Origin of the sequence: Pseudomonas sp. 10S4, from assembly GCF_034344865.1 — a bacterium.
Lineage (GTDB): Bacteria > Pseudomonadota > Gammaproteobacteria > Pseudomonadales > Pseudomonadaceae > Aquipseudomonas.
Window position 1 is genome coordinate 1,438,464 of record NZ_CP133774.1, and the last position, 230,686, is coordinate 1,669,149.

The following is a 230,686-nucleotide window of genomic DNA, read 5'->3' on the forward strand; positions in this document are numbered from 1 at the left end:
TTGCTCGCCCGATTCGCCCCCGGGCACGGCGCTCGCCGTACAGCACGACCATCACCACCAGCAGCAACAGGCTGGCCAGTTGCGCGGCGGTCGACAGGCTGAAAAAGCCGTACCAGGTCTTGTAGATGGCGGTGGTGAACGTGTCGAAGTTGAACACCGACACTGCGCCGAAATCCGCCAGGGTTTCCATCAGCGCCAACGCCACGCCAGCGCCGATGGCCGGGCGCGCCATCGGCAATGCCACCCGCCAGAACGCTTGCCATGGCGATTGCCCGAGAACCCGAGCGGCCTCCATCAGGCCTTTGCCCTGGGCCAGAAACGCGGTGCGCGCCAAGAGGTAAACGTAGGGGTAGAACACCAGCACCAGAACGAGGATGACACCGCCGGTGGAACGCACTCGCGGCAATCGTAGCCCCGCGCCAAACCACTCCCGTAGCAAGGTTTGCACGGGACCGGCGAAGTCCAACAGGCCGACAAAGACGAACGCCAACACATAGGCAGGTATCGCAAAGGGCAGCATCAATGCCCAGTCCAGCCAGCGCCGGCCGGGGAATTCGCAGAGGCTGGTGAGCCAGGCCAGGCTCACACCCAACAGCGTCACCCCGATACCGACGCCGAGCACCAGCGTCAGGGTATTGCCCAGCAGGCGTGGCATCTGGGTGTCCCAGAGGTGGGACCAGATCTGTTGATCGATGGTTTGCCAGGAGAAAAGCAGAACGCTCAGGGGCAGCAGGACCAACGCAGCGATGACGAAGACCAGGGGATACCAGCGGCGTTGGGCGGGGTGGGCCAAGGGGATTCTCTAGAAAATTTTGAGCTAACGCAGGTCTGCGACCAGCTCCATTTTGTGGCGAGGGAGCTTGCTCCCGCTCGGCTGCGCAGCAGTCGTAAAGCAGCGGATGCGATTTAACTGACGCACCGCGCCGCCTGGTTTTGGGGCCGCTTCGCAGGCCAGCGGGAGCAAGCTCCCTCGCCACAGGTAGGCCCCCTCACCACGAACAAACGCCAACACAAAGGAGTGGCGTCAGTTCCAACCGGCCCGATCCATCATGCGAATCGCTTCAGCCTGGCGCTTGCCGGCAATTTCCACCGGCAACGTATCAGCGACAAACTTGCCCCAACTCGCCACTTCAGCAGATGGCTGAACCGCAGGGTTGGCCGGGAATTCCTGGTTTACGTCAGCGAAAATCTTTTGCGCTTGCGGCGTGGTCATCCACTCCACCAAGGCCTTGGCTGCTTCCGGGTGCGGTGCATGCTTGGTCAGGCCAATGCCCGACAGGTTGACGTGCACGCCACGGTCGCCCTGATTCGGCCAGAACAGCTTCACCGCCAAATCAGGCTTCTGCTTGTGGAGGCGGCCGTAGTAGTAGGTGTTGACGATGCCAACGTCGCATTGGCCGGCGTTGATCGCGTCCAGTACCGCGATGTCATCGGAGAACACGTCGGTGGACAGGTTGCTCACCCAGCCCTTGAGGATCTGCTCGGTTTTCTCGGCGCCATGGACTTCAATCATGGTGGCGGTCAGCGACTGGTTGTAGACCTTCTTCGCCGTGCGCAGGCACAGGCGACCTTCCCACTGCTTGTCCGCCAGCGCTTCGTAAGTCGTCAGCTCGCCCGGCTTCACTCGGGCCGTGGAATAAGCAATCGTCCGCGCCCGCAGGCTCAGGCCGGTCCAGGCGTGGGAGGACGCGCGGTACTGCAGCGGGATATTGGCGTCGATGGTTTTGGAGGTGAACGGCTGGAGGATGCCCATCTGCTCGGCCTGCCAGAGGTTGCCGGCGTCGACGGTGAGCAGCAGGTCGGCGGTGGCGTTTTCGCCCTCGGCCTTGATGCGCTGCATCAACGGCGCTTCCTTGTCGGTGATGAACTTCACCTGCACACCGGTTTTCGCGGTGTAGGCATCGAAGACTGGCTTGATCAACTCGTCGATACGCGAGGAGTAAACCACCACCTCGTCGGCGGCCTGGGCGGCGGTGCTGCCGATCAGGGTCAGGGCCAGTGCGGTCAGTAGACGCTTCGGTGCCAACATGGGAGCGGTCTCTCGATTGAAAAAATGAGGCCAAATGATAAGGACTCACATTTACCTTCTCAATCGAACAGTTCGCGGGTGAGTTACCAGATGTTGCACAGGGCGCCGACACAACCCCTGTGGCGAGGGGCTTGCCCCCGTTGGACTGCGAAGCAGTCCCTGCATATCTTCAGACAAAACCTGCAATCCAACCTGCGACCGCTTCGCGCTCGAACGGGGGCAAGCCCCCTCGCCACAGGGCCATGCCCACTTCAAGCCTTGGCGAGTGCCGGCAAATCCCCGGTCAGCCCCAGCGCTTCACGCACAAACAACGCCTTGGCCTCGGGCATTTTCTCGACCAGCTTCAATCCGGCGTTACGCAACCAGCGCACTGGCAGCGGATCGGCCTGGAACAACCGTTCAAAGCCTTCCATCGCCGCCATCAACGCCAGGTTGTGGGGCATGCGCCGACGCTCGTAACGGCTGAGGACTTTCACATCCGCCAGGCGCTCGCCGCGTTCAGCCGCTTGCAGCAGCACTTCAGCCAGCACCGCCGCATCAAGGAAACCGAGGTTCACGCCCTGCCCGGCCAGCGGGTGAATGGTGTGCGCCGCGTCGCCGATCAGTGCCAAGCCTTCCGCGACATAGCGTTTGGCGTGGCGCTGACGCAGCGGCACGCACAGACGCGGATCGGCGCTGATTACCGTGCCCAAACGGCCCTCGAAGGCCCGTTCCAGTTCGCGGCAGAAGCCTTCGCCATCCAGCGCCATCAGGCGTTCGGCTTCGCTCGGCGTGGTCGACCAGACAATCGAGCACCAATCCTGCTGACCGTCACGTTCCAGCGGCAAGAAGGCCAGCGGACCGTTGTCGGTAAACCGCTGCCAAGCCGTCATTTTATGCGGTTTTGAGCTGCGCACGCTGGTGACGATGGCGTGGTGCAAGTAATCCCACTCGCGGGTGGCCACACCGGTCAGGCGTCGCACTGCTGAATTGGCGCCATCCGCCGCGATCACCAACGGCGCGCGCAAGGTGCGGCCATCAGCCAGGGTCAACAACCAGTCATCACCGGAGCGGCGCATCTGCTCAAGGCGCGCATTGGCCAGCATTCCGAGGTCGCAATCGTGCAAGCGGTCGAGCAAGGCGTCCTGAACCACCCGGTTCTCGACGATATGCCCCAGCACGTCGGCGTGCACACTGGCCGCCGAGAAGTGGATTTGTCCGGTGCCGCTGCCGTCCCAGACCTGCATGTCGGTGTACGGGCTGCTGCGTCGGCTGGCGATACCGTCCCAGACGCCGAGGCGTTCGAGGATGCGCTGACTGGCGGTCGACAAGGCGCTCACTCGCGGCTCGAACGGCGCGTCGCCGTCGAAAGGTTTGACGCTCATGGGGCTGCCGTCCAGCAGCAGGACTTCCAGCCCACTGTCTTGCAACGCCAGCGCCAGGGCGCTGCCGACCATTCCGGCCCCGACAATCAGCAGATCTGCGCGCATGTCCATGCTTTAAGCCTGTCTCGCTTGCGGCTTGAGCCGCACGTAAAGGGTTTTTTCGACCCGCGCCACCAAGGTGCCGGCGCCGTCGTGAATATCGACCTGCAACTGCGGCAGGTATTTCTCGCCATCGGCGGTCTGCCGGCGGATTTCGTCGAGCAAGGTTTCGTCGATGTTGAAGCGAGCGAACACCGGGCCTCTGCCCGGCGAAATGAAATCGATGTCGGCCGCCTTGTCCCAGACGATGTACCGATGCCCGAGGTTTTCCATCAGCATCAGCATGTAGAACGGGTCGACCATCGCATACAGGCTGCCACCGAACTGAGTGCCAACGTAGTTGCGGTTGTACCAGCCCAGCCCCATGGACACCTGAATGTCGCGGAAGTCATCGCTGATGTGCCGAACCCGCACCCCGGCCCCGAAGTACGGCGGGTAAAACGTCATGACCCAGCGCATCAACCGCGCCTTGCCGAATTTTGCGGTCAGCCACTTAAGCATCAGGACGCGTACCCAAACCCATGGCCTGGCGGGCGAACCAGCGCTTGGCCGGCGGCAACAGGTCAAGGCCGAGCAGGCCGATGTTGCGGCCCAGGGAGACCAGCGGCTGGGTGCTGCCGAACAACCGGGTGACCTGATCGGAGAAGCCGACGGTGAGGTTCTGATCCATACGCTGGCGTTCGCGATAGGCCTGCAGCGTCGCAAAGTCGCCAGGCGAAGTCTCGCTGGCCAGCAACGCGTCGGCCAGGGCCTGGGCATCGCGCAAGGACAGGTTGAAGCCTTGGCCGGCAATCGGGTGCAGGCTGTGGGCGGCGTTGCCGAGAATCGCCAGATGCGGACGCACCTGCTCTTCGGCCTCGATCAAGGTCAGCGGGTACAAATGCCGCGCGCCGACCTGCTTCAAGGTGCCGAGGCGATAACCGAACACGCCTTGCAACTCACTGAGGAAGCTCTTTTCATCAAGGGCCGCCAGCCGTTGCGCGTCCATGCCCAAACGGGTCCAGACCAAAGCGCAACGGTTGTCCGGCAGCGGCAATAACGCCATCGGGCCTTCGTCGGTGAAACGCTCGAACGCCATGCCGTTGTGGGATTCGCTCGGGGTGATGTTGGCGATCAGCGCGCTCTGGTTGTACGGACGCTTCTTGATGCCGATCCCCAGTTGCTCGCGCAGACCGGAACGGCCGCCATCAGCGAGCACCGCGAGGTCGCATTCCAGAGTGGTTTCGTCATTGAGGGTCAGGCGATAACCGTCGGTCAACGGTTCCATGCGGGTGACTTCCGCCGGGCAGCGCCAACTGACGACTTCTTTGTCCAGACCTTGCCACAAGCATTGGCCGAGCCAGGCGTTTTCCACCACATAACCCAGCGCCGGAACACCCTCTTCCATCGCCGACAGCCGTGCCGTGGAGAAACGTCCACGGTCAGACACATGAATCTGCTTGATCGGCTCGGCCCGGCGGGTGATTTCCTGCCACACGCCCAGCCGTTGATAAATCTGCCGAGCGCCATAGGACAGCGCCGAAGATCGGGCGTCGTAGCTCGGTTGGTAGGTGTCACCGGGGGCGAACGGTTCGATCAACACGATCTTCCAGCCACGGGCCTTGGCCCCGGCCTGCAACGCCAACGCCAGACTTGCGCCGACCAGGCCGCCGCCGATGATTGCCAGATTGACTCGACTCATGCCGCTTGTGTCCGTGCTTGTGCCATCAAGGCCTCGATGTCGGCGACCGTTTTCGGCACGCCTTTCGTCAGGATTTCACAACCGGTTTTGGTCACTACCACGTCGTCCTCGATGCGCACGCCAATGCCACGCCATTTCTTCGCCACGTTCTGGTTGTCCGGGGAGATGTAGATCCCCGGCTCAACGGTCAGCGCCATGCCGACTTCCAGCACACGCCATTCGCCGCCGACCTTGTACTCGCCGACGTCATGCACATCCATGCCCAGCCAGTGGCCGGCGCGGTGCATGTAAAACGCTTTATAGGCTTCGCTGGCGATCAGTTCGTCGACGTCCCCCTTCAACAGGCCCAACTTCACCAGACCGGCGGTAATCACCCGGACCGTGGCTTCGTGGGCCTGATTCCAGTGTTTGTTCGGGGCGATTTCGGCAAACGCGGCTTCCTGAGACGCCAACACCAATTCGTAGATCGCCTTCTGCTCCGCTGAATACTTGCCGCTGACCGGCCAGGTGCGGGTGATGTCGCTGGCGTAGCAGTCGATCTCGCATCCGGCATCGATCAACACCAGGTCGCCGTCCTTGAGGACCGCGTCATTCTGCTGGTAATGCAGGATGCAGCTGTTGCGCCCTGACGCGACGATCGAGCCATACGCCGGCATCTTCGCCCCGCCCTTGCGGAATTCGTAATCGAGCTCGGCTTCGAGGCTGAATTCATGCAGCCCGGCACGGCTGGCCTGCATGGCGCGGATATGCGCCTGGGCAGAAATCCGTGCGGCTTCGCGCATCACCTTCACTTCTGCCGCGGATTTATACAGGCGCATGTCGTGAAGCAGATGATCCAGGGCAACGAATTCGTTCGGCGGCTGGGCGCCGAGGTGCGCTTTAGAGCGGATCACGTTGATCCAGTCCATCAGGTGCCGATCAAATTCGGGGTTGCTGCCCATGGCCGAGTAGACCCGGTCGCGACCTTCGATCAGGCCCGGCAAGATGTCGTCGATGTCGGTGATCGGGAATGCATCGTCGGCGCCGAAGTCGCGGATCGCGCCTTCCTGGCCGGCGCGCAGGCCGTCCCACAATTCTCGTTCGGCGTTGCGCTCCCGGCAAAACAGCAGGTATTCGCCGTGCTCCCGGCCGGGCATCAGGACGATGACGGCTTGAGGCTCGGGGAAACCGCTGAGGTACTGGAAGTCGCTGTCCTGACGGTAGACGTGCTCGACGTCGCGGTTGCGAATGGCCACCGCGGCGGCGGGCAGAATCGCGATGCTGTTGGGTTCCATCTGCGCCATCAAGGCCTTGCGGCGACGGCTGTATTCCGATTTCGGGATATGGATCATGGGCAGATGGCTTTCCCTGGCAGGCGATTAGTGCAACGACGGTTTAGCAGCGGCTTCGTCGGTTTTCTTGGTTTCCGTGAACAGCAACAATGGAGCAACGCGCAGGTACTCCATCACTTCCATGTAATCGCTTTCGCCGTCGTCAGACTCTTCCAGAGCATCTTGCACCTGGGCGATGGCGGCCAGATCCTGCAGCACTTCGGTGGCTTCGGTGGTCAGGGCATATTCACGACGGGTCAGACCGAAGCCGGTCAGGAAACCCTGGCACCATTGGCCCAGCGCGGCGGCGCGGTCGGCCAGCGGTGCGTCGTCGGTTGGCAGCAGCAGAACGACGGTCATGTCGTCGCCGGTCAATTCGCCCTTGACCATCTCTTGCAGGCCGATCAGGGCGTTGCGAACGTTGTCTTGTGGCTCGCCTTCGAGCAGCTCGGCGGCATCGGCCAGCCAGCTGTCGGCTTCGAAGCCGGCACCGGCGCAACTGCGGCCGAGCAACAGGCCATGCAGTTCGGCAGGCGAGACGGAATGGCCGCTGGTGTTCAGCAGGGTGGCGAAGGCTTGGTACGGGGAATTCTGAATGGGCATGGGCAGCTAGGCGCCAGACGGCGCTATGTCTAGAATGAAGGCCTTGTATCCTACATCGACAGACTCGCCAAGACTATTAAAGGCTGTCCACCAGCCTGGGGCTGTAAGAAACTAAGCGCGCTCGACGCGTCGGCAGTTTCCTACAGAGCCTGCCACCCATCAGACACATATTCAGTGGACACAATGGAAGACACCGATCTGCAAGCGCTGATGGCCAGACTCGAGCTACTAATTAGCCGGGTCGAGCAACTAAAGAGTCAAAACGGACTCCTATTAGCTCAGGAAAAGACCTGGCGCGAGGAACGCGCGCACCTCATTGAAAAAAACGAAATCGCCCGGCGTAAGGTCGAATCGATGATTTCGCGCCTCAAGGCCCTGGAGCAAGACTCATGAGTTCAAGCAATAGCGTTACCGTGCAGATCCTCGACAAAGAATATTCGATCATCTGCCCCCAGGAAGAGCGCAGCAACCTGGTGAGTGCCGCCCGTTACCTGGACGGCAAGATGCGCGAAATCCGCAGCAGCGGCAAAGTCATCGGCGCCGACCGCATCGCCGTGATGGCCGCGCTGAACATCACCCACGACCTGCTGCACAAGGAAGAACGCCCGGACGTACAGGCCAGCGGTTCGACCCGAGAGCAGGTTCGCGACCTGCTCGACCGCGTCGATCTGGTGCTGGCAACTGATCCGGACGTCACCAAGGGCTGATTCGTGGGATCGCTTGGGGTATACTCGCGTCACTCCCTGGGGTGCTTGCCAGTTGACGATGTCCCTGAGCCGATTCGCACTACCCTGGAAGTTGCACGTTGGGCTGGTGTGCATGTCCGCTAGACGGAAAGCCTTAAAGCCTACTGCTTCTTCCACCTTGAACTTTCGGGTTCAAGGGCTAAGTCAGCAGCGGTTCATCCGGGGAGCCTGATTCCAGTCCGATGCCGGTTTAAATACCGGCATCGGCTTTTTACGAGTACGCTTTGTGTACTCGCACTGCCGAAGCCCGAATCCATGACCGAACCTGCGCTGCTTCCCCGCCCGCAACTTCGACGCATGCTGCGCAAGGCCCGCCGCGCACTGACACCCAGTCAGCAGCGCCAGGCCGCTCGCGGGCTATACAAGCAATTGGCCCAGCAGCCGCTGTTTCGCCGCGCCAGACACATCTCTCTCTATTTACCCACCGACGGTGAAATCGACCCGCGTCTACTGCTGCGTGCTGCACAACGCCGGGGCAAAGCCACCTACCTGCCGGTGCTCAGCGCGTGGCCGCGAACCAAAATGGTCTTCCAGCGCATTCGCCCGGGCGAAAAGCTCAAGCCCAACCGTTTCCGCATTCTCGAACCGCAAGCCAACCTCGGCCGGCAACGCAAGGTCTGGGCGTTGGACCTGGTGTTGCTGCCATTGGTCGGGTTTGACGATGTCGGCGGGCGTTTGGGAATGGGCGGTGGGTTCTATGACCGCAGCCTGGCGTACCTGGCGCGCCGCAAAACCTGGCGCAAACCGACGCTGCTGGGGCTGGCCCATGAATGTCAGAAGGTCGAACGATTGGCTCAAGCGAGCTGGGATGTGCCGTTGCAAGGAACGGTGACCGACAAGGCGTGGTATTTCGCAAGCTAGACGCCACCACGATCAGCGGCGTCCGGAAGACAGGTTCAGCGCTTGAAGGCCGACGGCTGCAGTTGGTGGTGTTGTTGCTGTTGCGCGATTTCGATCGGCGCGTCGGTCTTGTTGTTCCACAGGCTTTGGGCATAGCCGGTGGTCACGACGCCGAGGCCAAACAAAATAACCAAAATCCATAGTAAATCCGGTTTGCGTTTCATCGATTGCCCCCCAAAGGCACATCAACACGATGACAGCAGCGGTTTCCGTTGTAGGCCGTGCAGCAGCGTCAAGCTAAGAAGGCCGGCATTTTGCGGCAACGTGAACCGACACGCAAACGCTGGCGTCAACCGACTGTCGGTTTGTCATAAAATCGCCCGACAACTTGCCCAATCACTTCGCAAGGAGCAAAACCCATGGCCTATTGGCTGATGAAATCCGAGCCCGACGAACTCTCGATCAAAGATTTGGCAAAGCTCGGCAAAGCGCGCTGGGACGGGGTTCGCAACTATCAGGCACGCAATTTCTTGCGGGCCATGGCGGTCGGCGATGAGTTTTTCTTCTATCACTCCAGCTGCCCGGTGCCCGGAATTGCCGGGACTGGCAAGATTATCGAAGCGGCCTACCCCGACCCGACGGCGCTGGAGCCTGAGAGCCATTACTTCGACCCGAAGGCCACCCCGGAGAAAAACGCCTGGAGCGCCATCGATGTGGCCCACGTCGAAACGTTCGCCAACGTCCTGAAGCTCGATTACCTGAAACAGCAAACGGCGCTGGCCGAAATGCCGCTGGTGCAGAAAGGCTCGCGCCTGTCGGTGATGCCAGTCACCGCCGAACAATGGGCCACGGTGCTCGCTTTACGCTAAATAAAGCAGAACCACCCGGTCATCCTCTTTTGCCCGCCCAATCGGGTTAGGCTTGCTCCCCTGTAGGAGCTGCCGAAGGCTGCGATCTTTTGATCCTGATCTTCGGCAATGCTGGAATCGCCAAAGATCAAAAGATCGCAGCCATCGGCAGCTCCTACGAGCGATTCACGCGCATAGAACATTATGCAAGTTGACTGGCATCAAGCCGCCCCGGCGCTCGATCAGCCAGACTAGGACGCAACAGCCGCAGGATGCCCGCATGTCTACGCACAGTCGCTCTTCGATTTTGTTCGCCAGTTCTTTGATGGTTCTGCTTCTGGGTGCCGGCGGTTTCGGTTACTGGAAGTCGATGCATGACCGTCTGCCCGAAGGCTTGTATGTCGGCAACGGTCGCCTCGAAGCCACCGAAGTGCAGATTGCCAGCAAAACACCGGGGCGACTGGCTGAAGTGCTGGTCGATGAAGGCGACAAGGTCAGCAAGGGCCAACTGCTCGCCCGCATGGATACCCGCACCCTCGAAGCCCAGCGCAACCAGGCTGAAGCCGAAGTACTACGCGCCCGGGAAAACCTCTCCGCCGCCCAGGCCAACGTGCAATTGCGCCAGAGCGAACAACTACTGGCGCAGCAGGAACTCAAACGCTCCCAGGAACTGTTCAAGCACGGTTTCGTCAGTGGCCAGATCATCGATCAACAACAAGCGCGCCTGGACACCGGCAACGCGGCGGTCGCGGCGTCCCGTGCCCAGGTTTCGGCAGTTGGCGCGGCGATTGGTGCGGCGCAGGCCCAGGTCGCGATGCTGACCAGCGAAATCGATGACAGCAGCTTGCGAGCGCCGATCGACGGGGTGATCCAGTTGCGCATGGCCGAACCCGGCGAAGTACTCGGCGCGGGCGGACGGGTGCTGTTGCTGATCGATCCAAATGACCAATACATGAACCTCTACCTCCCGGCCTCCGTCACCGGGCGCGTGGCGGTGGGCGATGAAGCGCGAATTTTGCTCGACGCGTTACCCGACCATCCGCTGCCGGCAAAAATCACCTTCGTCGCCGGCAAATCGCAGTTCACGCCGAAAGAAGTCGAAACCCGCGATGAACGGCAAAAACTGGTGTTCCGCGTCAAACTGCGCCTGACCGACCCAAGCGCCCTGCCCCAGGCCAAACCGGGCATGCCCGGCGCTGGCTACGTGCGCACCGCGCCGATTAGCTGGCCGGCCAACCTGCAATGACCGGACTGGCGCTGCAAGCCACCGGCATCCATCACCGTTACGGCAAACAGCAGGCGCTGAGCGATATCACGTTCAGCCTGCCCGCCGGCACGCGCTGCGGGTTGATCGGCCCGGATGGCGCCGGAAAGTCGAGCCTGTTGGGGCTGATCGCCGGGGTGAAAACCCTGCAACAAGGTCAGCTGGAAGTGCTGGGCGGCTCGATCCAGGATCGCCGCCATCGCAACAGCCTCTACCCGCGCATCGCCTTCATGCCTCAGGGCTTGGGCGGCAACCTGTATCCCGAATTGTCGATCAGCGAGAACATTCACTTTTTCGCCACGCTGTTCGGCCTGTCGAAAGCCGAATGCAATCAGCGCATGCACAGCCTGCTGCTGGCCACCGACCTGCTGCGTTTTGCCGACCGCCCGGCAGGCAAGCTTTCGGGTGGCATGAAGCAGAAGCTTGGGCTCTGCTGCGCGCTGATCCATGAACCGGCATCCTGCTGATCCTCGACGAGCCGACCACCGGGCTCGACCCGTTGTCCCGACGGCGCTTCTGGGAATTGGTCGATGATGTGCGCCGCCAGCGCCCACAACTGACGCTGCTGGTCGCCACCGCGTACATGGAAGAGGCCGAGCAGTTCGAACATTGCCTGATGCTCGACGGCGGCAAGCTGATTGCCACGGGCCTGAGCAGCGAACTGGCCGCCGCCACCTCCAGCGGCAAACTCGACGAAGCGTTCACCCACTTCCAGGGCGACAACGGTCACGACAACCAACCACTGGTGATTCCACCGCGGACCGGCGCCAATACTGATGTCGCCATCGAAGCCCATGACCTGACCCTGCGTTTCGGTGACTTCACCGCTGTGGACAAGGTCAGTTTCGCCATCGGTCGCGGGGAGATTTTCGGTTTTCTCGGCTCCAACGGCTGCGGCAAAACCACCACCATGAAAGTCCTCACCGGGCTGATGCCGGCCAGCGAAGGCAGCGCCACGCTACTGGGCAACCCGGTGAACGCCAAGGACCTGGCCACCCGCAAACGGGTCGGCTTCATGTCCCAAAGCTTTTCGCTGTATGGCGAACTCAGCGTGCGGCAGAACCTCGACTTGCACGCGCGCCTGTTCGATTTACCCAAGGCCGAAAGTGCGCAGCGCATCGACGAACTGATACAGCGTTTCAACCTCGACGGCGTCGCCGATCAACAGTCCGGCGCGTTGCCTTTGGGTTTGCGTCAGCGACTATCGCTGGCCGTGGCGGTGCTGCATCGCCCGGAAGTGTTGATCCTCGACGAACCGACTTCCGGCGTCGACCCAGCGGCGCGGGATGACTTTTGGCGCTTGCTGATCGAGTTGTCCCGCGAGCAAGGCGTGACGATCTTCCTCTCCACTCACTTCATGAACGAAGCCCAGCGCTGCGACCGCATCTCGCTGATGCACGCCGGCAAGGTGCTGGCCTGCGACACGCCGGCGGCGCTGCAACAGCAATTCAAGGGCGAGACGCTGGAAGCCGCGTTTGTCACTTGCCTGGAACAGGCCCAAGGCCCGGCGGAATCACCAACAGAGGCGGCAACCGCCGACGAACCTGTCACACCCGCCAAGCCGATGAAGGAACGCGGCTTCAGCATCGGACGCCTGGTCGCTGTGGCCAGTCGCGAAGGCAAGGAACTGCTGCGCGACAAGGTGCGAATGGCCTTCGCCCTGCTCGGAGCGATTTTCATGATGGTGATCTTCGGCTACGGCATTTCCCTGGACGTGGAAAAACTCGCCTTCGCCGTGTTCGACCAGGACCAGACGCCGCAAAGCCGCTCCTACCTGGAAGCCTTCCGCAGCTCGCGCTATTTCGCCGAACAGTCACCGATCCGCGACAGCAAAGAGCTGCATCGACGCCTTCAGCGTTCGGAAATCAAACTGGCGCTGGAAATACCGCCGGGCTTTGGTCGCGACTTGTACGCCGGGCGCCAACCCACCGTGGCGGCGTGGCTGGATGGAGGGATGCCGTTTCGGGCCGAAACCAGTCGCAACTATGTGGAGGCGGTGCATCAGGCGAACATTGAGCAATTGGCCGAACAAAGCAGCCCTGCGCTGAACCATCAGGCAGCGGCCAAACTGGAAACCCGGTTCCGCTACAACCAGGACGTGGTCAGCGTTAACGCGATTGGCCCCGGGGTGATGGCACTGATCCTCGCCTTCATCCCGGCGATGCTCACCGCGCTGGGGATCGTTCGGGAAAAAGAGTTGGGCTCGATCACCAACTTCTACGCCACGCCGCTGACCCGACTGGAGTTCCTGCTGGGTAAACAGGCGCCGTATCTGGCGATCAGCCTGATCAACCTCGCGTTACTAGTAGCGATGAACCGCTGGCTGTTCGGCGTGCCGTTCAAGGGCAGCGGCCTGACCCTGGCCTTCGGCGGATTGCTCTATGTACTGGCCACCACCAGCATGGGCCTGCTGATTTCGGCGTTCACCCGCACCCAAATCGCCGCGATCCTCGGCACGCATGATCATCACCAGCCTGCCGACCATCCAGTTCTCCGGGCTGATCGTGCCGCGCTCGTCCCTCGAAGGCGCGGCGGCGGTGATGGGCATGCTGTTTCCGGCCGGGTACTTTCTCGACATCGCCGTCGGTACCTTCACCAAAGCCCTGGACCTGCGGCAGTTATGGCCGCAATGCCTGGCGCTGTTCGGGTTCTTTCTCGGGTTCACCGGGCTCAGCCTGGTCATGCTGAAAAAGCAGGAGGCCTGATGCACAAGCTTGCGCATATTTTGCGACTCGGCCTCAAGGAACTGACCAGCCTGCGCCACGACAGTGTGTTGCTGCTGTTTCTGTTCTACGCCTTTACCGTGGCGATCTACATGCCGGCCGCCGGGTCGGTGATCGGCGTGCACAACGCCAGCGTGGCCATCGTCGACGAAGATCACAGCCACCTCTCGCGGCAACTGGCCCAAGCCCTGCAACCGCCGGAGTTCCAGCGCCCGGTGTTGCTGCCGTACGGGCAACTCGATCAGGTCATGGACAGCGGCCAGTACACGTTCGTGATCAATGTGCCGGTAAATTTCCAGACGGATTTGCTGGCCGGTCGCCAACCGGCGGTGCAGGTCAATGTGGACGCCACGGCCATGAGCCAGGCGTTTATGGGCGCGGGTTACATCGGGCGGATTTTCCAACGCGAACTGCTGACCTACAGCGGCCAGACCGATCCCGCCAGCAAGGCGCCAGCGCTGCTGACCACTCGCTCGCTCTTCAATACCAATCTGGAGGGCGGCTGGTTCCTGGCGGTGATCCAGATCGTCAACAACATCACCATCCTCGCCATTATCCTCACCGGCACGGCGCTGCTGCGCGAGCGCGAACACGGCACCCTCGACCATTTGCTGGTGCTGCCGCTGACGGCGCTGGAAATCATGTTGGCGAAAATCTGGAGCAACATGCTGGTGGTGGTGGTGTGCACCTGGATCTCGCTGGAGGTGATCGTCAAAGGTGCGCTGGGCGTGCCGCTGGCCGGTTCCATGACGCTGTTTTTGCTGGTGACGGCGGTTTATCTGTTCGCCAGTACGGCGTTGGGGATATTTCTGGCGACCCTCGCCCGCTCGACACCACAGTTCGGCCTGCTGGCGATTCCGGTGATTATCCCGATGTTGCTGCTGTCCGGCGGCAGCACGCCGCTCGACAGCATGCCGCAATGGCTGCAATGGGTGATGCAGGGCTCGCCGTCGACGCACTTCGTCAGCCTCAGCGCCGCGATTCTGTTTCGCGACGCCGGGTTGAGCGTGGTCTGGCCGGACTTGCTGGCGCTGACCGCCATCGGGCTGGTGTTCTTTGCGATTGCGCTGATGCGGTTTCGCAAGAGTTTGGCGTCCTGAGGGACCGAGTCGCCCCCTTCGCGAGCAAGCCCGCTCCCACATTGGTTTTGTGAACGCCACAGATCCAATGTGGGAGCGGGCTTGCTCGCGAAGAGGCCCGCCCAGACAGCACAAGTCTTATTGAATGATCAGGTTATTGAACAACAAATCCTCAACCACCGGCTTACCGGTTTCGTCGTTCATCACTTGCTGGGTCTGTTTCAGGGCTTCCTGACGCAGCTTTTCCTTGCCATCGATGCTGTTCATCGCCTCGGTGGTCTGCTGGGTGAACAACGCCACCAACTGGTTGCGAATCAACGGCTCGTTGGCCTTGACCGCTTTGATCGACTCTTCGCCAGTGACCCGCAGCGCCACGTCGGCCTTGAAGACCTTCAACTTCGGCGTGCCATCCAACCCATAGTTACCCACGAACGGCGGGCTCAGGGTGACGTAGCTGACTTTCGGCGCCTCGCCTTCTTTGGCGGCTTCTTCGGCCATGGCTGCCATAGGCAGAGACAGGGCCAGCATCAACATGATCCACGCTTTCACAATTCGCTCCTTATCCGGTTTGCGGCCTAGCATAACGACCCGCCGCGCAAGCACAAGCTTATGGCGGACTATCAGGGCCGGGCATGCTCGTTGACCCAATGACTCACACACCTACACTTATCGGCCATCACTCCCAAAGGAATAGCCCTGATGAAAGCCGTGCTATGCAAAGCCTTCGGCCCCGCCGAATCGCTGGTGCTGGAAGACGTTGCCAGTCCTGTCGCGAAGAAGAACGAAATCCTGCTGGACGTGCACGCCGCCGGGGTCAACTTCCCGGACACGCTGATCATCGAGGGCAAATACCAGTTCAAACCGCCCTTCCCGTTCTCGCCGGGTGGCGAAGCGGCTGGCGTGGTCAGCGCAGTAGGCGAGAAGGTCAGCCACCTCAAGGTCGGCGACCGGGTCATGGCCCTGACCGGTTGGGGCAGCTTTGCCGAACAGGTCGCCGTGCCAGGCTACAACGTGCTGCCGATCCCGCCTTCGATGGACTTCAACACCGCCGCCGCGTTCAGCATGACCTACGGCACCTCGATGCACGCACTCAAGCAACGCGCCAACCTGCAACCGGGTGAAACCCTGCTGGTACTCGGCGCCTCAGGCGGTGTCGGCCTGGCCGCCGTGGAAATCGGCAAAGCCATGGGCGCCCGGGTGATCGCGGCAGCCAGCAGCGCCGAAAAACTCGCGGTGGCCAAGGCCGCGGGCGCCGATGAGCTGATCAACTACAGCGAAACCAACCTCAAGGACGAAATCAAACGCCTGACCGACGGCCAGGGTCGCCGACGTGATCTACGACCCGGTCGGTGGCGACCTGTTCGACCAGGCCGTACGCGCCATCGCCTGGAACGGCCGCCTCTTGGTGGTCGGTTTCGCCAGCGGACGCATTCCCGAGTTTCCGGTGAACTTGGCGTTGCTCAAAGGCGCAGCCGTCGTCGGCGTGTTCTGGGGCTCGTTTGCCCAGCGCCAGCCGCAGGACAACGCGGCGAACTTCCAGCAGTTGTTTGGTTGGTTTGCCGAAGGCAAGTTGAAACCGTTGGTGTCGCAGGTGTATCCGCTAAGTGAGGCAGCGCAGGCGATTAATGATCTTGGCCAGCGTAAGGCGGTTGGGAAAGTGGTGGTTCAGGTTCGCTGAATCCACGAAGCGGTCAGGTCCTTCCATCAGGAGGTCCTGATTGCCTTGGCAAACCCATCGCTACAACAACTTTTTGATCTCCTCCGGCAACAAACTCATAAACCTGATTAAAGGACTGTCCCCGCAACGCCTGACAATAATGGGTACGCGCTCATTGAGCCTGGCAATCAACGCCAGACGTTGCTCATTCGAGAGTTGCGCGGAGTTAAAGGTGTTCGACAGATAACTGCGGGTGTAACTAAACGCCGGCATATCAACCCAGGCAGATTCCGGGTAACGGCGCGCATCCTCATTGACCGCATGACATCTCAACTTCGTCAGCAATTTGTTGGTGTGCAGCGGCGCGCTCTGGTCGAGCCGAAAAACCATTGGCGCAACGACTTCCCTCTCAGCAGGTCTGTCTTGGTCAACCGTCCAAGGCTTGAAACGCCACTGCTCCAGCGCAACTCTGGTCGCTTCAGCGAAGTCGGGATGGTCACTCTCCAGGATGCCGACTTTGTCTACCGAACCATTCGCATGGACGGTAAACCTCACGCGTACATCACCGGTTATCCCAGCTCTGGACAAGGCTTTCGGATACACAGGTTTGGGATTGTTTTCAGGAATCAATAAGACCTCCCCCGCCCGAATGCCGAAGGACATCACCAGCAAAAACACCACCGCACACCAACGCATGACCCTGCCTCTTTGCACCTGACATGCCGGAAATGGCACCTGCAAAAAGGTTAAGGCTCCACGCCCAAGAACAGAACGCCGCGCTGTCCTGTTCCGTCGCAGGACATTTCCTAAAGTCCTGTCCTACTCCGGACACAAGAAAATCTCTCGCGGGTGCGGGTAACTTTTCTGAAAGAGCGGTCAGCCTCCGGTGGCAGTTGCGAGGTCGCCCGGCAGCAGGTGTTCCTGAATTTTCTGGCTGCGAGACTCGATGATTTGGCCCTGGTTATCGAAGCGCAGCACGATGAGCCAGTCGTAGACGTCTTCTGGCCATTTTTTCTGACCGGTGATTGCCGCGCCGTCGCCACCAAACGCTGCGATCAATTTGTCGATATGCCCGTGATGCCAGGCGATCAGTACCGTCTGTGCCTGATTGTCCTTGCTCAGGGATTTGACCAGTTTGTCGACTTGATTGTCGGCGTAGGGCTGTTCGATAGGCAGTTTCAGGCGTTGAGCCAGTGGCGTGAGGGTCAGACGTGGCCGGCTACTGTCCGTGCTGTCGCTGGTGGCGATCAGCCGTTGAGGCGTCAATGACAAACCGTTCAGGGTCAGCGGGTCGAAATAGTTGGCGTAGGCGACGGCGCGCTGTTCGCCTTTGGCGTTCAACAACGGGCCCTGATCGGGTTTCTCCGCGTGCCGCACGATCAACACCGTTACATCGCGCAGCCCACGTGCACCCTTGTCCTCGTCATGGGCCGACACCTGCGCCGCGAGAATGAGTGCCTGCACCATCAACAACCCCGAAAAAATCCTGCGTAAGCTGAGCACCATCGTCCCGTCCTTTTGAGTAAGTGTCCTGGTGAATCGAGTCTAGAACAGTGTGGCGAAAGGATAAGCCCCCACCTGATGACCTATGTTCACAATAGAACACTTGATCTCCCATATTTCCGCTGTTTTGCCAATGCGAGCCGGTGCTATTTTCGGTAACGAAACTGTAACATTCGCATCCGCAGTCAAAACAAGAAATTTGGAGCTCTTGAATGTTTGCTTTCTTTCGACCTGCCGCACATCAGGCGCCCCTGCCTGAAGAAAAAATAGACAGTACTTACCGACGCCTCCGCTGGCAGATCTTCGCCGGGATTTTCTTTGGCTACGCGGGTTATTACCTGCTGCGCAAGAACTTCTCCCTGGCCATGCCGTACCTGATTGACGAGGGTTACACCCGCGGTCAGTTGGGCTTGGCGATGTCGGCGATTGCGATTGCCTACGGTCTGTCGAAGTTCTTGATGGGCCTGGTATCCGACCGTTCCAACCCGCGTTATTTCCTGCCGTTCGGCTTGCTGGTCTCGGCCGGGGTGATGTTCATCTTCGGTTTCGCGCCGTGGGCGACGTCCAGCGTAACCATGATGTTCATCCTGTTGTTCATCAACGGTTGGGCACAGGGCATGGGCTGGCCGCCGAGTGGCCGGACCATGGTTCACTGGTGGTCGCAAAAGGAACGCGGTGGCGTGGTGTCCGTGTGGAACGTGGCGCACAACGTCGGCGGCGGTTTGATCGGCCCGTTGTTCCTGTTGGGCATGGGCCTGTTCAATGACTGGCACGCGGCGTTTTACGTGCCGGCGGCCGTGGCGTTGCTGGTGGCGGCGTTTGCCTTCATCGTGATGCGCGACACCCCGCAATCGGTCGGCTTGCCGCCGATCGAGCAGTACAAGAACGACTACCCGGAAGGCTATGACGCCAGCCACGAAGACGAATTCAGCGCCAAGGAAATCTTCGTCAAGTACGTGCTGCGCAACAAAATGCTTTGGTACATCGCCTTGGCCAACGTCTTCGTTTACCTGCTGCGCTACGGCGTACTGGACTGGGCGCCGACCTACCTCAAAGAAGCCAAGCACTTCACCGTCGACACGACGTCCTGGGCGTACTTCTTCTATGAGTGGGCCGGTATTCCGGGCACGCTGCTGTGCGGCTGGATGTCGGACAAGATCTTCCGTGGCAACCGTGGCCTGACCGGCATGGTGTTCATGGCGTTGGTGACCGTGGCAACGCTGGTCTACTGGCTGAACCCGGCCGGTAACCCGACCGTCGACATGATCGCGTTGTTCTCCATTGGCTTCCTGATCTATGGCCCGGTGATGCTGATCGGCCTGCAAGCGCTGGAACTGGCGCCGAAGAAAGCTGCTGGTACGGCAGCGGGCTTTACCGGTCTGTTCGGTTACCTGGGTGGTTCGGTCGCGGCCAGTGCAGCGATGGGCTACACCGTGGACCATTTCGGCTGGGATGGCGGTTTCGTACTACTGATCGGCGGGTGCATCCTGGCGATGGTTTGCCTGGCACCGACCCTGTGGCACAAGCAAGTCGCCAGTCAGGGCCGCGAAGCGATCGCCTGATCGGACTTTGATTTGCAGCGCTTGAGCCGCGCCTCCAGATTCCGGTCTGGCATGGCGTGGCTACGCAGGGCGTTGGCGGTTTGCTCGACATAATCGCGAGTGGTGCCGTAACGCCCGCAAGCGCTTTCGAACACCTGGCTCAGCACATGATCCGGCAAGTTGCCGGCATAGCTGGGCAGGTGCCGCTCCAACACAAATCCCAATGCTTGAACCTGGCTTCCGTCTTCGAGACGGCAGTTGAGCCAGTGTGGGCGATAGGACGGGAATGGCATTTCGCGTTGCCAGAGGGCGTAGAGCGAAGCTTCGAGTTGTTCTTCAGGCAGGCGATAGGCGAACCCGCTGCATGAGCCGCCGCGATCCAGGCCAAACACCAAGCCTGGCACTTCCGGCGTGCCGCGGTGTTCGTGGGACCACAGGTACAACCCGCGATGGTAGCCGTGAACCCGGCCGCGCACGCGCTCCACCGCCGCGCATTCAGGGCGCCAGATCAACGAACCGTAAGCAAACAGCCAGACCGGCCCACCCTTGTGGCGCGCCATGGTCGACTGCATCGAGCTGAGCAATTGTTCGTGCGTAAGCTGCGGCCCCAGATCGAGCCGCGGAGGGTAAGCCAGATTCAGAAAAGCAGATTCGATGGCTGTCATGGCGGAAGTGTTCGGCCCCACAAGTATTACAAGATGTAAGCAAGATTCGCTTCATAGAACATATAGCAGTAACTGTAAAACGAAAAGTGCTAAGGGATGTATGACAGTTGTGATACCAACAAATAGTGGTTATCACTGCCAGCGTTACGTTTTATATAGCCTAATACTATTTTGGAAATGCCTTAAATACCTGAATGACATATGCATAAGCATTCGATTCATTCAGCTTCCATTCATGAAGGCCAAGGAAATTTCCTACTAAACTCTCGGACTTTCCACCTTTTCCATTGTCAGAGGCCCACGTATAACGGCCTCTTTCAGGCGCAAGCCATCTGCTTAACAGGGCTCCATGATGAAAAAACCAGGGCTTTACGCCATGTTGTTAATGATCCAGGCCGGCCTCGCCGTGGCGCAGGATGACACGCAACAAGACAAGGGCTTCTGGTACGCACAGACCAGTGTCTATACCAAACATTACTCGCCGGATTCCGAACACAATAACAATCAGGACCTGATTGGCATTGAACGTAACGAAGCATCCGGCTGGGTATTTGGCGGGGCGACGTTTCGCAACTCTTTCAGTCAGCGTTCGTACTATGCCTATGCGGGCAAGCGCTATGAGAGCGCCGATTATCCGGTGTATGTGAAGCTGACCGGCGGATTGCTCCAAGGCTACAGCGGCGACTACAAAGACAAGATCCCGCTCAATCACTTCGGCGTGGCGCCGGTGATCATTCCATCCATTGGCGCTCACTACGGCCCGTTGGCCGCCGAACTGGTGTTTCTCGGCGCCAACGCGGCAATGGTGACTACGGGTGTGCGTTTCTAGAAAGAACGGCTTGCTGACCTAAGATCGCTGATCAAGATCGAGGATCAAAATCGCGGATCAAGATCGAGGCGCGTACGCAAACACGTCAGCGCGCATCTGATGAGCATCCATCCCCGCTTCAACCAGGGCGTCCAGCGTGCCGTAGACCATGGCCGGTGAGCCGCTGGCGTAGACATGCAGAGGCTTCAGATCGGCGAAGTCTTCGCACACGGCTTCATGCAGCATGCCGCAGCGCCCTTCCCAACCGCATTGATCGCTGACAACTTTATGCAGGAACAGATTGGGTAGCTTCAGCCATTCGTCCCAATGTTCGATTTCATAAAAATCTTCAGGACGGCGCACGCCCCAATACAGATGGACCGGATGCTTGAACCCGGCGGCGCGGCAATGTTCGATCAGGCTGTGAATCTGGCCCATGCCAGTGCCCGCAGCGATCAGCACCAGCGGCCCATCCGGCAGTTCGGCCAGGTGGGTATCGCCGAATGGCATCTCGATCCGCACCATGGCATTGCGTTGCAGCTGTTCGATCAGGCTCAGCGCACTGCTTTCGCGCGCCAGTACGTGGATCTCCAGGTCGCGCCCGCCGTGGGGTGCAGAGGCCAGGGAGAACGCAGACTTCTCACCGTTCTCGCGCTCGATCATCAAGTACTGACCGGCGTGATAGCGCGGCGGCTTGCCGGCCGGCGCCCGCAGGCGAACCCGCCAGGTATCGCCGCCGACGTCCCTGCACTCAATGACCTGACACGACAAGCTGCGCACCGGCAGTTCTCCCAGCGCGAGCACGCCATCCCACAGCACGATGCAGTCTTCCAGCGGCTCTGCTATGCAAGTGTAGAACTCGCCATGGTCGCGCACATTGCCGGCCTGTTCGACCCGTCCTTCTACCAGTAGCGCCGCGCAGACATGGCAATTGCCGTTGCGACAGCTCTGTGGGCATTCATAACCCAGGCGCCGCGCGCCATCGAGAATCCGCTCGCCGGGCAATATCTCAAGCACTGCTCCGGAGGGCTGCAAAGTTACACGCATCAATCTATTCCTAACTGATTCCAGATGGCATCGATCCGTTGGGTAACGGCGTCATCCTTGACGATTACCCGGCCCCACTCGCGAGTGGTTTCGCCGGGCCATTTATGCGTGGCATCGAGCCCCATTTTCGACCCCAGGCCGGAAACCGGCGAGGCGAAGTCCAGGTAGTCGATCGGCGTGTTATCGATCATCACCGTGTCGCGCTTGGGGTCCATGCGCGTGGTGATGGCCCAGATCACGTCGTTCCAGTCTCGCGCGTTGATATCGTCGTCAGTGACGATAACGAACTTGGTGTACATGAACTGTCGCAAAAACGACCAGACACCGAGCATTACCCGCTTGGCGTGGCCCGGATACGACTTCTTCATGGTCACGATGGCCATGCGGTACGAGCAGCCTTCGGGCGGCAGGTAGAAGTCGGTGATCTCCGGGAACTGCTTCTGCAGGATCGGCACGAACACTTCGTTCAGCGCCACACCGAGAATCGCCGGCTCATCCGGTGGACGGCCGGTGTAGGTGCTGTGGTAGATCGGTTTGATCCGATGGGTGATGCGCTCGACGGTGAACACCGGGAAGCTGTCGACTTCGTTGTAATAGCCGGTGTGGTCGCCGTATGGACCTTCGTCGGCCATTTCGCCCGGATGGATCACGCCTTCGAGGATGATCTCGGCGGTGGCCGGCACTTGCAGGTCATTGCCACGGCACTTCACCAGTTCGGTGCGGTTACCGCGCAGCAGGCCGGCGAAGGCGTATTCGGAGAGGCTATCCGGCACCGGCGTCACTGCACCGAGGATGGTTGCCGGGTCAGCGCCCAACGCCACGGACACCGGGAACGGCTGGCCGGGGTGCTTCTCGCACCACTCACGATAATCCAACGCGCCGCCACGGTGACTCAGCCAGCGCATGATGACCTTGTTGCGGCCAATGACTTGCTGACGGTAGATCCCGAGGTTCTGGCGGTCCTTGTTCGGGCCTTTGGTGACGGTCAGGCCCCAGGTGATCAGGCCGACGATCGCCGGGCCAGCAGGTCTGCACTGGCAGCATCGCCAGGTCGACGTCGTCACCTTCGATGACCACTTCCTGGCAGACCGCGTCTTTGACGACTTTCGGCGCCATGGCGATGATCTTGCGGAAGATCGGCAGCTTGGACCAGGCATCCTTCAAGCCCTTCGGCGGCTCGGGTTCCTTGAGGAACGCCAGCAGCTTACCTATCTCGCGCAGCTCGCTGACCGCCTCGGCGCCCATGCCCATGGCGACCCGCTCGGGGGTGCCGAACAGGTTACCGAGTACCGGGATGTCGTAGCCGGTAGGGTTCTCGAACAGCAGCGCCGGGCCTTTGGCTCGCAGCGTGCGATCACAGACCTCGGTCATCTCCAGCACTGGAGAGACAGGGATCTGGATGCGTTTCAACTCTCCGCGCTGCTCAAGCTGCTGCACGAAATCCCGAAGATCCTTGAATTTCATTGATGATGGCACCCGTAAAATAGGCGTACATCCTACCTGCTCTGCCGGCCGCTGGCAGCTTATCGCTGCTTACTTGGCCGCATTCACGTTGCCATTGCCAAGGGTTGCCCGGGCTTGCAAGTGCTTGAACAGAGGCTCAAGTACCGGCGCAACGAACCGCGCGCCGATCTCCGACAGGTGATTGTCGTCGGTATACAGCGAATGGCCGTTGAGCTCGACCCGGCACAGGCCCGATGAATCACACAACGCCGGGGCCGGATCAACTACGGTCACACCCGAATTGGCGGCCGCAATTTGCGCGAACAACTGGCTGATGAACGCCTGGCGCTTGAAGTGCTCCGTCACCGCCAGGCCCACGTCATCGGTCGGACGATGCAACATCGCCAATCGACTTAGGCGGTAAGGCGGGCTGAACTGCTGCAGCGGCGCTTCCTTGACCAGCCAGACACGATGCCCGCCGTCCCGCAGCTTTCGCACTGTTGCCCGTAATCCTTCGGCCAGTCGTTGTTCGACGCTGGCTCTTTCATAACGACCACTGGAATTCCTCAGCGCGTGCCCGAGATCGCCTTTCGCATCGCCATAGAGATAGAGGCTCCAGCGCGCAACCAGCACTACATCGCCCACCGATTGCGGCTTCAAGGCCTGTTCGACCCGGCGATTGAACCGGGCACACGTCTGATCGAACTCCAGACCCTCAACCGGAATGCAGCCCGGGGAGCTGGCAAGGATCACGCTGACGCCATGTTTTTGCGCCCCATCATCGAACACCGGGATCAGCGCCGTGGCATGACTGTCCCCCCAGACTAGTGCCTTTGAAGCGGTAGACGCTTGAGTCCCGTAGTGACAGAAGAGCTTGTCGTCAGGGGTTTTATCATTGGCCAGGCAGCGCATCAGTTCCGGCCGCCATTCCTTCCCTTTGGCGTACTGCAAGGCTTGATCAGGCAAGCGCCAGGGTAAGCCATTGGTCCAGCGCAGCGCTTGACCGGCCAGCCCCAGCACCAACACGCCGACACCTGCCGCCAGCAAAATCTGCCGACGCCCCGCCAACAACCGCCGCTCGCGAAACGGCGTTTCGACGAAGCGCCATGACAGATAACCCAGCACCAGGCTGAGCAGAATCAAGCCTGAGATATCAAACAGGCCAGGTTCATCGACGCTGGCATAGCTGGAGAAAACAAAGACCGGCCAGTGCCACAGGTACCAGGAATAGGAAATCAGCCCAAGCCCCACCAGCACACGGCTGCCCAGCAGGCCGCCGACCAGGGTTTGCCGATGTCCGTTGGACCAGATCAGCGCGACCACACCCAACGTCGGCAATAGCGCTGCTGCGCCGGGGAATGGGGTGCTTTTGTCGTAGCAGAACACCGCCAGCAGAATCAGCCCGAGGCCGCCCAGGCTGACAATTTGAGCGCCCATCGGTGTCAGGCGCCAGTTACCTCTGGGCGCAACCGCCAGCATCGCGCCGGCCAACAGTTCCCAGGCGCGCATCGGCAACAGGAAAAAGCTTTTTCCGGGTGATGCGCCACGGCCCAGACGCTGAGCCCGAATGACACCAGCAACACACCGAACAGCGCCAGCCGCCAATGCTTGAGGCGACTCGACAAAACCGTCAGCAGCAGCGGAAAGACAATGTAGAACTGCTCTTCAACCGCCAGCGACCAGGTGTGCAGCAACGGCTTGAGGTCGGAGGCCACATCGAAATAACCCTCCTGACGCATGAACAGGAGGTTGGACACGAACATCACCTGATAGCGCACCGAGCGCCCCAGTTCCTCGTAATCCTTGGGGGCCAGCAGGAACCAGCCCACCGCCAGCACCACGATGATCATCACAAACAGCGCCGGCAGGATTCGCCGGGCACGCCGGGCCCAGAAATCGACAAAGCTGAAGCACCCGGCCTGCCGCTGGTTCCAGATAATCGAGGTGATCAGGAAACCGGAAATCACGAAAAAGATGTCCACACCGACGAAGCCGCCGGAGAAGCCAGGAATACCAAAATGAAACAGCACGACAGCAATCACAGCGATTGCGCGCAAGCCGTCGATGTCCCTTCGATAAGCAAGAGAGCTCATAAACAGTTAGGCCAGTCAGTTGAAAGTTTTTGGGTCGCATGCCCATTTCGTTTCTGTACTGACCAACCGTAGTCGCAAACCTCCCCTTTTTTTGCAAAAAAATGGCGCCCCGAAGGACGCCATTTTTAGCGGTTAAAAAACCGTCTTACTTACGCTTCATCGACAAGAAGAACTCGTCGTTGGTCTTGGTCGTTTTCAGCTTGTCGACCAGGAACTCGATGGCAGCGATTTCGTCCATCGGGTGCAGCAGCTTGCGCAGGATCCACATACGCTGCAACTCGTCGTCGGCGGTCAGCAACTCTTCGCGGCGGGTACCGGAACGGTTGATGTTGATGGCCGGGAAGACGCGTTTTTCAGCGATACGACGATCCAGAGGCAGTTCCATGTTGCCGGTGCCTTTGAATTCTTCGTAGATCACTTCGTCCATCTTCGAGCCGGTTTCAACCAGCGCAGTGGCGATGATGGTCAGCGAACCGCCTTCTTCGATGTTCCGTGCAGCGCCGAAGAAACGTTTCGGTTTCTCCAGGGCGTGAGCATCGACACCACCTGTGAGCACTTTGCCGGAGCTCGGGATCACGGTGTTGTAGGCGCGAGCCAGACGGGTGATGGAGTCAAGCAGGATCACCACGTCTTTCTTGTGTTCGACCAGGCGCTTGGCCTTCTCGATCACCATTTCGGCAACCTGCACGTGGCGGGTTGGCGGCTCATCGAACGTCGAGGCAACCACTTCGCCGCGCACGGTGCGCTGCATTTCGGTTACTTCTTCCGGACGTTCATCGATCAGCAATACGATCAGGTGAACTTCAGGGTTGTTACGCGCAATGTTCGCCGCGATGTTCTGCAGCATGATCGTTTTACCGGCTTTCGGCGGTGCAACGATCAGACCGCGCTGGCCTTTGCCGATCGGGGCGCACAGGTCGATGACACGACCGGTCAAGTCTTCGGTGGAACCGTTGCCGGCTTCCATCTTCATGCGCACGGTCGGGAACAGCGGGGTCAGGTTCTCGAAGAGAATCTTGTTTTTCGCGTTCTCGGGACGATCGTAGTTGATCGTGTCGACCTTGAGCAGTGCGAAATAACGCTCGCCTTCCTTTGGAGGGCGGATCTTGCCAACGATGGTGTCACCGGTGCGCAAGTTGAAGCGACGGATCTGGCTCGGCGAGACGTAGATATCGTCTGGGCCGGCGAGATAGGAAGCGTCAGCGGAGCGCAGGAAGCCGAAGCCGTCCTGGAGAATCTCCAGCACGCCATCACCGGAGATTTCCTCGCCGCTTTTCGCGTGCTTTTTGAGCAGGGAGAAAATCACGTCCTGCTTGCGCGAACGGGCCATATTTTCTATGCCCATCTGTTCGGCCAATTCGAGCAGTTCGGTAATCGGCTTTTGCTTGAGTTCAGTCAGATTCATATAGGAATGACGTAATCATTTATGGAGGGGGAAATTAAGCTTTTGGCTTAATGAGGCCGCGCCGCAGAGAAGGCGACAGGATCGCGTACTTATTCGAAAAGGAGTGCGTCGGCGACGGCTAGCAGGGGGCAGTGGAGAAACCAGTGCGGGGCCGAATGTACCACCTGAGTTTCGGAGCGTCTAGCCCTGAATACGCAAAAAGCCCCGCAATTTGCGGGGCTTTTTTATACAACGTCGCCGACTTAGATGTTGGCGTCGAGAAATGCAGCCAATTGCGACTTGGACAGTGCGCCAACCTTGGTTGCTTCAACGTTGCCGTTCTTGAACAGCATCAGGGTCGGGATACCACGTACGCCGTGCTTGGCCGGGGTTTCCTGGTTTTCGTCGATGTTCAGTTTGGCAATGGTCAGCTTGCCAGCGTAGGTACCAGCAATTTCGTCCAGAACCGGGGCGATCATTTTGCAAGGACCACACCACTCAGCCCAGTAGTCAACGAGCACAGGGCCGGCAGCCTTAAGTACTTCTTCTTCGAAGTTAGCGTCGGTGACGTGCTTGATAAGATCGCTGCTCATGGATGTCTCCGGGTTGTAAGCAAAAAAACGTGGCCCATCATAGCTGCCCTTCCCTCGTTCAGGAAGGTGCAGATGATTGAGTCTCGCTATGGTGGCGCATGAGTTTGGGTATAGCTCAAGTCATGAGGTGGCGGGGGCGATGAAAGCGATTCCGGTGCGCAGCGCGGCATTGCGCACATGTTCCTGCATTGCCTTCTGTGCCGCACCGGACGCCCGGCGCGCCAGTGCGCGGAGGATTTTGCGGTGTTCCTGCCAGGTTTCCATGGCCCGCTCTGCCCGGATGAACGGTAACTTCTGACTCTCCAGAAAGATGTCGGCGCTGGCGGTCAGGATGCTCAACATCGCCTGATTGCCGCTGGCCAGCAGGATGCGCCGATGAAATTCGAAGTCCAGCCGCGCCGCAGCATCGAAGTCGCAGGCCTTTAATTCGTTGCGCATGGCGGCGACGTTATCTTCCAGTGCATCGAGCTCATCAGTGCTTAAGGTCACGGCAGCCAACCCTGCGGCGAACCCTTCCAGGGCATAGCGCAACTGGAAGATATCCAGCGGCGAAGCCTGGGACGCAAATGGCCAACTCAGCGCTCCGTCGCCGCGGGGCAAATCCACCGGGGCCTGCACGAAAACGCCCTTGCCCGGCTGGATACTGATCACGCCCAGCGCACTCAGGGACGACAACGCCTCGCGAAGCGACGCCCGGCTAACCCCCAATTGCACCGCCAAATCCCGTTGCGAGGGCAACGCATCCCCCGGTCCGAAATCCTGTTCGGTAATCAGTTTGCGGATGGCTTGCAGCGCCACTTCAGGTACGGCGCGAGAGATCGAGTTCATGGTTTTTCAGACGAACCAGGCCAATGAGCGGCTAGTTGTAAAGCTATTCGCGGCGCCCGGCAAGTCGTGCCCCACTGGGGTTCGGTGATCAAAGGCAATGCGCTATCGAGGTGCGAAACGCGACCTGACTGTTCAGACCAGTAAGACCGAACAACACCAGTAAAACCGCGGCCTGCCACCCGCAAAGCCCAATGTTGGCATGGCCCGTGCTCTGTCGAATCGCAGAAATCACTTCTCGCCGATTCGGAGATTTGCCATGACCCAGCGTTACAGCGCCCTCCTCGCTGCCCTGTTTGCCAGCCTGATGCTGAGCCAGGCACCCGCCCACGCCGACGGTCTGGAGGATGTGGTCAAGCGCGGCACCCTCAAAGTCGCCGTGCCGCAGGACTTCCCGCCGTTCGGCTCGGTCGGCCCGGACATGAAACCGCGAGGTCTGGATATCGACACCGCCAAGCTGCTGGCTGAGCAGCTCAAGGTCAAACTCGAACTGACCCCGGTCAACAGCACCAACCGCATCCCGTTCCTGACCACCGGCAAAGTCGACCTGGTGATTTCCAGCCTCGGCAAAAACCCCGAGCGCGAGAAAGTCATCGACTTCTCCAGCGCCTACGCGCCGTTCTACCTCGCCGTGTTTGGCCCGCCAGACGCCGCTATCAAGACTTTGGACGACCTCAAGGGCAAAACCATCAGCGTCACCCGTGGCGCCATCGAAGACATCGAGCTGACCAAAGTCGCCCCGGAAGGCGTAACCATCAAGCGCTTCGAAGACAACAACACGACCATCGCCGCCTACCTCGCCGGCCAGGTTGACCTGATCGCCAGCGGCAACGTGGTGATGGTGGCGATCAGCGAGAAAAACCCGAAACGCGTGCCGGCGCTGAAAGTGAAACTCAAGGATTCGCCGGTCTACGTCGGCGTGAACAAGAACGAGCCGGCGCTGCTGGACAAGGTCAACCAGATCCTCGCCACGGCCAAAACCGACGGTTCACTGGAGAAAAACTCCCAGACCTGGCTCAAAGAACCGCTGCCGGCCGATCTCTGATCGCCAGCCGGGAGACTCAATATGGCTTATCAGTTCGACTTTATTCCGGTGATACAAAACACTGACCTGTTGCTGCGCGGTGCGCTGTTCACCCTTGAACTGACGGCCATCGGCGCGGTGTTCGGCGTCGGTCTGGGCATTGTCGGGGCGCTGGTGCGGGCATGGAACATCCGTCCGTTTTCCGCGATCTTCGGGGTTTACGTCGAGTTGATCCGCAACACGCCGTTCCTGGTGCAATTGTTTTTCATCTTCTTCGGTCTGCCATCGCTGGGTGTGCAGATCTCCGAATGGCAAGCGGCGGTACTGGCGATGGTGATCAACCTCGGTGCCTATTCGACCGAGATCATCCGCGCCGGCATTCAAGCGATCCCACGGGGTCAACTGGAAGCCGCAGCGGCATTGGCGATGAGCCGTTTCGAAGCCTTTCGCCACGTGATCTTGCTGCCGGCACTGGGCAAGGTCTGGCCGGCGCTGAGCAGCCAGATCATCATCGTCATGCTCGGGTCGGCGGTTTGCTCGCAGATCGCCACCGAAGAACTGAGCTTCGCCGCCAACTTCATCCAATCGCGCAACTTCCGCGCCTTTGAAACCTACGCCCTGACCACGCTGATCTACCTGTGCATGGCGCTGCTGATCCGCCAACTGCTGAACTGGATCGGTCGCCGGTATATATCCAGAAGCAGCGCGGGGAGCAGCCAATGAGCGATTTCACCTTCTGGGAGATCGTGCGCAACCTGCTCACGGGCCTGCAATGGACGCTGGCACTGTCGCTGGTGGCATTTATCGGCGGTGGCTTGATCGGCTTGTTGATCATGGTCATGCGCATTTCGAAAAAAGCCCTGCCGCGCAACTTCGCCCGCACCTACATCGAACTGTTCCAGGGCACGCCGCTGTTGATGCAGTTGTTTCTGGTGTTCTTCGGCGTGGCGTTGGCCGGGGTGGAGATTTCCCCGTGGATGGCGGCGGCGGTGGCGCTGACGCTGTTCACCAGCGCTTACCTGGCGGAGATCTGGCGCGGTTGCGTCGACTCGATACCCAACGGTCAATGGGAAGCTTCGTCGAGCCTGGCGCTCAACCCGCTGGAGCAGTTGCGCTACGTGATCCTGCCGCAAGCCCTGCGCATCGCCGTGGCGCCGACCGTTGGCTTTTCGGTGCAAGTGGTCAAAGGCACCGCCGTCACCTCGATCATCGGTTTCACCGAACTGACCAAGACCGGCGGCATGCTCGCCAACGCGACTTTCGAACCGTTCATGGTCTACGGCCTCGTGGCCCTCGGTTACTTCTTGCTCTGCTACCCCTTGTCCCTCAGTGCGCGCTATCTGGAAAGGAGACTGCATGCCTCTGCTTAGAATTTCGGCCCTGCATAAATATTACGGCGACCACCATGTGCTCAAAGGCATCGACCTGAGCGTCGAGGAAGGCCAGGTGGTGGCGATCATCGGCCGCAGCGGCTCGGGCAAATCCACGTTGCTGCGCACCTTGAATGGCCTGGAGTCGATCAACGACGGCGTGATCGAAGTCGACGGTGAATACCTCGACGCCGCCCGCGCCGATTTGCGCAGCTTGCGGCAGAAAGTCGGCGTGGTGTTCCAGCAGTTCAACCTCTTCCCGCACCTGAGCGTGCTCGGCGAGAACGTGATGCTGGCGCCGCAAGTGGTGCAAAAGGTGCCCAAGGCAAAAGCAAAAGAACTGGCAAAAGAGATGCTGGAACGGGTCGGGCTGGGGGAGAAGTTTGATGCGTTCCCCGATCGTTTGTCCGGCGGTCAGCAGCAGCGCGTGGCGATTGCCCGGGCCTTGGCGATGTCGCCGAAGGTGTTGCTGTGCGACGAGATCACCTCGGCGCTGGACCCGGAGTTGGTCAATGAAGTGCTGAGCGTGGTCCGGCAACTGGCCAAAGAAGGCATGACGCTGATCATGGTCACCCACGAAATGCGCTTCGCCCGGGAGGTTGGGGATAAGTTGGTGTTCATGCATCAGGGCAAGGTGCATGAGGTTGGGGATCCGAAGATTTTGTTCGCGAATCCGCAGACGGCGGAGTTGGCGAATTTCATCGGCACCGTGGAAGCGGCGAGCTAAGTCGCGCATATCACCTATGGCGAGAGAGCTTGCTCCCGCTGGGCTGCGAAGCAGCCCCAAAGCCATACACCGCGCAACACCGGAAAATTCCGGTCGGCAGATTTTACGACTGCTGCGCCGCCGAGCGGGAGCAAGCTCCCTCGCCACAGAAGTTGTGCTGAATCAAGGCTTTCAGTTCTGCGCGTTGGCGCCAGCGTTTGATCGTGGCACGATGTCGAGGTTATCGACCGAGACCCCCTGACCATGCCGCAATCCCAAGCCAAGAATCTGTCCCTGATCGCCGCAATCGACCTGGGCTCCAACAGCTTTCACATGGTCGTGGCCAAGGCCCAGAACGGCGAAATCCGTATTCTTGAGCGCCTCGGCGAAAAGGTCCAACTGGCCGCCGGCATCGACGACGAGCGCCAGCTCAACGAAGAATCCATGCAGCGCGGGCTCGATTGCCTGAAGCGTTTTGCCCAACTGATCAACGGTATGCCCCCGGCGCCGTGCGGATCGTCGGCACCAACGCCCTGCGTGAAGCCCGTAACCGGGCCGAGTTCATCCACCGCGCCGAAGAAATCCTCGGCCACCCGGTGGAAGTCATCTCCGGTCGTGAAGAAGCGCGCCTGATCTACCTTGGCGTCTCCCACACCCTCGCCGACACCCCGGGCAAGCGCCTGGTGGCCGACATCGGCGGCGGCAGTACCGAATTCATCATCGGCCAGCGCTTCGAACCGCTGCTGCGCGAAAGCCTGCAAATGGGCTGCGTCAGCTATACCCAGCGCTATTTCAAGGATGGCAAGGTCACCCCGGCCCGTTACGCCCAGGCGTACACCGCGGCACGGCTGGAGATCATGAGCATCGAGCACGCCCTGCATCGCCTGACCTGGGATGAAGCCATCGGCTCCTCGGGCACCATCCGCGCCATCGGCCTGGCACTGAAGGCTGGCGGTCATGGCACCGGCGAAGTGAATGCCGAAGGCCTCGCCTGGCTCAAGCGCAAGCTGATCAAACTGGGTGATGCGGAGAAAATCGACTTCGAAGGCATCAAGCCCGACCGCCGTGCGATCTTCCCGGCGGGCCTGGCGATTCTCGAAGCCATCTTCGACGCCCTCGAACTGCAACGTATGGATCACTGTGAAGGCGCCCTGCGTGAAGGCGTGCTCTATGACCTGCTGGGCCGTCATCATCACGAAGACGTCCGCGAGCGCACCCTCAGCTCGCTGATGGAGCGTTACCACGTTGATCTGGAACAAGCCGCGCGAGTTGAACGCAAGGCCCTGCATGCTTTCGACCAAGTAGCCGCGGACTGGGACCTGGACGACGGCGTCTGGCGCGAATTGCTGGGCTGGGCCGCCAAGGTCCATGAAGTCGGCCTGGACATCGCCCACTATCACTACCACAAGCACGGCGCCTACCTGATCGAGCACTCGGACCTGGCGGGTTTCTCCCGCGAAGACCAGCAAATGCTCGCGCTGCTGGTGCGCGGTCACCGCCGCAATATTCCCCGGGACAAGTTTGCCGATTTCGGCGATGACGGCATCAAGCTGATTCGCCTGTGCGTGCTGCTGCGCTTTGCGATCCTGTTCCACCACATTCGCGGCACCCAGGAAATGCCCCAGGTCGTACTCAAAGCCAATGGCGACAGCCTGGATGTGCTGTTCCCGAAAAACTGGCTGGACGAAAACCAGCTGACCCAGGCTGATTTCGCGCTGGAAGCGGAATGGCTGACCCGGGTTGGGTTCACGCTGAACGTGCGCTAACGAACACAATTCCTGTGGCGAGGGAGCTTGCTCCCGCTGGGGTGCGAAGCGCCCCCATCTGCCTTAGTGGTTTATCAGAAATTATTAGGTGACCGGTTTTGGGGCTGCTGCGCAGCCCAGCGGGAGCAAGCTCCCTCGCCACAGGAATGTGACCAAAAAAATGGCGATCCGCAGGGATCGCCATTTTTTATGAGCCGATGTTTGCGTTAACGCACCGCAAGAATCGGGCTACCCAATCGCTCCAGCAACGTTGCCTGGGCACTGCGTGGGTTCTGGTTGCCGGTCGGTGTGTTACGGATGTAACGACCGTCCGACTGCAGGCTCCAGCTGTGGGTGTTATCGGTCAGATAAAGCTCCAGCTCTTTCTTGACCCGCATGATCAGCTTCTTGCCTTCCACCGGGAAGCAAGTCTCGACGCGTTTGTCGAGGTTGCGCTCCATCCAGTCGGCGCTGGAGAGGAACATCTGCTCTTCGCCGCCATTGAGGAAGTAGAAGACCCGGGTGTGTTCCAGGAAGCGGCCGATGATCGAGCGCACGTGGATGTTGTGGGAAACCCCGGAATGCCAGGGCGCAGGCAGCACATGCCGCGCACCACCAGATCGATGCGCACACCGGACTGGCTGGCCTTGTACAGCGCGCGGATGATCTTCGGATCGGTCAGCGAGTTGAACTTGGCAATGATGTGCGCCGGTTTGCCGTCTAGGGCGAACTGGGTTTCCCGGGCAATCATGTCGAGCATGCCCTTCTTCAACGTGAACGGCGCGTGCAGCAGCTTCTTCATGCGCAGGGTCTTGCCCATGCCGATCAACTGACTGAACAGTTTGCCGACGTCTTCGCACAAAGCGTCGTCGGAGGTCAGCAGGCTGTAGTCGGTGTACAGACGGGCGTTAGCCGCGTGGTAGTTGCCGGTGCCCAAGTGCGCGTAACGGACAATCTCGCCAGCCTCGCGACGCAGGATCAGCATCATCTTGGCGTGGGTCTTGAAGCCGACCACGCCGTAAATCACCACCGCGCCGGCCGCTTGCAGACGGCTGGCCAGTTGCAGGTTGGACTCTTCGTCGAACCGCGCACGCAATTCGATCACCGCGGTGACCTCCTTGCCGTTACGCGCAGCGTCGACCAGGGCATCAACGATTTCCGAGTTGGCACCGGAGCGGTACAGGGTCTGACGGACCGCCAATACATGCGGGTCCTTGGCCGCCTGGCGCAGCAGGTCGACCACCGGGGTGAACGACTCGAACGGGTGCAGCAACAGGATGTCCTGCTTGCTGATCACGCTGAAGATGTTCTCGCTGTTTTGCAGCAGTTTCGGAATCTGCGGCGTGAACGGCAGGTATTGCAGTGCGCGCTGACTGTCCAGGCCGGTGATGCTGAACAGGCGGGTCAGGTTGACCGGACCGTTGACCTGATACAGCTCGGTTTCGTGCAGATTGAACTGCTTGAGCAAGTAGTCGGACAGGTGTTTCGGGCAGGTGTCGGCGACTTCCAGACGCACCGCATCGCCGTAGCGACGGGAGAACAACTCGCCGCGCAGGGCGCGAGCCAGGTCCTCTACATCTTCGGTATCGACTGCCAGGTCAGCGTTTCGGGTCAGACGGAACTGGTAGCAGCCCTTGACCTTCATGCCCTGGAACAGGTCATCGGCGTGCGCGTGGATCATCGACGACAGGAACACATAGTTGTCGCCAGCGCCGCCGACTTCTTCCGGAACCTTGATCACACGAGGCAGCAGACGCGGTGCCGGGATGATCGCCAGGCCGGAATCGCGACCGAAGGCGTCGATACCTTCGAGCTCGACGATGAAGTTCAGGCTCTTGTTCACCAGCAACGGGAACGGGTGCGTCGGATCGAGGCCGATCGGGGTGATGATCGGTGCGATCTCGTCGCGGAAATAACGGCGAACCCAGGTCTTGAGCTTGGTGGTCCAGTAACGGCGACGGATGAAGCGGACCTGATGTTTCTCCAGTTCCGGCAACAGAATGTCGTTGAGGATCGCGTATTGGCGGTCGACGTGACCATGCACCAGTTCGCTGATCCGGGCCAGGGCCTGGTGCGGTTGCAGGCCATCGGCGCCCGCCTGTTCACGGGCAAAGGTGATCTGCTTCTTCAGGCCAGCCACGCGAATCTCGAAGAACTCGTCCAGGTTGCTGGAGAAGATCAGCAAAAACTTCAGCCGTTCCAGCAACGGGTAGGACTCATCCAGCGCCTGTTCCAGCACGCGGATGTTGAACTGCAGTTGCGAGAGCTCGCGATGGATGTACAGGCTGCTGTCATCCAGGCCGGGAATGGCAATCGCCGCCGGCGCCGCAGCCGCGGGCTCGGACACCACCGGGACGGGAGCTGGCTCCACATCCGGAGGGGTTTCGTCGATTTGCTCCACCACGGGTTGGGCTTCCTTTACTGCAACTTCAGAGAGTCCTTCGGTATTCATCGAATGTTCCTGGGAGGGCTATTTTTGCTCTCGTAACAATTGGGCGGCGCGCACGGCAAAGTAAGTCAGGATGCCATCTGCGCCTGCACGTTTAAAAGCGGTCAGGGATTCGAGAATAACCCCTTCGCTCAACCAGCCATTCTGGATCGCCGCCATGTGCATGGCGTATTCGCCGCTGACTTGGTACACAAACGTCGGCACTTTGAATTCTTCTTTGACCCGATAAAGGATGTCCAGATACGGCATGCCAGGCTTGACCATGACCATATCCGCGCCTTCTGACAAGTCCGCCGCCACTTCGTGCAGGGCTTCGTTGCTGTTGGCCGGGTCCATCTGATAGGAGGCCTTGTTCGCCTTGCCCAGGTTCAGCGCCGAACCGACCGCATCGCGGAACGGACCGTAATAGGCGCTGGCGTACTTGGCCGAGTAAGCCATGATCCGCACATTCACGTGATCGGCCAGTTCAAGGGCTTCGCGGATCGCCTGGATGCGACCGTCCATCATGTCCGAAGGGGCCACCACCTGAGCGCCGGCTGCGGCGTGGGACAGGGCCTGCTTGACCAGTGCGTCGACGGTGATGTCGTTCTGCACGTAGCCTTCTTCGTCGAGGATGCCGTCCTGACCGTGAGTAGTGAACGGGTCCAGGGCGACGTCAGTGATAACGCCCAGCTCCGGGAAGCGATCGCGCAGCGCACGGGTGGCGCGTTGGGCGATGCCTTCCGGGTTCCAGGCTTCGGCCGCATCCAGCGACTTGAGCTCTGGCGGCGTGACCGGGAACAGCGCCACTGCCGGAATCCCCAGTTCGACCCACTTGGCCGCCTCGATCAGCAACAGATCGATGGTCAGGCGTTCAACGCCCGGCATCGACGCCACCGCTTCGCGACGGTTTTCACCGTCCAGCACGAACACCGGCAGAATCAGGTCATCGACGGTCAAAACGTTTTCACGGACCAATCGACGCGAGAAATCATCACGACGGTTACGACGCAGGCGGGTTGCAGGAAACAATCGGTTGGCGGGGGTAAAGCTCACGGCAGACTCCTGAGCCCGCGCTGGCGGGCGAGCGTGACAGTTATAAGCTGCCATTATGACGGACACATGACAGTTGTGCTTAGCCCTGCGTCACGTAGCTGTATTCCATTGTCCGTGTAGGAATTGTTCACGTCGAGACACATTTGGACACTTTCCTGAATGTGTCTGAAGGGTTAGGCTGCGCGTTCATTTCGCTAGCACCCAGACAATGCTCCAACAATTTCTGCATGACTTCGGCTACTTTGCCCTTTTTCTCGGCACGTTCTTCGAAGGCGAAACCATCCTGGTGCTCGCGGGCTTCCTCGCGTTTCGCGGATACATGGACATCAATCTGGTTGTCGTCGTGGCGTTCTTCGGCAGTTATGCCGGTGATCAGCTGTGGTACTTCCTGGGGCGCAAGCACGGCCGCAAATTACTGGCGCGCAAACCGCGCTGGCAAATGATGGGTGACCGGGCGCTGGAACATATCCGCAAGCACCCGGACATCTGGGTCCTGAGCTTCCGCTTTGTCTATGGTTTGCGCACGGTGATGCCGGTGGCGATCGGCCTCTCGGGCTATCCGCCGGGACGTTATCTGCTGCTCAACGGGATTGGCGCCGCGATCTGGGCCAGCGCCCTGGCGGCGGCGGCCTACCATTTCGGTGCGGTGCTCGAAAGCATGCTCGGCAGCGTCAAGAAGTACGAGCTGTGGGTACTCGGCGCGCTGCTGGTGTTGGGCCTGGCCCTGTGGCTACGCCGGCGGTTCAAAAATGCTCGCCTGGCGAAGAAGATCTACGCCGACGAGCAGGCTGAACTGGCCAAGACCGCCGAGGCTAAGACGCCAGTCGAGTGAAACGGTTTCTACAGCAGTAGAGACCGATTCCACTGAGCAGGCTGTAACTGATCAGGCCGACCCAGCCTTGCGCGCTGGCCGGCCACAGCCCGACCAGCGGCGCCAGCCACACCAGCGGCACGTTCGACGCCAGCCGCAGCAGCTCCAACTTCCACGCCCACGGGCGATTCTCCAGGGCCACGCCCAACGTAAACAAACCCAGCACCACCGCACTCCAGCCGAGCACCATGGCTGCGGTCGGCAGACTCTGCTCCAGTTTCATCAAATAGCTGCCCAAGGCGATGTAGACGCAGAACTGCAACGCCACATACAGCTGCTGCCGGCCGTCCAGCGGCACGTCGAATTTGCGGAACTGGCTCAGGTCGGGTTTGTTCATCGGGTACTTGGCCGCTACGTCCGCCGGCCGCCAACCGGTGCGCATAAACCAGATTCGCAACTTGTCCCACTTGCTCTGCGCCCGCCGGGCGTCATCCCACAATTGCGCATAGAACTGCAGGTTGGCCCACAGCGGATTCCAGCTCGCCAGTGGTGTGGTCACGCCGAAAATCACCGGCTCGTTGTCGTCTTCTTCCTGAAACGAGCCGAACAGACGGTCCCAAATAATGAACACCCCGCCGTAGTTGCGATCCATGTAGAGAGCGTTCTGTGCATGGTGGGCCCGATGATTGGACGGCGTGACGAAGAACCACTCGAACCAGCCGAGCTTGGGAATGTGCTTGGTGTGAACCCAGAATTGATACAGCAGGTTCAGCGCCGCGACGCTGACGAACACCAGCAACGGCACGCCGAACACGGCCATGGGCAGATAGAAGATCCAGCCCAGCAGAAAACCGGTACTGGTCTGGCGCAGGGCCGTGGAGAGGTTGTAGTCCTCGCTCTGGTGATGCACCGAATGCGCCGCCCAGAGGATGTTCCGCTCGTGGCCCATGCGGTGCAGCCAGTAATAGCAGAAGTCGTAGAGGACGAAGGCAAACACCCAGACCCAGGCACTGTCGCCCGAGAGTCTGAACAGTGCCAGATGCTCGAGCGCAAATGCATACGTCAGCAGCCCCATCCCCTTGGTCAGCAGGCCGGTGGTGGTCGACAACACGCCAGTGCTCATGCTGTTGATCGCGTCAGCCACGCGGTAATTGCGAACGCCGCGCCAACGGTCGGCCAGCAGTTCGATGGCTATCAGCACAAAGAAAAACGGCACCGCATACAGAATGAAATTCATGACGCGACCTGATCGCAATGGTGATGACTGATCCTAGGCCTCGCCGCGATTTAACCCTATGGCAACGAGCGACAAATTAGTGGACATTTAACGCCATGAATCTGGAGAAAAGCCCATGAGCAAAAAAATTGCAGTGATCCTTTCCGGCTGTGGCGTGTACGACGGCGCCGAGATCCAAGAAAGCGTGATTACCTTGCTGCGCCTGGACCAGCGCGGTGCCCAGGTGCAGTGTTTTGCACCGAACATCGCCCAGTTGCATGTGATCAACCACCTGACCGGCGAAGAAATGCCCGAGTCGCGCAATGTGCTGGTGGAATCGGCGCGCATTGCCCGGGGCAACATCAAGGACATCCGCGAGGCCAGCGTCGAAGACTTCGATGCGCTAATCGTGCCGGGCGGCTTCGGGGCGGCGAAGAACCTCTCCAACTTCGCGGTCGAAGGCGCCGGATGCACGGTTCAGCCAGAAGTCCTGGCATTGGCCGAAGCTTTTGCCGAAGCAAGTAAACCGGTGGGGTTGATCTGCATCTCGCCAGCGCTGGCGGCGAAGATCTATGGCCCGGGCGTAACCTGCACCATCGGCAACAATGCCGAAACGGCAGCGGCGATGAACAAGATGGGCGCCACTCATGCGGACTGTGCGGTCGGAGACATTGTTGAGGACAAGGCGCGCAAGTTGGTGAGTACCCCGGCGTATATGCTGGCGCAGTCGATCAGTGAAGCGGCTTCGGGGATTAACAAGTTGGTCGACCGGGTTCTAGAACTCACCCACGAAAATGATGTGTAACGCGGACAAATGTGGGAGCGGGCTTGCTCGCGAAGGCTGACTAACATTTCAACATTGATGTCGGCTGATACACCGCTTTCGCGAGCAAGCCCGCTCCCACAGGGTTCTCGGTCTGGCTTAAGGCTTGCGAGTTAGCCGAGTGAGAATCCGGTCCAGCGCATTGGCAAACGCCTGTTTCTCCCGTTCGCCAAACGGCGCTGGCCCGCCGCTCATCTGGCCCTGTTCACGCAGGTCGGTGAACAGGTTACGCACCGCCAGCCTGTCCCCCATATTCTGCGCATCGAACTCTTTGCCGCGCGGGTCCAGCGCTGAAACGCCCTTCTTCACCAAGCGGTCAGCCAGCGGCACATCGCTGCAAATCACCAGCTCGCCGGGCACTGCGTGTTCCACCAGGTAATCGTCGGCCGCGTCCGGGCCGCTGGGCACCACGATCAGCTTCACCAGGGCCAGACCCGGTTTGATCTGCGGCTGACCGGCCACCATCACCACTTCGAACTGGCGCTTGAGGGCGAACTTCACCACCAGATCCTTGGCTGCCCGTGGGCAGGCGTCGGCATCGATCCAGACACGCATTGTGTTTTTCCTCTTAGAAAGCTTCGCGGGCAAGCCTCGCTCCTACAAGGTTAATGTAAACCCGTAGGAGCGAGGCTTGCCCGCGAATGTGAGCGCAGCGAATGCTGTTAAGAAACCGGCACCCGCCGCTTCTCTGCCATGCGACTGCGGCTATACAGCACGATGATCGCAATGATCGCCACCGCCTGCGCACTCAGCGAATACGCATCAGCGTGGATGCCCAGCCAGTCGAAGTCAAAGAACGGCACCGGCCGGGTGCCGAAGATCCCGGCTTCCTGCAACGCCTTCACACCATGGCCGGCAAACACCACCGACAACGCGCATAACAACCCGGCGTTGATGCCGAAGAATAGCGCCAGTGGCAGTTTTGCCGAGCCGCGCAGGATCACCCAAGCCAGACCGACCAACAGCACCAACGCCGTCGCGCCGCCCGCGAGCACCGCGTTATGCCCGGCAGGGCCGGCCTGCAACCACAGGGTTTCGTAGAACAGGATCACTTCAAACAGTTCGCGATACACCGAGAAGAACGCCAGGATCGCAAAACCGAAACGTCCGCCGCCGCCCACCAGGCTGCTCTTGATGTAATCCTGCCAGGCTGCCGCGTGGCGACGGTCGTGCATCCACACGCCGAGCCACAACACCATGACGCTGGCGAACAGCGCCGTGCAGCCTTCCAGCAGCTCACGCTGGGCGCCGCTGACATCAATCACGTACGCCGCCAGCGCCCAGGTCCCCAGGCCCGCCAACAGCGCCAGCCCCCAACCGACGTTGACGCTACGCACCGCCGATTGCTGGCCGGTGTTGCGCAGGAACGCGAGGATCGCCGCGAGCACCAGAATCGCTTCCAGGCCTTCGCGCAGCAAAATCAACAGGCCAGAGATGTAGCTCAGCGACCAGCTCAAGCCATCGCTGCCGAGCAGGCCGGCCGATTCCTTTAACTTGGCCTTGGCCGCATCCAGACGCTGTTCGACCTGAGCCACCGGCAAGCCGTCCTGCAACGACTGACGGTAAGCCATCAGCGATTTTTCAGTGTCTTTACGCACGTTGGCGTCGACGTTATCGAGAGAGCTTTCGACCAGTTCGAAGCCTTCCAGGTACGCCGCCACCGACAGGTCGTAGGCCTGATCGTGTTCGCCGGCACGGTAAGCGGCGATGCTCTTGTCCAGAGTTGCCGCGGTGTAGTCGAGCAACTGTGCCGGGCCACGCTTGACCTGCGGCGGTTGCGCCCGTTGTGCGCGGAAGGTTGCCAAGGCTTGCGGGTCTTCGGCGGCCAGCACTTCGGCCGGTGTCTGGCGGGCCAGGTCGGCGATGTTGTAGGTCTTTTCGGATTTGGCTGCGGTCGGGTCGGCACTGAAGCCGGCGATGTAGGTTGCCAGGTCCCAGCGCTGACGGTCGTCCAGTTGATCGGCGAACGACGGCATGTCGGTGCCTTCGACGCCCTGACCCAGGGTGCTGTATATCGCGTAGAGGCTGAGGCGATCGAGTCGCGCCGCATCGCGCAGATTGGCCGGTGGCGGCGTCATGCCAACGCCTGCCGGGCCGTCACCGACACCGTGTCGCCGTGGCACACCGAGCATTGCTGCGCATATAGCGGCGCGCCGCGAGTCGGGTCCGGAGTAATCACCGGGGCCTGGCTGACCTGATACGCCACCGCCAGTTTCGCGCCGAGTTGGCGAGCCTGACGTGCAACGTCGGTGCCGTCCATGCGTGCAGCGATCGCGGTGCGCAGGTTGTTGACGCCTTGCTCCAATTCAGCGCGCTCGGGCTTGGCCGGTAACTCGGAGATCAAACCTTGCAGCACACCCAGAAATTCCTGCTGCTCGAGGTATTCAGACTCATCGATAACCTTGCCCGCTTCGACCGCCATCGGGTAGTCAGCGCCAATGTAATCGAGCAAATGCAGGGCCTTTGGCGCGCCTTCGGCAGTTTCGGCCTGCGCATTGAGGCTGCAAAACGCAATAACCGGCAGCACTAGCCACGCCAGAAAACGGGAGGAGGCAGTCATGAATGAATCTCAAGGGGAAATACGAAGTAATACATTGTTCACTTCCAATGACTTTCACTCAAGCTTTGTTGGTATTTCCTGTACAGCTGCGTATACATTCCGCGGCGAATCACCACCTCTTCGCGGTATCCGTTCAGGGAAGAATCATTGTCCATGCGTTTGCGCCTCTTTTTCTCGCTACTGCTGAGCCTCACCGTCTTACTGAGTGGATGCGCCGCGTACCGCAATTACGATCAGGAGATGCAACAGACCAACGACCAATTGTTGGTAGGCAACCTCCAAGGCGCACTGGACCTGGTGGAATTGCACAATCCCTGGGAAGACAAGGATTTGCTTTATTACCTGGAGAAAGGCGCCATCCTGAGTCTTTCCAGTGAGCCGCAACGAGGCCTGAAGGCTTGGCGCAGCGCCGACCAGATGGTGTTCCAGCGCGAAGATGCCGTGCCCTCAGGCGCAATGAAACTGCTCACCCGCTTCGGCAACGAAATGGGCACCATGCTGGTCAATGACAAGCTTCAGCGCTACGAAGGCTACGACTACGAAAAAGTCATGTTGACCACGCAAATGGCCCTCAACCAATTGGTCGTGAATGACTTCGACGGTGCCCGCACCGACATCAAGAAAACCCACGAACGCGAAGCGCTGATTGCCCGTCAGCGCGAGCGGCAGTACGAAGAGGTCGAGGAGCAGGCCAAGGCCCAGGGCATTTCGGTGCACTACAAGGACCTGCAGGGCTACCCGGTAACCACCCTCGATGCGCCAGCCGTGATCGAACTGAAAAACGGCTACCAGAGCGCCTTCAGCCATTACCTGGCAGGCTTCACCTACGAAGCCCTCGGCGAACGCGATCTCGCCGCGCCGGGTTATCGCCAGGCCATTGAATTGCGCCCGAACCTGCCATTTCTCGAGCAAGCGTTGCGCAATCTCGACCAGCCGCCGGCAAAAGCCGATGAAAGTGACGTACTGATCGTCATCCAAAGCGGCCTGGCGCCAGCACGCAGCTCGGTGCGCGTGCCGATCCCGGTACGTCTAAACGAAAACCTGGTGATCGTTGCGCCGATTTCTTTCCCGGTGATGATCCCGGACTCCATCACGCCAGCGTTCGACCACATCGTCGTCGATGGTCGCAAACGGCCGCTGACCGCGCTCAACAGCGTCACCGACATGGCCTTGCGCACTTTACGTGATGATATGCCCGCGATCATTTCGCGGGCCATGTTCCGCGCCAACATGGCGGCTATCGGCCAGGCCCAGGAGAACGAGCGCTACCCGGCCAAGGCATCGCTGGTGGTCACCCGCGAAGACCCGTTCGAGGAGGCCGACACCCGCACCTGGCGCACCCTGCCGGACAAAACCCTGGTCGCACGTCTGCGGCTGAAAAAAGGTGAACACTTGCTCAACGCGCCGAACGCGCCCGGCACCGCATCGATCTCCCTGCGCATCGACCGCGACTTTGAAGTGATCAACCTGCGCACAATAAACACCGTGGCCTTCGTCGTCGCAAAGACTTATGTGCTGGCCTCACCAGCGCCGGTAACAGGTCAGAAATAAGTGATGGCACACTTTTAAAATATGTAATTAAAAAGCCATTACATAGCCAGCATCCACGCTTATAATGCCGCGCCCTCGCTATTGCGATGCGGCATATAAGCTCCTCTTGTTATGAGGAATTGGCAGGACGCCAGTCTCCCTGCCGATAGGTCCCAACAGCCCGACCAGCATGCGCGGCTGCATATACTCAGGGAAGAAGTACCCCTATGGCCTCTCGCGCCCTTACCTCGATCGCACTCAGCGCGGTCACCTTGCTCTCCGGCTGTACGGCATTTCGCAACTACGACTCCGAACTCGCGCAAACCAATCAGCAACTGGCCGCCGGCAACGTCGATGCCGCGCTGACCCTGCTGGAAAAGAACAACACCGGCCCGGACAAAGACCTGCTTTATTACTTCGAGAAGGGTGAACTGCTGCGCGCCAAGGGCGACTTGTCCGGCAGCCAGAATGCCTGGACCAGCGCCGATCAGGTGGTGGGCAAGTGGGAAGACTCGGTCAAGTTCGATACCGACAAGTACCTGGCACAGTTCGGCAGCTTCCTGGTCAACGATAAAGTCCGTCGCTACGAAGGCTACGACTACGAAAAAGTCATGCTGACCACTCAGATGGCGCTCAATTTGCTGGCGGTGAACGACTTTGACGGCGCGCGCATGTCGATCAAGAAGACCCACGAACGCGAAGCGGTGATCGCCGATCTGCGGGACAAGGAATACCTCAAGAGCGAAGACGAAGCCGAGAAACAAGGCATCAAGACCCAATACAAAGACTTGCAGGGTTATCCGGTCGCCAGCCTTGACGCGCCGGACGTGGTCAGCCTGAAAAACAGTTATCAGAGTGCGTTCAGCCATTACCTGGCCGGTTTCGTCTACGAAGCATTGGGTGAAAAAGACCTCGCTGCACCGGGTTATCGCAAGGCTGCCGAACTGCGCCCGAACACGCCTTTGCTGGAGCAGGCGCTGGTCAACCTTGACAAGCCTGCAAAGGATGACGACAGCGATATTGCTCATCGTGGTGCAAAGCGGTCTGGCGCCGTCCCGGGATTCGATCCGCATTCCGCTGCCATTGCCGATCAGCAACCAGTTGGTAATCACCCCGCTGTCGTTCCCTGTTATCAAGCCGGACACTTCGACTGCCATCCTCACCCAGATCGGCGTGGACGGTCAGCAGTTGAACCTGACTCAACTCAACAGCACTACCGCCATGTCCCGCCGTGCCCTGCGTGACGACATGCCAGGCATCATCCTGCGCACCACCGTACGTGCCGTGACCAAAGGCGTGGCACAGAAGAAGATCAACGAAACCAACCCGCTGGCGGGTCTGGCAGTCGGTATTTCTTCAGCGGTGCTTGAAGGTGCCGATACCCGTACGTGGCGTACCTTGCCGGACTACACCCAAGTGGTCCGTCTGCGCTTAAAGAAAGGCGAGCACCAAGTCACTCTGCCGAGCGCCGTGGGCGGTTCGGTGGTCAAGGTGACTGTCGATCAGCGCTATCAGGTCATCAGCTTGCGCGCCGTGGGTAACCACGTATTCGCCAGCGGCCTGGCCGCGCACGTGATCCAGAGCGCCAGCCCGACCGCAGTCGCCAGCCTCAAACAACCTTAAGAACGGAGTCTTTGCATGCGCTTCAAAATCATCGCTGTCGCCGCCCTGGCCTTACTGGCCGGCTGCGCCACCCCGCCACCGCCGGAGCCAGGCAGCGCTGCGAGTAAAGTCGTGGCCATGGGCCCGCTCAAGAACATCGTGGTCGGCGCCATGCGCGTCGCCCGGGAAAACGGCTTCATGACGGTCAATGTTCAGTTGAGCAACACCCTCAACAGCAACAAGACGTTCTACTACCGCTTCGCCTGGCTAGGCCCTGAAGGTTTCCCGGTTGCCGACGAAGACGTCTGGAAAAGCATGACGATGTATGGCGCGCAGACCAGCTTCATTCAGGCCATTGCGCCAACCGCCAAAGCCGTGGATTTCCGTCTCGAAATCAAGACGCCTTAAGCCCCCCACCCTATTCGTTCAGTTCTAGAGAGCATTCCCATGTTTGCACGCTTTTCGTTCATCGCCGTCCTCGCCCTGCTGGCCAGCGGCTGCGCCAACACCTCGCCAACGCTGGGTAGCAAGAACATCAGCTACGGTGACACCAAGGCTGTGGAAACCGTGACCAACGAGTTCGGTTCCACCGACCTGCAGATGATCGCCGAGTCCATGACCCGTTCCCTGGCCCAGTCCGGCATCATGCAGGGTCGCCCGGTGGTTCAGGTCTACGACGTGAAGAACAAGACCAGCGAGTACATTGATACCCGCGAAATCACCACCAGCATCAAGACTCAACTGATGAAGAGCGGTGTGGCACGTTTCGCCAGCGATAACACCGCAATGCAGAGCCAGGTTGACCAGCTCAAGCTGCAAAACCAGAGCGGCCTGTACAAGAAAGCGACCGTGGCCAAGACCGGCAACATGATCGCTGCCAAGTATCGTCTTGAAGGTTCGATCAGCTCGATCGTCAAGCGCAGCAGCGATTACAAGGACGTCTTCTACAAATTCAGCCTGCAATTGATTGACGTTGAAAGCGGTCTGGCCGAATGGATGGATGAAAAAGAGATCCGCAAAACCACGGAGCGTTAATCAATGCGCACATGGATTGGCATGATGGCCCTGGCTTGTGCGTTCAGCGTACAAGCGGCCCCGAAAGTTGCCGTCACGGATCTGGCGTATCAGGAACGTGTGGAGCAATACATCCACACCGTCTCGGCGCAGAGCAATTACCGCGAGGGTTATTACAGCGCCAGCGGTTCTTCGAGCTACAACGAGTACGAGGCCAGGACCAGCTACATCGAGCAGACCGAGCTGCGTAAATTCACTGGCGACATCAAGGGTGAAATCCTGCGCACCGGCATGTTCCAGCTGATTCAGGGCACGCCTTATACCGCTTCGTCCAAGGGTGACATCTACGATGTGATCAAGCGGATCAAGGCCGGTAACTTCAAGGGCGCGGATTACGTGCTGTTCGGCACGGTGTCGGACATCGACTTCACCCAAGACACGAACGAGCTGGCGAACACCGACAGCTATTCAGCGGTGCTGGCGTTGACCCTGGTGGCGGATTTCAGCCTGATCAACACCAAGACTTTCGAAATCACGTCGGCCTTCACGGCGATGGGCGAAGGCCAGGACACCAAACTGGTGAATGGCCGGGACATCAAGATTTCGCTGAACCGCCCGCGGGTGGTGCGTGACGTGTCCAAGGCATTGGGCGAAGACGTGGCAGGGCAACTGAGCCAACAGCTCGGCGGCGGGAGTTACGAGAAGCCGGGACAAGCCCCGCAGCGTAACAACCTGCCACAGGATACGGCGCCGGTGATTTTGCGCTGATCTCTGGAACGAAAAAGGCGACCTGAAGGGTCGCCTTTTTTATGCTTGTTCTTAAGCCCATCAACGCAATATTGCCGTACTGAAACCTAATGTGGCGAGGGAGCTTGCTCCCGCCCGAGTGCGCAGCGCTCGCAAAATCCGGGGCCGCTTCGCAGCCCAGCGCGAGCAAGCTCGCTCGCCACAAGAGGTCGCTCTTGTATCCAGGGTTTTACATCACCGCTTTGCGCAGGGTTGCCATAAACGCCGCCGCACCGATGAACAGCCCGGCAAACGTGCGGTTCATGCGTTTCTGCTGTTTGGGCGTGCGCAACAGTCGCAGCACTTTGGACGCCAGCCCGGTGTAGCCGGCCATGACGATCAGGTCGACACAGATCATCGTCGCACCAAGGATCAGGTACTGAGCCACCAACGGTGCATGCGGGTCGATGAATTGCGGCAGCACCGCCAGCATGAACACCAACGCCTTGGGGTTGCTGATGTTCACCAGGAAACCACGGAACACCAGCGCCAGCGGTTTGCCGATCTGCCGTACAGACGCGTCATCGCTCATGTCGCTGGGCAACGCACGCCATTGCTTGACCGCGAGGTAGACCAGATAGGCCACGCCAAACCATTTGATCGCATAGAAAGCCGTGGCCGAAGCCGCGAGGATCGCACCGACACCAGCCGCCACAATCGCAATTTGCAATGCCAGGCCCAGTTGCAGGCCCAGGGCGTTCCAGTAGCCGCGCCAGAAACCGTAGCGCAGGCCGCTGGACATCGACGCAATCGCGCCGGCACCAGGAGACAGACTGATCACCCAGCAGGCAGCAAAAAACGCCAGCCATGTTTGAAGCACCATCGCACACCTCGACTCAGACTCGTGACAGACGTCTAAGCTAATGCGGCTTTGGCGCAATGACTACCGATTTTTTGTCGGACAGGGTGACTGCCGACCAGCGTTTATGGCTTTAGGGCCACTTCGCGAGCAAGCCCGCTCCCACAGTAGATCAGTGTTGTTCACTCATGTGATGTCTACTGAAGATCCAATGTGGGAGCGGGCTTGCTCGCGATAGCGGTGTATCAGGCAACAGAAGGCTTACTTTTCGAAGCCGCTGGAAGGGAAAACATCCGACCCGCGCCAGCGGCGAACCGAGCGCTGGAAGAACAGGCTGTTAGGCACCTGCACCATCGCACTGCCAGTCCCGGCCTCTTCAGCCTCGATCAACGTGGTAAACAGCAAATTGATCGCCACCACCCGGCCTTTGACGCCGGGCTTGTCGAGGGTGTCCACCAACTCGACCACATCACCGATGCGGAACGGGCCGACAGTGAAGATCAGGATCGCGCACAGCAGATTGGAGAGCACGCTCCACATGGCGAAGAACGCCACCGCAGCCACCGCCACGAACCCGGACAACGCAGTCCAGAGTACCGTGGCCGAAACACCGAGGCGCTCCAGCACGAAAATCAACGCGCTGCCCATGATCAGCCAGCGCAGTCCACCACGCAGCGGCATCAGCAGTTGTGGCGGAAACGGATAACGTTCGCCCAGGCGAGTCAGGCATTTGGCGACGAAGCGCTGAGCAAAATACCCGGCCAGCAGGATCAGCAGGATTTGCACGCCGAGCAAAATCGGCTCGACCCACATCGCCGGCAACGGCAGTTTGAAGGCGTCCATCAGGACAGCGCCTCCAACTCCGCCTGCATGCTTTCCAGCAGTTCCAGGGCTTCCATCCAGGATTCTTCCAGTTGCGCTTCACGCACCTTCAGCTTGGCCTGTTCGGCCAGCAGATCACGCAACTCGTTCTTGCGCGCCGGTTCGTAGATATCGCTGTCGCCGAGGCTGGCATCGATCTTCGCCAGTTTCTCGTGCAGCTTGCCCAACTCGGCTTCGAGCTTGTCGGCTTCACGCTTATGTGGCGCCAGTTGCTGACGCAACGCAGCGGCAGCCTGACGCTGAGCCTTCTTGTCGGTTTTGTCCGGGTTCACCGGCGTGTTGCTGACCGGGGCATTGCGCTGGCGATACTCCACCAGCCAGCGGGTGTAGTCCTCCAGGTCGCCGTCGAACTCTTCAACCTTGCCGTCCGCCACCAGATAGAAATTGTCGGTGGTGCTTTTGAGCAAATGACGATCGTGGGAGACCACCAGTACCGCACCACTGAATTCCTGCAACGCCATGGTCAGCGCCAGGCGCATTTCCAGGTCGAGGTGGTTGGTCGGTTCGTCGAGCAGCAAGCAGGTTCGGCCGGCCCCAGGCGATCAACGCCAGCGCCAGACGGGCCTTCTCGCCGCCGGAAAAATTCAGCACCGGCTCATCGATACGCGCACCGCGGAAGTCGAAACCGCCGAGGAAGTCGCGCAAGGTCTGCTCACGCTCCGTCGGTGCCAGGCGCTGCATGTGTAGCAGTGGGCTGGCCTTGGAGTCGAGCGAGTCCAACTGATGCTGGGCGAAGTAGCCGACCACGGTGTTCTCGCCACGGGTCAGGCGCCCGGACAACGGCTCGAGTTCACCGGCGAGGTTTTTGATCAGGGTCGATTTACCGGCACCGTTGGGGCCGAGCAAACCGATGCGCGCGCCGGGGGTCAGTTGCAGCTTGACCTTCTCCAGCACGGCTCGCTCGCCATAACCCAGGCGAGCATCGGAGATATCAATCAACGGGCTGGAGATTTTGTGCGATTCGCGGAAAACGAAGTCGAACGGCGAATCGACGTGAGCAGCGGACAGCTCTTCCATCCGCTCCAGCGCCTTGATCCGGCTCTGGGCCTGACGGGCCTTGGTGGCCTGGGCCTTGAAGCGGGCGATGTAGCTTTCCATGTGCGCACGTTGCGCCTGCTGCTTCTCGTAGGCCTGCTGTTGCTGGGCCAGACGTTCGGCACGGGCACGTTCGAAGGCGCTGTAGCCGCCGCGATAGAGCGTGATCTTGCGCTGATCGACGTGGGCCACGTGATCGACCACGGCGTCGAGGAAGTCCCGGTCGTGGGAAATCAGCATCAACGTGCCAGGATAGCTTTTAAGCCACTCTTCGAGCCAGATGATGGCGTCGAGGTCCAAGTGGTTGGTCGGTTCATCGAGCAGCAACAGGTCCGAAGGGCACATCAACGCCTGCGCCAGGTTCAGACGCATCCGCCAGCCACCGGAGAAATCTGCGACCTGACGATCCATCTGATCGTTGGTGAAGCCCAAACCGGCCAGTAGCTTGCGCGCCCGGGCGTCGGCGGTGTAACCGTCGGCGCTGTCGAGTTCGGCGTGCAGGCGCGCCTGAGCGGCACCGTCATGGGCCGCTTCGGCGGCGGCGAGGTCGCGTTGCACCTCACGCAGGCGCAGGTCGCCATCGAGCACGTAGTCGACTGCGATGCGATCGAGGGTGTCGATCTCCTGGCGCATGTGGGCGATGCGCCAGTCGCCCGGCAGCAAGCAGTCACCCGAATCCGGGTGCAGGTCACCCAAAAGCAAGGCGAACAGGCTCGATTTGCCGGCGCCATTGGCACCGATGAGGCCGGCTTTGTGGCCGGCGTGCAGGGTCAGCTCGGCGTCTTCTAGCAGACGTTGCGGGCCACGCTGTAAAGTCAGGTTCTGAAGTCGAATCATAATGGCGGCGGAGTCTACCAGCTTCGCTCGCAACTGGCGCGAGTAGCACTATGTCCTCTGACCTGTGGAGCTTTTCCCTTGGCACTTACGCCCGCCCCGGCGTTGAAAGCCTGTGCCTGCAATTGCAATCGGCGGGAGCAAATGTCTGCCTGCTGCTCTGTGGCCTGTGGCTGGAACAAAGGGCTGTGGACTGCACCGAGCAACGCTTGCAGCAACTTTTTCAGGTGGCCGAGCCCTGGGAGGTGAATGTCGTGCAACCGATGCGCACGTTACGCCAGCAATGGAAAGCCGCCGCCGCTGACGACGCCGAACTGAATGCGTTACGCGAGCAAATCAAGGCACTGGAGCTGGAAGCCGAACGGCATCTGTTGTTGCAACTGGAGCGTACGGCCCGGAGTTGGCCGCAAAATGACGTGACCGAACGATCGGCCTGGCTGGAAGGTGTGGCGGCGGGCGCCGCCAACCTGGACCGCGACGCGCTGCATCAGCTGCGCGTCGCGGTAACCGGCGCTTAGGAAGCGCTGGTTGGGGTGGTCGCAGTGCTCGACGCGGCTGCCGGGGTTGGCGCAGCGGTGGTGGTCGAGGTGGTTGCAGCTGGAGCAGACGATGCTGCCGCAGCCGGGGTGGCTGGCTTGGCGACTGGCGCGGTAGCCGGTTTGGCGGCGACTGGTTTTTTCACTGCTGGTTTGGCGGCAGCTGGTTTTGCAGCCGGTTTCGCAGCCACTGGCTTCGCAGCGGGTTTGGCCGCGGCTGGTTTGGCAGCGCTGGCAGTAGCCGGTTTTGCAGCAGCAGTTTTAGCAACCGGCTTGGCGGCTGCAGTTTTGGCCGCTGGTTTTACTGCAGGCTTGGCCGGTGCTTTTGCAGCAACCGATTTGGCAGCAGTTTTAGCCGCGACCGGCTTGGCGGCCGGCTTGGCAGCAGGTTTCGCTGCTGCGGTTTTGGCCGCTGGTTTTGCTGCAGGTTTTGCTGCAGGTTTAGCGGCTGGTTTTGCAGCCGGTTTGGCAGCGGCAGTTTTTACAGCAGTCGGTTTGGCAGTCGTTGCTTTAGCAGCTGGTTTCGCAGCGCTGGCAGCAACCGGTTTTTTCGCTGCAGGTTTTGCTGCGGCTTTGGCCGGTGCTTTAGCAGCCGGTTTGGCAGCAGGCTTGGCGGCTGCTTTTGCAGCAACCGGTTTGGCAGCGGCTTTCTTGGCAGGTGCCGCAGCTGGCTTGGCCGAACGCAGGGACAACGCCTTGCTGACAGCCTCTTGTACGCGACCGACGCCCTGGGCCAGTTTCAGGCTTTCTTGAGCATCGCGCTTGAGTTGCAGAATGTAGGTGCGGGTCTCGGACTGACGATCCTTCAAAGCATCGAGCAGGTCTTCGAGTTGCTTCACTCCGTCCTTGGCCTTGGCTTGTGCCTTGGCTTTGCCGGCCGCCGCAGCGTCCTGCAATTTGGTACGGGATTTGTGCAGTTTTTCTTGCGCTTTTCCGCGCTGCTTTTCCAGTTTGGCGAGCAGTTTTTCAGCATCAGCCAAGGCTTGGGAACAAGCGGTTTCCAAATGCTCGAGCAGGCTGCCCGAAAGTTGTTGGAGTAAGTGCAACGGAGTATTTACAGGCTTCTTGGTGGCCGACATGGTTTACCTCCTGGCTGACGTGAATGCGGCTCATACTAGACCTCTGCTGACACCGCCGCTAGGTCATGTTGACAGTATCGAAAGCGCGGCGTTGCACCGGATTGAAAATGTTCTGCATCTGCGCAAAAGCAGTTCACCGTTTAACCCATTCTCGCTGGCATAATCCCCCGCATCTGAGGTCGGAGAGTGCCCATGTCGCGCTACCTTTTTTTATCCCTGCTCGTGTGTTTTTCCACCGTTCAAGCCGCCGAAAAAACCGCTGAGAATGATGCTCACGATCTCGCTTACAGCTTAGGCGCAAGTCTCGGCGAACGCTTGCGCCAGGAGGTTCCCGACCTGCAACTTCAAGCGCTGATCGAAGGGTTGCAGCAAGCCTATCAAGGCAAACCCCTGGCACTGAAGGACGCGCAGATCGAACAGATCCTTGCGGACCACGAAGCCCAGATCGCCTTGCAACCACCTGCACCACAAAGCGAAGAAGCCCTGGAAAAAGAGCAGCGCTTTCTCACCGAAGAAAAAGCCAGGCCCGGCGTTCATGAATTGGCCGATGGCGTGTTGATGACGGAGCTGACGCCAGGTACCGGCGCGAAGGCCGGGCCAAATGGCAAGGTTCAAGTGTTGTACATCGGTCGCCTGCCTGACGGCACGGTGTTCGATCAGAACAGCCAACCGCAGTGGTTCAGTCTCGACAGCGTGATCACTGGCTGGCGCAGTGCGCTGCAAAATATGCCGGTGGGGGCAAAATGGCGTCTGGTGATTCCATCGGCCCAGGCCTATGGCGCCGACGGTGCCGGTGACCTGATCGCACCGTTCACGCCGCTGGTATTCGAAGTCGAATTACGCGGCGCCACCAGCTGATAGCGGAAACGAAAAACGGCGCGCAAAGCGCACCGTTTTTAGCGTATTGCCGGAAAGGGTTCAGGCCTGAACCGAATCCTCTTCCTTGTGAGCGGTGTGCAGCACTTCGATCAGACAGTCTTCCAGTTCGAAGCGTTCGTGCAGCAGGCCACCCAGCTCCTTGAATTTCTCGGCTACGCACTGGCCTGCATCACACAGGTCGTTGAACGCCAGCAGCTTCTCGGTGATGACGTCGATGCGCGGATAGATGGTCTCGGCCAACTCCAGACCACGAGTGTCACCAAAGGCCTTGGCTTCACCGGTGAGCTGTTCGTAGATTTCGAAATGCCCCGCCGATACGTAATCGACCAGCACCCCGCAAAATTCCTGCAACGGCTTGCGGTTCTCGCCCAGAGCTTCAGGCTTCGCGCCGAGAGCATCATAGGCCCGAACCAGTTCGTGACGCTCCTGCAACCAGCGATCGATCAGCAGATGCACTCCACCCCAGCGTTCCTGAGCATTCTGACAACTTTCGAGCATGGTGATCTCTCTTCCCTATGTGGGTCATGCTGCTCTACACCTGCCGCACTCTTGAGGGTCAAGGATCGGCCAGGCAGAGCGTCATCGAGCAACATAATTCCAATGACACGTGCGGGCCAGATTATGCCCGCACGACAATGGCTTCAAGGTACGCAGGAGATAAAGTTCATACAAGTGTTTAATCACCCGTCCCGGCCCGGTGCGACGACTCGCCGCTGGGCGGTCCCTGACAGGCGATCCAGACGTGGCGCAGTAACTGGTAAATCCCCAGGATCAGCATCGCGACGAAGAACAGCAGACTCCATTCGGGGATGCTCAGATCAAACAAGGTCCACGAGATCTCGGCGCAGTCGTCAGTGCCCTTGAACAGCCTTTGTACGGCGCAGCCCCAAGGCATACTCCCGAACCAAGCTTCCAGATTGGGCGAACAGAGCGAGAGTTGTTGCTGCGGATCACTCTGCAACAACACCTGCCGCCACGCCGCGACAGTCCCGCCCAGGCTGGCGGACAAACCAAGCAGCCAATAGACGAAAGAACCGAATCGTCGCGGACCATGTACCGAAGCCACCAGGTAAACAACCAGGAGCAGCGCCAGGCAACCGCGCTGCAATAAACACAGCCCGCAGGGTTTGAGCCCGACCACATATTCGAGGTAATAGGAAACGCCCAAGGCCAGGGCACCTGCGGTGAAAGCCATGAAAAACAAGGAGCGTGAGCAGGCCAAAGACATGGCTAATCCGTAACAGTAGAGACAGGCGGTTACGGTAGAGGAAAGCGCGGCAGCCTTTCAAGGCAGGCCGGCACGGACACTTCACCAGAGGTGTAGGGAATTCCCGACAGAATAGAGAGGATAAGATGCAGCCCTCGGTAGGACGTTTCCGATACAGGGCTACAAAGGTAAACATCGTGCGACTGAACACAGCACTTTGTGGAGTGGGAGCTTGCCTGTGGCGAGGGAGCTTGCTCCCGTTGGACTGCACAGCAGTCCCTTTTGAAGGCGCTTCGCACCTCAGCGGGAGCAAGCTCCCCCGCCACAGGTTTATGCCAAATCCTGAATCCTGGATGTCAGGCCCGAACAGGTACCGGCAGCGGTGCCGCCAGCAGGCGCTCGTCCAGCAGGACAAGGCCTTCCTGGAACAGTTGGTTGCTGCGCTCGGTATCGCCCAACTGTGCCAGCAACCTGGCGAGCTCCGCACAGGCTTCCGGGTTGCGCTGCAGGCGCAGGCTACTTTCCAGATAGTCCCGGGCCTTGCCCCAAAGGCTGCTTTGCAGGCACAGGCGGCCCAAGGTCAACAGCAAGCTCGGGTCGGCCGGGTGATCCTTGAGCCAGCCCTCGGCGGTTTGCAACTGCCGCGCCGGATCGCTACCGCGTACTAGTCCGTAGAGACGTGCCAGATGACTGTCAAAGTTGCGCTTGAGCGCCGCACGCAGGATTTCTTCAGCCTCGACCTGAGCGCCCAACTGGCGCAGTTGTTCAGCATAGGCCAGCACCAATTGCGGTTCCTGGCGCTGAGCATTAGTAAGCTGTTGCCAGGCGCGGGTGAGTGACTGCAACCCGACCGTCCCGTCTTCTTCACCGCGCGCTGCAAGGCTGAGGTTTTGACCCCAGGCCCGACGCTCCAGCTCAGCTAGTTCGGCGACAGGCAAGACTTTGTCCTTGCGCAGCTCCGGCAGCAGCCGAATGACTGCCGACCAGTCGCCCCGCTGCTGATGCAGGCGCTGTAGCTGACGCAAAGTCTGCACGTTGTGTGGGTGACGCTCGTGCATGGCTTCCAGCGTCGCCAGGGCGCCTTCGGTATCACCACGGTCGGTCTGCAATTGCGCGTGACTCAAGGCAATCGCCAACTCGGCCTGGGGCTGGCGCTCGAGGGCGCGCTCCAGCAGGTTGTCGCATTCCTCGTAGTGACCTTGTTCGTTGGCGGCACGTGCCGCACCGAGGTAGTACAGCAGTGGTTGACGCTCGGCTTCTGCGGCCCGGTACAGATGACGCTGGGCACTGGCCCAACGACCTTCGGCGAGGTCCAGCTGGCCATGCTCGATGGCGACTTGCACCCGGCGGCTGCGATTGCGACGGGACCACGGATTGACCACGCCGCTGGAGGTCGTCACCAACTCGATCAACGCCTTGATGCCCCAAAACACCAACCAGAGCACGGCCAGCAAGGCCAGGGTCGCCCACAGACTCGACTCGTAACGGAAGCTCTTGTAGGCGATCAGCACGTAGCCCGAGTGCTCGGCAATCGCCAACCCCAGCACCCCGGCGGCGGCGATGACCAGAAACACGATCACATAGAGGCGTTTCATGGCGTGGCCTCCTGCGCGGTGTCCGCAGCAGGTTTGGCCAGCGGCTTGATCGAGTCCTCGGCACTGACATTGCGTCGTTCAAGATAGGCCTGGACCGCACTCAACGTGCCCGTCAGGTCTGGCGTGACGACCGTAACCGGCTGCGTGCTCAACTCGCCAACCTGCTCAAGCATCACCTTGCTCTGCGGGTTGTCCGCATTGAAGTTGCCCTTGAGCACGTCCCGCGCTTCGGTCAGCGCCTGGGTATACACCGGCGCCTGACCATTGAGCGCAGCCCACTGCGCCTGCTCCAGCGCCAGACTCAAGGCCAGACGGACCTGGCTCAAACCCTGCCCGGCCAGCAAAGGACGAACATTCTTTTCAGCGTTGAAGTCAATACGGATGTAACGCGAGATCTCATCCCACCATTGCGCCCAACGACTGGCGCCATCGCCATCGGCGGTCAGGCCCAACAGCGATTCGCCACGGTCCTTGTACTCCGGCGCCAGCTCGGTGAGGTTGATCACCTGGTCTCGCAAGGCACCCAGTTTCAGGAACAACCCGGTGCGGTCCGGCTGCTCGGTGCTGCGCAAGGCCACCAGGGTCTTGGCCACTTGTTCGCGGGCGGCAAAGGCGCCGGGGTCGTTCTGTTCGCGGAGAATTTCGTCGGCGCCCTGCACCAGGGCCTGGGCGCTGCTGATGTCCTGCAATGCCGAAAGACGCAGGCTGGCCAGACGCAGCAAGTGCTCGGCCTCGGCCAGACGCCAATCCTTGCGGCTGGCGCCGAGGACGCTTTCCAGCTTTTGATTCAAGCGTTGTTGATCGCCTTGCAACTGCGTCACCAGACGACGGCGGTCTTCCAGCTCGTCGGCGGCAGGCAGTTGCTCCAGGCGTGCGGTCAGGCGCTGATCACTGAGTTTCAGGCTTTGTGCCTGATCGCTCAAGGCCTGGACCTGGCTCAACTGCGCTTGAGTATTGGCTTGCAGGTGACGTACCTGCCAGACACCCCAACCGCCCACGGCGACCCCAGCGGCACCCAACAACAGTGCGACGATTGCCAGGCCATTGCCTCGGCGCTGCACAGCAGCAGGTGGTGGTGTTTCAACAGGTGCATCGAGCACCGGCTGGACGTCATCTTTAGGCAAGGCTGTTTCGCTCACGTATCCATCCTTTGCATTAGAGAACGGGTACGGGTTGCTCCCGTAACGCCGTCAGCAAAGCCGCGGCGTTCGCGCCACGACAATCCACAACTGTTTGAGCCCCGGCGGCACGTGCCAGCTCGGCGACTCTTGGGCTTGGAACAAACAACGGCAACCGCGCCAACCGTGGCCAGGCATCGCCGGCCAATTGGTGCAGGTGCTCGAAACCCTGTCCACTGCTGACCACCAGTCCGTTCAAGCGTTCCGCTTCGATCCGGTCCGGCAACGCAGCCGTCGCATAGTGCGGCAAGCCGCGACGATACAACTCCAGATAATCGACACTAGCACCAAGCTCGCGTAAACGCTCAGCCAGCAACTCGCGCCCGCCCTCCCCGCGCATGATCAACACTCGCGGATCGGGCCGGGCGATAGCCTCGCGCAACTCGGGAAGTTCAAGCAAGGCTTCGCTGTCATCGCCCTCGGCCGGGAAACTTACATCCAGGCCGGAAGCCTCTAGGATTTGAGCCGTCGCAACGCCCACGCTGAACCACTTCAACTTCGGTGGCTGCGGCCAACACTGGCCGAGCAGATCGATGCCGATTCTGGCGGCCGGCTTGCTGACCACAATCACCGCACAGTAGCGATCCAGACCCGCTATCACTGCGCGCATTGTGTCAGAGGGCGCAATCGGCTCTATCTCCAAAAGCGGCAGACAACTGCTGAAAACCCCCTGCTCGGCCAACACGCTGCTCAGCGCCGCCGACTCATCTGCGGGGCGCGTCAGCAGCAGACGCCAGCCGGTCACTCGTGACCTGCCTCGCCGTAGACCGCTTTCAGAATGTCGCCGGCGCCCTGGCTCAGCAGATCTTCGGCGACCTGCACACCCAGCGATTCAGCTTCACTGCGCGGCGCACGGGCCTCGGCGTTAAGCAGCAGGCCACCGCTTGGATCGCCCACCAGCCCACGCAACCAGATTTGATCGCCTTCAAGCACGGCGTAGCAGGCAATCGGTACCTGGCAGCCACCATTCAGATGTTTGTTCAGGGCACGTTCGGCCGTGACGCGGGTGGCGGTGTCCTGGTGATGCAGGGGCGCCAGCAAGGCGTGGATTTCGCTATCGACGCTACGGCATTCGATACCGACCGCGCCTTGGCCACCGGCAGGCAGGCTGTCGTCGACGCTGATGGCCGAGGTGATGCGATCTTCGAAACCCAGGCGAATCAAACCGGCGGCGGCGAGGATGATGGCGTCGTATTCGCCGGCGTCGAGCTTGGCCAGACGCGTGTTGACGTTACCGCGCAGGAAACGTATTTCCAGGTCCGGACGGCGGGTCAGCAACTGGGCCTGACGGCGTAAGCTGGAGGTGCCGACGATGCTGCCCTGAGGCAACTCATCCAGGCTGGCGTAGGTGTTGGAAACGAAGGCATCGCGCGGGTCTTCGCGCTCGCAGATGCAGAACAGACCGAGGCCTTCGGGGAAGTCCATCGGCACGTCTTTCATTGAGTGCACGGCGATGTCGGCTTCGTTTTCCAGCAGCGCGGTTTCCAGTTCCTTGACGAACAGGCCTTTGCCGCCGATTTTCGACAGTGGCGAGTCGAGCAGCTTGTCGCCGCGACTGACCATGGGCACCAGCGTTACCTGCAAGCCCGGATGGGCTTCTTCCAGGCGAGCTTTAACGTATTCGGCCTGCCATAGGGCCAGCGCACTTTTACGGGTGGCGATGCGGATTTCGCGAGAGGACATGGATCAATCCGTACTGAATAGATACGGCGGATAATAACAGCTCAGTCAAATCCACTTTGACTTGTATCAGGAACTGCACGGCCTCCCTGGCCTTCAACATCCGGCAATTGGGTGTGAAATCCGCCTGTGAATGGCGGATTAAAGCTGCTGCATCATTTTGCGCACGCCGGCCACGTGACGGCGGCTGACAATCAGCGCGTCGCCGTTCAGGCCTTTGAGAAACAGCTGGAAATGCCCCAACGGCGTGCGTTGCAGGCGCTCGATACGTTCGCGGGCAACCAGGGCGTTGCGGTGGATCCGCACGAAACGGTCGCCGAATTCGTCTTCAAGAGCCTTGAGCGGTTCATCCAGCAGCACTTCGCCGCCTTCGTGGCGCAAGGTCACGTACTTGTGGTCAGCAATGAAATAGACCACCTGCCCCAATGGGATCAGCTCGATGCCTTTGCGGGTGCGGGCACTGATGTGACTGCGCGGGCCGCTACCTGTTTCGGCAGCCGGGCGAGTCAGGGCGGCAAGCTGGACACGATTGGGGCGCTCGGCCTTCTTCAAGGCCTCGAGCAATTGCTCGGCGCGCACCGGCTTGACCAGATAACCGACACCGCTGGCCTGCAAGGCCTCCACGGCGAATTCATCGGGACCGGTGCAAAACACCACAGCTGGCGGTGTTTCGCGCTCGCACAATCGTGCAGCCACTTGCAGACCATCAAGGCCCGGCATGCGGACATCGAGCAGCACGATATCCGGCTTGTGGCTGTCGATCAGCGCCAACGCCTCTTCGCCGTTCGTGGCGCCGGGCTCCATGACACTGTATCCCTCGAGTTCGCCGACCATTCGGCTCAGGCGCTCGCGGGCTAGGGGTTCGTCATCAACGATCAGGACATTCATATTGCGCTGGATTCCTGCGTGAGTCTCGCACAAGGATAGCGTAGACAGGTGAAGTGACATCCGTCACCGCGATCCACGCTAAGACTGGCGCGAGGGCCAAAAAGTGCCGCGAGACCGGCGGCTAAATTTTCATCTGCCGGGCGATTGGCGGCCCGGGCCCGCGTTGGCGAGGCATCGCCGTAGGGTTTGCTGATACACAATACGAACACCCCCTCTTCTTATAGTCAGCCACAGCGTAGAGAAGTGCGCTGTTCCTACTGTCCAACTGTAGACGGTTGCCGGCGCGATATTGCTCAAATGAAAAATATCGTTGCGCAATTCCCTCCAGTGTTGCCCCGAGTATGGCCCTGCACATGAGAAAAAACGTATCGACCAGTGTCAGCGACAGGATTGGCAACCCTGTTATTATCCGCCACAGCGTTCAACGCCAACTTTCTTCAAGCCGATACGAGCGAATTCATGAGCACTGACAAGACCAATCAGTCCTGGGGCGGCCGCTTCAGTGAACCCGTCGACGCCTTCGTCGCCCGCTTCACCGCCTCCGTCACTTTCGACCAGCGCCTGTATCGCCACGACATCATGGGCTCGATCGCCCACGCCACCATGCTGGCCAAGGTCGGCGTGCTGACCGATGCCGAGCGCGACAGCATCACCGATGGCCTGAAGACCATCCAGGGTGAAATCGAGGCCGGCCAGTTCGACTGGCGCATCGACCTCGAAGACGTACACATGAACATCGAGGCGCGCCTGACCGACCGCATCGGCGTGACCGGTAAAAAGCTGCACACCGGCCGTAGCCGCAACGACCAGGTCGCCACCGACATCCGCCTGTGGCTGCGTGACGAGATCGACCTGATCCTGGCCGAAATCACTCGCCTGCAAAAAGGCTTGCTGGAGCAGGCCGAGCGCGAAGCCGGCAGCATCATGCCGGGCTTCACCCACCTGCAAACCGCGCAGCCGGTGACCTTCGGGCACCACATGCTGGCCTGGTTCGAAATGCTCAGCCGCGACTACGAGCGTCTGGTGGACTGCCGCAAGCGCACCAACCGCATGCCGTTGGGCAGCGCCGCGCTGGCCGGCACTACTTACCCGATCGACCGTGAGTTCACCGCGCAGTTGCTGGGCTTCGACGCTGTCGGCGGCAACTCCCTGGACAACGTCTCCGATCGCGACTTCGCCATCGAGTTCTGCTCCGCCGCGAGCATCGCGATGATGCACTTGTCGCGTTTCTCCGAAGAGCTGGTGCTGTGGACCAGCGCGCAATTCCAGTTCATCGATCTGCCGGACCGCTTCTGCACCGGCAGCTCGATCATGCCGCAAAAGAAAAACCCGGACGTGCCGGAGCTGGTTCGCGGCAAGACGGGTCGCGTATTCGGTGCACTGATGGGTCTGCTGACCCTGATGAAAGGCCAGCCATTGGCCTACAACAAGGACAACCAGGAAGATAAAGAGCCGCTGTTCGACGCCGCCGACACCCTGCGCGACTCGCTGCGAGCCTTTGCCGACATGATCCCGGCGATCAAACCCAAGCACGCAATCATGCGCGAAGCGGCGCTGCGCGGCTTCTCCACCGCCACTGACCTGGCGGATTACCTGGTGCGCCGCGGCCTGCCGTTCCGTGACTGCCACGAAATCGTTGGCCATGCGGTGAAGTACGGCGTGGAAAGCGGCAAGGACCTGGCGGAAATGAGCCTGGAAGAGCTGCGCAAGTTCAGCGACCAGATCGATCAGGACGTGTTTGCCGTGCTGACCCTGGAAGGCTCGGTGAATGCCCGTGACCATATCGGCGGCACTGCGCCGGCGCAGGTCAAGAAAGCAGTGGTTCGCGGCCAGGCGTTGTTAGCTAGCCGTTAAACCGCCAAAAGCTTCGCGAGCAAGCCCGCTCCCACATTAGTTCGGTGGTGAACACACATGCTGTGTACACCAGATCCAATGTGGGAGCGGGCTTGCCCGCGAATGCATTCTTGAAGACGCTACAAAAACCTACTTCTTGGACGCGACCATCGCCAAAAACCCTGGCATCGCCGCATCCTTGTCCGCTGCAATCCGCTGTACATGCGGGTTCTGCTCCAGACGCTCCAGCAGCGCCTTGGCCGCCGGTATCTCGGCCAACAGATCAATACCGAACAGCTTCTGCCCGACCGCACAGGCCAGCGGCACGCTGTAGAGGAAATACAAATCCGCAATGCTCAGGCTCTCACCTGCCACGTAAGGGGCGAACTTGGCGTGCCTGCCCAGCGAAGCGAAGCCCAGCAGCAACTCGGCCTTGGTCTTGTCCTTGATCGCCTCAGGCACGGTCATGCCGAAAAACGCTTCGGGATAACAGGCGCGGCCCGGCAATTCGATGTACAGCTCGATTTCCTTGGCCAGCGCCAGCACTCGCGACCGCTCAAAGGGATCGCTCGGCAGCAGCGGCGTGCCTTTCTGGCTTTGTTCGAGGTACTCGAGGATCACACTGGTTTCGTTGACGAAGCCCTGTTCGACGCCCAGCACCGGAATCTTCCCGCGCGGGCTTATAAGCAGCGCCTCAGGGCTCGGTCCCGGGTAAAACAGGACTTCTTCAAACGGCAGTCCCTTCTCCAGCAGCGCCAGCTTCACCATGTTGTAGTAGTTGCTGACGGAAAATCCATAAAGCTTGAGCATCACATAGCCTCCAGGCCGTGCGGGGTTGGCAGGTGCCTTTTATAGAACGCTCAAGCGTTTCTTGCCAGCAGCATCACAGCGTTGAATGCAGGTAAACTGCCCGCCTTAACTTGAGGAGCCTGCCATGAGCGAGCCAACTGATATCGAGATCGACGAAGAAGAGTTCGCCGAGAACACTTTGATCGAAGCGATTGAAAACCAGATCGAAAGCGACAACCCGCCAGCCGCCAAGGCAACCTTCAACAAGCTGACCCTGGTGGGTTACGAGCGTGAAGAAATCCTCAACCTGATGGCCCACGTGCTGGCAGTGGAAATCGACGCGATCCTCGAAGAAGACCGCGCGTTCAATACCGAATGGTACGAAACCGCCCTGCGCGCCCTGCCAGAGCTGCCGCCAGAGAAGAAGTAAGCCCTAACTTGTCGGCGGGGCTTTTGTGGCGAGGGGCTTGCCCCCGTTGGGTCGCGTAGCGGCCCAGCTCTTTGCGACTGCTGCGCAGCCGAACGGGGGCAAGCCCCCTCGCCACAGGCAAGCTCCTTTGCCACAAAAGCCCAGTCTTCACCACACACGCCTGCACATACACAAATTGTCACCCTTCATTCCTGCCTTCCCCCAGACCCTGACTACACTCGTAACCACCCCGCCGCCACACCACCCGCCGGGGAATGCTTCCCGAGGCGAAAAAACCCTGCTGCCAGCACTGGACATGCCGCACGAGTGGGCTCACCTTAGGGGCGCTGTCGTCTAATTCCTAGAAAGTCTGGAGTCCTTATGTCGCTTACCCCTGAGTTGGTTGCCGAACTGGAAATCCTCGCCCTCTTCAACCTGGATAGTTCCCAGGAAGGTTTGAAAATCCATCAGACCGCTGCCCCGAAAGCGATTGCCGCCGCCCAACGCCTGTATGAGAAAGACCTGATCGACCAGCCCGATGGCGGTTACCTGACCAGCCTGGGTCGTGACGCCGCGCAAAATATACAAACCGTCCTGACCATTCTGAGCGTCCAGGAAACAGCCTAAGCACCACCGCATCGCCCACGGAAACCCCTTCCACGGGATTTCCGCGGGCATTCTGTCGCCTCGCGATAGAGATCTGACGCCAGAAACACAAATTCAGCTTAAAAGTCCCGGGGCCGAGGCGCTAAACTGCCCGTCATCCGTAGTCCCCCACGTCCGAGCCTCGCGAGCCGGTTTGAGCTGACATGACCCGCACCCATGAAATTCGCCCCGATCTGGACGAGGGAATCGACCGCAAGGTTCTCAGCCAGCTGCGCGCACGTTTTCTGAAGCTTAATGAAGGCCGCATGGCCAGGGCCATGGAAGGGTTGTCGACGCGCCAGCAAGGGGTCTTGACCTTGCTGCCGCTGTTTTTCCACGTCAATCATCCGCTGTTGCCGGGCTACGTTTCCGGCAGCACGCCGGCCGGGCTGTCGAACTACGAACCCGACAACAATGTGCTCGCCGAAGCCCAACGGCTGACCCGTTCGTTTTCCTACAAGCCACGCCACGGCAGCAATCCACCACGGCCGATTCACGGGCTGTTTTTGATGGGCAGCCTCGGCACCCTCGCCCAGGCCGATCAAAGTGACATGGACGTGTGGGTTTGCCACGCCCCGGACTTGAGCGAAAACGAACTCGCCGAGCTGCGCAAGAAATGCCAGTTACTCGAAGTCTGGGCCGCCAGCCAGGGTGCCGAGGCGCATTTCTTCCTGATCGACCCGACCCGCTTCGTGCGCGGCGAACGGGATACTCAACTGAGTTCGGAAGACTGCGGCACCACCCAGCACTATTTGCTGCTGGACGAGTTCTATCGCACCGCAATCTGGCTGGCCGGGCGCACACCGATCTGGTGGCTGGTGCCGGTCTACGAAGAGGCCGGTTACGACCAGTACACCCACACGCTGATTTCCAAGCGCTTCATCCGCGCTGACGAAACCCTGGACCTCGGGCATCTGGCGCACATTCCGCCAGGGGAATTCATCGGCGCCGGGCTGTGGCAGTTGTTCAAGGGCATCGAGTCGCCCTACAAGTCGGTGCTCAAGCTGCTGTTGACCGAGGTTTACGCCAGCGAGCACCCAAAGGTCCATTGCCTGAGCCTGCGTTTCAAACAGGCCGTATTTGCCAATCGGCTGGACCTCGATGAGCTAGACCCGTACATCGTGGTCTACCGGCGCATCGAGGAATACCTGACTGCCCGTGGCGAGCCCGAACGCCTGGAACTGGTACGCCGCGCGCTATACCTGAAGGTCAATCGCAAGCTGACCGGCAGCAGCAGTCGCACCGCAAGTTGGCAGCGTTCACTATTGGAACGCCTGGCCAACGAATGGCATTGGGATCAACGGCAGCTGGCGCTGCTCGACAGTCGCAGTCAGTGGAAAGTCCGTCAGGTCAGTGCCGAGCGCCGAGCCCTGGTCAATGAACTGAATTACAGCTACCGCTTCCTGACCCAATTCGCCCGCGCCGAGCAAACCGTCAGCCTGATTAACAAGCGCGACCTCAATGTGCTCGGCCGAAGGCTGTACGCAGCGTTCGAGCGCAAGGCCGACAAGGTCGAATTCATTAACCCGGGCATCGCCCCGGACCTGGCCGAAGACACCCTGACGCTGGTGCAGGCGCCGAACAAAAAAGAACCCGGGCAAACCCAATGGGGTTTGTACAACGGCAGCCTGACCGCCCATGAGTGGGAACATTTCGCGCCGATCAAACGCAGCCGCCAATTGCTCGAACTGTTGACCTGGTGCCACCGCAACGGCGTGATCGACAGCAGCACCCGCCTGGCCTTGCACCCCGGCAGCAGCGATTTGAGCGAGTTCGAACTGTTCAACCTGCTCGGCAGCCTGCAACAGACCATCGCCCTGCCCCTGACCACCGTTGCCGAAGAACCGCTGTTGCGTCCCAGCGTGCCCAGCGAAGTGCTGATTCTGGTGAACGTCGGCGTCGATCCGCTCAAGCATCATCGCGATCTGAACATCCTGATGACCACCGAGCGCACCGACTCCCTGAGTTACGCGGGCGTGCGGGAGAACCTGGTGCTGACCCTCGATCAGGTCACCCTCAACAGTTGGAACGAAGTGCTGGTCAGTCGCTATGACGGCCCTCACGCCCTGCTCGACTGCCTGCGCGACTACCTCAACAACCTGCCCAAAGGGCCACAGCAGCCGCGCTTGCGGGTCCGCTGTTTCTGCCACAACCGCGCGCAGTTCATCGCCCAGCGCGTCGAAGCCATCATCGACACCGCGCAAAACCTGCTGTTGAGCAAACTCAATCATCGCTACCTGTTTCAGGTCCAGCAGCATTACCACGTGCTGGAACTGGTGCCCGGCCAGGTCAACCACGTCGCCCTCGCTACCCTGCCGGCGCTGTTCGACTACCTTGGCGAAGAGCTGGCGAGCTACAGCCCGCTGCACCTGGACCCGATGGCCCTCGAAGAACAAGACCTCGCGCTGCTGCTGCCGATGGGTCAGCCCGAGTGCATTCAGGTGTTCTACCGGATCAACGAGCAGCAGGCCGATCTGTACGTGCTGGATGAATTCAATGCGTTATGGCAGCAGCGCCTGCCCTATCACGACGAACAAAGCCTGTTGGTGCCGCTGCAACGCTTCCTGCAATCGATCCTGTATCGCCGCGACGCTTTGCTGCCGATGGACGCCGCCCAGCCGCTAAGCCTCGACACGCTGTATTACCAACTATTGCCGTCCGGCCCCGGCCGGGCACGGCGGGTTGAAACCCGGCCAGCGCCGCAAACCCCGGTCAACAAACCGTTCTATGACGTCCAGGCAATCATCGGCAAAGCCGCACCGGGGCAGGTGCAGGTCACGCTGTATTGCAATCAACGGGAGTTTTCGGAGTTGGAGTATGGCGATCAGTTGTTCAGCGTGGTCGCCCGGGAGATCATCAACCAGCGCCGCGAGACTGAACGCTACCGCTGCTACATCACCGACCTGGACCTGACAGGCCTGCTCGGTGATGGGCAGAGTTCAAGCAATCTGTATCTACGCTACAAGGCCGACCTGGAGCGCGCCTTGAACGAAGCGCTCGAGCAGGTCTAAGTCTTTTAGAATGAGCAGTCGCCGCCATTGGCTGGCTGCGATTCAACTTCCAGCAGCGTCAGTTTCAGGGTCTTGCCACCCGGTGCGGGCCAGTCAATGTGCTGACCGACTTTCAGGCCGAGCAAGGCACTGCCCACCGGCGCCAGAATGGAAATCTTGCCTTCGTCGGCATTGGCATCCTTGGGATAAACCAGCGTCAGGTGATAGTCCTTGCCACTGATTTCTTCGCGGCAATGCACGCGCGAATTCATGGTCACGACATCAGCGGGCACTTCATCGTGACCGACCAGTGTATCGGCGCGATCCAGCTCGGTTTGCAGCGCGATAACGCCCGGCAGCGAGTCATCCAGGCTGTCGATCAGGCGCTCCAGACGTTGCACGTCCAGACGGGTAAGGGTGATAGAAGGTACGGTCATGATCCAGGCAGACTCCTTTCTTCTGCACAAAAAAGCAAAACCCCGCCAGAAAAAGGCGGGGTTTTCACGGGCCTCGATGGGTTGAGGCGTTTCCGGACACTATCACAGCTCAATAAATATACAAGCCGGCACCGGACGGCCTGCGCAATCCCCCTTCGCATTACCTGCAGAGGGAATGGCGTACAGCCAAAAGGGATTGGTTGGCTGTCAGGTCGCCATCGCGAGCAGGCTCGCTCCCACAATTGGACCGAGTGCATCGGGGAGAGATTGGTTGGCTGTCAGGCCGCCATCGCAGGCAAGCCAGCTCCCACAATTGGACCGAGTACATCCGAGGGAGATTGGTTGGCTGTTAGGCCGCCATCGCAGGCAAGCCAGCTCCCACAATTGGACCGAGTACATCCGAGGGAGATTGGTTGGCTGTTAGGCCGCCATCGCAGGCAAGCCAGCTCCCACAATTGGACCGAGTACATCCGAGGGAGATTGGTTGGCTGTCAGGTCGCCATCGCGAGCAAGCTCAGCTCCTACAATTGGACCGAGTACATCCGAGGGAGATTGGTTGGCTGTCAGGCCGCCATCGCAGGCAAGCCAGCTCCCACAATTTGGATTGAGTGCATCAGGGAGAGGTTGGTCGGCTGACAGGCCGCCTTCGCGAGCAAGCTCAGGTCCTACAATTGGGTCGGGGGCATCACGGAGAGATTGGTCGGCTGGCAGGCCGCCTTCGCGGGCAAGCCTCGCTCCTGTAGGGTTGGGTGTACGCCACCCGCTTTTTACCACTCATTAGGCCGAGCGTTAGCTCGCCTGCTCTTGATCTTGCTCTGCCCGCCCCTTCGGGAGGCTGAGTGGAGGTGTTCATCTGGGGGGTGGGCGCGTAGCGCCGTGCGGCGAAGCCGCACACATCGAGAGGAGGTCGAAGCGAAGCCGACCGGAGGCGATGCCCCCAGATGAATACCGAAACGAAGGCACGCCGAGCCTAAGCGAGGGGCCGGACGCTCGGGGCGAGCCTTTTTTGCTTACTTTTTTTGGCGTTTGAAAAAAAGTGAGTCGCCGTAAGGGCGAAACCGCCAGCCCCCATCACCGCAGAAACGGATATGTACTCAATCACCCAAAGCATGGTCGGCCCGAAGGCCGCCAAGACCAGCCCGGACGCTAAAGACGCTGGCGGTCAGCAGCCTGGGCACAAATAACCCGCCGCCGATCATCATCAGCCGAGCGCCACTCACGGATGTCTTCAACATGGCGAAAACACCCCAGGCAAACCTTCTGCTCATCCAACCGACACACCCCGCTGCACGGCGAAGGCACCGCCGCGCTGACATTACTGTAAAGCGGCTTGGGCGGACGAACAGATGCAGGCTGAGTCACAGTTTCACAGACCTTCGAAATCGAATTCTGCGCCAGCTTGCTGCTTGACGATGCGCTCAAGCATCTCACCCAACTGCTCTTCGCTCTTGTCACACATCCAGCGCTCGCTCTCTTCGTCATAGTCGAAGTGGAACCCGCCGGACACCGCCGCCAGCCACAGCTGACGCAACGGCTCCTGACGGCTGAAGATCAACTGGCTGCCGTTTTCGAACTTGACGGTAAGAACACCGGCCGAGCTCTCCAGATCAATATCCAGGTCACTCTCGTCGAAAATATCCTCCAGCATCTGCTGGGTGGTATCGACCAGGTCGTGGAAACGGGCTTCGGTCAAACTCATTGCAGGAACCTCAAAAAGTGTCTGATCACGCTCAAGCGCCGCAAGATACGGGCGAGCCCCGGTGATTGCAAAGGATAACGACCAAGGGCGATCACGAAACCTGTGGGAGCGAGCTTGCTCGCGAAGAGGCCATCATATTCAACATCAATGGTGCCTGACACTACGCCATCGCGAGCAAGCTCGCTCCCACATGGGCTGCGCTTGGCCGACCTGCATCGGCACAAGCCCCGCCGGACGGGAGCCGCGTTACATAGGCAAGCTGCCGGGTGGCCGGTATACTCCGGCGCAATTAACGCATTTTCAAGGATTTCGCCATGAAGCGCCTGATCTCTTCCCTTGCCGCGCTCGTTGCGGTTGCCTGCTTAGTGTCGGCCTGTGGTCAAAAAGGCCCGTTGTATCTGCCCGATGACAACCAGGACCCAGCCGAGCAGGCCAAGTCGTCGCAACAGACCCCTGCATCCAAAGCACACAAGCACGACGTCTACCAATAAGGGAACGCCATGGACGCTTTTAACTACCGTGACGGTGAGCTGTTCGCGGAAGGCGTGGCCCTGTCCGCCATCGCCGAACGCTTTGGCACACCGACCTACGTCTACTCCCGCGCCCACATCGAAGCCCAGTATCTGGCGTATGCCGATGCGCTGGCCGGCGTGCCGCACCTGGTGTGCTTTGCAGTCAAGGCCAACTCCAACCTGGGTGTACTGAATGTCCTGGCCCGTCTCGGCGCCGGTTTTGACATCGTCTCCCGTGGCGAACTGGAACGCGTACTGGCCGCTGGCGGCAGCGCCGACAAGATCGTGTTCTCCGGTGTCGGCAAGACCCGTGAAGACATGCGTCGCGCCCTGGAAGTCGGCGTGCATTGCTTCAACGTCGAGTCCACCGATGAGCTGGAACGCCTGCAAGTGGTTGCCGCCGAGCTGGGCGTTCGTGCTCCGATCTCGCTGCGCGTGAACCCGGACGTCGATGCCGGCACCCACCCGTACATTTCCACCGGTCTTAAAGAGAACAAGTTCGGCATCGCCATTGCCGATGCCGAAGACGTGTACATCCGTGCCGCACAACTGCCTAACCTGGAAGTGCTCGGCGTCGATTGCCACATCGGCTCGCAACTGACCAGCCTGCCACCGTTCCTCGACGCGCTCGATCGCCTGCTGGGCTTGATCGATCGTCTGGGCGAATGCGGCATTTACCTGCGTCATATCGACCTCGGCGGCGGCGTCGGCGTGCGTTATCGCGATGAAGAGCCGCCGCTGGTGGCCGACTACATCAAAGCCGTGCGCGAGCGCTGCGAAGGTCGCGAGCTGGCCCTGGTGTTCGAGCCGGGCCGCTACATCGTTGCCAACGCCGGCGTGCTGCTGACCCAGGTCGAGTACCTCAAGCACACCGAACACAAAGACTTCGCCATCGTCGATGCGGCCATGAACGACCTGATCCGCCCGGCGCTGTACCAGGCCTGGATGGACGTCACCGCCGTGCGCCCGCGCGACACCGCGGCTCGTGCCTATGACATCGTCGGCCCAATCTGCGAAACCGGCGATTTCCTGGCCAAGGATCGTCAGTTGGCCCTGGAAGAAGGCGACCTGTTGGCCGTGCATTCGGCCGGTGCCTACGGGTTTGTCATGAGCTCCAACTACAACACCCGCGGGCGTACCGCCGAAGTGTTGGTGGACGGTGATCAGGCATTTGAAGTGCGTCGCCGTGAGACGGTAGCCGAGTTGTTTGCTGGCGAAAGCCTGCTGCCGGAGTAAAACCATGCTGCTGCGTTTTACCAAGATGCACGGCCTGGGCAATGACTTCATGGTCCTCGACCTGGTCAGCCAGCACGCGCACATCCTGCCAAAGCACGCCAAGCAATGGGGCGATCGGCACACCGGCATCGGTTTCGACCAGTTGCTGATCGTCGAAGCGCCGAGCAACCCGGACGTGGACTTCCGTTATCGGATCTTCAACTCCGACGGTTCCGAAGTGGAGCAGTGCGGCAACGGTGCTCGCTGCTTCGCCCGCTTCGTGCTCGACAAGCGCCTGACCGCCAAACGGCAGATTCGTGTCGAGACTAAAAGCGGCATCATCGAACTGGATATCCGCAGCGACGGCCAGATCAGCGTCGACATGGGCGCACCGCGCCTGGTACCGGCCGACATCCCGTTTGAAGCCGAGGGTCAGGCTTTGAGCTATCAGCTCGAAGTCGACGGCACCACGGTCGAACTGGCGGCGGTGTCCATGGGCAATCCCCATGCGGTGCTGCGGGTCAACGACATCAACAATGCACCGGTGCATGAACTGGGACCGAAAATCGAAAACCATCCGCGCTTTCCGTCGCGGGTCAATGTAGGTTTTCTCCAGGTCATCGACCGGAACCGTGCGCAGCTGCGTGTCTGGGAACGCGGGACCGGGGAAACCCAGGCTTGCGGCACCGGCGCCTGCGCTGCTGCAGTGGCCGCGATCAGCCAGGGGTGGATGGATTCGCCGCTATTGATCGACCTGCCCGGCGGGCGCCTGTCCATTGAATGGGCAGGCCCTGGCCAACCGGTCATGATGACCGGCCCGGCAGTACGCGTATATGAAGGACAAGTGCGTCTTTGAGAGAGCCAAATCCATGAAAGATAAGCCTCAGGTTCCCGCCCTACAGCCCGACGAATCCCCTTCCGAAAGCCTTGAGGCGGCGGCGATTGCCGCGTACCTGGAGGCTCATCCGGATTTCTTCATCGAGCACGAAGAACTGCTTCCGGCCCTGCGTATTCCCCACCAGCGCGGCGATACCATCTCGCTGGTGGAACGCCAGATGACCATCCTGCGCGACCGCAACATTGAGCTGCGCCACCGCCTCTCGCACCTGATGGACGTGGCCCGCGACAACGACCGCCTCTTCGAAAAAACCCGCCGCCTGATTCTCGCGCTGATGGATGCCACCAGCCTCGAAGACGTGGTGATCGGCGTCGAAGACAGCCTGCGCCAGGACTTCCAGGTGCCCTTCGTCAGCCTGATCCTGCTGGGCGACAACCCGATGCCGGTCGGTCGATGGGCCACCCACGCCGAAGCGCAAGTGGCCATCGGCGGCCTGCTCTCGGAAGACAAAAGCGTCAGCGGCAGCCTGCGCGAGCACGAACTGGACTTCCTATTTGGCGAAGAACAACGCAAGCAGATTGGCTCCACCGCCGTCGTCGCCATCAGCTATCAAGGTATTCACGGCGTCCTGGCCATCGCCAGCCGTGATCCGCAGCACTACAAGAGCTCGGTCGGCACGCTGTTCCTGAGCTACATCGCCGAAGTCATGGGCCGCGTGCTGCCACGGGTCAACAACTCCCTACGCTCGGTACGCTGATCGTGGAACGACAACTGGACGCTTACTGCGAACACCTGCGCAGTGAGCGTCAGGTGTCGCCTCACACGCTATATGCCTACCGCCGCGACCTCGACAAAGTGCTGGGCTGGTGCGTCAAACAGAATATCGGTAGCTGGGCCGCGCTGGATATTCAGCGATTGCGCAGCCTGATTGCTCGCCTGCATTCCCAGGGTCAATCCTCCCGCAGCCTGGCACGACTGCTGTCGGCGGTGCGCGGGCTCTATCACTACCTGAATCGCGAAGGCCTGTGCGATCACGACCCGGCCAATGGCCTGGCGCCGCCCAAGGGTGAACGTCGCTTGCCGAAAACTCTCGACACTGACCGTGCGCTGCAACTGCTGGAAGGCGCGGTCGAGGATGATTTTCTGGCACGTCGGGATCAAGCGATTCTGGAGCTGTTCTATTCCTCTGGCCTGCGGCTGTCGGAGCTGACCGGGCTTAACCTCGATCAGTTGGATCTGGCCGACGGCATGGTTCAGGTGCTCGGCAAGGGCAGCAAGACTCGGCTGCTGCCGGTCGGCAAAAAGGCTCGCGAAGCGCTGGAGCTTTGGCTGCCGTTGCGCGCCATGACCAATCCGGCCGACGACGCAGTATTTGTCAGCCAGCAAGGCCGGCGCCTCGGCCCACGGGCGATTCAGGTGCGGGTCAAGGCTGCAGGCGAGCGTGAGCTGGGACAAAACCTGCACCCCCACATGCTGCGTCACTCCTTCGCCAGCCACTTGCTTGAATCCTCTCAGGATCTGCGCGCCGTGCAAGAATTGCTCGGCCACTCGGACATCAAGACCACCCAGATTTACACCCACCTGGACTTCCAGCACCTGGCAACGGTCTACGACAGTGCCCATCCGCGGGCCAAACGCATTAAAGGCGATGAGTCATGAGAATCCAACTGATCACCTTCGACCTCGACGACACCCTGTGGGACACCGCCCCGGTGATCGTCAGTGCCGAAGCTACCTTGCGTGAATGGCTGACCGAACATGCGCCGAAGCTGGGCGCTGTGCCGGTGGAGCATTTGTGGGCCATTCGTGAACGGGTACTGATCAACGATCCGAGCCTCAAACATCGCATCAGCGCCCTGCGTCGGCATGTGTTGTTTCATGCGCTGGAAGAGGCCGGTTACGACCATGGCCAGGCTTCAGACCTGGCGGATCAGAGTTTCGAAGTGTTTCTGCATGCACGGCACCAGATCCAGGTGTTCCCCGAGGTCGAGCCGACCCTGGAAATCCTGGCCAACCATTACGCCCTCGGCGTGGTCACCAATGGCAACGCTGATGTAAGCCGGTTGGGGCTCGCGGATTACTTCAAGTTTGCGTTGTGCGCCGAAGACATCGGCATCGCCAAACCCGATGCGCGACTGTTTCACGAAGCCTTGCAGCGTGGTGGTGCGACGGCCGATACGGCGGTGCACATTGGCGATCATCCGGGCGATGACATTGCTGGCGCCCAACAGGCAGGGTTGCGTGCGATCTGGTTCAACCCGACAGGCAAAGCCTGGGAAGCGGATCGCCTGCCGGATGCGGAGATTCGCAGCCTGACCGATTTGCCGGCGGTCTTGGCACGGTGGAACGCAGCCTCGGCCTGACACAAACCCCGTGGGAGCAAAGCTTGCCCGCGAAGCTTTTCGACCCTTTGTCCTCACCCATGAAAAAGCCCGCAGCGACGGCGGGCTTTTTCGGCAAGCAAGTAGCAGGCGCTTAGATAGGCCGGCTGCCGTACTTGTTGTCAGGCTTCTTGGGCGGATCGGCGACCACATTGGCCTCCACTTCCTGCACCTTGCCACCTTTGGCAAGGAACTCTTCCATGGCCTTGGCCAGGGCATCGCGCTCCTTGTTTTTGGCTTCGACGCTCGGCAGCTCATCGACTGACACAGCAGCCTTGGCCTTGCCTTTAGCGGTCGGAGCCGGCGCATCACCGCCGTCGTCGTCAGCAACGTCTTCCGCCGCTGCTTCCAAACCTTCTTCGGCCTCGTCTTCGTCACCTACTTCGAGGTCGTCGTTTTCCAGATCATCGTCGCTCATGTTCTACCTCATGACTTGCGAAAAGCAGATTAGTTATAGCCCAGCTTCGCCATCTGTCGAAGGCGGCCGGGGAAAATTCTACAACCGCTGGCTACCAGCGGTTTATGCCCCTTCACCGTGCACGGTGGCGAGGACTTTACGGGCACCGCCAAAATCACGGTGCTCGCCCAGATAAACGCCTTGCCAGGTCCCCAACGCCAGTCGGCCTGCCGAAATCGGCAAACTGAGCTGACAGCCAAGCACGCTGGCCTTGAAGTGCGCCGGGAGGTCGTCCAGGCCTTCGTCGTTATGCTCATAGCCGTCTGTGCCTTGTGGGATCAGACGATTGAAAAATCGTTCGAAGTCGCGACGTACCGCCGGATCGGCGTTCTCGTTGATGGTCAACGACGCCGAGGTATGCTGCAGCCACAAATGCAACAGACCGACCCGGCACGCCTTGAGTTCAGGCAGGCCGGCGAGTAACTCGTCCGTTACCAGATGAAAGCCCCGGGGCCTTGCCCGCAGGGTAATCAGAGTCTGTTGCCACATACAGTTCTCCGCACGTTCGGGGCGCATTCTAGCGCGCTCTGGGAAAAAACAAAGGCCCTAATATTCCTGCAATGCTGTAAGTCTTTCGCCCCAGAAAAACGCCCGGCGTAAACACGACTTAAGCCGTAGGAAAAAACCTTTCAGCTACGTCTTTAATGACAAATCCTGGACAAAAAAATGCCCGGCAAGCCGGGCAAGTTTTTTGAGCGCGTCTTACAAGTTGTAGCCGCGTTCGTTGTGTTGTGCCAGGTCGAGGCCAACCGATTCTTCTTCATCGGTCACACGCAGACCCATGACGGCGTCCAGGACCTTGAGGATGATGAAGGTGACGATCGCGGTGTAGATCACCGTGAAGCCCACGCCTTTGGTTTGAATCCAGACTTGTGCGGCGATGTCGGTGACGGTGCCGAAGCCACCCAGGGACGGTGCAGCGAACACACCGGTCAGGATCGCGCCGAGGATACCGCCGATACCGTGCACGCCGAAGGCGTCCAGGGAGTCGTCATAGCCAAGTTTGCGTTTCAAGGTAGTGGCGCAGAAGAAGCACACCACGCCAGCCGCCAGGCCGATGATCAGCGAGCCCATTGGGCCCACGGTGCCGGCAGCCGGAGTAATGGCTACCAGACCGGCAACCACACCCGAGGCGATGCCCAGTGCACTTGGTTTGCCGTGGGTGATCCACTCGGCGAACATCCAGCCCAGTGCAGCGGCAGCAGTAGCGATTTGAGTGACCAGCATCGCCATACCGGCGGTGCCGTTGGCCGCAGCAGCGGAGCCGGCGTTGAAGCCGAACCAGCCGAACCACAACATCGCCGCGCCCATCAGGGTGTAACCGAGGTTATGCGGTGCCATCGGGGTGGTCGGGAAGCCTTTACGCTTGCCCAGTACCAGGCAGGCAATCAGGCCAGCCACACCGGCGTTGATGTGAACCACGGTGCCGCCCGCGAAGTCGAGCACGCCCCAGTCGCCCAACAGCGAACCCGGACCGCTCCAGACCATGTGCGCGATTGGCGCGTAAACCAGGGTGAACCAGACGCCCATGAAGATCAGCATCGCGGAGAACTTCATCCGCTCAGCGAACGCACCGACGATCAGCGCCGGGGTGATGATCGCAAAGGTCATCTGATAAGTAACAAATACTGCCTCTGGGAACAGCGCCGTCGGGCCAGTAATGCTGGCAGGCGTGATGCCCGCGAGGAAGGCCTTGGCAAAGCTGCCGACAAAGGAGTTGAGGTTGACGACGTTGACTTCCATCCCCGTGGTATCGAACGCCATGCTGTAGCCATAAATGAACCACAGGATGGTGATCAGACCGGTAATGGCGAAGCACTGCATCATCACGGAAAGAATGTTTTTGGACCGAACCATGCCGCCGTAGAACAGCGCGAGGCCAGGAATGGTCATGAACAGCACAAGGGCAGTCGAGGTCAACATCCAGGCGGTATCGCCGGAATTGAGGACTGGAGGCGCCACCGGATCTGCCGCCATAGCCAGGCCGGGCATTACGATGGACAACAGGGCTCCTAGCCCTGCGAATTTACGCAGAGTCATATTGTTTTCTCCTGGGGCGTTGGGGTTGTGGCGGCTTAGATTGCGTCGGTATCGGTTTCGCCGGTACGGATGCGAATCGCCTGTTCCAGATTGACCACGAAGATCTTGCCGTCACCAATCTTGCCGGTGTTGGCTGCCTTGGTTATCGCCTCGATAACCCGGTCAAGATCCTTGTCGTCAATGGCGACATCAATCTTCACCTTGGGCAGAAAATCGACCACGTACTCCGCGCCGCGATACAGCTCGGTGTGACCCTTCTGCCGACCGAAGCCTTTGACCTCAGTAACGGTAATGCCCTGCACGCCGATCTCGGACAACGACTCGCGTACATCGTCCAGTTTGAACGGCTTGATGATGGCAGTGACTAGCTTCATGAAAACTCTCTCCCGAATTGGTGGACTTGCCCCAGGAAAACAAACCCGACTCAAGTCTAAGCGCAGTGCCTGGCTTTGTAACGCATCGTCGGCCCAACCTGCCCGTCCGACGCCAGCTAACCACTCCGTGCGAAACTTCCCCGTTTCACGTGGCGCACTGCATTCGTCACAGCGACTGCATCAGTGCATGGGTCACTAGCGACTAAGCAGAAAGCTTGCCATCTCGCCAAAACCCACTGAATTCAGTCCCTTGGTCGCTGCTGCAAGCCGCTTCTCACAAACGCCGATGACATAACGCACAACAACAGTGCGCTGCCGTCCGTCCGCCTGCGCGAAAAGCGTGCATCCTTGGCTGCGGATTTGACTATAGACACTGCGTGATACACTGCCCGCCATTGTTTCCAGGACCTTTCCCATGCTCGCGCCCAAAGACTTCCTCGACGCCCTGAGCGGCACCGCCTCCCGCCTCTTCAGCGGCGAAACCCCGCTGCCGAAAAGCGAAATCGAAAGCCAGTTCAAGGCTTTGTTGCAAAGCGGCTTCAGCAAGCTGGATCTGGTGAGCCGGGAAGAGTTTGATAGCCAGATGGTTGTACTTGCACGCACTCGGGCACGGCTGGAAAGCCTTGAGGCGAAGGTCGCGGAGATGGAAGCGAAGCTCAATCCACCTGCCGAGTAACCCATCTGACAATGCGTTCCCCTGTAGGAGCGAGGCTTGCCCGCGAATAGCGACACCTCGGTCTCCCAGCCCTCCCACACGGGACGGACCACCCCCGTAGGAGCTGCCGAAGGCTGCGATCTTTTGATCTCCCGCCCCGCCACAATCTCGGCAACGTCCTACAAAGATCAGTACCGCCGTCCGATAGCGTCGCAAAGCCCCGACTCCTAAGCTCACCCGATGCTGAATGTTCAGCACTGGGTTTGGCGACCTGGAAGCTTAAGGCGTACGACGACCATCGACGGCGGGTTCACTTCCGCCACATCGAGTCATGGCGGCTGTGCGTGGGAGACCTTCGGGTCTGCCGGGTTCCTTTTGCTCCGGTTCGCCAACCCGCGTACAGCTGCCACCCAATCGTTTGGCGACGATTGACGGCAGCCCCTTTAGCAAAAGGAGTTGTATCAATGAATAGTGACGACACGTATCTGACACCACACACCTTCACCCGCCACAAACTTCACCTGCACGCCCTCCTCCTCGAAAACCAACCCTGGTTCAGCGCCCGCGACCTCGGCCGCCTCCTGCGCCTCTACCTCGACGAACGCGCCGTGCGCAAACTCGACCCCGACCAATACCAAACCCTGATAATGCTCAGCCACGGCACCGTCGAAAGCACCCTGCTGATCAGCGAATCCGGCGTCTACGCACTACTGATCTACCACTACTGCCCCGAATACCGAAGCCTGCGCGAATGGCTGACCCACGACGTAGTGCCCGTCCTCAGGGACGCGCAACAACCCACCTCAACCGAACGCCCGATTTTGAGCCTGCTGAACTGGCCAGAGATGTCATTGAGCTTGCTGCACTGGAATAACCAACCGTGGATTCGGCTGCAGGATGTTCCGCACATGCTACCAGAGGGTGAACGGCCGCAGCGCGCAGGGAATGCGCCGTGGTGGAAGCGTGCTTCGCGAATGCTCCAAGCATTCTGAACGACAAAGAAAAACCCCACGTTTATAACGTGGGGTTAGTTCAGAAGCAGAGGATCAGGCACAGTGCGGAAGGCGCTCAACCTGATCCCTGATCGCAGCCCCTCGCTCAATTTCGGCCGTACGCAAATCGTAAGTCGATGCAGGTTCAGCCAAAACTCAGGGGTCGTGTCCAGGCAGATAGATAGCCTGAGCGCCATGTCAGCACTGACGCCTCGACGTTGAAGCACGATGTCATTCACCGTCGGCGTCGAAACGCTCAATGCTCGGGCCAAGGCTGCCGCCGTAAGGTTCAGAGGCTCCAGGTATTCCTCTTTAAGGATCTCGCCAGGGTGAACCGGACGCATACCATTCTTAGTCATTACTCACCATTGCCACCAGCCATCGATTACGTATCTTCAGCGTTGAGCGACAGCACCTACCAGAAACATGAAGCGCCTAACTTTCATGCATTTCAAAAACCGCCCCAGCCGAAGCCGGGGCGGTTTCCGCCGGGTCAATCCTTACAACGGATCATTCCAGCGGTCCCGCAGAAACTCGTACAGGCGAAAAGCCCATAGCGCGTTCCTAACGAGGCTCCATATATGTTTAAGAAACTTAGACATACTTTGGCCCTCCTTGCGTGAGGCCAAACCTCCAGTGCGCTTTCCGGTGTACGCGCACCTTTGGGAATACAGGTGGGTGTTTCCATTGAGGAAGCGCGGGCCTTGGCCTCACCAAAGCCTGCAAATAAAAAACCGCCTCCTCAAGGCGGTTTTTTTCGCCTTCGATTCAGCTTTCACCGCCGTCCTTCATCTCTCTAGGCAACGTCCTACAACAACCTCATCCCACGACTGATTACGTCGGCAACTCGACTCCCTTACGCTTCCCCCACCAGAAAAACACTCGCAACATCCTGCGAAGGTTTGGCACCTACGCCGCCGCACGACCCGGCTACCCTTCAAAAAACCGCAGGAAGCGGTTCCCGTAGAAGCTCAAGGAACGACCATGTCCCTCTCCATCGTCCATAGCCGCGCCCAGATAGGCGTGGATGCGCCCGCCGTTACCGTAGAAGTGCACCTGGCCAATGGTTTGCCGTCACTGACGATGGTCGGTTTACCGGAAGCCGCGGTGAAGGAAAGCAAGGACCGGGTGCGCAGCGCGATCATCAATTCGGGGCTGCAATTTCCGGCGCGGCGGATCACGTTGAATCTCGCCCCGGCGGATTTGCCGAAGGACGGCGGACGGTTCGATCTGGCAATTGCCTTGGGGATTCTCTCGGCCAGTGTTCAGGTGCCGACGCTGACGCTGGATGATGTGGAATGTCTGGGGGAATTAGCGCTTTCAGGCGCAGTGCGGGCTGTTCGTGGCGTGTTGCCGGCAGCGTTGGCGGCGCGCAAAGCCGGGCGCACGCTGGTGGTGCCACGAGCGAACGCCGAAGAGGCGTGCCTCGCGTCGGGGTTGAAGGTGATCGCGGTGGATCATTTGCTTCAGGCAGTGGCGCACTTCAATGGGCACACGCCGATTGAGCCTTATGTATCCAATGGTTTGCTGTACGCCAGCATGCCCTACCCTGACTTGAATGAGGTGCAGGGCCAACTGTCCGCCAAGCGTGCGCTGCTGATTGCGGCGGCGGGCGCGCATAACTTGTTGTTCAGCGGGCCGCCAGGAACGGGGAAAACCCTACTGGCCAGTCGTTTGCCTGGGCTGCTACCGCCATTGGCCGAGAATGAAGCACTGGAAGTCGCGGCGATTCAGTCGGTCGCCAGTTGCGTGCAGCTAAGTCATTGGCCGCAGCGACCCTTTCGTCAGCCCCACCACTCGGCATCAGGCCCGGCACTGGTCGGTGGCGGCTCACGACCGCAACCCGGCGAAATCACCCTCGCCCACCACGGCGTGCTGTTTCTGGACGAACTCCCGGAGTTTGATCGCAAGGTGCTGGAGGTTTTGCGGGAGCCACTGGAGTCCGGCCACATCGTTATATCCCGCGCCAAGGACCGCGTACGCTTTCCGGCGCGCTTCCAATTGGTGGCCGCGATGAACCCCTGCCCCTGTGGATATCTTGGCGAGCCGAGCGGCAGATGCAGCTGTTCACCGGACATGGTCCAGCGCTACCGCAACAAACTGTCGGGGCCACTGCTGGATCGCATCGATTTGCACCTGACCGTCGCTCGGGAAGCGACTGCATTGAATCCTGCTCCCAAACCTGGCGACGACACGGCAACCGCGGCAGCACTGGTTGCCGACGCAAGAGAACGGCAACACAAACGCCAGGGCTGCGCCAATGCATTCCTTGATCTTCCGGGCCTGCGCATGCACTGCAAGTTATCCACAACCGATGAAAGCTGGCTGGAATCCGCTTGTGAACGACTGACATTGTCACTACGAGCAGCCCACCGATTGCTCAAAGTAGCCCGAACCCTGGCGGACCTTGAGCAAGTCGATGGCATTAGCCGCGAGCATCTGGCGGAAGCGCTGCAATACCGACCAACAGCGAGCTGACCGTGATTACTCCTTAGTCAGATCCACCAACGGCGCTTGCCGCACTTCAGTCTCGCGCCCACCCTGAATCTCACTAACACGATTCAACGCTTTATCCACAGCCCCCTTATCCGCCAACAAGCTGTAGCGAATCTGAAACTGCTTCTGCTCTTTCACCCCAATCGTCGGCACCAAACCAAGTGGCCGCTGATACCGACGGTTGTAGGAAAAGCTCGTCCCAGGCTCCAACCCAGTGACATAACCCTGCCCTTGGGTATCGGTGTTTTTCCACAACGAGAACACTGGCAACTGCTGAGTATTGAAGCCGACGGAAACCCCGAGGCTGCCAGCCTTGTTATGCAACACGGTCAGCGTGTCGCCCTTGGCATCGCCGTACGGCACGACGTTGTAAACCGTCTCGTCGTAATCCTTGGTCGGCGCACGGTAGGTCTGCCAGTCCGACAGTTCCGCTTTGGCCTTGTCGTTGAATGGCGAAACCTGCTTCACCGGCGCAGTAAAACGGGCGCCCTGTTCCAGGAATGGCGTGCTGAAGTTGCTGTGGTACAGCGCCTGGTATTCCTTCGGATAGTCGCCGTTGTTGGTCAACGTATCGTTGAGAGCAAACGCCACGCTGCCCGGTTCGGTGACCAGTTCGGTCTGCACCGAGAAGTCGACTTTCTTGAACGCCTGCTCCTTCAGCTCGCCGCGCAGGCTGATGGTGTACGGCGGTTTTTCGTCGATATGCAGGGTGACTTTGCTGGCCGGGATGTTGGCGGCGCGGCCGTGGAGGGTCAGCAGCTCGCCGTTGTCGAGGCCGGGATGGCCGACCCATTCGTAGCCGCAGCGGGCGACGAGTTCGTTGAAGCCTTCCAGCCAACCCAAGCCGCCGCGACCATTGAGTTCGATAAAGGACGGATTGACCACGTCCTTGACCGGCGAATCCCAGCCCATCCGCACATTGCCGACAGACGCTTGCAGGACGTTCATCCCACGGGTCGGCACCACCGAAAGTTTCAGCGTGCCGTTATCGATGTCGACGATGCTGACGCCCTCCTGCCGACCGCCGTGCAGGGTGCGCAGGGTCACGGAGAAGGGTTTGTCGGTTTTTACGCCCAGTTGTTGGCTGGTGATTTGCCAGTTCTGGGCGGCTTTGTCCGTGTCGAGCAGGACGTAATCCCAGGCCATGGCGTGGGAGGCAGTGGAGAGCGCGCTGAGGGCAACGAGGAGTTTGAGCGGGGTCATGGAAGGAGCCTTTCTTGGAGTTGTGCCATTTTTATAGTCTTGCTGAAACGATTCATCAAGCTTAAATATGGAGACATGAGAAGAATTGCTGCCTAGGGGCTGGGAGCGGGTTGATGCGAAAGGGGAGGTTAAAACGGAAATGTAGGTGATCCCTTCGCGAGCAAGCCCGCTCCCACATTAGTTCGGCGGTGTACACGGCCTCTGTGAACACCAAAGATCCAATGTGGGAGCGGGCTTGCTCGCGAAAGCTATTTCAGCGTCGCCTCAACGAAACCGGTCAACCTCATGTCGCAAGTCCGCCGCCAGAGACTCCAGCTCTTTGGCGGTAATCGCCAGGTTGGACACCACTTCGCGCTGCTCGCTGTTGGCCAGCGCAATGCTTTGCAGGTTGCTGCTGAGTAAGGTTGCGGTGCTGCTCTGTTCCTGGGTTGCAGTGGTGATCGCGGCAAACTGCTGCCCCGCCGAACGGCTCTGCTCATCAATCCGCGCCAGTGCCGATGCGACGTTGGCGTTGCGCGACAAACCTTCCTGCATCAGCACGTTGCCCTGCTCCATGGTGCTGATGGCATTACCGGTTTCCTGCTGAATGCTTTGGATCATGCCGGAGATTTCGTCCGTCGCTTCGCGGGTGCGCGACGCCAGGTTACGGACCTCATCCGCCACCACCGCAAACCCACGGCCCTGCTCGCCCGCACGGGCGGCTTCGATCGCGGCGTTCAGCGCCAGCAGGTTGGTCTGATCGGCAATTGCGGTAATCACGCCGACAATGCCGCCGATTTCCTGGGAGCGCTGGCCGAGGGTGTTGATCACCGTCGCGGTGCTGTTCAAGGCACCAGCGATTTGCTCCAGAGAAGCGGACGCTTCCTCCATGGATGTACGACCGATCTGGGTTTGCTGTGCGTTTTCCTGGGCCAGACGCTGGGTGCTGCCCATGTTGTCGGCAATGTCCAGGGACGTGGCGCTGAACTCTTCCACGGCGCCGGCCATGCTGGTGATCTCGCCGGACTGCTGCTCCATCCCTTCATACGCGCCGCCGGACAGACCGGACAAGGCCTGGGCACGACTGTTGACCTCTTCCGACGCCTTGCGGATGTGCTCGACCATGGTCGACAGCGCTTGGCTCATCTGGTTGAAAGCCCGGGCCAACTGACCAATTTCGTCATTGCTCGACACGTTCAGGCGCACGCTCAAATCACCGGCACCCAAGGCTTCAGCCTGACGCACCAGATCCCCCAACGGCGCCAGTTTGCTGCGCAGCAACCAGACTGCCGAACCCACCGCAATCAACATCGCCAGCAGGCTGCCAATCGCCAGTTTAATGCCGACGTTCCAGGTCACGGCGCTGATTTCGTCTTGCGGCATGCTTGCCACCACCGACCATGGTCCGCCTTCGAAGGGCACGGCGAGGCTGTAGAATTCTTTCGATTTGTCGCTCCAGAACTCGCCCTTGCCCGGCTTCTTCGCCAGCGCAACGATGGCCGGCACGGCTTGATCCAGCGCTTGTACGCCGGCGATTGGCACTAGCCATTTATTCTGTTCGTCGAGCAGTGCCAGGGAGCCGGTCTGGCCGATACGGAAGCGTTTAAGGTTCTCGAACTGCGCGTTCTGCGCGTCGGTGTAATCGAATCCTACGAACAGCACGGCAATCACCTTACCGCTGCTGTCGCGTACGGGGGTGTACTGAGTCATGTAGGAGCGGTCGAACAACAAGGCGCGACCGACATAACTCTGCCCCGCCATCAAGCGTGCATAGGCCGGGTGAGCGTGGTCCAGCAACGTGCCGATGGCCCGGCTACCGTCCTGTTTGCTCAGGGACGTGCTGACCCGAATGAAATCCTCGCCGCTGCGCACGAACAACGTCGCCACGCCGGCGGTCATTTGCTTGAACTCGTCGACTTCCTTGAAGTTGTTGTTCAACACTTCGCTGCCCAGGTGCAAGCCCGGGGTCTGCACGCCCGCGACGGTCACCGGCTCATCCGCGTGCACGGTGAGGCCCGCGCTGAAGCGCTTCTCGAACAGACCGCTCAGGCGCTGAGTGCTTTCACGCAACGTGCCGTGGAACGTACTCAGCTGATCCGCCAGCAACCGGGCCTCACTGGCCAGGTGTTCTTCGCGGGTGGCGAGGTTGGCGGTGTTCAGCGAGCGCAGTGCGAACACGGTGCTACCGCTGATGACAATCGCCAGAATCACGGCTAGCGCGAGACCAAGCTGTGAGGCGATCCGGGCACGGGGATGAGACATGACAGCTCCTGGCCGAGCGACCGGATCCTCCTTGATCCGGCTCTACGCTCAGCAAAATTTCTAATAATGGGAAAAACGCGAAACCGGCACGAAGGTTCCACAAGCAGATTTTCGGCGGCAACGCTGAATACTTGAGTAATTAACCCGGTTATGGCCACGGGCAGCTACATCGATTTAGCTCAAGCGTTCGACGTCCGGCAACTCCATGGCCCGGACTTCCCCTTGCAGAAAATCGCTGAGCCGGCGCAAACGTTCGCCACCGGGGCGGGTTTTCGGCCAGACCAGGTAATAATTCTCACCGCTGGCGACGGCGGTCGGCCACGGCAAACTCAGACGCCCCTGCGCCACGTCCTCGGCCACCATCAGCAAATCCCCCATCGACACGCCGTAACCTCGGGCGGCCGCGATCATGCCCAATTCCAGCGTGTCGAACACCTGCCCGCCCTTGAGCGAGACCTGATCCGACAGCCCCATGCGCTCCAGCCAACTGCGCCAGTCGCGACGGTCCGGCGTCGGGTGCAGCAGCTCGGCGCTGGCCAGCCGCGCGACGTCCCACGGCTGATCCTTCAGAAGATTCGGCGCGCCCACCGGAATCAGCTCTTCGGGAAACAGGAACGTCGCCTCCCAGTCCGGAGGAAAATTCCCATTGCTGAGGATGACCGCGCAGTCGAACGGTTCGTGGTTGAAGTCCACGGAGTCGATGTCCATCCAGGCGCTGGTCAACTGCACTTCATTACCCGGTTGCAAGTGGCGAAAGCGACTGAGCCGCGCCAGCAACCAACGCATGGTGAGGGTCGACGGAGCCTTCATACGCAGGATGTCGTCTTCGGCGCGCAAGGTGTTGCAGGCGCGCTCCAGGGCCGTGAAGCCTTCGCGGATGCCCGGCAGGATCAACCGCGCCGACTCGGTTAGTTGCAAGTTACACCCGCTGCGGTGAAACAGCCGACAGGCGAAATGCTCTTCCAGCGTACGAATATGCCGACTGACCGCGCTTTGGGTGATCGACAGTTCTTCGGCCGCGCGGGTAAACGAACTGTGCCGCGCCGCCGCTTCGAATGCGCGCAGGGCATACAAGGGAGGAAGACGACGTGACATGGAGAAAGCTCCTATAGCGGGATTCGGCAAACTTATCAGAAACGCCGCAGGATGAGTTTTAATCATGCCACCCATCCTTTTTATCCCTTTGTGCAAACCCCGCAGAGCGCCGAGAATCGTGCCTTTCCAGTTCATCTCATAAGGGAGCGTGATGACCATGCAGCATCCAGCACGTATCGAACTCTGGGCCATCCTGCGGCTGGCGGGGCCGTTGATTGCCTCGCAGTTGGCGCACATGCTGATGGTCCTCACCGACACCTTGATGATGGCGCGCCTGAGTCCCGAGGCGTTGGCCGGCGGTGGGCTGGGCGCGGCGACTTACTCGTTCGTGTCGATTTTCTGCATCGGCGTGATCGCCGCAGTCGGCACCCTGGTGGCAATCCGTCAGGGCGCCGGCGATATCGTTGGCGCGGCGCGACTGACGCAAGCCGGGCTTTGGCTGGCGTGGTTGATGGCGCTGGTGGCGGGGTTGCTGCTGTGGAACCTAAAACCGGTGTTGCTGCTTTTTGGCCAGACCGAAACCAACGTCCACTCCGCCGGGCTGTTCCTGACGTTCCTGCCGTTCGCCCTGCCCGGCTACCTGAGTTTCATGGCCCTGCGCGGCTTCACCAGCGCCATCGGCCGGGCGACACCGGTGATGGTCATCAGCCTCTGCGGCACCGTGGCCAACTTCCTGCTCAACTATGCGCTGATCACCGGGATGTTCGGCTTGCCGAAAATGGGTCTGGTGGGCATCGGCCTGGTGACCGCGATTGTTGCCAACCTGATGGCCGTGGCGCTGGCGCTGCATATTCGTCGGCACCCGGCGTATGACGCTTACCCATTGCGCCAGGGTCTGTCACGGCCGAACCGTCAGTACCTGAAAGAACTGTGGCGCCTGGGCCTGCCAATTGGTGGCACCTACGCGGTGGAAGTCGGGTTGTTTGCCTTCGCGGCGCTGTGCATGGGCACCATGGGCAGCACGCAATTGGCGGCGCACCAAATCGCGCTGCAGATTGTCTCGGTGGCGTTCATGGTGCCGGCGGGGCTTTCGTATGCGATCACCATGCGCATCGGCCAGCACTACGGCGCCGGGCAACTGCTCGATGCGCGGCTGGCCGGTCGGGTCGGGATCGCCTTTGGCGGCGCTTCGATGCTCGCCTTCGCCATGGTCTTCTGGCTGCTGCCGAATCAGTTGATTGGCTTGTTCCTCGACCACAACGACCCGGCCTTTCGCCCGGTCATCGACCTGGCTGTGAGCCTGTTGGCGGTGGCAGCGTGGTTTGAGCTGTTCGACGGCACGCAAACCATCGCCATGGGCTGCATTCGCGGGCTCAAGGATGCCAAGACCACGTTTTTGGTCGGGCTCGGTTGCTATTGGCTGATTGGCGCGCCGGCCGCGTGGATGATGGCCTTCAATCTGAACTGGGGCCCAACGGGCGTCTGGTGGGGGTTGGCGCTGGGACTGGCGTGCGCGGCGGTGAGTTTGACGCTGGCGTTTGAGTGGAAGATGAAGCGGATGATTCGGCGCGAGCCTGCGTCAGGGGCAAGCTTCCAAGTCGCCCAGCCTGACTGAGATCCCTGTAGGAGCGAGGCATGTGTGGCGAGGGAGCTTGCTCCCGCTCGACTGCGCAGCAGTCGCAAAGATTTTGTGGCCGCTACGCGCCCAAGCGGGAGCAAGCTCCCTCGCCACAAGAGCCCGTCCCACAGATTTCGCGTTTAACTCACGATTTCGAGGGCGGGCTGCTGGCTGCTGCCAAAGGTCAAATACTCAACCAACTCCGCCAACGGCAAAGGCTTGCTGATCAGGTAACCCTGCACCTGATCGCAGCCAAAGCCGCGCAACAAGTCCAACTGCTCCGGGGTTTCCACGCCTTCGGCGACCACTTCCAAATTGAGGTTGTGCGCCAGGTTGATCATCGCGTGCACCAGTTTGCGGTTCTCTTCGCGCTCCTCCATACCACCGACGAAGCTCTTGTCGACCTTGAGCAAGGTGATCGGCAGGCTGTTGAGGTGCACGAACGATGAGAAACCAGTGCCGAAGTCGTCGAGAGAGAAACGCACGCCGAGTCGGCCGAGGGCATCCATGGTCTGCTTGACCAGATCGCTACGGCGCATCACCGCGGTTTCAGTCAGTTCGAACTCCAGCCATTGCGCCTCAACGCCACGCTCGATGATCAAGCGACTGAGGGTCGACAACAATTGGCTGTCCTGAAACTGCCGGAACGACAGGTTGATCGCCATGTGCAGCGCCGGCAAACCACGTTCGCGCAACGCCTGCATGTCGCGCAGGGCCCGGGAAATCACCCAGTAACCCAACGGCACGATCAAACCACTCTGCTCGGCCAGCGGCACGAACTCGCTCGGCGGCAGCAAGCCCCGTTCGCCATGACGCCAGCGCACCAACGCTTCGAGGCCGACGATCTGGCCGTCTTCAAGGTTCAGGCGCGGCTGGTAATGCAGTTCCAGCTCATCGCGACGCAAGGCCCGGCGCAGCTCGCTTTCGAGATCGGCCATGCTGCGGGCATTGCGGTTGATGCGTTCGTTGAAGATGTGAAAGGTGCAGCCCTGAGTGCTCTTGGCCTGCTGCATGGCGATGTGCGCGTGCCACATCAGCGGGTCGGCGCCGGCCTGGGCCCGGGCATGGGCAATCCCGAGGCTGGAGCCGATCAACAGGCTCTCGCCGTCGACCCAATAAGGCTCGGACAACGCTTCGGTAATGCGTTCGGCCATCCATTCGGCGCGTTGCGGCGCGCGGCGGGTGTCGATCAGCAGGGCGAACTCATCGCTGCCCAGCCGGGCCAATTGATCGCCGGCCTCAAGCTGGCTTTTCAGCCGCGCGACCACTTGCAGGATCAATCGGTCGCCAGCCTGATGGCCGAGGGCGTCGTTGGCATGACGAAAGTTATCGAGATCGAGGTGGCCGAGGGCCAAACCGCGGCCGTCGTTTTCCGCCAGACGCGCCGCCAGCAGGGTCTGGAAACCCTGGCGGTTGGCGATGCCGGTCAGCGGGTCTTGCTCGGCCAGGCGTTGCAGGGTGTTTTCCAGCACGCCGCGCTCGCGCACATGGCGCAGGCACCGGCGCAACATGCCGGCGTCGAGCATATCGCGCACCAGCCAGTCACTCACACCGTCGGGCGGGGTCAGCGGCTCGTGTTCGAGCAACATCACCGTCGGCAGGCTGCAACGGCCAGGCAGAGGCTGAAGGGCCGGGATCGTCAACAACACCGCACTGCGGTTGTCTTCGAACAAACTGCTGACCGACTCCCAACTCGGCGCGCTGATCAGCACTGCCGAGCTCCCCATTGGAGCCAGACACTCGCGCAACAACGCTGCCCACGCTGGCTCTTCGGCCAGTAGCAGCAAACGCAAGGGTTCGACAGGCGTAGACAAGCTAGCTCCCTAGACTCTGCTAATGATGTAGGCGGCGGGCATTATGCCGCGCCGATAACCAATGACCAACTGACCTGGGTTATCAAACGCGGTTTTGTATCTGGAATACGAACATTAGACGCAAAACCCCCGCGCATCCTGCGTGAAAGTACCAAAACCGGCAAATAGAGATCGCGTGCTGCGTCACAAGTCGGAGAGAGCAGCACAATTCGCTGAGCCTGTTAAAATGCCGGCCCATTTCGCAAATGACTCCCTGATTCCGTATGTCCCGACTCAATCCCCGGCAGCAAGAAGCCGTGAACTACGTCGGCGGCCCTCTATTGGTGCTCGCCGGTGCAGGCTCCGGCAAGACCAGCGTGATCACGCGCAAGATCGCGCACCTGATCCAGAACTGCGGCATCCGTGCCCAGTACATCGTCGCCATGACCTTTACCAACAAGGCTGCGCGGGAGATGAAGGAACGGGTCGGCACCCTGCTCAAGGGCGGCGAAGGCCGTGGCCTGACGGTGTGCACCTTCCACAACCTGGGCCTGAACATCATCCGCAAGGAACACGTGCGGCTGGGCTACAAACCGGGCTTCTCGATCTTCGACGAGACCGACGTCAAATCCCTGATGACCGACATCATGCAGAAGGAATACGCGGGCGACGACGGCGTCGACGAGATCAAAAACATGATCGGCTCGTGGAAAAACGACCTGATCCTGCCCGCTGAAGCCCTGGAAAACGCACGCAACCCCAAGGAACAGACCGCCGCCATCGTCTACACCCACTACCAGCGCACGCTCAAGGCGTTCAACGCGGATGGACTTCGACGACCTGATCCTGCTGCCGGTGAAGCTGTTCCAGGAACACGCCGACATCCTCGAAAAATGGCAGAACAAGGTCCGCTACCTGCTGGTGGACGAATACCAGGACACTAACGCCAGCCAGTATTTGCTGGTTAAGTTGCTGATCGGCACCCGCAACCAGTTCACCGTGGTCGGCGACGATGACCAGTCGATCTACGCTTGGCGCGGCGCCCGGCCGGAAAACCTGATGCTGTTGAAGGACGACTATCCATCACTGAAAGTCGTCATGCTGGAACAAAACTATCGCTCCACCAGCCGCATCCTGCGTTGCGCCAACGTGCTGATCTCGAACAATCCCCACGAGTTTGAAAAACAACTGTGGAGCGAGATGGGCCACGGCGACGAGATCCGGGTGATCCGCTGCCGCAACGAAGATGCCGAAGCCGAGCGCGTGGCCGTTGAGCTGCTGACCCTGCACTTGCGCACCGACCGGCCGTACAGCGATTTCGCGATCCTGTATCGCGGTAACTATCAGGCCAAGCTGATCGAACTGAAGCTGCAACACCACCAGATTCCGTATCGACTGTCTGGCGGCAACAGCTTCTTCGGCCGTCAGGAAGTGAAAGACCTGATGGCTTACTTCCGTCTGATCGTGAACCCGGATGATGACAACGCCTTCCTGCGGGTGATCAACGTCCCACGCCGGGAAATCGGTTCGACGACGCTGGAGAAGCTCGGTAACTACGCCACCGAACGCAAAATCTCGATGTACGCCGCCACCGACGAAATCGGCCTGGGCGAGCATCTGGATACACGCTTCACCGATCGCCTGTCGCGCTTCAAGCGCTTCATGGACAGGGTCCGCGAGCAGTGCGCCGGCGAAGACCCGATCTCGGCCCTGCGCAGCATGGTCATGGACATCGACTACGAGAACTGGCTGCGCACCAACAGCTCCAGCGACAAGGCTGCCGACTACCGCATGGGTAACGTCTGGTTCCTGATCGAGGCGTTGAAAAACACCCTGGAGAAAGACGAAGAAGGCGAGATGACCGTCGAAGACGCCATCGGCAAACTGGTCTTGCGCGACATGCTCGAACGCCAGCAGGAAGAGGAAGACGGCGCCGAAGGTGTGCAGATGATGACCTTGCACGCCTCCAAGGGCCTGGAATTTCCCTACGTGTTCATCATGGGCATGGAAGAGGAAATCCTCCCACACCGTTCCAGCATTGAAGCCGACACCATCGAAGAAGAGCGCCGTCTGGCCTACGTCGGGATTACCCGGGCGCGTCAGACCCTGGCGTTCACTTTCGCCGCCAAGCGCAAGCAGTACGGCGAAATCATCGATTGCGCGCCGAGCCGCTTCCTCGATGAGCTGCCGCCGGACGACCTGGCCTGGGAAGGCAACGACGACACCCCCGTTGAAGTCAAAGCCGTTCGCGGCAATACCGCATTGGCGGATATACGCGCGATGTTAAAGCGCTAGAATCGACTACTTTTTAACCAGCCCTAGACGCACAGCCGTCCTTAGAGGAAAGCTTCATGGAAGCACTGCACCAGAAAATCCGCGAACAAGGCATCGTGCTTTCCGATCAGGTCTTGAAGGTCGACGCCTTTTTGAACCACCAGATCGACCCGGCCCTGATGAAGCTGATCGGCGACGAATTCGCCACGCTGTTCAAGGATTCGGGCATCACCAAGATCGTCACCATCGAAGCTTCGGGCATTGCGCCGGCGATCATGACTGGGCTGAACCTCGGTGTGCCGGTGATTTTCGCCCGCAAGCAGCAGTCCCTGACCCTGACTGAAAACCTGCTGTCGGCGACCGTTTACTCGTTCACCAAGAAGACCGAAAGCACTGTGGCGATCTCCCCGCGCCACCTGACCAGCAGCGACCGCGTGCTGATCATCGATGACTTTTTGGCCAACGGTAAGGCGTCGCAAGCGCTGATCTCGATCATCAAACAGGCCGGCGCGACCGTGGCTGGCTTGGGGATCGTGATCGAGAAGTCGTTCCAGGGTGGCCGTGCGGAATTGGATGCACAGGGTTATCGCGTTGAATCGTTGGCTCGCGTTCAGTCGCTGGCCGGCGGCGTCGTGACCTTCATCGAATAAAGCCACACCGCAAAACCCATGTGGGAGCGGGCTTGCTCGCGAAAGCGCAGTATCAGTCAATGTTGATGTCGACTGACACACTGCCTTCGCGAGCAAGCCCGCTCCCACATTTGATTTCTGTTTGCATTTATTGCGCGGTGGCTTTGAGGCCGGTGAGCAGCAAACGCTGAAACAAATCCTCTTTCAAGCCTTCCGGGTTGGTCAGCTGCATCCGCTCCAAATGCCCGGGAAATTCCGAAGGCTGCGGCGCATCCAGCGCAGCCTTACCCAGCTCCAGAATCTCGGTCAGCTTGAACTTGCTCTTCAACCAGTTCAGCGCCCGTAACAAATCCCGTTCCACATCAGTGAAATCACACCCCAGCGGATACTCCGGAAACAGGTTCGGGTGCCGCGCCTGAATGGCCTGCAAGCGCTGAGGGTTGTTGTCGGTGAACCTCGGATCAATCCGGAAATTCTTCGGCAACTTGCCAACGGCCTGAGCCTGTTCGATCAGCCCCGGCTGGAAGCGTGAATCGCTGATGTTCAACAGCGCCTCAATCACCGCCGCATCGTTCTTGCCCCGCAAGTCGGCGATGCCGTATTCGGTGACGACGATGTCCCGCAGGTGTCGCGGGATGGTGCAGTGGCCGTACTCCCAGACGATGTTCGAATTGACCTCACCGCCCGACTCGCGCCAACTGCGCAGGATCAGCACCGAGCGCGCGCCTTCCAGCGCATGGCCCTGAGCAACGAAGTTGTACTGCCCGCCGACACCGCTGAGCACCCGCCCGTCTTCCAGTTGATCCGCTACGCCGGCGCCCATCAGGGTCACGGTGAACGCGGAGTTGATGAACCGTGCATCGATGCGCTGCAAGCGTTTGAGTTCTTCCTGACCGTAGAGCTCGTTGATGTAGCTGATGCGGGTCATGTTGAATTCGAGGCGCTTGCTCTGGGGCAACTCGCGCAGGCGCTCATAGAAACTGCGCGGCCCGAGGAAGAACCCGCCATGCACCGAGATGCCGTCGGTTTGCGCGGCTTCATCGAGGGTGCCGTCGTTGGCCTGTTGCTGGGTTGCCACGTCCGGGTAGACCTTGCGCCGTACGATCCCGGCATCGGCCAATACCAGCAAACCGTTGACGAACATTTCGCTGCAACCGTACAAGCCCTTGGCGAACGGCTCGACGCCACCTTCGCGATCAATCAACTGCGCCCATTGGCTCAGATTCAAGTCCGCCAACAACGCCTGGTAACCGGCGTTATCGGCCTGGCGTGCCAGCAATGCCGCCGTCAATGCATCACCCATGGAACCGATGCCGATTTGCAGCGTGCCGCCGTCGCGTACCAGCGCACTGGCGTGCAAACCGATGAAGTGGTCCTGGAAACCCACCGGCATATTCGGCGTGGAGAACAGCGTGGTGTTGTCCTTCTCGTCGATCAGCAAGTCGAAGGTGTCGATGCCGATTTCGGCGTCCCCCGGCATGTAGGGCAAATCGTTGTGCACCTGGCCGACGATCAGCACCGTCTCCCCCGCCGCCCGGCGTTTGGCGATCATCGGAAACAGGTCGAGGGTGATGTCCGGGTTGCAACTCAGGCTCAAGCGGTCCGGGTGTTCGGCATGGCTGGCCACCAGTTGCGCCACCAGGTTCAGGCCGGCGGCGTTGATGTCCCGGGCGGCGTGGCTGTAGTTGCTGCTGACGTAATCCTGCTGGGCCTGGGCGCTGTGCAGCAGGCTGCCCGGTTGCATGAAGAATTGCTCGACGTGAATGTTGGCTGGCAGGTCATCTTTGTGAAGATCGGCGAGGAAATCCAGCTCTGGATAGTCGCCGAAGACCCGTTCGATAAACGGTTCGAGGAAGCGCTTTTGCAAGCCATCGCCCAAGGCAGGCCGACCAAGGCACAGCGCGGTGTAAATCGTCAGCCGCCGTTCGGGCAGTTGCACGATGCGTTGGAACAGCGCATTGACGAAGTGGTTGGGTTTACCCAAACCCAAGGGCAAGCCCATGTGAATATGCACCGGCAACCTTGCCAGTACGTCATCGACCGCCTGCTCGATAGAACATAACTGCACCATCTGATCCTCCCGCGCGTTCCGTGAATTGGGGTTGGACCGAGCTTGCCGGGTCTTTGCTGCAAAGAACAGTCTCAGAAGCCAAATCATGCGAACACTGATGACCCCTGTGGGAGCGGGCTTGCTCGCGAAAGCGGTGTGTCCGTCAGCATGATGGCAACTGCCAGGGCCCCTTCGCGATGCAAGCCCGCTACCACAAGGGATCTTCATTCACTTCAGGACAAAACAGCAGGCACAAAAAAGCCGCTCGTAAGCGGCTTTTTGCTGAAAATGGGGCTTATTTCAGGCCGGACATCTTCTGGATGGCGCCTTCAAGATCTTTCACTTCGCAGTCACTGCAGGTGCCTTTTGGTGGCATCGCATTGAGCCCTGCCAACGCAACCTTCGCCAAGCCAGCAGCGGTGCCGCCTTCTTTATCGGCGCGTTTTTTCCAGTCTGCGGCATCACCGATTTTCGGCGCGCCTAACAGGCCGGTGCCGTGGCAAGCATTGCAATGTTTGGCAATGATTTCATCAGGGGTTTTCGCTGCGCCGCCGCCTACCGAAGCAGCGACTTCCATCCCTTTGCATTCTTGACCTGTTACACAGACCTGGCCGACGGGCTCAAGACGCTTGGCGATGTCGTCGGTGGTAGAAGCTTGTGCGCTCACTGCCCATAGGGCCAATACAGTTGCTGGTGCAGCCAGCATTTTCATAATTAGGTTCACGCGTTCACCCTCAATGGTGGCTATTCACGCCCGCGGCCACGGTTCGCAGGCGGGCGCAAGTATAACGGCAAGCCCGCCACACTGAAACAACCCCAAAGTCGAAGGGGTCTTGTTGTGCGGTGTAAAACTGCTCGGGCGCCTCGGCAGTGCTGGCAGGACGCCTCTTTTCTTAGAAATTCGCCGGCGTGGCTGCGCTGATTAGTCGCGCCGGCGCGTCGAACGGATTCCGGAAACGGTGCGGCTTGGTACTTTCAAAGTAGTAGCTGTCGCCGGCTTCGAGCACAAAAGTTTCAGCCCCGACCACCAATTCCAGCCGACCTTCCACCAGAATCCCGGTTTCCTCGCCCTCGTGGGTGAGCATCTCGTCACCGGTATCGGCGCCTGGCGGGTAGATTTCATTGAGGAAGGCGATCGCCCGGCTCGGGTGAGCCCGGCCGACCAGTTTCATGGTCACGGCGCCATCGGAAATATCGATCAGCTCGTTGGCCTTGTAGACGATCTGAGTCGGTTTTTCCTGCAGGATCTCTTCGGAAAAGAACTCGACCATGGACATGGGAATCCCGCCCAACACTTTGCGCAGCGAACTGATCGAGGGGCTGACGCTGTTCTTCTCGATCATCGAAATCGTGCTGTTGGTAACACCCGCGCGTTTGGCGAGCTCACGCTGCGAAAGGCCTTTGAGCTTACGGATGGATTGCAGTCGTTCACCGACGTCCAATGCTTGCGCCTCCAGGGATTCAGGGTTGTTGAAATATTGAGCGTTATCATGGCGACAGCGTTCAGTATTTACAACACTTGGGCCTGAATCCTGTTCAGCGAGGCGACTTCCGGCGTGGCGTGCTTCGCCTCAAGACCCGGAATAGAGCAGTGGCACCCGGCGCAGGTTGCAGAAGATCTGATAAGGAATGGTGTCGGCAGCGGCGGCCACGTCGCTGGCGAGGATGTTTTTGCCCCACAACTCGACGGTGGAACCGAGGCCGGCCTGCGGCACATCGGTCAGGTCGATGCAAAGCATGTCCATCGAGACCCGGCCAATCAACTGGCTACGCTGCCCGGCGACCATCACCGGCGTGCCAGTCGGTGCCTGACGCGGGTAGCCATCGGCGTAACCCATGGCTACCACACCAACGCGCATCGGCTTGGGCGTGATGAATTTCGCGCCGTAACCGATCGGCTCGCCGGCCGGCAATTCGCGCACGCAGATCACTTTCGATTCGAGGGTCATCACCGGTTGCAGGCGCGAGGCCACAGCGTTGGCTTCTTCGAAAGGCGTGGCGCCGTAGAGCATGATGCCCGGACGCACCCAATCGCTTGGAATCTGCGGCCAACCGAGTACCGCCGGCGAGTTACGCAGGCTGACCTCGGCGGACAAACCCTGGCGTGCCGCTTCGAACACAGCGACCTGTTCGGCACTGGACTGCTCGTGCAATTCATCGGCCCGGGCGAAGTGGCTCATCAAAACGATCTTCGAGACTTTGCCGCTGGCCAGCAGCCGTTGGTAAGCCGCCTGATAATCCGCCGGATGCAAGCCAACCCGGTGCATGCCCGAATCGAGCTTGAGCCAGACCGTGATCGGCTTGCTCAGCGCGGCTTTCTCGATCGCTTCGAGCTGCCACAGCGAATGCACCACGCACCAGAAGTCATGCTCGACGATCAGCGACAGCTCATCGGCTTCGAAAAAACCTTCCAGCAACAACACCGGCGCACGAATGCCCGCGGCGCGCAGCTCCAACGCCTCTTCAATACACGCCACCGCAAACCCGTCCGCCTCGGCTTCCAGCGCCTGGGCGCAACGCACCGCACCATGGCCGTAGGCATCGGCCTTGATTACCGCGAGGGCCTTGGCCCCCGTGATTTCACGGGCGATTCGGTAGTTGTGACGCAGGGCTTGGAGGTCGATCAGGGCACGAGCAGGACGCATGGCGGCAGACTTCTAGGCGGTCATGGGAATAAAAACCGGCGCTGGCTGACGGCGTGAACCGCCAACAGCACCGGGAGAGGGATCGTTACTAACAGGTAGTTGCAGCGCGTTACGGCAGCGCGGCAACCACCGACAGCTCAACCAGGATTTGCGGTTCGCACAGCTTCGACTCAACGGTGGCACGAGCAGGGGCAACGCCTTTTGGCAGCCACTTGTCCCAAACCGAATTCATGCCTTCGAAGTGCGCATCGATGTCTTTCAGGTAAATCGTCACCGACAGTATGTGGCTCTTGTCAGTACCGGCCAGATCAAGCAAACGCTCGATGTTGGCGAGGGTTTCACGGGTCTGCTGTTCAATCCCGGCGCTCATGTCATCGCCGACCTGCCCTGCCAGATACACAGTACCGTTGTGGGCAACGATCTGACTCATGCGTTCATTGGTGAGCTGGCGCTGGATTGCCATGTTTTGCGGACTCCTGGATTTTGTGACCGTAACGGGAAATATCGAGGCCTTCGGCGCTGATCTGTGGGGTTTTCTTCGCCATCAGGTCAGCCAGCAAACGACCGGAACCACAGGCCATGGTCCAACCGAGCGTACCGTGGCCAGTGTTCAGGAACAGATTGCTGAACGGTGTAGCACCAACGATCGGCGTGCCGTCCGGTGTGGTCGGACGCAAACCGGTCCAGAAACTCGCCTGGGCCAGATCGCCGCCCTGAGGATAAAGGTCGTTGACGATCATCTCCAGGGTTTCGCGCCGACGCGGGTTCAGCGACAGGTCAAAACCGGCTATTTCAGCCATGCCGCCGACGCGGATACGGTTGTCGAAACGGGTGATCGCGACCTTGTAGGTTTCGTCGAGAATAGTCGAAGTCGGGGCCATCGCCGGGTTGGTGATCGGCACGGTCAGGGAGTAACCCTTGAGCGGATACACCGGTGCCTTGATGCCCAGCGGCTTGAGCAGTTGCGGCGAGTAGCTGCCGAGTGCCAGGACGTAGCGGTCAGCGGTTTCCAGCTTGCCGTCGATCCACACGCCGTTGATGCGATCACCGGCGTGATCGAGGCGCTGAATGTCCTGGCCGTAGCGGAATTCCACACCCAGCTTCACGGCCATTTCGGCCAGGCGGGTGGTGAAGATCTGGCAGTCGCCGGTCTGGTCGTTCGGCAGGCGCAAGGCACCGGCAAGAATGTCGGTAACGCTGGCCAAGGCCGGTTCGACGCGAGCAATACCGGCGCGGTCGAGCAGTTCGAACGGCACGCCGGACTCTTTGAGCACGGCGATGTCTTTCGCGGCGCCGTCGAGTTGAGCCTGGGTGCGGAACAGTTGAGTCGTACCGAGGCTGCGGCCTTCGTAGGCGATGCCGGTTTCGGCGCGCAATTCGTCGAGGCAGTCACGGCTGTACTCGGACAGACGGACCATGCGCTCCTTGTTCACCGCATAGCGATTGGCGGTGCAGTTGCGCAGCATCTGCGCCATCCACAGATATTGGTCGATGTCGGCAGTGGCCTTGATTGCCAGCGGCGCGTGACGCTGCAACAACCACTTGATCGCCTTGAGCGGCACGCCCGGCGCAGCCCACGGCGAGGCATAACCCGGGGAGACTTGCCCGGCGTTGGCGAAACTGGTCTCCATGGCGGCAGCCGGCTGACGGTCCACGACCACCACTTCAAACCCGGCACGTGCCAGATAGTAAGCACTGGCGGTACCGATGACGCCGCTACCCAAGACCATAACGCGCATTTTTGTGTCCCTCATCGCGGCGTACCGCTGACGTTTGATGTTCAGACCGAAGATGTGCGCAGTTTAAAAAAGATTAGCCAGTGCTTTTCACTATATAAGTGCCTATATTTGGCGACAATTCTCGGCAAAAACCCTTTTCACGGAGGCGCATCCCCTATGCGTACCAATACTCAGACCAAACGTGAGCTGGACAAGATCGACCGCAACATCCTGCGGATCCTGCAAGCGGACGGGCGCATCTCCTTCACCGAGCTGGGGGAAAAGGTCGGTCTGTCGACCACGCCCTGTACCGAGCGGGTTCGCCGACTGGAGCGCGAAGGGATCATCATGGGCTACAACGCCCGGCTTAACCCGCAGCACCTCAAGGGTAGTCTGCTGGTGTTTGTAGAGATCAGCCTCGACTACAAATCCGGCGATACTTTCGAAGAGTTCCGACGCGCGGTGCTGAAGCTGCCTCACGTGCTGGAGTGCCATTTGGTGTCAGGGGATTTCGACTACCTGGTGAAAGCGCGGATTTCGGAGATGGCTTCGTATCGCAAATTGCTGGGCGATATCTTGCTCAAACTGCCGCATGTGCGCGAATCCAAGAGCTATATCGTGATGGAAGAGGTGAAAGAGAGTTTGAGTTTGCCGATTCCGGATTGAGATCAAGTCGCCTGAACGGGCGCCATCGCGAGCTTGCTCGCGATGGCGTCGATGCGGTCTGGCTGAATGAACACAACCGTTAAACCAACACCTGCCGCGTCGAAGCCATGTACTCATGAATCTGCTTCTCCACCCGCGGATGAATCAGCTCCACCGGCCCGCGCCCATTGGGGCATGGCAAGGTCTTGGTGGTGCCGAACAATCGGCAGATCAGCGGCCGCTCGTCATACACGGTGCAGCCCTGTGGCCCCAGGTGCACGCAGTTCAACTCATCCATCGCCGCATCCTGCTCGGCGCGGGTCTTGCGCGGCAGACGGGACATTTCTTCCGGCGAAGTGGTCACCGGCCCACAGCAGTCATGGCAGCCAGGCACGCACTCGAACGAGGGGATCTGCTGGCGCAAGGTACGAATTTTCTGACTGTTGCAGCTCATCGAAGCGGTGACCAAAAGCGGAATAGACCGGGATTCTGACGCAAAAGCCCCGATCCAGACAGCAGCAACCGACCAGTGTTGCCCGTGCCGGAAGGTCCGGCTTATGCTCCGTCAACTTTTTCAAACACACGCCTCTGGATGACGCACATGAACGCCCGTGTTCAGCAACCGGCCCCGAATCACCGCCACGCCGCCTCTTATTACGCCGCCAGCAGCCTGCCGCAGCCCGATCATCCGGGGCTTCAGGGCGAGTTGATGGCGGATGTGTGCGTGGTCGGCGGCGGGTTCTCCGGGTTGAACACCGCGCTCGAACTGGCTGAACGCGGACTCAGCGTGGTGCTGCTGGAGGCGCACAAAATCGGCTGGGGGGCCAGTGGGCGTAACGGCGGGCAATTGATTCGTGGCGTCGGCCATGGACTTGATCAGTTCGCCAACATCATCGGTGCCGACGGCGTGCGTCATATGAAACTCATGGGCCTGGAAGCGGTGGAAATCGTCCGACAACGGGTCGAGCGTTTTCAGATCCCCTGCGATCTGACCTGGGGCTACTGCGACCTCGCCAACAAGCCCCGCGACCTCGAAGGCTTTGCCGAAGATGCCGAAGAGCTGCGCGGCCTCGGTTATCGCTACGAAACCCGACTGCTGCAAGCCAATGAAATGCATTCGGTGGTCGGCTCCGACCGTTACGTGGGTGGCTTGATCGACATGGGCTCCGGGCATTTGCATCCGCTTAACCTGGCGCTTGGCGAAGCGGCGGCCGCGCAGCAATTGGGGGCAAAACTGTTCGAACAGTCGGCGGTCACCCGCATCGATTACGGCACCGAAGTGAAGGTTCACACCGCCCAGGGCTCGGTCCGCGCCAAGACCCTGGTACTGGGTTGCAACGCTTACCTCAATGACCTCAACCCCGAACTCAGCGGCAAAGTGCTGCCGGCCGGCAGTTACATCATCGCCACCGAACCGTTGAGCGAAACACAGGCTCACGCGTTGTTGCCGCAGAACATGGCGGTTTGCGACCAGCGCGTGGCACTGGATTACTACCGACTCTCGGCGGATCGACGCTTGCTGTTCGGTGGGGCCTGCCATTACTCAGGACGAGACCCGAAAGACATCGCCGCGTATATGCGGCCGAAGATGCTGGAGGTGTTCCCGCAACTCGCCGGGGTGAAGATCGACTATCAATGGGGTGGCATGATCGGCATCGGCGCCAATCGCCTGCCGCAGATCGGCCGGCTCAAGGACCAGCCGAATGTGTATTACGCCCAGGCCTATTCCGGTCACGGGGTGAATGCCACGCATTTGGCGGGCCAGTTGCTGGCCGAAGCCATCAGCGGCCAGCACAGTGGTGGGTTTGATCTGTTTGCGCAGGTGCCGCATATCACCTTTCCTGGCGGCCGGCATTTGCGTTCGCCGTTGCTGGCGTTGGGGATGTTGTGGCATCGGCTTAAAGAGTTGGTTTGATAGTGCGACTACTGACGCCTTCGCGAGCAAGCCCGCTCCCACATCTATGGTTCCCCCCTTTTCTGCAATACTGTTTTTGATGATGTGTTTGGCTTGCTTTCATCTATCCGGCGTCTGAGTGGAGGTTGGTCCATTCGCGCCTTGATGAGAATCGATGCCCGGCGATCCTAATTACTTGGACGGCCTTTCAGCCGTGTGGGAGCTCAGGGTTTTCGTCAGGCCGGTTGGCCGTTCACGTCATCTGTTATCCAGCATCGCAAACCAGGTGGGTGGTGCTCGGGTGACAGCGGGGTCAGGCGTTCATCGCGCCTGGCCCCGCATCGAATTCGGTGTGGTGTGCTGCAATCGCCCAGGCGATTCTCGCCAGTTTGTTGGCCAGTGCGCAGACCACATGATTGGAGTGATGGTTGTCCCATAGCCGTCGGACCCAGTCCGCCAGCGCTCCTTTCTGTCGATCCAACTGCATCAGATAGACGCGGGCACACTGGATCAGCAGGCGTCTCTGGTTTCGGTCACCCCGCTTGCTGATGCCTAAAAGTACGGTTTTTCCGCCCGTGGAGTGTTGTTTGGGCACTAGCCCGATCGAGGCCGAATAGCCTCGGCCGCACTTGAACTGTTTGCCATCGCCCAACTCGGCAGCCAGGACGCTGGAGGTGATCGGGCCGACACACGGCATCGTCATCAAGCGAACAGCCAGATCATCTTCAGCGGCTTGGCACTCCACTTCCTTATCCAAAGCCTTGACCTGCTCGTGCAAGTAATTGAAGTGCTCACGCAGCCTGGTCAGTAGTTTTTTGATGGAATCGGGAAGTGGATGCGCTTCAAGCAGCGCTGGAAGATCTTTGATGGACTTGAAGCCTGGGGCCAAGCTGATTCCGACTTCCAGGAGGGCTGCGTGAATCCGATTGACGGTAGCAGTACGTTCTTTGATGAACGAATCACGTGTCGAGTTGAGCATGGCCAGCGCCTGCTGAGCCTGATTCTTAGGCGGCACAAAGCGCATTGTTGGACGAGTTGCAGCCTCGCAGATCGCTTCGGCATCAGCGAAGTCGTTCTTGTTGCTTTTCACATACGGACGCACGAGATGCGGAGCAATGAGTTTGGGTATATGCCCCAGTCTTGAGACTTCCTGCGCCATGAAGTGGGCTCCGCCGCAAGCTTCCATCGCAACGGTGCAGGGGTCGAGATTGGCCAGATGCTGGATGAGCGCCGCCCGATTAAACTTTTTGCGGTAAAGCTCATGACCACGATCATCTTGTGCATGCAGATGAAAGGTGTGTTTTCCCAGATCGATGGCGACAACAGCTACTTTGTTCATGGCAACGGTCTCCGATGAGCCCCCTGTGAAAGCTTAGTGGGTGATCACAGGGGGCGGCGGGGGAGCCATTTCATTATTTGATCTCTGGCGCGCACAAGATGCGTGCCTACCGCTGATCCCCTGTGGGAGCGGGCTTGCTCGCGAATGGGCCGAAAGAACACCGTCGCTATCAGATCCTCCAGAAGGGTTTAAGCCCCTCCTCCAACGCCTGCTCCCGACTCAACCCGACATCCCTGAGCTGCTCCGGGGACAGGCTCAGCAGCACCCGGCGCGTGTGCAGACGATGCCAGAACAGACCCCAGCGACCAAGGCAGGACGGCGCGTTGCGCAGGCACGCCTCACGGGTGCCGTTGATTTGCCCTGCCGTCAGTTCCTGACTGTGTAACGTCAGCCGCACATCGCTCAAGCCGTTCATTTTGATTGCTCCTGTTTACTTGGGTAGCCAGAGCTTTCATGATGCGTGGGCGACAAAAAGCATTACAGATTCAAAGCATCTGTATTAATTCAATACAGATTACTGTTCAGCCCTCTGAATCCTGTATTTTTGCCCCATCTGTATGGGTTAACCGAATCACCTGTATCGAGGCAGTGCCATGACCCTTTACGTCAATCTCGCCGAATTGCTCGGCACGCGTATCGAACAGGGCTTCTATCGTCCCGGCGACCGGCTACCCTCAGTGCGGGCGTTGAGTGTCGAACACGGGGTCAGCCTGAGCACGGTGCAGCAGGCCTATCGGGTGCTCGAAGACGGCGGGTTGGCGACACCGAAACCCAAATCCGGTTATTTCGTGCCGGTCAGCCGCGATCTGCCGGAACTGCCCGCCGTTGGCCGCCCGGCGCAACGCCCGGTGGATATTTCCCAATGGGATCAGGTGCTGGAATTGATCCGCGCCGTGCCACGCAAAGACGTGGTGCAACTGGGCCGCGGCATGCCAGACATCACCACGCCGACCATGAAACCGCTGCTGCGCGGGCTCGCGCAGATCTGTCGACGCCAGGATATGCCCGGCCTGTATTACGACAACATCCACGGCAACCTCGAACTGCGCGAACAGATCGCCCGACTGATGCTCGATTCCGGCTGCCAATTGAGCGCCGCCGACTTGGTGGTGACCACCGGTTGCCACGAAGCCCTGTCCACCAGCATTCGCTCCATCTGTTCGCCCGGCGACATCGTCGCGGTGGATTCGCCAAGCTTTCACGGCGCCATGCAAACCCTCAAGGGCCTGGGCATGAAAGCCCTGGAAATCCCCACCGACCCGATCACCGGCATCAGCCTCGAGGCGCTGGAACTGGCCCTGGAACAATGGCCGATCAAGGCCATACAGTTGACCCCCAACTGCAACAACCCCTTAGGCTACATCATGCCGGAGGCGCGTAAACGCGCGTTGTTGAACCTGGCACAGCGCTTCGATGTGGCGATCATCGAAGACGATGTGTATGGCGAACTGGCCTACACCTACCCGCGTCCACGCACGATCAAATCTTTCGACGAGGACGGCCGCGTCCTGCTTTGCAGCTCCTTTTCCAAGACACTGGCGCCGGGATTGCGCATCGGCTGGGTGGCACCCGGCCGTTATCTTGAGCGGTTGCTGCATATGAAATACATCAGCACCGGCTCCACGGCGCCGCAAGCCCAAATCGCCATCGCCGACTTCCTCAAGGGCGGGCATTTCGAGCCGCATCTACGGCGGATGCGCACCCAGTACCAACGCAATCGCGATGTGATGATCGATTGGGTCACGCGCTACTTCCCCGCCGGCACCCGGGCCAGTCGACCCCAGGGCAGTTTCATGCTGTGGGTCGAGCTGCCGGAAGGCTTCGACACGTTGAAACTGAATCGTGCGCTGCACGATCAAGGCGTACAGATTGCCGTCGGCAGCATCTTTTCGGCCTCGGGCAAGTACCGAAATTGCCTGCGGATGAACTACGCCGCCAAGCCAACACCGCAGGTCGAAGACGCGGTACGCAAGGTCGGCGCCGCGGCAATCAAACTCTTGGCGGAGACGCTCGCCGACTGATGAAGACTGAATGAGCGTCGTCTATCCCGCCCGGCACACCACCTCGGCGGTTTCGTAAGGCATGGATGCTTCAGGAAGCGCGGCGGTGTCGAGTTCCAGATGGCAGGGCTGGTCATCGGTCAGCAACACCTGCAACCGAACCTTGTCAGGTGCATCGGCCAGGTACACCAGGCCGGCGTCCACCACGCTGGTCAGGTACTCGCCCTGGTCACCAAAAACCGATGCGCCTTTGGGCACCCAGTCACCCTCGGCTGTACGCACGTGGAGCATCAACCGGCGTACCGAGCCCACGCTGAAGTCCAGTCGCGGAACTGCGCCATGCCCGGCCTCGACCTCTTGATAGCCGTTGAGCACGTCAAGGTGACGGGGCAGGCTGACGGTGTCGATTTCGATACGACTGGTCTGGTAGGCCGGCAGGCTCGCAGCCACTGCACGCCCACCGCCATCCGTCCAGACCGGGCCTTGCGGCGTGCTGACCTTTATCCCGGCAGCATCGCCAACCTTGAGCAGGCCAAAGGTGTCACGCAGCGGATAGGGTGACGGTGTCAGGCCCTCATCATGAATGGCCAGGCCACCGCGCAGCGCGAGGTCGTAGCTCGTAGCACCAGCGCCGCTACGGGAATAACCGAGGTCGACACTGGTGTAACGCGGCAACACACTGAGCCTCGCGTTCATGTCCATTTGACCGGTATTGGAACGTTCCGCACCAAGGCGGTAAGCCAGGGTATCGCTGACCTGCTCGTTATAGCTGGCGCCGGTGCGCAGCCCGCGCACGTTGTCGTGACGGCTGTAGGCGTTCACGTGGCGGTTTTTCCCCAGCGGCAAACCGAGGGTGACGTACGCGCCAGTCCCGCGTGCACCGGGCAGGTTGCCGCCGCTTTCGTGCTGCACGCTCAACGACAGATTGGCCCCTGAGAAGACCCGCGACCAAGATGCGCTGATCCGCGAACGGTCCTGGCCCTCATCCAAGGCATAACGCGCCAGTGTCCCGGTGAACGCGCCCCATTGTCGGCTGGAATGACTCAACGAAGCCCCCACTGACGCTCGGCGCGGCCATAAGGGTCCTGAGCCTGCGCCTCTAGCCCGGTGTCTGCGAGGGTTCGAAATGCCTCATTACGCTGGCTCATCGTCAAGCTAGCGGACCAACTCGGGCCTAACGTTGTGCTGAAGGTCGCTTGAAGTTCCTGACCACTCGCCGACGTTGGCGTGCGCGAACTCAAATGTTGAAAACTCGCCACAGTCCCGCGAGCCAACGCGTGCTGCACGCCCCAGCCCAGGGACTGATAGTCGCTGGCACCCATCAGCCCGGAGCTGAACCGAGTGTCTGTCGCCCATTGCCAGTCTTTGCTCGCGGCCAGAAAAGTCGGTGCAGGTCGATCATCAAAGGTGAATCGTCGAACCTTGCCCGCCGAAAAAACATAGCCGGGCTGGGCGCCTACCGTGGCGGGGCGTAGGTTGGCGGCCGGAACGCGGATTTGCCGCTGCTCCCCATTCTCTTCAAAAACAGTGACCTCGATGTCTAACTGATAGCTGAGCAACGGTAAGTCACGGAGCGTAAACGGCCCCGCGGGAACCACGATGGTGTAAATCACCACACCGCTCTGACGCACCTCGACACGCGAAGGCGAAAAGGCCAACCCTTCGACCGCCGTCCCGGTCCCCAGACCTTCGCTACTGCGTCGAGCCAGGGCCGTTTCCGGCAGGATCTGCACACCGGTAAATGGCTCCCCGGCGAACAGCGGTGAGTTCATGTTGAGCTGGCCAAGTTGCACCGTAGCCTGGTAGCGCTCCAGGGTGTGAGAGGCCTGGGTATACAGGTGTTCGAAGCGCTCCACGCCATCAAACGAGGTGTAGTTTTGCCGGCTGCGCACCACCCAGTCCCCTGCGTTGAACCCCAGTTCGGTACCCAGGTTCCGAAATTGGCTGGATTGCCCCTGAGTCGAGCTTGAGACCACCAGCGCGTCATAGTTCAGCAAACCCGCCGCGCCCCCGAGACCCAGGACCTTTGCCGGGGACCCCGCGTGAGCAGCAAATCGGTGGGCACTAGCAACGACACCTGTTGCAGGCCCGGATCAAGTCGCACTTGCGCTCCGAACAAGGCATCGACAGCCCGCAAACACTGCGCAACATCGGCACGTTCGGGCACATCCGGGGGGGCGACAATGGCAGCGTGATCGAGCAGGTTAGCGTCAAGGCACAGCTGCCCTTGCTCATCAAACGTCGCCAACACTTGCCCCGACGTCGTGCCATTGACCTGCAAGAGCACTCGGCTGCGACCAGCCTGAAAACGTGGTGCGGCGCGGAAATGTTCGGCGACACCCGGGTCAATACCCCGCGCCTCAAGCACCGAGCCATCGAACTCGGTGAACGTCTCGCCCCAGGCTTTTTCCAGGGTCACGATGACTAGGACAATGCCACTGACCAAACGAAGCGAAAGTCGACGGGCAACGCTGCAACGAAGCACTACGGCAAGCTCAGCGGCGCATCGTAACTGTCCACCGCAAAGCCGTAAGTCGTCGCGGGAAACAGTCGGACATGGGTGCCCAGCGTCGAGGACGCGGCCAGGGTCAAGACCTCGCCGGGCAGAACGTAGGTGCGCCCCAGATCGAGAGTGGCGCCGCCGGGGATCAGATTCGCGGATTTCGCCAACCTCACCACATACGGGCTCGGGTTACTCACCTTGATCTGGTTGCCGGCGACCAACCAGACCAATTGCTTCCATGGCATGCGATCCACGGGCAGATTGGCCGGACGCAAAATGACCGGAATGTTTTGCCGCACGCCCAGGCTGACGTGGGCGCCATTCGCGTCTTGCCGGGGCTTGATGCCCTCGAACACCACGCGTTTGAGCCGCTCGGTTTCCAGCGGCTTGGTACTGGTCATAATAAACCGCACTTGCTGGCTCTTGCCGGGCTCAACCCGCGCCACTGGCGGGTTCAGCACCAGCAGCGGTTCATCATCCTCGGCAATATGTTCGATGGAGCTGTAGAGCAACGCTGGCAGCTCATCAGAGTTTCTGACGTTGAGCATGGCCTCGCCCAACGCCTGATCGATCACTACGACCGGCGTTTCCGGGACCATGCCGGCGGCATGCAGGCTCACGTGCGTAAACGACAGGCACAACGCGGCAACGGCGCCGAGCACCTGCGAGGGTTTCAGGGAATGCATGAGGTTCTCCAGGAGGCATCGACCGACGCCGCAAACACAGCTTCGACCGATGCCCGTGACGCAGTAAAACCTGACCACGGCGGTTTTTTCAGTCGAACAAATGCCCTGGTTCGCGCCAGGCGAACCCCGTCAATTGGTCAGGGTCAGAGCTTAATAACGCAGCGAGTGCGACGGCTCAGAGGTAGAACACATCGAACGTAACCGAGCCGTCGAGTTTGAACTCGTCGGTGGTGGGCGGCAGGTCAGCGGTAGGTCGAATCGACGCTGCCACTTTCATCGGGAAGGTGTGCAAGCGTGCAGCCGCTGGACCGGTCGCTGCGCTCGGCCCCCAGGAGTAGGAGATCGGCGCGTTGGATACCAACCCACTGACCGGGACACGCCACACCGGGTTGGCCGGCGAGCGCACCAGGAACGTTTGCGAGACCCCATCGGTCAACGGTTGACCGACCAACAGACCGAAGCCACCAATCCCTACGCCTTGGGTGCTGCCCAGGCCATAGTAAAGGTCATCGTTGGTGCGACCGTTAAAGGTCAGACCCGGTACCTTGGTGGCGCCACGGTTATCGGTGACCGCAATTTCCACCGCAGCCGGTGCATCGCACGCGATTTTCAGAGTGATATCCCGAGGCGGCAAGTTGTTTTGTGCGCTCGGGCTCAGGTTGCCGGAGAGGATACGACCCAGGTCAACATTGTTGCCGCCGGCAAAGGCAGGAATACACGAGGTCGGGACAACCGTACCGGTGACCGTCAGGTCAACGCTGTTTGCCTGAGCGGCAAAGGGGGTCAACGCAACAGCCAGGACGCTGCTCAAATAGAACTTTTTCATCATCACTTACCTGTGAAATGGTTGGGACATTGATGCAGATGCCGCGCAAGGAAAGATCACTCTTTTCTTCCACTCCAAATGCCTGGCGATCATTCCGTTTTTTGTAGGACTTTTATGTAGGACGACGAGGCGTTACAGATCGGAATTTTCAGCAGATGCTGTAGCCTCTTCAGGTTCATCGGGAGGAATCTGACGATCTACCCCAACCATTTCTCTTGAACACGACGAATTCTCTGGCCGTGCCATACTTCGGCCGTTACCCAAACCCGAGACGATCCGATTTGAGAGTCAGTCCGACCCTACCCTTCGTTCTGTTACTCGCCTTGCTGCTCAATGGCTGTGCAAGCCTCGACGTCTCGCGTGAGCCCAGCCAGGCATTGCCGGTGGGCAACTCGGCCTTCGGTCGCTCAATCCAGGCCCTGGCCGCGCCCCATCAAGGGCAATCGGGCTTCCGCCTGCTTTCCAACAGCACCGAAGCCTTCATGGCTCGCGCCGAGTTGATCCGCAACGCACAGACCAGCCTCGATTTGCAGTACTACATCGTCCACGACGGCATCAGCACCCGCATGCTGGTGGAGGAATTGCTCCAGGCTGCAGATCGCGGCGTGCGGGTGCGGATCCTGCTCGATGACACCACCAGCGATGGTCTGGACCAAATCATTGCAACCCTGGCGGCACACCCGCAGATTCAGATCCGTCTGTTCAACCCGCTGCAACTGGGCCGCAGTACCGGCGTGACGCGAAACATGGGCCGGTTGTTCAACCTGTCGCTGCAACACCGGCGCATGCACAACAAGCTGTGGCTAGCGGACAACAGCGCGGCCATCGTCGGCGGACGCAATCTGGGCGATGAGTATTTCGATGCCGAGCCCAACCTGAATTTCACCGACATCGACATGCTCAGCGTCGGGCCGGTGGCTGAGCAGCTCGGCCACAGTTTCGACCAGTATTGGAACAGCGCCCTGAGCAAGCCGATCGACGAATTTCTCTCAAGCAAACCGACGGCCAAGGACCTGCAAAACACCCGTACGCGCCTGGAAGAATCCCTGGAGGAGACCCGCAAACAGAATCACGCGCTGTATCGGCAACTGATGACCTATACCAGGCATCCGCGCATGGACATCTGGCGCCAGGAGCTGATCTGGGCCTGGAACCAGGCACTGTGGGATGCACCGAGCAAGGTGCTGGCCAAGGGCGAACCCGACCCGCGGTTATTGCTGACCACGCAGTTGGCACCTGAGCTCAACGGCGTCAGCAAAGAGCTGATCATGATTTCCGCCTACTTTGTGCCTGGCCAACCGGGGCTGGTGTACCTGACCGGCCGCGCCGATGCCGGGGTCTCGGTGAGTTTGCTGACCAACTCGCTGGAAGCCACCGATGTACCGGCGGTGCACGGCGGTTATGCGCCGTATCGCAAGGCGTTGCTGGAGCACGGCGTGAAGCTGTTCGAACTGCGGCGCCAGCCCGGCGCCGGTGGTGGCAGTAGTCCGCATCTGTTCCGGCGCTCGGCCTATCAGGGCTCGGATTCGAGCCTGCACAGCAAGGCGATGATCTTCGACCAGCAAAAATCCTTCATCGGCTCATTTAACTTCGATCCGCGTTCGGTGCTCTGGAACACCGAAGTCGGCGTGCTGGTTGACAGCCCGGAGCTGGCCGCGCGCTTGCGTGAACTGGCCGTGCAAGGCATGGCGCCGCCGCTGAGTTATGAGGTAAAACTGGAAAACGGCCAGCTCGTCTGGGTCACCGAAGACAACGGCAAACTGCACACATTGACCAAGGAACCGGGGAATTGGTGGCGACGGTTCAATGCGTGGATGAGCACTACCGTGGGCCTGGAGCGGATGTTGTAACCAGTAGGCTTCAATCCATTGTGGCGAGGGGCTTGCCCCGTTGGGCTGCGAAGCGGCCCCCAAACTGGCGACATCATCCGCCAGAAAAATCGCGGTGAATGGTTTTACGACTGCTGCGCAGCCGAACGGGGCGATGCGGCGTTCCGACAAGCCCCCTCGCCACACAAGCCCGCTCCCACAGGTTTTCAGGCGGGTTCGGCCACCGCGCCAAACGCGCCTTGGCGCATCAGCAAAATCACCAACCCCAACGCCCCGACCGCCATCAGCAACGGCAACGCATGCCCGCTGATCCACTGACTGCCGGCCCCGGCCGCCAATGGCCCGATCAGGCAGCCAATCCCCCATAGCTGCGCAATGTGGGCATTGGCCCGCACCAGCGCATCATCGCGATAGCGCTCGCCGATCAGGATCAGCGACAAGGTAAACAAACCACCGGCACTCGCACCGAACAGCACCCACAGCGGCCAGATCAACAACGTATCGATCAGCAGCGGAATCGCCAGGCTCGACAGCAGCAGGACCACGGCGCACCCGGTGAACAACGTCCGCCGGGACAGTCGATCCGCCAGCGCACCGATGGGCAGTTGCAGCAAGGCATCGCCGACCACCACGGTGCTGACCATCGCCAAGGCGATCTCTGCGGTGAAGCCCTGTCGCAGGCAATACACTGGCAACAACGTCAGGATCATCGCTTCGAACGCGGCGAACAGCGACACCGCCCAGGCAATCGCCGGCAAGCCCCGGCAGAAATTCAGCAAATCGCCGAAGGTCACGCTGCTGGCTTCGCTGCTCGGTGCACCGCTACGGCCCAGCAACAGCAACGGTGCCGTCAGCAGTAAACCGACGCCGACCCAAAAACCGTAATCCTGCTCGGTGCCCAGCGCGCCCAACAGCAACGGCCCGCCCAGTTGGCTCAACGCATAGCTGCTGCCATACAGCGCCACCAGTCGCCCGCGCCATTTCTCGACCACCAGTTGGTTGATCCAGCTTTCGCCGAGGATGAAGACGAGGGTCAGGATCACCCCGATCATCAACCGCAACACCAGCCAGATCGGATAACTCGGTAGCAGCGCCAGCAAACCGATGGACACCGCCCCGGCCCACAGGCACAGACGCATCAGGTTGGCCGTACCGAAACGCACCGCCAGGTGGCTGGAGATCTTCGCCCCCAGCAGCACACCGATGGCTGGCATGGCCGCCATCACACCAATCGCGAACGAACCGTAGCCCCAGTTTTCCAGGCGAAACGACACCAGCGGCATGCTGACACCCAGGGCCAGCCCGACACTCAAGACAGACGCCAACACGGCGAAATAAGTCGCCCAACGCATGTTCCACACTCCTGTGGATATTATTATTCAGGCAACACAAAGCAAATGTGGGAGCGGGCTTGCTCGCGAAGAGGCCATCACATCCAACATCATCGTTGGCTGTTACGGCGCCTTCGCGAGCAAGCCCGCTCCCACAAGGGATCTGCGTCGATCAGGAGCCCGATTGACTACCGGGCTCCGTCACTGGCTTACAACTTGATCCAGGTCGCCTTCAGTTCGGTGTATTTGTCGAACGCGTGCAGCGACTTGTCGCGACCGTTGCCCGACTGCTTGAAACCACCGAACGGTGCAGTCATGTCGCCGCCGTCGTACTGGTTGACCCAAACGCTACCAGCGCGCAGTGCCTTGGCGGTCAGGTGAGCCTTGGAAATGTCTTTGGTCCACACCGCAGCGGCCAAGCCGTATGGCGTGTCGTTGGCGATCTGGATAGCTTCCTCGGCGGTGTCGAAAGCAATGACCGACAACACCGGGCCAAAGATTTCTTCCTGGGCGATTTTCATCGCGTTGCTCACGCCGTCGAAAATCGTCGGCTCAACGTAGGTGCCACCGGTTTCCTGAAGAATGCGCTTGCCGCCAGCCACCAGTTTGGCGCCGTCGGTGTGACCGGATTCAATGTAGGACAACACGGTGTTCATCTGCTGGGTGTCCACCAGAGCGCCAACGTTGGTCGCCGGGTCCAGCGGGTTGCCCGGCTTCCAGGTTTTCAACGCTGCGATCACCAGCGGCAGGAAGGTGTCCTTGATCGAACGCTCGACCAGCAGACGCGAACCGGCGGTGCAGACCTCGCCCTGGTTGAAGGCGATGGCGCCGGCAGCCGACTCAGCGGCGGCTTGCAGGTCTGGGGCATCGGCGAACACGATGTTCGGGCTCTTGCCGCCGGCTTCGAGCCAGACGCGTTTCATGTTCGATTCGCCGGAGTAGATCAGCAGTTGCTTGGCGATCTTGGTCGAACCGGTGAACACCAGGGTGTCCACGTCGTTGTGCAGGGCCAGGGCCTTGCCGACGGTGTGGCCATAACCTGGCAGGACGTTCAGCACGCCTTTCGGGATACCGGCTTCAACCGCCAGTGCGGCGATGCGGATGGCGGTCAGCGGCGATTTTTCAGACGGCTTGAGGACCACCGAGTTACCGGTGGACAGCGCCGGGCCGAGTTTCCAGCAGGCCATCATCAACGGGAAGTTCCACGGCACGATGGCTGCGACCACACCCACCGGCTCACGGGTCACCAGACCCAACTGATCGTGCGGGGTAGCGGCGACTTCGTCGTAGATCTTGTCGATGGCTTCACCGCTCCAGCTCAAGGCTTGCGCCGCGCCGGGAACGTCGATGTACAGGGAATCGCTGATCGGCTTGCCCATGTCCAGGGTTTCAAGCAGGGCCAGCTCTTCGGCGTGCTGTTTCAGCAGGCCGGCGAAACGGATCATGGTGGCTTTGCGTTTGGTCGGCGCCAGGCGCGACCACGCGCCGGAATTGAAGGTGGCGCGGGCGTTTTCCACAGCGCGCTGGGCATCGGCGGCGTCACAGCTGGCGATCTTGCCCAGCAGACGGCCATCGACCGGGCTGATGCACTCGAAGGTCTCACTGGAGACGGCATCGGTGTATTCGCCATTGATATAGGCGCGGCCTTCGATCTTCAGATCGCGAGCCCGTTGTTCCCAGTCGGCACGAGTCAGGGTGGTCATACGAGTGTCCTCCTCTTGTTGAATACGAGTGCCCCGCGTTCTTCGCGGGTGCTGTCAGGAATTCTGCCCGGCCAGCCTGCTATCGGCCCAAGGCACCTGCCACCCTAAACCAGTGGCCGGGGTTGTATCAATATATTTGACACAAGGTCGGCAAACGGCCTTGCAGTGTTCATTTTAATAAACATAGACTTTGGGTCTTTTCAGCCATCGCGCCGCAATCACGGGGAATTACAACAATGAATATCCAGGATGTCGTCGACTTCAGCCAAGCCACCACGCAGCCTGATCGCTATCGGCCAGACCCGGCAAAAGTCCTCAAGGGCGACCCAGAGCAAGCGGTGTACAACCACTACAACAGCCCGTGCGGCCAGATGAGCGCCGGCGTGTGGGAAGGCGAAATTGGCCAGTGGCTGGTGAATTACACCGAGCATGAATACTGCGAGATTGTTCAGGGCGTGTCGGTGCTGCGCGATAACGATGGCAACAGCAAAACGCTACGGGCGGGTGATCGCTTTGTCATTCCGGCGGGCTTCCGGGGTACGTGGGAAGTGCTGGAGGCGTGCCGCAAGATTTATGTGGTGTTTGAACAGAAGGCCTAAAGATTTTTGTTGTCTGGGCCGGCCTCTTCGCGGGCAAGTCGAATCGTCGCACCGCTCGCTCCTACAGGTCATACGCGATCCCCTGTAGGAGCGAGGCTTGCCCGCGAAGGCATCCTGACAGGCAACGCATAACCCACAGGCAACAAAAAAGGCCCGTATCTCGCGATACGGGCCTTTTTCATAAGTCGGAAAAATCAATTACTTGATTTTGCCTTCCTTGTAGATCACGTGCTTACGAACAACCGGATCAAATTTCTTGATCTCGATTTTGTCCGGAGTAGTACGCTTGTTTTTGTCGGTAGTGTAGAAGTGACCAGTACCGGCGCTCGAAATCAAACGAATCAATTCACGCATGATTAGCTCCCTTAGATCTTGCCGGCTTTGCGGATTTCGGCCAGCACGACAGTGATGCCACGCTTGTCGATAATACGCATGCCTTTGGCAGATACGCGCAGACGCACGAAACGTTTCTCTTCTTCAACCCAGAAGCGGTGATGCTGCAGGTTCGGCAGGAAACGACGACGGGTTTTGTTGTTTGCGTGGGAAATGTTATTCCCAGTCACCGGACCCTTACCGGTAACTTGACATACTCTCGACATGCCTCAGCCCTCTAAAACCACATGCCCAACCCGGCATGGGTTGGCCGCTTAATCTCTCAGTCATTTGGCGCCAGGCGCCGCGTTTCTTTAGAGGTCTTACCGGCTACACCTACAGTGAAGGAACCGGGCCCCTAGAAAAGAGCGCTGCTTTATACCAGAAAGACCTCAGAGCAACAACATTCAGTGTGCGATGAATTCACAAAAAGCCCATTTTCCTGGCCACGAGCGCCTTGGACAAAGGCTATCGTCGATGGTGACCGCTCGTCGCAGAGCATCGGCCAACACGCCAATTCGAAGGTTTCCTCATCCACCGCACAACCAAAACTGGCGCCTATAGTCCCCCCAAAATGAAAAAGGGGATAGTCATTTGCAAAAGAGCCCACTAGGGTAGGCCTTTTCCAGACTGCACTTGCAGATGGGCCTTCGATCTGTAAAGGAATCCGACCATGCGCCTCGCTGCACTCCCCCTCTTGCTTGCCCCCTGCTGCTGAGCCCGCTGGCCCACGCCGCCGCCCTCACCGTCTGCACCGAGGCCAGCCCCGAAGGGTTCGACGTGGTGCAATACAACTCGCTGACTACCACCAATGCCTCGGCCGATGTGCTGATGAACACTTTGGTGAACTTCGATACAGCCAGCGGCAAAGTGGTCGCCAGCCTAGCGGATAGCTGGGAAGTCACGCCCGACGGCCTGAGCTACGTCTTCAAATTGCATCCACAAGTAAAATTCCACAAAACCGAGTACTTCAGCCCGACTCGCGACTTGAGCGCCGAAGACGTGAAGTTCAGCTTCGACCGCCAGCTCGACCCGGCCAACCCGTGGCACAAAGTCGCCCAAAGTGGCTTCCCGCACGCGCAGTCGATGCAACTGCCGGCGCTGATCAAAAAGATCGACGCCCTCGATCCGCTGACCGTGCGCTTCACCCTCGATCATCCGGACTCGACCTTCCTTGCGACCCTGACCATGGGCTTCGCGTCGATCTATTCGGCCGAATACGCCGACCAGTTGATGAAGGCCGGCACCCCGGAGCAGCTCAACAGCCAGCCGATCGGCAGTGGCCCGTTCATCTTTACGCGCTTCCAGAAAGACGTGGCGATTCGCTACAAGGCCAACCGCGACTACTTCGGCGGCAAGCCGTCGGTGGACCCGTTGATCTTCGCGATTACCCCGGACGCCAACGTGCGCTTGCAGAAATTGCGCCGCAACGAGTGCCAGATCGCCCTGTCGCCCAAGCCTCTGGATGTGGTGGCCGCGCGGCAAGAACCAGCGCTGAAAGTGGAAAAGACTGACGCCTTCATGACCGCATTCGTCGGCATCAACAGTCAGCATCCACCGCTGGACAAGCCCGAAGTCCGCCAGGCGATCAACCTCGCCTTCGACAAGGCCAACTACATCAAGGCCGTGTTCGAAGACACCGCCGAAGCGGCGAACGGTCCTTACCCGCCTAACACCTGGAGCTACGCCAAAGGCTTGCCGGGTTATCCGCACGACGTGGCAAAGGCCAAGGCATTGATGGCCAAGGCCGGGCTCAAGGACGGTTTCCAGACCACCATCTGGACCCGCCCTTCCGGCAGTTTGCTGAACCCCAACCCGAGCCTCGGCCCGCAACTGCTGCAATCCGACTTGGCGGAAATCGGCATTCAAGCTGAAATCCGGGTGATCGAATGGGGCGAACTGATCCGTCGCGCCAAGGCCGGCGAGCATGACCTGCTGTTCATGGGCTGGGCCGGCGACAACGGCGACCCGGACAACTTCCTCACGCCGCAGTTTTCCTGCGCCGCGGTCAAATCCGGGACTAACTTCGCCCGTTACTGCAACCAGGACCTGGACAAGCTGATCAGCGCTGGCAAGACCACCAGCGAGCAAGGTGTGCGCACCAAGCTCTACGAACAGGCCCAGGCGCAGATTCAGCAGCAGGCGCTGTGGCTGCCTTTGGCGCACCCGACTGCTTTCGCGTTGACGCGCAAAGATGTGCAGGGTTACTCGGCAAGCCCGTTTGGCCGGCAGGACTATTCGAAGGTCAGCATCAAGTAGAAACCATGGGAGCGGCTTTTGTGGCGAGGGAGCTTGCTCCCGCTTGAGTGCGCAGCGCTCACAAGATCTTTGGGGCCGCTACGCAGCCCAGCGGGAGCAAGCTCCCTCGCCACAAAAGCTCGCTCCCAGCGCCTTACACCCCGCTACATCCAGCCGTACTCGGCCATGGACAGCGGATCACCATCCCCAATGATGAAATGGTCGAGCACTCGCACATCAATCAGCTCCAACGCCTCTTGCAGGCGCTTGGTCAGCATTCGGTCGGCCTGACTGGGGTCGGTGTTGCCCGATGGGTGGTTGTGGCACAGGATCAGCGCTGCGGCGTTGTGAGCCAGGGCGCGCTTGACCACCTGCCGCGGATAAACACTGGTGCTGTCGATGGAGCCACGAAACAGCGCTTCAAACGCCAGTACCCGGTGCTTGGAATCCAGAAACAGACAACCGAACACCTCGTGGGGCTCATGGCGCAGCATGGCCTTGAGGTAGTCGCGTACCGCCAAAGGACTCTCCAGCACCGAATCCCGGCGTAATCGCTCGGCCAGATGCCGCCGGGCCATCTCCAGCACCGCCTGCAACTGGGCGAACTTTGCCGGACCCAAGCCCAATTGGCTGCTGAAGGCCCGTAGATCGGCCTCCAGTAAAGTGCGCAGACTGCCGAATTGACTCAACAGGTGTCGCGCCAGGTCTACCGCGCTTTTGCCGGACACGCCGGTCCGTAGAAAGATTGCCAGCAGCTCAGCATCAGAAAGACTCGCCGAACCTTGTTCAAGAAGCTTCTCTCGCGGCCGCTCTGCTGCCGGCCAATCGCGAATGCTCATAGCACCTCCATGTCTGTGGGCGCCGCTGTTCCGTAGCGGTCGCTGTGATATCGTAGCCCATCTTTTTTGCGGGCGAATTCATCCCTGGGGAGGGGGTTTCGCCATGCAGTCATCAACGAAATGAAAGGCAGACCTATGCAGCGGCTGTATCGGAAACGCATCGTTCTGGGCGTCGGTGGCGGTATTGCTGCCTACAAGAGCGCCGACCTGGTTCGCCGCCTGATCGATCAGGGCGCCGAAGTGCGCGTGGTCATGACCCGTGGCGGCAGCGAGTTCATTACCCCGCTGACCATGCAGGCCTTGTCCGGGCACCCGGTCCACCTCGATCTGCTGGACCCGGCGGCCGAAGCCGCCATGGGCCACATCGAGCTGGCCAAATGGGCCGACCTGGTGCTGATCGCCCCTGCCACCGCAGACTTGATCGCCCGCTTGGCCCAAGGCATTGCCAATGACCTGCTGACCACCTTGGTGCTGGCCACCGACGCCGTGGTCGCCGTTGCACCGGCGATGAACCAGGCCATGTGGCGCGACCCGGCGACCCAAGCCAACCTGCAATTGCTCGAAAGCCGTGGCTTCAAGTCCTTTGGTCCAGCCTCCGGCAGCCAGGCCTGCGGCGACGTCGGCATGGGCCGCATGCTCGAAGCCACCGACCTCGCCCAGTGCGCGGCAGACTGCTTCCAGCGTCAGGCACTGACCGGCAAACACGTACTGATTACCGCCGGCCCGACCCAGGAAAACATCGACCCGGTGCGCTACATCACCAACCACAGCTCCGGCAAAATGGGCTTTGCCCTGGCCGAAGCCGCAGTGGAAGCCGGCGCCCGCGTAACGCTGATCACCGGCCCGGTGCACCTGCCGACCCCGGATCGCGTCACCCGCATCGATGTGGTCAGCGCCCGCGACATGCTCGCCGCCTGTGAAGCCGCGATCCCTTGCGACCTGTTCATTGCTTCGGCAGCGGTCGCGGACTACCGCCCGGAAGTCGTCGCCCCACAGAAACTCAAGAAAGACCCTACGAACGGCGACGGCTTGTTGCTACAGATGGTGCGTAACCCAGACATCCTGGCCACCATCGCCACGCGCCCCGACCGTCCGTTCAGTGTCGGTTTCGCCGCCGAAACCGAACACCTGCTCGATTACGCTGCGCGCAAGTTGAAAGACAAGAACCTCGATTTGATCGTCGCCAATGACGTCGCCAACCCGAGTATTGGCTTCAACAGCGAAGAAAACGCCTGCAGCGTGATCGATCGTGAATTGCACGCCACACTTTTCGCCCAGACCAGCAAGAGCAAGATTGCTCGCCAGCTGATCACTTTTATCGCCGACCGTCTGAACCAGGTTTAATTTACATGCACGCTTTGCAAGCCAAGATCCTCGACCCCCGCATCGGCACCGACTTCCCGCTGCCGCAGTACGCCACCCCAGGCTCCGCCGGCCTCGACCTGCGCGCCATGCTGGAAAAAGACACCGTGATCAAGCCGGGCGAAACCCTGCTGATCCCGACCGGCCTGTCCGTCTACATCGGCGATCCAGGCCTGGCGGCGCTGATTCTGCCGCGCTCAGGCCTGGGCCATAAGCACGGCATCGTGCTGGGCAACCTGGTCGGCCTGATCGACTCCGATTACCAGGGTCCACTGATGGTTTCGTGCTGGAACCGTGGCCAGACCGATTTCAACATGGTGGTCGGCGAGCGTCTGGCTCAACTGGTTTTGGTGCCGGTAGTTCAAGCGCACTTCGAAATGGTCGAAGAGTTCGTTGAGACCGAGCGTGGCGCTGGTGGTTTTGGTCACTCGGGCAGCCATTGATTCACAGGTGATCCTGTGGCGAGCGAGCTTGCTCGCGCTGGGCTGCGAAGCGGCCCCAAAAACTTTGTAAGTCATTACCGATTTTGTGAGTGCTGCGCACTCAAGCGGGAGCAAGCTCCCTCGCCACAGATGCTCTGTATGCTGGAAATTGCACAGACGTCATCTGAAAGGTTTATCACTGCAAATCAAGGTTTTGGCCGGCCAAATGCTTGCTGAAGACGGTGGCATGGCCTTTACACACCACGAACTCTCTGTGGAAAACGCCGTCATACCCTTCAGTTTGAGCCTGTCGACCCGTAGTTCACAGGCAGGTCCAGCCACTTTCGAAATGGAGCATTCCCACAGATGAGCAGCCCAGCCCAAGTCGCACCGAAGTTCCCCGACAGTATCTTCCGCGCCTACGACATTCGCGGCACCGTCCCGGAATTCTTGAACGCTGAAACCGCTTACTGGCTCGGCCGCGCTATCGGCGCCCAGAGCCTGGCCCAGGACGAACCAAACGTTTCCGTTGGCCGCGACGGCCGCCTCTCCGGCCCCGAGCTGGTCGAACGCCTGATTCAAGGCCTGGCCGACAGCGGTTGCCACGTCAGCGACGTCGGCCTGGTGCCAACGCCAGCCCTGTATTACGCCGCCAACGTACTGGCCGGCAAATCCGGCGTCATGCTCACCGGCAGCCACAACCCGTCGAACTACAACGGTTTCAAGATCGTTATCGCTGGCGATACTTTGGCCAACGAACAAATCCAGGCCCTGCACGAACGCCTCAAGACCAACAACCTGAGCAGCGGCAAGGGCAGCATCACCAAGGTCGAGATCCTCGATCGCTACAACACTGAGATCGTCCAGGACATCAAACTCGCCCGCCGCCTCAAAGTGGTGGTCGATTGCGGTAACGGCGCGGCCGGCGTGATCGCCCCGCAGTTGATCGAAGCGCTGAATTGCGAAGTGATCCCGCTGTTCTGCGAGGTCGACGGCAACTTCCCGAACCACCACCCGGATCCGGGCAAGCCTGAAAACCTGGTCGACCTGATCGCCAAGGTCAAGGAAACCAACGCTGACATCGGCCTGGCCTTCGACGGCGACGGCGACCGCGTCGGCGTGGTGACCAACACCGGCAGCATCGTCTTCCCCGACCGCCTGTTGATGTTGTTCGCCCGCGACGTACTGGCACGCAACCCGGACGCGGAAATCATCTTCGACGTCAAATGCACCCGCCGCCTGACCCCGCTGATCAAGGAATACGGCGGTCGTCCGCTAATGTGGAAGACCGGTCACTCGTTGATCAAAAAGAAAATGAAACAAACCGGCGCCCTGTTGGCCGGCGAAATGAGCGGGCATATCTTCTTCAAGGAGCGCTGGTTCGGTTTCGACGATGGCATTTACAGCGCCGCGCGGCTGCTGGAGATCCTCAGCAAGGAAAAATCCACCGCGGAGGAGCTGTTTGCGACCTTCCCGAACGATATTTCTACGCCTGAAATCAATATCCATGTGACCGAAGAGAGCAAATTCAGCATCATTGATGCATTGCACGACGCGAAGTGGGGCGAAGGCGCCAACCTGACCACCATTGACGGCGTGCGAGTCGACTACGCCAAAGGCTGGGGCCTGGTGCGCGCATCCAACACCACGCCGGTGCTGGTGCTGCGCTTCGAGGCCGATGACGAGGCTGAATTGCAGCGCATCAAGGACGTGTTCCACGCCCAACTGAAACGTGTTGCCCCTGATCTCCAACTACCGTTCTGATTTTTTGATGCACCGGAGCCCTGAATGACCCTCGAACGCGAAGCCGCCGCCAACACCGCCAAGGTCCTGTCCGAAGCGCTGCCTTACATTCGCCGCTATGTCGGCAAGACGCTGGTGATCAAATACGGCGGCAACGCGATGGAAAGCGAGGAGCTGAAAACCGGCTTCGCCCGCGACATCGTGCTGATGAAAGCCGTGGGCATCAACCCGGTAGTGGTTCACGGCGGCGGCCCGCAAATCGGCGATTTGCTCAAGCGTCTGTCGATCGAGAGCCACTTCATCGATGGCATGCGCGTGACTGACGCGCAGACCATGGACGTGGTGGAAATGGTCCTCGGCGGCCAGGTGAACAAGGACATCGTCAACCTGATCAACCGTCATGGCGGCAGCGCCATCGGCCTGACCGGTAAAGACGCCGAGCTGATTCGTGCGAAAAAGCTCACCGTGACCCGTCAGACGCCGGAGATGACCCAGCCGGAAATCATCGATATCGGCCAGGTGGGCGAAGTGGTCGGGATCAACACCGACCTGCTGAACCTGCTGGTCAAAGGCGATTTCATCCCGGTGATCGCGCCAATCGGCGTCGGCGCCAACGGCGAGTCGTACAACATCAACGCTGATCTGGTGGCCGGTAAAGTGGCCGAAGCGCTGAAAGCTGAAAAGCTGATGCTGCTGACCAACATCGCGGGCCTGATGGACAAGCAAGGCACGGTCCTGACCGGCCTGACCACCCAGCAAGTCGATGACTTGATCGCCGACGGCACGATCTACGGCGGCATGCTGCCGAAGATTCGTTGCGCGCTGGAAGCAGTACAGGGCGGCGTGGGCAGCTCGCTGATCATTGACGGCCGGGTGCCGAATGCGATTCTGCTGGAGATCTTCACCGATACGGGTGTGGGTACTTTGATCAGCAATCGCAAGCGTCCGTAAGCGATAGCGCATACAAAAGACCCCGCTCAGCCTGGCTGAGCGGGGTCTTTTTTGCCTGCGATCCCTTGTGGGAGCGAGGCTTGCCCGCGAAAGCGGTGTATCAGTCAACGAAGATGTCGAATGTGACGGCCTCTTCGCGGGCAAGCCTCGCTCCTACACAGGTCGGTGTTACACGCCAAACTGGGCTCGGTAGGCTTCAACCGCCGGCAAATGCTGCTTGAGCTGCGGATCATCCGCCAGGAACTGCAGGACCTGGTTCAGCGAAACAATGCTGATCACCGGAATGCCGAAGTCACGCTCCACTTCCTGGATAGCCGACAACTCGCCGTTGCCTCGCTCCTGACGGTTCAGCGCGATCAGCACGCCGGCGGCCTTGGCACCGTCCTGGGAAGCGATGATCTGCATCACTTCGCGGATCGCGGTGCCAGCGGTGATCACGTCGTCGATGATCAGCACGTCGCCGGCCAATGGGGCGCCGACCAGGCTGCCGCCTTCGCCGTGGGCCTTGGCTTCCTTGCGGTTGAAGCACCATGGCAGGTCACGGCCGTGATGTTCGGCCAATGCCACCGCGGTAGTCGCCGCCAACGGGATGCCTTTGTACGCCGGGCCAAACAGAACGTCGAAGGGAATGCCGCTCTCGACAATGGCTGCCGCGTAGAAACGACCCAGCTGCGCCAAGGCCGAACCGGTGTTGAACAGGCCGGCATTGAAGAAGTAAGGACTGGTACGTCCGGACTTCAGGGTGAACTCACCGAAGCGCAAAACGCCGCGATCGATGGCAAAACGAATGAAATCGCGCTGATACGCTTGCATGAAAAAAACCCCAAATACCACGGATTTAGCTAATTAGGTTGACGCCGTGTATCATACACGCACGCGATTTTTGGGGCCATTTATGCGGATCATCAGTGTGAACGTCAATGGTATTCAGGCTGCAGTGGAGCGAGGTTTGCTCAGTTGGCTGCAAGCACAGAATGCCGACGTCATCTGCCTGCAGGACACCCGCGCCTCCGCCTTTGAACTGGACGATCCAGCTTTCCAACTGGATGGCTACTTCCTTTATGCCTGCGATGCCGAAGTACCCGCCCAAGGTGGCGTGGCTTTGTATTCGCGGTTGCAACCGAAGGCTGTCATCAGCGGTCTCGGCTTCGAGACGGCCGACCGCTACGGGCGCTACCTGCAAGCCGATTTCGATAAGGTCAGCATCGCGACCTTGCTGCTCCCTTCGGGGCAGAATGGCGATGAAGACTTGAACCAGAAGTTCAAGCTAATGGACGATTTCGCCCGTTATCTGGATAAACAGCGACGCAAACGTCGCGAGTACATTTATTGTGGCTCGCTGTACGTGGCGCAACAGAAGCTGGATATCAAGAACTGGCGCGACAGCCAGCAATCTCCGGGCTTCCTGGCACCTGAACGTGCCTGGATGGACGAGATTGTCGGCAACATGGGTTATGTCGATGCCCTGCGCGAAGTCAGCCGTGAAGGCGACCAGTACAGCTGGTGGCCGGACAACGAACAGGCTGAGATGCTCAACCTGGGCTGGCGTTTCGACTACCAGTTGCTGACCCCGGGCCTGCGCCGCTTTGTACGCAGCGCACGCCTGCCACGTCAGCCACGGTTCTCGCAGCACGCACCGCTGATCGTGGATTACGACTGGACGCTGACCATCTAAGCGTCGTTTCGCAGCTAAAAAAATGCCCGTATCGCAAGATACGGGCATTTTTTATACGCCTGTGGATATGACCCAAACCTCAGGCAACGGCAAAAAACGGCAGTGCAAGGTACAGCTTGATCACGATGACATTAATGATGTCGATGAAGAACGCACCCACCATGGGCACCACGAGAAACGCTATCTGCGAAGGCCCGTAGCGCTGCGTCACCGCCTGCATGTTAGCGATGGCCGTGGGTGTGGCACCAAGCCCAAAACCGCAGTGCCCTGCCGCCAACACCGCCGCATCGTAGTTACTGCCCATGATTCTGAAGGTCACGAAAATCGCAAACAGCGCCATGACCAACGTTTGCGCAGCCAGAATGATGAAGATCGGCAAGGCCAGTGCCGCCAGATCCCAGAGTTTGAGCGACATCAAGGCAATCGCCAGAAACAGCGACAAGCTGACATTCCCCAGCACGGAAACTTCACGCTCGAATACCTGATACAAGCCCAACGCTGAAAGCCCGTTGCGCAAAACCACACCCACGAACAAGACGCACACGAACGTCGGCAACTCAAGTGCAGTGCCTTGCAGCAAGCCATTCAGAAGATTGCCGGCTAATAGGCTGACGGCAATCAGGGCGAGTGTCTCGATAAACGAAAATGGCGTAATCGAGCGCTCTTTGTTCGGCTGCTCAAAACCCTTTGGCAACCGTGGCGTTTCCTGAGGGTGGCAGCCGGGGACTTGAACACGCTTGATCAGCAGGCGAGCGACCGGACCACCTATCAAGCCTCCCAACACCAGGCCAAACGTCGCAGAGGCAATCGCAAGTTCTGAGGCAGAAGCCAGACCATACTTCTCACTGAACACCGTCCCCCACGCAGCGCCTGTACCGTGACCGCCCGCCAACGTAATCGAGCCGGTCAGCAGCCCCATCAAAGGATCGAGTCCAAGCATTTTTGCGAGGCCGATGCCCATGGCATTTTGGAGTATCAGAAGTCCAACCACTGCCAGCAGAAAAACGCCCACTACGCGACCGCCCTTCTTCAGGCTGGCGAAGTCCGCACTCAAACCGATAGTGGCAAAAAAAGCCAACATCAACGGCGTCTGTAATGAAGTATCAAAGCGGACTTCAATATCAAAAGTTCGCAATACCAAGAGAGTCAGGGCAACCAACAGGCCGCCGGCGACGGGTTCCGGAATATTGTAATTACGTAGAAAACCAACACGTGTAACAAGTCCGCGCCCCAGCAAAAGCACTAAGGAGGCGGCCACAAGCGTTCCATAAAAATCGAGCTGAATCATTGGGATTATTCTTGGCTATATATTCAGAGGCGAACGTCTTACCTACGTACGCCTTTGAACCGGCTGAGTGTCTCAACACTGATTGCTTGAAATTCAAGGACCTTCGATGGCTTGAATATGTCGAAATATTACTGAGTGAATATAACGTGGGGCAACTCTATCAACCGCAAAGTCTCATTGCCAAGGACTCAGCCGATGAGGAGGCATTGCAGTTGTGACTAAAGATGTAAGAGTGATAGTTGATAAAGAAGCGTGGCGCGCTTATCACACGTTCTATACGCCACAGATATTAATTAAACGGCAAAAATACAAATGCCCCGACAAGTCAGGGCATTTGATTTAAAGCGTCCAATGTGGGAGCAGGCTTGCCCGCGGCCACAGGGGTTCTGTATTGATCGTTACTTGATTACCCGCCAGGTGAACGGATACCGATAAGGCACGCCGTCATTGGCTTTTACACCCGCGATGATCGTCAGCACCAACCCGCCGATGGCGATCAGGCCAAGCAGGAAGAACCCGATGACCACCAACATCAAAAAGAACGAGATGGTCGCGGCAATGGCGACGGTGATCTGAAAATTCAACGCCTCCTTGCCCTGCGCATCAATGAACGGGTCACTCTCGCGCTTCATCTGCCAGAGAATCAGTGGACCAATCAGCGTGCCAAACGGAATCCAGATCCCCAGCAAGGCGGACAAGTGACAAAACATAGCCCATTGACGAACCTCTTGGCTCGGCTTGGGCAGCAGCAGTTGCTCGTCACTCATGGCGTCCTCCTTGCGTGGAACAGTCCGATCAGTCAGCCAGAGCAGCTTTCTGCAATTCGAAGATTTCGTTCATGCCTTTCTTGGCCAGTTCCAGCATCGCCGTCAGCTCTTCCGGCTGGAACGGCGCGCCTTCAGCAGTACCCTGGACTTCGATGAAGCCGCCAGTGCTGGTCATCACGACGTTCAGGTCGGTCTCGGCAGCCGAATCTTCCGGGTAGTCGAGGTCAAGCACAGGCTCACCCTGATACATGCCTACCGAAACGGCAGCGATCATTTGCTTGAGCGGGTCGCCGCCTTTCAGGCCGCCGCGCTTCTTGATCACTTTCAAGGCATCAACCAATGCAACCATTGCGCCGGTGATCGATGCAGTACGGGTGCCACCGTCAGCCTGGATCACGTCGCAATCGACGTACAGGGTGACATCGCCCAGCTTGGACATGTCCAGCGCCGCGCGCAGGGAACGACCGATCAGACGCTGGATTTCCAGGGTGCGGCCGCCTTGCTTGCCGCGGCTCGCTTCACGCTGGTTACGCTCGCCGGTGGCGCGCGGCAGCATGCCGTATTCAGCGGTCAACCAACCTTGGCCCTGCCCCTTGAGGAAACGCGGCACGCCGTTCTCGACGCTGACGGTGCAGATGACTTTGGTATCACCGAATTCGACCAGTACAGATCCCTCGGCGTGTTTGGTGTAGTTGCGGGTAATGCGGATCGAGCGGAGCTGATCGGCAGCGCGACCACTTGGACGTTTCATAGGGGATACCTGTACGGGGGACGGAAAACTGCCGAGCATTATAGAGCCGCTGGCCGCGCCTGGGCACGTCTAAAAAATCCAGCCGACAGCTGAAGGCCGTGAAAAGCACTTAACCGACGGCCTGTAGTCCATTTGTCACACCGTGTGTTTGGGCGCATCCGCCCCACTGCGCTACAATCCTGCGCCTTGCTGCCAGTCGGCTTTAATTCATTGATATCAGGCCCGCGAAGCCCAAGGGTTTCGCGCCGGCCTGCATTGCGAGGTACCTCCATGGTGCACAGCATGACCGCCTTCGCCCGCGTCGAAAAAGCCGGCGTCCAAGGCACCCTGAGCTGGGAGCTGCGCTCGGTCAACAGCCGCTACCTGGAACCGCACCTGCGTCTGCCGGAATCGTTTCGCGACCTCGAAGGCGCCGTCCGCGAAGCCCTGCGTCAAGGCTTGTCTCGAGGCAAACTGGAATGCACCCTGCGCTTCACTGAAGAAAGCACCGGCAAAACCCTGCAAGTCGACCGCGAGCGCGCCTCGCAACTGGTCGCCGCCGCCGAGACCATCGCCAGCCTGATCAAGAACCCGGCCGCGCTGAATCCGCTGGAAGTCCTGGCCTGGCCCGGCGTGCTGGTGGGCGATGCCACTGACCCGCAAGCCCTGAACGCCGAGGCACTGGCGCTGTTCACCCAAGGCCTGAAAGAGCTCAAGGCCGGCCGCGAGCGTGAAGGTTCCGAGCTGGCACGGTTGATCAATGAGCGTCTGACGTCCATTGAAGAAGACGTCGTGACCCTGCGTGAACTGGTCCCGCAGATGCTCGCCACCCAGCGCCAGAAAGTCCTCGACCGCTTCGCCGACATGAAAGCCGAGATGGACCCGCAGCGCCTGGAACAGGAAATGGTCATGCTCGCTCAAAAGAGCGACGTCGCCGAAGAACTGGATCGCCTGAGCACTCATATCATCGAAGTTCGCCGGGTACTCAAGTCCGGCGGCGCTGCCGGCCGGCGCCTGGACTTCCTGATGCAAGAGCTCAACCGCGAAGCCAACACACTGGGCTCCAAAGCCTTCGACCCGCGCAGCACGACGGCAGCGGTCAACCTCAAAGTGTTGATCGAGCAGATGCGCGAACAAGTGCAGAATATTGAGTAAGGCTACCCCGACATGACCCACAGCACTGGCACCCTGTACATCATTTCTGCCCCTTCGGGCGCGGGCAAGAGCAGCCTGGTCAAGGCCCTGACCGACGCTGATGAGGAGATCCGTGTCTCGGTCTCCCACACCACCCGCGCCATGCGCCCCGGTGAAGTGAACGGCGTGAACTATCACTTCGTCTCGCGCGAAGCGTTCGTGAAGATGGGCGAGCATGGCGACTTCCTCGAGCGCGCCGAAGTGTTCGGCAACCTCTACGGCACGTCGCAAAGCCACCTGCAGCAGACCCTGGACGCAGGCCACGACCTGATTCTGGAAATCGACTGGCAAGGCGCCGAGCAAGTACGCAAGTTGATGCCCCAGGCCCGCTCGATCTTCATTCTGCCGCCGTCCCTGCAGGCCTTGCACCAGCGCCTGACCAATCGCGGCCAGGACAGCGACGAAATCATTGATGGCCGGATGCGTGAAGCTGTCAGCGAGATGAGCCACTACGTCGACTACGACTACCTGATCATCAATGACGATTTCGCCCATGCACTTCACGATCTGAAGGCGATTTTCCGTGCCAATCAGCTGCATCAGAAGCGTCAGCAGCAGCGCCACGGAAAACTTTTGGCCGAATTGCTCGGCTAAACAGCTCTTCCCAAAACCGCTGCAAGGGCTTTACATTGGCACTTGCAGCGCGTTGAAGGGCTTGGTCAAAAAATCAGCGCTTCCCTAATCGCTGGTGATTTTTTAAACTGTTGAGTCCGCTCGCCCAACCGGGCAGCGCGCATATTGCATTCGCTCCGAGGAATACCATGGCCCGCGTAACCGTTGAAGACTGCCTGAACCACGTGGAAAACCGTTTTGAGCTGGTCATGCTGTCCACCAAACGTGCCCGTCAACTGGCCACCGGCGGCAAAGAGCCACTGGTTCAGTGGGAAAACGACAAGCCTACCGTTGTAGCGCTGCGTGAAATCGCTGAAGGCCTGATGAGCTACGAGTTCATCGCCAATGCTGAAATCGTCGAAGACGAACCGCTGTTCGCAGCGTTCGAGGACGAGTCCAACGAGGCCGTCTAAGCCTATGCCTGGTCGACGTAGCACGGCGCGGGGTCACAGCGAACGGCAGGAGTCATCATGCCGAGCATAGACGCCCTCGCCGATCGCTTATCGACCTACCTCGGCAATGACCAGGTCAACCTGGTCCGCCGAGCGTATTTCTACGCCGAACAAGCCCACGACGGCCAACGCCGCCGCAGCGGCGAGGCTTACGTCACGCATCCTCTTGCGGTGGCGAATATTCTTGCCGACATGCATATGGACCATCAGAGTTTGATGGCGGCCATGCTGCATGACGTGATCGAAGACACCGGCATTGCCAAGGAAGCGCTGCAAGCGCAGTTCGGCGAAACCGTGGCCGAACTGGTCGACGGGGTCAGCAAACTGACCCAGATGAACTTCGAGACCAAGGCCGAAGCCCAGGCTGAAAACTTCCAGAAAATGGCCATGGCCATGGCGCGCGACATTCGCGTGATCCTGGTCAAGCTGGCCGACCGCCTGCACAACATGCGCACGCTGGAAGTGCTGTCCGGCGAAAAACGCCGACGCATCGCCAAGGAAACCCTGGAAATCTATGCGCCCATCGCCAACCGGCTGGGCATGCACGCCATCCGCATAGAGTTCGAAGACCTCGGCTTCAAGGCCATGCACCCGATGCGTTCCGCGCGGATCTACCAGGCGGTCAAACGCGCCCGGGGCAACCGCAAGGAAATCGTCAACAAGATCGAAGAGTCCCTGAGCCACTGCCTGGCGATTGATGAAATCCAGGGCGAGGTCAGCGGACGCCAGAAACACCTCTACGGCATCTACAAAAAAATGCGCGGCAAGCGTCGGGCCTTCAACGAGATCATGGACGTCTATGCGTTCCGGATCATCGTCGACAAGGTCGATACCTGCTACCGCGTACTGGGTGCTGTGCACAATTTGTACAAACCGTTGCCGGGGCGCTTCAAGGATTACATCGCGATCCCCAAGGCCAACGGCTATCAGTCGCTGCACACCACGCTGTTCGGCATGCCGTCGGTGCACCGATCGAGATCCAGATCCGCACCCGTGAAATGGAAGAGATGGCCAACAACGGCATCGCCGCCCACTGGCTGTACAAATCCAGCGGTGACGAGCAGCCAAAAGGCACCCACGCCCGCGCCCGCCAGTGGGTCAAAGGCGTGCTGGAAATGCAGCAACGCGCCGGCAACTCGCTGGAATTCATCGAAAGCGTGAAGATCGACCTGTTCCCGGACGAGGTCTACGTGTTCACGCCAAAAGGCCGGATCATGGAGCTGCCCAAAGGCTCCACGGCGGTCGACTTCGCTTACGCGGTGCATACCGACGTCGGCAACAGTTGCATCGCCTGCCGGATCAACCGTCGTCTCGCGCCGCTGTCCGAACCGCTGCAAAGCGGCTCCACGGTCGAGATCGTCAGCGCTCCTGGCGCACGGCCGAACCCGGCGTGGCTCAACTTTGTCGTCACCGGCAAGGCGCGGACCCACATCCGCCATGCGCTGAAACTGCAGCGCCGCTCCGAATCCATCAGCCTCGGCGAACGCCTGCTGAACAAAGTGCTCAACGGTTTCGACAGCACGCTGGAAAAAGTTCCGGCCGAACGCGTCAAGGCGATGCTCATCGAGTACCGCCTGGAACTGATCGAAGACCTGCTCGAAGACATCGGCCTGGGCAATCGCATGGCCTATGTGGTCGCCCGCCGCCTGCTGGGCGAAGGCGAACAACTGCCGAGCGCGGAAGGTCCGCTGGCAATTCGCGGCACCGAAGGCCTGGTACTCAGCTACGCCAAGTGCTGCACGCCGATCCCGGGCGACCCGATTGTCGGGCACCTGTCCGCCGGCAAAGGCATGGTTGTGCACCTGGACAACTGCCGCAATATCAGCGAAATCCGCCACAACCCGGAAAAATGCATCCAGCTCTCGTGGGCCAAGGATGTCACCGGCGAATTCAACGTCGAGCTTCGCGTCGAACTGGAACATCAGCGCGGCCTGATCGCCCTGCTGGCCAGCAGCGTCAACGCGGCCGACGGCAATATCGAAAAAATCAGCATGGATGAGCGCGATGGTCGCATCAGCGTGGTCCAACTGGTGGTCAGCGTGCACGACCGTGTGCACCTGGCCCGCGTGATCAAGAAACTGCGCGCCTTGACCGGGGTGATTCGCATCACCCGCATGCGTGCCTAAGCCCACTATTACAAGGAGTCATTCATGACCAAAACAGTTATCACCAGCGACAAGGCCCCGGCCGCCATCGGTACTTATTCCCAGGCGATCAAGGCTGGCAATACCGTTTACATGTCGGGCCAGATTCCTCTGGACCCAAAAACCATGGAACTGGTCGAAGGCTTCGAAGCCCAGACCGTCCAGGTGTTCGAGAACCTGAAAGCCGTGGCTGAAGCTGCTGGCGGCTCGTTCAAAGACATCGTCAAACTGAACATCTTCCTCACCGACCTGAGCCACTTCGCCAAGGTCAACGAGATCATGGGCAAGTACTTTGACCAGCCGTACCCTGCCCGCGCCGCCATCGGCGTTGCAGCCCTGCCAAAGGGTTCGCAGGTAGAAATGGACGCCATTCTGGTCATCGAGTAATACATCCGGCGCAGCCCCAACAGGTTGCGCCGACTTCGTTTTGAAAGGATTCCACCATGCGCAAAGCGCTTGCCTTCTCCCTGCTCGCCGTTTTTCTCGGCGGCTGCGCCAGCAATCCTGCCGACCGCGACATCAGCGGCACCTGGATCAACCAGGTGGCCATCGATGCTGCCTCCAAGGGCGGCCCCCTGCGCGAAGCGTTGCAGGCTTACGGCCCGAATCTGGAATGGGACGTCAACACCAAGGCCGGTCAGGCCCGCTACACCAACGGTTTTGAAAACGTCGAAGGCAAGCTGCTGGGCGACAAGTCCGGCGCCTGGAAAGTCGACTTCTATGGCAGCTCTGCCAGCGAGCTGAAACGTGACGGCAAGCAACTGAGCCAGGCCGCCAACGACAACGAACCGGCGCAGGTCTTCGATCGCGCGCTGATCCCGGTACCGGAAGGCGCGCCGATTGGCGCCAGCTTCGAGCGTGCACTGTATTCTTCGTACATGGGCGGTAGCTGGAAAGTCATCAGCGGCCCGGGTGAAGGCAACGCCGTGCAATTCGAGGCCGACGGGCAAGTGGCCGGTTTGTCGGGCGCGGACCGTTATGCCCTGTGCCTGGCAGGTGATTGCGCTTCGATGAGCGGCGGCAACGACAACATGTGGCTGCAACTGAACGGCCAGGGCAACACCTGGATCTTTGCGCGCAAGGGTAAAGAGCTGGAAATTTTCCAGGCCGTGAACACGGCCGGAGCGGATGAAATGCCTTCGTTCACGCCGGGCCAGCGGCAGTGGTTGCTCGAGAAGCAGTAATAAGGATCTAACTACAAGAAGATCCCTGTGGGAGCGAGCTTGCTCGCGATGGCGGCATAACAATCAACGATGATGTTGGATGTTAGGGCCTCATCGCGAGCAAGCTCGCTCCCACATCTATGGTTCCCCCTTTTCTGCAATACTGTTTTTGATGATGTGTTTGGCTTGCTTTCATCTATCCGGCGTCTGAGTGGAGGTTGGTCCATTCGCGCCTTGATGAGAATCGATGCCCGGCGATCCTAATTACTTGGACGGCCTTTCAGCCGTGTGGGAGCTCAGGGTTTTCGTCAGGCCGGTTGGCCGTTCACGTCATCTGTTATCCAGCATCGCAAACCAGGTGGGTGGTGCTCGGGTGACAGCGGGGTCAGGCGTTCATCGCGCCTGGCCCCGCATCGAATTCGGTGTGGTGTGCTGCAATCGCCCAGGCGATTCTCGCCAGTTTGTTGGCCAGTGCGCAGACCACATGATTGGAGTGATGGTTGTCCCATAGCCGTCGGACCCAGTCCGCCAGCGCTCCTTTCTGTCGATCCAACTGCATCAGATAGACGCGGGCACACTGGATCAGCAGACGTCTCTGGTTTCGGTCACCCCGCTTGCTGATGCCTAAAAGTACGGTTTTTCCGCCCGTGGAGTGTTGTTTGGGCACTAGCCCGATCGAGGCCGAATAGCCTCGGCCGCACTTGAACTGTTTGCCATCGCCCAACTCGGCAGCCAGGACGCTGGAGGTGATCGGGCCGACACACGGCATCGTCATCAAGCGAACAGCCAGATCATCTTCAGCGGCTTGGCACTCCACTTCCTTATCCAAAGCCTTGACCTGCTCGTGCAAGTAATTGAAGTGCTCACGCAGCCTGGTCAGTAGTTTTTTGATGGAATCGGGAAGTGGATGTGCTTCAAGCAGCGCTGGAAGATCTTTGATGGACTTGAAGCCTGGGGCCAAGCTGATTCCGACTTCCAGGAGGGCTGCGTGAATCCGATTGACGGTAGCAGTACGTTCTTTGATGAACGAATCACGTGTCGAGTTGAGCATGGCCAGCGCCTGCTGAGCCTGATTCTTGGGCGGCACAAAGCGCATTGTTGGACGAGTTGCAGCCTCGCAGATCGCTTCGGCATCAGCGAAGTCGTTCTTGTTGCTTTTCACATACGGACGCACGAGATGCGGAGCAATGAGTTTGGGTATATGCCCCAGTCTTGAGACTTCCTGCGCCATGAAGTGGGCTCCGCCGCAAGCTTCCATCGCAACGGTGCAGGGTTCGAGATTGGCCAGATGCTGGATGAGCGCCGCCCGATTAAACTTTTTGCGGTAAAGCTCATGACCACGATCATCTTGTGCATGCAGATGAAAGGTGTGTTTTCCCAGATCGATGGCGACAATAGCTACTTTGTTCATGGCAACGGTCTCCGATGAGCCCCCTGTGAAAGCTTAGTGGGTGATCACAGGGGGCGGCGGGGGAGCCATTTCATTATTTGTTTTCGGGTGACCGGAAGTCAGCAACGGCCTTCGAGAATCGCTGCATACCCTTCGCGATAACTTGGGTACTTCGGCACCCAGCCCAACGCTTTCGCCCGGGCATTGCTGCAGCGCTTGCTGCCAGTGCGGCGCACGCTCGCGTCTTCGGCCCATTCGGTCACACCCAGGTACTCCCGCAACCAGCCCACCACGTCGGCCAACGGCGCCGGCGCATCATCGACGCCGATGTAGACGTCATCCAACGCCACATCACGATGATCCGCTTCAAGTAGAAACGCCATCAACCCGGCCGCGTCGTCGGCGTGAATGCGGTTGCCGTACAGCGGTGGATCAGTCACTACGCGATAACCGCCGCGCACTTGGATCAGCAACCTTTCGCGGCCAGGGCCGTAGATCCCGGTCAAACGCACGATGCTCGCCGGGATGCCACTGCCGAGCGCCACCTGCTCGGCCTCCAGCATCAGTCGCCCCGAAAAACCACCGGCCGCCGTCGGCGAGGTTTCATCGACCCACTCGCCACCCTCCTGACCGTAGACACTGCTACTGGAGACAAACAGCAAGCGTTTAGGTACCTGCCCGTAGTCGTTCAGCCACTCAAGTACATACTGCAAGCCCTGGACATAGGCGGCGCGGTACCCGGCTTCATCGTGATCGGTAGCCGCCGCGCAATACACCAGGTAATCCACCGCACCGATTGGCCAGGTCTCTGGACAGTCTTTATTGAACAAGTTGCCGGCAACACCAATCACCCCTTCGGGCAGACGTGAGATGTCACGCCGCAATCCGTGAACCTCCCACCCAAAACCCAGCAATTGTGTGGCCAGACGGCTGCCGACATCACCGCAGCCGGCGATCAAAACAGATGGCGCGGACATCAGAACACTCCCTCAGGAAAGGTACAGACTAGCGCCCGTAAAGGACGAGCGGCTAGCAATGGAGGAAAAAAGAGAAGCCATTACTTTTGTTAACAAGAATTAATTGCAATAATGCCAGCCACTTTTGTTCTCGGCCTTACGAGGCCTGGAAGAACATTTACCCTATTTTCCTCTCAGGTCCGGCCAGCATGACACGCAATCTATTTCCCGCTTCGCCAACCAAACGACCTCGCGCCTGGAGCGCTGTGGCCGCCCTGCTGCTCAGCCTGATGCTGGCGCCGATCGCCGCTTTCGCTGATGCACAAGCACCAGCCACTCCGGCAGCCGCTACTGCTCCGGCCCCTGCTGATCATGCTGCTGCACCGGCCGCAACCGACCCGGCTCAAGCCGTGAACGCCACTGCTGACGACGCACCTGAAGTCCTCGAGCCCGACAACTCTCTGGGCATGGCCCACGACCTGTCGCCATGGGGCATGTACCAGAACGCCGATATTATCGTGAAAATCGTGATGATCGGTCTGGCCATCGCCTCGATCATCACCTGGACCATCTGGATCGCCAAGGGCTTCGAGCTGATGGGCGCCAAGCGTCGTCTGCGGACCGAAATCGTCCACCTGAAGAAAGCCGCCACCCTTAAAGAAGCCAGCGCTTCGGCGACCAAGGAAGGCACCCTCGCCAACCTGCTGGTTCACGATGCCCTCGAAGAAATGCGCCTGTCGGTCAACAGCCGCGAGAAAGAAGGCATCAAGGAACGTGTCGCCTTCCGTCTTGAGCGTCTGGTTGCAGCCTGCGGTCGCAACATGAGCAGCGGCACCGGCGTACTCGCCACCATCGGCTCCACCGCGCCCTTCGTCGGCCTATTCGGTACCGTATGGGGCATCATGAACAGCTTCATCGGCATCGCCAAAACCCAGACCACCAACCTCGCCGTTGTAGCCCCCGGCATTGCCGAAGCCCTGCTGGCCACTGCGCTGGGTCTGGTTGCGGCGATTCCTGCCGTGGTGATCTACAACGTCTTCGCCCGCTCCATCGCCGGTTACAAGGCGCAGGTTTCCGATGCGTCGGCAGAAGTCCTGCTGCTGGTCAGCCGCGACCTGGATCACCTGCCGCCCGAGCGCAGCAGCTCGCAACCGCACATGGTGAAAGTGGGGTAATCGGCCATGGGCCTGCATTTGAAAGAAGGCGCAGACGACGATCTGGCCGAGAACCATGAAATCAACGTCACGCCGTTTATCGACGTGATGCTGGTGCTGTTGATCATCTTCATGGTGGCCGCTCCGTTGGCCACGGTGGACATCAAGGTCGACCTGCCCGCCTCCAGCGCCAAACCGGCGCCACGGCCAGAGAAACCGGTGTTCCTCAGCGTAAAAGCTGACCAACGCCTGTTCCTCGGCGAAGACGAAGTGAAAGCCGAAGCCCTCGGCGCCACGCTCGACGCCAGGACCAAGGGCAAGAAAGACACGACGATCTTCTTCCAGGCCGATAAAGGCGTGGACTACGGCGACCTGATGAGCGTGATGGACAACCTGCGCTCTGCCGGTTACCTGAAGGTGGGTCTGGTCGGTCTCGAGTCGGCAGTCAAGAAATGAACACAACGCGCCATAAGCTGACGCGTTACGGCGGGAGCCTGGCCGTGGTGCTGGGCGTCCATGCGCTGGCCATTGCGCTGGCGTTGAACTGGACGGCACGCCCACCGATCGAGCTGCCACCGCAGGCGATGATGGTGGAGTTGGCGCCGGTTCCGGCCCCGCCACCGCCCGCACCGCCAAAGGTCATCACGCCACCGCAGCCACCGGCGCCGGTAGAAGAGCTGCCGATACCGAAACTGGCTGAAGTGCCGAAGGCCGAGATTGCCGTGCCGAAACCGGTTAAACCCAAGCCAAAGCCTCAACCGCCCAAGCCTGTGGAGAAAAAACCGGAGCCGCCGAAGGAAAAACCGTCCGAGGCAAAACCGAGCGACGCGCAACCGACTCAGGCACCGACCGAGAAGTCCGCGCAGCCAGCTCCGGGGCCTTCGCCCGCCCAGCAGGCCGCCAAGGCCAGTTGGCAAGGCACGTTGCTGGCTCACTTGGCCAAGTACAAGAAGTACCCGGCAAGTGCGCAATCTCGGGGCAAGGAAGGGTTGAACCGCCTGCGCTTCGTGGTCGATGCCGAAGGTAATGTGTTGTCGTTTGAACTGGTGACCGGCTCTGGCAACGCCGATCTGGACCGGGCCACCCTGGAAATGATCAAACGCGCACAACCACTGCCCAAGCCACCGGCCGATATGCTGAACAACGGCTCTATCGAAATCGTTGCACCGTTTGTTTACTCGCTGGAAAAACGCCGGCGTTAAGTCACCGCAAATCCCCCTGTGGGAGCGGGCTTGCTCGCGAACGCGGTGTATCAGCCAACAAAGATGCTGGATGTGATGGCCTCTTCGCGAGCAAGCCCGCTCCCACAAGGGATCGCTGGCAGCAGGGATATTTGTGAAAGGCACCCGAAAGGTGCCTTTTACATATCCGCCAGCGGCAAACCTGCATTGCCTTGTGTCACTCAACACACTCAGTCTGATAACGTGCGTCTATCGATTGCAGCCGGTATGCTTGGCCCGCAACTTCATGGACGCTCGCTATGACTCTTACAGAATTACGCTACATCGTTACCCTCGCCCAAGAGCAGCACTTCGGCCATGCGGCCGAGCGTTGCCACGTCAGCCAGCCGACCCTGTCGGTGGGCGTGAAAAAGCTTGAAGACGAACTCGGTGTGCTGATTTTCGAGCGCAGTAAGAGCGCCGTGCGCCTGACTCCGGTCGGTGAAGGCATCGTGGCCCAGGCGCAAAAGGTCCTGGAGCAAGCCCAAGGCATCCGCGAACTGGCCCAGGCCGGCAAGAACCAATTGACCGCCCCGCTGAAAGTCGGCGCGATCTACACCGTCGGCCCGTACCTGTTCCCGCACCTGATTCCACAACTGCACCGGGTCGCCCCGCAGATGCCGTTGTACATCGAAGAAAACTTCACCCACGTGCTGCGCGACAAACTGCGCAACGGCGAGCTCGACGCGATCATCATCGCCCTGCCGTTCAACGAAGCCGACGTGCTGACCCTGCAACTCTATGACGAGCCGTTCTACGTCCTGATGCCGGCCCAGCACCCGTGGACCCAAAAAGAAACCATCGACGCCAGCCTGCTCAACGACAAGAGCCTGCTGCTGCTCGGCGAAGGCCACTGCTTCCGCGATCAAGTGCTGGAAGCCTGCCCGACGCTCGGCAAAGGCAACGACGGCGCCAAGCACACCACGGTGGAATCCAGCTCCCTGGAAACCATCCGCCACATGGTCGCCTCCGGCCTCGGCATCTCGATCCTGCCGCTGTCGGCAGTGGACAGCCACCATTACGCCCCCGGCGTGATCGCCGTGCGTCCACTGTCGCCACCGGTGCCGTTCCGCACCGTGGCCATCGCCTGGCGCGCGAGCTTCCCGCGGCCGAAGGCGATTGAAATCCTCGCTGACTCCATTCGCCTGTGCTCGGTGGCCAAGCCCGCTGCGCCGGTGGTTGCGGGTTAAGTCGCTGCCATGACCGAGTTGTCGCAAGTGTCGGTGACGGCACTCAAAGGTGTCGGCGAAGCCATGGCCGAGAAATTGGCCAAGGTTGGCCTGGAAAATCTCCAGGACGTGCTGTTTCACCTGCCATTGCGCTATCAGGACCGCACTCGTGTGGTCCCGATTGGCCACTTGCGACCGGGGCAAGACGCGGTGATCGAAGGCACCGTCAGCGGCGCCGACGTGGTCATGGGCCGCCGCCGCAGCCTGGTGGTACGGATACAGGACGGCACCGGCGGTCTGAGCCTGCGCTTCTACCATTTCAGCAACGCCCAGAAAGAAGGCCTCAAGCGCGGCACGCGAATTCGCTGTTACGGCGAAGCGCGGCCCGGTGCGTCCGGGCTGGAGATCTACCACCCGGAATACCGCGCCATCACCGGCGACGAGCCGCCGCCAGTGGATGAAACCCTGACGCCGGTTTACCCGCTCACCGAAGGCCTGACCCAACAGCGTTTGCGCCAACTGTGCATGCAAACCCTGACTTTGCTCGGCCCGAGCAGCCTGCCCGACTGGCTGCCGACCGAATTGGCCCGGGACTATCAACTGGCGCCGCTGGCCGATGCGATCCGCTACCTGCACCACCCGCCCGCCGATGCCGACGTCGACGAACTCGCGCTCGGTCATCACTGGGCCCAACATCGTTTGGCCTTCGAAGAACTGCTGACGCATCAACTGTCCCAGCAGCGCCTGCGCGAAAGCATGCGTTCCCTGCGCGCACCGGCGATGCCGAAAGCCACCAAACTGCCGCCCAAGTACCTGGCCAATCTCGGCTTCACGCCGACCGGCGCCCAGCAACGGGTCGGCAATGAAATCGCCTACGACCTCAGTCAGCACGAGCCGATGCTGCGGCTGATCCAGGGCGACGTAGGCGCCGGTAAAACCGTGGTCGCCGCCCTCGCCGCGCTGCAAGCACTGGAGGCCGGTTATCAAGTCGCGCTGATGGCGCCCACCGAGATCCTCGCCGAGCAGCACTTCATCACCTTCAAGCGCTGGCTCGAACCGCTGGGCATCGAAGTCGCGTGGCTGGCCGGCAAGCTCAAGGGCAAGAACCGCGTCGCCGCACTGGAACAAATCGCCAGCGGCACGCCAATGGTGGTCGGCACCCACGCGCTGTTCCAGGAAGAAGTGCAGTTCAAGAACCTCGCGCTGGCGATCATCGACGAACAACACCGCTTCGGCGTCCAGCAGCGTCTGGCATTGCGGCAGAAAGGCGTTGGCGGGCGGATGTGTCCACACCAACTGATCATGACCGCCACGCCGATTCCACGGACGCTGGCCATGAGCGCCTACGCCGACCTCGACACCTCGATCCTCGACGAATTGCCACCCGGCCGCACCCCGGTCAACACCGTGCTGGTCACCGATACCCGGCGCGTCGAAGTCATTGAGCGAGTGCGCGGCGCCTGTGCCGAAGGGCGTCAGGCCTACTGGGTTTGTACGCTGATCGAAGAGTCGGAAGAGCTGACCTGTCAGGCCGCCGAAACCACCTACGAAGACCTCACTGCCGCCCTCGGCGAGCTGAAGGTCGGGTTGATCCACGGCCGCATGAAGCCCGCCGAAAAAGCCGCGGTCATGGCCGAATTCAAGGCCGGTAACTTGCAACTACTGATCGCCACCACGGTGATCGAAGTCGGCGTCGACGTGCCCAACGCCAGCCTGATGATCATCGAAAACCCCGAGCGCCTCGGCCTGGCGCAACTGCACCAGTTGCGCGGTCGCGTCGGGCGGGGCAGCGCCGCCAGCCATTGCGTGCTGCTCTACCATCCGCCGCTGTCACAGATCGGTCGTCAGCGCCTGGGCATCATGCGCGAAACCAACGACGGTTTTGTCATCGCCGAAAAGGACCTCGAACTGCGCGGCCCCGGCGAAATGCTCGGCACGCGCCAGACCGGTCTGCTTCAATTCAAGGTCGCCGACCTGATGCGCGATGCCGACTTGCTGCCCGCCGTACGTGACGCGGCTCAGGCATTGCTGGAGCGCTGGCCGGATCATGTCAGCCCGTTGCTCGATCGCTGGCTACGTCATGGGCAGCAATACGGCCAAGTGTGAGCAGCGTCTCAGTTTCTGGACCATCGTTCCGAGCAAGCTGGTTATACTCCTGCAATTGTTTCAAAAGCGGATACACACCATGACCGAAGCTGCCCTCGCCCCAGAACCCCCGCACGCTCCGTCTGTAATTCGGCTGCTGCTCGGCAAGCTGGGCATCGCCTACGAAGAAGTTCTCGACCATCACGGCCTGAACGCCGCGCGCAAAGTGCAGGCCGTTTTGCTCGATGATGCGGTCGGCGCGCTCATGGTGCTGTTCCCGCAAAGCCAATTGCTGGACCTCAATCGCCTCGCCGAACTGACTGGCCGCCGATTGACCGCCGTCTCGACCGAACGCCTGGAAAAAATGCTCGGCAAACACAGCCTGAGCCTGCTGCCCGGCCTGCCGGCGCTGACCAGTTCGCCGTGCCTCTACGAAGAAAGCCTACTGCGCGAACCGACGTTACTGATCAACTCGGGCGAGCCTGGCGTACTGCTGGAAATTAGCAGCGAAGCCTTCAAGTCCATGCTGACCAAAGCCAGTGCCGCCAACTTCGGCGAAGCCCTGACCAGCATCCGCCCGAACCTTGACCGCCCTGACGATGACCGCGAGGAAATCACCCAGGCCGTTCAAGCGTTCACCGCGCGACGCATCCAGCAACGCCTGGAAGCGACCATCGAGATTCCGCCGCTGGCTGAAACGGCGCAAAAAATCATCAAGCTGCGGGTCGACCCGAACGCCACCATCGACGACATCACCGGCGTCGTCGAAACCGACCCGGCGCTGGCCGCGCAAGTGGTGAGCTGGGCGGCGTCGCCGTACTACGCCTCGCCGGGCAAGATTCGTTCAGTGGAAGACGCCATCGTCCGGGTGCTGGGTTTCGACCTGGTGATCAACCTGGCGCTGGGCCTGGCCCTGGGCAAAACCCTGAGCCTGCCCAAAGACCACCCGCAGCACACCACGCCGTACTGGCAGCAATCGATCTACACCGCCGCCGTCATCGAAGGCCTGACCCGCGCCATGCCCCGCGCCCAGCGCCCGGAAGCCGGCCTGACCTACCTCGCGGGCTTGCTACACAACTTCGGCTACTTGCTGCTGGCCCACGTCTTCCCGCCGCACTTCTCGCTGATCTGCCGTCACCTGGAGGTCAACCCGCACCTGTGCCACAGCTATGTTGAACAACATCTGCTGGGCATCAGCCGCGAACAGATTGGCTCGTGGCTGATGCGCTACTGGGATATGCCGGATGAGTTGGCCACGGCGCTGCGCTTCCAGCACGATCCGGGTTATGACGGCGCGTATGCTGAGTACCCGAACCTTGTGTGCTTGTCAGTGCGTTTGTTGCGTAGCCGCGGGATTGGGTCCGGGCCGGATGAAGACATTCCGGATGCGTTGCTGGAGCGGGTTGGTTTGACTCGCGACAAGGCGAATGATGTGGTCAGCAAAGTGCTTGAGGCTGAAGTGCTGCTGCGCGAACTGGCTTCGCAATTCTCCCAAGCCTAAAAGCTTCGCGGGCAAGCCTCGCTCCTACAGGATTTATACGATCCCTGTAGGAGCGAGGCTTGCCCACGAAGAATCCACCTCGGTCTACCTGACTCACCACCAACCCCTGTGGCGAGGGAGCTTGCTCCCGCTCGGCTGCGCAGCAGCCGCAATCCACCCAACGCGGTGTACCTGACCCCCTTCTGATCTCAAGCCTTAGGCTTAGCCTTCCTAGGCTTCAAATACTTGGTCAACCCCTGGAACCAGATCACCAGCGCCGGCTCGGCATTCTCGCGGCAGCCACTAGCTGAAAAGACGCTGAACCGTGTATTCGAAACCATACACGGATCCGACATTACGCCGACAAATCAGACAGCAAGCCGGTGTTAACCTTTGTTCAACTTCGGGGTTGCCCCGCAGTAGACCCATCTTTTAATGGTCGAATAATTCAACAATAAAAATGCTGATCTGCGCTCCTCGTTGCCTTGCCGCAACTCGTGCAGTCTCTTTAAGTATCCAGGGGGTCACAATGTCTATTGGTGCAATCTCAACTTCGATTCCAACCACCACCACCGCGCCCACTCAGGCCGCGACTGCGTCGAGCCAGACAGCCACGCAATCGCCGACTTCCAGTACAACCGCCAGCAATACCACGGCAACCCACAAGCACCATCATCACCGCGCAGCACAAAGCAGCACTGCCAGCAGCACAACCGCATCCTCAGCCGAGCCTTCACCGACGGTGAACGGCAGTGGGCAAACCGTCGGCACGACCATCAACGTCACGGCGTAAATGCTGTAGAAGTCACTCAGATTCATAAACCCCGCTTTGGCGGGGTTTTGTATTTAAGCCTGTCGCTCTGAAAGCAGCGCGCCAACAATGATCAGGCTGGGCACAGTCGCTCCAGCAGATTCAGGGCTTGGGTTTGCGCGGCTTCAAATACTTGGTCAACCCCTGAAACCAGATCACCAGCGCCGGGTTGCCCTTAATCTGAATCGACTTGTCCTGAATCCCCGTCATAAACGCCAACTGCTTGTTCTTCGCCTGCATCGTGGCAAAGCCATACGCCGCATCTTTAAAGGCAATCGCAAACGCCGGCTCGGCATACACGCCGGACTTACTGGTGATGCGCTGATCCTTCACCCGGAAATGCCGCGCGACTTTCCCGTCCAGGGTCTGTAATTGGAATACAAGCTCCTTGTCACCCAACTGCTGTTGAAATGCAGGATTAGTCCGACTGGCCTTACCCATCAACAAACCCAGCATCCACAGAAGAAAACGAAATTTCATGCGCAAAGCCTCAAAGGAAAATGAACGGCTGGCGGAGTGTAGCGGCTTAATTCGATAACAACATCATCGAGCTGCGTTAGAAGAAGATGTCACGCTTTTTGACACCAATGACTGCCAAGTCACGCTAATCGTCTGACAAAACACGCCCCTGTAGGAGCTGCCGAAGGCTGCGATCTTTTGATCTTGCATCCATCATTCCACCGCTCCATTACTGCGCTCTAACACCCGCCCGGGAATCTTCGACACCTTGCCCGCGTCGCTCATCAACGAGGCGTATTGCTTATAGGCCTGCGCCGCCAGCTCCCTGTTTTTCAAACCCCAGTAACTGTCCGCGAGGTTCAGATAGGCCACGGTTCGGGTCGGATTCCGGGCAATCACCGCGTTCAACAACTCGATGGACTCTTCGTAATAACCGGTTTCACCGAATAGAAAACCCAAGTCGTTAGACCAACCGGGCATCTGAGGGAAGTCATACTTTTGCGCAATGTAGCTGTGCGGATAACAGTGGCCTTCACCGCCATCCATCAGGAAATTCGCCATCAGCGTCGAAACGGCCTCGGTCTGCCCTTTTCGATACAGCGCCAGTGCCTTGTCGAGCTGTTCCGCGACGTCAGTCATCATCAGTTTTTTGTTGTCACCGGCAGATTTAATGCGCAAGTCAGACAACTGCTCAAACACCTTGCGTCCATCGAAAGACGCTAAAGACATTTCACCGACCAGGCTTTTGGGTACTTCTTGAACACTGACAATTGAGTGATCACAGGACTCGTTGTTGACCACCTGCAATACATTTTTCAGCTCGAACTGCCTGGAGTTTTTGTCGTAGCGAAACACCAAATTGAAGTTATAAACGGCGTTATCTTCTTCGCTGCTGACCAGCACAAGGGCGTTCCCGGCTTCGGCAGAAGACTGCTTGACCGACACGGTGTCACCCTGCATGTCGACGACCTTCAACACACCCGCCGGGTTGTTGATTATGTTGACGCTGAAGACATCGCTCATGGCCGACGAATATTGGCTCTTGATCAACGGCAATGCCGTTGATGTGTCCAGCAGAATGTTATCGCTGCCGCCTTGCTCCGGTGATATCAACAATCGGTGGTTGGTCTCATCAGCATCGCCGGTCAGCACAAACACCTTTTGACGCGATGCATCACCCAATAAACTGGCCGGCATCTCCTTCAGAACTTGAGGCGCGGCAACCGCACTTGAACAGCCGATCACTAGCAAGCAAATCGAGAACTTCAGCTTACAAACTACTGTAAACATCCTCACCACTGACACCCCGTCTCAGGAGAAGACTCGACCAACGGGTCATGCTCAAACCCATAGCGTTTCTTACTTTTAGCGTTTGTGTAGAACATGTCGTCAATCCGCCCACCCTGACTGACCATGACGTACTCGCCCGTGACGGCCCCGCCAATTACTTCCACCCACGTGGTGGTGTATTGATAGGGACGGCCATTGGACAGTTCTTCATGCTCAGTACTTTTGTGCGCCAGTGGGATCGATTCTTTGGACGTCGAATACTTGATCGCCGCCCCGCTCCACTTGGCTGCCGGGTCGTAGTAGGTTCTGAACTCAAACTTTATGTCCTTGCCTTCCCGAGCTTTGAAACAGTTGATCTCTGTTTTCACTTCGCTGTGAGCGATCAAGGGGAACGCTAGCAGCAACAACATCCATAACTTTTTCAAGAACAACTCCCTGGTTTTGACTAACGCACTCGCAATTGGCGCCGCACCATTACGGCCCCTCCAAGCATTAACCCGCATGGGGTCTGGCCAGGCAATGCGAATAGCCTTCGGCAAACCGGCTATCAAATGACAGCGCCACGGGCTCATCCAGTTCCGCTGAGGTATTGAGTAATGACTGGGTGGCCGGGGTGTATTTGATCCAGCCGATGACTCCGCTGCCGTCGGTGTCGTAAAACAGCTGCGCGCTAACACTTTCCCCGTCATCGTCATCGATCAGCAAGTTGACCTTGTCCTTGATGACATACAGAAACGGGAAGTTGCTGCTTCGGACCAGGTCGGTCAGATAGCCGTAGCAACCTCCTTCGTTTTCGGTTGTTTGATCGGCGTAAGCAGTAGGCAAGATCAGCAAGCCGCCCAACATCGATCCCAGGAAAAACCTGATAAAGCGCTGCATCGTTTACTCGTCCTTGATTTTCAACAGCCGAAATTCGTTGCTCACGAACTCGTAATAGCGAACCCGGTCGCGGTTCTTCAGGGGTTTGCCCTGCATGTCTTCTTCGGTATCGGAGGTGATGCCAGAGACGATGATCAAGTTGCTGTCGGGCTTGTACGTCAGGTCCAACAAGTTGCCGTCATAGGCATTCGGCAGGCCTGTTGCGACGTCTCCGGTCTGCGCATCGAGCAACTCGACACACATCGTGCTGCCGCCACAGCCCACCTTATGCAGCACGTAGTGCCCAGCGAAATTGACCTGACCGGCCAGCGCTTGTGACCGCGCTTCATCCATCCATTGATTGCTGTTTTCCTGCGGGACTAACGCGTGGTTTGGGCCGGTAAAAACATCGGTGATGGAGAAGTCTTTGAACGCAGGGTCAGCGGCGAAACACTGGGTGGCTGCAATCGTCAGGAGGCCGCCCATCAACATCGAAAGTCCTTTCACGCTGTAGCTCCTGAATGAATTCATTGTTCCCATTGGCATCCGTTTTCCGGAGATGAGTCGATAGCCGGATTAAAAAGAAATCCGTACTCCTTACCGTTCGACTTCTTCGTGTAGTTCATCGAAACAATCATCCCGCCCTGACTCACCATTTCATATTCGCCGGTCACCTTTCCGTCCAACACCTCGGACCACGTCTGAGTAGTCAGCCAAGGTCTGTCGGGGCTCACCTCTTCAGCCTGGTCATCGGTTAAAACCAAAGAAATCGGCACACCGGACGACGCGTACTTAACAAAACCTCCCTGCCACTTATTTGAAGCGTCGTAATAGGTTCGCAACTCGAACTTCACCGGACTGTCTTGATCCAGTTGAAAACATAAATTCTCCGACGTCACCTCGCAGTGCGCCGTCAATGGCATCAAACCGATCAATAACAAGAGTATTTTCTTCACTTCAAATCCTTTGAAATAACCACCACCCCAAAATCCCGCCCTACGTCACCAACACCAACTCCCCATCCCGATACAACACCTCACGCCCCACCCACCCCACATCCACCTGCGGCAACACCGCCGAAGGCTTGCGCAACTCCCGCAGCAAAGTAGAACCATGAGACAACCGCCCACCCATTCGCGCAATCACCGCCCGCGCGGCCTGATAGTGCGCATGCCGCCCAGGGTCCAGCGTGTCTTCGAGCAAAATGTCTCCACCCAAAATCCCCTGCACCTGCCCCGGATAAATCATGAACCCGGTTGCTTGTTCCGTACCTTCGCGGCCGTCCTGCCAGAAGCTGCCGTCGCGGGTTCGAATGTCCGGATGCGGTGCGAACCAGTGCGCCCGGTCGGCCATCGGCATGGCGTGATGGAGGCGGAAGAAGATCCGCATCAGGTTGTCGCGGTACCACTCGCGCACTTGCAGGTAGTAGCCGCGCAGGCCCGACAGGCTGGTTGAATGGGCGACGCGGATCAGCGCGGGCCATTGCGGGAAGGCTTGCAGCGGCAGGTCGGTCGAGGCCGGGCGCGGTGTGCCTGGATCGGTTTCCCACGGCAGTCGATGCGGACTGTTTTCGAGGTTGTCATACGCAGTTGGCGGGCGGCCAAACAGGTCGCCGCCGCTGCTGGCCAACGCCGTGGCGATGCACAGATTGCCCTGCACCACGAACACATAAAACCGGGTGAACCAGTCCGCCAGTTGCTGGCCGTCGGCACTTTGGGCGATGAGTTCGGAGAGTTCCTGATCGAAGCGCTGCAAACCCCTTTCCAGCGTCAGCAAATGCCCGCGAGCGATACGTTGCATGCGTAGAAACAGTGGCAGAGAACGTGCTAGACGCAACGGTCGCCAAGGCAGATGCGGTGTCGCGCCACCCACTTCTCCGGCGTAGCTGCTGGCAGAAATGCCCCAGTCCGCCAGCCGCGCCAGAAACAGATCATTGTTGATGTACGAAGCACCGCCAAACACCGCGGTGAACGGCTCATTGTCCTGCAACACCCGCGAATCCCAACGCGCCATGATCGCCGGAATACTCGCCGCCGCACGTCGTTGCGCATATTCCACGAACACGCTCGGTTGCGGCGGCAGGATCTCGGCGATGTTGGCGGCGGTCAGGTGTCGGCGCCAGCCGTAATCGCTGATCGGCCGGTATTGCAGCAGCCAGAGTTGCTGGCCATCCCAGGCCCATTCGACGTCGCCGGGCACGTAGTGAAAGACCCGCAACACGCCTTGCAGAAAGCGCCACAACAGGTCCGCCGTCAGACCGTGGGACGGCTTGAACGTGTCGCTGCTCCACGAATCGCCGAGGCGGGAAATGATCGCGCGTTCGGGGCTGACCTGACCGTCGGCCAGCGACTCCAAGTGCCCTTCGACCCATTCCAGTTCCACCGACAGATGCCGCACAAACCCAATCCCGGACAGCTGCGGCGTGATGAAGCGCTGCACCACGACTTCTTCCACACCCTCGGAGCTCAGTTCGGCAATCCGCGCCGGAACATTCACCGTCGGTTCGCGCAGGAATGTGGTGCTCAACCCGGCGTTCGCCGCGTCAGCCTGATCCTCGCCATAACTGGAAGAACGCACCGCCCACGTGGCGTCCGGTTGACTGGCGAGGAACGCAGGCAACCGCGAATCAAGAGCATCGTTGAGCGACAGCGCCGGCGGCACCGCTTGCCCGGCCAACTCGGCCAGACGCAAACGGCCACCCTTGGTGTGCGCCACAAACCCACGCTCGCCCGACTCCAGCCACGCGGCGAATTCCGCTGGCGAGTCGATCCACGGGTAATGCCCCCAGCCGGTTTTCAAACTGATCGTCAGATCCGCGCGGGCCAGAATCGCCGACCACGCGGCAGCCTGGGCGATGCCGAGCACGTTGTCCTGATCGCCCCACACCAACTCGACCGGGCCAATGATCCATTCCAGCAACGGCAACGCGGTATCGCCGCGCACCAAATCCCAGTGCGGCACAAACGCGCGGCAACGAGCATACCCGGCGCCCATGCGCTGGTACTGCGCGGGGGTCCAGGTCTGGTTGGAGAATTTGTGTTTGAACAGCCCCGGTTTATTCGCCAGCAGCCAATGAATGGTCTTGCGAATCGGCAGCGGCGACATCAGCGCCGGCAACCGTCGTTGCCACAAAAACGCCCCGACCGGCGCCAGCAATACGCTGCGGCAAAAGTGCCCCGGCGACCGTTGCAACGCATGCAACACCAGCAGCGCGTTGACCCCGACCGCCATGATCGCGCTGCCCTTCACCGTCATCCCCAGCAACGCCTGCGCGAACGCCGCAAGGTCCTCGCACGGCGCTTGAGGATTGTTGCCGAACCCCGGCAGTTCCAGCGGCACAACCTGATAGCGCTGAAAGTGCGGCAGCGCGTCATCCCACCAATCGGCGGCGCTGCCGTTGCCGGCCAGCAGGTACATCAACGGCTTGCTCATGGACAGTCCTCAGGCCAGATCGCGCAGGGCAGCGTCGAGGGTCGGGAACCGGAACGTGTAACCCGCCTCGGTCAGTCGGCTCGGCACCACCCGTTGACCGTCGAAAAACAGCTCCGCCATCTCCCCGGCCAGCGCCCGCACCGGCGACGCCGGAATGTGGAACCACACCGGGCGTTTCAGGACTTTGCCGGCGCGCTCGGCGAACACACCCTGACTCACCGCATCCGGCGCCACCAGGTTGTACGTGCCGCTCAAACTGTTGTCGTCGAACGCCCGGGCGATCACCTGAAGCACATCATCGCGGTGCACCCAACTCATGATCTGCCGACCATCGCCCATGCGCCCGCCGAAGCCCAGTCGAAACGGCATCAGCAACGGCAACAACGCGCCGCCGGGGCCGAACACCACGCCCAGTCGCAGCACCACCTGACGCACGCCCAACCCGGTGGCCGGTTGCGCGGCGGCTTCCCATTTGGCGCACAACTCGGCCATGAAACCGTCGCCCTTGCTCGCGCCTTCATCCAGGCTTTCGCTGGCATCGCGCACGCCGTAAAAACCAATGGCCGACGCCTGCACCCACAGTCCTGGTGTGTGCCTGGCGCTCTTCAGCCAAGTCATCAGCGCTTCGGTGGTGTTGACCCGACTGGCGAGCAGTTGCGCCTGCCGCGTGGCACTCCAACGCGGCCCGGCGACCGGTGCGCCTGCGAGGTTGATCACCACGTCAAAGGTTTCGTCGTGGCTGAGTTTGCTCAGTGACCGCACGCACCGAGCGCGGCCATCAAACAGGTTTGCGGCTTTCAACGGATCGCGAGCGAGAACGCTGACGGTGTGGCCGGCGTCGAGCAATTGGTTGACCAACGCCTCACCGATAAACCCGGTGCCGCCGGTGACCAGCACCCGCTTATAAGCGCCGCCCGCGAACGGGTTCGCCGGTGAGCCTTGATGCCGGGGGAAGTCTTTTGAAGTGTTTGCGCGACGGTCGTGGCGATAGAGCCAGAACAACGGCGGCAGCAACGTCAGCAGCGCGACGCCGTCGATCCACAGGTTCAACCAGAGCTTTGCGTCCAGAGAAAACCACAGGTCTTGCGGTGCCCAAAGCACGATGCCGGCGATCAACCCGCCCCACGCGATGGGGGTTTTGAATCGATTGCCGAGGTGCACGAGGGCGAGCATGTAGAGGGAATAACTTTGCAGCGTGGCGCCGAATACGGCGAGCCACCAGAGCTGTTGCTCGCGGGCGGCGACGGGCAAGGTGTCGGCGGCCCAGAAGGCGTGGTCGAGGGTATGCAGGTAGCCGTCGAGCATGCCCGAATGGCCGGCCCAGGTCAGGACGATGCTGACGAATAGATGCACCAGGGCCATGGCGTATAGCCAAGCGACCAGGGCTTTGCGACGGGTGTTTGCGGGGACTGGCATTCCGTGTCCTGAGGTCTTCCGTGAGGGGGGCAAGTCTAAAGGAAAACGGGAGATTTAGTGATTAATCCCCGAGCCCGTTTTGCCTCAGCCATACAGGCCGGGACCTGGACTAGCAACCGTCGGCATCAGCGCACTTAACCCAGCCTCGGATCGCTTTACCCTTGGGCGTTTTGAACATGATTTTCAGAAACCCGGCTTCAACCCCTTCCTGCAACACTGAATCGCCCTTGATCAGGTACATCTTCGTCGCCTCGGCCAGCACCGGCGAACTGTAAATCGGGGTCTTTTTGTTAATCGAGAGCTTCACCTCGTCCCCTGCGGCCCAGTGTTGATAGCCGGGGGAGTTGAGTTTGGCGACGATGGCTTCGGCGGTTTTATAGGGGAAGGTGTAGACCAACTCCTCCGACTCGGCATCGCGGGCGATATCGCCGCCATTCCCGAAGTAGTTCGACAGTCGCTCATCCCTGACGTAACCCGCGGGTGTGTTGGCGTAGGCGTGAACCGTGTAGTAATCGCCCAAATAATTAACGCCGGTATCGGCTCTGATTCCGACCGCGTGGACGATGATTAACTCGGGCTCGGCACCGGGTTTGGTCGTTGCGAAGAAAGCGGCTTTGACCGTCCCCGTGGCCGCCAAAAACGGCAGCCCCGCGATGTTCTTTTTGGAGCCGTCGGCACAATCCACAAAATCGACGTCGATGGCCATGTCGTCGGGGTCTTGGGATTCGCCTTCCGGCAATTTGACGTAGTTGAAAACGATAGCCCCCGAGTCTGTTTGCAGTGCCGGAAAGGCTTCACTTTTTGGGGGCACGCAGGTGATCGCCGAGAGGATTTTTTCAGGCTCGATTGATCCTCTTTAGAGAAGGTATTGCACTGGGATACGACGACAAAGCCCTGCGTTGTTTGCGCCTGAAGCGTATTGCAGATCAATCCGAAACCTTCAGTACCACCGGGGCCAGGGTAGATCGCGTTTTTCATCTCCAACAACGTCCAGCCCGGTTGTTTCATCGCCGCTTTTGCTGTCGGCGCGGCGTCTGAAAACTCCATGAGGGCGTCGCCGTGAGGCAATGCGATCAGCCTGTTATAGCGCTGCGCGTCGTTGATGCCGACGACCGCCAGAACGTCTGGCAGGTTTTTGCCCGAGACGATGAAGGTGGGGAGGTTTTCGATTTCGTTGGTGGACTCAGGTTCGTTGCGGGGCACGAGTTTCAGGATGTTTACGTCCCCTTGCTGCATGCAGCTTGCGACTTTCAGGGCGGTTGGAGGGATGTCGAAGGGGCACGGTTGATCGGCAGCGTCCGCCTGCGGCATGGCCAGGAACAGGCTGAATAGGAAAGCGGCCATCAGTGCTGCGCGGTTTTTGTTCACAAAACAATCCATGTCGATCACTCGAAAAGCCCTTGTTTAAGCGGTGTGGTGATTGTGTTTAAAAGTGTCGAATCATCCGCTGACATTGCCTGCACAACCATCGGAGATTTCCTTCGATACGTGGGGGTGTTCGTGAACTAGGCGGGGTTTGAGTTCATCGATAACCTCGTTCTCGTCATCGCAAAAAACGGTGACACGGACGTGCAAGTCCGGAATTGGTACACAATCGGTTATGGCTATTCATTGAGCGTTTTCTTATGCTCGCGAATTGTTATGGCGGCTGTGTGTGGGAGACCTTCGGGTCTGCCGGTCTACCGATTCCGGTCTTGCACACCTATACACAGCTGCCACCACCTTTTCGAAGTGCGAGCGAAATGGTGCTAGCTCATTAAATCGGTATTACTAAATGATCAAACCAACACCTAATCCACCCGACGACTTATCCACATCCCCCTACGAATCCCTCGATTCCAGAAAACTCCACGAGGCCGCCGAACGCGCCCTCGACTATCACCTCGGCCCCAACCCCGAGGCGAAAACCAAACCAAAGCCCCGAAAAGGCGCGCTGTTCAGCGTCTCCCCCGACATCGACACCGAAGCCCTCCTGGCCAACGCGTCCGAAGACCTGCTGTCCATCAGCACCATCGCCGCCAACCTGGCCGACGACATCGACGGCCCACGACGCTCCGTCGCATTGGCGCTGAGCCGATTGGCGGATGGCGTGCGGTTATTGGTAGAGCGAGCGCTGGACCATATTGACTCGCCGAATCCGGGGGAGCATCGGGCTAAGGTGTAGTAGGAATAGGAAGGGGATGTAATGTCCCCTTCTTCAATCAAGTGCATCGCTCAAGTGTGCACGTCGAGATTTACAGGCAGTGACTGGCCTTGATCGATTCCGAGCCTTGCGAAACCAAGCGCTTCACGCCGTCGAGACCCTGCGGGGTGTTTTTAGCCGCTGACAACTGATAACAGGCCAACGCCCGGGACAGATCTTTCGTTCCCAACTGGCCGTTCTCAAAAGAAGAGCCCAGATAGTCCATCGCATCCGTGGACCCCATGGAAACCGCGCGAATAACTTCCCTTTCTGCCTCCTCGGGGTGCAGGCAAGGACCGTTATAGTCGGTGGAATTACCGTTACAAAAAAACGTGGCATAACCCAGAGCGCCGCTCGCTGTCGTCGATGCCGCTTTGAACAAAGCCTCCACCTTACTGGTTTCCAATTGAGGCGCCATCTGCGAAAGACTCAAACGTGCCGCCGACAAACTCGCCTCCGGATCACCCGACTCGGCAGCACAGACGTAGTTTTCCAGGGATGCCTCAATCAACTCCGCAGTCAGACGGTATTGCTCAAGAAACCCCAACCCACCCAAACCCTCAGCGCGTTGATAACACAGGTTCTCAGCGCGGCTCATTCCGGCTCTAGCGGGTGCGATAAGCTCCCTCTCACTGAGCGACCAATCCTCAATCCCCACCAGCGCCCAACACGACTTTTTAGCAAAGTTAAAAATCTTGATATCGCTATTACCGGCCCGTTTATCCACAACGTTCATATGAGTATCGTCGACCGTTTCAATCTGAACCGTTTCACTCCTGCCCTGGATCGCAGCCATCAACGGAAACGTCAAACTGGCGCCTGGCTCAGCAGTAATTTCCGGCAAAAATCGGCCCGGGTCTGACGTCCGTTTCAACACCAATATCTTCACTGCGAGTGCGGTTAGGCGCTGCTGGGACTCGGCTTTGGCGGAAAACGCGGGCAGGAACTGAACAAAATCTTGGGACGGACACGAGGCATTCGTCCCGCTCACACCATCAGGAGCTATCTTATCCAGATAAGCCGAACGCTCCTGACTCATGCTAGCGATGCAATTGTTTACCACCCCCACGTATGCGGGCTTACCCGCCTCAATTTCAAATGCCTCTACGGCGCAATTTGTATCCCGTAACTTGATCCATGCACGCTGTGATTCCTTCACCGTCGCCGAATACTCCTCCCCCAATTTGGGATCGGCCAGGTATTGAGATTCAAGCCTCGCCATCAGTTGGTGATAGCTCGTATTCAACTGGTTATCGGCTGTTTTTTTCGCAGCCTCGGAACAAGGGACAACCTGCAAACTAGAGGTAATTTCGCTGCATTCGTCTTGGGCGAACGCTGCCGAAACCGGTAGTAGCGCAAACGCGCCCAGTATCCAACTCAATCCAAAACGCTTCACTGTCTTCAATCCTTGATTCATATAGGTTGTGCCGGTTTTATGTTTGAGAGAATTTTGTCACGCACCCTTTAGGCTTATTCATTTCCCAATAGGTACTAAGTAGCGCTTTCCGAGCCCGCTCTATTCGGAGATTGACAAATCCATCCCCACAATCAGGGCGCAACTCCTTAAAAGAACCCGATTCAGGCTGGTAAACAAAAATCCTACTAACGGTATAAGTCCCCATCCCATCATCGACCTGCCAAACAGCGAAATCCTTTTTGCCGTCAAAGTTAAAATCGTCTACTTGAATGTGCAACTCGTTGATTGCTTCGAAATCGATTGTCTTGGATTCAGCACGAGAGCCGTTTTTAACACCAACCACTAAAACAGATCCGTTCAGCGCAAGAGTGGCCTCAACTCCTTTCGATGGATGGAAAGTAGTAACAGGCGTAGAAGCCGGGGCATTGAGGTCTGATACACCTTTCTCAACTGAAGCCAGATACTTCTTAATACTCGCTGCATCCTTGTAAGGACACACTACTTCTTTTCCAGTAGTTAAATCACGACCATCATTACAGTTCTGCAACGCAGGGTACTCTTGATCGCCGGTGAAAAAAGCAACAGACAACTCATCGCCGTTTTTAATCAGCGGCAATTCCATTACCGAATAGCTAACACCTTCAAACCCAGCATTTGAGGCTTTGCTTCTCATCAACACATACATTGATTTCTGTGCTCTGTCCGGCAATGTCCTCTCATAGAAAAATACTGACGCAATCTGCTCGCCTTCAATCTTCCACACATAATTTAGCGAAGGCTTGGCAACATTGATGGGCGAATAAAATATTTCCGCGTAGGGCACATGAGTTTCTACTACCTTGCCTTTCAAGTTATTCTTCAAAAAAAACACAGTAATCTTTTGATCACCTAATGAAGCTATAACAGGAGGGTGTAGCTCTCCGATAGTACGCGCATCCTCTGCCAATGCGCTTTGACTGGATAGTCCAATCATTATTGCGAGAGCGCAGACACCGCTGAAAACCCTGTAAAAATCCATATACTTTCCATAGTAACAATAAATTACAGGAGGGATATCATCTCCTCTTCACAGCAAAGAGCGCAGCATACGAAAACTGCTATAAACTACGCCACGCTACCGGATCACTTTTTCTTAGGAACGTTATAGTTATCTGGAAAGGTATTATCTAAATAACTTGATCGCTCGAGACTCATTTTGGCGACGCAAATATTCACTGTCACCTCATAAGCCGGCATTGACTCATCATACTCAAAAGCTTCTATAGCACAATTAGTGTCTCGTAGCTTCAACCAAGCCAATTGCGAAGATTTTAACTTAGCCAAGAATTTTGCTCCTAGATCAGGAGCTCTTTGATATTGAGCTTTTACCCTTGCTATAAGCTGCTTGTAACTTAAATTCAGCTTTGAATCAGCAGATTCCTTTGCTTGTTTAATACATAGATTAAATTCCAAAGTTGACGCAACAACACCACAATCATTTCCACTTGCAAAAACAAAGAGCGGGCAAACCAAGCAAACAAATAGCACAAACGATTTCATAGTTACTCTGTCGATGACTTGCATAAATAATTGGCTCTTTGCTAGGTCGGCTCATGCTGCGGATTTCACAGAGCCAAATTTATTTAGCGAAAAATAGAAGCCTAGCCTATCCAATAAATAAATCCGTCCACTTTCAGCCATTCCCTATAATCATAAAATCAATATTACTAGATCTACTCCGCAGTACAATGCGGCCCGCTAAGCGCCCCATTTTCCACTGTAAATTTACAGACCTGAATTTCGTCCTTAGTTAACCTCAGGGGCATCAATCTCAAAGTAAGCACAAGCTCACTATCAGTGAACTCACCCTTTTCCAACCAGGTTTCCGCAAAGTCCGTATTAAAGCTTTTCCCAGATATGCTGCAAAAATCCAGCGAGCTAACCGCAAGCCCAGCACCGCCGGCTTTTAGTATTTGGACTTTTATACAAGGATCATCCAACGTTTGATAATAGCGAACTATATTTCCAGAAACTGTATTCGTGTCGGCTTTGTATATTTTGGAGATGGGCTGTTGGTTATTTTCTGCAACTGCATAGCTTGAGATAAAACAGATAACCAACAATATGAGATTCTTCATGAAAACCACCTAATCTATAAAGTTCGAAAAAATGGTACAGATTTATGATAGACAAATGACGATCAACCATTCCATGAGGGAATCTGCACTCTATTTTCTGGGCCTGGTTTTTGATTTTATTGAAGAGAGCCGACATGACTTCGGCTCTTCCATCGCTTTTTTCAGGAGCAAAAGGGGACGGATTTATTTAAATAAAAAATAAATCTACCCCCTTTCACTATGATTTGCTTAGATAATTGGCTCCTTGCCAGGCCGGCTCATGTTACGAATTCCACAGAGACAGATTATTTATCGAAAGCTAGAAGCTTGTCTTAGCCTATCAATAAATCTGTCCCTTTTCAGCCTTTTACTTGGCGATTTGATCCGCTCCAGAGATACGGAAGTATCTAGAAGCAGCATTAGGTGACAAATACTTCTGAGCCTGCAAAGTAAAAACTAATGCAGGGGGTAACGCAACCCTTTTTTAAAACCCACTCATTTGGCGAGTCCTTCTCTAATTCTTCAGAGATCTTTACCAGTGAGTCTCCATCCATTTCGACTGGGCACGCACTTACCATAAGTGCTAGAAAACATATTTGTTGCGCTATCATTGTCTTCCAAAAGCGATTGATAACTCAGTGACGCCAATGGAGACACAGGCTTCTATAGAAAACACCTGATAATGCAATTTTGTCCGCACTGGCGACAGTTTCTTCTCGCGAGAAAACAAATTTCTCATCCTTAAAACTACTTATTATATTTCTAAAATAGCAGACACTACTTGAGGGACTACAGAAACGATAACGAATCGTTATATTTCCGTCTACTACAGACAAACCTTGAAAAATATCCAACCCTCCACTATTTTTAAGAGTTCTCGGAACTAGATTTTCATTCCTCAACAACTCCTTACCACCAGATATAACACTTAATGTATAGAACTCTGAACCGTTATCTGCCAGCTTAACTTGGTCTAAATTTCCATCCCCAGTCACATCTCGGTTAAGCAATAGAAAATCAGCAGCATTTACATGACCAATGCAAGCACTAAGTAAACCTATTGTAAAAAACTCTTTTATCGAAAAAATTTTTCATTTGTCCAAATCCTAGTGAGCTGGGGGATTTCTTCAGGGACGGATTTATTTATCGAAAGACAGAAGCCTAGCCTATCCAATAAAAAATCTGCCACCTTTAACTTATAAATAAATCTGTCCCCTGTCACCCTCTGCACAAACAAATCTATCCCTCTTTTTTATTCTCGTTTATTCTAATCTTTTTACCGCACACTATTAAATGCACCTCAATTAGACAACGGTGACGCAGCCTCCCCCCCCATAAACTCAATAGTTTCAATCATTTTAATAACCCGCTTAAGAGAAGACCCTTTTAGATCTTTTCAAGTAGGCAACATCCCCTCCTCCGCATAACGCAGAGTTATTAACAGGAATGCAGAAGTTGAAACTCCTAGTCCGACCTTCCTCATCACCACTGGTTACATCCTGGGATATTCCAGCCCCTTCCCACCCCTTACCCTTCAATGGATAAAATGTGTTGTGCATCTCTGAATCGCTAGGAGCACTTGAATCTAATTCCATAACCCAACCTTTATCGGTCAATTTACCTCCATGAAAACCTGGAAAAATCTTCGGCTGACGCTGGACTTATGCACCTAAAAACAAGATTAACCTCGAGTGTTTTTTTGATTTTGGGTTTTGATTAACTTTGAATAATAGAACAAATGAGGAACGCTTCTTTTTCGGTGATTCTATGCTTACCGCCGTAAAAATCCGTCATGCGAAAGCTGCAAGTGTCCTAAATGCGCTTGAATAGACGCGGCAACGCGACTTTATTCTTTTCTTCAGCCCATGATGAAACAGAAAAAACCATAAGCAATGCAAAGCACTACTCTTGAGCTCATCATCATCTCGCTTGCCTTAAATTCTTCAAGGCTGTTCTTTTAAGTTGCTCCATTGGCATCTGGAAAATTCATTTGCTCAGTCAGCACCTTCAGGGAGTTAGTGTATGCTTGAAACCGCGCAACTATTCCGTTTACTTTTTTAATTTTATCTAGATCTGTAACTGGCTTGCCGAAGTTTACTGTTGCTGCCACTTGACCAAAAACATTGCAGCTATAATAAATATATTCCTTGGGCCCAACCTGTATCGTGGAACGCTGCATTTCCGGATGTTGATCAGCAATTTTCGCGGCTCCCGTCCACGCCCAATAAGCGCCCGCACTTTGGGCTGCATCTATTGATTCCATCATGACGTCGTCACGCCACTGAATCATTTTTACCGTAAGCCCCTTAGTTTTTAGATCACTATCTGCCAAGTGAATATTTTTCCCAGTTTGATCTGCCTTCTTAGCAGCGGCGGTCAGAGTTTTTGCTAAAGAACTTGGAACGGTACGGCCAAGGAAGGCCCAATACTTTACATAATTATCTGGCCATGTCAGTTGAAAAAGTCCTCGTCCATCCCAAGGATAATATTTTGCATCTGAATTATTTTCGTATAGCTTGCCAAACCATTGTGTTTCTTGAGTAGAGTTACCAAAAAAAGCGGCCATCCGTAAGGGATTGCCCGCCACGATGAATTTTTGCAACGTTCTATTTAGAGAAATATTGATATTTGAAATATTCAGCTGAGACGTAGCACTTAATTGGACAGGCTCAGAAACCCAGGCCCCTTTGCTGATACGCAAAGCGCTGGTAGGCAATAGCTGTGTCAACTCTGACTCACTAAGCCAACCACACTTCCTAAAAATCTCAATAAAATCTCTGGGTGGAAAGTGCCAATGTTTTGGACTGATACCATTTAACGCGGCGTCCTCCCAAAAGCCATGGCGTCCTGATGGGCTTTAAGTTTCTCGTAGTCAGCCTGTGGCATGGCCTCACCTAACTCTGACTCCTTTAGAAGCCAACCATAGCGAGTGTCGAAATCACTTTTACCCCATTCACTAGGAAACTTGAAGATGCATCGACTGACCAGCTTCTGGGAGCTTTCTTTCTGGATGATGGCTTGATTATGTTGCTTGATCCGATATTTTTTGGTGTAGATTCCTAACTCTTCAGGTTTAAGAGGTGCGTGTTTGTAATTCGGATTAGCAGATATCTCAGCAAGGCTCCTGTGGGGCGGGTAAAGCGGATCTTCATCAAGTTTCAACAGGCCTCGTAAATAAGGAGATTGACAGTGGCTGTCATCATCGGTGTCATCATCGATTAGGTTCCAGCCTTGCCAATGTGGAAAGTCAGCATCGCTGAAGCAGCCGACAGTGCTGGCATTTAGATTGAACCATGCAACTCCGCCAGGGAATGCAATTTGCCTCCAATGCGCCGCGTTGGCTGGGGTTAGAGCGTCGGGACCAAATATCCGACCAAAGCGCAATAACTCGTAACCTGCACTGGGGCAGACGGGGTAACGAGAGCTCGCAACTTCGAAAAGATCGTACTCAAAATTATTTGCCTCTTTATGTTCCCCGATGCATTCGCCGTTAACATCATGCGTGGTCAAAACGCACTGCCCCTTGTTAAAGCGCATACGGATGATTAATTCTACTGGCGGGCGAACGACAAAACTGCTCTTATTATTCGAGTCACTCCATACAGTAGGACGATCCGAAAATCCCATAACTTCTGGGGGTAGATAAAAATACATATCACCCCAGCAACTATCAGTACGACCAGATTTTGTTCGATAGGCCAGCTCACGATCATTACGCCCCGTCAGACGCGTCACTTGGTTATCGTCAGCAATAATCTCAAAGTGAATTTTGTGGTTCGCACCATAAATTTTACCCGCCTCACCGAGAGTGTCTTTACGAAAAATCCGCATGCCCTTTATCGGTTCGGCTAGGGTAATTTTAGAGAGATGCATATAGATCGAATAGAAGACAACTTTTGAGCTCGCACCTTCACCAATCTCGGTCTCGTGACGCAAGATGATGCAGCCATTGTCTGTCCAGCCACCATAATTTAATGGCGCATCAGGATTTGCCTCAACGGGGGATGGTTTACGAAAGTAGGCAAGGGTGCCATCCGCAATGGCTCGGACAGGGAGAAAATCACCTCGTTCTGTAGGAGCTTTAAGGTGAGTACCGCCATGCCAGTTCAGGTCAAAACTGATCGGAAAAAGCCATCTCCAGGCGCACCGCACAACATGGCTCTGTCCAGAAATGCTTCATCGCTTTCTCCAGCGACAGGAGTAGGAATAAATGGGGGACTAATCAACATAGTAATGATCCATTTTTAATCAATTTTCGAATCCCTCGATCGCTGAAATCAAAGTGACAACAGGTATTTCATTTTGGGTATGGTTTCTTGCTTTTCGTTCATCAACGCCTGATCCATCAAACTCCCCGCCTTATCCTGATCCGCAGCCCCCGGCAGCACCGGTGGTTTAATCCCAATCCCAGTCCCACTCCCCGCCGACCCACCCGCATTAATCTTGATCACCGGCCCAACAACCGTAATCCCACCCGCATCCAGCTTGATAAAGCTCCCCCGGCCTTAACCGTAAGCTCCATCCCCGCCTCAATAACAATCTTCGCCCCAGCCTTCAGATGTATCTCTTTCCCCACACTCGTCAGTTGCGCAGTCCCCAACTTCACATGCTGGTTCTGCCCAACCGTCAGGTGGTCATCCATCCGCGTCTCAGTCTTCCGATCCGCAATCGTGGTGCGATGCTCTTCAGCCTTCAACTCGGTGTAGGTGTTCTTCACCACCGTGTCGTGGCGCTCATTCCCCACGCGGATCTTCTGGTCATGCTCAATGTTTTCATCCCAATCCCGTTGGGCATGGATGAAGATTTGTTCCGCGCCTTTCTTGTCTTCAATCCGCAGTTCGTTGTACCCGCCACCCCCGGTGAGCTGAGGGTTTTGAACACGGTGCGGGTTTTGTTCGCCGGCAGGTCGTAGGGGACCTGGTTTTCCTTGTGGTACAGGCAACCGGTCACCAGCGGTTGGTCGGGGTCGCCTTCGAGGAAGGTGACGAGGACTTCCATGCCGATGCGCGGGATGGCGATGGCGCCGTAGCGGTCGCCGGCCCAGCTGGATGAGACGCGCATCCAGCAGCTGGTTTTGTCGTCGGCCAGGCCTTCGCGGTCCCAGTGGAATTGGACTTTGATGCGGCCGTATGGGTCGCAGTGGATTTCTTCGCCTTTGGGGCCGGTGACCAGGGCGGTTTGGCTGCCGAGGACGCGGGGTTTCGGGTGTTCGAGGGCGGGGCGGTAGAACACGTTCCATGGCGTGGCCAGGAAGCGGTTGCGGTAGCCCTGGTGGAAGTCGTCTTTGTTGTCGGTGGTGTCGCTGGTCACTGACTCTTCGAGGACTTGCGGTTGTTTGCCTTCGTGGAAGATTTCGGTGAGCAGCCAGAGGTCGTTCCACTCGGTGCGCGGGTGGTCGGAGATTTCCAGGAAGTGGCCGCTGTTGAGCGTGGTCTGGTCGCCCCAGCCTTCGGCTTGCTGGTAGTCGGCGCGGTGGCGTTCGAGCGCGCGTTGGCTGAGGAATTTGCCGCGCGCGCGGTCGATGAAGCGGCCGGGGTAGTCGTAGTCTTCCAGGTCCGGTTCGGTGCTTTCGCCATCGGGCTTATATGCCGCTTCGAGTTGCAGGCGTGGTTTTTCGAAGTCGTAGTCTCGGCGGGTCGTGCGGCCGGTGCGGGTTTCCAGGCGTAGTTTGAAGCCCTTGATCACCGGTTCATCCGCAACCAAGCCGCTGCCTTGCACATAAGCGGTCGGCTGGCCGAGTTTCGGGAACACGGTCTGGTCGTCGCCGAACACCAGCAAATGCCCTTTGGGCGTGTGCTGGAAGTGGTAGTGAATGCCTTCTTCTTCACACAGGCGCTGGACGAAATGCAGGTCGGTTTCGTCGTACTGCACGCAGTAATCGCGGTCCGGGCACGGCACGCTCAACTGGAATTTGTACGCGTTGCCCTTGATGCCGTGTTCGTCGAGGATCAGCGCGATGATTTTCGGCGCGGACATCTGCTGGTAGATGCGCTGGTTGGTGCGGTGATGCAGGTATTGCAGTTGCGGCACCAGGGAGATTTTGTAGCGGGTCAGGCGTTTGCCGGCATCGCCCTGGGCCACGCGGTAGATCTGGCCGTGGATGCCGCTGCCCTGCGGGTCGAGCGCGAGGAACGCCTGTTTGTGCAGGAGTTTTTCCAGGTCCAGGTCCGGGTTTTCGCTGACCAGTTCGATGTCGAAGCGATACGGCTGGCTGATGCCTTCGGTGCCGGTGAACGACAGCACTTGCAGGTCGCCTTCGTAGTCTTCGACTTTGAGGCTGAAGTGGGTTTCGTTAGCTGGGTTGAACATGGCTTGCTCCCTGTTCGGTAGTCATCCGTTACGCCCGACGTCGCAGGCGTTGCAGCAAAGACGAAGTGGCGCCCAAGGCGTCACGCAATTGGGCAGCAGTGATCGTTCGATCAGCCGCGTTGAAGGTCAGCGCTTTTCGCAGGGCTGGCCAACAGTGTTTCGGTAAATTCTTCGGTGCATGCAGCTCGCGCTCCAGGCGTTCGTCGCGGGCCTGGGTCGAGGGCAAGCGGCGGAACGGGTGTTTGCCGCCCGCCAATTCGTAGAGCACGCAGGCCACGCCGTAGACGTCGGCGCTGGCGGTCAGCGGTTGGCCTTCGAGCAGTTCGGGGGCGGCGTAGCCGGGGTCCAGGCGTTGAAGCGGCTGCGGCTCAAGTGCGGCAGGCCGGGCAAGATGCCCTCTTCTGCCTGGCCGAGGCCGAAGTCGAACAGGCGCACGCCTTCTTCGCTGAGCATGACGTTGCTCGGTTTCATGTCACCGTGCAGCACGCCGCGAGCGTGGGCGTAGGCCAGCGCGTCGAGCAGCGGCAGCGCGATGTCGCGCAGTTCTTTCCACGGCATGCCCTGGGGCCGCTCGCAGAGTAATTTGTCCAGGGTCAGCCCACGCATGAGTTCCATGGTGATGAAGGCGCGCTGGCAGTCGGTGTCGACTTCAAAGGTGTGAAAGCGCAGCACGTTATCGTGGCGCAGGCGTCGGGTCAGGGCGAACTCGCTGTAGAGCAAGGCACTGGCGTCCGGCGATTCGGCAAATTCTTCGCTGAGGATTTTCAGCGCAATGTAAGGGTCGGGATCGCCGAACTGTTCGTTCAGCAGGTCCCGGGCACGGTAAACCGCGCCCATGCCACCGGCACCGAGCAGGCGCTCGATGCGGTAACGGCCTGCGAGCACGTCGGGCAATTCGCCGACGCTGGCCCGGGTCGGCGCCAGCGCAGGTGAAGCCTGATTGGGCTTGGCGAACGCAAAGTAGGTCAGGTTGTTGTCCTGCTCTTCGCTCACCAGCAGGTCGTCGATCGGTCGCATGAGTTCAGTCATTGGCGGATCACCACGGCAGTCAGGTTGTCCCGTGCCGAGCCACGCAGAGCGCCGTCGAACAGACGCTCCAGCGCAACGTGCGGCGCGGTCAGGCTCAGGGCGTTGCCCAGGGCATCGCTGCTGAGCCCTTGGTACAAACCGTCGCTGCACAACAGGAACGTATCGCCGGGGTAAACCTCGAGTTCGAGCACGTCCAGCGTCAGCACATCGGCTGCCCCGACCGCACGGGTCAGGGCATGGGCCGAAGGATGGGCGCGGGCGTCTTCGACGCTCATGTTTTGCTCGTCGATCAGTTGCTGTTGCAGCGAATGGTCCTTGGACAGCTGATACAACCGCTGGCCACGCCACAGGTAGCAACGGCTGTCGCCGGCCCAGATGCAGGCCGCGCGACTGCCTTCTACCAGCAGCGCCACCACGGTGCTGCCCATGATGCTGTCGTGGCGCCCGGCAGTGACGGTCAACTCCTGGCCCAAGCGGCGATTGATCCAGTGCAAGCACTGGCGAATGCCTTTGAGTCGTTCGTCGAAGTCGTCCTGCACCGGCAATTCCGCCAGGCTGGCGACGATCAACTGGCTGGCGATATCGCCACCCTGATGACCGCCCATGCCGTCCGCGACCACCCACAGCCCCTGCTGTGGCGAGTCGAGAAAGGCATCTTCGTTGCGCGCCCGAACCTTGCCCGGATCGGTACGCGCAGCGCTGCGCCAGGGACTGGCAACCAGCATCAGAGTTGCACCGGCATACGGAAGGTGCGCAGCACGCCCATGTCGAACGGGTTCGGCGTGCGTTGGCTCGACAGCAAGTAGTTGGCGCGCAGGCCACCCACGTCAGCCTTGAGCACCAGCACGTCGCGACCGCTCAGGTACTCGGTCTGCATCAGGTCGAACAGACGGAACAGCGACCATGGGCCGGTGTTCTTTTCGATACCGATTGGGCGGCCAGCCATTTTGTCGAGGACCAGGCTGGTACGACCGTCTTCAGCATCGGTCGGCCATTTGAAGGACACCGGCACGATTGGGCCGTGACGGTATTCGATGGTCTTGTCGCCAAACTTGAACTCGGAACGGCTGACGGCCGGGTCGAGGGTGTACGGCTCGAGTTTGAACTGCACTTGCGGCTCGGCCGGGTTCTCGGCGAAGAAGCTCTGGCGAATGGTTTGTGCCGCGGCCATTTGGTCGAGGTAAACCTTGGAGATCGGCAGGCTGTGACCGTCGACGCTGCGCATGCGGTAGTTACCCGGATCGCCGCTGACGAATGGACGCATGTAGGTGTCGAAGAAGCGATCGACGATACCCTGGGCCTTGAAGAACTCGCGGAAGTCGCTGATTGCCACGTCGCTGGTGCTGTGGGCGCTGAACGGATAACGCTTGTTGATCGCCTTGCCATAGAAGCCGTACAGCTCGCTCTGGTAGCGCTGGTTCAAGTACGCGTAGGAATCGTTGAGCACCAGACGCCAGGTGTCTTCGGCCAACACGTTGAACCAGACACTGACCGGACGCGGCAAGCGGTTGGACGCATTGCGCAGGTTGCTCAGCGCATCACGCTGGCCGCCCATGCGGGTCTTGGCCATTTCGAACGCCGCTTGTTCCGGCGAACTGGCGCGGGCCAGGCTCGCGACTTGCAATTGCAGGTCGTTGAGCGCGGTCAGTGCCGGGGTCAGGTCAGCGGCCGGGCCGTTGTTGTCATCCAGCAAACGGTGCAGCGGTTCGAAGCGACGTTGCAGGGATTTCTTCGCGGTGTCCGGCAGGTTCTTGGCTGCGGCCATGTCCGACGCCTTGTCCGCAGCAGCCGCCGCCAGTTTGCCGAGTTTGCCCAACTTGCCTTTCTGGTCGGCCAGTGCGCCAGCAGCATCAGCCGCTTGATCAGCCGGTTCGGCGTCTGCCGGGAACCGGGTGTTCTCGCGCACTTCCACCAGCAGTTGCAGCACGGGGGAGTTGGCCGAAGTCAGGCCCGCCAGTTGCTCGGCGCCTTCGCTGAAGTCGCTGATCGCCGGCAATGCAACCTGGCCCACGGCTTCGCTCCAGAAGTTGGCGTAGTCGCGGAAGTACAGTTGCTCCAGTTCGACCATCAGGCGACGCAAGTCCATGCCGCTGATGCCCGAGCCTTCGCCCAGCACCCAGTTGTCACGCAGGATATCGCTGACCAGCGTAGCGCCCTGGACCGAGAAGTACTGCTGATAACCCTGTTGGGTGTAGAACCCCGGGATCACGTAATCGGTGCCGACAAACAGCGAACCCTGTGGGCCCAGGTGTTGGCTCAAACGATAGTCCGGCAGGTTGCGGGCCTGCTCACGGAGCATCCGGTAAACCACGTTGGCCAGTGACTCGCTACGCAAGACCTGACGTGCCTGGGCCACCAGTTGATCGTTCAGCGGGTAGACAAACGGCTGCTGGAGCAAACGCTCGAAGTGGGTGTTCAAGCCGTTCTGCACGGCGGTGTTGCCGGCGTAGCGCTGGGACCACTCGGTGGCAACCCAATCCTTGAGCCAACCCGCATCGCGGCGATCCTTCATGTTCAGCATCAGGTACGCACGCAGGCTGTTGAGCAAGCGTTCGCGGTCCTGCATGTTGGCGCGGATCTGCCCTTCCAGCAGGGTCGCGACCCGTGGCAACAGTTGCGCTTCGAGCTCACGCTCGTAGGCAGCCTTGACCACCGGGTTGGTGTCTTCGCCCTGGTACAAACCGCCGCGCTCGTGGTAACCCACGTCACCTTTTTTCGGGAAGACCTGGGTCGCCGCGTAGCTGGTGTCGAGGGTCTTGAGCACGCCCATGGAGTCATCACGGGCGGTCAATGCCGAGCGCGATTGGGTCCAGTTTTGAGCCAGGGAACGCAGGTTTTCCAGACGCTCATAGTTGGCAGAGAAACCGCCCGCCCACAGCAGACCGAACAGGCCCAGTGCCGCCAATGCGCCCACGTACAAGGCACGCTGGCCCCAGTGGATGCGGCTGCGTTCGCGCTTGTCCAGACCGGCCAGATCGGCCTCCGGGAAAATTACGCGGCTGAGCAAATGGTGGATGAAACGCGAACGGCCGCTGCGCAGGGTTGGCAGCATGCCGGCGTTCATGCCCAGATTGGCGCCGATGCCGGCGGTGGTCTGGTCCATCTCTTGAGTCAGGTGCGGTGCGCTGGTCAGGTAGAAACCGCGCAACTGGCTGACACGCTGGTAGCGGTTGCCGGTGAACGCCATGTCGACGAACAGGCACAGGCGCTCGCCGATCTGCCCCAGTTGATGCGGGAAGTCGAGGATGCGGCCACGGCGCTGGGTGTCGCGCTCCTGGTGCATGCGCATGATCACTTGGCTGTTCAGGCGACGCAGCAGCTCTTCGAACTCGGCGCGCAGGACGGCGACGTCGGTGCCGCTCTGCTCTTTGCGGAAGCTGGTGCCGAGTACCTGATCGCTTTCTTCGCGGGTCAGTTGATCGAAGAACTCGTCGAACCCGAGCAGGCGATCAGCCTTGCTCAATACCAGGTAAATCGGCACGTCGACGTGCAGCTTTTGATGCACGTCCTGCAAGCGGGCACGGACCTGACGCGCGAGGGTGTCGAGGTCTTGCTCGCTGCCACCGAGCAGGGTTTCCACTGGAATGGTTACCAGCACGCCGTTCAACGGACGGTTACGACGACGCTTGCGCAGCAGGTCGAGCAAGGTGCTCCAGGCGCTGCCATCGACTTCGGCATCCGGCTGGGTCAGGTAACGGCCAGCGGTGTCGATCAACACGCCGTGGTCGGCGAAGTACCAGTCGCAATGACGGGTGCCGAGGGTGTCACGGGTCAGTTTGCGGTCGATCTTGTTGATCGGAAACTCAAGGCCCGAGAAGTCCAGCAAACTGGTCTTGCCGCTGCCCTGTGGACCGATCAGCAAGTACCAAGGCAAATCACTGCGCCAGCGCTCGCTGCGACCGCGATACAGGCTCGAGGTCTTGAGGGTTTTCAGCGCGTCTTTGAAACGCACTTTCAACTCTTTCTGCTCTTCGTCGATCAGCTCTTCACGGCGGATACGATCCTGGCCGTCTTCGGTGTCTTCGACAGCCTTTTTACGCACACCGGCGCGCCAGCTGACGAAGACCATGGTCAGGCCCCAGATCAGGAACAGCACACTGATGGTCAGCAGGCGGGAGGTCGAACCTTCCCAGAACTTGTAGTCATCGACGGCCAGCAGCGGCCCGACGAACCACACCAGCAGCGCGACGAACAGCACCACCAGCAGGGTCCAGACCCAGGTCTTGCGCAAGAATGCGCCGACTTTCTTGAAAAACTTTTTCATCACACGTCCCTGTTTACGGCTTCGACAGCGGCTGGACCGCGGCCGGATCTAGCTGCTGATAAGGTTGCAGAACGGTTTCGCGTTGCTCGCCCAGTACCCAGGCAAAACCCGAATACATCACCACCAGGCAGACCACGGTGAACAGCACCACCATCCACGCCGGCACGATGCGCACCAGGCTGCGGCGTTGATCGTTCAAGCCTTCCCAATGGGGCGACAGCTCACGTGGCACGTCGCCGCGCAGTTGGCGAATCTGGCGATACAAAGCGTCGCGTATGCCTTCGAGCTCGAGCATGCCGCGAGCTTGCACGCGGTACTTGCCTTCGAAGCCCAGGGACAGGCACAGGTACATCAGTTCCAGCATCGGCAGGTGCTTGACCGGGTTTTTCGACAGGCGATCCAGCAGCTGGAAGAACTTCTCGCCGCCGAAGGTTTCGTTGTGGAAGCTGCTGAGCAGGCTCATCTGCGACCATTCACTTTCGTTGCCCCACGGTGTGGTCACGACGGCTTCGTCGACCACGGTGCAGAGCACGTAACGGGCGGCCATCACCTGGCTGCTTTCGGCGCCGTTGTGCAGCGCGCGCACTTCAAACAGCTTCAGCGCAGAGGTCAGTCGCTCGTTGAGCGCGTACATGTCTTCGCGGGTGTCGCTGTGCTTGAGGCGCACCACTTCCGACAGCAGATCGGACGCGGCGGCCACCAGCGAGTTGAGGCTGATGTTGAACGCTTCGGCCGGGCGCAGGCGCGCGGCGTAGATCATCCGTTCTTCCAACTGCTCGAAACGCGGCGGAGCAGCGAAGTCAGTCAGCGGACTCGAAGCAGGGCCGTGGCCCTGGCGGTCGAGCAGGACGGTTTTATCGTCCTGGTTATGTTCCATGTCCTTAATCATATCGATCAGTTCCTGATGGCCCAGAATTTCAGTTCAAGCTCGGCAAATTCGCCGGACACGTGGAACGCGAAGCCGCCGGAGCGCTCGAGTTGCGCCAGGTCTTCGGAACTGAGTTCGAGGATGAAATAGGTTTTGTTGGAGTGGAACGCGATCTGCCGCGGGGCCACCGGCAACGGTTTGACCTTGATGCCTGGCAGATGCAGGTTGACCAGTTGGCGAATACGCTCCACCGGGCCGACCTTGAGGTGCGCCGGCAAGCGATGGCGCAGTTCTTCGGAATCGCAGTTGGCACTGGCTGCCAGCACGAACGACGCCGAGCCCAGCAGTTTGTGGTCGTGCAACGGCGAAACGATGATCCCGTACTGACGCGCTTGCAGCACCAGTTCGATGGCGTGCTGTTCGAGCACCATCGACAGCACCTGACGAATCGCTTCCATCAGTTTGCGGAAGCTCGCGCCCTGGTCGCTGTGCTGGTAACGGCTGTCCAGGCGCGGGCGTTTGCTGTCGCTGGAGAAGGTCGCCAGATCACCGAGCATGGTCAGCAGCGTGCGGTACAACTCTTCCGGGTGAACTTGCTCCAGGCCCAAATAGTGGCGCAGCAGCAGTTCGGTGCGGTTGATCAGTTGCAGCATCATGAAGTCGCCGACTTCCGCGCCACCGACCTTGCCGTTGGAGCGGATCCGGTCGGCGATGGTGTCGCCCCGGTGGCCGAGCATGCTGATGACTTCTTTGAGGCACGACAGCAAGTAGCTGGAGGAATGCGCCTGAATGTAGGTCGGCACAAAGTCCGGGTCGAGGCTGATCACGCCGTCGGGCGTGGTGTCGAGCACTTCGCAGATCTTCAGCTTCACGTAGGCCTGGTCGCTCTGCTGCTCGCCAAGCAACAGCTTGAAATCCGGGCGGGCGCAACTGACTTGGCTGGCAGAGTCGTCGCCGGCGTTGGAGTCGGCCACTTCCGCGTCATACGCGGTGTAGCGCGCCAGCACATCGGATTGCTCCGGGCGACGGGACTCAATGTGGTTGCCGGTGACCAGCGGCAGCGCCAGGTAGATCGGCGTGTTGCCGGTGTTCGGCGGCACGTCCAGGGCCAACGGTTCGGTGTTGCCACCCAGTTCGAACAGGCTGCCGTCCGGCAGAATCCCCGAGGCCTGGCTGATCACCAGTTTGCCCATGTTGAGGAACTGCAAGTCGATGTCCAGGTTCAGGAAGCCCCAGGTGTAGCTGCCCAACAACTGGGTTCGGGTCTTCATCTGGTGGTCGTAGTAACGATCGTTGTGCTGGAAGTGCTGCGGCCGCAGCAGCATGCCTTCCTGCCAAATGACTTTATGGGAGTTCATGATCAGTCAACCGCCTTGGCGAGCGTTTCATTGGTGTTGCGGATGCCGGACTGGTCGAGGGTCAGATCAGCCTCGGTGAGGGCCACCGGGGTGATTTGCACCGTGTAGCGCCATTTGGTTTCCGGCAGGTCGCGGTAGGCGGCGAGCACGCCAACGTAGCGGCTGCCCTCTTCCACGCTGAGCTTGAGCTCGACGGTTTCGCCCGGACGCAGTTCCAGCTCTTCGGTGGCGACCATGTCCGGGGCCAGGGATTCCTTGGCGCGCTCGTACAGGCTGAAGAAGTCCGCGTTCTCGAAGGCCACCGGGTGCTTGAGTTCAAACAGGCGCACGACGATTGGCGACGGACGACCATTAAGGTCCGGGTTCAACTGATCGCTGGCGGTCAGCTTCAGGTTGAGTTTGGTCACGGTGGAATACGGCGACAGCGACGAGCAGCCGGCCAGCAGCACCAGGGCAGCCAGCGCTGTCAGCGTCTTGAAAAAAGCGGTCGAGCAGCGAGACATGCGCATCATCCTTGGTGGTCGGTGTGAAGGGTGGAAATCAGGCGGATCTGTTCTTCGTAGGCCTGGGCGAAGTCGCGGGCCAGCAGGCGCTCGCTCCAGTCATCGTCCTGACGCAGGGCCTGGTGATAACGCCCGTAAGCTCTCCAGCGGCTGCCGGAAGTGGCCAGGATCGGTTTGTTGTCGCGTTCAAAACGCAAGGTCAACTGCTCGGGCGAGAAGTGCTCCAGCGTGCCGCGAACCGCTGCTCGGCTGGCGGTCAGCAAGGCCACCTGGTGCGCTTGCAAATCGCGGAACGAACGGGAGATCGCTTGCTCGGCCGGCAACTGGCCCGGCTTGTTCGGCTGCAACAAAATGCCCAGCGCTTCACCGGCATCAACGGCGAATTTAAGCGGGTTTTTGTTGTTGCCCTGGACGATGGTCTGGGCCAGGCGCAGTTCGTTTTTCAACTCGCTGCGGGTACGCAGGCTCTGCTGCAAACCACCAACGCTTTGCTTGAGCAGGCGCGCGGCGTTCAGGGCCAGGGCTTCGCGGGCATCATGGTCGAGGCCTTTGAGGTCCACGCCCAGCGCTGCACCGAAGTGCTCCCAGAAACCTTCGCTCTGACGCGGGGCCGCTATCGGCGCCGGGGCTGGCGCGGGTTCGGCCGGGGCGTCGATCAGCTCCGGGACCATCAGGCTTTCCATGTCGATACGCGCGTAGTCGGCGCGTTGACGAGTATCTTCGGGCGCGTTGCGCGGGGAGATCAGTTCGTCGATTTCCGAGTACACGCGCTCTTGCTGATCGAGGGCGTTCAGCGGGTCGAGGTCGAGGAACGCATCATCAGGAATGATGCTGCCCGCCGCCTGCGGACGGCCGACTTCCACGTCGAAGGTCGCCGGGTCGCGGACCAGCCGCGCACGGATCTCGAAATCACCCAGCACGTAGACACTGCCGTGCTCGATGCGCATGGCTTCGCCCTTGCGCAAGCGCGCGCCGCTTTCGCTGTCCTGGATACCGTTGCTGCTGGTATCGGTCAGGTAAAACGTGCCTTCGCGGTAGCTGATCAACGCGTGATGGTTGGACAGGTGACGCTTGCGGTCCGGAATGATCCAGTCGCAATCCTCGCCCCGACCAATCACGCCGCCGGCCTGTTTGAAGGTCTTCTGGCACAAATCCGTGGGCACGAATTGCTTGGTGTTCAGCATTTCGAAAACCAGTTCCATGATGATGCTCCTTGCGGTCACTTGCCGCGATTGACCGCCTGCGGATCACCCAATGGGCGATAGGTGTTGTCGTTGAATTTGTAATTGCCGCTACAGCCGCCGAGGCCGCATAGAACGACGAGGGTCAGCAGGACGGCTTGCCAGTGACGAACAGACATCAGAGGGTCTCCAGGGGTAGACAAAGTACAAAGCGCCGACCCTTTCGGGCGGCGCTGTTGGAAGCGAATGAGGTGGATTGGGAGGCTCTAGCCAATGGCTTTAAGCCGAACACCTGTATTGAGGTGACCCTTTGTGGCGAGGGGGCTTGCCCCGTTGGGTCGCGAAGCGGCCCCAAAACTGACTACCCAGTTTATTCAGGCAAACTGCATTTACTGGATGGCGACTGCTGCGCAGCCGAACGGGGTAAACCCCTCGCCACAGGGAATCCGCTCACCACAAGGAGCGCGTTCAACGCAGGAATGGCCGTTGGGTTAACCATCGAAATCACCCAAATTGATATTCAGGCGCCCGAGGCGGTAGAGCAACGTGCGGCGTGGCAGCCCTAATTCGCGGGCGGCGAGGGTCTGGTTGCCGTCGTTTTTTCGCAGGCAATCGAGCAGCAGACTGCGTTCAACCTGCTCCAGACGTTCGCGCAGGTTCAAGCCGCTGTTGTCTTCCGGCATCGCTTCCATGCGCAGGGAAAAATGCTCGGCCAGCAACTCGCCGCCCTCGCACAGCAGCACGGCCCTTTCGACCAGACCTTTGAGTTCGCGCACGTTGCCCGGAAAGGCGTAGCCGGACAGGTGATCCAGCGCCGCCTCGGACCAACGCACCGCGTCCCGTTGCAAGAACGAGCAAGCCTTGTCGGCGAAGTGCCGGGCCAGGTCGAGAATGTCGCCTTCGCGATGACGCAAGGCCGGTAACTCGATAGGGAATTGCGCGAGGCGATAGTACAAGTCCTCGCGGAATTTGCCTTCGCTGACCAGCACCGCCAAATCCCGGTGAGTCGCAGCAATGATGCGCACGTCGATCTTGTGAGTGTCGTTGGAACCCAACGGGCGGATTTCGCCTTCCTGCAACACGCGCAACAACTTGGCTTGCAGGGACAACGGCATGTCGCCGATTTCATCGAGCAGCAAGGTGCCGCCATTGGCCGCATCGAACAGACCGGCGCGGTCACGATCAGCACCGGTGAACGCGCCTTTGCGGTAGCCGAACAGTTCACTTTCCAGCAGGCTCTCAGGGAACGCCGCGCAGTTCTGCACGATGAACGCCTGGGAACGGCGCGGCCCGCAATCGTGAATCGCCCGGGCAACGACTTCCTTGCCAGTGCCGGTTTCACCGCGCAGCAGCACGGTGTATGGGCTGTGCAGGACTTTGCTGATCAGCGAATAGGTCTGGCGCATGGCCGCACTTTTGCCGATCAAGCCGTAGCCGCTGATGCTCGGAACGCTGACCGGGCTCGGCAGCACTTCAGTAACTGGCCGGCGCAAACGTTGCAGCAGATGCAATTGGCCCAACACGAACGAACCGAGTTGCCCGAGAGAATCGGCAAAGCCGTGCAGGTCGATGTCCCGGTGACTGGCGCACAGCAGCAGACCTTCAACGGCCTTCTGCTGATTAACCAAAGGCACGCACAGCAACGACTGCCATGGCGTGGCCTGGTTCGGCAGGAACGAGGTTTCGTGCAGGCTGCCGCTCAATTCACTGAGGCAGACCACGCGGTTCTGGCACAGGGCGAATTGCAATAATTGCTCACCGTTGTAATCCGCCGACAAGCTCGCCGACTCCCGGGGTTGCAGACTGCCGTTGAGGCACTCGGCATTCATCCCCAGGCACGTGTGAGTCGCGTCCAGCAGGTACAACTGGGTCAACTCGCAACCGCTGAGCTCGGCCAAACCGCGCACGAAGTCACCCAGCAACGCAGCACCGTCCGCCGCCCGCGACAGGCTGGCGAACTGCGCCAGCAAGGCTTCGGCATAGACCAGTGGTTGCGGCACTCGAGTGAACATCACACCCACCTCAGGCGAACTCGCAGATCACGCTGGCGTTGCCGTCGAGCGTTGCGTGAACGCGCTTGAGGCTTTCGCCGGTGGCCATCGCGTCGAGCAAGCGGTCGGCCACCAGCGGCAGCACGTGCAGGTCCAGCAAGTGGTCGATCAGGCGCGCGCCGCTGTCGCTTTGGGTGCAGCGTTCGGCCAAGTGATCGACGAGGTTCTGGCAGTACGAGAAGTCGAGCTGACGACGGTTCAGGCGCTCGCCCAAACGGCCGAGTTTTATTTCGATCAGCTCGCGCAGCACCGGGCCACCCACCGGGTAGTAAGGCACCACACGCATCCGCGCCAGCAGCGCCGGTTTGAAGTGCTTGCTCAGCACCGGGCGAATGGTTTCTTCGAGCACTTCAGCCGATGGCCGTGCACCGTTTTCGCAGAGTTCGGCGATGCGGTCGCTGCCCAGGTTCGAAGTCATCAGGATCAACGTGTTGCGGAAGTCGATCTCGCGCCCTTCCCCGTCGTTGGCCACGCCTTTATCGAAGATTTGGTAGAACAGGTTGAGCACGTCCGGATCGGCTTTTTCGACTTCATCGAGCAAGACCACCGAGTACGGTTTCTGCCGCACGGCTTCGGTGAGCATGGCCGCCCTCGCCGTAAGCCAACGTAGCCTGGGCGGTGCACCGAACAGGCGCGACACGGTGTGCTTCTCCTGGAACTCGGACATGTTGATAGTGGTGATGAAACGATCACCGCCGTACAGCAGGTCTGCGAGGGCCAGCGCGGTTTCGGTCTTGCCGACGCCACTCGGGCCGACCAGCAGGAACACGCCAACCGGTGCATCAGGTTTGTTCAGGCCGGCGGCGGTGGCGCGCATCGAGCGATCCAGCGCGTGAACCGCTTGTTCCTGACCCCGGATGCGGGTGCGCAGGTCGGTGGCGAAGCTCGCAACCTTGGCGTTGTGCTCACGAGCCAGTTGCGCCAATGGCACACCGGTCCAGGCGCTGATCACTTCGGCTACCAGACGCGGGCACACTTCGAAGCTCACCAGCCGCTCTTTGACTTGCAACTCGGTCAGGGCTTTGTGCGTTTCGTTGAGTGCGGCTTCCAGGGTTTCAACGCTTTGCGCTTCATCCACCGGCACTTCGAGGGTTTCAATCACGGTGCCTTCGGCGTCTTCTTCTACCGTGACGGTTGGTTCGACAGCGGCAGCCTCACGAGCCTTGGCCAGTTGCTGACGCAGGTCCAGCAGGCGCTCGGCGAGTTCTTTCTGTTCGGTCCACAGCGCTTCCAGCGCGACCATTTCGTCTTCGGCTTCGGCCAAACGATCTTCCAAAGCGTCCAGCGCTTCGTGATCGATCAACAGACCAGCCTCGGCATCACGACGCAGGGCCTGACGCTGACGGCCACCTTCAGCCAGTTCGCCACGCAGGCGTTCCAGGCTTTCCGGGGCAGCGGCGAGGCTGATGCGCACGCGGGCGCAGGCGGTGTCGAGTACGTCGACAGCTTTGTCCGGCAGTTGACGGCCAGCGAGGTAGCGCGCCGACAATTCGGCCGCTGCGACCACTGCGTCATCGCGCAGGTAGATGCCGTGGCTCTTCTCGTAGACCTGAGCCAGGCCACGGAGGATGGTCACCGCTTCGCTGACGGTCGGTTCGTGCAGTTGCACTGGTTGGAAACGACGGGCCAGGGCCGGGTCTTTTTCGAAGTATTTCTTGTACTCCGCCCAAGTGGTCGCAGCGATGGTGCGCAACTCGCCACGGGCCAGGGCTGGCTTGAGCAGGTTGGCCGCGTCGGAACCGCCGGCATTGCCGCCCGCGCCGATCAAGGTGTGGGCTTCATCGATGAACAGGATGATCGGTTTTGGCGACGCTTTGACTTCGTCGATCACGCCTTTGAGGCGACGTTCGAATTCACCTTTGACGCTGGCGCCAGCCTGCAACAGGCCCATGTCCAGCGACAGCAATTCGACGCCTTTCAGTACTTGCGGCACTTCACCGGCAGCGATGCGCGAGGCCAGGCCTTCGACGATGGCGGTTTTACCGACGCCGGCTTCACCGACCACGATCGGGTTGTTTTTGCGGCGACGGGCGAGGATGTCGACCATCTGGCGAATCGCGCCATCGCGGCACAGCACCGGGTCGAGTTTGCCGTCACGAGCCTGCTGGGTCAGGTTGTGGGTGAAGCGCTGCAACAGCGATTCACCCGGCACAGCCGGTTTGCCGGTGGCCGGTTGTTCTTTCTGGGACAGGGCGAATTCTTTCAGGCGCTCGATGTTCAGCTTGGCCAGCAATGACTGGTAGCGACTGCCGGCGTAGCGCATCGGGTTGCGCAGCAGCGCGAGGATCAGCGCGGCTTGCTCGACCTGGCTCTGACCCAGTTCAAGGTTGGCCACCAACAAGGCGTCTTGCAGCCATTGCACCAGTTCCGGGGCGAACACCGGGTTGCGCGAAGCGCTGTGCTCAACCCGCGATTGCAGCGCGGCGCTCAGTTCACCGGCATCTACTTCGGCATCTTGCAGCGCGCGTGCGAGCAAGCCTTGCGGGCGCTCCAGCAAGCCCAGCAGCAGGTCTTCGACGAGGATTTTGCTACCGCCACGGGCGACGCAACGTTCGGCCGAACTTTCCAGGTCACGACGGGTTTCGGCGTCCAGCGCCTGAATCAGTTGTTGCAGGTCTACGTTGATCATGGGTCATCTGTCCTTAATGAATTTTGCTGCCGAGGGTCACCACGCCGTCCGCTTTTTCGCGGCCGAGCCAACTGGTCCACCCCAGGCGACAGGCGTTCTGCTCACCGATTCGCAGTTCGCGGATTTCTTCCTGGCGCAGGACCAGGCGAATGTCGTAATCGAGCGGGTCACGCAGGGTGAACCGCACCAGCGCGCACAGCGGCTGGTAGCCGAAACCGATCGGCAGGAATTCGTGAAAGCGCAACCAGTCAAGCTCGCGGATGTGAATCCGGAACTTGCCGCTGCGGTCGCGCACGTGTTCGCCCATCACCAGGTCTTCGCCGAGCATGCTGTTGGCGCGACCGAGGCGATTGCGCTGCTCCTCAAGAATTTCCACGCGACGCTCGATGCACTGCTCGATGGTCAGTTCGGCGTGTTTGAAGTAGTAACGCAGCACCGCTTCGATCAGCGCTGCCGAGTGCGCCCGCAAGCTGAGCAAGCCGAGGTACGGCAACAAGCGTTTCCAGTTCAGTTCCTGAGCACGGCGGATCTCTTCACCACCCAGGCCGATCAGCGCAAACAGCTGCGAGGAAAACGGGTCGAGGGCGCCGCTCTGGAAGCTCGCGCGGTAGCGGTACTTCTGCCAGATCGGCAGCATCAGCCGTTGCAGGCGATGGTGAAACAGGTCGAGGAAGTTGCGGGTCGGGTTGCCGTCTTCGCTGTCGCCCAGGGCTTGTTCGCCGTAGAACGCCGGCAGCGGCGAGCCCGAGCCGACCAGGCCAATCAGGTTGAAACGCAGGCGCGCGCGCAGGTGGCCGTGCTCGGTGAAAAACTCCACGCGATCAACGTCACTGCCAGGGAAACCCAGGCTCGGGTTGGCCTGGAATTCCAGCTGGTCGTACAAATCGTCTTGGCTCAGGTGCGGGTGGGCCTCGCGCAGCCGGTCAACCACCAGCAGCACGGCCTGAAACAGCGAGTACTCGCGTATTCCTCGGGTCAGCCCGCTTAAAGCAGCGGCTGAAGGCCCATACGTGGTGTCCATTGGTACACCTCTCCCTGTGTGCTTTTTACCCGCAGCTCGTGGTACGAATTGAGACTGGCGTAAAGCGCGAAAAACTCGTTAAGAACAGAAGCGAAAACGAACAGGTCGCCCTCGCCGATATACCCTTCCGGGTCGATGGTCAGCTCGGTGCGCAACCCGCGTACCGGCAGCCCTCGGTGCAGTCGATCGACGTGTTGGTGCTTGATCGACTTGAGCCCGCCCAGCAGGCGTTTGCTGACTTTTTCAGCGTGTTGGTCGTAGTAGCGCGGCAGGTCGTAGGTTTCGAGAATCACCTTCAACGCATTGACGTCGGCCAGGGACAGATAGTTAAGCGACATGTTGCTGATCAGCTTCCAGAGGAAGTCACGGTTCAGCGGCGGCGCATAGCTCGGGGTAGCCGGGGTGATATTGCGGAAACTCAGGAACTCCGGCGTCTCTTCGCAGGCCTGGCTGATGTCGCCGAGCTTGAGCTTGCGCGGCAGGTTCTGGTTGGTGCACATCAGCTCGATCGACAGGGTTTCGTGGGCTTCGGTGTGGCGGATGCCGAAGCTCAGATACGTGTCGAGGCCGTCGTGCAACGAGGATGAACGCTGGCGAATGCTGTAGTGCGGACGGCTGTTGGGCACGTCGAAACTCGGGTCGTGCTCGAAGGATTCGAACGGCACGTACTCCTGATAACCGAGGCCACCGGGCTTCCAGCCGGTAACGGTTTCCACGGAGAACACGCCACAGTTTTCCAGGTCGAATTCGGCCGGCAACAACAGGTATTCGTCTTGCTTGCCGTCGAGACGAATCGGCAACGCGTCGTGCTTGAACAGGTTGACGATCGGCGTGCAATACAGCTTCACGTTGTCCAGGGTCGGACGCAGGCGCTGGATGCCGCTTTTACGAATATCGAAGCGCAACTCCAGACCGCGCACTTGCTTGAGGGTGTCTTCCGGCAGCGCCTTGAGCAGGTCCAGACCGTTGATATCGACGAACAGAAATTTGTCCTGGAAGGCGAAATACTCTTGCAGGTAGCGATAGCCGCGGAAGGTGTTCAGCGGATACGGGATCAACGCTTCTTCTTCGGCAAAACCCACCGGCTGCACGCGGTCGCCCGGCATCTTGAATGCCATCGGCGTGCCGTTGGCGCCGTTGATGGGCTTGCCGGCACCGTCCAGCGGGATCAGTTCGATCCCTTCCAGGTTGCGCAGCAGGCTCAGGTAAAGCATCTGGCTGATGTAGCGCTCGCCGGCGAAGTGCAGGCGCAAGCGGCTCAGCTCCAGTTCGCCGAGGTGACCGTCAGCACTCATCTCCAGACGCAAGCTCAACAACGAACCGTCGCCCTTCACCGAGTACGTCAGCGCAGCCAGGTCCAGCGGCAAGACTTCGGTCGGGTAGCAGGTGCGGAAGCGGCAACGCACGTCATCGATCGGCACGCTTTCCACTGGCGTGTCACGCTCAACCATCAGCGCAGGACCCGAACGTTTCAGCGGGTCAAACTGCAAAATGCTGAACGCCGGCAGCGGCCGCATGTAGTTGGGCCACAGCAGGTGCATCAGCGAATGGCTGAGCTCCGGCAGCTCGTCATCAAGCTTCTGGCGCAGGCGCCCGGTCAGGAAAGCGAAGCCCTCAAGCAACCGCTCCACGTCCGGATCCCGCCCGGCCTGACCCAGGAAAGGCGCCAACGCCGGGCTACGCTCGGCGAATCGACGACCTAACTGGCGAAGTGCGGTGAGTTCGCTTTGGTAGTAGTGGTTAAAGGACACGGGTTACCTGCCTGGTATGAAATCTCATGAAAAAACTGTCCTGTAGAGCGCGACTGTCAGACCGGAAACCACGTAGCCGGCGATGAGCAGGTACGGTAAAAAAGCCAGCCAACCCACCATCATCGAGAACGCACCAAGGTTCCCCAGCAGCAAAAGCGCCAGTCCGCCGATCAACCATGGCGCGGCGTAAAACGGAATGAACGTCAGCGGCGCATACCAGATTTTCTTCAGGATCTGGCGCTCGGTTAATGTGCTCAGCGCTCGCGTAGCCCACGTGGCAAATGCGAGATAGGACGGGATGCCGAACCAGAGGACGTAGATCGTCAGGAATTGCTTCCAGTCGGATACAGACGAGTACCCATCTGCCCGATCGAGAATCATCAGAACCACGAGCACGGCAATCGGCACCCAGAGGGCGGCCATCAGAAAGATGCGGCGACCAAGAGTGATCATGCCGGGCGCACCGAGGAGTAACAGGTGCCGGCGACTTCTATCGCGACCAGTGAAATCAGGACCATTAACGTCAGCCCGCGATGTAGCCGCGACTGGCGCAGCCGTTGACTGATGGCAGAGATCACCAGCAGCAGGCTCACGATCGCGAGGCCGCCGAACAGGTCACTGTCAGCTACGTACATCAGGTAGCCGCGCATCTCTTCCGATACGTCAATCATGGGCAAAAGACTCCATCCTTGAGTGTCCAGCTGCGCCGAGAGCTATCGCGCTCATGTTTGACGCCAAGCAGGGCGTAGCGCATGTCGTCAGCACTGACGAGGCGCGTGCGTTCAGATCCTTTGACGGTCAGGGAGTAGTTGCAACTGACTTGTACATCGACGTCTTCGCCATAAGACAGGTAGCTGGCGACTGCGACCCGCTCGCCCGGAGCGACGGTGCGCGCTGCCATCGGCGGTAACCAATTGGTGGCGTTCTGTGGTTCGACCTGCAGCGGCACGCCGCAGGTATTCACCAAGTCGATTTCGTTGATGTACTTGAGTTGAGTCGTGCAACCGGCCAGTAACAGGCAATCCACTGCCAACACAGACGCTATGAATGGACGAAGGTTCATAGGTGTGCCCCTCCTTTGTCTGGAGTCATGGGCAGGTACGAATCGACAGAGAGAAATTCGCCATCGGCGCTGTTGACCCGCGCCATCGTCAACGGTTTTCCATCAGGGGTCTGAAACCGCACCCAGCCCTCGCTTTGGATATCTCCGCTCTCGTATCGAACCTGCACGAAGTAATCCGGCGGATTGGATTGGCTGATCTCGATGAAGTAGCCGCCATCCTCTGCGCCACGCCATACCCCATCGGGGTGACCGGGCAGCACCGGCGTTGAAGGGTTGGAGGGACGCAGCGAGATGAACAGCGTCACCAGCGCGATGATCGCCAACACACCGATGGCGCTCAGCACGTGATTGAGCCATTTCCAAACCCCCATCCAACGCGTCATGTCGCGCACCAGGTGCGAACATCGCGCTTGTCGAAGCCTGCACACTGATTGCGCTTGGCGATTGACCGATAAGGCTCGTCGGGGGTGTAGACGAAGTAGTAATAGCGGTGCGCGTCCTCGCCATAGAGCCAGTAGTTACTTGAGCCCTGGTTGATTTCGTAGGGTTCGAAGGTCCAGATCGACGATTCACGCGGGATGAAATTCACCCGGTCCGTCAGCAACATCAGGGCGTTGGAGAATGCCGGCGTCACCCAGGCCAGAGCCACCGCGAAAACCGAAACAGCCACAGCGAGTCCTTTGATCAGAGGATGTCTGAACGGTGCGCGAAGGGACGAAGTAAGTCGGCGGTGGTGGTAAAAGGACATTTCTAGCTGCCTGGTATTGGATTCGTGTGTGTGTTCGCTTGTTTCGTGTCTACCGATCGCTGGTGCTGAGCCTGACTTCAGTTCTCAGCGGAAAAATCTTTTTATAACTTGATAAATAACCAGGGTGACAATCGAACAGAAATACCCCGCAACCAACAAATAAGGTATGTATGCCAACCATTCAACCATTAGCCTAAGACCAGCCAAGTGGCCACTGACTAAATAAATCACGCCGTACAAAAACCACGGTGCGGCATAAAAGGGTATAAAGATAACCGGAGCCCAACACGCGAGCCGGACAACTTCACGCTCGGTTTTCCGATCAATGACTCGCGATGCCCAAAATGCAAATATGAAATAGGCGCCCACGCCAAACGCCAATATAAACATATGAAGAAACTGCTTCCACCCTCCGATGGGTGTTGCAGGAGGTAATAGAGTATCCACAACAAATAACAGCGGCAATAATATTGCAGGCATCCATACTGCCCACTTGAAATAGCTTGAATAATTCATTTTACAGCAGGCTCGTTTTGGGCATCTGGCAATGACTCTAAGTAGATGTATTTCCATCGTTCGTCGTTCGGATTCAACTTCAAGAAAAAGTCGTTCCACTCCGTTATTGGCCGCATGTCCAAACGGTTTTTGTTCAACTTTTTCTACGCAGTTCATTACCTAAGTTACCGCTGAAATTACCGCTATCGTCAATCTCCAAGCGAATCGCCGATTCAATCATTGGGTACGCACCCTCACCGGGCAAGGACCAAGCAGCACCGCCTTTTCGAACATGAACACCGAGAAACACTGCCTTGCCAGAGACGTCAGAAATGAACGCCTCGCAGTTTGGAAAACCATCACCTTTAATGTGAGTAGCGATATCAATGTACTTAGAAACGCGGTCGATCGTCAGCGTGATCTTATAGCTGACATCAAGACTCGGAACAAAAGTCTTGCCAGTCAGAGCTTTTGCCAGTTTTGAACCATAAAAAGCATGATTCTCCCCTGCATACTTTCCTTCAATTACTATTGTAGTGACTGCACCTTTCTCTGTTTTAACGGAGGGCGGACCGCCCCCTCTCGGCTTGAGTTCTCCGTCATAACGTACATGCTCACCATCCGCCATACCGGAATCGTTAGACTCAGTTTGAACAAAAAGAACTTCGTTAATAGCCGAGTTAAGAAAAAACTTATGCCAGATTCGCGAAGTTACTTCAGTACCTGCCACCCCTGACAGCCCACTTGGCTTTAAAGAATAACTCCTCGCATCACCTTCAAAGAAAAAGCCAAACAACCCGAAGTTCTTACCCGGATGAAAAGACCGAATATTGATTTCGTAAGTGGCCAGTTTCGCCAATTTTACCGTTACAACTTGCCCCTCATTACTATGAGAAGGTGTTGATGGAGCTTGGGCCAATAAGGCTTGATTAGGCATGAGCCACGCCCCCCGGTGTAATTAGCGAAATTTTGAGCATCTGGGATGACCGCCCTGTGGTAACGCACTTGGTGTGTCCTGTTGCGTCAGTCACACCTTCGTGAATCTCGCCGTTTGCTGTCTCTATTCGATAGCCATAATTTGCAATTGGATTACCTTCATCGTCCCGCAAGACAAAAAAATCGTTGAAGATTCCAGGCATCGGCAACAGCGCCACAAACGGCACCGCCGAATGCGAATTCCCAATAATCACGGTCCCGGCCCCCGCCGTGACCTTGTTGCCATGAGTCCCGACGGAATCAACGGTGGCCGCCGGTTTACCGTTAATCAAAACGGTCGTGGCCAACCCGTCCGACATCGCACCACCACACGCCGAGGCATCGCCTTGGCGGGCGGCCGCGAGGCCGTCGAAGAAGACGTCGCCGGATCCGGCGGCGATCGGGTTGGTGCCGTGGCCGGAGACTGGGCAAGCGGTAGGGTCGGTGACGCGTGCTGCGGGTTTGCCGGACATACGAGTCTCCTTAGTTGACCTTGACTTGACCGCTGCCATCCAGGCGCGCGGCGAAACTGACCTGACGCTTGACCCCCTCAACTTCCAGCAGGCCTTCGATGCTGAAGGACAGGCGAAGCTGATCGTGATCACGCGGCAGGGAAATGACACGCACGTTGCTCAGGCGCGGCTCGTAGGCTTCGATAAAATTTTCGATGGCCAGACGGGCCTGACTCAGGGAGTCGTGCAGGCTCAGACGCATGTCATTGAGATCGGGTAGCCCGTAATCGGACAGCGTTTGCACGCTGCCCGCACGGGTGCTGAGCATCTTGGCCAGATGGGCAGCCACGGACGCCATGGCGGAGACCTCGCGGCTCCAGCCGACGCGTTTGTCCGCGTCGCCACCCAGGCGTTCGAAAAGGCTGCCGTATCCAGTCATGAGTTAGCTCCGCTTACTCTTTGTCCAGCTTGCCAACCAGCGACAGGGTGAAATCGGCACCCATGTACTTGAAGTGCGGACGCACGTTCAGGCTCACGCGGTACCAGCCAGGCTCGCCTTCAACATCGCTGACGATGATTTGGGCAGCGCGCAGTGGACGACGGCCACGGACTTCGGCGCTTGGGTTTTCCTGGTCGGCCACGTACTGGCGGATCCACTTGTTGAGTTCCAGCTCGAGGTCGGTACGTTCTTTCCACGAACCGAGTTGCTCACGCTGCAGCACTTTCAAGTAGTGAGCCAGGCGGTTGACGATCATCATGTACGGCAGTTGGGTGCCGAGCTTGTAGTTCAGCTCTGCTGCCTTGCCTTCTGCGCTGATGCCGAAGAACTTCGGCTTCTGCACCGAGCTTGCGGAGAAGAACGCCGCGTTGTCGGAGCCTTTACGCATGGTCAGGGAGATGAAGCCTTCCTCGGCCAATTCGTATTCACGACGGTCGGAAACCAGAACCTCAGTAGGAATCTTGGTTTCGATTTCGCCCATGCTTTCGAAGTGGTGCAACGGCAGGTCTTCAACCGCGCCACCGCTTTGCGGGCCGATGATGTTCGGGCACCAGCGGAATTTGGCGAAGCTGTCGGTCAGCTTGGTGCCGAACGCGTAGGCGGTGTTGCCCCACAGGTAGTGCTCGTGGCTGTTGGCGACGGTTTCTTTGTACACGAACGATTTGACCGGGTTTTCTTCCGGGTCGTACGGGTTACGCAGCAAGAAACGCGGCACGGTCAGGCCAACGTAACGGGAGTCTTCCGACTCACGGAAGCTCTGCCATTTAGCGAATTGCGGGCCTTCGAAGTGATCTTTCAGATCCTTCAGGTCCGGCAGGCCGGTGAAGCTTTCCAGGCCGAAAAATTTCGGGCCGGCAGCTGCAATGAACGGTGCGTGGGACATGCAGGCTACGCTGGACACGTACTGCATCAGCTTCACGTCCGGCGAGCTTGGGGACATGTAGTAGTTAGCGATGATCGCGCCAACCGGCTGACCACCGAACTGACCGTATTCAGCGGTGTAGATGTGCTTGTACAGGCCAGCCTGCATCACTTCCGGCGAATCTTCGAAATCGTCCAGCAGGTCTTCTTTCGAGACGTTGAGGATTTCGATCTTGATGTTTTCACGGAAGTTGGTGCGATCGACCAGCAACTGCAGGCCACGCCACGACGATTCCAGCGACTGGAAGTCCGGGTGGTGCAGGATTTCGTCCATCTGACGGCTGAGCTTGGCATCGATCTCGGCGATCATGCGGTCGACCATGGCCTTCTTGACCGGCTCACCGTTGTTCTGCGGCTTGAGCAGCTCTTCGATGAACGCCGACACACCGCGTTTGGCGATGTCGTAGGCTTCGTCGTCCGGCGTCAGGCGGGTTTCGGCGATGATGCTGTCGAGAATGCTGTATTCGCCGCTCTCTTTGCTCTTTTGCTGTGCTGCGCTAGTGCTCATTGTGTTGGCTTCCTTGGCTGATAGAGGACTCAGGCGTCCTGGGCTGCGGCGTTCAAGCCCAGCTCACCCAGTACGCGACCGCGGGATTCGTCGTCGGCGAGAACGCCTTCGATGGCTTTGCGGAACGCAGGCGCGTTACCCAGCGGGCCTTTGAGGGCCACCAGCGCGTCGCGCAGTTCCATCAGTTTTTTCAGCTCAGGCACTTGCTCAACCAGGCTGGCCGGGTTGAAGTCCTTCATCGAGTTGACGCGCAATTGCACGCCCAGCTCTTCAGTGCTGCCTTCTTCCTGAAGACGGTTCGGCACGCTCAGCGTCAGGCTCAGCTCTTGCTTGGCCAGCACTTCGTCAAACGTCATTTTGTCGATGCTGATCGGCTTGCGATCTTCGACTTTGCGTTCGTCCTTGCGGTGGGTGTAGTCACCGATTGCCAGTAGTTTCAACGGCAGTTCGATCTCTTCCTGTGCACCACCGGTGGCAGGTTTGAAGGTGACGTTGATGCGTTCCTTGGGGGCTACCGAGCCTTCTTTGGCCATGGCTTTTCTCCTTGCGGTTGTGGCCCTGGGGCCTATTCGAGTACCACTTCGAGATCGAGGTGGCACAGCCTGCGATAAATCTCTTCCTTGCGTTCACGCACTGCATGGTTCTGCGGTAACAACTCGCAGCAGCTATGCAGCAAATGCAGCACTTCCAGCGCAAGATCGGGCTCCCAGGCGTTCAGGCCTGAGTCCTGTAATGTTTGGTCGAGGGTTTCGAGTTGGGTCCTGGCCAGTTCGTACTTCTTGGCCATGAAGCACAGCCGCGCCAGGGCGAACTGCCAGAAAAATCGCGCCCGCCCGCCTTGGGCGGCTTGCAGGCCCTGCTTGAGGATCTGCACGGCGGCCTTGAGGCCGTCCTTGCGCAAAATCGGCAGGACTTCTTCCAGGGCCACTTCCCAGGCCGGCTGGTTGTCGGCGACTTCAACCTTGCGCGGCGCACTGGCGCTTTGCAGGTGCGGCATGACGTTGGCGCTGACCCAGGCGCGGGTGGCCGGGTCGGCAAACGGCGCGCCGTCATGGAAACGCAATTCGATGATGCCAGGCAGGCGCTGAATCAAAAGCGCGAAGTGGATTTCCACTTCGCGCATTGCCATCTCGGCATTCAGGCCCTGGAGACATTCCCAGACCATTCGCTGGCCATCGAACCAGAACGGCGCCTTCGCCAGGCTCGCCTCCAGTTCCACCAGCAAGTCCGCGTACTTGGCCTGGTCGTAACGGTCCTGATAGGCCTTGAGCTTGTCCGCCGGCAACCCGCGTAAAACGGTGATCTGCTCGGCGTTGCGCTCGGGCACCGCGTCGATGGGCAACCACAGCAGCGTGCGGTTGAGGCGCAGGGCGCGCAGGTCGGTGGCTTTCTGCTTGAGCCACCAGGCGCACAACGGGCGGGCACTTTCCTGCTGGGCGCGCAGGGCCTTGTGGGCTTCTTTCTCGTTGTCGATCGGCGCGCCGGGGGTGAACAACTGCGTCGCCGCCTGCTTGACCTGGGCGACTGCGGCACCGACCACGCCGGGTTCCGGCTGGTTATCGGCGGCGCGCTGCACCATGTTTTTCAAGCGGCGGGAGATTGGCAGCAGCAACGGCGCGTCGTCGCCCAGGTGTTCGGTGCAAGCGGCATCGAGACCTTCAAGGTGCTCCACCAACTGCCGGAACAGCGGTAACTGCTCTTTGATCGCGACGTTTTCGGTCAGCACCTGCTCAAGACGCGGCACCAACCAACTGATGGCAGCGGAGCGGGTGCGAGCCTTGTTCGGGTGAACTTCGGCCCAGTGATTTTCCGACAAGTGGTGCAGCAAACCGAGGCCCGCCAGCAGCCCCTGGAAGGACTCGCGCTGGTACAACGCCCATGTCAGCCAGGCGCCAACCCGCAGAATCCTTGGACTGGGTACGCAGCAGATTTTCACTGTTTTCACGGATTTTCAGCCAGTCGATCTGACCGGCTTCATGCATCGATTGGGCTTTGGCGAGCTCGCTTTCCAGGGCCTCATATTCGCTCGAAAAGCGAACATCCTCGCCCGCGAAATTCTCTTTGGAAACAGAGGCTTTTGCGAGTTCAAGGTAATGGGCGGAAAGTTTGCTTGAGTAGGACATCCATGACCTTTAATTAGGATTACAGTCACACGCCAATTGGTGTTCCAACAGCGGCGGACAGTATCAAAGAGCTGTGATGAGTCTCATCCAATTGAGTTCGTGCTCTTTCAAGTGGGCGCATCGTACTCACGATGATGGCCACTAGCAAGCATCCGATTAAACAACAAGACGAACTGTTCTCTGTTTTGCGTAGGAGATATCCCTATATCTGTCAGGGGATCCCTTGCTCTCTGTTTAATATTTCATCTGCCAGCGTCCTGCCCCGTAACCATTGACCTAGAGCGGCTCCTGAAGTCCGGCATAACCCTTGGAGCTTCAGCCCTTGAAGCAGGTGCAAAGCATGACAAGAATAAAAAATGATAAATGTAGGAAATGTCTGAAAGGTTGCACTCATCAATGAACAAAGCGACGAACGACAACAGCCAATTAAAAAAGTGCCATCGTTCTGATGGCATTTTATATAAAGGCGAATTCACAAAACGAAGGCGAGGACAACTACGGCCATTCACTTTGTTTCCAGAGTGTATTAACCCGTCCCGGGTGTGCTTTATATAGAGAGCAAACGACGCCCATAAAAAATGGGCCTCCGACTTAATCGGCAGGCCCATTTTTCAATACGGTTCTCCCCGTTATTCAGGGAGTTCGCCGCAATTATGGATTAACGCTGTCTTTCAACGACTTGCCTGGCTTGAACGCAACGGTGTTGCTGGCCTTGATTTTTACGGGCTCACCGGTTTGCGGGTTTTTGCCGGTGCGGGCACCGCGGTGACGTTGCAGGAAGGTACCGAAGCCCACCAGCGTGACGCTGTCCTTGCGGTGCAGAGCGCCGGTAATTTCTTCGAGAACAGCGTTGAGAACGCGGTTGGCCTGCTCTTTGGTGAGATCTGCTTTTTCAGCGATTGCAGCGGCGAGTTCTGGTTTACGCATTAGTGAAGCCCCTTTGACGGTTTTTTGTTGTTATGTCCGTGCTGTTCTCGTTGGAACAGCGCCCAAGGCGCCGCAGGTGCTCTACTCTGCGGCAGACGGGAGTGAGGATGGCACGCACCGAAGAGCCGCGCCAGTCTCGGCGCGACGTTTGTAGGGGCAAAAGCGGGGTGATTCCGACAGAACGACCGGTATTTACGCCAGCAGGGCCGGAAGCTCTTTGTTCAAAGCGAGTTTTTCCATCACCGCCGCGCCTGTCAGGGCATAACCGAGCAATTTGCCCGCACCATCACGGCATAGCACCTTGATGTCGGCGCCCTGCCCTTCAACGGTCCAGACGCCCTCAGCGCCCCGTGGTGGTGGCGAAACTACCAACGGGCAGACCGGGGTTTTCACGGTGATCGGCATCGGGCCGTAGCTGACGGCGGTCGGGTTGCCGGCCAACGTTTGGGCCAGCGCTCTCGCACAGCTCATCAGGGGCATCACGTACAACAGATTCAGCCCATCGACCTCGGCGCAGTCGCCCAGGGCGTAGATATTGGCGTGGGAAGTCTTGAGGTGACGATCGACCACCACACCGCGATTGACCTGCACGCCAGCCGCGGCCGCCAGATCGATGCGCGGACGCAGGCCGATAGCCGAGACCACCACATCGCACGGGATGACCTGGCCGTCGGACAGGTGCGCTTCCAGCCCCTCAGCCACCCGTTGCAGGCGATTAAGCACTGGCCCGAGGTGGAAGCGCGCGCCGAGGCTTTCCAGCCCGGCCTGGACCGCAGCGGCTGCTGCCGGGTGCAGCAGGGTCGGCATGACCTGTTCGCACGGCGCCACCAGTTGCACTTCGTAACCGCCGAGGATCAGGTCGTTGGCGAACTCGCAACCAATCAGGCCGGCCCCCAGCAGCAACACCCGACGTTTGCCGGCCGCGGCCGCACGAAAGCGTGCGTAGTCTTCCAGATCATTGATTGGGAACACCGCGTCAGCAGCGTCGCCTTCGATTGGCACGCGCACGGTTTCCGCGCCCCAGGCCAGGATCAGATCACGATAGATCACCGATTCCTCGCCGATCCACAGGCGTTTGTGGCCCGGGTCAATGCCGCTGATGCGCGTGTGGGTGCGCACTTCGGCTTTCAACTGCTCGGCCATGGCGCCCGGTTCGGCCATGCTCAGGCCGTCGGCGTCTTTGTTTTTACCGAAGCCGGTGGAGAGCATCGGCTTGGAGTAGGAGCGTCCATCATCTGCGGTAATCAGCAGCAGCGGAGTTTCGCCATCGAGTTTGCGAAACTCCCGGGCCAGGTTGTAGCCCGCCAGGCCGGTACCGACGATCACGACAGGTGCGTTCATTCCTTACTCCTCTTTTTGTCTTAGTTGATTTCGATCATTTCGAAATCCATCTTGCCCACGCCGCAGTCCGGGCACAGCCAATCTGCCGGCACGTCCTGCCACAGAGTCCCCGGCGCAATGCCGTCATCCGGCCAGCCGTCAGCTTCGTTATAGATCAGGCCGCAGACCACACATTGCCACTTTTTCATTCAGTTACTTCCTCAGGATTCAGGCTTTTGCCGGCACGAACGGTCGATGGGTACAGCGCAGCCGTCCGGCTCAGGGGCGTTTTGTACTGATCGAGCCCGGCAGATGCAAGCGTGTTCGGCGCAACGGCGGCCCGGTTCAATCAAAATCGCAGGCTGACATGGTAAGCTCACGGCCTCATTTGCTGCCAATAATGACTCACTGTGCCGCACTCAAAATCTCCCTGCCCGCCCGCGCCATGGCTGCTGCAAAGCCAATTGGCGCCCCGCCCCGACGCGTCTACCCTCGACTGGCTGTTCGACGAAGGCTCCCTGACACGGCGCCTGATCCGTTTATCGAATGACGGCTTCAGCGTCACGCCGTTGTTCGAGGGCTGGCAAGCGCTGCGCGCCGACGAATGTGCGGCGCTGGAGCTGGCCGAAGGCAGCGAAGGCTGGGTGCGCGAGGTGTATTTGCGGGGTCATGGCGAGGCGTGGGTGTTCGCCCGCAGCGTTGCATCGCGCAGCGCATTGCAAGGTGACGGCTTGCACATGGACGAATTGGGCAGTCGCTCATTGGGCGAATTGCTGTTTTGCGACCAGGCGTTTCAGCGCCGGGCGATTGAGGTTTGTCACTATCCTCAAGAATGGCTGCCCGCAGAGGTCCGGGCCCCTGAACTGTGGGGCCGGCGCTCGCGTTTCGACCGCGGTGCGCTGAGCGCGCTGGTGGCCGAGATTTTCCTGCCGACCTTGTGGCTCGCCACCCGCGCCCATCCGGAGAACTGCTGATGTACCAGAGCCTGCTCAAGTCCCTGAATCGCCTGAACCCGCGCACCTGGGACTTCATTCAGTTGACCCGCATGGACAAACCGATCGGTATTTACCTGCTGCTGTGGCCGACCCTTTGGGCGCTATGGATTGCCGGCAAGGGCTCGCCATCATTGGCCAACATCGTGATTTTCGTCCTCGGCGTGGTGCTGACCCGCGCCGGTGGCTGTGTGATCAATGACTGGGCGGATCGCAAAGTCGACGGCTACGTGAAACGCACCGAACAGCGGCCACTGGTGAGCGGCAAGATCAGCTCCAAAGAGGCCCTGATTTTTTTGCGGTGTTGATGGGCGTGAGTTTTCTGCTGGTGCTTTGCACAAACGCACCGACCGTCTGGCTGTCACTGGGTGGCTTGGCGCTGGCTCTCAGCTACCCCTTTATGAAGCGCTACACCTATTATCCGCAAGTGGTTCTAGGCGCGGCGTTTTCCTGGGGCATGCCGATGGCGTTCACCGCCGAGACCGGTGAATTGCCGGCGGCGGCATGGTTGCTATGGATTGCCAATCTGCTGTGGACCGTGGGTTACGACACGTATTACGCGATGACCGACCGCGATGACGATTTGAAGATCGGGGTGAAGTCGACGGCGATTCTGTTTGGCGACGCGGACCGGGCGATCATTCTGACGTTGCAGGGTCTGGCGCTGGGTTGCCTGTTGCTGGCCGGGTCGAAATTCCAGCTCGGTGGCTGGTTCCACCTCGGTTTGCTGGCGGCGGCGGGCTGTTTTGCCTGGGAGTTCTGGTACACCCGCGGCAAGGATCGGATGCGCTGCTTCAAGGCGTTTTTGCACAACCACTGGGCCGGGCTGGCGATTTTCGTCGGGATTGTGCTGGATTACGCGTTGCGTTGACGCTCGAAAAGATCGCAGCCTTCGGCAGCGCCTACATAGGATCGTATTTCAATGTAGGCGCTGCCGGAGGCTGCGATCTTTTAGCAGTTCAAATCAATGTACACAGATCAATGCTTCGGCATGTGCCACATATCTTTGAAGCCTTCGCCCATCTTGTCACCCGGCTTTTTATCCTTCATGAAGGTGTACAGCGGTTTGCCGTCATAAGCCCACTGCATCATGCCGTCATCGCGCTTGATCGGCGCGAATTTGCCTTCGGCCTTGGCGTCTGCAGGGGCCATCATTGGTGGCCACATCTTCATGCAATCACCGTTGCACATCGATTTGCCGCCCATGTCCTTGTCGAACGTATAAACCGTCATGCCTTTATGATCGGTCATCATCCCGTCTTTCATCATCACCGGGTCGGCGGCGAACGCCATTGACGGCAAAGCCAGGGCAGCGGCCAACATCAGGGCCTTGAAGGAGAACGTGTATTGAGTCATGGAAACCTTCTCTTGTGGTTGTCAGGATTCGGACTTAGAGCTTAGCCCAGGTTCATGACAATCGCAGAGCGACTAAAATACTGTCACACGACTGCAATAATTCCGTTATCTAATGCGGCGCAAGACAGTTAAATGACAAGAGGATTAAGGCATGGTTGGCAGGAGCATTCTGATCGTCGACGACGAAGCGCCCATTCGCGAAATGATCGCCGTTGCGTTGGAAATGGCCGGCTATGACTGCCTGGAGGCTGAGAACTCCCAACAGGCCCACGCCATCATCGTCGACCGCAAGCCGGACCTGATCCTGCTCGACTGGATGCTGCCCGGCACCTCCGGCATCGAGCTGGCCCGACGCCTCAAGCGCGATGAGCTGACCGGGGACATCCCGATCATCATGCTCACCGCCAAGGGCGAAGAGGACAACAAGATCCAGGGCCTGGAAGTCGGCGCTGACGACTACATCACCAAACCGTTTTCCCCCGTGAGCTGGTGGCGCGCCTCAAAGCCGTGCTGCGCCGCGCCGGCCCGACCGATGGCGAAGCGCCAATCGAAGTCGGCGGCCTGCTGCTGGACCCGATCAGCCACCGCGTGACCATCGACGGCAAACCCGCCGAGATGGGCCCGACCGAATACCGTTTGCTGCAATTCTTCATGACTCACCAGGAACGCGCCTACACCCGTGGCCAGTTGCTGGATCAGGTCTGGGGCGGCAATGTCTATGTTGAAGAGCGCACCGTTGACGTGCACATCCGGCGCCTGCGCAAAGCCCTCGGCGATGCCTACGAAAATCTGGTACAAACCGTGCGCGGCACCGGCTACCGGTTTTCCACCAAGGCCTGAGCTGACCGCCCGGCTCGCTGACAAGGACGCATGTTTCCGTGAACCAAAACTGGCATGGCACCCTGATTCGCCACATGCTGTTGCTGGTCACCGCCTGCCTGGTGATCGGCTTGATTACCGGCTACTACGGCTGGAGCCTCGCGGCGGGCCTGGGTCTTTACCTGGCCTGGACGCTCAAGCAGCTATCGCGCCTGCACGAATGGCTGCGCCTACATAAACCCGATGAAGCACCGCCCGATGGCTATGGCTTGTGGGGCGAAGTGTTCGACAGCATTTATCACCTGCAACGCCGCGACCAACGAGTGCGCGGGCGCCTGCAAGCGGTGATCGACCGGGTCCAGGAGTCCACCGCCGCGCTCAAAGACGCGGTGATCATGCTCGACAGCGACGGCAACCTGGAATGGTGGAACCGCGCCGCCGAGACCCTGCTCGGCCTCAAGACTCCGCAAGACAGCGGCCAACCGGTGACCAATCTGGTGCGCCATCCGCGCTTCAAGGAATACTTCGAGCAGGACAGCTACGCCGAGCCGCTGGAAATCCCTTCGCCGATTAATGATCGCCTACGCATTCAGCTGTACATCACTCGCTACGGCAACAACGAACACTTAATGCTGGTACGCGACGTCACGCGCATCCATCAGCTGGAGCAGATGCGCAAAGACTTCATCGCCAACGTTTCCCACGAGCTGCGCACGCCGCTGACGGTGATCTGCGGCTATCTGGAAACCCTGCTCGACAACGTCGAGGACGTGAACCCGCGCTGGACCCGCGCCTTGCAGCAGATGCAACAGCAAGGTGGGCGCATGCAGACCTTGCTCAACGACCTGCTGCTACTGGCCAAACTGGAAGCCACCGATTACCCGTCGGACAACCAGCCGGTGCCCATCGACGGCTTGCTGAAATCGATCAAGAGCGATGCTCAACAGTTGTCCGCGCAAAAGAATCAGCGCATCACCCTGGAAGCCGACCCGACGATCCTGCTCAAGGGCAGCGAAGCCGAATTGCGCAGTGCGTTCTCCAACCTGGTGTTCAACGCGGTGAAATACACCCCGGCCGAAGGCAATATCCGCATTCGCTGGTGGGGCGATGAACAAGGCGCGCACCTGAGCGTGCAGGATTCCGGGATCGGCATCGACAGCAAACACCTGCCGCGCCTGACCGAGCGCTTCTACCGCGTCGATTCCAGCCGCAACTCCAACACCGGGGGCACCGGCCTTGGGCTGGCGATCGTCAAACACGTACTGCTGCGCCATCGTGCGCGGATGGAAATCAGCAGCGTGCCGGGGCATGGCAGCACCTTTACCTGCCATTTCGCGCCGGCCCAGGTGACCAAAACCCGGGTTATCAGCGCGGCCGACTAGTACCGGCCAGCACTCGCCACTAGTCAATCCACATGTCAGCCGCTACATTGGCTGTCTTGTGCCTGCCCTTCAGGCACCGTATTTCCCCCTTATTTGAATACACGGAAACCGCAAAACTCCATCATGGACCCATCCCCTGGCTTGACCCTCGCGACACTCTTCGCCGATTTCGGCATGATTCTTTTTGCTCTGATCCTGGTTTTGCTCAACGGATTTTTCGTTGCGGCGGAATTTGCCATGGTCAAACTGCGCTCGACCCGGGTCGAGTCCATCGCTGAAAAAACGGCTGGCGCGGACACATCCTGCGCACCGTGCACAGTCAGCTCGATGCGTACCTCTCGGCCTGCCAGTTGGGTATCACCCTCGCCTCCCTGGGCCTGGGTTGGGTCGGCGAGCCGGCTTTCGCACACATCCTCGAACCGATGCTCGGTGCCGTCGGCGTGCAATCGCCGGAAGTGATCAAAGGCGTGTCGTTCTTTGCCGCGTTCTTCGTCATTTCGTACCTGCACATCGTGGTCGGTGAGCTGGCGCCCAAGTCGTGGGCCATTCGCAAACCGGAGCTGCTGTCGCTCTGGACCGCCGTGCCGCTGTACCTGTTCTACTGGGCGATGTACCCGGCCATTTACCTGCTAAATGCCAGCGCCAACACGATCCTGCGAATCGCCGGCCAGGGTGAACCCGGCCCGCATCACGAGCACCATTACAGCCGTGAAGAACTGAAACTGATCCTGCACTCCAGCCGTGGCCAGGACCCGAGCGACCAAGGCATGCGTGTTTTGGCGTCGGCCGTGGAAATGGGCGAACTGGAAGTGGTGGACTGGGCCAACTCCCGGGAAGACCTGGTGACGCTGGAGTTCAACGCGCCGCTCAAGGAAATCCTCGCGCTGTTCCGTCGCCACAAGTTCAGCCGTTACCCGGTGTACGACAGCGACCGTCAGGAGTTCGTCGGCCTGCTGCACATCAAGGATCTACTGCTGGAATTGGCCGCTCTGGACCACATTCCCGAGTCGTTCAACCTGGCGGAGCTGACCCGCCCGCTGGAGCGCATTTCGCGGCACATGCCGCTGTCGCAATTGCTGGAACAGTTCCGCAAGGGCGGCTCGCACTTCGCCGTGGTCGAAGAAGCCGACGGCAACATCATCGGCTACCTGACCATGGAAGACGTGCTGGAAGTGTTGGTGGGCGACATTCAGGACGAACACCGCAAGGCCGAACGCGGGATCCTCGCGTATCAGCCGGGTAAGCTGCTGGTACGCGGCGATACGCCGCTGTTCAAGGTTGAACGCCTGCTGGGCATCGACCTGGACCACATCGAAGCCGAAACCCTCGCCGGGCTGGTCTACGAAACCCTGAAACGGGTGCCGGAAGAGGAAGAAGTGCTGGAAGTCGAAGGGCTGCGGATCATCATCAAGAAGATGAAAGGACCGAAGATCATTTTGGCCAAGGTGTTGATGCTGGATTGATTGCAACACCGTTGGCGGGCGGGCTCTTGTGGCGAGGGAGCTTGCTCCCGCTGGGCTGCGAAGCGGCCCCTAAACCCCGCAGCCGCATAGATCCTGACACACCGCATTCATAGGCTTTGGGACGGCTTCGCCATCCAACGGGGGCAAGCCCCCTCGCCACAGCAAGCCCCCTCGCCACAATTTATCTACCTCGCGCTCACTGCTTGCCCAACGCAAAGTTGGGCAACGCGCCTACCGGTTGATTGAACTGGTACGGTATCGACACCAACCCCAAACCGGTATTGCGCTGCACCACAAAATGCAGGTGCGGCCCGCTGCTGTTGCCGGTGTTGCCCGATAGCGCCAACGCACTGCCGACCACCACCCGCTGACCTTCGCGCACGCTCACCGAGCCTTGCTTGAGGTGCAGGTACACGCCCATGGTCCCGTCATCGTGCAACACCCGTACGAAATTACCTGACGGATCATTGCCACGGCCGTTCTGGTCATTCTCGGTTTTCACCACCATGCCGGCTCGCGCCGCAATGATCGGCGTGCCTTCAGGCATGGCGATGTCCAAGGCGTAGCGGTTCTTGGCGCCAAAGTGGCTGTATTGGCCATTGGCGCCCTGGCTCAAGCGAAACGGACCACCGAGCCACGGGAAGGGATAACGATAGCTCTGAGCGGCGCCTGAAGGGTCGCCCATGGAGTATTGGAAGCTCGGGGTATACACCAGCGGCTTGCCGCCGGTAATCGCCGTCAGCAGCGCCAGCCGCGAGTTACTGCGCGCCGGCAAAACCCGGCGTATCGGCTGGCTCGGCGCCCCCTTGACGTTACTCAACCCGGCAAAGCTCAGCTCGACCTCCACCGGCGCATACAAGTCGTTGCGCACAAACACCACATCCACGCCCTTCTGCTTCTTGATGTCGAGGTACACCTGACGCTCAAGGTGCTCGACCATCCGGTCCCGAAAGACGAATACCTGAGAGCCTTTCGTGGGTTGGTCGCTGTAGGAGACCACGCCATTGGCATCGGTGGATTTGTAAATGGTCATGGCCACAGCCGAGGTGGAGGCCATGAAAAGACCACAGAAAAACAGCAGGCGCGCGAGCATTGGCAAGAGTCTGTCGAGGAAGGCCTGGGGAGGAGCCTAGCAGGTGCAATGGACCTGGGTAGTCGGCAGATGTTTCAAAATGGGGGACTTCAGGAAAGAGGTGTGGTGAATTTGATGGCCCCTTCGCGAGCAAGCCCGCTCCCACATTGGAATGCATTTCAAATGTGGGAGCTAGCTTGCTCGCGATAGCGGACTGGCAGGCGACGAAGATTACGCGCCGGGAACGAAATGCTTCTGCGCCGTACCACGGGCAATCAGGCGGGAGATGTAGTCGAGCTTCTGTGCATCCTGATCGACAAAGCGAAAGGTCAGTTGCAGCCAGTCGCTGTCAGGTTTTTGCTCGTGGGCAACGATGGCGTGCAGGTAACCATTGAGGCGCGCGGTTTCGGCGTTGTCGCCCTGCTCCATGTCGAGCACAGCGCTTTCGAGGACTTGCGGCAGAATGTCGGCGCGCTTGACCACCAGCAGTGCTTCCTTGAGGCTCAAGGCTTTGATCACGCACGGCTGGGTGCCGCTCGACAGGCGCAACTGGCCCTGGCCACGACCGCCGCTATTGGTTGCCGCAGCAACCGGTGCCTTGACCGGCGGACTGTTGAGCAAACCACGGGACGGCGCAGCTGCAGGTGTCGGTGCGGCAACGGCGACAGGCTTGGCGAACGGATTGACCGGGGCGGCCGATGGCGCTGCCACAGCGGCTTTGCCGCCGGTCAATGCGCTCAGGGAGTCGTTGCCGAATGCCGAGTTCATTTTGGTCGGGGCGCTGTTCATCAAGGTATCGAGCTTGCCGACCTTGTTCAGGGCCTGCTTGACCTTGGTCAGCAGTTGCTCGTTGGTGAACGGCTTGCTGACGTAACCGGATACGCCGGCCTGAATCGCCTGGACCACGTTCTCTTTGTCGCCACGGCTGGTCACCATCACGAACGGCATGGTCTTGAGGTTGTCTTGCTCGCGGCACCATGTCAGCAGTTCCAGGCCAGACATTTCCGGCATTTCCCAGTCGCACAGCACCAGGTCGAACGCTTCTTTGGCCAGCATCGCCTGGGCCTTTTTACCGTTGACGGCGTCTTCAGTCCGGATACCCGGGAAGTAGTTGCGCAGGCACTTTTTTACCAGGTCACGAATGAACGACGCATCGTCCACGACCAACACACTGATCTTGCTCATCCAACACCCCTATAAAAATCCCGGCAAGCATAACGCTGGCTGATGGCACATTGCCAAAACTCTTCAGTCACGCCGGGACTTTTCGTTCGCGGGTGCTGCGTTTTAATTCGACCTCACAAACAAAAACGCCCGACCAAAAGGCCGGGCGTTTTACTCAGGCAATCTTACTTATCGTCAGCTTTGCCCGGAACATTAGCGGTTTCACCACTTGTGCCTTCAACTTCTTCTTTCATCCGTTTGAGGCCCAGGTGACGCACGTCGGTGCCGCGCACCAGGTAAATCACCAGCTCAGAGATATTGCGCGCGTGGTCGCCGATCCGTTCCAGGGAACGCAGCACCCAAATGATGCTCAAGACCCGCGAGATAGAGCGTGGGTCTTCCATCATGTAGGTTGCGAGTTCACGCAGGGCGGTCTTGTATTCGCGGTCGATGATCTTGTCGTACTGGGCCACCGACAACGCCAGGTCAGCGTCGAAGCGAGCAAAGGCGTCTAGCGCATCGCGAACCATGTTGCGCACCTGGTCGCCGATATGGCGTACCTCGACGTAACCGCGCGGGGCCTCGCCTTCTTCGCACAACTGGATGGCGCGACGGGCGATCTTGGTCGCTTCGTCACCGATGCGCTCCAGGTCAATCACCGACTTGGAGATGCTGATGATCAAACGCAAGTCGGACGCTGCCGGCTGACGACGGGCCAGAATGCGCAGGCACTCTTCGTCGATGTTGCGTTCCATCTGGTTGATCTGGTCATCAATCTCGCGCACCTGCTGAGCCAGGCCGGAGTCGGCCTCGATCAGCGCGGTCACCGCGTCGTTGACTTGCTTCTCCACCAGCCCGCCCATGGCCAGGAGGTGGCTGCGCACTTCCTCAAGCTCGGCGTTGAACTGCGCGGAAATGTGGTGGGTAAGGCCTTCTTTACTAATCATGTTGGCGTCCTTGGAGCGTCCGGTAAGGTGCGGTGGACCGCAGCGTCAGTTCAGTGAACAACCACAGCTTCCTAGCCGTAGCGACCGGTGATGTAGTCTTCGGTCTGCTTCTTCGCCGGATTGGTGAACAGGGTGTCGGTGTCGCCAAATTCCACCAGTTTGCCCATGTACATGAACGCCGTGTAGTCGGAAACCCGCGCGGCCTGTTGCATGTTGTGGGTCACGATGACGATGGTGAACTTCGATTTCAGTTCGTAGATCAGCTCTTCGACTTTCAAGGTGGAGATCGGGTCGAGGGCCGAGCACGGTTCGTCCATCAAGAGGATGCGCGGGGTCACCGCGAGCGACCGCGCGATGCACAGACGCTGCTGCTGCCCTCCGGAGAGTCCGGAACCGGGCGCGCGCAACCGGTCGCGCACCTCCTTCCAGAGCCCGGCCTTGGTCAGGCAGCTCTCGACGAGGAAGTCTTTCTCATCGTTGGAGGCACGCTTGCCGGTGAGGGTGAGCCCGGCGATGACGTTGTCGTAGATCGACATGGCCGGGAACGGGTTGGGCTTCTGGAACACCATGCCGATGCGTCTTGACGCGGCGTCGACGACGTCTTGCGTTCGGGGTCGGTAGATGTCCTCACCGTCGAGGAGGACTTCACCGGCGAGGCTCGCGGACGGCCACGAGCTCGTGCATCCGGTTCAGGATGCGCAGGAACGTGGACTTGCCGCAGCCGGACGGGCCGATGAAGGCCGTCACACGCTGTTTCGGGATGTTCATGCTGACGTCGTACAACGCTTGTTTGTCGCCGTAGAACAGGCTCAGGCCCGGCACTTCGATGGCCACGGTTTCCTGTTCGAGACTCAGGCTCTGCTTATCGCGGCCCAGGGCCGACATGTTGATGCCGTGAGTATGTGTTTCGTGCTGCATGGGAGGCTCCCTGTGCTAACAAATTCGGTTCGGTTTTTGTGGGAGCGAGCTTGCTCGCGATGGCATCACTGCGGTTTCAACTTAAACCGCGTCGCCTGCATCGCGAGCAAGCTCGCTCCCACATAGAAATCAGTGCTGCAAATCAGCTATCCAGCGCTTTGTATTTTTCGCGCAGGTGGTTTCGAATCCACACGGCCGACAAGTTCAACGTGGCGATCACTAGCACCAGCAACAGCGCCGTGGCGTACACCAATGGCCGTGCGGCTTCGACGTTCGGGCTCTGGAAGCCGACGTCATAAATATGGAAGCCCAAGTGCATGATCTTCTGGTCAAGGTGCAGGTACGGGTAGTTGCCGTCCACCGGCAGCGACGGCGCCAGTTTCACCACACCCACCAGCATCAGCGGCGCCACTTCACCAGCGGCACGCGCCACAGCGAGGATCATGCCGGTCATCATCGCCGGGCTGGCCATCGGCAGCACGATCTTCCACAAGGTTTCAGCCTTGGTCGCGCCGAGGGCCAACGAGCCCTCACGCACGGTGCGAGGAATCCGCGCCAGGCCTTCTTCGGTGGCCACGATCACCACCGGCACAGCCAGCAGCGCCAGGGTCAGCGAGGCCCAAAGCAGACCCGGCGTACCGAAGGTCGGCGCCGGCAAGGCTTCGGGGAAGAAGATCCGGTCCACCGAGCCACCGAGTACGTAGACGAAGAAACCCAGACCGAACACACCGTAAACAATCGCCGGAACACCTGCCAGGTTGTTCACCGCGATGCGGATAATCCGCGTCAGGGTGTTCTGCTTGGCGTATTCACGCAGGTAAACCGCTGCCAGTACGCCGAACGGAGTCACGATCATCGCCATGATCAACGTCATCATCACGGTGCCGAAAATCGCCGGGAAGATCCCGCCTTCAGTGTTTGCTTCACGCGGGTCGTCGCTGAGGAATTCCCAGACCTTGCCGAAGTAGAAACTGACCTTGGTGAAGGTGCTCATGGCGTTCGGCTGATAGGCGTGAACCACCTTGCCAATGCCGATTTCGAGCTCTTTGCCGTTGGCGTCGCGAGCGGTCAGGCTGTCACGGTTGAACTGGGCGTGCAGGTCGGACAGGCGTGCTTCGATGTCTTGATAACGGGCGTTCAGTTCAGCCTTTTCAGCGTCCATGTCGGCTTGAGCGGTGGCGTCGAGTTTACCGGCCAGTTCCAGTTTGCGACCGTGCAGACGGATGCGTTCCAGACCGGCGTTGATCGCGCCGATGTCGGATTTCTCAAGGCTCTTGAGCTGTGCTGCGAGCTTGTTGACGCGGTCCACACGGGCCTGTAACTCCGGCCAGGCAGCTTCGCCCTCGGCGATGACCTTGCCGTCCTGCTTGACGTTAACGAGGTAGCCGTAGAAGTTGCCCCACTCGCGACGCTCGATGGTCATCAACTCTCGCGGCGTCGTCTGGTTGGTCAGCCACTCGCCGACGATCCAGGTGAAGTCGTTGCCGTTCAAGTCACGGTTGCCGACCTTGATCAGCTCGCGGGTCATGAATTCCGGCCCAACATCGGGCACCGGCAGGCCAGCGGTTTTCAAGCGCTCACGCGGCACTTCTTCTTTCTGCACCACTTCGCCGATGACCAGGTGATTGGCCTGGCCCGGTACGTCGTAGTTGGCGTGGATCAGGTCTGCCGGCCAAAAATGGCCCAGACCGCGCACGGCAATCACTGCCAGCAAGCCAATGGTCATGATGACCGCGATGGACACCGCGCCACCGCTGATCCAGACGCCGGGGGCGCCGCTCTTGAACCATCCATTCAGGGAGTTCTGTTTCACAGACTTCTACCTTTCTTAAAGCGACGAGTATTTCTTGCGCAGACGCTGACGAATCAGTTCCGCGAGGGTGTTCATGACGAAGGTGAACAACAGCAGCACCAGCGCCGAGAGGAACAGCACGCGGTAGTGGCTGCCGCCGACTTCCGACTCCGGCATTTCCACCGCAACGTTGGCCGCCAGAGTCCGCAAGCCTTCGAACAGGTTCATTTCCATGACCGGGGTGTTACCGGTGGCCATCAGCACGATCATCGTTTCACCGACCGCACGGCCCATGCCGATCATCAGCGCCGAGAAGATGCCCGGGCTGGCGGTGAGGATCACCACACGAGTCATGGTCTGCCACGGCGTGGCGCCGAGGGCCAGGGAACCGAGGGTCAGACCGCGCGGCACGCTGAACACGGCGTCTTCGGCGATGGAGTAGATGTTCGGGATCACCGCAAAGCCCATGGCCAGACCGACCACCAGTGCGTTGCGCTGGTCGTAGGTGATGCCCAGGTCATGGGAGATCCACATGCGCATGTCGCCGCCGAAGAACCAGGTTTCCATGTACGGGCTCATGTACAGCGACAACCAGCCCACAAACAGGATCACCGGGATCAGGATCGCGCTTTCCCAGCCGTCCGGCACTTTCAGGCGGATCGACTCAGGCAGGCGGCTGAAGACGAAACCGGCCACCAGGATGCCAATTGGCACCAGCATCAGCAGGCTGAAAATGCCCGGCAAATGTCCTTCTACATAAGGTGCGAGGAACAGGCCGGCGAAGAAGCCGAGGATCACCGTCGGCATTGCTTCCATCAGCTCGATCACCGGTTTGACCTTGCGGCGCAGGCTCGGCGCCATGAAGTAGGCGGTGTAGATCGCCGCGGCGACGGCCAGTGGCGCGGCCAGCAGCATGGCGTAGAACGCGGCCTTGAGCGTACCGAAGGTCAGTGGCGCCAAGCTCATCTTGGGTTCGAAATCGGTGTTGGCGGCGGTCGATTGCCAGACGTATTTAGGCTCGTCGTAGTTCTCGTACCAGACCTTGCTCCACAACGCGCTCCAGGAAACTTCCGGGTGTGGGTTGTCGAGCAGCAGCGGTTGAATCTTGCCACCCGCTTCGACGATCACGCGGTTAGCCCGTGGCGACAGCCCGAAAATGCCTTGGCCGTCGACCACCTGGTCTACCAGCAAGGTACGGTGGGCGGTGCTGTGGAACACGCCGAGCTTGCCGGAAGCGTCGAGAGCGACGAAACCTTTGCGACGCTCTTCGGCGCTGATTTCAACGATCGGCGTGGTGCCCATCTGGAAGGTGCGGATCTGCTTCAGGCGCAGTTCGCCATCCGTGTCGCGGGCCATGAACCACTGGGCCAGGCCACCTTTGGAGTCGCCCATGATCAGCGAGATACCGCCCACCAATTGGGTACTGGCGGTGATTTGCGCTTCGCCGTCTTCAAGCAGTTTGTAGCGACCGTTGAGGCTCTTGTCGCGCAGGCTGAACACGTCGGCCTGGGCCCGACCGTTGATCACGTACAACCATTGCTGACGCGGGTCGACGAAGATGTTCTTCACCGGCTCGGTCATCTGCGGCAGATCAATGCGCTTCTGCTCGTTGGTGACTTCGCCGGTCATCATGTTTTCTTCGCTGGTCAGCGACAGCACATTGAGTTGCGAACCGGTGGAGCCGACCAGCATCAGTGTGGTGTCGGTGGCGTTGAGGCTGACGTGCTCCAGGGCACCGCCCGCTTCATTCAACGCAATCGGCGTCTCGCCGTACGGGTACTCGACAGCCGGCGAGATGGTTTTCTTGCCGTCCGGGTAGCTGACTTTATAGGTGTGACGGAACACCAGCGCCTGGCCGTTGGACAACCCTACCGCCACCAAAGGATGGCCCGGTTGGTCTTCGCCGATGGCGGTCACAGTAGTGCCGGCCGGGATCGGCAGATCGACGCGCTTGAGTTCGGCGCCACTGTCGATATCGAAGAACAATGCCTGGCCCTTGTCGGAAACCCGCATGGCGACCTGGTTCTGCTCTTCCAGGGAGATCATCAACGGCTTGCCGGCGTCTTGCATCCAGGCTGGCGTGATGGCGTCCTTGGCGGTCAGGCTGGCCCCCTGGAACAGCGGCGCAACCACGTAGGCAAGGAAGAAGAAGATCAGCGTGATCGCACCGAGAACAGCGAGGCCGCCGATGAGAACGTACCAGCGGGTCAGGCGATCTTTGAGCGCGCGAATGCGGCGCTTGCGTTTCAACTCAGGCGTATTGAAGTCAATTCGCTTGGGGGGATTGGTAGTCATGGGGGAATTGGCCAGATCATTCATGCGCACACCCTAGCGATCCTGTATGACAGAAAGATGACAATGCAGTGACGCAACAAATCCGCCGCCGGTGGGAACTGGCAGAGGATCGAAAAATTGGGGGCGTAGGAGCTGCCGAGGAGACCGAGGCTGCGATCTTTTGATCTGGCTTTATAACTGCAAGATCAAAAGATCGCAGCCTCGGTTCCCTCGTCAGCTCCTACACAGGTCCGGGGCGTGCCCTGAACCTAGGGTGTTACTTCTTTGCGACTTCGGCGCCGCCTTCAGCCAGACCCAGGTCAGCCAGTGCTTTTGCAGCAACTTTGGCCGGCAGTGGGATGTAGCCGTCTTTCACTACAACTTCCTGGCCCTGTTTGGACAGAACCAGTTTCACGAACTCGGCTTCCAGCGGGGCCAGAGGCTTGTTCGGGGCTTTGTTGACGTAAACGTAGAGGAAACGCGACAGCGGGTATTTGCCGTTCAGTGCGTTTTCTTCGCTGTCTTCGATGAACTCAGTGCTGCCTTTCTTCGACAGAGCAACAGTTTTCACGCTAGCGGTTTTGTAGCCGATGCCCGAGTAACCGATGCCGTTCAGCGAAGAGCTGATCGACTGCACGACCGAAGCCGAGCCTGGTTGTTCGTTGACGTTTGGCTTGTAGTCGCCTTTGCACAGGGCTTCTTCTTTGAAGTAGCCGTAGGTGCCGGATACCGAGTTACGACCGAACAGTTGAACCGGCTTGTTGGCCAGGTCACCGGTCACACCCAGGTCGCCCCAGGTTTTGACTTCGGATTTAGCGCCGCACAGACGAGTGGACGAGAAAATCGCGTCGACTTGTTCCATGGTCAGGTGCTGGATCGGGTTGTCTTTGTGCACGAACACCGCCAGGGCGTCCACGGCAACCGGGATAGCGGTTGGCTTGTAGCCGTACTTCTGCTCGAAGGCAGCCAGTTCGGTGTCCTTCATTTTGCGGCTCATCGGGCCCAGGTTAGAGGTGCCTTCAGTCAACGCAGGTGGCGCGGTGGCGGAGCCAGCGGCCTGAATCTGGATGTTTACGTTCGGGTATTCTTTTTGTAGTTCTCAGCCCACAGGGTCATGAGATTGGCCAGGGTATCGGAGCCGACGCTGGACAGGTTGCCCGACACACCAGTGGTCTTGGTGTAGCTCGGGATCGACGGGTCAACAGCGGCGAACGCGTTGGCGGTCGCAACGCCAGCAGCGACAAAAGTCATTGCCGCCATCAAACGCTTCAGTTTCATGCCTTACTCCTAGCAGATAGGGTGTGTTAAGTCGGGGCCAAGTATCAGCAGGCCGTGTGAACACTCTATGGCTGAAATATGACAATTGGATGAAAGGCCAGCATTCGGCGTGTTGCAGGATAATTCGTGTCGCCTTCATCGCGAGCAAGCTCGCTCCCCCAAGGCTCTGCGGCGAACACAGATCCTATGTGGGAGCGAGCTTGCTCGCGATGAGGCCAGTACAGTCGGCGCAAGAAGCCGCCTTAACGCCCCTTCTTCCAAAGATAAGCACCCACCAAAATCCCGACTCCACAAATGATCGCCACATAATAAGCAGGCCCCATCGGGCTTTCCTTAAGCAGCAATGTCACGATCATCGGGGTCAACCCGCCGAAAATCGCGTAGGCCAGGTTGTAGGAGAACGACAGCCCGCTGAAACGCACCACCGCCGGGAAGGCTTTGACCATCACATACGGCACCGCGCCGATGGTGCCGACCAGCAGACCGGTCACGGCGTACATCGGGAACAGCCATTCAGGGTGGTTGAACAGGCTGTGGTAGAAGGTCCACGAACTCAGCAACAACAATGCGCTGCCGAACACAAACACCCGGCCCGCGCCGAAGCGATCCGCCAGCGCGCCGGACGCTACGCAACCCAGGCTCAGGAACACGATTGCCAGGCTGTTGGCCTGCAACGCAATGGTCGGGGTGAAGTGGTAAACGGTCTGCAGCACGGTCGGAGTCATCAGGATGACGACGATGATGCCGGCCGACAGCAGCCAGGTCAGCAGCATGGAAATCAGAATCGCGCCACGATGGTCACGCAGCACCGCGCGCAGCGGCACTTCTTCGGCCAGGGCCTTGCGCAGTTGCAGCTCGGCGAACACTGGGGTTTCGTGCAACCAGCGACGCAGGTAAACCGAGAACAGGCCGAACACACCGCCCAGTAGGAACGGAATCCGCCAGGCGTAATCCGCCACTTCCACCGGGGTGTAAATGCTGTTGATCGCCGTGGCCACCAACGAACCCAACAAGATACCGGCCGTCAGACCGCTGGTCAGGGTGCCGCAGGCGTAGCCGATGTGCCGCTGCGGCACGTGTTCGGAAACGAATACCCAAGCGCCGGGCACCTCACCGCCAATCGCTGCGCCCTGGATCACTCGCATCACCAGCAACAGGATCGGCGCCCACATGCCGATCTGCGCGTACGTTGGCAGTAAACCCATGATCAGGGTTGGCACGGCCATCATGAAAATGCTCAGGGTGAACATCTTCTTGCGTCCCAGCAGGTCGCCGAAGTGCGCCATGACAATGCCGCCCAATGGACGCGCCAGGTAGCCGGCGGCGAAAATGCCGAAGGTCTGCATCAGCCGTAGCCACTCGGGCATGTCGGCCGGGAAGAACAGCTTGCCAACCACCGCGGCGAAGAACACGAAGATAATGAAGTCGTAGAACTCCAACGCGCCGCCCAGGGCAGACAGCGACAAAGTCTTGTAATCGTTGCGGGTCAACGGACGTGCGGACTGGGTTGGCTGCGCAGTGCTCGAGGGCGCTGTGGTCATGGCAAGGGCTTCTCTTATAGTCGGATCTGCAACCCCAACAACGCTGGCGGAGGCTTGGGCAGGTTCGGCACGATAGCAAATTGTTCGAAAAAGCACATAGAGGTGCTTATTTGACGGTCAAAATGAGAACCCGACGGTCGTCTCGGAGTCTACCGACCGATATACTCGCAACCTTGCACCTGCTTGTAAGGGGTTGCTGTGCGAAAACGTCGTTGGCACCTGTCAGCCGATTTCGCAGAGTTTCCCTTTAGGCGCCTTACGAAAAACGTGACGAACGTAGTATGTTCGGGCTGAATCGTTTTTCCCGAAGACGGCTATTCACCTGAAGTACCAATGAGAGTCACGGGTCAGAGGCACCCCCGGCATGATAGAGCTCGAACAAGAAGATCCAATCCCGCAAGGCGACCTCGCCCTGCAAATCACCGCGCTCCCGCGTGAAACCAACGGCTTTGGCGATATTTTCGGCGGCTGGCTGGTGGCGCAGATGGATTTGGCTGGCACCGCAATGGCCAGCAAAGTCGCCGGTGGCCGCGTGGCGACCGTTGCAATCGACCGCATGGCATTTCTGGTTCCGGTGGCGGTGGGCGCTCAGCTCTCCTTCTATACCCAGGCCCTGGAAATCGGCCGCAGCTCGATCCAGATGATGGTCGAGGTCTGGAGCGACGACCCGCTGTCCAGTGAGTGGCGTAAAGTGACTGAAGCCGTATTCGTATTCGTCGCCATCGACGGCAGCGGCCGCACTCGCTCGGTTCCACCACGCGCGCGTTAAACGCGCAGACCGTTTTGCGGTCCATAGCCGTCATTGTTCCTGATTGAGAGTTGCCCCATGAGCACGCCCAACGTTGAAGCCGTCAAACTGGATGAACTGAACTGCTGGCGTATTCGCCACGGTCAGGCCGAATTGCTGGTGGCCCAGCAAGGCGCGCACATCCTCAGTTATCAGTTGGCCGGGCAACCGCCGCTGATCTGGCTCAACGACGAGGCCGTGTTCAAGACCGGTAAAAGCATCCGCGCCGGCGTGCCGGTGTGTTGGCCGTGGTTCGGCAACTTTGATCGCAACCCGCAAAGTGTCAAGACAATGCGCGTCAGCAATGAACCGGCCGGCGCCCATGGTTTTGTCAGGGCGATGGATTGGGAACTGGGCGGCATCGAAGCTGAGGGTGAAAGCCTGAAGGTCGAATTCGTCCTGCCCTACCCCGAAGGTGGTTTTGCGGGCTGGCCGCATCAGGTGGATTTGACGTTGAGCATTCGTCTGGATGAGCAACTGCACATCAGCCTGACCAGCCACAACCGCGGCGCTGAATCCGTGTCGATCAGCCAGGCGTTGCACAGCTACTTCGCCGTCAGCGACGTGCGCAACGTGCATGTTGAGGGGCTGGAAGGCTTGAGCTATATCGATACGACTAAAGACTGGACCACGACCACTCAGGCCGGCGATCTGGTTTTCACCGGCGAGACTGACCGTATCTACCTCAATACCCCGGCTAAGCTGAGCATTGTCGATCCGACCTGGGAACGCCGCATCGAGCTGACCAGCAGTGGTTCACGCTCGACAGTGATCTGGAACCCGTGGATTGATCGCGCAGCAGCGTTCAGTGACATGGCCGACGATGGCTGGCAGCGCATGCTGTGCATCGAGACGGCGAATGTGATGGACGATGTGGTGACCTTGGCGGCGGGTGCGAGTCATACCCTGGGCGTCAGCATCGGCAGCAAGCCGCTTTAAAAGCTTCGCGGGCAAGCCTCGCTCCTACGGATCACACGGACCTGTAGGAGCGAGGCTTGCCGGCGAATCGATCTAACAAACGCTACAAATCCGACTCTTTAACCGCCCGCACCTTCGCCGCATCCAGCGCATACGCCGCGTCAGCCAGGTCGTTATTGACCTTCTCGACCTTCAACGTGCCGGTGACCCACAGCGGCGTGTAGATGTCGTCCAGCTTCAAGCCTTTGGGATAACGCACCAGCACCAACTGGTTTGGTGGCGGTGGCGGCACGTGGATGCAGGCGCCCGGGTACGGCACCAGGAAAAACAGCGTGCTGCGGCCCTTGGCGTCGGTTTCCAGCGGCACCGGATAACCACCGATGCGGATGTTCTTGTCGTTCATCGACGGCACGGTTTTGGTCGAGTACATCACCGCCGGCAAGCCCTTGCTCTGCTTCATGCCACCCTTTTGGGTAAAGGTGCCATTGCCTTCGGGGGAGTTGTGATCGATTTCGGGCATGTCCTCGAGGGCTTTCTGGTCCGACTTGGGCATCAGTTCCAGCCAGTCGGTTTCCGGCAGGTCGCCGGCATGGGCAAGGCCCGAGCCCAGGAATAATAGGGTCAACAAAAGACGGCGCATTGAAATGCTCGACAAAGGAAAGGATGGCGTAATAGCGAGCATTCTAGCCCTCTGCGCGTGCACCGAGCAGAGGGCTTTGTCGCTTGAATCAGCTCTTTTTGATCAAGCCGTAAATCACCAGCAAGATGATCGCACCCACCAGCGCGCCGATGAAGCCTGCGCCCTGACCCGCATGGTAAATGCCCAGAGCCTGGCCGCCGTAAGTAGCCGCCAGCGAACCGCCGATACCGAGCAGGATGGTCATGATCCAGCCCATGCTGTCATCGCCCGGCTTCAGGAACCGAGCCAACAGGCCGACGATCAAGCCGATAAAGATGGTTCCAATAATTCCCATGGCATTTCCCTCTGATTGATTTGGTGAGACAGGACACCTGGCACAAAGCCTAGTCAGACTTTGGCATCCTGCCATCAGAGAACGGCGGACACTGAAGGTTCCGCCGCTGCCACATGAAACTATTCGGCGATGAGCGCTTCGACCTTGAGGATCTGCGCCGCCAGCGTCTCACGGTCTGCACAACGCAGATTGGCGTGACCGACCTTGCGACCGACCTTGAATGCCTTGCCGTAGTGGTGCAGGTGGCAATCAGCAATGGCGATCACTTTCTCTACCGGCGGAACCACACCGATGAAGTTGAGCATCGCGCTCTCGCCGACCTTGGCCGTCGAACCCAGCGGCAAACCGGCAACGGCCCGCAGGTGGTTTTCGAACTGGCTGCACTCGGCGCCTTCAGTGGTCCAGTGCCCGGAGTTGTGCACACGCGGGGCGATTTCGTTGGCCTTGAGACCACCGTCGACTTCAAAGAACTCGAACGCCATCACGCCGACGTATTCCAGCTGCTTGAGCACACGGCTGGAGTAATCCTCAGCCAAGGCTTGCAGCGGGTGATCGGTGCTGGCTACGGACAACTTGAGAATGCCGCTGTCGTGGGTGTTGTGAACCAGTGGATAAAACTTCGTTTCACCATCGCGAGCACGCACGGCGATCAGCGAGACTTCACCGGTGAACGGCACGAAGCCTTCCAGCAGGCAGGCGACGCTGCCGAGTTCGGCGAAGGTGCCGACCACGTCTTGCGGTTTGCGCAGGACTTTCTGACCCTTGCCGTCGTAACCCAGGGTGCGGGTTTTCAACACGGCCGGCAGACCGATCGAAGCCACGGCAGCGTCCAGATCCGCTTGCGATTGAATGTCGGCGAACGCCGGGGTAGGAATCCCCAGGTCCTTGAACATGCTCTTCTCGAACCAGCGATCACGGGCAATGCGCAGGGCTTCGGCGCTCGGGTAGACCGGGACGAACTGCGACAGGAACGCCACGGTTTCGGCCGGGACGCTCTCGAACTCGAAGGTCACCAGATCGACTTCATCGGCCAGTTGACGCAAGTGGCCCTGATCGCCGTAATCGGCCCGCAGATGCTCGCCCAACGCGGCTGCGCAAGCATCAGGCGCCGGGTCCAGGAAAGCGAAGTTCATGCCCAGCGGAGTACCCGCCAGCGCCAACATGCGGCCCAACTGGCCGCCACCGATTACACCGATCTTCATCGTCAACAACCTCAGGCGATGCGTGGGTCTGGATTGTCCAGGACGCTGTCTGTCTGCTCAGCACGGAAAGTTTTCAGCACCGCGTGGAACTGCGGGTGCTTGGCGCCGAGGATGCTCGCCGACAACAAAGCGGCGTTGATCGCACCGGCCTTGCCGATGGCCAGGGTCGCAACCGGAATGCCCGCAGGCATCTGCACGATGGACAGCAGCGAATCGACACCCGAGAGCATCGACGACTGCACGGGCACGCCCAGCACCGGCAGATGGGTCTTGGCCGCACACATGCCTGGCAGGTGGGCCGCGCCACCGGCACCGGCGATGATCACCTCGATGCCACGCGCCTCGGCCTCTTCGGCGTACTGGAACAGCAGGTCCGGGGTGCGGTGGGCAGAGACCACTTTCACCTCGTAAGGAATGCCGAGCTTTTCCAGCATATCGGCGGTGTGGCTAAGGGTGGACCAATCGGACTTGGAGCCCATGATCACGCCAACCAGTGCACTCATCGTCGTGCCTCTTCTCTCTGGGCGCCCGCAGGCGCGTCAAAAACAACAAGCCACGCAGAAATGCGTGGCTTGATTGTACGAAAAATGGCCGGACGAACCGGCCGAAGGCCGCGCAGTATACCTCAATGAAGCAGATAAACAGCCCCCGAGACGACCATCTGTCATACGGCGCAAAGTGCCGGTTTTATTGACTCGAAGGTCAGTGAAAAAGCTGCCATCACACGCTGCTCTTGTAGGAGCCAGGCTTGCCGGCGAAGGCGATCTCACGGACGCCTTCGCCGGCAAGCCTGGCTCCTACAAAACATCATTGACCGGTTGTGCCCTGCGCTGCGCCGCCTTCAAGCTTACGCCACAACAACCGCACGTTCGCCTTACGCACCAGCGCGCAGCGGTACAGGCGAATCTCCAGCGGTACATGCCATTGCGGGCCGCCGCACACCACCAGCTCACCGCGCGCCAGTTCTGCGCGCACACACAGCTGCGGCACCCAGGCAATGCCCAGTCCTTCCAGCGCCATGCTTTTCAGGCTGTCGGCCATGGCGGTCTCATAGATAGTGGTAAAGCGCAGGGCGCGCTGGCGCAGCAACATGTTCACCGAGCGCCCGAGAAACGCACCGGCGCTATACGCCAGTAACGGCACGCTGGCCTCGCCCTCCAGATCAAACAGCGGATTGCCTTCGGTCTCCGCCGCGCACACCGGCAGCATTTCAGTCTGGCCAAGGTGCAGGGACGGGAAGATCTCCGGATCCATCTGCATCGCCGCGTCCGGGTCGTAGAACGCCAGCATCAGGTCGCAGCCACCTTCACGAAGCGCGTGCACGGCGTCGCCGACGTTGGTCGCCACCAGGCGCGTGGCAATGTTCAGGCCTTCATTACGCAACTGCGCGATCCAGCGCGGAAAGAAACCCAGCGCCAGCGAGTGAGCCGCCGCCACCTGCATCACTTCGCCCTGCCCGCCTTCCAGGTGATGGAGATGGCGCAGCACTTCGCCGAGCTGCTCGACCACCGTCCGCGCGGTAACCAGAAACAACTGCCCCGCCGCCGTCAGCTCGACTGGTGTGCGCGAGCGGTTGACCAATTGCAGCCCCAGCGCGGCCTCAAGGCTGCGGATTCGCCGGCTAAATGCAGGCTGGGTCACGAAGCGTCGCTCGGCAGCCTGGGAGAAACTGCGGGTCGCGGCCAGGGCACTAAAGTCCTCCAGCCATTTGCTTTCCAGATTCATCACGCCCTCCCGGACACGCACCAACTTAGGTCACACGCTCGCCGCACACGCGACGTCACATGGGTATTATGCCGAATGTGCATAGGCTAGTGCTTAACAGCATTGGCCCAAAATTCTTCACAAGCCTAGCATTTGCAGCGTTCCGGCACAGACCGGGTCCATATCGAGATGATTTCTATCATGTCCTCCGCTGCATCTTTCCGCACAGAAAAAGACCTGCTTGGCGTACTCGAAGTACCCGCTCAAGCGTATTACGGCATCCAGACCCTGCGAGCGGTGAACAACTTCCGTCTCTCCGGCGTCCCGATTTCGCACTACCCGAAGCTGGTTGTCGGCCTGGCCATGGTTAAACAGGCCGCCGCTGACGCCAACCGCGAGCTGGGTCATCTGAGCGAAGCCAAGCACGCTGCCATCAGCGAAGCCTGTGCACGTTTGATCCGCGGCGATTTCCACGAAGAGTTCGTGGTAGACATGATTCAAGGCGGCGCTGGCACTTCGACCAACATGAATGCCAACGAAGTCATCGCCAACATCGCGCTGGAGGCCATGGGTCACCAGAAGGGCGAATACCAATACCTGCACCCGAACAACGACGTGAACATGGCGCAGTCGACCAACGACGCCTACCCGACGGCGATCCGTCTGGGCCTGTTGTTGGGTCACGACGCGCTGCTGGCCAGCCTCGACAGCCTGATCCAGTCGTTCGCCGCCAAGGGTGTAGAGTTCAACCACGTCCTGAAAATGGGCCGTACCCAGCTGCAAGACGCCGTGCCGATGACCCTCGGCCAAGAATTCCGCGCCTTCGCCACTACCTTGAGCGAAGACCTGGCACGCCTGAAGACTCTGGCTCCTGAGCTGCTGACCGAAGTAAACCTGGGCGGCACAGCGATCGGTACCGGCATCAACGCCGACCCGCGTTACCAGCACCTGGCTGTTCAGCGCCTGGCCCTGATCAGCGGTCAACCGCTGGTGCCAGCCGCCGACCTGATCGAAGCCACCTCTGACATGGGCGCCTTCGTGCTGTTCTCCGGCATGCTCAAGCGCACTGCGGTCAAGCTGTCGAAGATCTGCAACGACCTGCGCTGCTGTCCAGCGGCCCACGTACCGGCATTAACGAAATCAACCTGCCAGCGCGTCAGCCAGGCAGCTCGATCATGCCAGGCAAGGTCAACCCGGTTATTCCGGAAGCGGTTAACCAGGTAGCGTTCCAGATCATCGGTAACGACCTGGCCCTGACCATCGCGGCCGAAGGCGGCCAACTGCAACTGAACGTGATGGAGCCGCTGATCGCGTTCAAGATCTTCGACTCGATCCGTCTGCTGCAACGCGCCATGGACATGCTGCGCGAACACTGCATCGTCGGCATCACCGCCAACGAAGAGCGCTGCCGCGAACTGGTCGAACACTCGATCGGCCTGGTCACCGCACTGAACCCGTACATCGGCTATGAAAACGCCACCCGCATCGCCCGTATCGCCCTCGAAAGCGGCCGCGGCGTGCTGGAACTGGTGCGCGAAGAAGGCTTGCTCGACGACGAAATGCTCGCCGACATCCTGCGCCCTGAAAACATGATTGCTCCGCGTCTGGTCCCGCTTAAGGCTTGATCGAACGCCCGGCTCTTGCTCTCTTAACGAAGAGCATGGAGCCATGCTCACCAGGTCGAGGGACTAGACACCTCTCACCTTTTGAGGGCTTGGGGATTTATCTCCAAGCCCTTTTTTTAACTCTTTGGCAGCAACAGACAGAATGCCTGGAAGCTGAAAAATGTGGGAGCGGGCTTGCTCGCGAAAGCGGTTGGTCAGGCACATCGATGCAAGATGTGCCGCCATCTTCGCGAGCCGGCTCGCTCCCACATGAAACAGTTTTCACATAAGCCCGACGCCGGTAACGTCGGGTGTTTCAAAGCTTCGTTTCGTCGCTTGCACCACAATCGTGCAGACGGGCACCGCACTGATAGGTATAGTGCCGCCCCTCTTCGCGTGAGCGGTCGTCGGTAACGAGGCCATAACCCATGCGAAACCCGACCTAATAACAACCCGCGATATGGAGAATCTGGACGAACCTTCGCCTCACCTGTTATGCCCCGCGCAAACCGGTGTAACGCGATATTTCTACCCCTCCAGCATTTGCTTAAACAAAAAAATAGCGAGGAATAATCCATGCTCGAAGTCATCAACGACTTCCTCTCAGGGAAAGTACTGATCGTGCTCATTGTCGGGCTCGGTAGCTACTTCACGATCCGATCGCGTTTCGTACAATTGCGCCACTTCTTCCATATGTTCGCCGTGTTCCGCGATAGCCTCAAAAGCAGCGCCGGTCAACTCAGCTCGTTCCAGGCCCTGATGCTCAGCCTGGCTGGCCGCGTCGGTGCAGGCAACATCGCCGGTGTCGGCATCGCCGTGACCCTCGGTGGGCCAGGTGCGGTGTTCTGGATGTGGGTGACCGCGCTGGTCGGCATGTCCAGCAGCTTCTTCGAATGTTCCCTCGGCCAGCTCTACAAACGCTGCGACTCCGACGGCACCTACCGTGGCGGCCCGTCCTATTACATCCAGCACGGCCTGCAGAAACGCTGGTTGGGGATGATCATGGCGTTCCTGCTGCTGATCACCTTCGGCTTCGCCTTCAACGGCCTGCAATCCCATGCCGTGACCCACTCGCTGCAGAACGCATTCCAACTCGACCCGACGTACACCGGGGCGGCGCTGGCAGTGTTGCTGGGCCTGGTGTTCATCGGTGGCATCAAGCGGATCGCCAAGGTTGCTGACCTGCTGGTACCGGTGAAAACCCTGGTGTACATCGGCGTGACCATCTACGTGATCGTGCTGCAATTCGACCACGTGCCGGGCATGCTGATGACCATCGTCAAAAGTGCCTTCGGTCTCGACCAGGCCTTTGGTGGTTTGATCGGCAGCGCCATCGTTATGGGCGTGAAGCGTGGCGTGTTTGCCAACGAAGCTGGCCTGGGCAGTGCGCCTAACGTGGCAGCCGTCGCGTCGGTCGAGCACCCGGTTGCTCAAGGCGTGGTTCAGGCGTTCAGCGTGTTCCTCGACACCTTCGTGATCTGCACCTGCACCGCGCTGCTGATCCTGCTGTCGGGCTTCTACACCCCGGGCTTCGAAGGCGACGGCATTGCCCTGACCCAGAACTCCCTGGCCGCTGTGGTCGGTGACTGGGGCCGCAGTTTCATCTCCATCGCCCTGTCGTTGTTCGTGTTCACCTCGATCCTCTACAACTACTACCTGGGCGAGAGCAACCTGCGCTTCCTGATCGGTGAAAACCGCGCAGCGCTGATCGGCTACCGCGCACTGGTACTGGTGTTGATCTTCTGGGGTGCCATCGAGAACCTCGGTACGGTGTTCGCCTTCGCCGACATCACCATGAAGATGCTGGCGTTCGTGAACCTGATCGCGCTGTTCCTGCTGTTCAAGATCGGCATGCGCATCCTGCGTGACTACGATGACCAGCGTGCTGCCGGCATCAAGACCCCAGTGTTTGATTCGAGCAAGTTCCCGGATCTGGACCTGGACCTGAAAGCCTGGCCCGCCAACCCGCCAGCCGCTGCCACCAAGGCCGAAGCTGAGCAGCAAGGCGTGACCGCAGCGCAACGCTGATCGGTAAAAACCGGGCGCATCCCCTGCGCCCGGCGTGACACAACGTGCGGCCGGCGTCATGCTCGGTCGCAGGTTGTTTTGGTGTGAAGCTGTAAGACCGCATCGCGGCCGTCGCGAGCAAGCTCGCTCCCACACAGGCTCGCTCCCACCGTTCTCGGAGAACCCCCATGAATTCCTCGACCTATCCTGCCGCCCAGCACGTCATGGTGCTCTACACCGGTGGCACCATCGGCATGCAAGCCAGCGCCAACGGCCTGGCCCCGGCGTCCGGTTTCGAAGCGCGGATGCGCGACTACCTGCACAGCCAGCCTGAACTGGTGGTGCCGCAGTGGCGCTTTCGCGAGATGAGCCCGCTGATCGACAGCGCCAACATGACCCCGAGCTACTGGCAGCAACTGCGTGAAGCAGTGGTCGATGCCGTGGATGTGCAGGGCTGTGACAGCGTGCTGATTCTGCACGGCACCGATACCCTCGCCTACAGCGCAGCGGCCATGAGCTTCCAATTGCTCGGCCTGCATGCCCGCGTGTGCTTTACCGGCTCGATGCTGCCAGCCGGCGTGACCGACAGCGATGCCTGGGAAAACCTCAGCGGTGCGCTGGTTGCTCTGGGCCATGGCCTGGCGCCGGGCGTTCATTTGTACTTCCACGGCGAACTGCTGGACCCGACCCGTTGCGCGAAGGTACGCAGTTTCGGGCGTCATCCGTTCAAGCGTCTTGAGCGTCAGGGCGGCGGCGTGAAGGCAGCTTCGATGCCGGCATCGCTGACCTACAACCAGCCCAAACAGTTGGCGAACGTCGCGGTACTGCCGCTGTTCCCCGGCATCAGCGCCGAAGTGCTGAGCAGCCTGCTCGATAGCGGCATTCAGGGCTTGGTGCTGGAATGCTACGGCAGCGGTACCGGGCCGAGCGACAACCCTGAGTTTCTCGCCGCTCTGGAACGGGCGCGGGACAACGGTGTTGTGGTGGTCGCGGTGACGCAGTGCCATGAAGGTGGCGTCGAGCTGGATGTTTACGAGGCGGGGAGCCGCTTGCGTGGTGTTGGTGTGTTGTCCGGTGGCGGCATGACTCGCGAGGCTGCGTTCGGCAAATTGCATGCGTTGCTGGGTGCCGGGCTGGATAACGCTGAAGTGCGTCGTCTCATAGAGCTCGACCTCTGCGGCGAACTCAGCTGACACCTCACCGCCCTTGTAGGAGCGAGGCTTGCCCGCGAAGGCGTCCTTGAAAACGCCAAAAGCTTCGCGGGCAAGCCTCGCTCCTACAGGTCCGGGGCCCCAGGCATATAACTTGCTGTCTTCCAGTCACCCCAAGGCTGGAATCCTCCATGCTCCACTCCCACCTCACCACCCTCAACGCCGTCTCCCTGGTGCTCAACACCTTCAAGGCCGAAGGCCTGTCCAGCGAAGCACTGCTGGCGGGAAGCGGCATCAGCGCGGCGGATCTAAGCCGGGCGGACACGCGGATCACCACCAATCAGGAGATGCAGGTTTGCGCCAACGCGGTCGCGTTCAAGCGTGACATAGGCCTGGAACTCGGTCGGCGGATGCACGTCTCGTCCTACGGCATGCTCGGTTATGCGCTGCTCACCAGTGCCACCTTCGGTGACGCTTTACGTTTGGCGATACGTTATCCGGCGCTGTTGGGAACACTTTTCGAGCTGAGTCTTGAGGACGATGGCGAGCGTGTCTGGTTCGTCGCTGCGGATTATCGGGAAAGCCCGGCGATGGCGGTGTTCAACGCCGAGTTCTGCCTGGTTTCACTGAAAGTCATCTGCGACGACCTGCTCGGGCACCCACTGCCGCTGCGGGCTGCGCGCTTCGAACACACTGCACCGGATTATCAGGCGACCTACGCCGAACACTTCGACTGCCCGCTGAACTTCGAGGCTCCGGACAACGCGTTCGCCTTCGACCGACGCTGGCTCGACCAGCCCTTGCCACTGGCCGATGTCATCACCCATCAAGCCATGGCCGAACGCTGCCGTAAGCAGAACACCGAGTTCACCGGACGTCAGGCGTGGCTGGGGCGGATTCGTCAGTTGCTCAGCGCACAGCTGAACGCGGCGCCGGGGCTTGAGGGGTTGGCCGAGCAGATGAAGTGTTCGGCGCGGACTTTGCGCCGGCATCTGAAGGATCTGGGCTGCAGCTATCAGGAATTGCTCGATGAGCTGCGGTTCGAGCAGGCCAAGCAGATGCTCTGCGAGGATCAATTGCCGATCTATCGGATTGCCGAGGCGTTGGGGTTCAGCGAGACCGCGAGTTTCCGGCATGCGTTTGTGCGCTGGAGTGGTGTGGCGCCCAGCCAATTCCGCCCGTAACAAACCGCCCTTGTAGGCGCGAGGCTTGCCCGCGAAGCTTTTGGCGCTCTCGGGGACGCCTTCGCGGGCAAGTCGAATCGTCGCACCGCTCGCTCCTACGGGTTCTGCGTTATTTGGGGGCGTTGCAGCGCCAATAAGGGGCGAATTTCGGTCAAACCTTTTGGCCATATAAATCCCCTTTTGGCCTTTCCTGCCGTTCTCCCAAACGCTGCGCCCCGCAAGACTGTGTTCAACCGAATCAGCCTGCGGAGAACAAGAAATGCTGACGATCTACTCGGACGATCACCACCTGCATCACGGCCGTTGTGAATTGATGGACGGGCAATTGATGCCCTGCTTCGAAATGCCCTCACGTGCCGACCATGTGCTGCAACGCGTGCAGTACCGCAACCTGGGCCCGGTGGAAGCGCCGCAGGATTTTGGCCTCGGGCCGATCCAGCGCATTCACGATCGCGACTACCTCGACTTCTTCAAAGGTGCCTGGGCACGCTGGACCGAGTTCGGCACCGACGGCGACTTGCTGCCCTATACCTGGCCGGCCCGCACCTTGCGGCGGATCATGCCGACCAGCCTGCATGGCCAACTCGGTTATTACAGCTTCGACGGCGGCGCGCCGATCACTGCTGGCACCTGGCAAGCGGCCTATAGCGCAGCGCAAGTCGCATTGACCGCCCAAGCGGTGATCCAGCGCGGTGCCCGCAGTGCCTTCGCGTTGTGCCGTCCACCGGGACATCACGCCGCCAGCGACTTGATGGGCGGTTATTGCTACCTCAACAACGCCGCTATCGCCACCCAGGCATTTCTCGATCAGGGCCACAAAAAGGTTGCGATCCTCGACGTCGACTACCACCACGGCAACGGCACCCAATCGATTTTCTACCAACGCAGCGACGTGCTGTTCACCTCGATCCACGGCCACCCGGAAGCCGAATTCCCGTTCTTCCTCGGCTATGAAGATGAGCTCGGTGAAGGCCCGGGCGAAGGCTTCAACTTTAACTATCCGTTGCCCGCCGGCACGGGCTGGGACACCTGGAGCGCCGCGCTGGGCCAGGCCTGCAAAGAGATCGAGAAGTACGGTGCCGACATTGTCGTCGTGTCCCTGGGCGTCGATACCTTCAAAGACGATCCAATCTCCCAGTTCAAGCTCGACAGCCCGGATTACCTGGCGATGGGCGAGCGCATCGCGAAGCTCGGCAAGCCGACGCTGTTCGTGATGGAAGGCGGTTACGCAGTAGAAGAAATCGGCATCAATGCCGTGAACGTTCTCGAAGGTTTTGAAAGCGCCCAATGAGGAATTAGAACAATGAACAGACTCAAGCGTTTTATCGCACCAGCGCTTTGCGCCACGGTGCTCAGTGGTGCCGTTCACGCAGAAGACCGAACGTTGCGCGTCTACAACTGGTTCGACTACATCACCCCAAAAGCCCTGGAAGACTTCAAGGCCCAGAACACCCAGACCAAACTGGTCTACGACATCTTCGACACCAACGAAGCGCTGGAAGCCAAGCTGCTGACCGGTAACTCCGGCTACGACGTGGTGGTGCCGTCCAACGTGTTCCTCGCCAAGCAGATCGAAGCCGGCGTGTTCCAGCCGCTGGACCGCAGCAAGCTGGCGAACTGGAACCACCTCGATCCCAAGCTGATGAAGCTGATCGAGGCCAACGACCCCGGCAACAAATTCGCCGTGCCGTACATGTACGGCACCATCCTGATCGGCTTCAACCCGGACAAGGTCAAGGCTGCGCTGGGTGCCAATGCGCCGGTCGACAGTTGGGACCTGATCTTCAAGGAAGAAAACATCAGCAAGCTCAAGCAGTGCGGCGTCGCCCTGCTCGACTCGCCGTCGGAGATCCTGCCGCTGGCCCTGCAACACCTCGGCCTGGATCCGAACAGCAAGAATCCGGCGGACTACGCCAAAGCTGAAGCGCTGTTGATGAAGATCCGTCCGTACATCACCTACTTCCACTCGTCCAAGTACATGGCCGACATCGCCAACGGTGACATCTGTGTCGCGGTCGGTTATTCCGGCAGCTTCTCCCAGGCCGCCAACCGCGCCAAGGAAGCCAAGAACGGTGTCGTCGTCGACATGCGCTTGCCGAAAGAAGGCGCGCCGATCTGGTTCGACATGCTCGCGATTCCTAAAGGGGCGAAAAATCCGGAAGACGCCTACACCTTCATCAACTACCTGCTGCAACCGCAGGTGATTGCGCCGGTCAGCGATTTTGTCGGCTACCCGAACCCGAACAAGGACGCCACCGAATTGGTCGACCCAGCGATCCGCAACAACCCGAACCTGTACCCGACCGAGTCGGCGATGAGCACGCTCTACACCCTGCAACCGCTGCCGCGTGATGCCGAGCGCGCGCGGACCCGGGCCTGGACCAAGATCAAATCCGGGACCTGATTATCCTCACACTGCTGTGTTGAAGACCCGCCCGCGCGGGTCTTTTTTACAGGCGATAAATAATTACCGCCTCAATCAGCGTCGCGTTTCTTACCGTGGCTCAACCCTCGGTCAAAAGGAAACGACCATGACGCAAACATCCACACCCGCCCCGAAAAACGCCTCGAAATTGCTTCAGGGAAAAATCAGCCTGATCATTCAGACCAGCGAAGGTCCCAGCCTCGATGAGGCGGCCGCCAAGCTGTTACGCGACACCTTGAAGCAACAGTATCCAGAGCTGGACATCGATCCTGACCGCACGTTGCTCGTCACGCCGCAATGGAAACAGACAAGCGAACAATTCATCGGCATCGCCCCGAAAATCGAGAGCCTGACCGACGCGTTACTGAGCCAGAGCCAGTCCGGGCAAATCGCCAACTTCACCGAAGGCGAACACTTTCTGACACTGGCACCGCTGACCATTCCGCCGATACAACTGGCCGTCAGCATCGAAGAGATTGCCAACATACTGAACGATTATGCGCCGCTGCTGTACATCGAGTTCCAGCAACGGCAACTCGATTACTGGAACGAATCGCTCGTCGACAAACCCCGTTGGCACGTACTGAGCAACACGCTGAAAAACGCCTTGAACCTCGAACAGGTCAACGGCTGGACGGCTGATCAATGCGCGGTGGCCCGAGCCGTTTTCGCGCACCCGGCCAAGACGGAACGAGCTAAAGCCAATACCACGATCCCGGGCATCCAGGCCTGCCTGATTGATATTGACTACAACAAACCGGACAACACCGGCCACCTTCTGCTGGGTGGCGCGATCGTCCTTAAAGCCACGCACAATCAGCAGGACATGCTGTTGCTGTACAGCATCGAAGGGGGCTACGAAGCGTTCGATTCCATGGACAAACTGGGCGCTTCCCTGCCTGCGCGAATGAACATGGAGAACTCCGGGGAGTCCTTTCAATGGCGTTTGTTCGAGCCTGATGGCGACATTTTCGACTACATGGCCTGGGCACTGGTTGCCGGCCAGATAGAGGCTCTTGCAGCACTCGATTCATCCAACTCTGCCTCGACAAGGCAAATTTTTTCACCTGCACAGGCCGGCGACGCCAGTCGTTTCAGTGCAGAGGAAAAAGAGCGCATCAAGCAACTCAAGAGCGCTGTTCCCGACTGGCTCTCGAATGCCTCGGCAACCGACCTGCAGGACTACGGCCACTATCTGTCGAACCAGGGCAAGCTGCGCAACGCCTCAGAGTTCAGCGACATCCAGCTGATCACTCCTTATGCCCAGGAACAAATGCGCAACGCGATCATCGCGGACAGACGCGTGAATCACGGCAACGATGCTGCCGGACTGCCGCTTGATGAATTGCAGATCACCATCACCAACAGCATGACGGCTGGCGCCTTTACCCTGCCCAACCCACACGACATTTACGTCGAAAGCCTGGGTCAATTCGGCCTGCAAAACGTCGCGCCGTACAAGGCCGAATTGAAGTTCAAGAACAACCATGCATGCCCCGAGTGGCTCACCATTGCCTACCTCAACAAAATGGCAGAGCAGGTCAACATTGGTAAAACCTACCCGGCGCTGCTGAAGAAAAAGCTGATCGATGACAGGGCTCAAGCCCTGCTTCATCAACAACGCTATGTCAGCCTGCTGCCCGACCTGCTCAAGCTCAAGGCCCTGGAATGCAAACTGCAGAACGAGGGCGGGATCGACGACGTTGGCTATCGCTATGTCTGCGAGGTAATGGATATCGCCCAGGGGCAACCGCGCAAGGACCCGCTCGACCTCGTCATTCGCCCTCTGAAGTTTGTCCCCAGGTATCGCCTGCTGTCGGGCGGCGATACCGTGGCCAACATGTTCATCATCGGGCCACGACACCCACGCGGCGGCCCATGCCTGCTCTATCGCCCGGCGCTGGAAGATCCGTTGCTACAGTTCCCTTCGCTGCAGAACATGATTTACGCCATGCACCAGCCTGGCGAACTTCGAGATTCGGTGCTGGCCTGGTTACCGACGTCAGCGCTCAGTTTCGAGTATTCACAGTACGTATTTCCTGTCGGCCTGCCTTCGCCCTGGCTAACGACAGCCTCGGGCATTGAACTGCTGTTGAACCTGGATCTGAGCGGCCCGATTGGCATTGGCACCGAGGAGGTCACCGGCGATCTGCTGACCACGTTGTTCATCAGCAACGCCCACACACTGGTGGAACAGGCTGACCGCCAGTCCCAGTCCAATGGCGAACGCCGCTGGGAGCTGCTGCGTGACAGCGGCTGGGCCATCTTCAGTGTCGCGTCGACCTTTTTGACCGGCCCGGTAGGCACCGCTGCGTGGGCCTGGCAAAGCATCGAACAGCTACAGCAAGGACTTGAGGCCCATGAGCGTGGAGACAGCCTGGTGGAGTGGACATCCCTGGGCGACGTACTCATGACGTTGGGCATGATCCTGATTCATCAGGCCGGCAAGCGCGCTACGGCAGATATCGAGCGTTTACGCGGCAGGCAAAAAAATGGCCCGCATCCGTCACCGCTGAGCGCCCATTACCCGCGCCTGCTGCAACCACCATGACGCTGGACGCTACCGTGCTTTCCGGGGAGTTGCCTGCCTCACACGCAACGGCACTGGAAGCGGGAGAGTCAGTGCCGCGGCGCACCCCCACCGCCCTGGGGGTATACCTGGATAGTGTGAAGGTCAGCCCGCCAAACCTGACCGACAAGGAGTTGGGCGTCCTCTATGACAAGCCGCCGCACCTTTATCAGCTCAACGAAAAACAGTATGCCAAGGTCGCCAATCGCTGGTTCCAGGTGCGGATCAATAACGATGAACAGGTGCAGATCGTCAATCCGAAAAATCCTGTACGCAGCGGCCCGCTGTTAACGCATGACCGAAAGGGCAACTGGTATGTGGACACGCGACTGCGACTGCGTGGTGGCGGACTGAAAAGCCGCCTCACCGCGCTCCGGCTGGATAAGGAGCAGAAGAAAGCGGCCTTGTACGAAAAGGTGAAGGCCTTCAAAAGTCAGGAAAACGCCACGGCGGTCGAAGTTGCACGCCTGCGCGATAACATGATGCAAGCCACTGGTGATGACTTCAACGCCCAGACCGCGCTCTTTACCGACAAGCTCGAAACACGGATCGAAAACTATCGAGAAGCCATCGGGCAACTGAACGAATGGCGCGCACTCGGCGGTACAACCGGTTACAGCTACGATCTGTTGCGCCTGACGACCCAGATGGAAAAGCACCTGACCTTATGGTTCGCGGTCAAGACCCAGGAGTACTCGGCCGCGATCGTAACGTTGCTGAGCAACGATGCGATCAACACCGGGCTAGCGGTAGGCGGCAATACTGAGGCCATTGAAAAGACCGTTGAATTGAGCCAGGCCATCAGCGAACGGGTCGCGCTGGCCAATAACGCCGTGGCCGACCTCAAAGTACTGGGCAAAGCCTCACGCGAAGCAATCCGGGCCATCCAGAAACTGCTGCCTACCTACAGCCCTCTGGATTACAAGGCCAACGAAATCGGCATGGCGTACGAACTGTGTGTACAAGAACAGGCCGGGACGCAAATGCCACAAGCACGCCAGGCCGTGGCGGACATCGTCGTTGAAGCCGCAGAGGCCAGCCAGGAACTCACCGACATCCTGCTTGAATCCAGCAAGGGCCAGACCACCCAGCAACGCGTCACGGCGGTGACCCGGCTCACGGACGTCTTTGCCGACACCCTTCAGCGGATCGACGACCTGCCCACTCAATACCCCAACATGACTCACCCCAAGGCATTGGCCCGTTTGCAAACACTGATCAAGGAGTTCCAGGAGCACGCCCAGGAAATGCTCTACGACTTGCTGCCCGAAAGTGAACAGCCGATTGCACCGAGCCGTTCCACTTCTCCGGTTGCCGGCTCGTCGCGCCCTCAGGCCAAGGTGACGAAGACCCGTCCACGAGATCCAGCGCCTTCGGATGAGCAAAAAGTCGAGGTGCCAGCCTTCAAGAAGCTGGTTCCCAAAACCAAGCCACCTGGCTCGCCGGTCAGGGACGACCTTGACGTCATCAGAGACGGGTTGGAGCTCAACCTGGAACTGGAGCATTTCATTACCCGCATCAGCAAGGATGCGGAACGGGCAAACAACATTCCCGCTGACAGGCAGCATGAGTTCGATTCGCAGGCACTCAAATACGAAAAAGAGGCGGCAGCGGTCGATACCGCGGTGACGAACATTCGTGCGGCCACCGGCACGCCACCTCCCGTCGCGACCCTGAGTAAGGAATTACGAAGTGCTGCCGTCCGTCTTCGAGCCACCGGTATCAGTGTCCGTGCGTCAATGCTCAAGAAGCGCAAACCTCGTCTGGAGTACCTCCAGTGGTTGCATGAGAACGGTCAGGTCAGGCTGGTCCGCAACAAGGAGGGGCGTATCAAGACAAAAGGTAAGGGAGACTATTTCCAGGAGTACCAGATACTCGACATTGCTCGCAACGATCAGCCGCTGTGGTTGGCGCATTTTCACTACGACGCCGCCGACAGCCCTGCCGCCGAACCCACTGCGGCTCATTTAAAAGTCGCGGACAGTTACCTGGACACGCTTGATATGGAGCTTAAAGGGCAACTACTTGAGCTTGAACCGAGGGATTACGTGGTTCGCCGGATCACTGATCCGGCTATACGCTCATTGTTTCTCGCACTGGAACCCTAGGAACAAAAACCGGGTGGCCCGGGTGATCAAAGCCTAGCGGCACCAGGCGCTACGCAACCGAATCAGCGCCGACTCGATCGCCGCCTCCGGCACGGCGGCGAACCCCAGTACCAGCCCGGCACGCTGATCCGCTGGCCGGGTCGAGTCGGGCAGCCAATAGCTGCTCAGCGCGTTGATCTCGACGCCCACCGCCTCGGCTTGCGCCACCAGTTCCCGCTCGCGGGCCAAGCTCTCGACCGAAACCGTCAAATGCAGCCCTGCCGCCACGCTGGGCAGGCTGCCCACACCGGGGATGTCTTTTGGCCAACCAGCCAGCAGTGTATTGCGCCGACTTAGAGCGGCTCGGCGCATACGGCGAATGTGCCGCTGGAAATGCCCGGCGGCGATGAACTCGGCCATCACAGCCTGGGTGCTGACTTCCGAATGACGCACATCCACCGCACGCCGACGGGAAAACGCATCCACCAGGCCCGGCGGTAATACCAGGTAACCCAATCGCAATGCCGGGAACGCCACTTTACCGAACGTCCCGACGTACAACACCCGCCCCTGCCGATCCAGTGCTGCCAATGGGGCCAAAGGTGCGCCGCTGTAGCGGTACTCGCCGTCGTAATCGTCTTCGACGATCCAGCCTTGGGTGCGCTCGGCCCACGCCAACAACTCGAGCCGCCGCGCCAGGCTCATGATCACACCGGTCGGGTACTGATGAGACGGGGTGACATAAGCCAGTCGGCAATCGGTCAACCCGTCCAGCTCGGCGCAATTGATTCCCTCGCTGTCCACCGATACACCGTGCAGTCGGCCACCCGCCACAGCAAAGGCATGACCGGCTGCCCGGTACCCCGGATTCTCGATTGCGACCCCGTCGCCCGGCTCCACGAGCAGCTGTGCACAAAGGCTAATTCCTTGCTGTGCGCCACTGGTGATCACAATTTGCTCAGCCGAGCACTGCATGCCCCGCGAACTGCGCAAATACGCGGCAATCATCCCGCGCAATCGCGCATCACCGGCCGGATCGCCATAACACAGCTGCTGTAAATCCGGTTTTCGCCAGAAAGCCGCGTTCAGCTTGGCCCATACCTCGAACGGAAACAGATCGAACGCCGGCACTCCCACCCGAAAAGCCTTCGGCGGACCGCTCGGCGGCTTGGCCAAATGGTTCTTTTCAACGCGCTCCAGCGCACCGCTGTGGATAACTTTACTGGATGGAATCACAGGTAAATCCAGCCAATTTGTGGATAAGGCTGTGGATAACCCTGTTGAAAACCCTGTGGATACTTTTGTGGATAGTTTTTTTGCCGGCAACGCGGCTTGAGGCAATTGCGCGACATAAGTCCCATCGCCCACCCGTCCTTCGATAAAGCCTTCGGCATAGAGCTGATCGTAGGCGCGGACCACGCTGTTACGGGAAATCGATAACGCCGCCGCCAAGTCACGACTGGCCGGCAATCGCGTGCCACTGGCCAGTCGCCCGTCGAGCACCCGCACCCGCAACGCCTGATAGAGCTGACGACTCAAGCCCTGGCGGCGATCGAGTTCGATGCCGGCCGGGTTGAAGGACAGGGACAGTGGTTCGCTGGTCATTGCCTGCACCTATAAAGAATGGACCTATGAAATTGGTCGGTAATGGCTCTTACAACAGACCAATAGCCTGCCTAGGATGAAGACATTCGCCAAGGGAAATTTCCATGTATACGCCAAGCGCTTTTGCCATCGACGATTTGCAGGAACTGCATCAGCAGATACTCGCCACCCGCCTCGCCGTGCTGGTGACCCATGGTGAACAAGGCCTGCAAGCCAGTCATATCCCGCTGCTGCTGGACGCCGAGCAAGGCCCCAATGGCACCCTTTACGGGCACCTGGCCAAGGCCAATCCACAATGGCAGGAACTGCAAAACGGTGCCGAGGCGCTGGTGATTTTTGCCGGTGCCGATGCTTACGTGAGCCCGGGGTTTTACCCGAGCAAAGCCGAGCACGGCAAAGTCGTGCCGACCTGGAACTACGTCGCCGTGCACGCTTACGGCAAGGCTGAAGTGTTCAACGATGCCCATCGCCTGCGCAATCTGGTCAGCGCCCTGACCGATCGCCACGAAGCGAGCCGTGCCAAGCCCTGGAAAGTCGACGACGCCCCCGCCGACTACATCGACGGCATGCTCAAGGCCATCGTCGGTTTCGCCTTGCCGATCGAGCGCCTGGAAGGCAAACGCAAACTGAGCCAGAACCGTAGTGCCGCAGACATCGCCGGTGTGCGCGAAGGGCTTGCTGCCAGCCCCGACATGCAGGACCAGGCCCTCGCCCACTTGATGCGTTAAGGAATGAACATGAGTCAGATCGAGATTCGCCAGGTCACCACCGACGACCACGCTGCCTGGTTGCCGCTATGGCAGGCCTACTTGAGCTTCTACAACACCGAGTTGCCCGAAGCCGTCACCCAAAGCACCTGGCAGCGCATGCTTGACCCAAGCGAAACCACCCACTCCGCCCTCGCCTGGGCCGATGGCAAAGCCGTGGGGATGGTGAACTTCATCTACCATCGCTCGAACTGGAGCATTGAAAACTCTTGCTACCTGCAAGACCTGCTGGTCGTCCCCGAAACCCGTGGCACCGGCGTCGGTCGGCAGTTGATCGAATTCGTCTACGCCACCGCCAAGGCGGACGGTTGCTGCAAGGTTCACTGGTTGACCCACGAAACAAACGCCACCGCGATCCAGCTCTACGAGCGCATCGCCGAACGCCCTGGTTTCATCCAGTTTCGCAAAGCCCTTTAAGGTTCAAGGAGAACAACAATGACAACTTCACTCGCGGACTGGAAAGGCGCCCCGGCGCCCTCGGTTCAACTGATCGAAGGGCGTTTCATTCGCCTGGAAAAACTCGACCCGGCGCGTCATGCCGATGGCTTGTTCAAAGCCCTGCAGGGCCCGGGTGCCGATCCGAAACTCTGGGATTACTTGCCTTACGGTCCGTTCCCGGAGCGCAGCGTGTTCAACGATTGGCTGAACAACCACGCGGCCAACAGCGATCCGTATTTCTTCGCGGTGATCGACCGCGCCAGTGGCGATGTGCAAGGCATTCTCAGCCTGATGTCGATTGTTCCGGCCCAGGGCCGTATCGAAATCGGCCACGTGACCTTCGGCGCACCGATGCAGCGTTCGCCAAAAAGTACCGAGGCGGTTTACCTGCTGGCCAAAGAGTCGTTTGCCATGGGTTACCGACGCCTGGAGTGGAAGTGCAACAACGGCAACGCCCGCTCCAAATATGCGGCCGAGCGTTTGGGTTTCAGTTTTGAAGGTGTGTTTCGCCAGCACATGGTCGTGAAGGGACAGAACCGCGATACCGCGTGGTACTCGATTCTGGATTCGGAATGGCCGGTGGTTGGCGCTGGGTTTGAGCGGTGGCTTTCGGATGAAAACCAGACAGATTCGGGGCAGGTGAAAACCCTGGCTGAGTGCCGCGGGTAAATCTTTGGCGTCTGGACGGACGCCTTCGCGAGCAAGCCCGCTCCCACATTGGTTATGTGATTGATCACCACATTTGTGGTCAACCGAAAACCCCTATAGGAGCGAGGCTTGCCCGCGAATGGCTTCACGCCAATTTCTGGGCAAGCACCGCAATATGCTCCGGCCCAATCCCGCAGCACCCGCCCAAATGACTGGCCCCACGCTTCTGCCAATCGATGGCCCAGTGCAGGTAACCCGGTGGGTCCAGATCCTCGCGCAATGGGTCGAGCCCGTCGTTGGCCGTCGCCTCTTTCGGTTGCGGCGGGAAGGCATTGGCGTACGCGCCGATATGAATGTTCACACCCAACCGCTCAAACGTTTCCCGCGCCGCATCAATCGCCGCGCCGATCACTTCTGGCTGGCTGCAGTTGAACAGCAACGTTTCGACGCCCAGCTCAGCCGCCACTGCCGCCGCCTCGGCCACCGGCTCACCGGAACGCAAACGCGGCACCTCGTCGGTGTCTTCATCCTTCAAGGTAAACGACAGCCAGAACGGCTTGCCGTCCTTTGGCAGACCCGCGTGGATCGCCCGCGCCTCGACGATTGAGCTCTGGGTTTCCGCCAGCCACAGGTCAACGTGCGGCGCGAGCCCCTTCACCAGTGGCGTCAGTAACTCGGTGACGCGCTCAGCGTCGAACAAGTCCGGCCGGTAGGAGCCAAACAGCGGCGGTAATGAACCGGCCACGCGTACCGGTTTGCCGGCAGCCTCGACTGCACGCCGCGCCAACTCACCGGCCAACGCTGCAAGCGCCTGACCCTCAGCGGCAAAACGCTCTTCGCCAATATGGAACGGCACCACCGCATAACTGTTGCTGGTGATGACGTTCGCGCCGCTTTCGATATAAGCCGCGTGCACCGCTTCGACCGCTTGCGGCGCTTCACTCAAGGCCAGCGCCGACCACTCGGGCTGCCTGAACGGCGCCCCAGCACGTTGCAGCTCACGGCCCATGCCGCCGTCCAGAATTATTGTGCTTCCTGCGCCCATATGCTTTTCACTCATAAGCTTATGAAAATAACTCACTATCAGAGTCGTTCTTATAACTATTTAATACGCACCATTCGGTTAATAACAACCATTATTTATCAGGGATCGACTATGAAAATCCAACCGCTACTGGCCTTGGGCCTGACGATTCTGGCTGCCTCTACCCAAGCCTTTGGCGGCGCCACGCTGGATCGCGTCGAGCAAAAGAAAGAACTGGTGGGCGTGCTGATGGAGAGTTATCCACCGTTCTCGTTCCTCAATGACCAGAACCAGCTCGACGGTTTCGACGTCGATGTGGCGAAAGCCGTGGCCGAGAAACTCGGGGTGAAACTGCGCCTCGAAACGCCGTCCTGGGACGTGATTGCCGCCGGCCGCTGGAGCGGTCGCTACGACATTTGCATCTGCTCCATGACCCCGAGCAAGGCCCGCGCCGAAGTCTTCGACTTCCCGGTGGAGTATTACGCCTCGCCGGCGGTGATCGTGGTCAACGCCAAGGATGACCGCATTCACAACGCCAAGGACCTGAGCGGCAAGAAAGTCGGCCTCACCAGCGCCTCCAGCTACGAAATCTACCTGAACAAAAACCTGGTGATCGAAGGCGCCGAGGACACGAAATTGCAGTACCCGTTCGAGGACGTGCAGATCGCCCCGTATGACACCGACAACGTGGCATTCCAGGATTTGGGCCTGGGCGCTGGCGTGCGACTGGACGCGATCCTCACCAACCTGGTGACCGCACAACCGCGCCTGAACGAAGACAAACGCTTCAAGCTGGCCGGCGACCCGCTGTACTCGGAGCCGAACTCGGTGGCCATCGAAAAAGGCGACGCCCAGTGGGACGGCAAGGTGCGTGAAGTCTTTGCCCAACTGAAACAGGACGGCACGCTGAGCAAGCTCTCGCAAAAATGGATCGGCGCCGATATCAGCAAATGACTTCTTTCCCAAAACCTCCCCAGCCACCGCAACCGGTAGCTGAGTCGCGGCTGCAACGGATCTTCGGTTTCCGCACGCGGCTGTACCTGACCTGGGCGGCGATGCTCGGCTTGTTCGCCAGTTTTTTCCTGAGCTTCGACCTGAAGTTCTCGATCATCCTCGACAAACTGCCCAACCTCGTCGGCCTGCACCTGGCGCCCAATGGCTTCTTGCAAGGGGCGGCGCTGACGTTGTTTCTGTGCCTGTGCTCGATCGTCGCCTCGTCGCTGCTGGGTTTCATCACCGCACTGGCACGGTTATCGAAGAGCGCCGTGGCGTTCGGGATTGCGAGTTTCTACGCGTCGTTCTTTCGCGGCACGCCGCTGCTGATCCAAATCCTGCTGATCTACCTCGGCCTGCCGCAACTGGGCATCGTGCCGGGCGCCGTTGCCGCCGGGATCATCGCCCTGTCGCTGAACTACGGCGCTTACCTGAGCGAAATCTTCCGCGCCGGCATCCTCGGCGTCCCCCATGGCCAACGCGAGGCGTCCCTGGCCCTGGGCATGCGCGAAACCGTAATCTTCTGGCGCGTCACCCTGCCCCAAGCCATGCGCACCATCATCCCGCCGACCACCAACCAATTCATCTCCATGCTCAAGGACTCGTCGCTGATCTCGGTGATGGGGGTTTGGGAGGTTATGTTTTTGGCGCAGTCGTATGGGCGCTCGAGCTATCGGTATATCGAGATGCTGACCACAGCGGCGGTGATTTATTGGGTGATGTCGATTGGGCTGGAGCTGATTCAGGCGAGGATGGAGCGGCATTATGGGAAGGCGTATTTGAGCCGTTCATAGGAGCCGAGCTTGCTACGGACGACGATCCGGCGATGACAGTCTCACGAACGCCATCGCCGGCAAGCCGCGCTCCCACGAGTGACGGACACTCGGAAACATCTGCAAACGATTTCATTTCCCAAAGCCATATTTCTGTAAAACCCCTCCGCTATACCAGACGGCCCGCTTATAACAAAAAGGCTGTCCACCCATGCCCTTCTCGCCCCAACGCCTGGCGCTCTCTATCGCCCTGCTGATCAGCGCCAGCGCCGTCCATGCCAAAACCGTGCAGATCGACACCGCCACCACGACCGCGCAAACCCTCGGCGGTAGCGACACCCTGATGATCTCCGCCCCCGGCAGCATCACCAACAGTGGCAAGGCCGTGAGCCTGAAGGACAGCACCAGCGGCGCAGGTGTGGTGGTCGATAACTCGGGCAAGATCGTGTCCACCGGTGGTCGGGCGATCGACAGCAGTGGCGACTTGACCCAGGCGCGCAACTACAGCATTTACAACCGCAGTGGCGGGCAGATCCTTGGTTTCAACGATGCACTGCGTATCGACAGCAACTTCGCCAGCGGCAGTCTGTTGATCGATAACAGCGGCACCATCCGCTCCACCACTGGCCAAGGCCTGGACCTGGATGCCCTGCGCAGCGCCAGCGTGAAAACCACCATCATCAACCGCGCGGGCGGGCTGATTCGGGGGACGCCAGCGACGGCATGAAGACCGGCGCCAACGCGACGATTACCAACTATGGCGAGATCTCCACCGGCGACTCGCATAACGCCAACGAGAAGTTCGACGGCATCGACATTGATACAGCGACCGGCGTGACGGTGACCAACTACGGCACCATTTCCGGCGGACGCCACGGCATCACCACCGACCTTGGCGCCACACTGGTCAACTACGGCCAGATCACTGGGCGCAACGGTTCGGGTTTCGGTTCCGATGGCGACGGCACGGTGATCAACCACGGCACGATTACCGGCGCCTATTCGGGGCTGCAACCCAACGGTGACGGCGATGGTGTGGACATCGACAACATCGCCCACATTGAAAACTACGGCACCATTCAAGGCGTCGGCGCGGGTGGTGTGGACAAGGGTGGTTTCGCCAACGGCAGTGAAGGCATCGCGCTGGGTGGCGGCTATATTTTGAACGCCAAAGGTGCGCTGATCAGCGGCGCGAACAGCGCGATCCTGGTGGACGACGGCAGCGGTGGTTCAGGTGTGGCAGCGACCACCCTGGAAAACTACGGCACGATTCAGGGCCTCGACGGTTTCGGTGTGAAATTCGTCGGCGAGTTTGCCGACAACGTGATCAACGGCGGCACCATCAGCAGCAGCAACGGCCTGGCGCTGGACCTGGGCGGTGGCAACGACAGCCTCACCTTACGCAACGGCAGCCGCTTTGTCGGCATGGTTGATGGCGGCACCGGTTATGACCGCGTGGTGATGGATGACGTGGCAGGCGGTAGTTTCGGCGCCAGTCACAATTTCGAATGGCTGGAGGTCAAGCAAGGCGTCTGGACGCTGACCGGCAGCGGTGATTTCAGTCGACGGCGGCGCGGTGCGCAATGGCGCGACGCTGATCAACCAGGGCGGCATCGCCGGCAGCCTGACGGTGGACGCGGGCGGTGTGTATGCCGGCGGCGGTTCGGTGGGTAATCTGCTGGTCAACGGTACGTTGCAGACCAATACGCAACTCGGCACCGCGACCGTCGTTCAC

At 59.4% G+C, this 230,686-nt stretch carries 191 protein-coding genes, 1 other RNA gene and 28 pseudogenes (2 of these 220 only partly in view); 86 read left to right on the forward strand and 134 right to left on the reverse strand.

All coding sequences use genetic code 11. The annotated features are described in order from the left end of the window. The 7 genes and pseudogenes from RHM58_RS06765 to RHM58_RS06795 form a co-directional block, all read right to left on the reverse strand. Window positions 1-793, reverse strand: a pseudogene (locus tag RHM58_RS06765) (ABC transporter permease); it reaches 823 nt to the left of the window's first position. Window positions 794-1,024: 231 nt separating this feature from the next. Beyond that, window positions 1,025-2,029: an extracellular solute-binding protein gene (locus RHM58_RS06770; protein WP_322269922.1), complete on the reverse strand. Its 1,005-nt coding sequence runs from the start codon at window positions 2,027-2,029 to the stop codon at window positions 1,025-1,027. Between the two features lie 251 nt (window positions 2,030-2,280). Then, window positions 2,281-3,498, reverse strand: a complete 1,218-nt coding sequence (locus RHM58_RS06775; protein WP_322270818.1) for a 2-octaprenyl-3-methyl-6-methoxy-1,4-benzoquinol hydroxylase — start codon at window positions 3,496-3,498, stop codon at window positions 2,281-2,283. Window positions 3,499-3,507: 9 nt separating this feature from the next. Then, the gene (locus RHM58_RS06780) at window positions 3,508-3,993 is read right to left on the reverse strand and encodes a DUF4442 domain-containing protein (RefSeq protein WP_201198747.1); all 486 of its coding nucleotides are present in this window, start codon (window positions 3,991-3,993) and stop codon (window positions 3,508-3,510) included. Beyond that, window positions 3,986-5,173 carry a 2-octaprenyl-6-methoxyphenyl hydroxylase gene (ubiH, locus tag RHM58_RS06785; protein ID WP_201198749.1) on the reverse strand — a complete coding sequence of 396 codons (1,188 nt, stop codon included), beginning with the start codon at window positions 5,171-5,173 and terminating at the stop codon, window positions 3,986-3,988. Before ubiH ends, RHM58_RS06780 begins: the two co-directional genes overlap by 8 nt. Beyond that, window positions 5,170-6,504 (reverse strand): Xaa-Pro aminopeptidase, encoded by a 1,335-nt coding sequence (gene pepP, locus RHM58_RS06790; RefSeq protein WP_201198751.1) that lies wholly within the window; start codon window positions 6,502-6,504, stop codon window positions 5,170-5,172. Before pepP ends, ubiH begins: the two co-directional genes overlap by 4 nt. 27 nt (window positions 6,505-6,531) lie before the next feature. Beyond that, a complete protein-coding gene (locus RHM58_RS06795) occupies window positions 6,532-7,086 on the reverse strand; it encodes a YecA family protein (protein WP_201198753.1) in 555 nt (184 codons plus the stop codon). A gap of 183 nt (window positions 7,087-7,269) precedes the next feature. On the opposite strand from RHM58_RS06795, the gene RHM58_RS06800 reads away from it, so the two are divergent. The 4 genes from RHM58_RS06800 (at window position 7,270) to RHM58_RS06815 (ending at window position 8,693) form a co-directional block, all read left to right on the forward strand. Further along, a complete protein-coding gene (locus RHM58_RS06800) occupies window positions 7,270-7,479 on the forward strand; it encodes a TIGR02449 family protein (protein ID WP_007942437.1) in 210 nt (69 codons plus the stop codon). Continuing rightward, window positions 7,476-7,793, forward strand: coding sequence for a cell division protein ZapA (locus RHM58_RS06805; RefSeq protein WP_007942435.1), 318 nt, complete (start codon window positions 7,476-7,478; stop codon window positions 7,791-7,793). Before RHM58_RS06800 ends, RHM58_RS06805 begins: the two co-directional genes overlap by 4 nt. 30 nt (window positions 7,794-7,823) lie before the next feature. Further along, a non-coding RNA gene (gene ssrS / locus RHM58_RS06810) (6S RNA) lies at window positions 7,824-8,002 on the forward strand. 85 nt (window positions 8,003-8,087) lie between these two features. Beyond that, window positions 8,088-8,693: a 5-formyltetrahydrofolate cyclo-ligase gene (locus RHM58_RS06815; protein WP_201198755.1), complete on the forward strand. Its 606-nt coding sequence runs from the start codon at window positions 8,088-8,090 to the stop codon at window positions 8,691-8,693. 35 nt (window positions 8,694-8,728) lie between these two features. On the opposite strand, the gene RHM58_RS06820 is transcribed toward RHM58_RS06815, so the two are convergent. Further along, on the reverse strand, window positions 8,729-8,896 hold the full coding sequence (locus RHM58_RS06820) for a hypothetical protein (protein ID WP_201198757.1): 168 nt from the start codon (window positions 8,894-8,896) through the stop codon (window positions 8,729-8,731). 195 nt (window positions 8,897-9,091) lie between these two features. Between RHM58_RS06820 and RHM58_RS06825 the strand changes: the two genes are divergently transcribed. From RHM58_RS06825 to RHM58_RS06840, 4 genes and pseudogenes are all read left to right on the forward strand, one after another. Continuing rightward, window positions 9,092-9,541 carry an EVE domain-containing protein gene (locus RHM58_RS06825; protein ID WP_201256478.1) on the forward strand — a complete coding sequence of 150 codons (450 nt, stop codon included), beginning with the start codon at window positions 9,092-9,094 and terminating at the stop codon, window positions 9,539-9,541. A gap of 259 nt (window positions 9,542-9,800) precedes the next feature. Further along, the gene (locus RHM58_RS06830; protein WP_322269923.1) at window positions 9,801-10,766 is read left to right on the forward strand and encodes an HlyD family secretion protein; all 966 of its coding nucleotides are present in this window, start codon (window positions 9,801-9,803) and stop codon (window positions 10,764-10,766) included. Then, window positions 10,763-13,489: pseudogene (rbbA, locus tag RHM58_RS06835) on the forward strand (ribosome-associated ATPase/putative transporter RbbA). Before RHM58_RS06830 ends, rbbA begins: the two are co-directional and overlap by 4 nt. Window positions 13,490-13,572: 83 nt before the next feature. Next, window positions 13,573-14,607: pseudogene (locus RHM58_RS06840) on the forward strand (ABC transporter permease); the annotation flags it as partial. A 117-nt stretch (window positions 14,608-14,724) separates the two neighbouring features. On the opposite strand, the gene RHM58_RS06845 reads toward RHM58_RS06840, so the two are convergent. Next, window positions 14,725-15,135, reverse strand: a complete 411-nt coding sequence (locus RHM58_RS06845) for a flagellar basal body-associated protein FliL (protein ID WP_201198765.1) — start codon at window positions 15,133-15,135, stop codon at window positions 14,725-14,727. 150 nt (window positions 15,136-15,285) lie between these two features. Between RHM58_RS06845 and RHM58_RS06850 the strand changes: the two are divergent. Further along, window positions 15,286-16,264 (forward strand): annotated as a pseudogene (locus RHM58_RS06850) (NADPH:quinone oxidoreductase family protein). 60 nt (window positions 16,265-16,324) lie between these two features. Here the strand turns inward: RHM58_RS06850 and RHM58_RS06855 are convergent. Both RHM58_RS06855 and RHM58_RS06860 read right to left on the reverse strand, forming a co-directional pair. Then, a complete protein-coding gene (locus tag RHM58_RS06855) occupies window positions 16,325-16,939 on the reverse strand; it encodes an energy transducer TonB (RefSeq protein WP_201256482.1) in 615 nt (204 codons plus the stop codon). A gap of 180 nt (window positions 16,940-17,119) precedes the next feature. Further along, window positions 17,120-17,749 (reverse strand): flagellar basal body-associated protein FliL, encoded by a 630-nt coding sequence (locus RHM58_RS06860; protein ID WP_201256483.1) that lies wholly within the window; start codon window positions 17,747-17,749, stop codon window positions 17,120-17,122. Between the two features lie 209 nt (window positions 17,750-17,958). Here RHM58_RS06860 and glpT point away from each other — a divergent pair, with 209 nt between their 5' ends. Continuing rightward, entirely contained in the window at window positions 17,959-19,308 is a 1,350-nt protein-coding gene (gene glpT, locus RHM58_RS06865) for a glycerol-3-phosphate transporter (RefSeq protein ID WP_322269926.1), read from the forward strand. Here glpT and RHM58_RS06870 read toward each other — a convergent pair. Further along, complete coding sequence (locus RHM58_RS06870) at window positions 19,284-19,952, reverse strand: gamma-glutamylcyclotransferase (RefSeq protein WP_201198772.1); 669 nt, start codon at window positions 19,950-19,952, stop codon at window positions 19,284-19,286. The two genes, glpT and RHM58_RS06870, sit on opposite strands and share 25 nt — an antisense overlap. Window positions 19,953-20,304: 352 nt before the next feature. On the opposite strand from RHM58_RS06870, the gene RHM58_RS06875 reads away from it, so the two are divergent. Continuing rightward, window positions 20,305-20,781 carry a sn-glycerol-3-phosphate transporter gene (locus RHM58_RS06875; RefSeq protein ID WP_322270819.1) on the forward strand — a complete coding sequence of 159 codons (477 nt, stop codon included), beginning with the start codon at window positions 20,305-20,307 and terminating at the stop codon, window positions 20,779-20,781. Between the two features lie 57 nt (window positions 20,782-20,838). Here the strand turns inward: RHM58_RS06875 and RHM58_RS06880 are convergent, their stop codons facing one another. The 6 genes and pseudogenes from RHM58_RS06880 to RHM58_RS06905 all read right to left on the reverse strand — a co-directional run bounded on the left by RHM58_RS06880 (window position 20,839) and on the right by RHM58_RS06905 (window position 28,148). Further along, on the reverse strand, window positions 20,839-21,807 hold the full coding sequence (locus RHM58_RS06880; RefSeq protein ID WP_322269927.1) for a CDP-6-deoxy-delta-3,4-glucoseen reductase: 969 nt from the start codon (window positions 21,805-21,807) through the stop codon (window positions 20,839-20,841). Further along, window positions 21,807-23,271: pseudogene (gene ubiD, locus RHM58_RS06885) on the reverse strand (4-hydroxy-3-polyprenylbenzoate decarboxylase). Before ubiD ends, RHM58_RS06880 begins: the two are co-directional and overlap by 1 nt. 69 nt (window positions 23,272-23,340) lie before the next feature. After that, window positions 23,341-25,343: pseudogene (locus RHM58_RS06890) on the reverse strand (acyltransferase family protein). A gap of 145 nt (window positions 25,344-25,488) precedes the next feature. After that, the gene (gene rho / locus RHM58_RS06895; protein ID WP_007942421.1) at window positions 25,489-26,748 is read right to left on the reverse strand and encodes a transcription termination factor Rho; all 1,260 of its coding nucleotides are present in this window, start codon (window positions 26,746-26,748) and stop codon (window positions 25,489-25,491) included. Between the two features lie 242 nt (window positions 26,749-26,990). After that, the gene (gene trxA, locus RHM58_RS06900) at window positions 26,991-27,320 is read right to left on the reverse strand and encodes a thioredoxin TrxA (protein ID WP_201190319.1); all 330 of its coding nucleotides are present in this window, start codon (window positions 27,318-27,320) and stop codon (window positions 26,991-26,993) included. A gap of 120 nt (window positions 27,321-27,440) precedes the next feature. Further along, window positions 27,441-28,148 (reverse strand): FadR/GntR family transcriptional regulator, encoded by a 708-nt coding sequence (locus RHM58_RS06905; RefSeq protein WP_322269928.1) that lies wholly within the window; start codon window positions 28,146-28,148, stop codon window positions 27,441-27,443. 256 nt (window positions 28,149-28,404) lie between these two features. On the opposite strand from RHM58_RS06905, the gene RHM58_RS06910 reads away from it, so the two are divergent. The 5 genes and pseudogenes from RHM58_RS06910 to ppx all read left to right on the forward strand — a co-directional run bounded on the left by RHM58_RS06910 (window position 28,405) and on the right by ppx (window position 33,011). Further along, window positions 28,405-29,190 (forward strand): transporter substrate-binding domain-containing protein, encoded by a 786-nt coding sequence (locus tag RHM58_RS06910; RefSeq protein WP_201198781.1) that lies wholly within the window; start codon window positions 28,405-28,407, stop codon window positions 29,188-29,190. Window positions 29,191-29,211: 21 nt separating this feature from the next. Further along, entirely contained in the window at window positions 29,212-29,892 is a 681-nt protein-coding gene (locus tag RHM58_RS06915) for an amino acid ABC transporter permease (RefSeq protein WP_201198783.1), read from the forward strand. Continuing rightward, the gene (locus tag RHM58_RS06920; RefSeq protein ID WP_322269930.1) at window positions 29,889-30,539 is read left to right on the forward strand and encodes an amino acid ABC transporter permease; all 651 of its coding nucleotides are present in this window, start codon (window positions 29,889-29,891) and stop codon (window positions 30,537-30,539) included. Before RHM58_RS06915 ends, RHM58_RS06920 begins: the two co-directional genes overlap by 4 nt. Beyond that, a complete protein-coding gene (locus tag RHM58_RS06925; protein WP_322269931.1) occupies window positions 30,526-31,266 on the forward strand; it encodes an amino acid ABC transporter ATP-binding protein in 741 nt (246 codons plus the stop codon). Before RHM58_RS06920 ends, RHM58_RS06925 begins: the two co-directional genes overlap by 14 nt. A gap of 243 nt (window positions 31,267-31,509) precedes the next feature. Continuing rightward, a pseudogene (ppx, locus tag RHM58_RS06930) lies at window positions 31,510-33,011 on the forward strand (exopolyphosphatase). Window positions 33,012-33,217: 206 nt separating this feature from the next. Here ppx and ppk1 read toward each other — a convergent pair. Together ppk1 and hemB are read right to left on the reverse strand one after the other, a co-directional pair. Then, window positions 33,218-35,442: pseudogene (ppk1, locus tag RHM58_RS06935) on the reverse strand (polyphosphate kinase 1). 18 nt (window positions 35,443-35,460) lie between these two features. Beyond that, window positions 35,461-36,474, reverse strand: coding sequence for a porphobilinogen synthase (gene hemB, locus RHM58_RS06940; protein ID WP_201198791.1), 1,014 nt, complete (start codon window positions 36,472-36,474; stop codon window positions 35,461-35,463). 208 nt (window positions 36,475-36,682) lie between these two features. Between hemB and RHM58_RS06945 the strand changes: the two genes are divergently transcribed. Further along, window positions 36,683-37,306, forward strand: coding sequence for a DedA family protein (locus RHM58_RS06945; protein ID WP_201198792.1), 624 nt, complete (start codon window positions 36,683-36,685; stop codon window positions 37,304-37,306). Here the strand turns inward: RHM58_RS06945 and RHM58_RS06950 are convergent. Beyond that, window positions 37,287-38,522 carry a sterol desaturase family protein gene (locus tag RHM58_RS06950; RefSeq protein WP_322269932.1) on the reverse strand — a complete coding sequence of 412 codons (1,236 nt, stop codon included), beginning with the start codon at window positions 38,520-38,522 and terminating at the stop codon, window positions 37,287-37,289. The two genes, RHM58_RS06945 and RHM58_RS06950, sit on opposite strands and share 20 nt — an antisense overlap. Window positions 38,523-38,637: 115 nt before the next feature. Between RHM58_RS06950 and elbB the strand changes: the two genes are divergently transcribed. Next, a complete protein-coding gene (gene elbB / locus RHM58_RS06955) occupies window positions 38,638-39,306 on the forward strand; it encodes an isoprenoid biosynthesis glyoxalase ElbB (RefSeq protein ID WP_201198794.1) in 669 nt (222 codons plus the stop codon). A gap of 117 nt (window positions 39,307-39,423) precedes the next feature. On the opposite strand, the gene RHM58_RS06960 is transcribed toward elbB, so the two are convergent. Together RHM58_RS06960 and RHM58_RS06965 are read right to left on the reverse strand one after the other, a co-directional pair. Further along, a complete protein-coding gene (locus RHM58_RS06960) occupies window positions 39,424-39,879 on the reverse strand; it encodes a YaiI/YqxD family protein (protein ID WP_123403905.1) in 456 nt (151 codons plus the stop codon). Window positions 39,880-39,986: 107 nt separating this feature from the next. Then, a pseudogene (locus RHM58_RS06965) lies at window positions 39,987-41,884 on the reverse strand (FTR1 family protein). Window positions 41,885-42,037: 153 nt separating this feature from the next. Between RHM58_RS06965 and RHM58_RS06970 the strand changes: the two are divergent. The 5 genes and pseudogenes from RHM58_RS06970 to RHM58_RS06990 all read left to right on the forward strand — a co-directional run bounded on the left by RHM58_RS06970 (window position 42,038) and on the right by RHM58_RS06990 (window position 46,798). Further along, on the forward strand, window positions 42,038-43,435 hold the full coding sequence (locus tag RHM58_RS06970; protein WP_322269933.1) for a COG3014 family protein: 1,398 nt from the start codon (window positions 42,038-42,040) through the stop codon (window positions 43,433-43,435). A 206-nt stretch (window positions 43,436-43,641) separates the two neighbouring features. Further along, window positions 43,642-45,037 (forward strand): annotated as a pseudogene (locus RHM58_RS06975) (COG3014 family protein). 15 nt (window positions 45,038-45,052) lie between these two features. Continuing rightward, window positions 45,053-45,424 carry a YcfL family protein gene (locus tag RHM58_RS06980; RefSeq protein ID WP_322269935.1) on the forward strand — a complete coding sequence of 124 codons (372 nt, stop codon included), beginning with the start codon at window positions 45,053-45,055 and terminating at the stop codon, window positions 45,422-45,424. A 39-nt stretch (window positions 45,425-45,463) separates the two neighbouring features. After that, on the forward strand, window positions 45,464-46,051 hold the full coding sequence (lpoB, locus tag RHM58_RS06985; RefSeq protein ID WP_322269936.1) for a penicillin-binding protein activator LpoB: 588 nt from the start codon (window positions 45,464-45,466) through the stop codon (window positions 46,049-46,051). A 3-nt stretch (window positions 46,052-46,054) separates the two neighbouring features. Next, complete coding sequence (locus tag RHM58_RS06990) at window positions 46,055-46,798, forward strand: penicillin-binding protein activator LpoB (protein WP_322269937.1); 744 nt, start codon at window positions 46,055-46,057, stop codon at window positions 46,796-46,798. Window positions 46,799-47,006: 208 nt separating this feature from the next. On the opposite strand, the gene RHM58_RS06995 is transcribed toward RHM58_RS06990, so the two are convergent. The 3 genes and pseudogenes from RHM58_RS06995 to RHM58_RS07005 form a co-directional block, all read right to left on the reverse strand. After that, window positions 47,007-47,639 (reverse strand): LysE family transporter, encoded by a 633-nt coding sequence (locus tag RHM58_RS06995; protein WP_201198802.1) that lies wholly within the window; start codon window positions 47,637-47,639, stop codon window positions 47,007-47,009. A gap of 237 nt (window positions 47,640-47,876) precedes the next feature. Beyond that, window positions 47,877-48,458 (reverse strand): mechanosensitive ion channel family protein, encoded by a 582-nt coding sequence (locus RHM58_RS07000; RefSeq protein ID WP_201198803.1) that lies wholly within the window; start codon window positions 48,456-48,458, stop codon window positions 47,877-47,879. Continuing rightward, a pseudogene (locus tag RHM58_RS07005) lies at window positions 48,458-50,369 on the reverse strand (ATP-binding cassette domain-containing protein). The gene RHM58_RS07000 and the pseudogene RHM58_RS07005 overlap by 1 nt, the downstream one beginning before the upstream one ends. Before the next feature lie 50 nt (window positions 50,370-50,419). Here RHM58_RS07005 and RHM58_RS07010 point away from each other — a divergent pair. Next, window positions 50,420-50,884, forward strand: a complete 465-nt coding sequence (locus tag RHM58_RS07010) for a TIGR02444 family protein (protein ID WP_322269938.1) — start codon at window positions 50,420-50,422, stop codon at window positions 50,882-50,884. Here RHM58_RS07010 and RHM58_RS07015 read toward each other — a convergent pair. Next, the gene (locus RHM58_RS07015; RefSeq protein WP_322269939.1) at window positions 50,881-51,981 is read right to left on the reverse strand and encodes an AlgP family protein; all 1,101 of its coding nucleotides are present in this window, start codon (window positions 51,979-51,981) and stop codon (window positions 50,881-50,883) included. The two genes, RHM58_RS07010 and RHM58_RS07015, sit on opposite strands and share 4 nt — an antisense overlap. Window positions 51,982-52,173: 192 nt before the next feature. Here RHM58_RS07015 and RHM58_RS07020 point away from each other — a divergent pair, with 192 nt between their 5' ends. Beyond that, window positions 52,174-52,839 carry an FKBP-type peptidyl-prolyl cis-trans isomerase gene (locus tag RHM58_RS07020; protein WP_201255708.1) on the forward strand — a complete coding sequence of 222 codons (666 nt, stop codon included), beginning with the start codon at window positions 52,174-52,176 and terminating at the stop codon, window positions 52,837-52,839. A gap of 60 nt (window positions 52,840-52,899) precedes the next feature. Here RHM58_RS07020 and RHM58_RS07025 read toward each other — a convergent pair whose 3' ends face one another. The 7 genes from RHM58_RS07025 to RHM58_RS07055 all read right to left on the reverse strand — a co-directional run bounded on the left by RHM58_RS07025 (window position 52,900) and on the right by RHM58_RS07055 (window position 59,408). Further along, window positions 52,900-53,358 carry an Rsd/AlgQ family anti-sigma factor gene (locus tag RHM58_RS07025; protein ID WP_046045098.1) on the reverse strand — a complete coding sequence of 153 codons (459 nt, stop codon included), beginning with the start codon at window positions 53,356-53,358 and terminating at the stop codon, window positions 52,900-52,902. Between the two features lie 178 nt (window positions 53,359-53,536). Further along, on the reverse strand, window positions 53,537-54,088 hold the full coding sequence (locus tag RHM58_RS07030; protein ID WP_201198820.1) for a disulfide bond formation protein B: 552 nt from the start codon (window positions 54,086-54,088) through the stop codon (window positions 53,537-53,539). Between the two features lie 335 nt (window positions 54,089-54,423). Continuing rightward, complete coding sequence (locus RHM58_RS07035) at window positions 54,424-55,662, reverse strand: heme biosynthesis protein HemY (protein WP_201198822.1); 1,239 nt, start codon at window positions 55,660-55,662, stop codon at window positions 54,424-54,426. After that, window positions 55,659-56,801, reverse strand: coding sequence for a uroporphyrinogen-III C-methyltransferase (locus RHM58_RS07040; protein WP_201198824.1), 1,143 nt, complete (start codon window positions 56,799-56,801; stop codon window positions 55,659-55,661). Before RHM58_RS07040 ends, RHM58_RS07035 begins: the two co-directional genes overlap by 4 nt. Before the next feature lie 16 nt (window positions 56,802-56,817). Beyond that, window positions 56,818-57,585, reverse strand: a complete 768-nt coding sequence (locus tag RHM58_RS07045; protein WP_201198826.1) for a uroporphyrinogen-III synthase — start codon at window positions 57,583-57,585, stop codon at window positions 56,818-56,820. Beyond that, on the reverse strand, window positions 57,582-58,523 hold the full coding sequence (gene hemC, locus RHM58_RS07050; RefSeq protein WP_322269940.1) for a hydroxymethylbilane synthase: 942 nt from the start codon (window positions 58,521-58,523) through the stop codon (window positions 57,582-57,584). The genes RHM58_RS07045 and hemC overlap by 4 nt, the downstream gene beginning before the upstream one ends. Window positions 58,524-58,661: 138 nt before the next feature. Further along, complete coding sequence (locus tag RHM58_RS07055; RefSeq protein WP_201198832.1) at window positions 58,662-59,408, reverse strand: LytR/AlgR family response regulator transcription factor; 747 nt, start codon at window positions 59,406-59,408, stop codon at window positions 58,662-58,664. A 459-nt stretch (window positions 59,409-59,867) separates the two neighbouring features. Here RHM58_RS07055 and argH point away from each other — a divergent pair, with 459 nt between their 5' ends. After that, complete coding sequence (argH, locus tag RHM58_RS07060; protein ID WP_201198833.1) at window positions 59,868-61,262, forward strand: argininosuccinate lyase; 1,395 nt, start codon at window positions 59,868-59,870, stop codon at window positions 61,260-61,262. Window positions 61,263-61,391: 129 nt separating this feature from the next. Here argH and RHM58_RS07065 read toward each other — a convergent pair whose 3' ends face one another. Next, window positions 61,392-62,051: a glutathione S-transferase gene (locus RHM58_RS07065; protein ID WP_201198834.1), complete on the reverse strand. Its 660-nt coding sequence runs from the start codon at window positions 62,049-62,051 to the stop codon at window positions 61,392-61,394. A gap of 124 nt (window positions 62,052-62,175) precedes the next feature. Between RHM58_RS07065 and RHM58_RS07070 the strand changes: the two genes are divergently transcribed. The 3 genes from RHM58_RS07070 (at window position 62,176) to RHM58_RS07080 (ending at window position 66,095) form a co-directional block, all read left to right on the forward strand. Continuing rightward, the gene (locus RHM58_RS07070; protein WP_007894899.1) at window positions 62,176-62,460 is read left to right on the forward strand and encodes a hypothetical protein; all 285 of its coding nucleotides are present in this window, start codon (window positions 62,176-62,178) and stop codon (window positions 62,458-62,460) included. 360 nt (window positions 62,461-62,820) lie between these two features. Then, window positions 62,821-63,066 (forward strand): TIGR02647 family protein, encoded by a 246-nt coding sequence (locus RHM58_RS07075; protein ID WP_150748704.1) that lies wholly within the window; start codon window positions 62,821-62,823, stop codon window positions 63,064-63,066. Window positions 63,067-63,248: 182 nt separating this feature from the next. After that, the gene (locus RHM58_RS07080) at window positions 63,249-66,095 is read left to right on the forward strand and encodes a class I adenylate cyclase (protein ID WP_322269941.1); all 2,847 of its coding nucleotides are present in this window, start codon (window positions 63,249-63,251) and stop codon (window positions 66,093-66,095) included. Between the two features lie 5 nt (window positions 66,096-66,100). Here the strand turns inward: RHM58_RS07080 and rnk are convergent, their stop codons facing one another. The 3 genes from rnk to cyaY form a co-directional block, all read right to left on the reverse strand. Beyond that, entirely contained in the window at window positions 66,101-66,511 is a 411-nt protein-coding gene (gene rnk, locus RHM58_RS07085; protein WP_201198839.1) for a nucleoside diphosphate kinase regulator, read from the reverse strand. 1,146 nt (window positions 66,512-67,657) lie between these two features. After that, entirely contained in the window at window positions 67,658-67,873 is a 216-nt protein-coding gene (locus RHM58_RS07090) for a DUF1289 domain-containing protein (RefSeq protein ID WP_201255707.1), read from the reverse strand. 4 nt (window positions 67,874-67,877) lie between these two features. Further along, complete coding sequence (gene cyaY, locus RHM58_RS07095; RefSeq protein WP_208670918.1) at window positions 67,878-68,210, reverse strand: iron donor protein CyaY; 333 nt, start codon at window positions 68,208-68,210, stop codon at window positions 67,878-67,880. A 314-nt stretch (window positions 68,211-68,524) separates the two neighbouring features. Here cyaY and lptM point away from each other — a divergent pair, with 314 nt between their 5' ends. The 6 genes from lptM to RHM58_RS07125 are packed head-to-tail and all read left to right on the forward strand — an operon-like array spanning window position 68,525 to window position 73,138. After that, window positions 68,525-68,701, forward strand: coding sequence for an LPS translocon maturation chaperone LptM (lptM, locus tag RHM58_RS07100; protein ID WP_201198845.1), 177 nt, complete (start codon window positions 68,525-68,527; stop codon window positions 68,699-68,701). A gap of 9 nt (window positions 68,702-68,710) precedes the next feature. Continuing rightward, on the forward strand, window positions 68,711-69,958 hold the full coding sequence (gene lysA, locus RHM58_RS07105; protein WP_201198847.1) for a diaminopimelate decarboxylase: 1,248 nt from the start codon (window positions 68,711-68,713) through the stop codon (window positions 69,956-69,958). A 4-nt stretch (window positions 69,959-69,962) separates the two neighbouring features. After that, window positions 69,963-70,793 (forward strand): diaminopimelate epimerase, encoded by an 831-nt coding sequence (gene dapF, locus RHM58_RS07110; protein ID WP_201198848.1) that lies wholly within the window; start codon window positions 69,963-69,965, stop codon window positions 70,791-70,793. Between the two features lie 13 nt (window positions 70,794-70,806). Next, on the forward strand, window positions 70,807-71,532 hold the full coding sequence (locus RHM58_RS07115) for a DUF484 family protein (RefSeq protein WP_201198850.1): 726 nt from the start codon (window positions 70,807-70,809) through the stop codon (window positions 71,530-71,532). A 2-nt stretch (window positions 71,533-71,534) separates the two neighbouring features. Continuing rightward, the gene (gene xerC / locus RHM58_RS07120) at window positions 71,535-72,434 is read left to right on the forward strand and encodes a tyrosine recombinase XerC (protein WP_201198852.1); all 900 of its coding nucleotides are present in this window, start codon (window positions 71,535-71,537) and stop codon (window positions 72,432-72,434) included. Next, window positions 72,431-73,138, forward strand: coding sequence for an HAD family hydrolase (locus tag RHM58_RS07125; protein ID WP_201198854.1), 708 nt, complete (start codon window positions 72,431-72,433; stop codon window positions 73,136-73,138). Before xerC ends, RHM58_RS07125 begins: the two co-directional genes overlap by 4 nt. A gap of 112 nt (window positions 73,139-73,250) precedes the next feature. Here the strand turns inward: RHM58_RS07125 and sutA are convergent, their stop codons facing one another. The 4 genes from sutA to glnK all read right to left on the reverse strand — a co-directional run bounded on the left by sutA (window position 73,251) and on the right by glnK (window position 76,027). Beyond that, window positions 73,251-73,574, reverse strand: a complete 324-nt coding sequence (gene sutA, locus RHM58_RS07130; RefSeq protein WP_201198856.1) for a transcriptional regulator SutA — start codon at window positions 73,572-73,574, stop codon at window positions 73,251-73,253. A gap of 102 nt (window positions 73,575-73,676) precedes the next feature. After that, complete coding sequence (locus RHM58_RS07135) at window positions 73,677-74,102, reverse strand: secondary thiamine-phosphate synthase enzyme YjbQ (RefSeq protein WP_033060691.1); 426 nt, start codon at window positions 74,100-74,102, stop codon at window positions 73,677-73,679. 213 nt (window positions 74,103-74,315) lie between these two features. Next, on the reverse strand, window positions 74,316-75,653 hold the full coding sequence (locus tag RHM58_RS07140; RefSeq protein WP_322269944.1) for an ammonium transporter: 1,338 nt from the start codon (window positions 75,651-75,653) through the stop codon (window positions 74,316-74,318). A 35-nt stretch (window positions 75,654-75,688) separates the two neighbouring features. Beyond that, window positions 75,689-76,027, reverse strand: coding sequence for a P-II family nitrogen regulator (glnK, locus tag RHM58_RS07145; RefSeq protein WP_002555808.1), 339 nt, complete (start codon window positions 76,025-76,027; stop codon window positions 75,689-75,691). A 415-nt stretch (window positions 76,028-76,442) separates the two neighbouring features. Here glnK and RHM58_RS07150 point away from each other — a divergent pair, with 415 nt between their 5' ends. Both RHM58_RS07150 and RHM58_RS07155 read left to right on the forward strand, forming a co-directional pair. Then, on the forward strand, window positions 76,443-76,703 hold the full coding sequence (locus RHM58_RS07150; RefSeq protein WP_201198860.1) for an accessory factor UbiK family protein: 261 nt from the start codon (window positions 76,443-76,445) through the stop codon (window positions 76,701-76,703). A gap of 443 nt (window positions 76,704-77,146) precedes the next feature. Then, window positions 77,147-77,674: a Bro-N domain-containing protein gene (locus tag RHM58_RS07155; RefSeq protein ID WP_201255706.1), complete on the forward strand. Its 528-nt coding sequence runs from the start codon at window positions 77,147-77,149 to the stop codon at window positions 77,672-77,674. Between the two features lie 54 nt (window positions 77,675-77,728). Here RHM58_RS07155 and RHM58_RS07160 read toward each other — a convergent pair. Further along, window positions 77,729-78,033, reverse strand: a pseudogene (locus RHM58_RS07160) (HigA family addiction module antitoxin). Between the two features lie 625 nt (window positions 78,034-78,658). On the opposite strand from RHM58_RS07160, the gene RHM58_RS07165 reads away from it, so the two are divergent. Continuing rightward, window positions 78,659-80,152 (forward strand): YifB family Mg chelatase-like AAA ATPase, encoded by a 1,494-nt coding sequence (locus RHM58_RS07165; protein WP_322269946.1) that lies wholly within the window; start codon window positions 78,659-78,661, stop codon window positions 80,150-80,152. 6 nt (window positions 80,153-80,158) lie between these two features. On the opposite strand, the gene RHM58_RS07170 is transcribed toward RHM58_RS07165, so the two are convergent. From RHM58_RS07170 to RHM58_RS07180, 3 genes are all read right to left on the reverse strand, one after another. After that, complete coding sequence (locus RHM58_RS07170) at window positions 80,159-81,373, reverse strand: aldose 1-epimerase family protein (RefSeq protein WP_322269947.1); 1,215 nt, start codon at window positions 81,371-81,373, stop codon at window positions 80,159-80,161. A 264-nt stretch (window positions 81,374-81,637) separates the two neighbouring features. After that, window positions 81,638-83,614 (reverse strand): methyl-accepting chemotaxis protein, encoded by a 1,977-nt coding sequence (locus tag RHM58_RS07175; RefSeq protein ID WP_322269948.1) that lies wholly within the window; start codon window positions 83,612-83,614, stop codon window positions 81,638-81,640. 174 nt (window positions 83,615-83,788) lie between these two features. Beyond that, complete coding sequence (locus RHM58_RS07180) at window positions 83,789-84,709, reverse strand: LysR substrate-binding domain-containing protein (protein WP_322269949.1); 921 nt, start codon at window positions 84,707-84,709, stop codon at window positions 83,789-83,791. 157 nt (window positions 84,710-84,866) lie between these two features. Here RHM58_RS07180 and RHM58_RS07185 point away from each other — a divergent pair, with 157 nt between their 5' ends. Continuing rightward, a complete protein-coding gene (locus RHM58_RS07185) occupies window positions 84,867-86,264 on the forward strand; it encodes a NorM family multidrug efflux MATE transporter (protein ID WP_201198879.1) in 1,398 nt (465 codons plus the stop codon). 143 nt (window positions 86,265-86,407) lie between these two features. On the opposite strand, the gene RHM58_RS07190 is transcribed toward RHM58_RS07185, so the two are convergent. Beyond that, a complete protein-coding gene (locus RHM58_RS07190; RefSeq protein WP_201198880.1) occupies window positions 86,408-88,081 on the reverse strand; it encodes a putative bifunctional diguanylate cyclase/phosphodiesterase in 1,674 nt (557 codons plus the stop codon). Between the two features lie 263 nt (window positions 88,082-88,344). On the opposite strand from RHM58_RS07190, the pseudogene rep reads away from it, so the two are divergent. Both rep and RHM58_RS07200 read left to right on the forward strand, forming a co-directional pair. Beyond that, window positions 88,345-90,355: pseudogene (rep, locus tag RHM58_RS07195) on the forward strand (DNA helicase Rep). A 56-nt stretch (window positions 90,356-90,411) separates the two neighbouring features. After that, a complete protein-coding gene (locus RHM58_RS07200) occupies window positions 90,412-90,984 on the forward strand; it encodes a xanthine phosphoribosyltransferase (RefSeq protein ID WP_201198882.1) in 573 nt (190 codons plus the stop codon). 127 nt (window positions 90,985-91,111) lie between these two features. Here RHM58_RS07200 and RHM58_RS07205 read toward each other — a convergent pair whose 3' ends face one another. From RHM58_RS07205 to dadA, 6 genes are all read right to left on the reverse strand, one after another. Beyond that, window positions 91,112-93,034 (reverse strand): acetyl-CoA hydrolase/transferase C-terminal domain-containing protein, encoded by a 1,923-nt coding sequence (locus RHM58_RS07205; RefSeq protein ID WP_322269951.1) that lies wholly within the window; start codon window positions 93,032-93,034, stop codon window positions 91,112-91,114. A 274-nt stretch (window positions 93,035-93,308) separates the two neighbouring features. After that, window positions 93,309-93,725 carry a c-type cytochrome gene (locus RHM58_RS07210; protein ID WP_201198885.1) on the reverse strand — a complete coding sequence of 139 codons (417 nt, stop codon included), beginning with the start codon at window positions 93,723-93,725 and terminating at the stop codon, window positions 93,309-93,311. A gap of 181 nt (window positions 93,726-93,906) precedes the next feature. Then, a complete protein-coding gene (locus RHM58_RS07215; protein ID WP_047226150.1) occupies window positions 93,907-94,455 on the reverse strand; it encodes a cupin domain-containing protein in 549 nt (182 codons plus the stop codon). A 129-nt stretch (window positions 94,456-94,584) separates the two neighbouring features. Then, window positions 94,585-95,658 carry an alanine racemase gene (alr, locus tag RHM58_RS07220; RefSeq protein WP_201198886.1) on the reverse strand — a complete coding sequence of 358 codons (1,074 nt, stop codon included), beginning with the start codon at window positions 95,656-95,658 and terminating at the stop codon, window positions 94,585-94,587. 109 nt (window positions 95,659-95,767) lie between these two features. After that, the gene (locus RHM58_RS07225) at window positions 95,768-96,121 is read right to left on the reverse strand and encodes a RidA family protein (RefSeq protein WP_201198887.1); all 354 of its coding nucleotides are present in this window, start codon (window positions 96,119-96,121) and stop codon (window positions 95,768-95,770) included. Next, entirely contained in the window at window positions 96,093-97,397 is a 1,305-nt protein-coding gene (gene dadA, locus RHM58_RS07230; RefSeq protein WP_201198893.1) for a D-amino acid dehydrogenase, read from the reverse strand. The genes RHM58_RS07225 and dadA overlap by 29 nt, the downstream gene beginning before the upstream one ends. A 156-nt stretch (window positions 97,398-97,553) precedes the next feature. Between dadA and RHM58_RS07235 the strand changes: the two genes are divergently transcribed. Beyond that, window positions 97,554-98,042: an Lrp/AsnC ligand binding domain-containing protein gene (locus RHM58_RS07235; protein WP_003177284.1), complete on the forward strand. Its 489-nt coding sequence runs from the start codon at window positions 97,554-97,556 to the stop codon at window positions 98,040-98,042. A gap of 79 nt (window positions 98,043-98,121) precedes the next feature. Here the strand turns inward: RHM58_RS07235 and RHM58_RS07240 are convergent, their stop codons facing one another. Then, window positions 98,122-98,475 carry a YkgJ family cysteine cluster protein gene (locus RHM58_RS07240; RefSeq protein WP_201198895.1) on the reverse strand — a complete coding sequence of 118 codons (354 nt, stop codon included), beginning with the start codon at window positions 98,473-98,475 and terminating at the stop codon, window positions 98,122-98,124. Window positions 98,476-98,622: 147 nt separating this feature from the next. On the opposite strand from RHM58_RS07240, the gene RHM58_RS07245 reads away from it, so the two are divergent. Next, complete coding sequence (locus RHM58_RS07245; protein WP_322269953.1) at window positions 98,623-99,936, forward strand: NAD(P)/FAD-dependent oxidoreductase; 1,314 nt, start codon at window positions 98,623-98,625, stop codon at window positions 99,934-99,936. Between the two features lie 292 nt (window positions 99,937-100,228). Here the strand turns inward: RHM58_RS07245 and RHM58_RS07250 are convergent, their stop codons facing one another. Further along, on the reverse strand, window positions 100,229-101,254 hold the full coding sequence (locus RHM58_RS07250) for an IS110 family transposase (protein WP_322267881.1): 1,026 nt from the start codon (window positions 101,252-101,254) through the stop codon (window positions 100,229-100,231). Window positions 101,255-101,423: 169 nt separating this feature from the next. After that, window positions 101,424-101,669 carry a DUF1127 domain-containing protein gene (locus RHM58_RS07255; RefSeq protein ID WP_201198899.1) on the reverse strand — a complete coding sequence of 82 codons (246 nt, stop codon included), beginning with the start codon at window positions 101,667-101,669 and terminating at the stop codon, window positions 101,424-101,426. Between the two features lie 178 nt (window positions 101,670-101,847). Between RHM58_RS07255 and RHM58_RS07260 the strand changes: the two genes are divergently transcribed. Continuing rightward, on the forward strand, window positions 101,848-103,275 hold the full coding sequence (locus tag RHM58_RS07260; protein ID WP_201255313.1) for a PLP-dependent aminotransferase family protein: 1,428 nt from the start codon (window positions 101,848-101,850) through the stop codon (window positions 103,273-103,275). A gap of 21 nt (window positions 103,276-103,296) precedes the next feature. On the opposite strand, the gene RHM58_RS07265 is transcribed toward RHM58_RS07260, so the two are convergent. The 5 genes from RHM58_RS07265 to RHM58_RS07285 all read right to left on the reverse strand — a co-directional run bounded on the left by RHM58_RS07265 (window position 103,297) and on the right by RHM58_RS07285 (window position 107,269). After that, a complete protein-coding gene (locus RHM58_RS07265) occupies window positions 103,297-104,301 on the reverse strand; it encodes a fimbria/pilus outer membrane usher protein (RefSeq protein WP_322269955.1) in 1,005 nt (334 codons plus the stop codon). Further along, complete coding sequence (locus RHM58_RS07270; RefSeq protein WP_322269956.1) at window positions 104,298-105,251, reverse strand: fimbria/pilus outer membrane usher protein; 954 nt, start codon at window positions 105,249-105,251, stop codon at window positions 104,298-104,300. The genes RHM58_RS07265 and RHM58_RS07270 overlap by 4 nt, the downstream gene beginning before the upstream one ends. After that, complete coding sequence (locus tag RHM58_RS07275; RefSeq protein ID WP_322269958.1) at window positions 105,245-105,739, reverse strand: FimD/PapC N-terminal domain-containing protein; 495 nt, start codon at window positions 105,737-105,739, stop codon at window positions 105,245-105,247. The genes RHM58_RS07270 and RHM58_RS07275 overlap by 7 nt, the downstream gene beginning before the upstream one ends. Then, window positions 105,739-106,443 carry a fimbria/pilus chaperone family protein gene (locus tag RHM58_RS07280; RefSeq protein WP_322269959.1) on the reverse strand — a complete coding sequence of 235 codons (705 nt, stop codon included), beginning with the start codon at window positions 106,441-106,443 and terminating at the stop codon, window positions 105,739-105,741. The genes RHM58_RS07275 and RHM58_RS07280 overlap by 1 nt, the downstream gene beginning before the upstream one ends. Window positions 106,444-106,618: 175 nt before the next feature. Beyond that, entirely contained in the window at window positions 106,619-107,269 is a 651-nt protein-coding gene (locus RHM58_RS07285; RefSeq protein ID WP_322269960.1) for a DUF1120 domain-containing protein, read from the reverse strand. A gap of 281 nt (window positions 107,270-107,550) precedes the next feature. On the opposite strand from RHM58_RS07285, the gene RHM58_RS07290 reads away from it, so the two are divergent. Further along, on the forward strand, window positions 107,551-109,119 hold the full coding sequence (locus tag RHM58_RS07290) for a phospholipase D family protein (protein WP_322269963.1): 1,569 nt from the start codon (window positions 107,551-107,553) through the stop codon (window positions 109,117-109,119). 185 nt (window positions 109,120-109,304) lie between these two features. Here RHM58_RS07290 and RHM58_RS07295 read toward each other — a convergent pair whose 3' ends face one another. Continuing rightward, window positions 109,305-110,450 (reverse strand): MFS transporter, encoded by a 1,146-nt coding sequence (locus RHM58_RS07295; protein WP_322269964.1) that lies wholly within the window; start codon window positions 110,448-110,450, stop codon window positions 109,305-109,307. A 188-nt stretch (window positions 110,451-110,638) separates the two neighbouring features. Then, window positions 110,639-112,132, reverse strand: a complete 1,494-nt coding sequence (locus RHM58_RS07300; protein WP_201198921.1) for an aldehyde dehydrogenase — start codon at window positions 112,130-112,132, stop codon at window positions 110,639-110,641. A gap of 236 nt (window positions 112,133-112,368) precedes the next feature. Here RHM58_RS07300 and RHM58_RS07305 point away from each other — a divergent pair, with 236 nt between their 5' ends. Then, entirely contained in the window at window positions 112,369-112,731 is a 363-nt protein-coding gene (locus RHM58_RS07305; RefSeq protein WP_201198923.1) for a cupin domain-containing protein, read from the forward strand. A 198-nt stretch (window positions 112,732-112,929) separates the two neighbouring features. Here RHM58_RS07305 and rpmG read toward each other — a convergent pair whose 3' ends face one another. After that, a complete protein-coding gene (rpmG, locus tag RHM58_RS07310; protein ID WP_007894709.1) occupies window positions 112,930-113,085 on the reverse strand; it encodes a 50S ribosomal protein L33 in 156 nt (51 codons plus the stop codon). Between the two features lie 11 nt (window positions 113,086-113,096). Continuing rightward, the gene (rpmB, locus tag RHM58_RS07315; RefSeq protein ID WP_007894701.1) at window positions 113,097-113,330 is read right to left on the reverse strand and encodes a 50S ribosomal protein L28; all 234 of its coding nucleotides are present in this window, start codon (window positions 113,328-113,330) and stop codon (window positions 113,097-113,099) included. Window positions 113,331-113,776: 446 nt separating this feature from the next. On the opposite strand from rpmB, the pseudogene RHM58_RS07320 reads away from it, so the two are divergent. After that, window positions 113,777-115,362, forward strand: a pseudogene (locus RHM58_RS07320) (ABC transporter substrate-binding protein). A gap of 143 nt (window positions 115,363-115,505) precedes the next feature. On the opposite strand, the gene radC reads toward RHM58_RS07320, so the two are convergent. Beyond that, complete coding sequence (gene radC / locus RHM58_RS07325) at window positions 115,506-116,180, reverse strand: RadC family protein (protein ID WP_322269967.1); 675 nt, start codon at window positions 116,178-116,180, stop codon at window positions 115,506-115,508. 135 nt (window positions 116,181-116,315) lie between these two features. Here radC and coaBC point away from each other — a divergent pair, with 135 nt between their 5' ends. The 4 genes and pseudogenes from coaBC to argB all read left to right on the forward strand — a co-directional run bounded on the left by coaBC (window position 116,316) and on the right by argB (window position 120,658). Continuing rightward, a complete protein-coding gene (gene coaBC / locus RHM58_RS07330; RefSeq protein ID WP_201205063.1) occupies window positions 116,316-117,524 on the forward strand; it encodes a bifunctional phosphopantothenoylcysteine decarboxylase/phosphopantothenate--cysteine ligase CoaBC in 1,209 nt (402 codons plus the stop codon). Window positions 117,525-117,529: 5 nt separating this feature from the next. Continuing rightward, window positions 117,530-117,985: a dUTP diphosphatase gene (gene dut, locus RHM58_RS07335; RefSeq protein ID WP_134420907.1), complete on the forward strand. Its 456-nt coding sequence runs from the start codon at window positions 117,530-117,532 to the stop codon at window positions 117,983-117,985. Window positions 117,986-118,351: 366 nt separating this feature from the next. Then, a pseudogene (locus tag RHM58_RS07340) lies at window positions 118,352-119,728 on the forward strand (phosphomannomutase/phosphoglucomutase); the annotation flags it as partial. Window positions 119,729-119,752: 24 nt separating this feature from the next. After that, entirely contained in the window at window positions 119,753-120,658 is a 906-nt protein-coding gene (gene argB, locus RHM58_RS07345) for an acetylglutamate kinase (protein WP_123403785.1), read from the forward strand. Between the two features lie 168 nt (window positions 120,659-120,826). Here argB and pyrE read toward each other — a convergent pair whose 3' ends face one another. After that, complete coding sequence (pyrE, locus tag RHM58_RS07350) at window positions 120,827-121,471, reverse strand: orotate phosphoribosyltransferase (protein ID WP_201198933.1); 645 nt, start codon at window positions 121,469-121,471, stop codon at window positions 120,827-120,829. Window positions 121,472-121,553: 82 nt separating this feature from the next. On the opposite strand from pyrE, the gene RHM58_RS07355 reads away from it, so the two are divergent. Further along, entirely contained in the window at window positions 121,554-122,333 is a 780-nt protein-coding gene (locus RHM58_RS07355; RefSeq protein WP_003176915.1) for an exodeoxyribonuclease III, read from the forward strand. 79 nt (window positions 122,334-122,412) lie between these two features. On the opposite strand, the gene gltS is transcribed toward RHM58_RS07355, so the two are convergent. The 3 genes from gltS to rph form a co-directional block, all read right to left on the reverse strand. Next, window positions 122,413-123,621, reverse strand: a complete 1,209-nt coding sequence (gltS, locus tag RHM58_RS07360) for a sodium/glutamate symporter (protein WP_201255319.1) — start codon at window positions 123,619-123,621, stop codon at window positions 122,413-122,415. 398 nt (window positions 123,622-124,019) lie between these two features. Further along, window positions 124,020-124,388, reverse strand: a complete 369-nt coding sequence (locus RHM58_RS07365; RefSeq protein ID WP_322269968.1) for a DUF4870 domain-containing protein — start codon at window positions 124,386-124,388, stop codon at window positions 124,020-124,022. A gap of 28 nt (window positions 124,389-124,416) precedes the next feature. Further along, complete coding sequence (gene rph, locus RHM58_RS07370; protein WP_201190467.1) at window positions 124,417-125,139, reverse strand: ribonuclease PH; 723 nt, start codon at window positions 125,137-125,139, stop codon at window positions 124,417-124,419. A 270-nt stretch (window positions 125,140-125,409) separates the two neighbouring features. On the opposite strand from rph, the gene RHM58_RS07375 reads away from it, so the two are divergent. From RHM58_RS07375 to RHM58_RS07400, 6 genes and pseudogenes are all read left to right on the forward strand, one after another. Further along, window positions 125,410-126,273 (forward strand): YicC/YloC family endoribonuclease, encoded by an 864-nt coding sequence (locus RHM58_RS07375; protein ID WP_322269969.1) that lies wholly within the window; start codon window positions 125,410-125,412, stop codon window positions 126,271-126,273. Window positions 126,274-126,285: 12 nt separating this feature from the next. Next, window positions 126,286-126,906, forward strand: a complete 621-nt coding sequence (gmk, locus tag RHM58_RS07380; protein WP_201198941.1) for a guanylate kinase — start codon at window positions 126,286-126,288, stop codon at window positions 126,904-126,906. 167 nt (window positions 126,907-127,073) lie between these two features. Further along, a complete protein-coding gene (rpoZ, locus tag RHM58_RS07385) occupies window positions 127,074-127,337 on the forward strand; it encodes a DNA-directed RNA polymerase subunit omega (RefSeq protein WP_007894670.1) in 264 nt (87 codons plus the stop codon). A gap of 57 nt (window positions 127,338-127,394) precedes the next feature. Beyond that, window positions 127,395-129,502: pseudogene (gene spoT / locus RHM58_RS07390) on the forward strand (bifunctional GTP diphosphokinase/guanosine-3',5'-bis pyrophosphate 3'-pyrophosphohydrolase). A 24-nt stretch (window positions 129,503-129,526) separates the two neighbouring features. Beyond that, window positions 129,527-129,907, forward strand: coding sequence for a RidA family protein (locus tag RHM58_RS07395; protein ID WP_003229509.1), 381 nt, complete (start codon window positions 129,527-129,529; stop codon window positions 129,905-129,907). 56 nt (window positions 129,908-129,963) lie between these two features. Then, on the forward strand, window positions 129,964-130,704 hold the full coding sequence (locus tag RHM58_RS07400) for a hypothetical protein (protein ID WP_322269971.1): 741 nt from the start codon (window positions 129,964-129,966) through the stop codon (window positions 130,702-130,704). A 364-nt stretch (window positions 130,705-131,068) separates the two neighbouring features. Here the strand turns inward: RHM58_RS07400 and RHM58_RS07405 are convergent, their stop codons facing one another. Together RHM58_RS07405 and RHM58_RS07410 are read right to left on the reverse strand one after the other, a co-directional pair. Continuing rightward, entirely contained in the window at window positions 131,069-132,094 is a 1,026-nt protein-coding gene (locus tag RHM58_RS07405) for an IS110 family transposase (RefSeq protein WP_201256610.1), read from the reverse strand. A 98-nt stretch (window positions 132,095-132,192) separates the two neighbouring features. Beyond that, window positions 132,193-133,050 (reverse strand): SDR family oxidoreductase, encoded by an 858-nt coding sequence (locus RHM58_RS07410; protein WP_322269973.1) that lies wholly within the window; start codon window positions 133,048-133,050, stop codon window positions 132,193-132,195. A 188-nt stretch (window positions 133,051-133,238) separates the two neighbouring features. Between RHM58_RS07410 and exbB the strand changes: the two genes are divergently transcribed. The 6 genes from exbB to RHM58_RS07440 all read left to right on the forward strand — a co-directional run bounded on the left by exbB (window position 133,239) and on the right by RHM58_RS07440 (window position 140,158). Beyond that, a complete protein-coding gene (gene exbB, locus RHM58_RS07415) occupies window positions 133,239-134,204 on the forward strand; it encodes a tonB-system energizer ExbB (RefSeq protein WP_322269974.1) in 966 nt (321 codons plus the stop codon). A 6-nt stretch (window positions 134,205-134,210) separates the two neighbouring features. Further along, the gene (exbD, locus tag RHM58_RS07420) at window positions 134,211-134,639 is read left to right on the forward strand and encodes a TonB system transport protein ExbD (RefSeq protein ID WP_201190481.1); all 429 of its coding nucleotides are present in this window, start codon (window positions 134,211-134,213) and stop codon (window positions 134,637-134,639) included. After that, complete coding sequence (locus RHM58_RS07425; RefSeq protein ID WP_201198950.1) at window positions 134,636-135,385, forward strand: TonB family protein; 750 nt, start codon at window positions 134,636-134,638, stop codon at window positions 135,383-135,385. The genes exbD and RHM58_RS07425 overlap by 4 nt, the downstream gene beginning before the upstream one ends. A 278-nt stretch (window positions 135,386-135,663) precedes the next feature. After that, window positions 135,664-136,593 carry a hydrogen peroxide-inducible genes activator gene (locus RHM58_RS07430; protein ID WP_201198952.1) on the forward strand — a complete coding sequence of 310 codons (930 nt, stop codon included), beginning with the start codon at window positions 135,664-135,666 and terminating at the stop codon, window positions 136,591-136,593. Window positions 136,594-136,602: 9 nt separating this feature from the next. Further along, window positions 136,603-138,678, forward strand: a complete 2,076-nt coding sequence (gene recG, locus RHM58_RS07435; protein ID WP_322269975.1) for an ATP-dependent DNA helicase RecG — start codon at window positions 136,603-136,605, stop codon at window positions 138,676-138,678. Between the two features lie 79 nt (window positions 138,679-138,757). Beyond that, the gene (locus RHM58_RS07440; protein ID WP_201198956.1) at window positions 138,758-140,158 is read left to right on the forward strand and encodes an aminoacyl-tRNA deacylase and HDOD domain-containing protein; all 1,401 of its coding nucleotides are present in this window, start codon (window positions 138,758-138,760) and stop codon (window positions 140,156-140,158) included. A 188-nt stretch (window positions 140,159-140,346) separates the two neighbouring features. Here RHM58_RS07440 and RHM58_RS07445 read toward each other — a convergent pair. The 12 genes and pseudogenes from RHM58_RS07445 to RHM58_RS07500 form a co-directional block, all read right to left on the reverse strand. Continuing rightward, window positions 140,347-140,418, reverse strand: a pseudogene (locus RHM58_RS07445) (helicase); the annotation flags it as partial. Between the two features lie 394 nt (window positions 140,419-140,812). After that, window positions 140,813-140,956 (reverse strand): hypothetical protein, encoded by a 144-nt coding sequence (locus RHM58_RS07450; protein WP_201255101.1) that lies wholly within the window; start codon window positions 140,954-140,956, stop codon window positions 140,813-140,815. A gap of 94 nt (window positions 140,957-141,050) precedes the next feature. Next, a complete protein-coding gene (locus RHM58_RS07455) occupies window positions 141,051-141,428 on the reverse strand; it encodes a helicase (protein WP_201255100.1) in 378 nt (125 codons plus the stop codon). 192 nt (window positions 141,429-141,620) lie between these two features. Further along, window positions 141,621-142,697 (reverse strand): bacterial transcriptional activator domain-containing protein, encoded by a 1,077-nt coding sequence (locus tag RHM58_RS07460; RefSeq protein WP_201255099.1) that lies wholly within the window; start codon window positions 142,695-142,697, stop codon window positions 141,621-141,623. A gap of 2 nt (window positions 142,698-142,699) precedes the next feature. After that, window positions 142,700-143,122 (reverse strand): hypothetical protein, encoded by a 423-nt coding sequence (locus RHM58_RS07465; protein ID WP_322269976.1) that lies wholly within the window; start codon window positions 143,120-143,122, stop codon window positions 142,700-142,702. Window positions 143,123-143,189: 67 nt separating this feature from the next. Next, the gene (locus RHM58_RS07470) at window positions 143,190-143,576 is read right to left on the reverse strand and encodes a hypothetical protein (protein ID WP_201255098.1); all 387 of its coding nucleotides are present in this window, start codon (window positions 143,574-143,576) and stop codon (window positions 143,190-143,192) included. A 3-nt stretch (window positions 143,577-143,579) separates the two neighbouring features. Continuing rightward, a complete protein-coding gene (locus RHM58_RS07475) occupies window positions 143,580-144,062 on the reverse strand; it encodes a hypothetical protein (RefSeq protein WP_322269978.1) in 483 nt (160 codons plus the stop codon). A 20-nt stretch (window positions 144,063-144,082) separates the two neighbouring features. Continuing rightward, window positions 144,083-144,511: a hypothetical protein gene (locus RHM58_RS07480; protein ID WP_322269981.1), complete on the reverse strand. Its 429-nt coding sequence runs from the start codon at window positions 144,509-144,511 to the stop codon at window positions 144,083-144,085. A 40-nt stretch (window positions 144,512-144,551) separates the two neighbouring features. Next, window positions 144,552-146,987, reverse strand: a complete 2,436-nt coding sequence (locus RHM58_RS07485) for a PEP-utilizing enzyme (protein WP_322269982.1) — start codon at window positions 146,985-146,987, stop codon at window positions 144,552-144,554. A gap of 9 nt (window positions 146,988-146,996) precedes the next feature. Next, a complete protein-coding gene (locus RHM58_RS07490) occupies window positions 146,997-148,403 on the reverse strand; it encodes a TIGR01777 family oxidoreductase (protein WP_322269983.1) in 1,407 nt (468 codons plus the stop codon). 109 nt (window positions 148,404-148,512) lie between these two features. Further along, window positions 148,513-148,923: a hypothetical protein gene (locus RHM58_RS07495; protein ID WP_322269984.1), complete on the reverse strand. Its 411-nt coding sequence runs from the start codon at window positions 148,921-148,923 to the stop codon at window positions 148,513-148,515. A gap of 47 nt (window positions 148,924-148,970) precedes the next feature. Then, complete coding sequence (locus RHM58_RS07500; RefSeq protein WP_322269986.1) at window positions 148,971-149,792, reverse strand: hypothetical protein; 822 nt, start codon at window positions 149,790-149,792, stop codon at window positions 148,971-148,973. A gap of 385 nt (window positions 149,793-150,177) precedes the next feature. Between RHM58_RS07500 and RHM58_RS07505 the strand changes: the two genes are divergently transcribed. Further along, window positions 150,178-150,567 carry a DUF6124 family protein gene (locus RHM58_RS07505; protein ID WP_201255095.1) on the forward strand — a complete coding sequence of 130 codons (390 nt, stop codon included), beginning with the start codon at window positions 150,178-150,180 and terminating at the stop codon, window positions 150,565-150,567. Window positions 150,568-150,637: 70 nt separating this feature from the next. Here the strand turns inward: RHM58_RS07505 and RHM58_RS07510 are convergent, their stop codons facing one another. From RHM58_RS07510 to RHM58_RS07675, 34 genes and pseudogenes are all read right to left on the reverse strand, one after another. Beyond that, window positions 150,638-151,981, reverse strand: coding sequence for a lysozyme inhibitor LprI family protein (locus tag RHM58_RS07510; RefSeq protein ID WP_416195322.1), 1,344 nt, complete (start codon window positions 151,979-151,981; stop codon window positions 150,638-150,640). A 37-nt stretch (window positions 151,982-152,018) separates the two neighbouring features. Further along, window positions 152,019-153,020, reverse strand: coding sequence for an XAC2610-related protein (locus tag RHM58_RS07515; protein WP_322269988.1), 1,002 nt, complete (start codon window positions 153,018-153,020; stop codon window positions 152,019-152,021). Between the two features lie 104 nt (window positions 153,021-153,124). Beyond that, entirely contained in the window at window positions 153,125-153,565 is a 441-nt protein-coding gene (locus RHM58_RS07520; RefSeq protein WP_322269989.1) for a lysozyme inhibitor LprI family protein, read from the reverse strand. Window positions 153,566-153,714: 149 nt separating this feature from the next. Next, window positions 153,715-154,119, reverse strand: coding sequence for a hypothetical protein (locus RHM58_RS07525; RefSeq protein ID WP_322269990.1), 405 nt, complete (start codon window positions 154,117-154,119; stop codon window positions 153,715-153,717). Between the two features lie 1,936 nt (window positions 154,120-156,055). Beyond that, window positions 156,056-156,826 (reverse strand): hypothetical protein, encoded by a 771-nt coding sequence (locus tag RHM58_RS07530; RefSeq protein ID WP_322269991.1) that lies wholly within the window; start codon window positions 156,824-156,826, stop codon window positions 156,056-156,058. An 86-nt stretch (window positions 156,827-156,912) separates the two neighbouring features. After that, on the reverse strand, window positions 156,913-158,250 hold the full coding sequence (locus RHM58_RS07535; RefSeq protein WP_322269992.1) for a M23 family metallopeptidase: 1,338 nt from the start codon (window positions 158,248-158,250) through the stop codon (window positions 156,913-156,915). A 125-nt stretch (window positions 158,251-158,375) separates the two neighbouring features. Next, window positions 158,376-160,407, reverse strand: a pseudogene (gene tssI, locus RHM58_RS07540) (type VI secretion system tip protein TssI/VgrG). A gap of 28 nt (window positions 160,408-160,435) precedes the next feature. Further along, a pseudogene (locus RHM58_RS07545) lies at window positions 160,436-161,436 on the reverse strand (serine/threonine-protein kinase). Next, window positions 161,433-162,161 (reverse strand): PP2C family protein-serine/threonine phosphatase, encoded by a 729-nt coding sequence (locus RHM58_RS07550; protein WP_201198987.1) that lies wholly within the window; start codon window positions 162,159-162,161, stop codon window positions 161,433-161,435. Before RHM58_RS07550 ends, RHM58_RS07545 begins: the two are co-directional and overlap by 4 nt. Then, entirely contained in the window at window positions 162,161-165,700 is a 3,540-nt protein-coding gene (gene tssM / locus RHM58_RS07555) for a type VI secretion system membrane subunit TssM (protein WP_201198996.1), read from the reverse strand. Before tssM ends, RHM58_RS07550 begins: the two co-directional genes overlap by 1 nt. Before the next feature lie 13 nt (window positions 165,701-165,713). Further along, window positions 165,714-166,589: a type IVB secretion system protein IcmH/DotU gene (icmH, locus tag RHM58_RS07560; protein WP_201199003.1), complete on the reverse strand. Its 876-nt coding sequence runs from the start codon at window positions 166,587-166,589 to the stop codon at window positions 165,714-165,716. Window positions 166,590-166,594: 5 nt separating this feature from the next. After that, entirely contained in the window at window positions 166,595-167,926 is a 1,332-nt protein-coding gene (tssK, locus tag RHM58_RS07565; protein WP_201190514.1) for a type VI secretion system baseplate subunit TssK, read from the reverse strand. 2 nt (window positions 167,927-167,928) lie between these two features. After that, complete coding sequence (gene tssJ, locus RHM58_RS07570; RefSeq protein ID WP_201199011.1) at window positions 167,929-168,429, reverse strand: type VI secretion system lipoprotein TssJ; 501 nt, start codon at window positions 168,427-168,429, stop codon at window positions 167,929-167,931. Window positions 168,430-168,434: 5 nt separating this feature from the next. Then, complete coding sequence (gene tagH / locus RHM58_RS07575) at window positions 168,435-169,631, reverse strand: type VI secretion system-associated FHA domain protein TagH (RefSeq protein ID WP_201199013.1); 1,197 nt, start codon at window positions 169,629-169,631, stop codon at window positions 168,435-168,437. Window positions 169,632-169,648: 17 nt separating this feature from the next. Continuing rightward, window positions 169,649-169,789: a hypothetical protein gene (locus RHM58_RS07580; protein WP_008030659.1), complete on the reverse strand. Its 141-nt coding sequence runs from the start codon at window positions 169,787-169,789 to the stop codon at window positions 169,649-169,651. 312 nt (window positions 169,790-170,101) lie between these two features. Further along, window positions 170,102-171,622, reverse strand: coding sequence for a sigma-54 interaction domain-containing protein (locus RHM58_RS07585; protein ID WP_322269994.1), 1,521 nt, complete (start codon window positions 171,620-171,622; stop codon window positions 170,102-170,104). A gap of 61 nt (window positions 171,623-171,683) precedes the next feature. After that, window positions 171,684-174,290: pseudogene (gene tssH / locus RHM58_RS07590) on the reverse strand (type VI secretion system ATPase TssH); the annotation flags it as partial. 13 nt (window positions 174,291-174,303) lie between these two features. Further along, window positions 174,304-175,311, reverse strand: coding sequence for a type VI secretion system baseplate subunit TssG (gene tssG, locus RHM58_RS07595; protein ID WP_201199038.1), 1,008 nt, complete (start codon window positions 175,309-175,311; stop codon window positions 174,304-174,306). Further along, entirely contained in the window at window positions 175,275-177,062 is a 1,788-nt protein-coding gene (gene tssF / locus RHM58_RS07600) for a type VI secretion system baseplate subunit TssF (RefSeq protein WP_322269997.1), read from the reverse strand. The genes tssG and tssF overlap by 37 nt, the downstream gene beginning before the upstream one ends. 24 nt (window positions 177,063-177,086) lie before the next feature. Then, a complete protein-coding gene (locus RHM58_RS07605) occupies window positions 177,087-177,515 on the reverse strand; it encodes a hypothetical protein (RefSeq protein WP_322269998.1) in 429 nt (142 codons plus the stop codon). Continuing rightward, window positions 177,512-177,733 (reverse strand): hypothetical protein, encoded by a 222-nt coding sequence (locus tag RHM58_RS07610; protein WP_201255083.1) that lies wholly within the window; start codon window positions 177,731-177,733, stop codon window positions 177,512-177,514. The genes RHM58_RS07605 and RHM58_RS07610 overlap by 4 nt, the downstream gene beginning before the upstream one ends. Further along, the gene (locus RHM58_RS07615) at window positions 177,730-178,125 is read right to left on the reverse strand and encodes a hypothetical protein (protein ID WP_201255082.1); all 396 of its coding nucleotides are present in this window, start codon (window positions 178,123-178,125) and stop codon (window positions 177,730-177,732) included. Before RHM58_RS07615 ends, RHM58_RS07610 begins: the two co-directional genes overlap by 4 nt. Beyond that, window positions 178,122-178,508 carry a hypothetical protein gene (locus RHM58_RS07620; RefSeq protein ID WP_322269999.1) on the reverse strand — a complete coding sequence of 129 codons (387 nt, stop codon included), beginning with the start codon at window positions 178,506-178,508 and terminating at the stop codon, window positions 178,122-178,124. Before RHM58_RS07620 ends, RHM58_RS07615 begins: the two co-directional genes overlap by 4 nt. Continuing rightward, entirely contained in the window at window positions 178,505-178,795 is a 291-nt protein-coding gene (locus RHM58_RS07625; RefSeq protein ID WP_322270001.1) for a hypothetical protein, read from the reverse strand. The genes RHM58_RS07620 and RHM58_RS07625 overlap by 4 nt, the downstream gene beginning before the upstream one ends. 162 nt (window positions 178,796-178,957) lie before the next feature. After that, the gene (locus RHM58_RS07630) at window positions 178,958-179,545 is read right to left on the reverse strand and encodes a hypothetical protein (RefSeq protein WP_322270003.1); all 588 of its coding nucleotides are present in this window, start codon (window positions 179,543-179,545) and stop codon (window positions 178,958-178,960) included. Continuing rightward, window positions 179,523-180,305, reverse strand: coding sequence for a hypothetical protein (locus RHM58_RS07635; protein ID WP_322270005.1), 783 nt, complete (start codon window positions 180,303-180,305; stop codon window positions 179,523-179,525). Before RHM58_RS07635 ends, RHM58_RS07630 begins: the two co-directional genes overlap by 23 nt. Then, the gene (locus tag RHM58_RS07640) at window positions 180,298-180,816 is read right to left on the reverse strand and encodes a PAAR domain-containing protein (RefSeq protein ID WP_322270006.1); all 519 of its coding nucleotides are present in this window, start codon (window positions 180,814-180,816) and stop codon (window positions 180,298-180,300) included. The genes RHM58_RS07635 and RHM58_RS07640 overlap by 8 nt, the downstream gene beginning before the upstream one ends. Before the next feature lie 10 nt (window positions 180,817-180,826). Further along, window positions 180,827-181,234, reverse strand: a complete 408-nt coding sequence (tssE, locus tag RHM58_RS07645) for a type VI secretion system baseplate subunit TssE (protein WP_201199052.1) — start codon at window positions 181,232-181,234, stop codon at window positions 180,827-180,829. Between the two features lie 13 nt (window positions 181,235-181,247). Then, window positions 181,248-182,723, reverse strand: coding sequence for a type VI secretion system contractile sheath large subunit (gene tssC / locus RHM58_RS07650; protein ID WP_201199057.1), 1,476 nt, complete (start codon window positions 182,721-182,723; stop codon window positions 181,248-181,250). A 29-nt stretch (window positions 182,724-182,752) separates the two neighbouring features. Continuing rightward, on the reverse strand, window positions 182,753-183,256 hold the full coding sequence (tssB, locus tag RHM58_RS07655; RefSeq protein ID WP_201199063.1) for a type VI secretion system contractile sheath small subunit: 504 nt from the start codon (window positions 183,254-183,256) through the stop codon (window positions 182,753-182,755). Window positions 183,257-183,288: 32 nt separating this feature from the next. Next, a pseudogene (gene tssA / locus RHM58_RS07660) lies at window positions 183,289-184,846 on the reverse strand (type VI secretion system protein TssA). Between the two features lie 651 nt (window positions 184,847-185,497). Beyond that, window positions 185,498-185,773, reverse strand: a complete 276-nt coding sequence (locus tag RHM58_RS07665) for an HU family DNA-binding protein (RefSeq protein ID WP_003213368.1) — start codon at window positions 185,771-185,773, stop codon at window positions 185,498-185,500. A gap of 192 nt (window positions 185,774-185,965) precedes the next feature. After that, a complete protein-coding gene (locus RHM58_RS07670) occupies window positions 185,966-187,114 on the reverse strand; it encodes an NAD(P)/FAD-dependent oxidoreductase (RefSeq protein WP_201255076.1) in 1,149 nt (382 codons plus the stop codon). Window positions 187,115-187,134: 20 nt separating this feature from the next. Beyond that, window positions 187,135-187,302 (reverse strand): rubredoxin, encoded by a 168-nt coding sequence (locus tag RHM58_RS07675; RefSeq protein ID WP_103398534.1) that lies wholly within the window; start codon window positions 187,300-187,302, stop codon window positions 187,135-187,137. A gap of 201 nt (window positions 187,303-187,503) precedes the next feature. Between RHM58_RS07675 and RHM58_RS07680 the strand changes: the two genes are divergently transcribed. Together RHM58_RS07680 and ubiA are read left to right on the forward strand one after the other, a co-directional pair. Beyond that, window positions 187,504-188,067, forward strand: coding sequence for a chorismate--pyruvate lyase family protein (locus RHM58_RS07680; protein WP_322270009.1), 564 nt, complete (start codon window positions 187,504-187,506; stop codon window positions 188,065-188,067). Further along, window positions 188,067-188,956 (forward strand): annotated as a pseudogene (ubiA, locus tag RHM58_RS07685) (4-hydroxybenzoate octaprenyltransferase). The gene RHM58_RS07680 and the pseudogene ubiA overlap by 1 nt, the downstream one beginning before the upstream one ends. Window positions 188,957-189,063: 107 nt before the next feature. Here ubiA and RHM58_RS07690 read toward each other — a convergent pair. After that, on the reverse strand, window positions 189,064-189,441 hold the full coding sequence (locus tag RHM58_RS07690) for a hypothetical protein (RefSeq protein WP_201199077.1): 378 nt from the start codon (window positions 189,439-189,441) through the stop codon (window positions 189,064-189,066). A 151-nt stretch (window positions 189,442-189,592) separates the two neighbouring features. Between RHM58_RS07690 and phoB the strand changes: the two are divergent. From phoB to RHM58_RS07705, 3 genes and pseudogenes are all read left to right on the forward strand, one after another. Next, a pseudogene (gene phoB / locus RHM58_RS07695) lies at window positions 189,593-190,281 on the forward strand (phosphate regulon transcriptional regulator PhoB). Window positions 190,282-190,355: 74 nt separating this feature from the next. After that, entirely contained in the window at window positions 190,356-191,642 is a 1,287-nt protein-coding gene (gene phoR / locus RHM58_RS07700; RefSeq protein WP_207200056.1) for a phosphate regulon sensor histidine kinase PhoR, read from the forward strand. Between the two features lie 123 nt (window positions 191,643-191,765). Next, window positions 191,766-193,105, forward strand: a pseudogene (locus tag RHM58_RS07705) (hemolysin family protein). A 196-nt stretch (window positions 193,106-193,301) separates the two neighbouring features. Here RHM58_RS07705 and RHM58_RS07710 read toward each other — a convergent pair. The 8 genes and pseudogenes from RHM58_RS07710 to RHM58_RS07745 all read right to left on the reverse strand — a co-directional run bounded on the left by RHM58_RS07710 (window position 193,302) and on the right by RHM58_RS07745 (window position 204,091). Next, window positions 193,302-194,198, reverse strand: a complete 897-nt coding sequence (locus tag RHM58_RS07710) for a peptidoglycan DD-metalloendopeptidase family protein (protein WP_201199080.1) — start codon at window positions 194,196-194,198, stop codon at window positions 193,302-193,304. 210 nt (window positions 194,199-194,408) lie between these two features. Further along, complete coding sequence (locus RHM58_RS07715) at window positions 194,409-195,362, reverse strand: response regulator (RefSeq protein ID WP_201199082.1); 954 nt, start codon at window positions 195,360-195,362, stop codon at window positions 194,409-194,411. A gap of 164 nt (window positions 195,363-195,526) precedes the next feature. Then, on the reverse strand, window positions 195,527-196,288 hold the full coding sequence (gene phoU / locus RHM58_RS07720; RefSeq protein ID WP_008150055.1) for a phosphate signaling complex protein PhoU: 762 nt from the start codon (window positions 196,286-196,288) through the stop codon (window positions 195,527-195,529). 71 nt (window positions 196,289-196,359) lie between these two features. After that, window positions 196,360-197,206, reverse strand: a pseudogene (gene pstB, locus RHM58_RS07725) (phosphate ABC transporter ATP-binding protein PstB). Window positions 197,207-197,348: 142 nt separating this feature from the next. Continuing rightward, the gene (pstA, locus tag RHM58_RS07730; RefSeq protein ID WP_201199083.1) at window positions 197,349-199,019 is read right to left on the reverse strand and encodes a phosphate ABC transporter permease PstA; all 1,671 of its coding nucleotides are present in this window, start codon (window positions 199,017-199,019) and stop codon (window positions 197,349-197,351) included. Window positions 199,020-199,034: 15 nt separating this feature from the next. Continuing rightward, entirely contained in the window at window positions 199,035-201,317 is a 2,283-nt protein-coding gene (locus RHM58_RS07735) for an ABC transporter permease subunit (protein ID WP_201199085.1), read from the reverse strand. A 232-nt stretch (window positions 201,318-201,549) separates the two neighbouring features. After that, window positions 201,550-202,550: pseudogene (locus tag RHM58_RS07740) on the reverse strand (phosphate ABC transporter substrate-binding protein PstS). Window positions 202,551-202,792: 242 nt separating this feature from the next. Then, a complete protein-coding gene (locus tag RHM58_RS07745) occupies window positions 202,793-204,091 on the reverse strand; it encodes an MFS transporter (protein ID WP_201199087.1) in 1,299 nt (432 codons plus the stop codon). 364 nt (window positions 204,092-204,455) lie between these two features. On the opposite strand from RHM58_RS07745, the gene RHM58_RS07750 reads away from it, so the two are divergent. Both RHM58_RS07750 and RHM58_RS07755 read left to right on the forward strand, forming a co-directional pair. Further along, window positions 204,456-204,860 (forward strand): acyl-CoA thioesterase, encoded by a 405-nt coding sequence (locus RHM58_RS07750; protein WP_007896491.1) that lies wholly within the window; start codon window positions 204,456-204,458, stop codon window positions 204,858-204,860. Window positions 204,861-204,917: 57 nt separating this feature from the next. Further along, window positions 204,918-205,817, forward strand: coding sequence for a D-hexose-6-phosphate mutarotase (locus RHM58_RS07755; RefSeq protein ID WP_201199089.1), 900 nt, complete (start codon window positions 204,918-204,920; stop codon window positions 205,815-205,817). 82 nt (window positions 205,818-205,899) lie between these two features. Here RHM58_RS07755 and RHM58_RS07760 read toward each other — a convergent pair whose 3' ends face one another. From RHM58_RS07760 to RHM58_RS07780, 5 genes are all read right to left on the reverse strand, one after another. Then, window positions 205,900-206,436, reverse strand: coding sequence for a DUF3299 domain-containing protein (locus RHM58_RS07760; protein WP_201199091.1), 537 nt, complete (start codon window positions 206,434-206,436; stop codon window positions 205,900-205,902). 88 nt (window positions 206,437-206,524) lie between these two features. Continuing rightward, the gene (locus tag RHM58_RS07765) at window positions 206,525-206,770 is read right to left on the reverse strand and encodes a GlsB/YeaQ/YmgE family stress response membrane protein (RefSeq protein WP_201199093.1); all 246 of its coding nucleotides are present in this window, start codon (window positions 206,768-206,770) and stop codon (window positions 206,525-206,527) included. A gap of 119 nt (window positions 206,771-206,889) precedes the next feature. After that, window positions 206,890-207,972 carry a 5-(carboxyamino)imidazole ribonucleotide synthase gene (locus RHM58_RS07770; protein WP_322270010.1) on the reverse strand — a complete coding sequence of 361 codons (1,083 nt, stop codon included), beginning with the start codon at window positions 207,970-207,972 and terminating at the stop codon, window positions 206,890-206,892. A gap of 11 nt (window positions 207,973-207,983) precedes the next feature. Continuing rightward, window positions 207,984-208,475, reverse strand: coding sequence for a 5-(carboxyamino)imidazole ribonucleotide mutase (gene purE, locus RHM58_RS07775; RefSeq protein ID WP_019694319.1), 492 nt, complete (start codon window positions 208,473-208,475; stop codon window positions 207,984-207,986). 304 nt (window positions 208,476-208,779) lie between these two features. Next, entirely contained in the window at window positions 208,780-209,697 is a 918-nt protein-coding gene (locus tag RHM58_RS07780) for a LysR substrate-binding domain-containing protein (RefSeq protein ID WP_322270012.1), read from the reverse strand. Window positions 209,698-209,877: 180 nt separating this feature from the next. Between RHM58_RS07780 and aspA the strand changes: the two are divergent. From aspA to RHM58_RS07820, 8 genes and pseudogenes are all read left to right on the forward strand, one after another. Beyond that, a pseudogene (gene aspA, locus RHM58_RS07785) lies at window positions 209,878-211,301 on the forward strand (aspartate ammonia-lyase). Between the two features lie 555 nt (window positions 211,302-211,856). Next, entirely contained in the window at window positions 211,857-213,308 is a 1,452-nt protein-coding gene (locus RHM58_RS07790) for an alanine/glycine:cation symporter family protein (protein WP_322270014.1), read from the forward strand. A gap of 167 nt (window positions 213,309-213,475) precedes the next feature. Continuing rightward, window positions 213,476-214,480: an asparaginase gene (locus RHM58_RS07795; protein ID WP_322270015.1), complete on the forward strand. Its 1,005-nt coding sequence runs from the start codon at window positions 213,476-213,478 to the stop codon at window positions 214,478-214,480. A 149-nt stretch (window positions 214,481-214,629) separates the two neighbouring features. After that, window positions 214,630-215,622, forward strand: a complete 993-nt coding sequence (locus RHM58_RS07800) for an AraC family transcriptional regulator (RefSeq protein ID WP_201199103.1) — start codon at window positions 214,630-214,632, stop codon at window positions 215,620-215,622. Window positions 215,623-215,881: 259 nt separating this feature from the next. Beyond that, entirely contained in the window at window positions 215,882-216,913 is a 1,032-nt protein-coding gene (locus tag RHM58_RS07805) for a histone deacetylase family protein (RefSeq protein WP_322270016.1), read from the forward strand. A 12-nt stretch (window positions 216,914-216,925) separates the two neighbouring features. After that, a complete protein-coding gene (locus RHM58_RS07810) occupies window positions 216,926-218,026 on the forward strand; it encodes a polyamine ABC transporter substrate-binding protein (RefSeq protein ID WP_201255051.1) in 1,101 nt (366 codons plus the stop codon). A gap of 127 nt (window positions 218,027-218,153) precedes the next feature. Continuing rightward, a complete protein-coding gene (locus RHM58_RS07815; protein ID WP_322270017.1) occupies window positions 218,154-220,598 on the forward strand; it encodes a dermonecrotic toxin domain-containing protein in 2,445 nt (814 codons plus the stop codon). Continuing rightward, window positions 220,595-222,724, forward strand: coding sequence for a hypothetical protein (locus tag RHM58_RS07820; protein ID WP_322270019.1), 2,130 nt, complete (start codon window positions 220,595-220,597; stop codon window positions 222,722-222,724). Before RHM58_RS07815 ends, RHM58_RS07820 begins: the two co-directional genes overlap by 4 nt. Window positions 222,725-222,757: 33 nt before the next feature. Here the strand turns inward: RHM58_RS07820 and RHM58_RS07825 are convergent, their stop codons facing one another. After that, the gene (locus RHM58_RS07825) at window positions 222,758-224,308 is read right to left on the reverse strand and encodes a PLP-dependent aminotransferase family protein (RefSeq protein WP_201255049.1); all 1,551 of its coding nucleotides are present in this window, start codon (window positions 224,306-224,308) and stop codon (window positions 222,758-222,760) included. 104 nt (window positions 224,309-224,412) lie between these two features. Between RHM58_RS07825 and RHM58_RS07830 the strand changes: the two genes are divergently transcribed. Genes RHM58_RS07830 through RHM58_RS07840 form a run of 3 tightly spaced genes read left to right on the forward strand, consistent with a single transcriptional unit; the run spans window position 224,413 to window position 226,182 of the window. Next, window positions 224,413-225,036 carry an FMN-binding negative transcriptional regulator gene (locus RHM58_RS07830; protein WP_201199112.1) on the forward strand — a complete coding sequence of 208 codons (624 nt, stop codon included), beginning with the start codon at window positions 224,413-224,415 and terminating at the stop codon, window positions 225,034-225,036. 9 nt (window positions 225,037-225,045) lie between these two features. Further along, window positions 225,046-225,492, forward strand: coding sequence for a GNAT family N-acetyltransferase (locus RHM58_RS07835; RefSeq protein ID WP_201199113.1), 447 nt, complete (start codon window positions 225,046-225,048; stop codon window positions 225,490-225,492). A gap of 18 nt (window positions 225,493-225,510) precedes the next feature. Further along, window positions 225,511-226,182 carry a GNAT family N-acetyltransferase gene (locus RHM58_RS07840; RefSeq protein ID WP_201199114.1) on the forward strand — a complete coding sequence of 224 codons (672 nt, stop codon included), beginning with the start codon at window positions 225,511-225,513 and terminating at the stop codon, window positions 226,180-226,182. A gap of 124 nt (window positions 226,183-226,306) precedes the next feature. Here the strand turns inward: RHM58_RS07840 and RHM58_RS07845 are convergent, their stop codons facing one another. Further along, entirely contained in the window at window positions 226,307-227,206 is a 900-nt protein-coding gene (locus RHM58_RS07845; protein WP_201199115.1) for a homocysteine S-methyltransferase family protein, read from the reverse strand. 111 nt (window positions 227,207-227,317) lie between these two features. On the opposite strand from RHM58_RS07845, the gene RHM58_RS07850 reads away from it, so the two are divergent. The 3 genes and pseudogenes from RHM58_RS07850 to RHM58_RS07860 all read left to right on the forward strand — a co-directional run. Then, window positions 227,318-228,139 (forward strand): ABC transporter substrate-binding protein, encoded by an 822-nt coding sequence (locus RHM58_RS07850; RefSeq protein ID WP_322270020.1) that lies wholly within the window; start codon window positions 227,318-227,320, stop codon window positions 228,137-228,139. Continuing rightward, window positions 228,136-228,972: an amino acid ABC transporter permease gene (locus RHM58_RS07855; protein ID WP_322270021.1), complete on the forward strand. Its 837-nt coding sequence runs from the start codon at window positions 228,136-228,138 to the stop codon at window positions 228,970-228,972. Before RHM58_RS07850 ends, RHM58_RS07855 begins: the two co-directional genes overlap by 4 nt. Before the next feature lie 190 nt (window positions 228,973-229,162). Further along, a pseudogene (locus RHM58_RS07860) lies at window positions 229,163-230,686 on the forward strand (autotransporter outer membrane beta-barrel domain-containing protein); it runs 1,434 nt beyond the window's last position.

What these genes read in the sequence shown, in the direction of transcription:
- RHM58_RS07770 (WP_322270010.1), bottom strand. Translation starts at nt 207,972, where the DNA reads ATGAAGATCGGTGTAATCGGTGGCGGCCAGTTGGGCCGCATGTTGGCG.
- RHM58_RS07450 (WP_201255101.1), bottom strand. Translation starts at nt 140,956, where the DNA reads ATGAATCTGAGTGACTTCTACAGCATTTACGCCGTGACGTTGATGGTC.
- rho (WP_007942421.1), bottom strand. Translation starts at nt 26,748, where the DNA reads ATGAATCTGACTGAACTCAAGCAAAAGCCGATTACCGAACTGCTCGAA.
- RHM58_RS07580 (WP_008030659.1), bottom strand. Translation starts at nt 169,789, where the DNA reads ATGTCTGTTCGTCACTGGCAAGCCGTCCTGCTGACCCTCGTCGTTCTA.
- hemC (WP_322269940.1), bottom strand. Translation starts at nt 58,523, where the DNA reads ATGTCCTCTCGCGAAATCCGCATCGCCACCCGTAAAAGTGCGCTGGCC.
- RHM58_RS07790 (WP_322270014.1), top strand. Translation starts at nt 211,857, where the DNA reads ATGCTCGAAGTCATCAACGACTTCCTCTCAGGGAAAGTACTGATCGTG.
- RHM58_RS06945 (WP_201198792.1), top strand. Translation starts at nt 36,683, where the DNA reads ATGCTCCAACAATTTCTGCATGACTTCGGCTACTTTGCCCTTTTTCTC.
- RHM58_RS07425 (WP_201198950.1), top strand. Translation starts at nt 134,636, where the DNA reads ATGAACACAACGCGCCATAAGCTGACGCGTTACGGCGGGAGCCTGGCC.
- RHM58_RS06880 (WP_322269927.1), bottom strand. Translation starts at nt 21,807, where the DNA reads ATGCGTGTAACTTTGCAGCCCTCCGGAGCAGTGCTTGAGATATTGCCC.
- RHM58_RS06825 (WP_201256478.1), top strand. Translation starts at nt 9,092, where the DNA reads ATGGCCTATTGGCTGATGAAATCCGAGCCCGACGAACTCTCGATCAAA.
- RHM58_RS06990 (WP_322269937.1), top strand. Translation starts at nt 46,055, where the DNA reads ATGCGCACATGGATTGGCATGATGGCCCTGGCTTGTGCGTTCAGCGTA.
- rnk (WP_201198839.1), bottom strand. Translation starts at nt 66,511, where the DNA reads ATGACCGTACCTTCTATCACCCTTACCCGTCTGGACGTGCAACGTCTG.
- tssB (WP_201199063.1), bottom strand. Translation starts at nt 183,256, where the DNA reads ATGGCCAAAGAAGGCTCGGTAGCCCCCAAGGAACGCATCAACGTCACC.
- RHM58_RS07115 (WP_201198850.1), top strand. Translation starts at nt 70,807, where the DNA reads ATGAAAGATAAGCCTCAGGTTCCCGCCCTACAGCCCGACGAATCCCCT.
- RHM58_RS06780 (WP_201198747.1), bottom strand. Translation starts at nt 3,993, where the DNA reads ATGCTTAAGTGGCTGACCGCAAAATTCGGCAAGGCGCGGTTGATGCGC.
- RHM58_RS07400 (WP_322269971.1), top strand. Translation starts at nt 129,964, where the DNA reads ATGCGCAAAGCGCTTGCCTTCTCCCTGCTCGCCGTTTTTCTCGGCGGC.
- RHM58_RS06855 (WP_201256482.1), bottom strand. Translation starts at nt 16,939, where the DNA reads ATGCGTTGGTGTGCGGTGGTGTTTTTGCTGGTGATGTCCTTCGGCATT.
- RHM58_RS07840 (WP_201199114.1), top strand. Translation starts at nt 225,511, where the DNA reads ATGACAACTTCACTCGCGGACTGGAAAGGCGCCCCGGCGCCCTCGGTT.
- RHM58_RS07690 (WP_201199077.1), bottom strand. Translation starts at nt 189,441, where the DNA reads ATGACTCAATACACGTTCTCCTTCAAGGCCCTGATGTTGGCCGCTGCC.
- RHM58_RS07125 (WP_201198854.1), top strand. Translation starts at nt 72,431, where the DNA reads ATGAGAATCCAACTGATCACCTTCGACCTCGACGACACCCTGTGGGAC.
- RHM58_RS07070 (WP_007894899.1), top strand. Translation starts at nt 62,176, where the DNA reads ATGAGCGAGCCAACTGATATCGAGATCGACGAAGAAGAGTTCGCCGAG.
- pyrE (WP_201198933.1), bottom strand. Translation starts at nt 121,471, where the DNA reads ATGCAAGCGTATCAGCGCGATTTCATTCGTTTTGCCATCGATCGCGGC.
- dut (WP_134420907.1), top strand. Translation starts at nt 117,530, where the DNA reads ATGCACGCTTTGCAAGCCAAGATCCTCGACCCCCGCATCGGCACCGAC.
- alr (WP_201198886.1), bottom strand. Translation starts at nt 95,658, where the DNA reads ATGCGTCCTGCTCGTGCCCTGATCGACCTCCAAGCCCTGCGTCACAAC.
- RHM58_RS07850 (WP_322270020.1), top strand. Translation starts at nt 227,318, where the DNA reads ATGAAAATCCAACCGCTACTGGCCTTGGGCCTGACGATTCTGGCTGCC.
- RHM58_RS07585 (WP_322269994.1), bottom strand. Translation starts at nt 171,622, where the DNA reads ATGTTCACTCGAGTGCCGCAACCACTGGTCTATGCCGAAGCCTTGCTG.
- gltS (WP_201255319.1), bottom strand. Translation starts at nt 123,621, where the DNA reads ATGATTCAGCTCGATTTTTATGGAACGCTTGTGGCCGCCTCCTTAGTG.
- RHM58_RS07175 (WP_322269948.1), bottom strand. Translation starts at nt 83,614, where the DNA reads ATGTCTCATCCCCGTGCCCGGATCGCCTCACAGCTTGGTCTCGCGCTA.
- RHM58_RS07205 (WP_322269951.1), bottom strand. Translation starts at nt 93,034, where the DNA reads ATGGTGCAGTTATGTTCTATCGAGCAGGCGGTCGATGACGTACTGGCA.
- RHM58_RS07015 (WP_322269939.1), bottom strand. Translation starts at nt 51,981, where the DNA reads ATGTCGGCCACCAAGAAGCCTGTAAATACTCCGTTGCACTTACTCCAA.
- RHM58_RS07760 (WP_201199091.1), bottom strand. Translation starts at nt 206,436, where the DNA reads ATGCGCCGTCTTTTGTTGACCCTATTATTCCTGGGCTCGGGCCTTGCC.
- RHM58_RS07055 (WP_201198832.1), bottom strand. Translation starts at nt 59,408, where the DNA reads ATGAATGTCCTGATCGTTGATGACGAACCCCTAGCCCGCGAGCGCCTG.
- RHM58_RS07140 (WP_322269944.1), bottom strand. Translation starts at nt 75,653, where the DNA reads ATGACTCTGCGTAAATTCGCAGGGCTAGGAGCCCTGTTGTCCATCGTA.
- elbB (WP_201198794.1), top strand. Translation starts at nt 38,638, where the DNA reads ATGAGCAAAAAAATTGCAGTGATCCTTTCCGGCTGTGGCGTGTACGAC.
- gmk (WP_201198941.1), top strand. Translation starts at nt 126,286, where the DNA reads ATGACCCACAGCACTGGCACCCTGTACATCATTTCTGCCCCTTCGGGC.
- RHM58_RS07245 (WP_322269953.1), top strand. Translation starts at nt 98,623, where the DNA reads ATGAACGCCCGTGTTCAGCAACCGGCCCCGAATCACCGCCACGCCGCC.
- RHM58_RS07635 (WP_322270005.1), bottom strand. Translation starts at nt 180,305, where the DNA reads ATGCCTAATCAAGCCTTATTGGCCCAAGCTCCATCAACACCTTCTCAT.
- RHM58_RS07710 (WP_201199080.1), bottom strand. Translation starts at nt 194,198, where the DNA reads ATGCTCGCGCGCCTGCTGTTTTTCTGTGGTCTTTTCATGGCCTCCACC.
- RHM58_RS07405 (WP_201256610.1), bottom strand. Translation starts at nt 132,094, where the DNA reads ATGAACAAAGTAGCTATTGTCGCCATCGATCTGGGAAAACACACCTTT.
- RHM58_RS06860 (WP_201256483.1), bottom strand. Translation starts at nt 17,749, where the DNA reads ATGGTGCTCAGCTTACGCAGGATTTTTTCGGGGTTGTTGATGGTGCAG.
- dapF (WP_201198848.1), top strand. Translation starts at nt 69,963, where the DNA reads ATGCTGCTGCGTTTTACCAAGATGCACGGCCTGGGCAATGACTTCATG.
- phoU (WP_008150055.1), bottom strand. Translation starts at nt 196,288, where the DNA reads ATGATTAGTAAAGAAGGCCTTACCCACCACATTTCCGCGCAGTTCAAC.
- RHM58_RS07305 (WP_201198923.1), top strand. Translation starts at nt 112,369, where the DNA reads ATGAATATCCAGGATGTCGTCGACTTCAGCCAAGCCACCACGCAGCCT.
- RHM58_RS07365 (WP_322269968.1), bottom strand. Translation starts at nt 124,388, where the DNA reads ATGAGTGACGAGCAACTGCTGCTGCCCAAGCCGAGCCAAGAGGTTCGT.
- RHM58_RS07470 (WP_201255098.1), bottom strand. Translation starts at nt 143,576, where the DNA reads ATGCAGCGCTTTATCAGGTTTTTCCTGGGATCGATGTTGGGCGGCTTG.
- RHM58_RS07750 (WP_007896491.1), top strand. Translation starts at nt 204,456, where the DNA reads ATGATAGAGCTCGAACAAGAAGATCCAATCCCGCAAGGCGACCTCGCC.
- RHM58_RS07080 (WP_322269941.1), top strand. Translation starts at nt 63,249, where the DNA reads ATGACCCGCACCCATGAAATTCGCCCCGATCTGGACGAGGGAATCGAC.
- phoR (WP_207200056.1), top strand. Translation starts at nt 190,356, where the DNA reads ATGCTGTTGCTGGTCACCGCCTGCCTGGTGATCGGCTTGATTACCGGC.
- RHM58_RS07485 (WP_322269982.1), bottom strand. Translation starts at nt 146,987, where the DNA reads ATGAGCAAGCCGTTGATGTACCTGCTGGCCGGCAACGGCAGCGCCGCC.
- RHM58_RS07675 (WP_103398534.1), bottom strand. Translation starts at nt 187,302, where the DNA reads ATGAAAAAGTGGCAATGTGTGGTCTGCGGCCTGATCTATAACGAAGCT.
- RHM58_RS07615 (WP_201255082.1), bottom strand. Translation starts at nt 178,125, where the DNA reads ATGAACCTTCGTCCATTCATAGCGTCTGTGTTGGCAGTGGATTGCCTG.
- RHM58_RS07150 (WP_201198860.1), top strand. Translation starts at nt 76,443, where the DNA reads ATGCTCGCGCCCAAAGACTTCCTCGACGCCCTGAGCGGCACCGCCTCC.
- RHM58_RS07170 (WP_322269947.1), bottom strand. Translation starts at nt 81,373, where the DNA reads ATGACCCCGCTCAAACTCCTCGTTGCCCTCAGCGCGCTCTCCACTGCC.
- RHM58_RS07815 (WP_322270017.1), top strand. Translation starts at nt 218,154, where the DNA reads ATGACGCAAACATCCACACCCGCCCCGAAAAACGCCTCGAAATTGCTT.
- RHM58_RS07505 (WP_201255095.1), top strand. Translation starts at nt 150,178, where the DNA reads ATGATCAAACCAACACCTAATCCACCCGACGACTTATCCACATCCCCC.
- RHM58_RS07075 (WP_150748704.1), top strand. Translation starts at nt 62,821, where the DNA reads ATGTCGCTTACCCCTGAGTTGGTTGCCGAACTGGAAATCCTCGCCCTC.
- RHM58_RS07375 (WP_322269969.1), top strand. Translation starts at nt 125,410, where the DNA reads ATGGTGCACAGCATGACCGCCTTCGCCCGCGTCGAAAAAGCCGGCGTC.
- RHM58_RS07300 (WP_201198921.1), bottom strand. Translation starts at nt 112,132, where the DNA reads ATGACCACCCTGACTCGTGCCGACTGGGAACAACGGGCTCGCGATCTG.
- RHM58_RS07795 (WP_322270015.1), top strand. Translation starts at nt 213,476, where the DNA reads ATGAATTCCTCGACCTATCCTGCCGCCCAGCACGTCATGGTGCTCTAC.
- RHM58_RS07835 (WP_201199113.1), top strand. Translation starts at nt 225,046, where the DNA reads ATGAGTCAGATCGAGATTCGCCAGGTCACCACCGACGACCACGCTGCC.
- RHM58_RS07610 (WP_201255083.1), bottom strand. Translation starts at nt 177,733, where the DNA reads ATGATTGACGTATCGGAAGAGATGCGCGGCTACCTGATGTACGTAGCT.
- RHM58_RS07010 (WP_322269938.1), top strand. Translation starts at nt 50,420, where the DNA reads ATGTCCTCTGACCTGTGGAGCTTTTCCCTTGGCACTTACGCCCGCCCC.
- RHM58_RS07830 (WP_201199112.1), top strand. Translation starts at nt 224,413, where the DNA reads ATGTATACGCCAAGCGCTTTTGCCATCGACGATTTGCAGGAACTGCAT.
- RHM58_RS07180 (WP_322269949.1), bottom strand. Translation starts at nt 84,709, where the DNA reads ATGTCACGTCGTCTTCCTCCCTTGTATGCCCTGCGCGCATTCGAAGCG.
- RHM58_RS06875 (WP_322270819.1), top strand. Translation starts at nt 20,305, where the DNA reads ATGAAAAAACCAGGGCTTTACGCCATGTTGTTAATGATCCAGGCCGGC.
- argB (WP_123403785.1), top strand. Translation starts at nt 119,753, where the DNA reads ATGACCCTCGAACGCGAAGCCGCCGCCAACACCGCCAAGGTCCTGTCC.
- RHM58_RS07620 (WP_322269999.1), bottom strand. Translation starts at nt 178,508, where the DNA reads ATGACGCGTTGGATGGGGGTTTGGAAATGGCTCAATCACGTGCTGAGC.
- lptM (WP_201198845.1), top strand. Translation starts at nt 68,525, where the DNA reads ATGAAGCGCCTGATCTCTTCCCTTGCCGCGCTCGTTGCGGTTGCCTGC.
- RHM58_RS07780 (WP_322270012.1), bottom strand. Translation starts at nt 209,697, where the DNA reads ATGAATCTGGAAAGCAAATGGCTGGAGGACTTTAGTGCCCTGGCCGCG.
- RHM58_RS07820 (WP_322270019.1), top strand. Translation starts at nt 220,595, where the DNA reads ATGACGCTGGACGCTACCGTGCTTTCCGGGGAGTTGCCTGCCTCACAC.
- RHM58_RS07030 (WP_201198820.1), bottom strand. Translation starts at nt 54,088, where the DNA reads ATGTCTTTGGCCTGCTCACGCTCCTTGTTTTTCATGGCTTTCACCGCA.
- RHM58_RS06815 (WP_201198755.1), top strand. Translation starts at nt 8,088, where the DNA reads ATGACCGAACCTGCGCTGCTTCCCCGCCCGCAACTTCGACGCATGCTG.
- lysA (WP_201198847.1), top strand. Translation starts at nt 68,711, where the DNA reads ATGGACGCTTTTAACTACCGTGACGGTGAGCTGTTCGCGGAAGGCGTG.
- lpoB (WP_322269936.1), top strand. Translation starts at nt 45,464, where the DNA reads ATGTTTGCACGCTTTTCGTTCATCGCCGTCCTCGCCCTGCTGGCCAGC.
- RHM58_RS07035 (WP_201198822.1), bottom strand. Translation starts at nt 55,662, where the DNA reads ATGAAACGCCTCTATGTGATCGTGTTTCTGGTCATCGCCGCCGCCGGG.
- rpoZ (WP_007894670.1), top strand. Translation starts at nt 127,074, where the DNA reads ATGGCCCGCGTAACCGTTGAAGACTGCCTGAACCACGTGGAAAACCGT.
- dadA (WP_201198893.1), bottom strand. Translation starts at nt 97,397, where the DNA reads ATGCGCGTTATGGTCTTGGGTAGCGGCGTCATCGGTACCGCCAGTGCT.
- RHM58_RS07640 (WP_322270006.1), bottom strand. Translation starts at nt 180,816, where the DNA reads ATGTCCGGCAAACCCGCAGCACGCGTCACCGACCCTACCGCTTGCCCA.
- cyaY (WP_208670918.1), bottom strand. Translation starts at nt 68,210, where the DNA reads ATGAGTTTGACCGAAGCCCGTTTCCACGACCTGGTCGATACCACCCAG.
- exbD (WP_201190481.1), top strand. Translation starts at nt 134,211, where the DNA reads ATGGGCCTGCATTTGAAAGAAGGCGCAGACGACGATCTGGCCGAGAAC.
- RHM58_RS07395 (WP_003229509.1), top strand. Translation starts at nt 129,527, where the DNA reads ATGACCAAAACAGTTATCACCAGCGACAAGGCCCCGGCCGCCATCGGT.
- RHM58_RS07805 (WP_322270016.1), top strand. Translation starts at nt 215,882, where the DNA reads ATGCTGACGATCTACTCGGACGATCACCACCTGCATCACGGCCGTTGT.
- RHM58_RS07855 (WP_322270021.1), top strand. Translation starts at nt 228,136, where the DNA reads ATGACTTCTTTCCCAAAACCTCCCCAGCCACCGCAACCGGTAGCTGAG.
- RHM58_RS06795 (WP_201198753.1), bottom strand. Translation starts at nt 7,086, where the DNA reads ATGCCCATTCAGAATTCCCCGTACCAAGCCTTCGCCACCCTGCTGAAC.
- RHM58_RS07020 (WP_201255708.1), top strand. Translation starts at nt 52,174, where the DNA reads ATGTCGCGCTACCTTTTTTTATCCCTGCTCGTGTGTTTTTCCACCGTT.
- tssM (WP_201198996.1), bottom strand. Translation starts at nt 165,700, where the DNA reads ATGAAAAAGTTTTTCAAGAAAGTCGGCGCATTCTTGCGCAAGACCTGG.
- RHM58_RS06980 (WP_322269935.1), top strand. Translation starts at nt 45,053, where the DNA reads ATGCGCTTCAAAATCATCGCTGTCGCCGCCCTGGCCTTACTGGCCGGC.
- RHM58_RS07460 (WP_201255099.1), bottom strand. Translation starts at nt 142,697, where the DNA reads ATGTTTACAGTAGTTTGTAAGCTGAAGTTCTCGATTTGCTTGCTAGTG.
- RHM58_RS07235 (WP_003177284.1), top strand. Translation starts at nt 97,554, where the DNA reads ATGCGTACCAATACTCAGACCAAACGTGAGCTGGACAAGATCGACCGC.
- RHM58_RS07745 (WP_201199087.1), bottom strand. Translation starts at nt 204,091, where the DNA reads ATGACCACAGCGCCCTCGAGCACTGCGCAGCCAACCCAGTCCGCACGT.
- RHM58_RS07715 (WP_201199082.1), bottom strand. Translation starts at nt 195,362, where the DNA reads ATGAGCAAGATCAGTGTGTTGGTCGTGGACGATGCGTCGTTCATTCGT.
- tssK (WP_201190514.1), bottom strand. Translation starts at nt 167,926, where the DNA reads ATGAACTCCCATAAAGTCATTTGGCAGGAAGGCATGCTGCTGCGGCCG.
- RHM58_RS07515 (WP_322269988.1), bottom strand. Translation starts at nt 153,020, where the DNA reads ATGGATTTTTACAGGGTTTTCAGCGGTGTCTGCGCTCTCGCAATAATG.
- RHM58_RS07200 (WP_201198882.1), top strand. Translation starts at nt 90,412, where the DNA reads ATGGAAGCACTGCACCAGAAAATCCGCGAACAAGGCATCGTGCTTTCC.
- tssC (WP_201199057.1), bottom strand. Translation starts at nt 182,723, where the DNA reads ATGAGCACTAGCGCAGCACAGCAAAAGAGCAAAGAGAGCGGCGAATAC.
- exbB (WP_322269974.1), top strand. Translation starts at nt 133,239, where the DNA reads ATGACACGCAATCTATTTCCCGCTTCGCCAACCAAACGACCTCGCGCC.
- tssE (WP_201199052.1), bottom strand. Translation starts at nt 181,234, where the DNA reads ATGACTGGATACGGCAGCCTTTTCGAACGCCTGGGTGGCGACGCGGAC.
- glpT (WP_322269926.1), top strand. Translation starts at nt 17,959, where the DNA reads ATGTTTGCTTTCTTTCGACCTGCCGCACATCAGGCGCCCCTGCCTGAA.
- trxA (WP_201190319.1), bottom strand. Translation starts at nt 27,320, where the DNA reads ATGAGCAGCGATCTTATCAAGCACGTCACCGACGCTAACTTCGAAGAA.
- tssJ (WP_201199011.1), bottom strand. Translation starts at nt 168,429, where the DNA reads ATGTCTCGCTGCTCGACCGCTTTTTTCAAGACGCTGACAGCGCTGGCT.
- RHM58_RS07825 (WP_201255049.1), bottom strand. Translation starts at nt 224,308, where the DNA reads ATGACCAGCGAACCACTGTCCCTGTCCTTCAACCCGGCCGGCATCGAA.
- ubiH (WP_201198749.1), bottom strand. Translation starts at nt 5,173, where the DNA reads ATGAGTCGAGTCAATCTGGCAATCATCGGCGGCGGCCTGGTCGGCGCA.
- RHM58_RS07185 (WP_201198879.1), top strand. Translation starts at nt 84,867, where the DNA reads ATGCAGCATCCAGCACGTATCGAACTCTGGGCCATCCTGCGGCTGGCG.
- RHM58_RS07665 (WP_003213368.1), bottom strand. Translation starts at nt 185,773, where the DNA reads ATGCGTAAACCAGAACTCGCCGCTGCAATCGCTGAAAAAGCAGATCTC.
- RHM58_RS06910 (WP_201198781.1), top strand. Translation starts at nt 28,405, where the DNA reads ATGACCCAGCGTTACAGCGCCCTCCTCGCTGCCCTGTTTGCCAGCCTG.
- RHM58_RS06920 (WP_322269930.1), top strand. Translation starts at nt 29,889, where the DNA reads ATGAGCGATTTCACCTTCTGGGAGATCGTGCGCAACCTGCTCACGGGC.
- RHM58_RS07810 (WP_201255051.1), top strand. Translation starts at nt 216,926, where the DNA reads ATGAACAGACTCAAGCGTTTTATCGCACCAGCGCTTTGCGCCACGGTG.
- RHM58_RS06820 (WP_201198757.1), bottom strand. Translation starts at nt 8,896, where the DNA reads ATGAAACGCAAACCGGATTTACTATGGATTTTGGTTATTTTGTTTGGC.
- RHM58_RS07295 (WP_322269964.1), bottom strand. Translation starts at nt 110,450, where the DNA reads ATGCGTTGGGCGACTTATTTCGCCGTGTTGGCGTCTGTCTTGAGTGTC.
- RHM58_RS07800 (WP_201199103.1), top strand. Translation starts at nt 214,630, where the DNA reads ATGCTCCACTCCCACCTCACCACCCTCAACGCCGTCTCCCTGGTGCTC.
- RHM58_RS06805 (WP_007942435.1), top strand. Translation starts at nt 7,476, where the DNA reads ATGAGTTCAAGCAATAGCGTTACCGTGCAGATCCTCGACAAAGAATAT.
- RHM58_RS07755 (WP_201199089.1), top strand. Translation starts at nt 204,918, where the DNA reads ATGAGCACGCCCAACGTTGAAGCCGTCAAACTGGATGAACTGAACTGC.
- RHM58_RS06915 (WP_201198783.1), top strand. Translation starts at nt 29,212, where the DNA reads ATGGCTTATCAGTTCGACTTTATTCCGGTGATACAAAACACTGACCTG.
- RHM58_RS07155 (WP_201255706.1), top strand. Translation starts at nt 77,147, where the DNA reads ATGAATAGTGACGACACGTATCTGACACCACACACCTTCACCCGCCAC.
- RHM58_RS07735 (WP_201199085.1), bottom strand. Translation starts at nt 201,317, where the DNA reads ATGAATGATCTGGCCAATTCCCCCATGACTACCAATCCCCCCAAGCGA.
- radC (WP_322269967.1), bottom strand. Translation starts at nt 116,180, where the DNA reads ATGAGCATTCGCGATTGGCCGGCAGCAGAGCGGCCGCGAGAGAAGCTT.
- RHM58_RS07285 (WP_322269960.1), bottom strand. Translation starts at nt 107,269, where the DNA reads ATGAAAAAGTTCTATTTGAGCAGCGTCCTGGCTGTTGCGTTGACCCCC.
- RHM58_RS06960 (WP_123403905.1), bottom strand. Translation starts at nt 39,879, where the DNA reads ATGCGTGTCTGGATCGATGCCGACGCCTGCCCACGGGCAGCCAAGGAT.
- RHM58_RS06925 (WP_322269931.1), top strand. Translation starts at nt 30,526, where the DNA reads ATGCCTCTGCTTAGAATTTCGGCCCTGCATAAATATTACGGCGACCAC.
- pepP (WP_201198751.1), bottom strand. Translation starts at nt 6,504, where the DNA reads ATGATCCATATCCCGAAATCGGAATACAGCCGTCGCCGCAAGGCCTTG.
- RHM58_RS07250 (WP_322267881.1), bottom strand. Translation starts at nt 101,254, where the DNA reads ATGAACAAAGTAGCTGTTGTCGCCATCGATCTGGGAAAACACACCTTT.
- RHM58_RS07455 (WP_201255100.1), bottom strand. Translation starts at nt 141,428, where the DNA reads ATGAAATTTCGTTTTCTTCTGTGGATGCTGGGTTTGTTGATGGGTAAG.
- purE (WP_019694319.1), bottom strand. Translation starts at nt 208,475, where the DNA reads ATGAGTGCACTGGTTGGCGTGATCATGGGCTCCAAGTCCGATTGGTCC.
- rpmB (WP_007894701.1), bottom strand. Translation starts at nt 113,330, where the DNA reads ATGTCGAGAGTATGTCAAGTTACCGGTAAGGGTCCGGTGACTGGGAAT.
- RHM58_RS07355 (WP_003176915.1), top strand. Translation starts at nt 121,554, where the DNA reads ATGCGGATCATCAGTGTGAACGTCAATGGTATTCAGGCTGCAGTGGAG.
- RHM58_RS07025 (WP_046045098.1), bottom strand. Translation starts at nt 53,358, where the DNA reads ATGCTCGAAAGTTGTCAGAATGCTCAGGAACGCTGGGGTGGAGTGCAT.
- RHM58_RS06970 (WP_322269933.1), top strand. Translation starts at nt 42,038, where the DNA reads ATGCGTTTGCGCCTCTTTTTCTCGCTACTGCTGAGCCTCACCGTCTTA.
- icmH (WP_201199003.1), bottom strand. Translation starts at nt 166,589, where the DNA reads ATGATTAAGGACATGGAACATAACCAGGACGATAAAACCGTCCTGCTC.
- RHM58_RS07550 (WP_201198987.1), bottom strand. Translation starts at nt 162,161, where the DNA reads ATGCTGGTTGCCAGTCCCTGGCGCAGCGCTGCGCGTACCGATCCGGGC.
- tagH (WP_201199013.1), bottom strand. Translation starts at nt 169,631, where the DNA reads ATGGAACTGGTTTTCGAAATGCTGAACACCAAGCAATTCGTGCCCACG.
- RHM58_RS07440 (WP_201198956.1), top strand. Translation starts at nt 138,758, where the DNA reads ATGACCGAAGCTGCCCTCGCCCCAGAACCCCCGCACGCTCCGTCTGTA.
- glnK (WP_002555808.1), bottom strand. Translation starts at nt 76,027, where the DNA reads ATGAAGCTAGTCACTGCCATCATCAAGCCGTTCAAACTGGACGATGTA.
- RHM58_RS07280 (WP_322269959.1), bottom strand. Translation starts at nt 106,443, where the DNA reads ATGCATTCCCTGAAACCCTCGCAGGTGCTCGGCGCCGTTGCCGCGTTG.
- RHM58_RS07165 (WP_322269946.1), top strand. Translation starts at nt 78,659, where the DNA reads ATGTCCCTCTCCATCGTCCATAGCCGCGCCCAGATAGGCGTGGATGCG.
- coaBC (WP_201205063.1), top strand. Translation starts at nt 116,316, where the DNA reads ATGCAGCGGCTGTATCGGAAACGCATCGTTCTGGGCGTCGGTGGCGGT.
- RHM58_RS06800 (WP_007942437.1), top strand. Translation starts at nt 7,270, where the DNA reads ATGGAAGACACCGATCTGCAAGCGCTGATGGCCAGACTCGAGCTACTA.
- RHM58_RS07410 (WP_322269973.1), bottom strand. Translation starts at nt 133,050, where the DNA reads ATGTCCGCGCCATCTGTTTTGATCGCCGGCTGCGGTGATGTCGGCAGC.
- rph (WP_201190467.1), bottom strand. Translation starts at nt 125,139, where the DNA reads ATGAAACGTCCAAGTGGTCGCGCTGCCGATCAGCTCCGCTCGATCCGC.
- RHM58_RS06775 (WP_322270818.1), bottom strand. Translation starts at nt 3,498, where the DNA reads ATGCGCGCAGATCTGCTGATTGTCGGGGCCGGAATGGTCGGCAGCGCC.
- RHM58_RS07520 (WP_322269989.1), bottom strand. Translation starts at nt 153,565, where the DNA reads ATGCAAGTCATCGACAGAGTAACTATGAAATCGTTTGTGCTATTTGTT.
- recG (WP_322269975.1), top strand. Translation starts at nt 136,603, where the DNA reads ATGACCGAGTTGTCGCAAGTGTCGGTGACGGCACTCAAAGGTGTCGGC.
- RHM58_RS07135 (WP_033060691.1), bottom strand. Translation starts at nt 74,102, where the DNA reads ATGTGGCAACAGACTCTGATTACCCTGCGGGCAAGGCCCCGGGGCTTT.
- RHM58_RS07630 (WP_322270003.1), bottom strand. Translation starts at nt 179,545, where the DNA reads ATGAACTGCGTAGAAAAAGTTGAACAAAAACCGTTTGGACATGCGGCC.
- RHM58_RS07765 (WP_201199093.1), bottom strand. Translation starts at nt 206,770, where the DNA reads ATGGGAATTATTGGAACCATCTTTATCGGCTTGATCGTCGGCCTGTTG.
- sutA (WP_201198856.1), bottom strand. Translation starts at nt 73,574, where the DNA reads ATGAGCGACGATGATCTGGAAAACGACGACCTCGAAGTAGGTGACGAA.
- RHM58_RS07255 (WP_201198899.1), bottom strand. Translation starts at nt 101,669, where the DNA reads ATGAACGGCTTGAGCGATGTGCGGCTGACGTTACACAGTCAGGAACTG.
- RHM58_RS07430 (WP_201198952.1), top strand. Translation starts at nt 135,664, where the DNA reads ATGACTCTTACAGAATTACGCTACATCGTTACCCTCGCCCAAGAGCAG.
- RHM58_RS07605 (WP_322269998.1), bottom strand. Translation starts at nt 177,515, where the DNA reads ATGATCACTCTTGGTCGCCGCATCTTTCTGATGGCCGCCCTCTGGGTG.
- RHM58_RS07845 (WP_201199115.1), bottom strand. Translation starts at nt 227,206, where the DNA reads ATGGGCGCAGGAAGCACAATAATTCTGGACGGCGGCATGGGCCGTGAG.
- RHM58_RS06995 (WP_201198802.1), bottom strand. Translation starts at nt 47,639, where the DNA reads ATGGTGCTTCAAACATGGCTGGCGTTTTTTGCTGCCTGCTGGGTGATC.
- RHM58_RS06905 (WP_322269928.1), bottom strand. Translation starts at nt 28,148, where the DNA reads ATGAACTCGATCTCTCGCGCCGTACCTGAAGTGGCGCTGCAAGCCATC.
- RHM58_RS07225 (WP_201198887.1), bottom strand. Translation starts at nt 96,121, where the DNA reads ATGGCAATCCAGCGCCAGCTCACCAATGAACGCATGAGTCAGATCGTT.
- RHM58_RS06830 (WP_322269923.1), top strand. Translation starts at nt 9,801, where the DNA reads ATGTCTACGCACAGTCGCTCTTCGATTTTGTTCGCCAGTTCTTTGATG.
- RHM58_RS07000 (WP_201198803.1), bottom strand. Translation starts at nt 48,458, where the DNA reads ATGGACGCCTTCAAACTGCCGTTGCCGGCGATGTGGGTCGAGCCGATT.
- RHM58_RS07240 (WP_201198895.1), bottom strand. Translation starts at nt 98,475, where the DNA reads ATGAGCTGCAACAGTCAGAAAATTCGTACCTTGCGCCAGCAGATCCCC.
- RHM58_RS07210 (WP_201198885.1), bottom strand. Translation starts at nt 93,725, where the DNA reads ATGAAAATGCTGGCTGCACCAGCAACTGTATTGGCCCTATGGGCAGTG.
- RHM58_RS07670 (WP_201255076.1), bottom strand. Translation starts at nt 187,114, where the DNA reads ATGAACGCACCTGTCGTGATCGTCGGTACCGGCCTGGCGGGCTACAAC.
- RHM58_RS06950 (WP_322269932.1), bottom strand. Translation starts at nt 38,522, where the DNA reads ATGAATTTCATTCTGTATGCGGTGCCGTTTTTCTTTGTGCTGATAGCC.
- argH (WP_201198833.1), top strand. Translation starts at nt 59,868, where the DNA reads ATGAGCACTGACAAGACCAATCAGTCCTGGGGCGGCCGCTTCAGTGAA.
- tssG (WP_201199038.1), bottom strand. Translation starts at nt 175,311, where the DNA reads ATGGACACCACGTATGGGCCTTCAGCCGCTGCTTTAAGCGGGCTGACC.
- RHM58_RS07525 (WP_322269990.1), bottom strand. Translation starts at nt 154,119, where the DNA reads ATGAAGAATCTCATATTGTTGGTTATCTGTTTTATCTCAAGCTATGCA.
- RHM58_RS07260 (WP_201255313.1), top strand. Translation starts at nt 101,848, where the DNA reads ATGACCCTTTACGTCAATCTCGCCGAATTGCTCGGCACGCGTATCGAA.
- RHM58_RS07490 (WP_322269983.1), bottom strand. Translation starts at nt 148,403, where the DNA reads ATGCCAGTCCCCGCAAACACCCGTCGCAAAGCCCTGGTCGCTTGGCTA.
- RHM58_RS07065 (WP_201198834.1), bottom strand. Translation starts at nt 62,051, where the DNA reads ATGCTCAAGCTTTATGGATTTTCCGTCAGCAACTACTACAACATGGTG.
- RHM58_RS06770 (WP_322269922.1), bottom strand. Translation starts at nt 2,029, where the DNA reads ATGTTGGCACCGAAGCGTCTACTGACCGCACTGGCCCTGACCCTGATC.
- rpmG (WP_007894709.1), bottom strand. Translation starts at nt 113,085, where the DNA reads ATGCGTGAATTGATTCGTTTGATTTCGAGCGCCGGTACTGGTCACTTC.
- RHM58_RS06870 (WP_201198772.1), bottom strand. Translation starts at nt 19,952, where the DNA reads ATGACAGCCATCGAATCTGCTTTTCTGAATCTGGCTTACCCTCCGCGG.